159 protein-coding genes and 1 pseudogene are annotated in these 196,213 nt (G+C 69.0%); 88 read left to right on the top strand and 72 right to left on the bottom strand.

Annotated features, from left to right (window positions below):
• Window positions 1-1,055 (bottom strand): IS3 family transposase gene (locus E3D03_RS03055; protein ID WP_411969783.1). Its coding sequence is split into 2 segments (ribosomal slippage), with 1,056 coding nucleotides annotated over them: window positions 1-791 and window positions 791-1,055; the frame shifts between segments, so codons are not numbered across the junction. This gene is flagged as partial in the annotation.
• Window positions 1,056-1,339: 284 nt separating this feature from the next.
• Here E3D03_RS03055 and E3D03_RS03050 point away from each other — a divergent pair.
• Complete coding sequence (locus tag E3D03_RS03050) at window positions 1,340-1,783, top strand: SRPBCC family protein (RefSeq protein ID WP_263565755.1); 444 nt, start codon at window positions 1,340-1,342, stop codon at window positions 1,781-1,783.
• A 16-nt stretch (window positions 1,784-1,799) separates the two neighbouring features.
• Complete coding sequence (locus E3D03_RS03045) at window positions 1,800-2,447, top strand: glutathione S-transferase family protein (RefSeq protein WP_263565754.1); 648 nt, start codon at window positions 1,800-1,802, stop codon at window positions 2,445-2,447.
• A 460-nt stretch (window positions 2,448-2,907) separates the two neighbouring features.
• On the opposite strand, the gene E3D03_RS03040 is transcribed toward E3D03_RS03045, so the two are convergent.
• From E3D03_RS03040 to E3D03_RS02995, 10 genes are all read right to left on the bottom strand, one after another.
• On the bottom strand, window positions 2,908-4,284 hold the full coding sequence (locus E3D03_RS03040; protein WP_263565753.1) for an efflux transporter outer membrane subunit: 1,377 nt from the start codon (window positions 4,282-4,284) through the stop codon (window positions 2,908-2,910).
• Window positions 4,281-7,385 carry an efflux RND transporter permease subunit gene (locus E3D03_RS03035; RefSeq protein WP_263565752.1) on the bottom strand — a complete coding sequence of 1,035 codons (3,105 nt, stop codon included), beginning with the start codon at window positions 7,383-7,385 and terminating at the stop codon, window positions 4,281-4,283. Before E3D03_RS03035 ends, E3D03_RS03040 begins: the two co-directional genes overlap by 4 nt.
• 6 nt (window positions 7,386-7,391) lie before the next feature.
• The gene (locus E3D03_RS03030) at window positions 7,392-8,561 is read right to left on the bottom strand and encodes an efflux RND transporter periplasmic adaptor subunit (protein ID WP_263565751.1); all 1,170 of its coding nucleotides are present in this window, start codon (window positions 8,559-8,561) and stop codon (window positions 7,392-7,394) included.
• Between the two features lie 240 nt (window positions 8,562-8,801).
• Window positions 8,802-9,089: a hypothetical protein gene (locus E3D03_RS03025; RefSeq protein ID WP_263565750.1), complete on the bottom strand. Its 288-nt coding sequence runs from the start codon at window positions 9,087-9,089 to the stop codon at window positions 8,802-8,804.
• A 342-nt stretch (window positions 9,090-9,431) separates the two neighbouring features.
• Complete coding sequence (locus E3D03_RS03020) at window positions 9,432-10,382, bottom strand: ABC transporter ATP-binding protein (RefSeq protein ID WP_263565749.1); 951 nt, start codon at window positions 10,380-10,382, stop codon at window positions 9,432-9,434.
• Window positions 10,379-11,368, bottom strand: a complete 990-nt coding sequence (locus E3D03_RS03015) for an ABC transporter ATP-binding protein (RefSeq protein ID WP_263565748.1) — start codon at window positions 11,366-11,368, stop codon at window positions 10,379-10,381. The genes E3D03_RS03020 and E3D03_RS03015 overlap by 4 nt, the downstream gene beginning before the upstream one ends.
• 3 nt (window positions 11,369-11,371) lie before the next feature.
• A complete protein-coding gene (locus tag E3D03_RS03010) occupies window positions 11,372-12,205 on the bottom strand; it encodes an ABC transporter permease (RefSeq protein ID WP_263565763.1) in 834 nt (277 codons plus the stop codon).
• 49 nt (window positions 12,206-12,254) lie between these two features.
• Complete coding sequence (locus E3D03_RS03005) at window positions 12,255-13,226, bottom strand: ABC transporter permease (protein ID WP_263565747.1); 972 nt, start codon at window positions 13,224-13,226, stop codon at window positions 12,255-12,257.
• An 18-nt stretch (window positions 13,227-13,244) separates the two neighbouring features.
• Entirely contained in the window at window positions 13,245-14,837 is a 1,593-nt protein-coding gene (locus E3D03_RS03000) for an ABC transporter substrate-binding protein (RefSeq protein WP_263565746.1), read from the bottom strand.
• A gap of 107 nt (window positions 14,838-14,944) precedes the next feature.
• The gene (locus E3D03_RS02995; protein ID WP_062562522.1) at window positions 14,945-15,889 is read right to left on the bottom strand and encodes a LysR family transcriptional regulator; all 945 of its coding nucleotides are present in this window, start codon (window positions 15,887-15,889) and stop codon (window positions 14,945-14,947) included.
• A 105-nt stretch (window positions 15,890-15,994) separates the two neighbouring features.
• Here E3D03_RS02995 and E3D03_RS02990 point away from each other — a divergent pair, with 105 nt between their 5' ends.
• Together E3D03_RS02990 and E3D03_RS02985 are read left to right on the top strand one after the other, a co-directional pair.
• On the top strand, window positions 15,995-17,629 hold the full coding sequence (locus E3D03_RS02990; protein ID WP_263565745.1) for an amidohydrolase: 1,635 nt from the start codon (window positions 15,995-15,997) through the stop codon (window positions 17,627-17,629).
• Window positions 17,630-17,631: 2 nt separating this feature from the next.
• Window positions 17,632-18,561: a CobW family GTP-binding protein gene (locus E3D03_RS02985; protein WP_263565744.1), complete on the top strand. Its 930-nt coding sequence runs from the start codon at window positions 17,632-17,634 to the stop codon at window positions 18,559-18,561.
• A 22-nt stretch (window positions 18,562-18,583) separates the two neighbouring features.
• On the opposite strand, the gene E3D03_RS02980 is transcribed toward E3D03_RS02985, so the two are convergent.
• Window positions 18,584-20,350 carry an adenylate/guanylate cyclase domain-containing protein gene (locus E3D03_RS02980; RefSeq protein ID WP_263565743.1) on the bottom strand — a complete coding sequence of 589 codons (1,767 nt, stop codon included), beginning with the start codon at window positions 20,348-20,350 and terminating at the stop codon, window positions 18,584-18,586.
• Window positions 20,351-20,479: 129 nt separating this feature from the next.
• On the opposite strand from E3D03_RS02980, the gene E3D03_RS02975 reads away from it, so the two are divergent.
• From E3D03_RS02975 to E3D03_RS02960, 4 genes are all read left to right on the top strand, one after another.
• Window positions 20,480-20,956 carry a GNAT family N-acetyltransferase gene (locus E3D03_RS02975; RefSeq protein WP_263565742.1) on the top strand — a complete coding sequence of 159 codons (477 nt, stop codon included), beginning with the start codon at window positions 20,480-20,482 and terminating at the stop codon, window positions 20,954-20,956.
• Window positions 20,929-22,170: a YcaO-like family protein gene (locus E3D03_RS02970; RefSeq protein ID WP_318013688.1), complete on the top strand. Its 1,242-nt coding sequence runs from the start codon at window positions 20,929-20,931 to the stop codon at window positions 22,168-22,170. Before E3D03_RS02975 ends, E3D03_RS02970 begins: the two co-directional genes overlap by 28 nt.
• A complete protein-coding gene (locus E3D03_RS02965) occupies window positions 22,167-23,522 on the top strand; it encodes a TfuA-like protein (protein WP_263565741.1) in 1,356 nt (451 codons plus the stop codon). The genes E3D03_RS02970 and E3D03_RS02965 overlap by 4 nt, the downstream gene beginning before the upstream one ends.
• A 65-nt stretch (window positions 23,523-23,587) precedes the next feature.
• The gene (locus E3D03_RS02960) at window positions 23,588-24,130 is read left to right on the top strand and encodes a hypothetical protein (RefSeq protein ID WP_263565740.1); all 543 of its coding nucleotides are present in this window, start codon (window positions 23,588-23,590) and stop codon (window positions 24,128-24,130) included.
• 148 nt (window positions 24,131-24,278) lie between these two features.
• Here E3D03_RS02960 and E3D03_RS02955 read toward each other — a convergent pair whose 3' ends face one another.
• Window positions 24,279-25,313, bottom strand: a complete 1,035-nt coding sequence (locus E3D03_RS02955; RefSeq protein WP_263565739.1) for a hypothetical protein — start codon at window positions 25,311-25,313, stop codon at window positions 24,279-24,281.
• A 164-nt stretch (window positions 25,314-25,477) separates the two neighbouring features.
• On the opposite strand from E3D03_RS02955, the gene E3D03_RS02950 reads away from it, so the two are divergent.
• The 11 genes from E3D03_RS02950 to E3D03_RS21305 all read left to right on the top strand — a co-directional run bounded on the left by E3D03_RS02950 (window position 25,478) and on the right by E3D03_RS21305 (window position 41,122).
• The gene (locus E3D03_RS02950) at window positions 25,478-26,167 is read left to right on the top strand and encodes a Crp/Fnr family transcriptional regulator (RefSeq protein WP_062562514.1); all 690 of its coding nucleotides are present in this window, start codon (window positions 25,478-25,480) and stop codon (window positions 26,165-26,167) included.
• Between the two features lie 155 nt (window positions 26,168-26,322).
• Window positions 26,323-26,499, top strand: a complete 177-nt coding sequence (locus E3D03_RS02945; protein WP_263565738.1) for a hypothetical protein — start codon at window positions 26,323-26,325, stop codon at window positions 26,497-26,499.
• A 222-nt stretch (window positions 26,500-26,721) separates the two neighbouring features.
• Complete coding sequence (locus E3D03_RS02940; RefSeq protein ID WP_263565737.1) at window positions 26,722-27,348, top strand: hypothetical protein; 627 nt, start codon at window positions 26,722-26,724, stop codon at window positions 27,346-27,348.
• Window positions 27,345-29,678, top strand: coding sequence for a UDP-forming cellulose synthase catalytic subunit (gene bcsA, locus E3D03_RS02935; protein WP_263565736.1), 2,334 nt, complete (start codon window positions 27,345-27,347; stop codon window positions 29,676-29,678). The genes E3D03_RS02940 and bcsA overlap by 4 nt, the downstream gene beginning before the upstream one ends.
• A 2-nt stretch (window positions 29,679-29,680) precedes the next feature.
• Window positions 29,681-31,900 (top strand): cellulose biosynthesis cyclic di-GMP-binding regulatory protein BcsB, encoded by a 2,220-nt coding sequence (locus tag E3D03_RS02930; RefSeq protein WP_263565735.1) that lies wholly within the window; start codon window positions 29,681-29,683, stop codon window positions 31,898-31,900.
• The gene (locus tag E3D03_RS02925; RefSeq protein WP_263565734.1) at window positions 31,900-32,979 is read left to right on the top strand and encodes a glycosyl hydrolase family 8; all 1,080 of its coding nucleotides are present in this window, start codon (window positions 31,900-31,902) and stop codon (window positions 32,977-32,979) included. The genes E3D03_RS02930 and E3D03_RS02925 overlap by 1 nt, the downstream gene beginning before the upstream one ends.
• A complete protein-coding gene (locus E3D03_RS02920) occupies window positions 32,976-34,337 on the top strand; it encodes a hypothetical protein (RefSeq protein WP_263565733.1) in 1,362 nt (453 codons plus the stop codon). The genes E3D03_RS02925 and E3D03_RS02920 overlap by 4 nt, the downstream gene beginning before the upstream one ends.
• Before the next feature lie 108 nt (window positions 34,338-34,445).
• The gene (locus E3D03_RS02915) at window positions 34,446-37,517 is read left to right on the top strand and encodes a response regulator (RefSeq protein WP_263565732.1); all 3,072 of its coding nucleotides are present in this window, start codon (window positions 34,446-34,448) and stop codon (window positions 37,515-37,517) included.
• A complete protein-coding gene (locus tag E3D03_RS02910; RefSeq protein WP_263565761.1) occupies window positions 37,507-38,361 on the top strand; it encodes a CheR family methyltransferase in 855 nt (284 codons plus the stop codon). The genes E3D03_RS02915 and E3D03_RS02910 overlap by 11 nt, the downstream gene beginning before the upstream one ends.
• Complete coding sequence (locus tag E3D03_RS02905) at window positions 38,358-39,695, top strand: diguanylate cyclase domain-containing protein (RefSeq protein WP_263565731.1); 1,338 nt, start codon at window positions 38,358-38,360, stop codon at window positions 39,693-39,695. Before E3D03_RS02910 ends, E3D03_RS02905 begins: the two co-directional genes overlap by 4 nt.
• A gap of 74 nt (window positions 39,696-39,769) precedes the next feature.
• The gene (locus E3D03_RS21305; protein WP_318013686.1) at window positions 39,770-41,122 is read left to right on the top strand and encodes a calcium-binding protein; all 1,353 of its coding nucleotides are present in this window, start codon (window positions 39,770-39,772) and stop codon (window positions 41,120-41,122) included.
• 99 nt (window positions 41,123-41,221) lie between these two features.
• On the opposite strand, the gene E3D03_RS02890 is transcribed toward E3D03_RS21305, so the two are convergent.
• The 9 genes from E3D03_RS02890 to E3D03_RS02850 form a co-directional block, all read right to left on the bottom strand.
• On the bottom strand, window positions 41,222-41,875 hold the full coding sequence (locus E3D03_RS02890; RefSeq protein ID WP_263565730.1) for a sulfotransferase family protein: 654 nt from the start codon (window positions 41,873-41,875) through the stop codon (window positions 41,222-41,224).
• Between the two features lie 103 nt (window positions 41,876-41,978).
• Window positions 41,979-42,785 carry a sulfotransferase gene (locus tag E3D03_RS02885; RefSeq protein ID WP_263565729.1) on the bottom strand — a complete coding sequence of 269 codons (807 nt, stop codon included), beginning with the start codon at window positions 42,783-42,785 and terminating at the stop codon, window positions 41,979-41,981.
• A complete protein-coding gene (locus E3D03_RS02880) occupies window positions 42,785-43,627 on the bottom strand; it encodes a glycosyltransferase family 2 protein (protein ID WP_263565728.1) in 843 nt (280 codons plus the stop codon). Before E3D03_RS02880 ends, E3D03_RS02885 begins: the two co-directional genes overlap by 1 nt.
• Before the next feature lie 43 nt (window positions 43,628-43,670).
• A complete protein-coding gene (locus tag E3D03_RS02875) occupies window positions 43,671-44,930 on the bottom strand; it encodes a glycosyltransferase (protein ID WP_263565727.1) in 1,260 nt (419 codons plus the stop codon).
• Window positions 44,927-46,501: a hypothetical protein gene (locus E3D03_RS02870; RefSeq protein ID WP_263565726.1), complete on the bottom strand. Its 1,575-nt coding sequence runs from the start codon at window positions 46,499-46,501 to the stop codon at window positions 44,927-44,929. The genes E3D03_RS02875 and E3D03_RS02870 overlap by 4 nt, the downstream gene beginning before the upstream one ends.
• Window positions 46,502-46,559: 58 nt before the next feature.
• A complete protein-coding gene (locus E3D03_RS02865) occupies window positions 46,560-47,120 on the bottom strand; it encodes a hypothetical protein (RefSeq protein ID WP_062562507.1) in 561 nt (186 codons plus the stop codon).
• Window positions 47,117-49,732 carry a glycosyltransferase gene (locus E3D03_RS02860; RefSeq protein WP_263565725.1) on the bottom strand — a complete coding sequence of 872 codons (2,616 nt, stop codon included), beginning with the start codon at window positions 49,730-49,732 and terminating at the stop codon, window positions 47,117-47,119. Before E3D03_RS02860 ends, E3D03_RS02865 begins: the two co-directional genes overlap by 4 nt.
• A complete protein-coding gene (locus tag E3D03_RS02855; protein WP_263565724.1) occupies window positions 49,729-51,027 on the bottom strand; it encodes a DUF6212 domain-containing protein in 1,299 nt (432 codons plus the stop codon). The genes E3D03_RS02860 and E3D03_RS02855 overlap by 4 nt, the downstream gene beginning before the upstream one ends.
• 540 nt (window positions 51,028-51,567) lie before the next feature.
• Window positions 51,568-52,512 (bottom strand): LacI family DNA-binding transcriptional regulator, encoded by a 945-nt coding sequence (locus E3D03_RS02850; protein ID WP_263565759.1) that lies wholly within the window; start codon window positions 52,510-52,512, stop codon window positions 51,568-51,570.
• On the opposite strand from E3D03_RS02850, the gene E3D03_RS02845 reads away from it, so the two are divergent.
• The 6 genes from E3D03_RS02845 to E3D03_RS02820 all read left to right on the top strand — a co-directional run bounded on the left by E3D03_RS02845 (window position 52,426) and on the right by E3D03_RS02820 (window position 58,338).
• Window positions 52,426-52,689: a hypothetical protein gene (locus E3D03_RS02845; protein WP_263565764.1), complete on the top strand. Its 264-nt coding sequence runs from the start codon at window positions 52,426-52,428 to the stop codon at window positions 52,687-52,689. The two genes, E3D03_RS02850 and E3D03_RS02845, sit on opposite strands and share 87 nt — an antisense overlap.
• A gap of 34 nt (window positions 52,690-52,723) precedes the next feature.
• Entirely contained in the window at window positions 52,724-54,067 is a 1,344-nt protein-coding gene (locus E3D03_RS02840) for a uracil-xanthine permease family protein (protein WP_263565723.1), read from the top strand.
• Window positions 54,064-55,461: an amidohydrolase family protein gene (locus E3D03_RS02835; RefSeq protein ID WP_263565722.1), complete on the top strand. Its 1,398-nt coding sequence runs from the start codon at window positions 54,064-54,066 to the stop codon at window positions 55,459-55,461. Before E3D03_RS02840 ends, E3D03_RS02835 begins: the two co-directional genes overlap by 4 nt.
• The gene (locus E3D03_RS02830; protein WP_263565721.1) at window positions 55,458-56,168 is read left to right on the top strand and encodes a sulfite exporter TauE/SafE family protein; all 711 of its coding nucleotides are present in this window, start codon (window positions 55,458-55,460) and stop codon (window positions 56,166-56,168) included. Before E3D03_RS02835 ends, E3D03_RS02830 begins: the two co-directional genes overlap by 4 nt.
• A 297-nt stretch (window positions 56,169-56,465) precedes the next feature.
• The gene (locus tag E3D03_RS02825) at window positions 56,466-57,707 is read left to right on the top strand and encodes a hypothetical protein (RefSeq protein WP_263565720.1); all 1,242 of its coding nucleotides are present in this window, start codon (window positions 56,466-56,468) and stop codon (window positions 57,705-57,707) included.
• A gap of 181 nt (window positions 57,708-57,888) precedes the next feature.
• Window positions 57,889-58,338, top strand: coding sequence for a hypothetical protein (locus E3D03_RS02820; RefSeq protein ID WP_263565719.1), 450 nt, complete (start codon window positions 57,889-57,891; stop codon window positions 58,336-58,338).
• A gap of 196 nt (window positions 58,339-58,534) precedes the next feature.
• On the opposite strand, the gene E3D03_RS02815 is transcribed toward E3D03_RS02820, so the two are convergent.
• Complete coding sequence (locus E3D03_RS02815; protein WP_263565718.1) at window positions 58,535-59,479, bottom strand: NAD(P)/FAD-dependent oxidoreductase; 945 nt, start codon at window positions 59,477-59,479, stop codon at window positions 58,535-58,537.
• A 185-nt stretch (window positions 59,480-59,664) separates the two neighbouring features.
• On the opposite strand from E3D03_RS02815, the gene E3D03_RS02810 reads away from it, so the two are divergent.
• The 7 genes from E3D03_RS02810 (at window position 59,665) to E3D03_RS02780 (ending at window position 66,646) form a co-directional block, all read left to right on the top strand.
• Window positions 59,665-60,543 carry an MBL fold metallo-hydrolase gene (locus E3D03_RS02810; protein WP_263565717.1) on the top strand — a complete coding sequence of 293 codons (879 nt, stop codon included), beginning with the start codon at window positions 59,665-59,667 and terminating at the stop codon, window positions 60,541-60,543.
• A gap of 92 nt (window positions 60,544-60,635) precedes the next feature.
• Entirely contained in the window at window positions 60,636-61,913 is a 1,278-nt protein-coding gene (locus E3D03_RS02805) for an SDR family oxidoreductase (protein WP_263565716.1), read from the top strand.
• Window positions 61,913-62,386 carry a DUF2269 family protein gene (locus E3D03_RS02800; protein WP_263565715.1) on the top strand — a complete coding sequence of 158 codons (474 nt, stop codon included), beginning with the start codon at window positions 61,913-61,915 and terminating at the stop codon, window positions 62,384-62,386. Before E3D03_RS02805 ends, E3D03_RS02800 begins: the two co-directional genes overlap by 1 nt.
• 103 nt (window positions 62,387-62,489) lie before the next feature.
• Complete coding sequence (locus E3D03_RS02795) at window positions 62,490-63,884, top strand: cytochrome B6 (RefSeq protein ID WP_263565714.1); 1,395 nt, start codon at window positions 62,490-62,492, stop codon at window positions 63,882-63,884.
• A gap of 11 nt (window positions 63,885-63,895) precedes the next feature.
• Complete coding sequence (locus E3D03_RS02790) at window positions 63,896-64,483, top strand: DUF4142 domain-containing protein (RefSeq protein ID WP_263565713.1); 588 nt, start codon at window positions 63,896-63,898, stop codon at window positions 64,481-64,483.
• 43 nt (window positions 64,484-64,526) lie between these two features.
• Entirely contained in the window at window positions 64,527-65,318 is a 792-nt protein-coding gene (locus tag E3D03_RS02785; RefSeq protein WP_263565712.1) for an SDR family NAD(P)-dependent oxidoreductase, read from the top strand.
• Between the two features lie 329 nt (window positions 65,319-65,647).
• Window positions 65,648-66,646, top strand: a complete 999-nt coding sequence (locus tag E3D03_RS02780) for a GlxA family transcriptional regulator (RefSeq protein WP_263565711.1) — start codon at window positions 65,648-65,650, stop codon at window positions 66,644-66,646.
• Between the two features lie 19 nt (window positions 66,647-66,665).
• Here E3D03_RS02780 and E3D03_RS02775 read toward each other — a convergent pair whose 3' ends face one another.
• Both E3D03_RS02775 and E3D03_RS02770 read right to left on the bottom strand, forming a co-directional pair.
• Window positions 66,666-67,358 (bottom strand): hypothetical protein, encoded by a 693-nt coding sequence (locus E3D03_RS02775; protein ID WP_263565710.1) that lies wholly within the window; start codon window positions 67,356-67,358, stop codon window positions 66,666-66,668.
• A 79-nt stretch (window positions 67,359-67,437) separates the two neighbouring features.
• Complete coding sequence (locus E3D03_RS02770) at window positions 67,438-69,006, bottom strand: trimethylamine methyltransferase family protein (protein WP_263565709.1); 1,569 nt, start codon at window positions 69,004-69,006, stop codon at window positions 67,438-67,440.
• 211 nt (window positions 69,007-69,217) lie between these two features.
• Here E3D03_RS02770 and E3D03_RS02765 point away from each other — a divergent pair, with 211 nt between their 5' ends.
• The 8 genes from E3D03_RS02765 to E3D03_RS02730 all read left to right on the top strand — a co-directional run bounded on the left by E3D03_RS02765 (window position 69,218) and on the right by E3D03_RS02730 (window position 87,485).
• Window positions 69,218-69,913, top strand: a complete 696-nt coding sequence (locus E3D03_RS02765) for a corrinoid protein (protein WP_263565708.1) — start codon at window positions 69,218-69,220, stop codon at window positions 69,911-69,913.
• Window positions 69,914-69,940: 27 nt separating this feature from the next.
• The gene (locus tag E3D03_RS02760) at window positions 69,941-70,645 is read left to right on the top strand and encodes a DUF1638 domain-containing protein (RefSeq protein WP_263565707.1); all 705 of its coding nucleotides are present in this window, start codon (window positions 69,941-69,943) and stop codon (window positions 70,643-70,645) included.
• A 185-nt stretch (window positions 70,646-70,830) separates the two neighbouring features.
• A complete protein-coding gene (locus E3D03_RS02755) occupies window positions 70,831-71,409 on the top strand; it encodes a methylenetetrahydrofolate reductase C-terminal domain-containing protein (RefSeq protein WP_263565706.1) in 579 nt (192 codons plus the stop codon).
• Entirely contained in the window at window positions 71,406-72,518 is a 1,113-nt protein-coding gene (locus tag E3D03_RS02750; protein WP_263565705.1) for a methylenetetrahydrofolate reductase, read from the top strand. The genes E3D03_RS02755 and E3D03_RS02750 overlap by 4 nt, the downstream gene beginning before the upstream one ends.
• A gap of 31 nt (window positions 72,519-72,549) precedes the next feature.
• Window positions 72,550-73,500, top strand: coding sequence for a methyltetrahydrofolate cobalamin methyltransferase (locus E3D03_RS02745; protein WP_263565704.1), 951 nt, complete (start codon window positions 72,550-72,552; stop codon window positions 73,498-73,500).
• A 4-nt stretch (window positions 73,501-73,504) separates the two neighbouring features.
• Entirely contained in the window at window positions 73,505-75,562 is a 2,058-nt protein-coding gene (locus E3D03_RS02740) for an ASKHA domain-containing protein (RefSeq protein WP_263565703.1), read from the top strand.
• Between the two features lie 341 nt (window positions 75,563-75,903).
• Complete coding sequence (locus E3D03_RS02735) at window positions 75,904-83,901, top strand: SdrD B-like domain-containing protein (protein ID WP_263565702.1); 7,998 nt, start codon at window positions 75,904-75,906, stop codon at window positions 83,899-83,901.
• Between the two features lie 23 nt (window positions 83,902-83,924).
• Window positions 83,925-87,485 carry a hypothetical protein gene (locus E3D03_RS02730; protein WP_263565701.1) on the top strand — a complete coding sequence of 1,187 codons (3,561 nt, stop codon included), beginning with the start codon at window positions 83,925-83,927 and terminating at the stop codon, window positions 87,483-87,485.
• 533 nt (window positions 87,486-88,018) lie between these two features.
• Here the strand turns inward: E3D03_RS02730 and E3D03_RS02725 are convergent.
• From E3D03_RS02725 to E3D03_RS02620, 22 genes are all read right to left on the bottom strand, one after another.
• Complete coding sequence (locus E3D03_RS02725; protein WP_263565700.1) at window positions 88,019-88,558, bottom strand: LuxR C-terminal-related transcriptional regulator; 540 nt, start codon at window positions 88,556-88,558, stop codon at window positions 88,019-88,021.
• A gap of 180 nt (window positions 88,559-88,738) precedes the next feature.
• Window positions 88,739-90,115 (bottom strand): formylglycine-generating enzyme family protein, encoded by a 1,377-nt coding sequence (locus tag E3D03_RS02720; protein ID WP_263565699.1) that lies wholly within the window; start codon window positions 90,113-90,115, stop codon window positions 88,739-88,741.
• A gap of 6 nt (window positions 90,116-90,121) precedes the next feature.
• Window positions 90,122-97,558 (bottom strand): annexin, encoded by a 7,437-nt coding sequence (locus tag E3D03_RS02715; protein ID WP_263565698.1) that lies wholly within the window; start codon window positions 97,556-97,558, stop codon window positions 90,122-90,124.
• A complete protein-coding gene (locus E3D03_RS02710) occupies window positions 97,555-99,147 on the bottom strand; it encodes a hypothetical protein (protein ID WP_263565697.1) in 1,593 nt (530 codons plus the stop codon). The genes E3D03_RS02715 and E3D03_RS02710 overlap by 4 nt, the downstream gene beginning before the upstream one ends.
• Before the next feature lie 3 nt (window positions 99,148-99,150).
• On the bottom strand, window positions 99,151-101,418 hold the full coding sequence (locus E3D03_RS02705) for a hypothetical protein (RefSeq protein WP_263565696.1): 2,268 nt from the start codon (window positions 101,416-101,418) through the stop codon (window positions 99,151-99,153).
• Window positions 101,419-101,422: 4 nt separating this feature from the next.
• Window positions 101,423-102,598 carry a hypothetical protein gene (locus E3D03_RS02700; RefSeq protein WP_263565695.1) on the bottom strand — a complete coding sequence of 392 codons (1,176 nt, stop codon included), beginning with the start codon at window positions 102,596-102,598 and terminating at the stop codon, window positions 101,423-101,425.
• Between the two features lie 4 nt (window positions 102,599-102,602).
• Window positions 102,603-103,916 carry a hypothetical protein gene (locus tag E3D03_RS02695; protein WP_263565694.1) on the bottom strand — a complete coding sequence of 438 codons (1,314 nt, stop codon included), beginning with the start codon at window positions 103,914-103,916 and terminating at the stop codon, window positions 102,603-102,605.
• Entirely contained in the window at window positions 103,900-106,620 is a 2,721-nt protein-coding gene (locus tag E3D03_RS02690; RefSeq protein WP_263565693.1) for a phage tail protein, read from the bottom strand. Before E3D03_RS02690 ends, E3D03_RS02695 begins: the two co-directional genes overlap by 17 nt.
• On the bottom strand, window positions 106,617-108,893 hold the full coding sequence (locus tag E3D03_RS02685; RefSeq protein WP_263565692.1) for a putative baseplate assembly protein: 2,277 nt from the start codon (window positions 108,891-108,893) through the stop codon (window positions 106,617-106,619). Before E3D03_RS02685 ends, E3D03_RS02690 begins: the two co-directional genes overlap by 4 nt.
• Window positions 108,894-108,896: 3 nt before the next feature.
• The gene (locus tag E3D03_RS02680) at window positions 108,897-109,316 is read right to left on the bottom strand and encodes a GPW/gp25 family protein (protein ID WP_263565691.1); all 420 of its coding nucleotides are present in this window, start codon (window positions 109,314-109,316) and stop codon (window positions 108,897-108,899) included.
• Between the two features lie 2 nt (window positions 109,317-109,318).
• Entirely contained in the window at window positions 109,319-109,708 is a 390-nt protein-coding gene (locus E3D03_RS02675; RefSeq protein ID WP_018000948.1) for a DUF4150 domain-containing protein, read from the bottom strand.
• 1 nt (window position 109,709) lies between these two features.
• Window positions 109,710-110,606 carry a DUF2169 domain-containing protein gene (locus E3D03_RS02670; RefSeq protein ID WP_263565690.1) on the bottom strand — a complete coding sequence of 299 codons (897 nt, stop codon included), beginning with the start codon at window positions 110,604-110,606 and terminating at the stop codon, window positions 109,710-109,712.
• Window positions 110,607-110,618: 12 nt separating this feature from the next.
• Window positions 110,619-111,173, bottom strand: coding sequence for a phage baseplate assembly protein V (locus tag E3D03_RS02665; protein ID WP_263565689.1), 555 nt, complete (start codon window positions 111,171-111,173; stop codon window positions 110,619-110,621).
• The gene (locus tag E3D03_RS02660; RefSeq protein ID WP_263565688.1) at window positions 111,170-112,441 is read right to left on the bottom strand and encodes a hypothetical protein; all 1,272 of its coding nucleotides are present in this window, start codon (window positions 112,439-112,441) and stop codon (window positions 111,170-111,172) included. The genes E3D03_RS02665 and E3D03_RS02660 overlap by 4 nt, the downstream gene beginning before the upstream one ends.
• Window positions 112,442-112,444: 3 nt before the next feature.
• Window positions 112,445-112,633: a hypothetical protein gene (locus tag E3D03_RS02655; protein WP_018000952.1), complete on the bottom strand. Its 189-nt coding sequence runs from the start codon at window positions 112,631-112,633 to the stop codon at window positions 112,445-112,447.
• Between the two features lie 10 nt (window positions 112,634-112,643).
• Entirely contained in the window at window positions 112,644-113,270 is a 627-nt protein-coding gene (locus tag E3D03_RS02650) for a hypothetical protein (protein WP_263565687.1), read from the bottom strand.
• A 9-nt stretch (window positions 113,271-113,279) separates the two neighbouring features.
• On the bottom strand, window positions 113,280-113,975 hold the full coding sequence (locus E3D03_RS02645; protein ID WP_263565686.1) for a phage tail protein: 696 nt from the start codon (window positions 113,973-113,975) through the stop codon (window positions 113,280-113,282).
• Entirely contained in the window at window positions 113,975-115,336 is a 1,362-nt protein-coding gene (locus E3D03_RS02640; protein WP_263565685.1) for a phage tail sheath subtilisin-like domain-containing protein, read from the bottom strand. The genes E3D03_RS02645 and E3D03_RS02640 overlap by 1 nt, the downstream gene beginning before the upstream one ends.
• A gap of 11 nt (window positions 115,337-115,347) precedes the next feature.
• The gene (locus E3D03_RS02635) at window positions 115,348-115,800 is read right to left on the bottom strand and encodes a phage tail protein (protein WP_018000956.1); all 453 of its coding nucleotides are present in this window, start codon (window positions 115,798-115,800) and stop codon (window positions 115,348-115,350) included.
• Window positions 115,801-115,823: 23 nt separating this feature from the next.
• Entirely contained in the window at window positions 115,824-118,634 is a 2,811-nt protein-coding gene (locus E3D03_RS02630; protein WP_263565684.1) for a phage tail sheath subtilisin-like domain-containing protein, read from the bottom strand.
• 27 nt (window positions 118,635-118,661) lie between these two features.
• Entirely contained in the window at window positions 118,662-119,321 is a 660-nt protein-coding gene (locus E3D03_RS02625; protein WP_263565683.1) for a hypothetical protein, read from the bottom strand.
• Window positions 119,318-119,932 carry a DUF4255 domain-containing protein gene (locus E3D03_RS02620; RefSeq protein WP_263565682.1) on the bottom strand — a complete coding sequence of 205 codons (615 nt, stop codon included), beginning with the start codon at window positions 119,930-119,932 and terminating at the stop codon, window positions 119,318-119,320. The genes E3D03_RS02625 and E3D03_RS02620 overlap by 4 nt, the downstream gene beginning before the upstream one ends.
• 492 nt (window positions 119,933-120,424) lie before the next feature.
• Between E3D03_RS02620 and E3D03_RS02615 the strand changes: the two genes are divergently transcribed.
• The 15 genes and pseudogenes from E3D03_RS02615 (at window position 120,425) to E3D03_RS02545 (ending at window position 135,095) form a co-directional block, all read left to right on the top strand.
• The gene (locus tag E3D03_RS02615; RefSeq protein WP_062562849.1) at window positions 120,425-120,727 is read left to right on the top strand and encodes a hypothetical protein; all 303 of its coding nucleotides are present in this window, start codon (window positions 120,425-120,427) and stop codon (window positions 120,725-120,727) included.
• Between the two features lies 1 nt (window position 120,728).
• Window positions 120,729-122,765, top strand: coding sequence for an ATP-binding protein (locus tag E3D03_RS02610; RefSeq protein ID WP_263565681.1), 2,037 nt, complete (start codon window positions 120,729-120,731; stop codon window positions 122,763-122,765).
• Window positions 122,766-123,087: 322 nt separating this feature from the next.
• A pseudogene (locus E3D03_RS02605) lies at window positions 123,088-124,044 on the top strand (ABC transporter ATP-binding protein).
• A gap of 162 nt (window positions 124,045-124,206) precedes the next feature.
• Window positions 124,207-124,545 (top strand): hypothetical protein, encoded by a 339-nt coding sequence (locus E3D03_RS02600; protein WP_263565680.1) that lies wholly within the window; start codon window positions 124,207-124,209, stop codon window positions 124,543-124,545.
• A 224-nt stretch (window positions 124,546-124,769) separates the two neighbouring features.
• Complete coding sequence (gene glf, locus E3D03_RS02595; protein WP_263565679.1) at window positions 124,770-125,915, top strand: UDP-galactopyranose mutase; 1,146 nt, start codon at window positions 124,770-124,772, stop codon at window positions 125,913-125,915.
• A gap of 98 nt (window positions 125,916-126,013) precedes the next feature.
• Window positions 126,014-126,403 carry a hypothetical protein gene (locus E3D03_RS02590; RefSeq protein ID WP_263565678.1) on the top strand — a complete coding sequence of 130 codons (390 nt, stop codon included), beginning with the start codon at window positions 126,014-126,016 and terminating at the stop codon, window positions 126,401-126,403.
• A 257-nt stretch (window positions 126,404-126,660) separates the two neighbouring features.
• Window positions 126,661-127,179, top strand: a complete 519-nt coding sequence (locus E3D03_RS02585; protein WP_263565677.1) for a glycosyltransferase family 2 protein — start codon at window positions 126,661-126,663, stop codon at window positions 127,177-127,179.
• Window positions 127,143-127,661, top strand: coding sequence for a hypothetical protein (locus tag E3D03_RS02580; RefSeq protein WP_263565676.1), 519 nt, complete (start codon window positions 127,143-127,145; stop codon window positions 127,659-127,661). Before E3D03_RS02585 ends, E3D03_RS02580 begins: the two co-directional genes overlap by 37 nt.
• A gap of 10 nt (window positions 127,662-127,671) precedes the next feature.
• Window positions 127,672-128,946 carry a glycosyltransferase family 2 protein gene (locus tag E3D03_RS02575; protein ID WP_062562856.1) on the top strand — a complete coding sequence of 425 codons (1,275 nt, stop codon included), beginning with the start codon at window positions 127,672-127,674 and terminating at the stop codon, window positions 128,944-128,946.
• A gap of 473 nt (window positions 128,947-129,419) precedes the next feature.
• Entirely contained in the window at window positions 129,420-130,052 is a 633-nt protein-coding gene (locus tag E3D03_RS02570) for a GntR family transcriptional regulator (RefSeq protein ID WP_062562857.1), read from the top strand.
• Window positions 130,053-130,171: 119 nt separating this feature from the next.
• A complete protein-coding gene (gene bioB, locus E3D03_RS02565) occupies window positions 130,172-131,149 on the top strand; it encodes a biotin synthase BioB (RefSeq protein WP_263565758.1) in 978 nt (325 codons plus the stop codon).
• Window positions 131,146-132,270 carry an 8-amino-7-oxononanoate synthase gene (locus tag E3D03_RS02560; RefSeq protein ID WP_263565675.1) on the top strand — a complete coding sequence of 375 codons (1,125 nt, stop codon included), beginning with the start codon at window positions 131,146-131,148 and terminating at the stop codon, window positions 132,268-132,270. Before bioB ends, E3D03_RS02560 begins: the two co-directional genes overlap by 4 nt.
• Window positions 132,267-132,878, top strand: coding sequence for a dethiobiotin synthase (bioD, locus tag E3D03_RS02555; protein WP_263565674.1), 612 nt, complete (start codon window positions 132,267-132,269; stop codon window positions 132,876-132,878). The genes E3D03_RS02560 and bioD overlap by 4 nt, the downstream gene beginning before the upstream one ends.
• A complete protein-coding gene (locus E3D03_RS02550; RefSeq protein WP_263565673.1) occupies window positions 132,875-134,122 on the top strand; it encodes an adenosylmethionine--8-amino-7-oxononanoate transaminase in 1,248 nt (415 codons plus the stop codon). Before bioD ends, E3D03_RS02550 begins: the two co-directional genes overlap by 4 nt.
• Window positions 134,109-135,095 carry a beta-ketoacyl-ACP synthase 3 gene (locus tag E3D03_RS02545; protein WP_263565672.1) on the top strand — a complete coding sequence of 329 codons (987 nt, stop codon included), beginning with the start codon at window positions 134,109-134,111 and terminating at the stop codon, window positions 135,093-135,095. Before E3D03_RS02550 ends, E3D03_RS02545 begins: the two co-directional genes overlap by 14 nt.
• A gap of 51 nt (window positions 135,096-135,146) precedes the next feature.
• Here E3D03_RS02545 and torT read toward each other — a convergent pair whose 3' ends face one another.
• Window positions 135,147-136,229 (bottom strand): TMAO reductase system periplasmic protein TorT, encoded by a 1,083-nt coding sequence (torT, locus tag E3D03_RS02540; RefSeq protein WP_263565671.1) that lies wholly within the window; start codon window positions 136,227-136,229, stop codon window positions 135,147-135,149.
• A gap of 76 nt (window positions 136,230-136,305) precedes the next feature.
• Here torT and E3D03_RS02535 point away from each other — a divergent pair, with 76 nt between their 5' ends.
• Window positions 136,306-139,128: an ATP-binding protein gene (locus E3D03_RS02535; RefSeq protein WP_263565670.1), complete on the top strand. Its 2,823-nt coding sequence runs from the start codon at window positions 136,306-136,308 to the stop codon at window positions 139,126-139,128.
• Here the strand turns inward: E3D03_RS02535 and E3D03_RS02530 are convergent.
• On the bottom strand, window positions 139,125-139,829 hold the full coding sequence (locus E3D03_RS02530; RefSeq protein ID WP_263565669.1) for a response regulator: 705 nt from the start codon (window positions 139,827-139,829) through the stop codon (window positions 139,125-139,127). The two genes, E3D03_RS02535 and E3D03_RS02530, sit on opposite strands and share 4 nt — an antisense overlap.
• 176 nt (window positions 139,830-140,005) lie before the next feature.
• Between E3D03_RS02530 and E3D03_RS02525 the strand changes: the two genes are divergently transcribed.
• The 8 genes from E3D03_RS02525 to E3D03_RS02490 all read left to right on the top strand — a co-directional run bounded on the left by E3D03_RS02525 (window position 140,006) and on the right by E3D03_RS02490 (window position 149,097).
• Window positions 140,006-140,950, top strand: coding sequence for an ABC transporter substrate-binding protein (locus tag E3D03_RS02525; RefSeq protein WP_263565668.1), 945 nt, complete (start codon window positions 140,006-140,008; stop codon window positions 140,948-140,950).
• Between the two features lie 116 nt (window positions 140,951-141,066).
• Window positions 141,067-142,095, top strand: a complete 1,029-nt coding sequence (locus E3D03_RS02520) for a glycine betaine/L-proline ABC transporter ATP-binding protein (RefSeq protein WP_263565757.1) — start codon at window positions 141,067-141,069, stop codon at window positions 142,093-142,095.
• A complete protein-coding gene (locus E3D03_RS02515; RefSeq protein ID WP_263565667.1) occupies window positions 142,092-144,029 on the top strand; it encodes an ABC transporter permease in 1,938 nt (645 codons plus the stop codon). Before E3D03_RS02520 ends, E3D03_RS02515 begins: the two co-directional genes overlap by 4 nt.
• A 126-nt stretch (window positions 144,030-144,155) precedes the next feature.
• Window positions 144,156-145,289 carry a carboxylate-amine ligase gene (locus E3D03_RS02510; protein WP_263565666.1) on the top strand — a complete coding sequence of 378 codons (1,134 nt, stop codon included), beginning with the start codon at window positions 144,156-144,158 and terminating at the stop codon, window positions 145,287-145,289.
• 154 nt (window positions 145,290-145,443) lie between these two features.
• A complete protein-coding gene (locus E3D03_RS02505; protein ID WP_263565665.1) occupies window positions 145,444-146,088 on the top strand; it encodes a CerR family C-terminal domain-containing protein in 645 nt (214 codons plus the stop codon).
• Window positions 146,085-147,041: an HlyD family secretion protein gene (locus E3D03_RS02500; protein ID WP_263565664.1), complete on the top strand. Its 957-nt coding sequence runs from the start codon at window positions 146,085-146,087 to the stop codon at window positions 147,039-147,041. The genes E3D03_RS02505 and E3D03_RS02500 overlap by 4 nt, the downstream gene beginning before the upstream one ends.
• Window positions 147,038-147,964, top strand: coding sequence for an ABC transporter ATP-binding protein (locus E3D03_RS02495; RefSeq protein ID WP_263565663.1), 927 nt, complete (start codon window positions 147,038-147,040; stop codon window positions 147,962-147,964). The genes E3D03_RS02500 and E3D03_RS02495 overlap by 4 nt, the downstream gene beginning before the upstream one ends.
• The gene (locus tag E3D03_RS02490; protein ID WP_263565662.1) at window positions 147,961-149,097 is read left to right on the top strand and encodes an ABC transporter permease; all 1,137 of its coding nucleotides are present in this window, start codon (window positions 147,961-147,963) and stop codon (window positions 149,095-149,097) included. The genes E3D03_RS02495 and E3D03_RS02490 overlap by 4 nt, the downstream gene beginning before the upstream one ends.
• A 55-nt stretch (window positions 149,098-149,152) precedes the next feature.
• On the opposite strand, the gene E3D03_RS02485 is transcribed toward E3D03_RS02490, so the two are convergent.
• Together E3D03_RS02485 and E3D03_RS02480 are read right to left on the bottom strand one after the other, a co-directional pair.
• Complete coding sequence (locus E3D03_RS02485) at window positions 149,153-150,820, bottom strand: amidohydrolase (protein ID WP_263565661.1); 1,668 nt, start codon at window positions 150,818-150,820, stop codon at window positions 149,153-149,155.
• 38 nt (window positions 150,821-150,858) lie between these two features.
• Window positions 150,859-151,212 (bottom strand): cupin domain-containing protein, encoded by a 354-nt coding sequence (locus E3D03_RS02480; RefSeq protein ID WP_062562872.1) that lies wholly within the window; start codon window positions 151,210-151,212, stop codon window positions 150,859-150,861.
• 165 nt (window positions 151,213-151,377) lie between these two features.
• On the opposite strand from E3D03_RS02480, the gene E3D03_RS02475 reads away from it, so the two are divergent.
• Window positions 151,378-151,956 (top strand): GNAT family N-acetyltransferase, encoded by a 579-nt coding sequence (locus E3D03_RS02475; RefSeq protein ID WP_263565660.1) that lies wholly within the window; start codon window positions 151,378-151,380, stop codon window positions 151,954-151,956.
• Window positions 151,957-152,330: 374 nt separating this feature from the next.
• Here E3D03_RS02475 and E3D03_RS02470 read toward each other — a convergent pair whose 3' ends face one another.
• On the bottom strand, window positions 152,331-153,059 hold the full coding sequence (locus E3D03_RS02470) for a response regulator (RefSeq protein ID WP_263565659.1): 729 nt from the start codon (window positions 153,057-153,059) through the stop codon (window positions 152,331-152,333).
• Between the two features lie 136 nt (window positions 153,060-153,195).
• Between E3D03_RS02470 and mce the strand changes: the two genes are divergently transcribed.
• Both mce and E3D03_RS02460 read left to right on the top strand, forming a co-directional pair.
• Window positions 153,196-153,600, top strand: a complete 405-nt coding sequence (gene mce / locus E3D03_RS02465; protein WP_263565658.1) for a methylmalonyl-CoA epimerase — start codon at window positions 153,196-153,198, stop codon at window positions 153,598-153,600.
• Window positions 153,600-153,860 (top strand): DUF1467 family protein, encoded by a 261-nt coding sequence (locus E3D03_RS02460; protein WP_263565657.1) that lies wholly within the window; start codon window positions 153,600-153,602, stop codon window positions 153,858-153,860. The genes mce and E3D03_RS02460 overlap by 1 nt, the downstream gene beginning before the upstream one ends.
• Here the strand turns inward: E3D03_RS02460 and E3D03_RS02455 are convergent.
• Window positions 153,826-154,527, bottom strand: a complete 702-nt coding sequence (locus E3D03_RS02455; RefSeq protein WP_062562876.1) for an EI24 domain-containing protein — start codon at window positions 154,525-154,527, stop codon at window positions 153,826-153,828. The two genes, E3D03_RS02460 and E3D03_RS02455, sit on opposite strands and share 35 nt — an antisense overlap.
• A complete protein-coding gene (locus E3D03_RS02450; RefSeq protein WP_263565656.1) occupies window positions 154,527-155,093 on the bottom strand; it encodes a nitroreductase family protein in 567 nt (188 codons plus the stop codon). Before E3D03_RS02450 ends, E3D03_RS02455 begins: the two co-directional genes overlap by 1 nt.
• Window positions 155,094-155,194: 101 nt before the next feature.
• Here E3D03_RS02450 and E3D03_RS02445 point away from each other — a divergent pair, with 101 nt between their 5' ends.
• Entirely contained in the window at window positions 155,195-155,443 is a 249-nt protein-coding gene (locus E3D03_RS02445; protein WP_263565655.1) for a DUF167 domain-containing protein, read from the top strand.
• On the opposite strand, the gene E3D03_RS02440 is transcribed toward E3D03_RS02445, so the two are convergent.
• Complete coding sequence (locus E3D03_RS02440) at window positions 155,440-155,691, bottom strand: hypothetical protein (RefSeq protein WP_062562879.1); 252 nt, start codon at window positions 155,689-155,691, stop codon at window positions 155,440-155,442. The genes E3D03_RS02445 and E3D03_RS02440 overlap by 4 nt on opposite strands.
• A gap of 130 nt (window positions 155,692-155,821) precedes the next feature.
• Here E3D03_RS02440 and E3D03_RS02435 point away from each other — a divergent pair, with 130 nt between their 5' ends.
• Entirely contained in the window at window positions 155,822-156,574 is a 753-nt protein-coding gene (locus tag E3D03_RS02435) for a M48 family metalloprotease (protein WP_018001008.1), read from the top strand.
• Window positions 156,575-156,815: 241 nt separating this feature from the next.
• Complete coding sequence (locus E3D03_RS02430; RefSeq protein ID WP_263565654.1) at window positions 156,816-157,157, top strand: hypothetical protein; 342 nt, start codon at window positions 156,816-156,818, stop codon at window positions 157,155-157,157.
• A gap of 6 nt (window positions 157,158-157,163) precedes the next feature.
• Here E3D03_RS02430 and ilvN read toward each other — a convergent pair whose 3' ends face one another.
• The 3 genes from ilvN to E3D03_RS02415 all read right to left on the bottom strand — a co-directional run bounded on the left by ilvN (window position 157,164) and on the right by E3D03_RS02415 (window position 160,508).
• The gene (gene ilvN, locus E3D03_RS02425) at window positions 157,164-157,724 is read right to left on the bottom strand and encodes an acetolactate synthase small subunit (RefSeq protein ID WP_062562881.1); all 561 of its coding nucleotides are present in this window, start codon (window positions 157,722-157,724) and stop codon (window positions 157,164-157,166) included.
• Window positions 157,725-157,746: 22 nt separating this feature from the next.
• Complete coding sequence (locus E3D03_RS02420) at window positions 157,747-159,501, bottom strand: acetolactate synthase 3 large subunit (RefSeq protein ID WP_062563341.1); 1,755 nt, start codon at window positions 159,499-159,501, stop codon at window positions 157,747-157,749.
• Window positions 159,502-159,668: 167 nt separating this feature from the next.
• On the bottom strand, window positions 159,669-160,508 hold the full coding sequence (locus E3D03_RS02415; protein ID WP_062562882.1) for an arginyltransferase: 840 nt from the start codon (window positions 160,506-160,508) through the stop codon (window positions 159,669-159,671).
• A gap of 217 nt (window positions 160,509-160,725) precedes the next feature.
• On the opposite strand from E3D03_RS02415, the gene E3D03_RS02410 reads away from it, so the two are divergent.
• On the top strand, window positions 160,726-163,527 hold the full coding sequence (locus E3D03_RS02410) for a glutamine-synthetase adenylyltransferase (RefSeq protein ID WP_263565653.1): 2,802 nt from the start codon (window positions 160,726-160,728) through the stop codon (window positions 163,525-163,527).
• A gap of 256 nt (window positions 163,528-163,783) precedes the next feature.
• On the opposite strand, the gene E3D03_RS02405 is transcribed toward E3D03_RS02410, so the two are convergent.
• On the bottom strand, window positions 163,784-165,823 hold the full coding sequence (locus tag E3D03_RS02405) for a glycosyltransferase family 2 protein (protein ID WP_411969782.1): 2,040 nt from the start codon (window positions 165,821-165,823) through the stop codon (window positions 163,784-163,786).
• Window positions 165,824-165,984: 161 nt separating this feature from the next.
• Entirely contained in the window at window positions 165,985-167,133 is a 1,149-nt protein-coding gene (gene carA, locus E3D03_RS02400) for a glutamine-hydrolyzing carbamoyl-phosphate synthase small subunit (RefSeq protein ID WP_263565651.1), read from the bottom strand.
• Window positions 167,134-167,301: 168 nt separating this feature from the next.
• Here carA and E3D03_RS02395 point away from each other — a divergent pair, with 168 nt between their 5' ends.
• From E3D03_RS02395 to E3D03_RS02350, 10 genes are all read left to right on the top strand, one after another.
• Window positions 167,302-167,766: a GatB/YqeY domain-containing protein gene (locus E3D03_RS02395; RefSeq protein ID WP_062563342.1), complete on the top strand. Its 465-nt coding sequence runs from the start codon at window positions 167,302-167,304 to the stop codon at window positions 167,764-167,766.
• A 209-nt stretch (window positions 167,767-167,975) separates the two neighbouring features.
• Window positions 167,976-169,013 (top strand): NAD(P)-dependent alcohol dehydrogenase, encoded by a 1,038-nt coding sequence (locus E3D03_RS02390; protein ID WP_263565650.1) that lies wholly within the window; start codon window positions 167,976-167,978, stop codon window positions 169,011-169,013.
• Window positions 169,014-169,018: 5 nt separating this feature from the next.
• Entirely contained in the window at window positions 169,019-170,476 is a 1,458-nt protein-coding gene (gene xylB, locus E3D03_RS02385; protein ID WP_263565649.1) for a xylulokinase, read from the top strand.
• Window positions 170,477-170,741: 265 nt separating this feature from the next.
• Window positions 170,742-171,626: an AraC family transcriptional regulator gene (locus E3D03_RS02380; RefSeq protein ID WP_263565648.1), complete on the top strand. Its 885-nt coding sequence runs from the start codon at window positions 170,742-170,744 to the stop codon at window positions 171,624-171,626.
• Window positions 171,627-171,724: 98 nt separating this feature from the next.
• On the top strand, window positions 171,725-172,630 hold the full coding sequence (locus tag E3D03_RS02375; RefSeq protein WP_062562889.1) for an ABC transporter substrate-binding protein: 906 nt from the start codon (window positions 171,725-171,727) through the stop codon (window positions 172,628-172,630).
• Window positions 172,631-172,699: 69 nt separating this feature from the next.
• A complete protein-coding gene (locus E3D03_RS02370; RefSeq protein WP_263565647.1) occupies window positions 172,700-174,199 on the top strand; it encodes a sugar ABC transporter ATP-binding protein in 1,500 nt (499 codons plus the stop codon).
• Window positions 174,189-175,166 carry an ABC transporter permease gene (locus tag E3D03_RS02365; protein WP_263565646.1) on the top strand — a complete coding sequence of 326 codons (978 nt, stop codon included), beginning with the start codon at window positions 174,189-174,191 and terminating at the stop codon, window positions 175,164-175,166. Before E3D03_RS02370 ends, E3D03_RS02365 begins: the two co-directional genes overlap by 11 nt.
• A 36-nt stretch (window positions 175,167-175,202) precedes the next feature.
• Entirely contained in the window at window positions 175,203-175,934 is a 732-nt protein-coding gene (locus E3D03_RS02360) for an SDR family oxidoreductase (protein ID WP_263565645.1), read from the top strand.
• A 25-nt stretch (window positions 175,935-175,959) separates the two neighbouring features.
• Window positions 175,960-177,582 (top strand): FGGY-family carbohydrate kinase, encoded by a 1,623-nt coding sequence (locus tag E3D03_RS02355; RefSeq protein ID WP_263565644.1) that lies wholly within the window; start codon window positions 175,960-175,962, stop codon window positions 177,580-177,582.
• Window positions 177,583-177,613: 31 nt separating this feature from the next.
• On the top strand, window positions 177,614-178,339 hold the full coding sequence (locus E3D03_RS02350; RefSeq protein ID WP_263565643.1) for an SDR family oxidoreductase: 726 nt from the start codon (window positions 177,614-177,616) through the stop codon (window positions 178,337-178,339).
• A 305-nt stretch (window positions 178,340-178,644) separates the two neighbouring features.
• Here E3D03_RS02350 and E3D03_RS02345 read toward each other — a convergent pair whose 3' ends face one another.
• Complete coding sequence (locus E3D03_RS02345) at window positions 178,645-178,893, bottom strand: hypothetical protein (protein WP_263565642.1); 249 nt, start codon at window positions 178,891-178,893, stop codon at window positions 178,645-178,647.
• A gap of 496 nt (window positions 178,894-179,389) precedes the next feature.
• The gene (locus E3D03_RS02340) at window positions 179,390-179,635 is read right to left on the bottom strand and encodes a hypothetical protein (protein ID WP_263565641.1); all 246 of its coding nucleotides are present in this window, start codon (window positions 179,633-179,635) and stop codon (window positions 179,390-179,392) included.
• 198 nt (window positions 179,636-179,833) lie between these two features.
• Between E3D03_RS02340 and E3D03_RS02335 the strand changes: the two genes are divergently transcribed.
• Complete coding sequence (locus E3D03_RS02335) at window positions 179,834-181,207, top strand: PLP-dependent aminotransferase family protein (protein WP_263565640.1); 1,374 nt, start codon at window positions 179,834-179,836, stop codon at window positions 181,205-181,207.
• Here the strand turns inward: E3D03_RS02335 and E3D03_RS02330 are convergent.
• The 3 genes from E3D03_RS02330 to hmgA all read right to left on the bottom strand — a co-directional run bounded on the left by E3D03_RS02330 (window position 181,204) and on the right by hmgA (window position 184,507).
• Complete coding sequence (locus E3D03_RS02330) at window positions 181,204-181,620, bottom strand: DUF983 domain-containing protein (protein ID WP_263565639.1); 417 nt, start codon at window positions 181,618-181,620, stop codon at window positions 181,204-181,206. The two genes, E3D03_RS02335 and E3D03_RS02330, sit on opposite strands and share 4 nt — an antisense overlap.
• Window positions 181,621-181,831: 211 nt before the next feature.
• On the bottom strand, window positions 181,832-183,037 hold the full coding sequence (fahA, locus tag E3D03_RS02325) for a fumarylacetoacetase (protein WP_263565638.1): 1,206 nt from the start codon (window positions 183,035-183,037) through the stop codon (window positions 181,832-181,834).
• A 108-nt stretch (window positions 183,038-183,145) separates the two neighbouring features.
• Entirely contained in the window at window positions 183,146-184,507 is a 1,362-nt protein-coding gene (gene hmgA / locus E3D03_RS02320; protein WP_263565637.1) for a homogentisate 1,2-dioxygenase, read from the bottom strand.
• A 122-nt stretch (window positions 184,508-184,629) separates the two neighbouring features.
• Here hmgA and E3D03_RS02315 point away from each other — a divergent pair, with 122 nt between their 5' ends.
• The gene (locus tag E3D03_RS02315) at window positions 184,630-185,046 is read left to right on the top strand and encodes a MarR family winged helix-turn-helix transcriptional regulator (RefSeq protein WP_263565636.1); all 417 of its coding nucleotides are present in this window, start codon (window positions 184,630-184,632) and stop codon (window positions 185,044-185,046) included.
• A gap of 574 nt (window positions 185,047-185,620) precedes the next feature.
• On the opposite strand, the gene E3D03_RS02310 is transcribed toward E3D03_RS02315, so the two are convergent.
• Window positions 185,621-186,274: a GntR family transcriptional regulator gene (locus E3D03_RS02310; RefSeq protein WP_263565635.1), complete on the bottom strand. Its 654-nt coding sequence runs from the start codon at window positions 186,272-186,274 to the stop codon at window positions 185,621-185,623.
• A 160-nt stretch (window positions 186,275-186,434) separates the two neighbouring features.
• On the opposite strand from E3D03_RS02310, the gene E3D03_RS02305 reads away from it, so the two are divergent.
• From E3D03_RS02305 to E3D03_RS02295, 3 genes are read left to right on the top strand one after another with little or no spacing between them, the layout of a single operon-like run.
• Window positions 186,435-187,814, top strand: coding sequence for an SLC13 family permease (locus E3D03_RS02305; RefSeq protein WP_263565634.1), 1,380 nt, complete (start codon window positions 186,435-186,437; stop codon window positions 187,812-187,814).
• Window positions 187,815-187,847: 33 nt separating this feature from the next.
• Complete coding sequence (locus tag E3D03_RS02300; protein ID WP_263565633.1) at window positions 187,848-189,206, top strand: malonyl-CoA decarboxylase; 1,359 nt, start codon at window positions 187,848-187,850, stop codon at window positions 189,204-189,206.
• Between the two features lie 12 nt (window positions 189,207-189,218).
• On the top strand, window positions 189,219-190,724 hold the full coding sequence (locus tag E3D03_RS02295; RefSeq protein WP_263565632.1) for a malonate--CoA ligase: 1,506 nt from the start codon (window positions 189,219-189,221) through the stop codon (window positions 190,722-190,724).
• Between the two features lie 191 nt (window positions 190,725-190,915).
• Here E3D03_RS02295 and E3D03_RS02290 read toward each other — a convergent pair whose 3' ends face one another.
• From E3D03_RS02290 to E3D03_RS02265, 6 genes are all read right to left on the bottom strand, one after another.
• A complete protein-coding gene (locus E3D03_RS02290; protein WP_263565631.1) occupies window positions 190,916-191,695 on the bottom strand; it encodes a DUF1217 domain-containing protein in 780 nt (259 codons plus the stop codon).
• Window positions 191,692-192,096 (bottom strand): flagellar biosynthesis repressor FlbT, encoded by a 405-nt coding sequence (gene flbT / locus E3D03_RS02285; RefSeq protein WP_263565630.1) that lies wholly within the window; start codon window positions 192,094-192,096, stop codon window positions 191,692-191,694. Before flbT ends, E3D03_RS02290 begins: the two co-directional genes overlap by 4 nt.
• Entirely contained in the window at window positions 192,093-192,461 is a 369-nt protein-coding gene (flaF, locus tag E3D03_RS02280; RefSeq protein ID WP_263565629.1) for a flagellar biosynthesis regulator FlaF, read from the bottom strand. Before flaF ends, flbT begins: the two co-directional genes overlap by 4 nt.
• A gap of 66 nt (window positions 192,462-192,527) precedes the next feature.
• Window positions 192,528-193,370, bottom strand: a complete 843-nt coding sequence (locus E3D03_RS02275) for a flagellin (RefSeq protein WP_263565628.1) — start codon at window positions 193,368-193,370, stop codon at window positions 192,528-192,530.
• 166 nt (window positions 193,371-193,536) lie between these two features.
• The gene (locus tag E3D03_RS02270; protein ID WP_263565627.1) at window positions 193,537-193,851 is read right to left on the bottom strand and encodes a hypothetical protein; all 315 of its coding nucleotides are present in this window, start codon (window positions 193,849-193,851) and stop codon (window positions 193,537-193,539) included.
• A complete protein-coding gene (locus E3D03_RS02265; protein ID WP_263565626.1) occupies window positions 193,848-194,096 on the bottom strand; it encodes a hypothetical protein in 249 nt (82 codons plus the stop codon). Before E3D03_RS02265 ends, E3D03_RS02270 begins: the two co-directional genes overlap by 4 nt.
• A gap of 123 nt (window positions 194,097-194,219) precedes the next feature.
• On the opposite strand from E3D03_RS02265, the gene E3D03_RS02260 reads away from it, so the two are divergent.
• Both E3D03_RS02260 and E3D03_RS02255 read left to right on the top strand, forming a co-directional pair.
• Window positions 194,220-195,353 (top strand): flagellar hook-length control protein FliK, encoded by a 1,134-nt coding sequence (locus tag E3D03_RS02260; RefSeq protein WP_263565625.1) that lies wholly within the window; start codon window positions 194,220-194,222, stop codon window positions 195,351-195,353.
• A gap of 9 nt (window positions 195,354-195,362) precedes the next feature.
• Window positions 195,363-196,028, top strand: a complete 666-nt coding sequence (locus E3D03_RS02255; protein WP_263565624.1) for a flagellar hook capping FlgD N-terminal domain-containing protein — start codon at window positions 195,363-195,365, stop codon at window positions 196,026-196,028.
• Window positions 196,029-196,213 lie beyond the last annotated feature (185 nt).

Below are 196,213 nucleotides of genomic sequence, written 5' to 3'. Positions count from 1 at the left end.
GACGTTGTATCCGATGGCGCTGTGGGGTCGATCATCGTTGTAGTGTCTGCGCCAATCCTCCAGCTTTTCGGCCGCGTCCGCAAGGCTCATGAACCAGTGCGCGTTCAGGCATTCGGACCTGAGCTTACTATTGAAAGCCTCGATGAAGCCGTTGTCTGTCGGCTTGCCGGGGCGTGAAAAGTCGAGCGTCACGCCCTTGGCGTAGGCCCAGAGATCCAGGTCGCGCGAGATGAATTCGCTGCCGTTGTCGACCCGGATTGTCTTCGGGTAGCCGACTTTTGTGCAGATCCGTTCCAGCGTCGTGACCACGTCCTCGCCGCGATATTGGAACCGCACGTCCGTGGCGGGGCAATAGCGGGAATGGGTGTCGACAATGGTTAGGATCCGCAGCTTTTTACCCAAGGCCAGTTGGTCATGGACAAAATCCCTGGCCCATACATCATTCGGCCCGACGGCTTCCGCACGGTCGTCACGCAACTTGGCCTTCACCCGCCGTTTTGGGGTCTTGTTCCGCAGCTGCAGTCCCAAGGCTTTGTAAACGTTATAGACCATCTTAATGCTGACCTCCCAGCCCTCCCGGTCTAGGACAACGTAAACGCGGCGATAGCCATAGCGCACACGCGTCTCACAGATCTCCCGGATCCGCCGTTTCAGCTCTGCCGGATCGGTGCGGCGGGATTTGTAGTGGTAGCTCGAGCAGTCAAATCGCAAGGCCCCACATGCCCTACGGATCGAAACCGCCCAGTCTGCACACATCCCGCGAACCAGTTCACGCGACCGCGCCGGCTTCCGAGCTTTCGCCGCACAACATCCTGCAACATCTGCCGGTCGAGCGTCAGGTCCGCCACGATCCGCTTTAGCCGCGCGTTCTCGTCCTCAAGCTGCTTCAACCGCCGCATCTCGTCGGGCAGCAGCCCGCCATACTTCTTCTTCCAGGCAAAATAGGTCGACTGGCCGATCCCAGCCTTCCGACAGATCTCGGCAACCGACGTGCCTTCCTCGCCTTGCTTCAGAATGAACGCCTTCTGCGCTTCCGTGAACTTCGATGCCTTCATCGTTTTCAGCTCCTGTCCCAGCCGGGGAAGGTTAGCCGAAAACTCCAGCTCTAAACGATCCAGTTTCGAGGGGGCAGAGCACATTCACGCCGGTCGGCGTGGGTTGGGCAATCGCCCGGGGCCTCGGCGATGCGCGGCTGCGTGGCCATGCGGTGCTGGAACTCTCCGGCCTGCCGTTCGGGCTGAGCCCGTCGAGGCTCTGGTCCGGACCTTTGCCGACCGCCGCGCGTTACGGTGCAAGCACCACCGATGTGGGGGCCATCAAACCAGACACGGAGGACACCATGCCACAGACGATCCGACTGCATCGCGTCATCGCCGCGAAATCCGAAAAGCTCTATCGTGCCTTCATCGAGCCCGACGCGGTGGCAAGCTGGCTACCGCCTTGGGGCTTTCTCTGCACCGTCCACGAGCTGGAGGCGAAGGTCGGCGGCCAGCACCGGATGTCGTTTCGCAACTTCGCCACCGGCGACAGCCATGCCTTCGGCGGCAGCTACCTGGAATTGATCCCGGGCCAGCGCCTCGTCTATACCGACCGGTTCGACGACCCCAACCTGCCGGGCGAGATGACGGTCACGGTGGACCTGAAACCGGTGTCGGTGGGCACCGAGATCAGCATCGAGCAGCGGGGCGTGCCGGATATGATCCCGGCCGAGGCCTGCTATCTCGGCTGGCAGGATTCGCTGCACAAGCTGGCGAAACTGGTCGAGCCCGAGATCAACCAATAGGCGCAGGAGCCTTCCGATGACCCCCACCATCACCGCCTTCGCGCGGTCCCCCGACCGCGGCCGGGGCCTGGCGCGCGACATGCGCGTCCGTTGGGCACTGGAAGAGGTCGGCCAGGCCTATGACACGCGCCTGCTCTCCTTCGACGAGATGAAGCAGCCCGCGCATCTGGCGCTGCACCCCTTCGGGCAGATCCCGACCTATCAGGAAGGCGATCTTGCGATCTTCGAGTCGGGCGCCATCGTGCTGCATGTCGCGCAGACCCATGCGGGCCTGCTGCCCGAGGACGCGAAGGCGCGGGCGCGCGCGGCGATGTGGATCTTCGCCGCGCTCAACACGGTCGAGCCGCCGATCATCGAACGCGAGCAGGCCCGCTATCATGAGCGCGACGAGCCTTGGCATGAAGCCCGCCTCCCCATCCTCGAGAAACGCATCCGTGGCCGACTGGAACAATTGTCCGGCCGGCTCAGCAATGCCGACTGGCTCGACGGCACCTTCAGCGCCGGCGACCTGCTGATGGTGACGGTGCTGCGCAGGCTGGACGGAAGCGGTATATTGGAGACGTTTCCGAACCTCTGCGCCTATGTCGCCCGTGGCAAGGCGCGTCCCGCCTATCAGCGCGCCTTCGAGGCGCAACGGGCGGTGTTCACGGCATCGCAAGGCTGAACGGGACGCCGCATTTGCCCACGGCAGCGCGCCGTGCCAAGCCCGGGATGGACCTGCTCTCCAAGCCCGCGCATCCGCGAGGCCGGAAAACGGCCGCGACAGGCACGGGCCAATTCGTCCGGCCCGGCCGAGACCGCTGCCGCAACGGCCAGCGGAATCGACAACACCAGCCCCTCGCAGCCTCGACGGAGCTTAGCCAGGCAGGAATCGTGCTGGAACGAACAGGAACTGCCCGTCCTCCAGCCGGTCGCCGCGTCCGTCCAGGCCGGACCTGCGCATCAGCACGACCTGCACCATCAGGCGGTCCCCGCGCGGGCGATGGCCCGGCCATGCAGCCGCGCCCGGCCCCAGATCCGCGCGCAAGAAGCATCCGGCTGGGACCGGAACCGCACCATCCGCACGGTGCTGGCCATCGTGAAACAAGCCGGGCCCCGCCTGCAAGCGTCCCCTGGCGCCGGCGCTAGCGGCTGACCAGCACCACCTCGCCGGCGCCGGCGCCCGTGGCGATCTGCAGCGCCGCCCATTCCTTGGCCGCCTGGTTGCGGGCCGAGGCGGCCGAGAGCCGGGCGCTGGCCGTCGAGCGGTCGGAATCGAGCAGGTCCAGAAGCGCCAGCCCGCCCTCGGCAAAGCTGGTCCGGGCCAGCCGATAGGCCCGGTCATAGGCCGCTGCCGCGCCTTCCAGCGCCGCGGCCTGCTGGCGATAGCGGCGCAGGTTCGATTGCGCGACCTGCACGTCCTCGACCGCCTGCGACACACCGGCGCGCCAGGCGATCTCGGCCTCGCGCGCCTCGGCGATGCGGCGCGCGCGGGTGGCCTGCAGCGCGCCCTGGTTCAGCACCGGGAACGAGATCGCCGGGCCGAAGCCCCAGGACTTCGCCCCGCCGCTTTCGCTGACCGAGCCCGTCAGCGTCAGCGAGGGCAGCAGGTCGGCCGTCGCCACCCCCACCGCCGCCAGCGCCGCGGCCAGGTCGTATTCGGCCGAGCGCACATCGGGCCGGTTGCGCAGCAGATCCGCCGGCACACCGGCGCGGGCGCTGCCGGGAATGCGGGGCTGGCCCGCGCCGCGGCGCATCTGCGCCTGCACCGAGCTGGCGGGTTCATTGAGCAGCGTCGCGATGCTGAAAACCTGCGCGTCGAACTGTGCCTGATAGCCCGGGATCTCGGCCCGGGCGGCCGCCAGCAGCGCCTCGGCCTGGGCCATGTCGAATTCGCTGACCACGCCGAATTCGCGCTGCTCGCGGGTGATGCGGACGGTCTCCTCGCGGCTCGAGACGGTCTGCCGGGTCAATGCCAGCGCCTGCTGGTAATAGCGCGCGTCGCTATAGGCGTCGATCAGCTCGGCGAGCCAGGCCAGCCGCGCCGTGCCCAGATCCGCCTTGGCGGCCTCGAGGCTGGCCGCCGCGCCCTGCCTTTCGCGCCGGGCGCCGCCGAACAGGTCGAAGACGAAATTCGCGCCAAGGCTGGAGGTGCCGACGTTCTGCACCGCCGCGCCCGCGGTCGAGCCGCGTTCGCGCGCCGCCTCGGCCGAACCGGAGGTCTGGGCCGCAAGCACCCCGGTGCCGCGCAGGTCGGCGGCGGCGGCGCGGATGCGCTCGCGCGCGGCGGCCTCGTCCAGGTTCTGCTTCAGGCCGCGCGCGATCATCTCGTTCAGCACCGGGTCGCGATATTCGGCCCAGAAGGCGCGGTTGGCGACCTTGCCGGCCGGGGTCGTCCCGCCCGCGGCAAAGGTGGCGGGCAGGGGGATCGCGGGGCGGTCGTCGGGATCGGGTCCGACGGCCGCGCAGCCCGCCGCCAGAAGCAGCAGCGCCGGGCCGAGGAAACGGCAGGGAGAAATCACGTCTTGGTTCTCTTTCTGGTGAAATGCTGCACGGTCCTCAGGACCGCGACGTAGAAGACGGCGACCAGGAAGATGCCGACCACAGCCGAGGCCGCGATGCCGCCCAGCACGCCGATGCCGATCGACTGCTGCGCCGCCGCGCCCGCGCCGCTGGCCAGTGCCAGGGGCATGACGCCCAGCATGAAGGCCAGCGTCGTCATCAGGATCGGCCGCAGCCGCATGCGCGAGGCCTCGACCGCCGCCTCGAGCAGCGGCTTGCCCTGCTTGTGCAGCATCTCGGCGAATTCCACGATCAGGATGGCGTTGCGCGCGGCAAGCCCGATGGTGGTCAGCAGGCCGACCTTGAAATAGACGTCGTTCGACTGGCCGAAGACCAGCGCCGCCGCCATGGCGCCGACGATGCCGATGGGCACGGTCATCATCACCGAAAGCGGCACCGACCAGCTTTCGTAAAGCGCCGCCAGCGCCAGGAACACCACCAGGGCCGACAGCGCGAACAGCATCGGCGCCTGGTTGCCCGACAGCCGCTCCTGATAGGACAGCCCCGTCCAGGCGGTGCCATAGCCGCCATCCATGCCGGCGACCAGTTCCTCCATCACCTCCATCGCCGTGCCCGAGGATATGCCCTGCGCCGCCGCGCCCGAGATCTCCATCGAGCGCGTGCCGCCATAGCGCGACAGGCTCTGCGCCTGCTCGGCCCATTCCTGGCTGGTGAAGGCGGCGAAGGACACCATGTCGCCGTCGCTGTTCTTGACATACCATTTCTCGATGTCGTCGGACTGCATCCGCGCCTCGGCCGCGCCTTGGACGATCACCGGGCGCAGCTCGGTCCCCAGCGAGAAGTCGTTCACGTTCGCGCTGGCGAAGATGATGGACAGCGTGGTGTTCAGGTCCGAGATCGACAGGCCATAGGCCGCCGCCTTCTGCTGGTCGATGTCGATGCGGCGCGAGGTCTCGAAGGGCGCGTCATTGCCCTGCAGGCTGGTGACGCGGCCATCCGCCGTGGCCTTCCGGACCAGTTCGTCGGCGGCATTCGCCAAGGCCGCCTGGCCGCCTCCGGCCTGGTCGATCAGCTGCATGGTGAAGCCGGCGGTATTGCCCATGCCCTGGATCGCCGGCGGCTGCATGAAGAACACCTGCCCGTTGCGGTTCGACATGAAGCGCATGTTGCCGCGCGTCGCCATCGAGGCGGCGTCGAAACCCTCGCGCTGCTCGAAATCCTTCAGCTTGATGAAGATCATCGCATTGCGCTGTCCGGTGCCGCCGAAGCCGAAGCCAAGCGCGGCAAAGACGCTTTCGGCGGTGTCGGTTTCCTCGGCCAGGACGAATTGCTCGACCTCTTCGACCAGGGCCTGGGTGCGCGCGGCGGTCGAGCCTTCGGGCGTTTCCACCATGACCATCAGAACGCCCTGGTCCTCGGACGGCAGGAACGAGCCGGGCAGCTTCTGGTAAAGCATGTAGGCCCCGGCGCCGAAGGCCAGCAGCACGACCAGGAAGCGGAAGGGCCGGCGCACGAAGGCACCGACCGCCCCGGCATAGCCGTTGGTGGCGCGGTCCAGGTTGCGGTTGAACCAGCGCGCGGGCGCGATGCCGTCGCCATGGCCGCGCGGCTTCAGCAAGGTGGCGCACATGGCCGGGGTCAGGATCAGCGCCACCGCCAGCGACAGCACCATGGCCGAGATGATGGTGACCGAGAACTGGCGATAGATCACCCCGGTCGAGCCGGACATGAAGGCCATGGGCAGGAACACCGCCGACAGCACCAGCACGATGCCGACCAGCGCCGAGGAAATCTCGTCCATGCTCTTCTCGGTCGCCTCGACCGGGCCGATGCCTTCCTCCTCCATCACCCGCTCGACGTTCTCGACCACGACGATGGCGTCATCGACCAGCAGGCCGATGGCCAGCACCATGGCGAACATGGTCAGCGTGTTGATCGACATGCCGAAAAAGGACAGCACGCCGAAGGTGCCCAGCAGCACCACCGGGATCGCCAGCGTCGGGATCAGCGTCGCGCGCCAGCTTTGCAGGAAGACCAGGATCACCAGGAAGACCAGCACCACCGCCTCGATCAGCGTGTGATAGACTTGGTTGATGGATTCCTCGACAAAGGGCGAGGTGTCGTAGGGATAGACGATCTTGACGCCCGCCGGCAGCGAGGATTGCAGCCCGTCCAGCACGTTGCGCACCGCCTCGGCCGTATCGACCGCATTCGCGCCCGTGGCCAGGTTCACGCCGAAGCCCGCCGCCGGCTGGCCGTTGTAGCGCGAGGCGCTGCCGTAATCCTCTTGCCCGATCTCGATATCGGCCACGTCGCCCAGGAAGACCGTGGCGCCGTCGCTGTCGGTGCGCAGCAGGATACGCTCGAACTCGCGCACCGAGGTCAGCTGCGACTGCGCCGAAAGCCCCACGTTCAGCTGCTGGCCCTTGACCGTGGGCTGGCTGCCGAGGCTGCCCACGGTGACATTGGTGTTCTGTTCGCTGACCGCCGAGACCACGTCCGAGGGCGTGACCTGGTATTGCAGCATCCGGTCCGGGTCCAGCCAGATGCGCATCGCATAGCCCGAGCCGAAACTTTGCACCGATCCGACCCCGACGGTGCGCTTGACCGGATCCTCGATCACCTGCGCCACCAGATCGCCCAGTTCCAGCGAGCTGTAGCTGCCATCGGTCGAGGTCAGCGCCCCCACCAGCAGGATCGACGAGGTCGAGCGCGTGACCGAGACGCCCTGGCTTTGCACCGCGTCGGGCAATTGCGAGGTCACCAGCTGCAGCTTGTTCTGCACCTGCACCTGGGCGATATCGGGGTCCACGCTGTCGTCGAAGGTCAGCTGGATCGAGCTCGACCCCTGCGACGAGGTCGAGGTCATGTAGGTCAGCCCGTCAAGGCCGGTCATGCCATCCTCGATGATCGAGGTCACCGAGTTCTCCACGATGTCGGGCGAGGCGCCGGTATAGGTGGCGCCGATGCGCACGGTGGTCGGCGCGATGTCGGGATATTGCGCGATGGGCAGGCTGCCAAGGCCATAGACCCCGGCCAGCATGGTGATGATGGCCAGCACCCAGGCAAAGACCGGCCGGTGAATGAAGAAGCGTGCCATGCCGGGTCACTCCGCCTGCGTCGCCGGCAGGTCGCGGACCACGCCGTTCTCGTCGATCTCGACCGTGACCGGCGCGACCTCGGCGCCCTCAGCGAGGCCGGTCGCGCCGTTCACGATCAGCGCGTCGCCGTCCTTCAGCCCCGCGGTGACGATCCAGCTGTTCTGATGCACGCCCTCCTCGGTCAGCACCCGCTTCGCGGCCTTGCCGTCCGCGGCCACCCAGGCCGAAAGCGTGCCGTCGCGGCTGCGCGTCGTGGCCATCTGCGGCACCAGGAATGCCTGGATCCGGCCGATCTCGATGGTGCCGCGCACGAACATGCCGGGCAGGATGCGGCGCTCGGGGTTGTCGAAGCGGAAGCGGAAGTCGATGGCCCCGGTCGAGGTCGAGACGGTATAGCCGGGCGCCACCATCTCGCCGGTGGCGGCATAGGTCACGCCGTTCTCCAGCGTCAGCTGCGCCTTCAGCGCCTGGCTCATCTCGATCTGGCCCGACTCGATGCGGTCGCGGATGCGCTGCAGCCGGGCCGAGGGCTCGTACATGTCCACGTCGATCGGGTCGAGCTGCGTCACCGTCGCCAGCGCGTCGCTTTGCCCCGAGGTCACCAGGTCGCCCGGCGATACCGCGGCGACCGAGGGCAGCCCGTCCAGCGGGCTGGCGATCGTGGTCCAGGAAAGCTGCGTCTCGGCCAGCTTCAGCGCTGCCTCGGCGGCGGTGACGGCGGCGCGCGCCTGCTCCATCGTGGCCTGGGCCTGCTCCAGCGCCGCCTGGGTCGAGCCCGATCCCTGCAGCTTGCGCGAGCGTTCATAGGCCGCTTCGGCCTGCGGCACGGCGGCATTGGCCGAGGCGAGATTGGCGCGCGCCTCTTCGACCGCGGCCTCATAGGTGGTCGGGTCGATCTGGAACATCGGCGCGCCCGCCTTGATCGGCTGGCCGGGCTTGTAGAGCACCTCGCTCACGAAACCGTCCACGCGCGGGCGGATATCCACCGCGTCCCGCGCCACGGCCCGGCCGGGCAGGGTGCTGACCAGCGGCACGGATTCGGCCTTGACCGCGACGACCCCGACCTGCTTCGGCCCGGTCGCCGGAGGCTGCTGCGCGACGGCCGGTCCCGCAACGGACAGGACAGCCAAGGCGATGCCCAGCCGGGCAAACCGAAGAAACGATGGATAGGTCATGGGATAATCCTTGGTCGAAAACGGACGGCGCGGTTCAGTCTGCCACAGGTTGCTGCTTGACGAGAGGCTTTATCCTGCGCCGCCCCCGAATGTCCGAAGCCGGACCGGCCCGTTCAGCAGCGCGCCGATCCCGGCAGCGCGTTCGGCACGGCCGGAAGCCCGGCCGATCAATGCGCAGGCTTTGCACCAGATCAGCGCGCCGAGCCGCCGTGCCAGCCGGTCGTGGTCGTGCTCCCGGGATCACCCGATCTGTCCCTCGCCGGGTGCTGCCGCCGGACCCGGCGGTCTGGCAAGGATTTCGACCAGGGCGATGCTGTCGCGCAGGGCGCCGGCGACGACCGGGTTCAGCACCAGGTCGAGCAGGCCGCCCCGTGCATCGACCAGCCGAAAGACCAGCCCTTCGCCACCGAACTCGACCAGGCTGAACGACACCGGCTCCATCCGTCGCGCGCCGGCGCCGGCCACGTCGCCGCGCGGCACGCAAAGCGCCATGCGCCGGCGGGCTTCGGCAAGGGTGAGGCTGGTCATGATCGCGCGCGTCCTGTCTGTCCCGGGGGGGCGGTTCTGCCGCCGCCCGCGATCATGATGCCCGACAATCGCCCCGGCGCACGCGGTGATTTGTAAGGAATTGTTTCCAGGCGGAGAGGGGAAACGTTTCGTTACAAATTCGGCCTCGGCGGAAACTTCTCGACACGGACAAGACCAAGGATGGAAACGGCCGGTCGCTGTTTTCAGGCGCAGGCGGGCGGGTGGCGCCGCTGTGGTGCCGGATGGATTCGCGGAGAGCAGGGAGCCTTGGCGGATGCTGCAGGCCGCGGCCATCGCGAAAGAGGCCCGACCGGCAGTCGGGCCGCTTTCACTGATCGGTCGTCAGGCCAGATGGCAGGCGACCGCCTGTCCGGGGGCAAGCTGGCGCAGGGCCGGCATCCGCTGTCGGCAATCCTCGACCGCGATCGGGCAGCGCGAGGCGAAGCGGCAGCCCTTGGGCAGGTTCACCGGGCTGGGCGGGTCGCCCTGCAACCGCGCGCCGCCGCCCCGCCGCCGATGCTCGGGCGCAAGCGAAGGTGCCGCGGCGATCAGCGCCTGGGTATAGGGATGGCGCGGCGCGGCGAAGATCTGCGCCGCCGGCGCCTTTTCCACGATCTGGCCCAGATACATCACCGCGATCTCGTCGCAGATGTGGCGCACGACGCCCAGGTCGTGGCTGATGAACAGATAGGTCAGCCCGGTCTCGCGCTGCAGGCGGCGGATCAGGTTCAGCACCTGCGCCTGCACCGCCACGTCCAGCGCCGAGACCGGCTCGTCGAAGACGATCAGGTCGGGCTTGGTCGCCAAGGCTCGCGCCAGCCCGATGCGCTGCCGCTGCCCGCCCGAAAACTGATGCGGGTAGAGCGATTTCAGCTCGGGGCGCAAGCCCACCTGGGTCAGCAGCTCCTCGACCCGCGCGTCGCGGCCGGAGGGTTCGCCCAAGCCCAGCAGGTCCATGGGCTGGCGGATGATCCGCCCGACCCGGTCGCGCGGGTTCAGCGACGAGAACGGGTCCTGGAACACCATCTGGAAGCGCGGCCGGGCGCGGCGCAGCTCCTCGCCCTCGATGCGGCTGATGGGCGTGCCGTCCAGGTCGATCTCGCCGCCGGTGATCGGGGCAAGGCGCATCACCGCCAGCGCCGTGGTGGTCTTGCCCGAGCCGGATTCGCCGACGATGCCCAGCGTCTGGCCGCGTTGGATGTCGAAATTGACCCCATCGACCGCATGGACGGTGCCGCCGTTCGCGGTGGGGAAATGCACCTTGAGGTCGCGGACGGAAAGAAGCTGGGTCATGCGGGGACCTCGCGGGGTTCAAGCTGGATGCAGGCGGCCGAATGGTCGCCGGTCATGGCGATATGGCGGGGCTGGGCGGCGCGGCAGGCCTCGACGGCCAGCGGGCAGCGCGGCGCGAAGGCGCAGCCGCGCCCCAGGTCGGTCAGCGCCGGCACGATGCCGGGGATCTCGGGCAGGTCTGCATCCGGATCGGCATCGACGCGCGGGATGCTGGCCAGAAGGCCGCGCGTATAGGGATGGCCGGGATCGTCCAGCACGGCGTCGGCCGGGCCGCGCTCGATGACGCGGCCGGCATACATGACCGCGACCTTGTCGGCCATTTCCGCCACCGCGCCCATGTCATGGGTGATCAGGACGATGGCGGTGCCGGTCTTTTGCCGCAGCTCGTCCAGCAGGCCGAAGATCTGCGCCTGCACGGTCACGTCCAGCGCCGTGGTCGGCTCGTCCGCGATCAAGAGCTTCGGCTCGCAGGACAGCGCCATGGCGATCATCACCCGCTGGCGCATGCCGCCGGAAAGCTGGTGCGGATAGGCGCGGGCGCGCAGCTCCGGCTCGGGGATGCCGACGGCGCGCAGCATGTCCACGGCGCGGGCGAAGGCGGCCCGGGGGCTGACCTTCTGGTGCAGCCGCACCGCCTCGGCGATCTGCTCGCCGCAGGTGAAGACCGGATTCAGCGAGGTCATCGGCTCCTGGAAGATCATGGCGATGTCGCCGCCGCGGATTTTGCGCATCTCGGACTGGCGCAGCTTGGTCAGGTCGCGGCCCTGGAACAGGATGCTGCCGCCGACCACCTTGCCGGGGGGCGAGGGGATCAGGCCCAGCACCGACAGCGCGGTCATGCTCTTGCCGCAGCCGGATTCGCCGACGATGGCCAAGAGCTCGCCCGGGGCGACGCTGAAGGACACGTCGTCCAGCACATGGGCCACGCCGCGGCGGGTGGCGAAATCGACCTTGAGGTTGCGGATGTCCAGAACGGGTTCGGTCATGGCTCAGCGCTCCCTCATCCGGGGGTTGAAGGCATCGTTCAGCCCGTCGCCGACCAGGCTGACGCCCAGCACGGTCAGGAAGATCATCGCCCCGGGCAGCGTCACCACCCACCAGGCGTCCAGCAGGTATTCCCGGCCCGAGCCGATCATCAGCCCCCAGGACATGACGTTCGGGTCCGACAGGCCGAGGAAGCTGAGCCCGGCCTCGAACAGGATCGCCATGCCGATGGTCAGCGTGGCCGAGACGATCAGCGGCGGCAGGGCGTTGGGCAGGATCACGCGCCAGATGATGTTGCCGTCGCCGGCGCCGATGGCGCGCATGGCGCTGACATATTCCAGCGTGCGGATGCGGCGGAACTCGGACCGGGTCAGGCGCGCGGTCTGCGGCCAGCTGACGATGCCGATGGCCAGCGCCACGTTGATGAGCGTCGGCTGGAACAGCGTCACCACGACCATGGCGAACAGCAAGGGCGGCAGCACCTGGAAGAACTCGGTCACGCGCATCAGCATGTCGTCCACCCAGCCGCCGTAGAAGCCGGCATAGGCGCCGATCAGCACCCCGATCAGCATGGTGATCGCTGCGGCGGCAAAGCCCACGGCCAGCGTGGCGCGGCCGCCCGCGATCAGCCCGGCCAGGATGTCGCGGCCCAGGTTGTCGGTGCCCAGCGGAATGGTCGCCTCTTCGCCGGGCGGCGTCAGCGGCGCCCAGACGATCTCGAACGGATCGACCTGGTAGAGATGGGGTCCGGCGAAGGTCATTGCCATGACCAGGATCAGCAGCGCCAGGCCCAGCATGGCCGAGGGGCTGCGGCGAAAGATGTCCCAGGCTTCGGCCATGGGACCGCGGGCGGCTGGAACCGTGGTTCTGGCGGGCGCGGTCATGTCTCTAGCGTCCTTTGGCAAGGCGCGGGTCCAGCAGGCGCGACACGAAGTCGGTCAGCAGGTTCGCGATGATGACGATCAGGGTAGAGAAGAACAGGATGCCCAGCACGGTCGGATAGTCGCGCGCCAGGATCGACTGGAAGGCCAGCGTACCAAGGCCGGGCCAGCTGAACACCGTCTCGACCAGCACCGCGCCCGAGATGATGGCGCCGAACTGCATCCCGGCGACGGTCACGACCGGCAGCAGGGCGTTGCGGAAGGCGTGGCGGCCGAAGACCTGCCGCTCGCTGACGCCCTTGGCGCGGGCGGTGCGGATATAGTCGGCACCCAGCACCTCCAGCATCGAGGCGCGGGTCAGCCGGCTGTATTGCGCCAGATAGACCAGCCCCAGCGTCAGCGCCGGCAGCACCAGATGGTGGGCAATGTCCAGGATCCGGCTCAGCAACCCGCCCTGTTTCACCACGTCGATCATGCCGGCGATGGGGAACAGCGGGATGGTGGCGCCGAACAGGATCACCAGCATCAGCCCGGTCCAGAACACCGGCGCCGAATAGCCCACCAGCGACAGCACCGTGACCAGCGCCGAGGCGATGCCGCGCGGATTGCGCGAGGCGAGCATCCCCAGCCGCGTGCCGACTACCAGCGCGAAACCCAGCGCGGTCGCCACCAAGAGCATGGTCGGCCCCAGCCGCGACAGGATCAGGTCGACCACCGGGCGGTTGTAGAAATAGGACATGCCCAGGTCGCCCTGCAGTGCGCGGCCCAGGTAAAGCCCCAGCTGGGTCAGCAGCGGCTTGTCCAGCCCGTATTGCTGGCGGATCGCGGCCATGACCTCGGCGCTGGCGCCACCCATCTCGCCGGCGATGACCTCGGCCGGATCGCCGGGGGCGAGCTGGATCAGCAGGAAGTTCAGGACAAGGACAGCAAGGATCAGGGCGGCCGCATAAAGCAGCTGCCGCAGGATAGGTCGAAACATCGGGATTGCCTCCGCCGGTTACTGCTTCAGCCAGACCTCATCCATCGGCCCCATGGTGCCCCAGATCGAGACGGGCGGGTTCTGCACGGCCTGCGCATAGACCGTGTGATAGGGCACTTCGTTGATGAAATGGATCGGGATGTCGGTGGTGATCTGCTTGAAGGCCTGGGCGTAAAGCTGCTGGCGCTTGGCCAGGTCCGGCTCGACCCCGGCGGCGTTCATCAGCTTGTCCACCTCTTCGTTGCAATATTGCTGGGTGTTGGACCAGATGATCCCCTGACGGATATTCGAGCAGAGATAGGTCCGGTTCACCCCGATCACCGGGTCGCCCCAGTTGAAGACCTGGTCCATGGTCATGTCGAAGTCATAGGACGACACGCGCTGCGACCAGGTCGGAAAGTCGGGCGAGGAGCGCACGGTGACCGCGATCCCGACCTTGGCCAGCGCCGCCTTGACATATTCGGCGACGGCGCGCTGCTGTTCCTCGACATCGGGCATGTAGTCGATGCGCAGTTCCAGCGGCTTGCCGCCCTCGCCATAGCCCGCCTCGGCCAGAAGCGCCTTGGACGTGTCCAGGTCGAAGTCGTAGCGCGCGACATCCTCGGTATGGAAGGGGCTGCCCTGCGCGACCGGCTCGATCGAGGGCTTGGACAGGCCCGAATGCAGCGCCTTGGTGACGAAGTTGCGGTCGATGGCATGGGCGATGGCCCGGCGCACCCGCAGGTCCGACAGCGCCGGATGCCTGGTGTTGAAGGCCAGCCAGTTCAGCGGGCCGATGCCGGCATAGCCCTTGTCGGTCACGGTCAGGTTGCCGGATTTCTCCAGCCGCCGGATCAGGCGGGTGCCGTCGAGCAGCGGGAACATCTGCGCCTCGCCCGATTCCAGCGCCAGCACGCCCGAGTTGGCATCCTGGTATTGCCGGATCACGATGCGGTCCAGATAGGGCTTTCCTTCCAGGAAGAAGCCGTCATAGCGCTCCAGGATGATGTGCTGGCCCGGCTCGAACGCGACCACCTTGAAGGGTCCCGAGCCGACCGGCAGGTTGTTCTTGGGGTTCGACTTGATGTCCTGGCCGTCGTCGAAGACGTGCTTGGGCAGGATCGGCGTCAGCGAGGCCGACAGCACCAGCAGGATCGCCGGATGCGGCTGCTTCATGCGGATGACCACGGTCTGCGGATCGGGCGCCTCGAAGGCCTCGACCGGTTCGAGCATGCTTGAGAACGGGTGGTTCTCCTTGACCACGCCCAAGGACCAGATCACGTCCTCGGCGGTGATGGGCGAGCCGTCGTGGAAGGTCGCGCCCTGGCGCAGCTTCAGCGTCAGCACCTTGCTGTCCTCGCTGAATTCCCAGCTTTCGGCCAGATAGGGCTGCGGGGTGAAATCCTCGCCATAGCGCAGCAGCGTGGCAAAGATCTGCGCCGCCGGCACGGCGGTCGCGACGCCCGACTGCACGGCCGAGTTCAGGTGGCGCGGCTTGTGCACCGAGGCCAGCACCAGCGTCCCGCCCTTTTGCGCCTCCTGGGCGGAAAGCGCGGGGGCGGTGGCAAGCGCGGCCAGCGCCACGGCACCGGCCAGCAGGAAACGACGCGAGAAGGCGGGGGGAAGGGTCATCTGGTTCTCCGTGTTGGGCGCGCGCCGAATTCTGTGTTGACGCTGCGTCCTTTATGGATCGGTCATCGGCAGGCTTTGCGGCAAATGCATTTTTGCGCCCGAATTCCTCAGAAATCCTGTGGAAGGTAGGGCCGCACGAAGGCGCGGTCGAATTCGCCGCGCATCGCCTGCATCTCGCAAGTGGCGATGATCGCTTCGCAAACCGGGGTCAGCTGCACGTCGCGCCGGGTCAGTACCCCGGCGCGCGGCGCGTCGTGTTCGCCGGCCAGCGGCAGGCGCACCAGGTCGCCGCGGGCATAGGTCTGCTTGCTCATCGGGCGGATGTTGAAGATGCCGTAGCACATGCCGGCCGCGATCAGCGCCCGCATCATGTCGGTCGAGCGCGCCGAATAGGCCACGTTCGGCTTGAGGCCGCGCGTCGCGAACAGGTCCATCAGGTAGCGCCGCGACAGGTCCAGGTCCAGCACCACCAGCGGCTCGGGCGCCAGTTGCTCCAGCGTGACGAAGCGGCCGCTGGCCAGCGGATGCGTCGCCGGCAACGCGGCATGGGGATGGCCGACGAAAAGCGGCAGGAAGCGATAGGCCAGCTCGTTGATCAGCCCGTAGCAGAAGGCGAAATCGGCGTCGCCGGTATCGACGGCGCGCACCACCTCCTCCCAGTTGCCCTCGACCACCTCGATCATCAGGTTGGGATAACGCTCGCGCACCTCGCACAGGATCGTCGGCAGCAGGATCGGCGCCAGTGGCGTGAAGCAGGCGATGCGGGCGGTGCCGTCGATGCGCTGCTCCAAGTCGGCGATCTTGCCGTCGAAGCGCGCCTGCGCCACCAGCAGCAGCCGGATCTCGTCGATGATCTTGCGTCCGAAGCTGGTCGCCCCGATCCCGCGCGAGGGCACGCGGGCAAAGACCGGCTGGCCCAGCTGCGCCTCGATATGGTCGATGGCGGCGGCGATGGACGAGGGCGAGACCGCCAGCGCCTCGGCCGCGGCGGTGATCGACTGGTGCCGTTCGGCCGCCTCGATATAGCGCAGGTGCTTCAGGGTGTAATGCATCCGACCCTCAGGAAAATAGCGGAAATCCCGCGCAATTATGCATTTCACGCAGGATGTTTGTCACGGCTAATCTGCCCGCAACGCCGGATCCGACGGAGAAATTGCATGATCCCGACCGTTTTTTCAGCACGCCGCATCATCACCATGGACCCGTCGCGGCCCGAGGCGACGCATGTGATGGTGTCCCATGACGGGCGCATCCTTGCCGTCGGCGGCCCCGAGGACATGCAGGACCGGGGCGAGCTGCACCACGACGACCGATTCGCGGACAAGGTGCTGATGCCCGGTTTCGTCGAGGGTCATGCCCACATGATGGAGGGCTCGGTCTGGCGCTTCACCTATCTGGGCCATTACGACCGCGTGGCCCCGGACGGCCGGCGGTGGCAGGGCATCACCAGCACCAACGCGCTGGTCCAGCGCCTGCGCGACCGCGCCGCGGAATTGGCCGACGGCCCCGTCGTCGGCTGGGGCTTCGATCCGCTTTTCGTGCCGGGCGACCGGCTGTCGCGGCTGGACCTCGACCGGGTCTCGACCACGCGGCCGGTGGTGGTGCTGCATTCCAACATGCACCTGCTGACCGCCAACAGCGTGGCGCTGGACCTGGCCGGCTATGACGAGAACACCGACGTGCCCGGCGTCATCCACACCGAGGACGGCGAATTGCACGGCGAGCTGCACGAGATGGGCGCCATGTTCCCGGTCATGCGCCGGGTCGGCGCCAGCTTCCGCGCCATGGGCGGCGACCCCGAGGCGATCTGGAACTTCGCGCGCTCGGCCTGCCGGGCGGGGGTCACCACCTCGACCGACCTGCTGAACGAACTGGGCGACGAGGTGCTGGCCGACCTGTTCGCCACCACGGCCGACGCCGGCTATCCCTTGCGGCTGGTGCCGATGCTGTCGGCGCTGGCGCTGCCGCCCGAGGCGGTGGCGGCGCGGGCGAAGGCGCTGCGGGCGCAATCGACCGACCGGGTGCGGCTGGGCGGGGTCAAGATCGTCACCGACGGCTCGATCCAGGGCTTTACCGCGCAGCTGCTGGCGCCGGGCTATCACCGCGGCACCGACAACGGCATCTGGAACATCGCCCCCGAGGCGCTGAACGTCCTGGTGGACGACCTGAACCGCCAGGGCATCCAGATGCATATCCATGTCAACGGCGACGGCGCCAGCCTGGCCGCCATCGAGGCGCTGGAGGCGGCGCTGGCCGGGCATTTCCGCCCCGACCACCGCCATGTGCTGCAGCATTGCCAGATGGCCGACCGCGCCCAGCTGCGCCGCATCGCCGCGCTGCAATGCTGCGTGAACCTGTTCGCCAACCACCTGTATTATTTCGGCGACAAGCATTACGAGATCACCATCGGCCCCGAGCGCGCCTGCCGCATGAACCCCTGCGCCAGCGCGCTGGAGATGGGCATCCCGCTGGCCATCCATTCCGACGCGCCGATCACGCCGCTGGCGCCCCTGGTCACCGCCTGGTGCGCGGTCAATCGCCGGACCGACAGCGGCCGGCAGCTGGGCACCTCGGAACGCATCCCGCTGGACGCGGCGCTTTACGCCATCACCCTGGGCGCCGCCCATACGCTGAAGCTGGACGCCGAACTCGGCTCGGTCGAGGTCGGCAAGCGCGCCGATTTCGCCGTGCTCGAGGACGATCCGCACGCCCTCGGCCCCGAGCACCTGCGCGAGGTCCGGGTCTGGGGCACCGTCTTCGGCGGCACCCCGGTCGCGGCCGGGTCGTTCTGACCATGGCCGCGCCGCTGCCCGTCAACCTGCTCTGCGGCTATCTGGGCGCGGGCAAGACCACGCTGCTGAACCGGCTGCTGGACCGGCAGGGCGAGCGCATCCTGGTCATGGTCAACGATTTCGGCGACATCGCGGTCGATGCGGCGCTGATCGCCGGCCGCTCGGCCGACACGATCCAACTCAGCAACGGCTGCATCTGCTGCTCGATGGGCGGCGGGCTGTTCGACGCCTTCGAGCGGGCGCTGAGCCTGCGCGACCGGGTGGACCGGCTGGTCATCGAGGCCAGCGGCGTGGCCGAGCCCCGGCGGTTGGCCGCCTTTGCCCTGGCCGAGCCCGAGCTGGACTGTCGGGCGGTGGTGGCGGTGATCGATCCGCAAAGCCTGGCCGAGCGGCTGGCCGACCCTCGGATCGGCAAGGTGGCGGAAAGCCAGATCCGCGGCGCCGATGCCGTCTTCCTGTCGCGCGCCGACATCGCCGGCCGCGCGGCGTTGCGCCGTGCGGCGCGGCTGGTCGCCCGGCTCAACCCGCTGGCCAGCCAGCATCTGGCGCCGGACAGCGGCTTCTCGCAGGCATTGGCGGCGCCCCATGACGGCCGCAGCCTTGCGGCCCTGGCCCCGGACCCGGACCATGGCCGGCTGTTCGCCAGCCGCACGATCAGCCTTGTCCCGGCCCCGGATCGCCAGCAACTCGTCGCGATCATCGACCGGCATCGGCGGGCGGTCCACCGGCTCAAGGGCTATGTCCTGCTGCCCGGCTCGGACGGTCCGCAGCTGCTGCAGCTGGCCGGGGGCGTGCTGTCGCTGGACCCGGCCGCGCCGCCCGAGGGCATGGTCACGAACCGGCTGGTCGCCATCTCGCCGGATGCGGGGGCGCTGGCGCAACTGGCCGCCGATCTCGCGCCGGTGCCGTCCTGCGCGGCCCGGCGCGGCTGATTGCAGGCCAGAGGCCGTGCAGTCAGGTCAGGCCCGCCTTGCGCAGCCCCTCGACATAAAGCTCCAGGTCATCGGCATGTTTCAGCGGCGGCACCTTGCGCCAATGCGCAATGGTGAAGTTCGGATGCACCTGCATCACCGCGCGGGCATGGCGGCGCGCCTCGTCCATCTGGCCCAGCAGCGCGTGGCTGGCGGCCAGCAGCCGGTGCGCCTCGGACTGGTCGCGCATCTTGTAGAGCGTCTCGATGGTCCTGGCATAGTCGCCATGGTGGAAATAGGCATCGCCCAGGAACCACAGATAGGCGTCCGGGTAATAGGGGTTCAGCCGCATCGCCCGTTCCAGCAGTTTCACCGCGCGGTCGCCCTGCCGGACATAGGCCAGGCAGTCGCCGGTATAGGCCAGCAGGTCGGCGTCGTTGGGGTTCAGGTCCAGCGCATGTTCATAGGCGGCCAGCGCCTCGTCGTGCTGCTTCTTGTAGAGATGCGCCAGGCCCATCTCGGAAAAGCCGCGCGAATCGAGGCTGTCGCATTGCACCGCCCGCTTGGCCAGGACCAGCGCCTGGTTCAGCGCCGCATCCGGGTCGCTGGTCCAGTTGTAGCGCCATTCGACGTTGAAGGTGCGCGACATCGCCGCATAGCTGCGGCCATAGCTGGGGTCGAGATCGCGCGCCTCTTCGAACAGCCGCCGCGCATGCAGGTTGGCATCGGGCAGGAAGCGCAGGCCCATGTCCTGTCCGCGCAGCACCAGCCCATAGGCGTAAAGCGGCGGATGTGCCTGTTCGGCCAGCCGGCGCCGCTCGGCGGTGTCGAGCTGGATCGCCACCCGCGCCGCGGTCATCGCGGTCACGTCGTCCTGGAAGTCGAAGATGTCCTGCATGACGCCGTCATAGCGTTCGGACCAGATGACGTTCTCGGATTCCGCCTCGGCCAGATCGACGGTGATGCGCAGCCGGTTGCCGGCTCGGCGGAACCCGCCGGTCAGCAGATAGCGGACGCCCAGCCGGCGGCCGATCTCGCGCAGCGAGGTGGTCTGCGCCGCGGCCAGGACCGAGGAATGCCGCGCGATCACCATCAGCTGCCGGAACCGGCTGAGATTGGTGATCAGGTCGGCGACGATGCCCTGGCACAGATGCCGGTCGCGGGGATCGGCCGAGAGATTCTCCATCGGCAGGATCGCCAGCGAGGCGTCGGGCTGGCTGGGATCGGTGCGCAGCAGCAGGTCGCGGGGCAGGGGGGTCGCGGGTGCGGCGGCGGGGGCCGGGGGCAGCACGGCATAGACCTCGACCGGGGCCGAGATGTTCTTCAGCCGCCGCCGCCCCAGCGAGCGCAGCGCCAGTTCGGCATTGTCGCGCACCATGCGGTACACCGTCTCGGTGACGCAGATGCCGCCGGGGTCGGCGAAGCTCTGGATCCGCGCCGCCAGGTTGACGCTGTGGCCATAGACCCCGTCGCGGCCCTCGAATGTCTCGCCCAGCGAGATGCCGACGCGCCAGGCGATCGGCTCGCGCGCCTCGGCCCAGGCGGATTCGCAGGACAGTTCGCGCTGCATCTCGATGGCGAAATGCAGCGCCTGGTGGACGTCCTCGAACACGGCGACCAGCCCGTCCCCGGCGGTATTGACCACGGTGCCGCCGTAATCGCCGACCAGATTGCGGATCAGCGCCAGCGAACGGGTCAGCCGCAGGATGGTTCCCGCCTCGTCCTGCTCGATCAGGCGGGTATAGCCGTGGATATCGGCATAAAGCACCGCCTGAAGCCGGGGGCCGGTCAAACCGGGCTGTTCGGTCATGGCTAGTCCAAGGCTCCTTTCGATGGCACCGAGAAAGGCGCAGGCGCCCGGCCTGTCAAGCCCGGATCGCGCCGCCGCGTCAAGTCACGCGGCCCGTGACAGCCGCCGGCACGGGTCTATAATGCCGCCATGACCTATGACCGGCACCCTATTCCGCAATTCGGCCTGCGTCCGGCGCATCCCGAGGAATTTCCCTTTGCCGAGGCGATCCATATCGACGCGATGCGGCCCCTGATGCAGCAGCTGGACGCCTGGGACGAGCCGATGCGCCGGGCGGCGATCCGGCGCTCGTTCAAGGCGGCGGATTCCCGCATCATCACCCTCGAGGGCAGGGACATCGGCTGGATGCAGGTCACCGAGCGCGATGCCGACTACAACCTGGCGCAGCTGCAGCTGCTGCCGGAATACTGCGGCCGGGGCATCGGCTCGCGCATCCTGCGCGACCTGCTGCACCGGGCGGCGGCCGAGGGCAGGACCGTTTCGCTGTCGGTGGTGCGGACCAACCGCGCCATCGGGCTTTACCTGCGGCTGGGCTTTCGCATGATCGACCCCGACGCGACGCCGATCCTGGACATGGTCTGGACGCCCGAAGGATTGCGGCGCTGACGCCCGAGGCCGCGACCAAGGGCTATCGCCGCGGCTGCCACCGCGGCGTCGCCCCTGCGCAGACCGTGGCGCGGGTCCGGCCGCTGATGGCGCGGATGGGCATCACCCGCATCGCCGACGTGACCGGGCTGGACCGGATCGGCGTGCCGGTGGTGATGGTCTGCCGGCCGAACGCCCGCTCGCTGGCGGTGTCGCAGGGCAAGGGGCTGGACCTGGATGCCGCCATCGCCTCGGGCCTGATGGAGGCGGCCGAGCTTTACCACGCCGAGCATGTCGAGGCGCCGCTGAAGCTGGGCAGCCTGAACGAGCTCGCGCATTCTCATGCCATGATCGACGTGGACCGGCTGGCCCGGACCTCGGACCGCTTCCACCGCGACCTGCCGATGCTGTGGATCGAGGGGCGGGACCTGCTGTCGGGGCGGCCGCGCTGGCTGCCCTTCGAATGCGTGCGGGCGAACTTCACCCTGCCGCCGCCGCCCGGCAGCGGCTGCTTTCCCTGCGGCAGCAACGGCCTTGCCTCGGGCAATACCATGGCCGAGGCAACCTGCCACGCCCTCTGCGAACTGGTCGAGCGCGATGCCACCACGCTGTGGCATCTGCTGCCGCCCGAGCGCCGGGCCGCGACCGGGCTGGACCTCGCCAGCGTCGACGACCCCGCCTGCCGCGCCGTGCTGGACCGGATGCGAGGGGCGGGCTTCGACGTGCATGTCTGGCATCTGGCCAGCGATCTGGCGGTGCCGGCCTTCTACTGCCTGCTCTCGGATCGGCGCGAGCCCGGATCGCATCACGGCATCGGCGCCGGGGCGCATCCCGCGCGCGCCATCGCGCTGCTGCGCGCCCTGACCGAAGCGGCGCAGGTGCGCTGCACCTATATCTCGGGGGCGCGGGACGATCTGCGCCCGGAGGACTTCAGCCCGCATGAACTGTCCCGCAAGGCGCGCCGGGCCGCCGAGATGCGCGCCAACCACCGGCCGGCGACGGATTTCGCGGCGGTGGAGGAGTTCCTCTCGCTGGATTTCGCCGAGGACCTGGACTGGCTGCTGTCGCGCCTGCGCGCGGTCGGCATCGACGAGGCGGTGGCCGTGGACCTGCGCAAGCCGGGGCTGGACCTGCCGGTCGTCCGCCTGGTGGTGCCGGGGCTGGAGGCGCCCCACGACCATCCCGGCTGGCGGCCCGGCCCCCGGGCACGCGCCGCCGAGGCGGCCGCGCCATGAGCGTGATCGTCTTTTCCGGCCCCTCGCTGCACGCGCGCGACCGCGATGCCTTTCCGCAGATCCGCTTCCTGCCGCCCGCGCAGCAGGGCGACCTTTACCGCGCCGCGCGGGGGCGGCCGGTGGCGATCGGCCTGATCGACGGCCGTTTCGACGGCGTGCCGGCGGTCTGGCACAAGGAGGTGCTCTGGGCGATCTCGCAGCGCATCGCCGTCTTCGGCGCCGCCAGCATGGGCGCGCTGCGCGCCGCCGAGCTTGCCCCCTTCGGCATGCGCGGCGTCGGGCGCATCTTCCGGGATTTCCGCGACGGCCTGCTGACGGATGACGACGAGGTGGCGCTGCTGCACGGACCGGCCGAGACCGGCCATGCCGCGCTGAGCGAGCCGATGGTCAATATCCGCGCCACCGTCGCCGCGGCGCTGGCGGCCGGCATCGTCGACGATGCGGGTGCCGCGCATCTGCTGGCCACCGCCAAGGCGCAGTTCTATCAGCAGCGCGACTGGCCCGGCGTCCTGGCGGCCGCGGCCCGGCTGTCCCCCGCCATGCGCGACCGCCTTGCGTCCTGGCTGCCGGGCGGCCGCATCGACCAGAAACGCGCCGACGCGCTGGAGTTGCTGCACGAGATCCAGGCGCATGCCGCGCGCGGCGAGCCGGCCCCGGCGCCGGATTTCGCCTTTGAATGGACCGAGGCCTGGGCCAATGCGCCCTGGCTCGCGGCGCATGAGCAGGGCGCCGAGGCGACGGATGCGCGGCTGCTCGATGCGCTGCGCCTGCAGGGCGAGCCCTATCAGGAGTTGCGCCGCGCCGCCCTGCTGCAGCACCTCGCCGCCGAGACTGCCGCGCGCGCGCAGCGCGGGCCGGATCCGGCGCGCATCGCCCAGGCCGCGCTGGAGTTTCGCCTGCCGCGCGGCTTGCTGCGCGGCCAGGACATCGAGCGCTGGGCGGCCGAAAACGGTCTGGACCGCGCGGGGTTCGACCGGCTGATGGCCCGGCTGGCGACGGTCGAGGCGATGGCGCAGGACCGCGACGCGGCGCTGGGGCCGGCGATCCTGGACCAGCTTCGGCTGGACGGCGGCTATGCCGCCCTGCGCGAGCGCATCGCCGGCTGCGCGGATGCCGAGCCACCGCCGCTGCCCGTGCTGCTGGCCTGGTATTTCCGCACCCGCCTTGGCCGCGACCTGCCCGAGGACCTGGAGGACCATGCTCGCAGCCTCGGTTTCCGCGATCTCGGGCATTTCCATGCCGCGCTGGCGCGGGACCATGCGCTGTGGCTGCAAGACGGGCAGCCGCCGGCTGACGATGCGGGTGCTGGGCGACAAACCCATCGACAGCGGCCGTCCGGCACCGTAACCTGAAGCTCCGGGCCCGCAGGCCTTGCCCTGCGCGGCGGCGGAAAAATCCCTTCCTGGCGGAGGTTCCGATGCCCGAGACCTTGCTGAGCCCCTCGAACCTGCTGCTCTTCGGTCGCGTGGTCGAGGATTTGCAGATCCGCCCGCCCTCGGCGCAGGGCAAGCACGACGATCCCCGGCACGGGCCGTTCCCCCAGCCCCGCGGCGGCACGCCCGGCCAGCTGGAACGGCAATTGCAGGCCGAGGACGCGAATTTCGCCCGCATTTACGGCTTTGCCTACGAGGGGCTGTATCACGTCCTGCCGCGCCCGGCGCTGTTTCTGGTGCACGGGCCGGGGCTGGATGCCGGCGAGGTGATGTCGCAGCTGCGCCTGCCGCAGGCCGCCCCGACCGACAAGACCGAGCGCACCGGCGGCGGGCGCGGGCTTCCCCAGCCCGACGACCTGATGGTCTGGTCCTATGACAAGGCCGATTACACCATCCGCCTGGACGTGCATTCGGGCATGTTCGAGCAATTGCTGCTGGACCCGCGCGGCGGACCGGATCGCGGCATGAGCGTCCACGGGATGAGCGTGCAGGGCATGAGCGCCCGCAGCGACGGCAAGGATGACTAGTCACGCCCACGGCCGCCGCCCTTTTCCGCGGCGGCTGGACAATCCGGGGGAATGCGGGTCAGGATCGGCATGATCCTGACCCTTCTTTCAGAGATTACGTTAAAACAGGGAAATGGTTAAATACTCTGAAATTTCTGCAAAGGGCGCATCAGGCCCGGACCATTGCCCCGACTTCCCCGCCGGTGCGGCCCCCGATCCGGGCGGCGGGATGGGCTGCCGGGCTGTCCGGAACCAGGGCCGGCGGATCGGCCAGCACCCTTGCCGCCGCCTGCCACAGCGGCGCTTCGGCGGCGATCAGCTGCCGCGCGGCAGCCTTGCCTTGCGGGCGCTGCGCGGATCGGGCCAGGACCCGGTAATCGGCGACAAGCCCGCCCAGCAGCCGCTCCAGATCCTGCATGGCCTGTTCCAGCCGCTGGGTCACCCGGGACTGGCTCGCGGTCTGGGTCGCAACGGACAGGGCCATGGCGATCTGCGGCGCGGCTTCGCGCAGCGGCCGGTATTCCTCGGACAGCCCGGCAAGCAGCCCGGCCAGGTGCTGCAGGCGGCCGGCCGTCGGGCCAAGCTGGCGGGCGATCTCGTCACGCGACAACAGGGTCGCGGCCGCCTGGCTTTCCAGCCGGACCAGGACCTGTGCCAAGTCGTGGCGCTCTGCCACCGCCATGCCGTCGCCGCGCTCGAGGAACGCCTCGATCGCCGCGGCAAGCGCGAAGGCGGCGGGTTCGATCCGGGCGCAGGCGCGGATCATCGGGCCGTCGGCGCCTTCCAGCCGCTGCAGCTCGACCGCCAGCGCCCCCCAGAGCCGCTGCTCGCTCAGCCGGATCACCCCCGCCCTGTTGTGCGGCGACCGGCTGCGGCCGCGCAGTGACCCGCGCGCGTGATCCAGATTGGCGGCGATCCCGTTCAAAAGCGGCGCGGGATCGGCCCGCGGCGCCTCGGCCAGCGTGGCGGCCAGCTCGGCCGCGTCCTCGACATGGGTCATCACCGACTGGACGCGCGGCAGCAATTGCTCGAGGCAATAATGCGACATCGCGCGCAGGCTGGCCTGACCATCGACAGCCGCGTGGGCCATGACCCCGGCCCCGCCGGCGAGGATCTGCGGCAGATCGCCTTGAAAACGGGCGCGCACCTGCACATGCAGGGCAGCCATGGTCAATTGACGCAGCAGGCCGGCGATCGCAGCCAACGGGTCCTTGGCAAAAGATGGTGCGGAATGTCCGGTCGACATGAAACACGCCCTCTGGTTGCTGGATTTGGCCCCGATCCTGGCACAACCGCCGCCGCGGTTCTGTGCGCGGGCGCACAAAGCCTGGCCTTCTTGGTCAAGATATTGAAGAGTAAGGGGAAAGCATGAAGCGGATTCTGGATTTGGCCGAGCTGCCGTGGTTCGTCGGGCTGCCGGGCGAGGTTCTGGCCGGAATCGAGGCCGGTTCGCGCCGCCGCCATGTCGCCCGTGGCCAGCTGATCCTCGAACGGGGCGATCCCGGAAATTCCGTGCTTTTCGTCCTGTCGGGGCGCGTGCTGGCCGTGCAATGGACGCCGAGCGGGCGCGAGATCGTCTATAGCGAGATCGCTGCGGGCAGCGCCTTCGGCGAGCTCTCGGTGCTGTCCGGGACGCCGCGCTCGCTGTCGCTCTACGCGCGCACGGCCTGCGTGCTGCTGGAGATGCCGGGTCCGCTGCTGACCGGGCTGATGGAGACGCAGCCGCTGGTCCGGCAGGCGGTGATCCAGGGGCTGGTCCGGCGGATACACGACCTGACCGAACGGGTGCACGAGCTGACCTCGCTGGATGTCGAGGAGCGGCTGCGCGCCTATCTGCTGCGCGTCTCGCTGGAGGACGGCGGGCTCGAGCCGGGGCACAGGATGCCCGATCCGCCGACCCATGCGGAAATGGCCAATATGATCGGCGCCAATCGCGAGGCGGTCAGCCGCGTGCTGGCCAAGCTCAGCCGCGCGGGCATCATCGAATCCGGGCGGAAATACCTGCGTATCCTGCAGCCCGACGCCCTGATCCTGGACGAGATGGGCAAGGACGGTTGACCCGCGGCAGCACCGCGGACCGGAACCCGCTCCTTTCGAGGTGACCACCGCGTTGGCGCAGATGGCTGCCCCGTCGACCACACTGGCGGCAACGAGATCTCGGGCGCCTGCTGTCCGGGCGTGCGGGTCATGCCCGCTTCGCCGGATATCGACGTATGCCGTTGATCGGCAAGGTGATGATCCGCGTCCCCTTCATCGGCATGACCCGTGGAATGCGCCTGATTGTCATCACGCGGCAGTTCGCCATCGACCGAGCGTTCTCCCGCCTTTGCCGCCTGCCGCTTCGGCGGCAAGCCCCGGCTCGCTGCGCCAAATCAGCAACTATCGGCTGACAAGCGGCAGCCAATGCGCGGACCGGGTTGCCTCGCCGATGATTAACGCACAATCTCAGCGCGAAATCGTTTCTGGTTAACAATTCCTACATCGTGCTCGAAGTGAATGGCAGGCCCCCGCGCGGGCCATGCCAAGGAATGTTAATGAAAGCTGTCCCGATCCTGACCAGAATGTTGCGTTGTGCGCGCAGGCCCATGGGCTTGGGCGCGCTGCTTGTTGCCATGGCCGGCTGCGTATCGGACATGCGCGAGCTGTCGCTGACGCCCAAGCAGATTCGCGAGCGCACGCCCTTTGCCAGCCTTTCGCCCGCGCAGGCCTGGATCAACGCACCTGACATGCGCAGCGTCCTGCAGCGCGACCTGGGCAACGGGCTTGAACAGCGCATCGGCCTGGCGAATGCGTCCGCGGTTCCGGGGGATAACCTGGTCATGCTGCGCAGCCGCAATGTCGTTTCGGGCTTTGGACGGCTGCGGTTCGAAAGCCTGGTGGACAGCTTCGGCGGCTTGCCGCAGCCGTTCGCGGACCTCTCCTCGGGGGACCTGCTGCAGGGCGACGACGGCGTCGGCGCCTATTTCTGGGCGACGCGCATGGTCGGCGATGCCACCTGCGTGCTGGGGATGCGGCGGCTGAACGCCGGCATGCGGCAGTTGCCCGGCGATGCGGGGGTGATGGACATCATGCTGCGCAATTGCGTGCCCGGCGACCAGCAGCAGGCGCTGGCGCCGCTTCTGGCCGACAGCATCGGCGTCGCGCCCATCGCGCGCGATCCGCAGGGCAGCAGCCGGCTGCTGTCGCCCCTGGCCGCGCCCTCGGCCAGCGTGGTGGCGGTGCCCGGGGGCCGGCCATGACGCGCCGCAAGCTGCCTGCGACGCTGCTGCTGGGCCTGTGGCTGCTGCTGCTGATTCCGGTCTTCGTGCTGAGCGCGATCCCGGTCTCGGACGCGGCGCAGGCGATGCTGGGCCTGTTTGCCGTGGCGCTGGTCGTGCTGCTGAAGCCCTTTGCGCGCAGCATCGTGCCGCGCATGGCGCTGGTCGGCGTCGCCAGCATCGTGGTGCTGCGCTACTGGTTCTGGCGCGTCACCGCGACGCTGCCCGACCCGGGGCTGAACACCTCGTTCCTCTGCGCCGTCCTGCTGCTGGCGGTCGAGACCTATTCGATCCTGGTCTTCTTCCTGGGCGGCTTCATCACGGCCGATCCCCTGGACCGCGGCCTGCCGCCCAAGGTCGATCTCGAGCATCTGCCGACCGTCGACATCCTGGTGCCGTCCTATAACGAGCCGGTCGAGATGCTCAGCATCACGCTTTCGGCCGCCAAGAACATGATCTACCCGGCCTCGAAACGCCGCGTCGTGCTTTGCGACGATGGCGGCACCGACCAGCGTTGCAACGCACCCGATCCCGAACTGGCGGCCAGGGCGCGGGCGCGGCGGGCGGAATTGCAGGCGCTCTGCGCCGATCTGGGGGTGATCTATTCGACCCGCGCCCGGAACGAGCACGCCAAGGCCGGCAACATGAGCGCGGCCCTGGCGCGGCTGGACGGCGAGCTGGTCGTGGTGTTCGACGCCGACCACGTGCCCTCGCGCGATTTCCTGGCCCGCACCGTCGGCTATTTCACCCAGGATCCCAAGCTGTTCCTGGTGCAGACCCCGCATCACTTCATCAACCCCGACCCGATCCAGCGCAACCTGGGCCTGAAATCCCCGCCCGAGAACGAGATGTTCTACGGCATGATCCATCGCGGCCTCGACCGCTGGGGCGGGGCCTTCTTCTGCGGCTCGGCCGCGGTGATCCGCAGGAAGGCGCTGGACAGCGTCGGCGGCTTTGCCGGCGAGACCATCACCGAGGATGCCGAGACCGCGCTGGAGATCCATTCGCAGGGCTGGCGCAGCCTTTACCTCGACCGCGCCATGATCGCCGGGCTGCAACCCGAGACATTCGTGTCCTTCATCCAGCAGCGCGGCCGCTGGGCCTCGGGCATGGTGCAGATGCTGGTGCTGAAGAACCCGCTGTTCCGGCGCGGGCTGCGGCCCTTGCAGCGGCTGTGCTACATCAACTCGATGTCCTTCTGGTTCTTTCCGCTGATCCGGCTGGTCTATATCCTGGCGCCGCTGACCTATCTTTTCTTCGGGGTCGAGATCGTCGTCACCACCTTCCAGGAGGCGATGGCCTATGTGCTCAGCTACATGGCCGTGGTCCTGCTGGTGCAGAACGCCATCTTCTCGCGCTATCGCTGGCCGCTGATCTCCGAGGTCTACGAGATCGCCCAGGCGCCCTATCTCGCCACCTCGATCTTCCGCACCCTGCTGAAGCCGCGCGGCGCCAAGTTCAACGTCACCGCCAAGGACGAGACGCTGGCCGAGGATTACATCTCGCCGATCTACAAGCCCTTGCTGGGGCTGTTCCTGCTGACCCTGGCCGGGGTGGCGGCGCTGCTGATCCGCTGGATCGCCTTTCCCGGCGATCGCAGCGTCTTGTCGGTGGTCGGGGTCTGGGCGGTCATCAACCTGCTGATGGTGTCGCTGTCGCTGCGCGCCGTTTCGGAAAAGCAGCAGCGCCGCGCGGCGCCGCGCGTGTTCCTCAGCCTGCCGGCGACGGCCAGCTGGGCCGGCTCGGGCGCGACGCCGGTCAAGGCGACGGTGCAGGACGTCTCGACCAGCGGCGCCAGCCTGCGGCTGGATCACGCCCCGCGTGGCGTGGGCGCGGTCATGGTGCGGCAGGGCGACGAGATCGCCTTTCGCCCGGTCTTCGCCAATGCCCCCCATCTGGAGCAAGAGGTGCGGGCGGTGGTGCTGGCGCTGTCCAGCAGCGCGGGCGAGGGCACGGTCCTGGGCTTGCGCCTGGTCGGCGACCAGCCCGTCGCCGTGCAGGAGGCGGTGGCGCAGATGATCTTCGGCGACAGCGAGGTCTGGCGCGCGCAGCGCGAGGAAACCCGGCGCGGCAAGGGGCTGATCGCCGGGCTGGGCTATATCCTGGGGCTGATGCTGACCTCGATCCCGCGCACCCTGGGGGATTTCCTGCGCGAGCCGGCCCGCCGCCGCCGCATCGCGCAAAGCGCGCATCGCACGGCCCGGCCGGCGCATCTGATGGCCTTTGGCGCCGATTTCGACACGGTCGAGCATCGCAGCCAGTCCATGCCCGCCCCGATCGAGGACTTCATCGAGATCGAGGCCCGGCGATGAGCATGGCGCGCCTTACCGCGCTGCTTTCGGTGCTGGTGCTCTCGGGTCCGGTCCAGGCGCAGGACATCGTCTTGCCCGAGCCCACATCCGGAGCCGCTCCCGAAGCCGCCGCGGGCAGCAGCCCGCCGGAAGCGGCCGCCATCGAGGTCGCGCCGGCGATCCGCGACGGTGCGGTCCAGAAGGCCGAGCAATCCGCAGCCACGCCGGCGCCCGCGCATGTCTCGGGCCTGGCGCCGGTTTCCGCCTTGCCCGACCAGATCCGCATGGGGGCCAGCCTGCCGCAGCCCGGCATCCTGCGCCTGACCGGAGAGGTGGCTGCGATCACCCTGGCGCTGGAGCTGCCTGCGGATGCGGCGCCCGCGCAAGGGCTGCGGCTGGACTTGCGCTCGGCCATCAACATCCTGCCCGATACGGCCGCGATGCAGGTCACGGTGAACGATGCCGCGCCGGTGGACCTGCCGCTGCGGAACTTCGGCGATTTCCGGGCCGTGGACCTGCCCGCCGCAGCGCTGAAGCCGGGGGTCAACCGCATCGGCATCACGCTGCGCCAGCCGCATCGCGTCTTTTGCGGCCCTGACGCCAGTTTCGCCGTCTGGACCGAGCTGAACCTGGCGCGCAGCGGCGCGGTGCTGACCGGCAGGGCGGCGGCCTCGGCGCAGGATTTCGCGCGGGCGCTGCAGCAGCAGGTCCGCGCCGGCCTGCCGCTGACCGTGCTGGCGCCGGAAGGCACCGATCCGGGCGTGCTGCGCCAGCTGACCGATGCCCTGGGCAGCGCGATGCAGGGCCGGGCTTTCATCCAGATCCGCACCCCCTATGACATGGCGCCGCGCCCCGGCGCCTCGGTCCTGCTGGTGCCGGCCGAGGCGCCGCAACTGGACTATCGCCTGGACGGCAGCGGCGCGCCGGTGATGGCCGTCGCCTATCGCGACGCCACCCTGCCGGACATGGCCGAGGTCTTGCAGGCCCTGGCATCCACGACGCCGCAGGCGGATGCAGAGTTGCTGGCCCCCGGCCAGCCGGCGACGCTGGCCCAGCTGGGGCAGGGCGACATCGTCGGCAATACCCGCTATTTCCGGCAGGACATCCCGTTCCGCCTGCCCGACGACTGGCTGCTTCTGGCCAATCAGAAAGCGCGGCTGGACCTGCATTACGGCCATGCCGCCAACCTGCCGCAGGGCTCGATCCTGCTGGTCAAGGTGAACGACGAGACCGTGCGCCTGCTGCCGCTGGACCGCGATGGCGGCAAGCTGCTGGCGCCCCTGCCGGTGGGCTTTGCCGCCCGGCTGCTGCATGCCGGGGTGAACCGGCTCAGCTTCGAGATGATGGTGCCTGGCAACCCGCCCGATATCGCCTGCCCGCCGCGCCAGACCGACATGCTGGTGATCGCCCGGGACAGCAGCCTGACGGTGCCGCGCTCGCCCGCAATGCGTCTGCCGGGGCTGGCGGCGACGCTGACGGGCCTGTCCGCGCCAAGCGTCAGGGCCGATCCGCAGGCCGCCGATCCCGCGCGGATGCAGCTTGCGGCTGCCCAGCTGGCCGCCAGCCTGCGCCCGGCGGCGCAACCCGATCCCGCCGCCTCGCTGGTGGTGATGGATTTCAGCACCCTGCCGAATGCGCTGGCCGACGTGTCGCTGCGCGCCCTGCAAGAGGCGCTGTTTCCCGCGCCGCCCCCCGCCGCCACCCCGGCCCAGCCCGTCCCCACCTTCCGACTGAGCGCGGCCGAGCCTGCCGCGCCCGAGCCCCCCGCCCAGCCGGCACGATCCTGGTCGCCATTGGCTTGGCTGACACGGCTGGGCGACCGGATCGGGAAATCGGCCTTTCTGGCCTCGGGCGAAAACCTGTCGGACTGGCTGGCCGGCCGGCGCGGCGATGCGCTGCTGATCGTGCTGGACCCAGACCAGCCGCAGGCGCTGGGGCTGATCCTGGGCCCGGATGCGCAGATCCGCGGCATCGGCCGGGCGCTCGACGCGCTGCGCAGCAGCGGGCAGGGCCATGGCGGCGCGGCGCTGCTGTCAAACGACGGCAGCAGCCAGCTCTGGTCCCCGGTGGCACTGCCGCGCCTGCAAGAGCCGGTGACGGCGGCGAACCTGTTTCCGATCCTGGGCAATTACGCCTCGTGGTCGCCGTTCCTGTTCGCCTGCGCGCTCCTGGGGCTGGGTCTGCTTTCGGTCCTGCCGGCGCTCGCCATCGTGATCGTTTACCGCAAGCGGAGGTTGCGCTGATGAACCGACGGACGCTTCTGCTGAGCCTTGGCGCCGCCGCATTGGCCGGCGCGCCCCCGACGCAGGGCGCGGCCCAGCCCGCGCATCCGCTGGACGCCTCGTGGCAGGCCTGGAAATCGCTTTGCCTGTCGCAGGACGGGCGGGTGGTGGACGGATTCCAGAACGCCGCCAGCCATTCCGAGGGACAGGGCTATGGCTTGGCCATGGCCGCGATGCTGGACGACCGGCCGGCCTTCGACGCGATCCTGGACTGGACCCAGCGCAACCTTGCCATCCGCGACGACGCGCTGATGGCCTGGCGCTGGCAGCCCGATGCAACGCCGCAGGTGCAGGACCGCAACAATGCCTCGGACGGCGACCTGTTCCTGGCCTGGGGGCTGGTGATCGCCGCCACGCGCCAGCAGCGCCCCGAACTGACCGAGCGGGCCGGCGCGATCGCGCGCGACCTGCTGCGGCTTTGCACCGCGCCGCATCCGGGCGACAATGGCCGGCTGCTGTTCCTGCCCGCCGCCGCCGGCTTTCGCAGCGACGCGCGGGTGGTGGTCAACCCGTCCTATTACATGCCGCGGGCGATGCGCGAGCTGGCGCAGGCGACCGGCACGCCGCAGCTCGCCCAGCTTGCCGATGACGGCGTGCGGCTGATCGACGGGCTGGCGGGCGCCGGGCTGGTGCCGGATTGGGTGGCCTTCGGCCCGGCCGGGCAGGTGCCGCCGCCCTCGGGCTTTTCGCAGAACGCGGGCTACGAATCGATCCGCGTGCCGCTGTTCGCGCTGTGGTCGGGCAAGGCCGCGTCGCCGGCCGTGCGCGGCTTTGCGCAGGCGGCGGGCAAGACGCCGCCGGGCGGCCCCTATCCGGTCGTCCTCGTGCCCGACAGCGGCGCCGTGATCGAGAGCAGCACCCATGCCGGCTATGGCGCCGTGGCGGCGCTGGCGGCCTGCGCCGCGGCCGGTTCCGGCCCGGGCGGGGTCGGCTCGGCCATGCGGCCCTTTGCCAAGGACCAGCCCTATTATCCGGCGACGCTGCACATGATGGCGCTGCTGGCCCAGGTTTCCCACTATCCGACATGCGTGCCGCTATGATCCGATCCGCCCTTTTCGTCACCCTGCTGATCGCCGCCCCGGCGGGCGCGGCCCTGGCGCAATCCGCGCCGCCGCCCGAAGAGCTGCTGGCGCTGAACATCTATGTCCAGCAGGGCGACGATGCCGCGGCCCAGGCCGAGCTGCGCCGGCTGCGGCTGAAATATCCGCAATGGGTGCCCCCGGCCGAGCCCGGCAAGGTGGTGGCCGAGCCGGTGCCGCAGGCCGAGATCGACCAGTTCTATCGCCAGATCGCGGCGGGTCAGGCCGACGAGGCGCGCGAGACCCTGGCCCGCGCCCGGCGCGACAATCCGGGCTGGACCCCGCCGCCCGACATGGCCGCGCAGCTGGAGACGGCCGAGGGGCAGCGCGCGCTGGACAGCGCCCTGACCGGCGGCGATGTCGCGGCGGCGCGCAGCGTGGCGGCGCGGACGCCGGGGCTCTTGCGCTGCGACCGCGTCAACAACGCCTGGCGCATCGCCGAGGGCCAGGCGGCGGCGGGGGCCAAGGCCGATGCGCTGGCGACCTATCGCGCCGTGCTGGGCGCCTGCACCGCGCCGGGCGATCTGGTCTCGACCCTGGAAAAGGCCGATGCGGTGGCCAGCGAGGCCGAGCTGCGCAGCATGGCCGCCCAGGTCTCGAGCCGCTTCCCGGCCGAGGCGGGGCGCTTCGATGCCGTGCTGCAACGGCTGCTGGCCGGGCGCGGCGGGGCGCCCGCGCCCTCGGCCGCCCAGGCCAAGGCCGCGGCCGCGGCGGAGAAGCCCGCCAGCAAGCCCGCGTCCCAGCCCGCCGCCCGCCGCAGTCCGCGGGCCGAGACCGATGCCGTCCCGCGCGCGCGGCGCGGCGAAAGCCCGGCGCAATGCGCGGCACGCACCGCCGGGGCGCGGGCCGCCGGCACGGTGCTGGAGCGGGCCTGGTGCGTCTACAACCTGGACCGGACCATGGACGCCATGGCCGACTTCAAGGCGGCGCTGACGGGGCGGCTGAACGCCCAGCAGCGCCGCGATGCGCAATATGGCCTGGCGCTGTCCTATCTGAAGCTGGGGATGAGCGAGCCGGCCTCGCAGATCGCCGCCACTGCCGATTTCGACCACCGCCAGCGCGTCGACGTCGAGCGCCAGATCCTGGACCAGCGCGGCGTCGCCGCCTACAAGGCCCGCCGCTTTCGCGATGCCATCCGCTATTTCGATGCGATCGAGCAGGTCACCGGCTCGCTGCGCCGCGATCTCGGCGTCCTGCGCGCCTATGCCTATCTGAACGCCGGCAACCAGCCCCGCGCCTTGGCCGAGTTCCGCCGCCTGAACAGCGCGCTTTCCACCGCCGAGACCCGGCGCGGCCTGCGGGCGGCGGCGGGGAACTGACCCCGCGCGCCGCCGGCGGCCTGTTGTTTTCCTCGTATCCCGGTTTCGCATGCATTTCCCGGCCCGGGCCCGTCCCGGCCTGCCGGGTCCACGGACGGAGAAGACATCGTGAACCGGCGGCGCCCAAGCCTGTCCCTCAGCCTGCAATTCGCCCTGGTGATGCTGTGCTTCGTGCTGATCGTGGGCACGATCAGCGCCTTCGGCTATGCCGCCGTCCGCACCCTGACCTCGGCCCAGGACCGGGTGCGCGACGTGACCATCGGCCTGACCGCCATCGAGACGACCGAGCGCGCCATGCTGGCGCGCGAGATCGCGCTGGTCCAGGCCCTGATCGTCCGCACGCCGGAGGGGCGCGCCAGCTTCGACAGGGCCAACCGCGATGCGGACCGCGCGCTGCAGACGCTGCTGTCGCTGCCGGCGCCCAATGCCCAGGCGCTGACCGACGTCATCGCCGTGCAGACCGCCAGCACGCAATGGCTGAACCGGCAGGCGCTGCCGCTGCTGGCGCGCGCCGCGGAAAAGGGGGTCAGGCCGGGGACGCTGCTGGCCGGCTATCTGGCGCAGTCGCCGCTGGGCGGCAGCACGCAGATCGCCTCCGAGTCGATTTCGCGGCTCAAGAGCCTGGTCGAGGACATGCTCCGGCAGGCCCGGCTGGACCGCGACCAGGCGTTGCGGCGGATGCACAACATGGGCGCCGTCGCTGCGCTGGTCGTGGTGGTGGCGGCGCTGGCGGCCTTCGTGATCCTGCACCGGCGCATCAGCCATCCCTTGCGCCAGCTGGCCATGGCGATGGGGCGGCTGGCGCAGGACGGCCGCGATGTGCCGATCCCCTTCCAGGACCGCCAGGACGAGATCGGCGCCATGGGCCGCTCGCTGCTGATCTTTCGCAACCTCGCCGCGGCGCGCGCCGAGGATCTGGAGGTCCGGGGCGCGCTGACCCGGCTCTCGGCCGCCGTGCAGGCCCAGGATGATCTGCGCGGCTTTGCCCAGGCGGCGCTCAGCGCGCTGGCGCGCGAGCTTGGCGCCGAGGTGGCGGTGTTCTTTTCCTATGACGCGGCGCGCGACAAGCTGTGGCGCTTTGCCACCTATGGCTATCGCGCCGAGGCGGGCACGCCCAATGCCTATGCCATGGGCGAGGGGCTGATCGGCCAGGTCGCGCGCGACCGCCGGGTGCGCATCCTCTCGGGCCTGCCGGACGATTACGTCAAGGTGCATTCCGGCACCGGCGAGGGCCGCCCGCAGCTGGTGCTGCTGACCCCGGTGCTGCTGCGCGACCGGCTGATCGGCGTGATGGAATTCGCTGCCTTGCAGCCCTTTGCCAGCATCTATGGCCGCATCCTGCAAGAGGCCATCGAGATCGTGGCGCGGCCGCTGGAAAACCTGGAGCGCGCGCTCGAGACCAGGGAGCTGCTGACCCAGAGCCTGCGCCAGACCGAGGAGCTGCAAGCCGCCGAGGAGGAGCTTCTGGCGCAGCAGGAGGAATTGCAGGCCACCAATGCCGAGCTGGCCTGCCGCACCAACCAGCTGGAAGAGACCCAGAAGGAGGCGCTGGCCCGGGCCGAGGAACTGGAGCGCACCAGCCAGTTCAAGTCGCGCTTCCTGGCCAATATGTCCCATGAGCTGCGCACGCCGCTGAACAGCATGCTGATCCTGGCCCAGGACCTGGCCGCGAATGCCGGGAAAAACCTGCAAGCCGACCAGATCGAGGCGGCCGAGGTCATCCATGCCAGCGGCATCAGCCTGCTGCGGCTGATCAACGAGATCCTGGACCTGTCCAAGATCGAGGCCGGCAAGATCGAGGTCCATCGCGAGCCCATGGCCTCGCGCCAGCTGGTCCAGACGCTGGAGCACGGCTTCCGCCCGCTGGCCGCGCAGAAGGGCGTGGATTTTACCATCACCTGCGCCGAAGGCCTGCCCGAGATCCTGCACACCGATGCCGGCCGGCTGGAGCAGATCGCCAACAACCTGATCGGCAATGCGCTGAAATTCACCCGCGCCGGCCAGGTCCGGGTGCGGCTGGCGCCCGAGGACGGCGGCCGCAGCCTGTCGATGGTCGTCTCGGACACCGGCATCGGCATTCCGGCCGAGAAGCTCGAGGCGATCTTCCAGCCCTTCGAGCAGGTCGATGGCAGCACGCATCGCCAGTTCGGCGGCACCGGGCTGGGGCTTGCGATCTCGCGCCAGCTGGCGATGCTTCTGGGCGGCGATCTGGCGGTGGAAAGCACGCTGGGCCAGGGCTCGGTCTTCCGGCTGAAGATCCCGGTCGCGGCCGAGGCCGGCACGCCCGCCGAAGCCCTGCGGCCGCTGCCGCCGGCTCCGGCTCCGGCTCCGGTGCCGCGGCAAGGGCGCGGCCGGCGGGTGCTGGTGGTCGAGGATGACGAGGGCACGCAAAAGGCGCTGCTGCAGCTGATGGCGCGGGCGGCGATCGAGGCGCGCTCGGCCCTGACCGCCGAAGAGGCGCTGGAGCTGTGCCGGAGCCGGGATTTCGACTGCGTGATCCTGGACATCGGCCTGCCGGGCCTTTCCGGTTTCGACCTGCTCGAGCGGTTGGCGCAGACCGGCCGTGCCGCGCCGGTCGTGATCTATTCCGCCCGCGACATCCAGCCCGACGAGATCCTGCGCCTGCGGGCCCATACCGACAGCATCGTGCTGAAGGGCGAGCATTCCGAGAAACGGCTGCTGGACGAGGTCGAGGCCTTCCTGGCCCCGCCTCCGGCGCAGGCGGCCGCGGCCGCAGCCGAGAGCGCCCCGGAACCCGCGCCGGCGACCGCTCCTGCCACGGCTGACGACGGCGCGCCGCTGGGTTGCAAGCTGCTGCTGGCCGACGACGACATGCGCAATATCTATGCCCTGGCCAAGGTGCTGCGGGCGCGCGGCTGCGAGGTGGTGCTGGCCCAGGACGGGCAAAAGGCCCTGGCCGAGCTGAAGGCCCATCCCGACATCCAGGTCGTGCTGATGGACATGATGATGCCGAACATGGACGGATACGAGGCGACGCAGGCCATCCGCGCCGCCGGCGGCGCCTGGGAGAGGCTGCCGATCATCGCGCTGACCGCCCGGGCGATGAAGGACGACCGCGACCGCTGCCTTGCGGCCGGCGCCTCGGACTACATGACCAAGCCGGTGGACATGCCGCAGCTCATCGCCAAGATCCGGGCCCAGCTTGACCATGCCGCATGACGCCGCCGATTTCGCCGCCTGGGTCTATCGCGACTTCGGCCATGATTTCCGCCAGTATCGGCTGGGAACCTTGGGCCGGCGGCTGCGCCATCTCTGCGCCGGGCTGCATCTGGACGGCCTGGCCGCGCTGCGCGACTGGCTGGCCAGCGACCCGCGGCGCATCGATTATGTCGTCGATCAGCTCTGCGTCCCGGTCAGCCAGCTGTTCCGCGAGCCCGGCACGCTGGGCGAGCTGCGCCGGCTGGTCTTTCCCGCGCTGAGCAGCTTTCCGGCCATCACCGTCTGGCATGCCGGCTGCGCGGCCGGGCAAGAGGCCTATTCCATGGCGATCCTGCTGGACGAGGCCGGGCTTCTGCCGCGCAGCCGCATTTTCGCCAGCGACATTTCGGCCGGGGCCCTGGCGCAGGCGGCCCGCGGGTTGGTGCCGGCCGCCCAGCTCGGCGAGGCCGCGCCGCGCCATCGGGCCAGCGGCGGCACTGGCGATCTCGCCCGGCATTTCACAGCCCAGGGCGACCAGATGCGGCTCTCGCGCCGCCTGATGTCGCATATCAGCTTCGTGCGCCACAATCTCGCGACCGACGCCGTCTTCTGCGAGGCGAACCTGATCCTGTGCTGCAACGTGCTGATCTATTTCGAACGTCCGCTGCAATGCCGTGCGCTGGAGCTGTTCTCGGATTCGCTGGTCCGCGGCGGGCATCTTTGCCTAGGCCAGCGCGAAACGCCCATCGGCGCGGGCGGGCGCTTCGCGCCGATGCCCGGCAGCCGGTGGATCTATCGCCCGACGGCGCAGCCGCGGCCGCCGCTTGTCCTTCCCTTCCCGCCACCAGACGAAAGGATCCCATGACCCAGCCCATCCCGCCCGATCCGGACGCCGGGGCCGAGCGACCCCGCATCCTGATCGTCGATGACATCGCCGCCAACCTGACCGCGATGCGCGTCCTGCTGCGCCATATGGATGCCGAGATCATGACCGCCCAATCGGGCAACGAGGCCCTGTCGCTGGCGCTGGACCACCGTTTCGCGCTGGTGCTGCTGGACGTGCAGATGCCCGGCATGGACGGGTTCGAGGTCGCCACGCTGCTGCGCGACGGCCCGTTCTCGGCCGAGACGCCGATCATCTTCATGACCGCCTCGAACGCGGATGAATTCAGCCAGCTGCGGGGCTACGATTCCGGGGCCATCGACTATATCGGCAAGCCGATCAACGAACGCATCCTACTGTCCAAGGTCGGCCTGTTCCTGGAGCTTTACCGCAGCCGGCAGCAGCTGATGCAGGCCCTGGCGCAGGTGCATCGCCAGGGCGAGATCCTGCGCGCCACCTTCGACGCGGTCGGCGACGGCATCATCGCCACCGACAACCAGGACCATGTCTCGTGGATGAACCCGGCGGCCGAGCGCATGACCGGCTGGACCGCGCTGGGCAACCGCCCGCTGTCCCAGGTCATGCCGCTGGAAACGGCCGAGGGCGAGCGCCTGACCGTCACGCCGTTGGCTTGGCCCGGCCGGGCTGCGGCCGCGCATGTGCTGCTGCGCTCGCGCGAGGGCAAGGCCATCCCGATCAGCAGCTCGGCCTCGGTCGTGCGCGACCCCGACGGGCAGCCGATCGGCGGCGTCGTGGTGTTCCAGGACGCCACCCAGGCCTATGCCCGCCACCTGGCCCTGCAGGGCGCGGCCGAGACCGACCCGCTGACCGGGCTTCTGAACCGCGCCGGCTTCAACAAGCGGCTGCTGGCCATGCTGGCGGCGCGGGACGGCACGCGCCGCGACCTGGCGCTGCTGTTCGGCGATCTCGACAAGTTCAAGCCCGTCAACGACAATTTCGGCCATGCCGCCGGCGATGTCGTGCTGAAGGAGATCGCCGCCCGGCTGAATCGCTGCGTGCGCGATGCCGATGTCGCCGCCCGCTGGGCCGGGGACGAATTCGCCGTGCTCATGCCCTGCGACGAGATGCGCGAGGCCGAGCAGATGGCCGAGCGCCTGTCCGAGGCGGTGCGCCAGCCCATCGACATCGGCAAGGGCGGCATTGCCGTCTCGGTCGGGATCAGCATCGGCATCTCGATGGCCAGCGCCGCGCATTGGGACCACGGCGAGCTTCTGGAGCAGGCCGACCGGCTGCTCTATCGCAAGAAGGCGCAGCGGACCGTTGCAGCGGCGCCGCTGGCGCAGGCCACGCGATGATCGGACGCAACGCAGGGATTGCAATCCGGGCAAGCGAGACGCATCTTTGCCCCTCAACCTGAAAGTGTGACCGCATGGCAATCATCACCCTTCGCCAGGGCCAGGGCGCGATCCGGGACATGACGCTGATCGACTGGTCGCAGGTCCTGGGCTTTGCCCGGGCCAGCCGCTCGGCCATGCAGCTGCGCCTGTTCAGCGATGCCTCGAACCAGGCGGTGCTGACGGGCAGCGGGCTGGCCTATGGCGGCGGCGGGCCCGGCGGCCTGCGGGCCGGCACCGTGCAGGAGCTGCGCATCACCCGTGCCGGCCAGACCGTCTTCGAGGCGACGGGTCTGGTGCTGTCGGTGGCGGCCCTGGCCGATGCCTATGCGCGTTCGGACGACGGGGCGGTGACGCGGCTGCTCATGGCGGGCGCCGATGTGCTGCGCGCCACCGACCTGGCCGAGACGCTGGCCGGCTATGCCGGCGCCGACACGATCCTGGGCATGGGCGGCAGCGACAAGATCTTCGGCGGCGCGGGCGGCGACCGGCTGTTCGGCGGTGCGGGCGCCGATACGCTGCTGGGCGAGGCGGGCGACGACCTGCTGTCCGGCGGCATCGGCAATGACACGCTTTACGGCGATGCCGGCAAGGACACCCTGTCGGGCGATGCCGGCAACGACGCGCTTTATGGTGGCGACGGCAATGACCGGCTGTTGGGCGGTGCGGGTGCCGACAGCCTTTATGCCGGCAATGGCGCCGATCTGGCCTACGGCGGCGACGGCGCCGACAGGCTCTATGGCGAGGCTGGCAACGACAGCCTGTTCGGCGGCCAAGGCAATGACACGCTGTATGGCGGCATCGGCAACGACGCGCTGGATGGCGGCGTTGGCAATGACACGCTTTATGGCGAGATGGGCGACGACCTGCTGGGCGGCGGCCTGGGCGATGACTGGCTGGGCGGCGGTGCCGGTGCCGATACGCTGCTGGGCGGCCCCGGCAATGACCGGCTGTTCGGAGAGGCGGGGTCGGACCTGCTGAACGGCGGGCTGGGCAATGACCAGCTGTTCGGCGGCGCGGGCAACGACCGGCTGGTGGGCCTGGCCGGCGCGGACAGCCTTTATGGTGGCGCTGGCGCCGATCTTTTCGTCTTTATCGGCCTTTCGGATACGACGCCGCGCGCGCGGGATCATATCGACGATTTCACGCATGCCGAGGGTGACCGGATCGACCTGGCGGCGATCGACGCCAACAGCCTGGCGAATGGCAACCAGGCGTTCACCTATATCGGCGAGCAGAGTTTCAGCGGCACGGCTGGAGAGCTGCGCTGGCTGCGCACGGCCGACGCGACCTATGTCCAGGCCGATGTGGACGGGGATCGCGTGGCCGATCTGGCAATCGTCATCGGCAAGTCCATCGATCTGACGGGTTCCGATTTTCTGCTGTAGATTTCCCCAGTTGGTGGAACCGGCTGTTCGAGTCGTCGCTGGTCGAAAGGCTTCGTCCTTCGCACGTCCATGACCGGCCTTTCGAGGGCAGGTCCGGCGCTATTGGCTCAACCCGGCCTTTTCGGCCCAGCGAAAATCCGCCCGGTAAAGCTGGAGCAGGCTCTCGCGCGCATTCGCGCCGAGATCGCCGGGCGCCAGCTTGGGACCGCCGCGCTGTTCATGGGGCAGGTGCAGGGTGCGGCCGGTCCGCGTCTCCATGTCGCGCACAAGCTGCGGCAATTCGGACATGAGATAGATGCGCTGGAAATAGCCGGGCTCGCGCCCCAGGAAACTGACCTGCGGCGCGACATGATGCCGGATCGAGGGCGAGAATTCGCGATAGAGCTCGATCCGTTCGACGAAAGTATCCAGATCCGGATCGGGCAGGGCCCCGGCCGCCTGCGCCTGCTGCGAAAGCATTCCCGACGACAGTTCCCTGAAATGCAACACGCGGTTCGAATAGCAGGACAGGAAGCGGGCGATCGGGTCGCGATAGACCGCGAACCGCCAGAAATCCTGCAATTGCCCGGTGTTCTGGCGGTTGAAGGGCTGGGTGCCATAGAAGTTGTGGATATGGAACATCTGCCCATGCCGCTGCATCGGCTTGAAGGGCACGCCGTTCTCGATCTCGAAGAACATCGTCTTGATCGAGGTGCAGGCGGCTTTCGGCACCGGGAAATAGGCGATGCGTTGCTTGGGCAGGATCAGGGCCATGAAATCCGTTCCGAACCAATCACCTCGCCGGCAGGCGCTTCAAGGGAAGTTTGATCGCCCCGGAAACGGGCTCCGACAAAACGCGCCGCCAGATCACCCACGCCTAGCTCGCGGTTTCCAAGCCTGCGTCGATCTTTCGACGGACCGAATAACCGCACCGTTCCATGAGGTTCTTGTCGAGCTTGCTGTCGATGAAATCCAGATCCTCGTCCGATATGCTGTCGACATAATTCTCGGACAGATATTTCTTCCGATAGAAATCGAAGTTTTCTCCGGCGGACTTGGTGGAGTCCAGGATATTCTTGAACGCACTCTCGCCAAAGCCGAGAATGTTCGAGCAGGCGCGCGCCACCGTCTGTTCGGTGTCCTCCAGAAGATCCTCGTATCGCACGAAGACAGAGTTATCCGGATACTTTCGGAGCATCTCCATGTATGAGCGAACCTTCTTGTTGAACAACTCGATGGGCGTGGCGACCGTGGTGCCGTCGATGTTGTCACGCCGAGACAGCGGCCAGGGCGATCTGATAAAATCCGAAAAGCTCGCGGCACGGGAAAGCCGAGGGTTGTATGGCCTGTTGAACATGGATTGCAGCCAGAAGCACGGATGCTTGGTAGTATAGATGAATTTCGTGAGGCGATTGTATGCAGAGAATTCGATCACGTCGATCGGCGGCCTGGCATGTTTCCATCCGAAATCGGAATGGAGCATGCGGAAATGGTCCATGTCCTGCACATAGTCGTTGTCATGTGTGTATGCCTCGGGGAAAAGGTGGTTTTCAGCCTTGAGCAGGCCCGCCTTTCCCCTGGTATCACCTTCCATCATGATGGCGTTGGTGTTTTCACGCACGAGCGCCGTCAGATAGATAGTGCCGCTATTACGTTCTCCGAACACTTTGACGTAAATGAACATCAGAAAACTCCCTTGAACTGATCCGGTATGCGGCGAAGATGAGGTGGATATTTCGAGGGGAAATCGACCTCGAAGGCGAACTTGCCGGCGTGGTTTTCCTTAATCAGTCCAAGAAGCTCTTGCACGTGCGTCGAGAAGTCGAAGTCTTCCACGCGGTCGCGACCGTTGATCTGGCGGAATATGTTCTTCATCTTTTCGTCCTCGATCATCTGGTGAATGCCGAAGTTGCCGTCTCTCGGGATGCTCCTGAGAAAGCGGAGCCGATCCAAGGCGATCGACCTGTCCATCTGCTTCAGATGGAAGTTGTAGATCCCACCGAATTGCTGATGCTTGTCGCAGGTATGAAATCCGCCGCCCCAAGACAGTGGAACGCTCGTCACCTGTGTCTTGCACATCGCGCCAAGGAAATAACCGTAGCCTCTTTGAGCAAGGATTGGTCTGCCTAGGTTCAGCTCGCCTTCGTCGTCATAGCTGTGAAAGATGTTCACGCCGATGCTGGTTTCGTAATCTGGCCTTTTCGTTTCGATATACTGCCTGAGATCGCCATGGTCGTCCGGATCGACGCAGATGAACTCATCCGTGTCAGTATAGATGAAATAGTCGAAGAAATTGAGAAAGTTCTTGCAGGTGTCCGAAATAAGGTGCGACCGCTTGATGTCCGAGAATGGTGTGCGCGGCAAGCGGATTATATTGACTCCCTCGAGTCCCAGCGTGGAGCCGTCGTTGGAGCCATGGTCGAAGATGTAAAGGCTCTCCCTGCCGAAGATGCGGCCGTAGTAATTCACCCAGAGGGGAAGCATCAACCCTTCGTTGTATGCCATTGTCGTTACGGCGAACTTCAATACTGTGATCCTTTCTGTGTTCTAGCAACGTCTGGATGCCGTATCAGGCTACCTGCACGCCTAGCTCATTCTGCGGTCTCGTTTGATGACAAATCCGCAGCCACTCCTGATGGAACCCGGCCAGGTCCAGCGGCGGGGTGATCCGGGCCTTGTGCTCTGCCAGCGCCTGCGCGTCGCCGTGCACCGATAGGATCGCCGCGGCCAGCGCGGTGGCATCGGCGGTGCGGAACGGGATGCCCCAGCCGGCGGTCTTTTCCGCCATGCCGCCGATGTCCGAGGCGATCATCGGCGTGCCGGCCGCGCGCGCCTCCTGGATCACCACCGGCGAATTTTCCCACCAGACCGAGGGGATGATGATCCAGCCATAGCCGCGCATGATCTGGACGCCGTCCTGCGGGCGATAGCGGCCGCAGAAGCGCACGCATTCCGGCACCTTCAGCTCCGGCCACATGCGGCGGAAACTGGCCTCGTCGAGGCCGTGGATCTCGATCGCCAGCGGCTGGTCGCTGTCATGGCCCTGCGCCTCGATCAGCGCGGCGGCGCGGATCAGCACGTCCAGCCCCTTGGTCGGCGTCGCCTGGCCGAAGAAGGCGAAGCGGCCGCTCTTGCGCAGCAGCTCGGCCTCGGTCTCGGGCAGCGGGTCCGCGGCATGGTCGAGGCCGTTCTCGATCACCGCGATGCGGCCGGGGGCGATGCCCCAGTCCTCGAACCGGTCGCGCAGGAATTCGCTGGGCGACAGCAACTGGTCGAAGACCCCCAGCATCTCCGACATGCGCGCCCGGCGCAGCACGAAATCGGCGGGCGGGCGTTGCAGGCAGGCGGCGCAGGCGACCTCGCTTGCGGCATGGCAGAGCTCGCCCGAGCGTTTCACCATCTGGCCGTGGTTGGCGCAGATCGCGGTCATTTCGTGCAGGGTGCAGAGGAAGCGCGCCTCGGGCAGCGCCGCCCGCAGCCGCCGGATCGTGCCGGCGCCGATGTTCCAGAAATGGTGGAAGTGATAGATGTCGGCGCCGAAGGACAGCAGGAACTCGACCAGCCAGTCCTCGTCCGCGATGCGGGCGTGCTCCATCTGGAAGCCGTCCATGCCGCGGCCCTGCAGGCAATAGTCGCGCGGGCTGAAGGCGATGACCTGCTGGCTGCGGCCGAAGAACTTGTCGCTGTCCTCGGGGCCGATGGTCGAGCCGACGAAATGCGCGTCCTCGCCCAGCGAGAGCAGGTGCTGGAACTGGCGATAGGCCGCGACCTCGCCGCCGCCGTAGCGCAGGTTCGGATGGGAATGCGAGACGATGACGATGCGGCTCATGCGGCGGCCTCCATCAGCTTGCGGCTTTCGGCATCGTAGAGATGCAGGTCCAGACCGCCGGGCAGGGTGCGGGCAGAGGGCCCGGCGCGGCCGGCGAAATACGGCGTGCCGCCCAGGATCTCGGCGCCGGCGAGATCGGCGCGCAGCAGGCGCTCGGCGGTGTGGCGCAGCCGGGCTTCCTGGGTCAGGAAGGCCTGGGGCGCGCGGGCCAGCATGGGTTTCAGGCCGGCGGTCGGGCCGCTCAGGGCAAAGGGCAGCAGGTCGCGCTGAAAGCGCGCGGCCGGATCGCCGGCAGCCGCGCCGCCGTCGCGGCCGATGGCGCCGATCGGGTCGAGCAGCGTCAGGTGAAAGGGCATCTGCGCGGTGCCGCGGGCAAAGACGCCGGCGCCGGCATCGATCTGGAACAGGGTCGAGCTGCGACCGAAGAGCAGCGTCTCGGGCAGGGTGGCCTGCAGGTCCAGCGCCATGCCCGAGCCGGCAAGCCGCAACCCCTGCGGCAGTTCGCGGGCGGCGCCCTCGATGGCCTCGACCAGGATACTGCCGAGCCGGTCGCGCAGCAGGAACAGCTCGACCGGGCGCCCCAGTCTGTGGCCGGTGCGGCGCAGCACGTCGCGCAGGTCGATGTCGGGCAGGTCATGGTCCAGAAGCAGCAGCACCGGCCCGCTGCGCGGCCAGGGCGCGGCGGCAACAGGCGGCTGCCAGGCCGGCATCGGCGGCAGCATGGCGGCGCGCAGCCCGGTCTTTTGCGCCGGATCGGGCAGGTCGAGCTGGACCTGGCACAGCTCGGCCGCGAAATCGGTCGGCGGCCGCGGCCCGGCCGGAGCCAGCACTCCGGCGGCGTTTTCCTGGCCGGGAATCACGAACAGCACCTGCACCTGGCCGCGCACCGGCTGCGGCATGAGGAAGGCGCCGGCATAGCCGTCGCTGCCGGTAAACAGGTAGCGGCCGCCATAGGGTTCCAGGTCCGTGCGCGGCAGGGCGCCGGCGAAAAGCGCGACTCGGCACAGCTGCTGGTCGTCCAGCGCCAGCGCCGTCAGCGGCTGGACCTGTCCCATGGCCGGCAGGAACCAGCCCGAGACCAAGCCCTGTCCGGCCGGATCGGTCAGGCAGCGGTCGACGCCCAGGCCGAATTCGTCGCCTTCGCGCGGCAGCAGCGGCGCGAAACGCAGGCGCGTCACCGCGGCCTGCGCCACCTCGCCGGTCGGCATGGTCAGCTCGCCCGCCGCCAGCAGGCGCAGCCAGGCGAAGAACAGCTCGTCCACGCCGATCTCGACCAGGCGCTGCTGGTCGGTGACCAGGCGTTCGGGCTGGATCTCGGTGAATTCCTGGCCGGATTTCACATGCACCGTGGCATTGCCGGCCATGTCGATGCCGGCAAGATCAAAGACCGCCAGCACGCCGAACCGCTCGGCGGTGCGCAGGTCGCGCCGCGCATGCCGGGTCACCAGACGGGGGGCAAGCCGCGTCTCGTCGATGTAGAGTTCCAGATCGAGCCAGTGATCGCTGCTCCAGCCGGCGACAACCAGCATCGCTTCGCCATCGCCAAAGCAGAAATCCATGTTCAGGGCCAAGACCGTTTCCTTTGTCGGCAGGGGGGTCGTGCCGCGCCGGCACGACCGCGGGGATTGCTCAGACCAGCGTGGCCGCCAGGCCGCCCAGGATCAGGCGCGAGGCCGGCTGTCGCAGGTGGATGATGATCCGCCGCGCCGTATTGCCGTCCGAGACCTGGGGCAGCGGCAGGCTGCACAGCGACAGGGAATCGCGCATGATGCGCCATTCGACATGGCCGCTGTCCTCGGTCGAACCGTCCTCGTCGAAGCTGCGCAGGAACACGTCGGCGACCAGCGGCGTCTCGGCGGCGAGGTTGCATTCGATGAAGCATTTCGAGGCCAGCTTCGAGGAATCCGGCAGCGGCGTCTCCAGCGTCATCCACTGCTGGCCGGCGCCGCGCAGCTCGACCGCGCGCAGATCATCCGGCGTGGCCATGACGTCACAGCGCGTCCCGTTCGGCAGGCAGATGCCCAGGGCCGGCGTCACGGTGTTGTAGCCGCCGGTCAGCGCCAGCTTGGGCCGGCCGACCAGGGCCGAGCGCGCCTCGGCCAAAAGGTCGATGCGGCTGGACTGCAGGGCCGTCAGAACCGAGGCGGCCGCTTCGTAATTGCGTAGGGCAGCAGCATAGATGGTCGTCAATTACTCGTCCTTTCCTGAGCATGCATCTGCTTTTCACCGCAGATCGGCTCCTCCCATTTCGTTGCGAGCCAGGCGAGCAGCGGGGCCGCCGCCATCGCCCAGTCGCGCGCGCCGTCCGAGGCGGCGCGGGAAATCCGCCGCAGCTGGTCGCGGTCGCCGTCAAGCGCCAGGATGCGGTGTACGAATCCCGCCTCGCAATTCTCCTCGGGGATCACGAAGCCGGTCACGCCGTCCTCGATGGCCTCGTGCATGGCGCCGACTTCGGTCGCGAGCACCGTCACCCCCAGGCGCTGCGCCTCGAGCACCGACAGCGGCAGCCCCTCGTAATGCGAGGGCAGGACCATGACGTCGGTCGCGGCCAGCAGTTCGGTCAGCGCCTCGGGGCCGCGCATGGCGCCCAGCATCCGCGTCTGCCGGGGAAAGCTGAGCTCGCCTGCGGCATCGACCACAGACTGCCCGGCGATCGACAGCTGGACGCCGGGCAGGTGCCGCGCCAGGGCCGCATAGATCGTCGCAAGCCGGCCGACGCCCTTTTGCGGATCGAGCCGCCCCATGAACAGCACCCGCAGCGGGGCCGTGTCGCGGGCCAAGGCCTCGCGCCGTTCGAGCAGCGCCGCGACGCGGGCCGGGGCCAGCGGATAGCCCGGCGCATTGACCACCGGCATCAGCTTGCTGCGCGGAATCCCCTGGGCGTTCAGCCAGCGCGACAGCGTCTGCGAGCAGCTGAGGAACAGGTCATAGGCATGTTCATAGGCCAGCGCCAGCTTCGGCGGGCCGTAGTTGCGGCCATAGACGCTGCGCTCGACCAGGTGCTCGTGGTCGATCATCAGGACACCCTGCCGCTTCAGCCGGTCGGCGACCTTGTGCAGCGCGGCGGAATGGGCGTTGATGACCGCATCCATCGAGCAGAGCAGCCCGACCAGGTCGGCGCGCTCCATGCCCTCGCCCCAGCGCGGCTCGGCGGTGCCCATGTATTCGGGGCCGGACCAGTCCAGCGTCGACGCATCGGGCAGCCAGTTCACCGTCGAGAAGGCCTCCAGCGCCCAGCCGTCGCCATAGAGCGGCCGGTCGCTGGCGATGAACAGGTGCAGCCGGTGCCCGGCGGCGGCCAGCTCGCGCGCCAGGCTGGCCGCGACCTTTTCCACGCCGCCGAAATCGAAGATCGGCAGCACCAGGCCGATGTCCTTGCGCCCGGGCTGTTTCAGCAGCGGGAAGATCACCCCGCCCGAGGCGGCGCCGCGCGGGATCTCGACCGCCATGGCGCGGCTGGCGGCGCCGCCCGGCGCGCGCCATTGCCAGCTTTGCGCCAGCGCCGGCCGGAAGCGGCTGCGATGCAGCTGCATCAGGAAGCCGCGCAGCAATTCGGTCGCGGCCTCGGCCTGCGGGCGCAGGGGCGACATGCCGTCGATCTCCATGCCCCAGCCGGTGACGGCATGCGGGCTCGGCGCGCGCTCGACCTCGCGGATCCAGCCGGCGTCGTCGCGCATCACGATCTCGCGCAGCCGCTCCAGGCCGACGGCGACCCCGTCGGGCATGGTCGCCGGATTGCCCAGGTCGGTATGCACCTGGTGGCCGGATTCCGAGGCCTCGACGAAGAACAGGTCCAGATCCGCCGCGCCCCCCTGCCGTGCCTGCCGCCTTTCGCAGAGCCACAGGAAGTTGCGCATCAGTCGGGCCTGCTTCAGCCGCGCGCTGACGCCCTCGCGCAGCACGATCAGCAGCGCCGGCGCATGATGGGCATAGGGATCGGCGAAATGCGCGAAGAAGCGCCGCTCGAGCTCGGCCAGCGTCACCGTCTCGCTGTGGTCGGGATCGGTGCACAGCATCGCGCTGTCGCCTTCGATGATGGCATAGCGCGGGAAACGCTGCGCCTCGAGCGCCAGCAGCGCCGGGGCCGAGAACAGCCAGCGGTGCTTGTTTTCCAGGAATCGCCGCAACTCGCCGTCGAGGTCGTGCGAATGCGACAGCATGCTGGCCGGGCGCTTGCGATACAGCAGCACCGGCGCGGCCAGCGGCCGGCCCCGGAACCCGGCCCGCGCCGCCGAAAGCCAGAAATCCCAGTCCTCGTAGCCCTTTTTCATCGTCTCGTCGAAACGGATGCCGGCATCGAAGACCCGGCGCCGGATCAGGCTGCCGGCCTCGCACAGGTTGATATGGGCATGGAACAGCAGGCTGGGGTCGTGGTCGGCGATGTAATGCGCCCTTTGCCCGAAGAAGTCGAACTCGGGATAGAACCAGTCCTGGTCGGGATGCTGCGCCAGGGCGCGCTGGCAGGCGGCGGCTGCGCCCTCGACCAGCGTGTTGTCGGCGTCCAGCAGGAACAGCGCCTCGATGTCCGGGTCCGCCGCCAGCGCCGCCCTGATGCCCCGGTTGCGCGCCGCGCTGAGGCCGGCGTTCGGGAAATGCAGCGCCAGCATGGAATCGCCCATGATCGCCTGCCAGCTGGCGAGGCTGGCGCGGGTCTCGGCATGCTCGCAGCCGTCGTCGATCACCACCAGCCGGCGGATCGCGCCCGTGGCCATCTCGCGATGCACGGCGGCGATGGCATCGTCCAGCAGGACCGGGTGGCCCTTGGTCGGGATGATGATCGAGATCTGCCCCGTTGTGGTCATTGCAGCGCCTGCGGCACGTTGTTGCGACGGGCGATGCGGAAGCCGCGGAACAGCCCCCAGCTCAGATCGTTCGGCTGGTCCGTGGCCAGCGAGACGGCCAGCAGGATATCGGCGCGCCCGACGATGGGCTCGACCGGGATGCAATGCGCCTGCGACCAGCCATGCGGCGGCAGGCCATGCACCCAGGGGCCCATGCGGCGCTGCCAATAGCCGTCCTCGTCCACCTGGCCATGCGGCGCCACGCCGACGCTGAAATTCAGGCTGGGCGCGCGGGGATGGCCCACGTTCACCAGCGCCGAGATATGCGACAGTGCCGGCAGTTCGACGTCGCGGATCACCGCGCAGACCGGCCCGTGGCGCGAGGGATGCACCAGGATGGCATCCTCGTTCTCCCAGAAGGCGGCCGAGATGTGGTCTCTGGCCAGCGGCGGCGTCGAGAACAGTTCGGGACGCGGCAGTTCCGAGGGCGTGATGAAATTCGCGTCCTCGGCGCCAAGGCTGTCCTTGCCCGATCCGACCGCGGCAACCTCGGGCAGATGGACGCCGGGCAGCGATTTCCAGACCCGCAGCGCCAGGACATGGTCCTGCGCGGCCTCTCCCTCGGCCCGGCCGGCGAAGGCGGGATCGGGCACCGCATGGCCCAGCCCCAGCACGCAGGGGCTTTCGCCCCGCCAGGACAATTGCAGGGCGCAATCCTGTTCGGGTCCGCGAAGCGGCGTCGACAGCGCAAAGCGCAGCCAGCCCGCCTCGACCCCGGCCAGGGCCGGCGCGGGCGCCAGGGCGATGCTGTTGCCCGAGGCGCAGAGGATGCGGCATTCGAGCCGCGCGATATCCTCCTGCAGTGCCGCCGGCACCCAGAGGTCGACCGCGGCGATCGAAGCGGCACCCGTCGGCAGGCGCTGCGTCAGCGCCGCGCCCGGGTTAAGGCTGACCATCACGCCAACGGGATCCCAGGACAGGGCGCGCATGAATCGCGGATTGCCCAGCGTATAAAGGAAATCCTCGACGGACTTCAGGTTCTGCTCAAGGGCTTGATTTTCCGCGCGTAATATCGCGGCGGAAAGCCGTGCGCATCCGGCGTCTTCCTCGCTGGCATTGAGCTGGGTCAGAAGCAGCTCGATAATATCGAGAAAAAGCTTCTCCTTGTTCCCGGGATCGAACAGGAATCGGGGCACGTCATTCAGGAACTCCGGCAGCTTGACGGTTTTCCGGGCCGCCGCGTTTTTCAGGACGATGGCCAGGGGCCGCTGCCCCGGCGGTAGAAACTCATTTGCACTTCGGCTGCCGATTTCCATGCAGGATATTGAACAGGAACGAATTACTTCCTCAACAAGGCTCTTGAGCCCGTTTTGGACCAGCACGACCGCGCGCATTATAGTACGACCTCCGAACAGAGACAGATGGCGTCTCGAAGAGATTATATGAATACCAAGAAATTACGGATGCACCTTACCCATACAAATTGTGCATCCTTGCGGGCAGGAGTCGTGCCGAACCGCCCCGGTGCGATCGAGCCGTGAAACGGTCACTCAACGCCAGGCTGCAAATAGGCCGGAACCGCAAAGCCGTCAATTGGTTAATGCGTGAACAAATTGAATTTTAGATGACAGTTTGCGCGGGACGAGGCTTTTATTGGTTCAATTTGACTGCAATATGCGGCGCATTGGCTTCGATATACTTTCGAAAACCGCGTTATGCTTGTATGGAGCGCAAGAATCCGCCTAGTCCTGATGGTGACCGGCTGTTGCGCCTTCGCCGCAGGACGCGGCAAACTGACCAAAAATCGCGCATTTCGTGAAGGAAGGAAATGGCCGCGAAGCGGAAGGCGTTCGGCCTCAGCTTCGCCTCTGCGATGAACGCCTGACGATCAGCTCGGGAAGGTCGGCCTCGATCATGCGGCTGGAGCCCTCGATCTGGTCCAGCAGCAGATGGACGGCTTTTTCTGCGATTGCCGGCAGGTGCAGATCGACCGCCGTCAGGGGAGGCTGGGACAGCTTGGCCCTGACCCCGTCATAGCGGGTGACCAGGCGCAGGCGATCCGGCACCGTCCATCCGAGTTCCTGCGCCGCGCGCATGGCGCCGCTGGCGAAGGCGTCGATGGCCGCGAAGATGCCGTCGATCGACGGGTTCGCGCGCAGCAGCTGCAACGTCTCCTGATACGCGGTGTCCTCGGCTTCTTCCTCGCCCATGCGGACGAGCTGGGACGGCCCGCCAAACCGCGTGACAAAAGCCTCATAAGCTGCGGCGCTTTCGATCTGACTGGTCCGGGGGGCCGAGCCGATCAGCGCAGCAACCCGATGGCATCCCTGCTGTGCCAGATGATCCAGCAGCAGAGCGGCGGTTTCGCGCGAACGAATGTTCACCGCCGGGATGTCGGGACGATCGGGCACCGTCCCGATGGAGACGATCGGCGTCTTGCGCTGCTCGAAATAGGCGACCAGCGGATCGTCGCGCATCGGCTCGACCAGGATCACGCCGTCGAAACTGACCGACCCCTTGCCCTGCGCCGCGGGATGCGGCGGGATCAGGCACAGGGCAAGGTCGCGCGTCAGGGCCGACATCGCGGCGGAAGCCGCAATCTCCATCAGGAAGCCGAGCCGCGACGGCCCGGCCGCGACCGCAAAGGGCATCGACGAGGCAAGCGCGATCACGCCTGTCCGCCCGCTGCGCAGCGCCCGTGCCATCGAGCTTGGATGATAGCCCATCTGGTCCGCAAGCGCCTGAATCCGCTTGGCGGTTTCGGGATCCACATGGCGGCGGCCGCTGAAGGCATGGGACACGGTCGTAACCGATACCCCCGCGGCCTTCGCCAGATCCGAGATGGTGGGTTTGTTCACTCTTTGCTCATTCATCTGATCCCCGCCGCTACATTACCAGCATCGGCCGCCATCGCAACAAAACGATTTGCACGAATCGGTTTCCGTGCTATCCGCACATTAGCAAAACGATTTGCATAAGCAGACGAACGCATCTCAACAGGGGAAATCCAACATGCCGACTGCGATAGATTCCGTTCCGCCAACCGATCCCGTGGACGAAAGGCTGCCGCTCAAGGATCTGATCCTTTACGGGTTCCAGCATGTGCTGGTGATGGCCGCCTCGCCGATCACGGCGGTGTTTCTGGTCGCGCAGACGCTGGGCTTCGATGCGGGCCTGACCGTCTCGATCATCAGCGCCACCTTCCTGGTCTGCGGCCTCGGCTCGATCCTGCAAAGTTTCGGGCCTGCCGGTTTCGGCGCAAGGCTGCCCTTCATCATGGTCCCGGGTGGCGCGCCGATTGCGATCTTTCTCGCCATCGCCACGCAGACCGACGTGCAGACCGCCGTCGGTGCGGTGCTGATGACCGGCGTCTTCTATTTCCTGGCCCTGCCGGTCTTTCGGCGCCTGCTGCGGTTCTTTCCGCCGATCGTGGTCGGCACCATGCTGCTGCTGGTCGCGGTGAACCTGGTCAAGATCTATGGCGGCACCATCACCGGGCGCTCGGGCGAGGCGCATTTCGCCGATCCGGTCAATGTCGGACTGGCGCTGGCGACCATCGCGCTGACCGTGATCTTCTCGCGCGTGTTCACCGGCACGTTGCAGCGCATCTCGGTCATGCTGGGGCTGATTGCGGGCACGCTGCTGGCGGCCGCCCTGGGCAGGCTGGATGTGTCGGGCGTGATGCAGGGTCCGCTGATCGCGGTGCCGCAGTTGTTCCCCTTCGGGATGCCCAAGTTCGACATCGTTGCGGCGCTGCCGCTGATCATCTTCTCGATCATCTCGATGGCCGAGGCGACCGGCCAGACCATCGCCACGGCCGAGATCGTGGACCGCAAGGGCGACGCCCATGCCATCGTGCCGCGCACCATCCGCGGCGATGCGGTGGCCTCGATCGTGGGCAGCATGTTCGGAACCTCGCTGATCATCACCTCGGGCGAGAACGTGGGCATCGTGCGCGCCACGGCCGTCCGCTCACGCTATGTCACGGCGATGGCGGGGGTGATCCTGGTCGTGATCGCGCTGATCGCGCCGGTCTCGCGGCTGGCGAGCGTCCTGCCCGGTCCGGTCGTGGGCGGCACGGCGATCATCGTGTTTTCCATCATCGGCGTGATCGGCATCCATGTCCTGTCCCGCGTGGACCTGCGCGAACACGGCGCGATGTTCACGCTGGCCTCGGGCCTGGCCATGGGGCTGATGCCGATCCTGGTGCCCGGGGTCTATAGCCAGTTCCCGCAATGGTCGCAGATGATCCTGGGCAATGGCCTGGCGATGGGCACGATCACGGCGGCGCTCGTCAATGCCTTCTTCCAGTTCAACGCCCCAAAACCCCTTGAAAACACGGAGCATGCCCAATGATCGACCTGCGCCCGACCTTTGCCAGGACCGACAACCTGATCGTCGCGCCCGGCCGGCTGCTGGCGGATGACGGGCCCCAGCCGGGCATGGCCGTGCTGCTGCAGGGCGGGCGCTTTGCCGATATCGGCACGGCCGCCGCGCTGCGCGCCCGCCATCCCGATGCAAGGGTCGCCGAGCTGCCCGATCACCTGATGATGCCGGGCTTCATCGACACCCATACCCATCTGACGCAGTCGCTGGGCAAGTCGCTGGTCTTTGGCGAACCCTCCGAGATCTTTCGCCGGATCTGGGTGCCGCTGGAGGGCAGCCTGGACGAGCACATGGTCTATCTGTCCTCGAAACTGGCGGCCCTGGAATGTCTGCGCGGCGGCTTCACCACGGCCGTCGATGCCGGCACCCGGTCCGCCGGGCATATCGGCAAGCTGGTCGAGGCCGCGCGCGAGACGGGGTTGCGGCTGGTCGTGGCCCAGATCTGCAACGATCTGGGCGGCGCGGCGGTGGTTCCCGACCGCGCCGCGATCCTGCGCCTGGCCGAAGCGCACCTGACTGCCTATCAGGGCGATCCGCTGATCCATCCGTCGCTGGCGATCTCGATCCCCGAAGTGGCCAGCGACGCCATGCTGCGCGACATCGCGGCGATGGCGGCGGCGGCGGGCGCGACGTTCCAGACGCATGTGAACGAGCATCTGGTGGCGGTCGAGCGCTCGCTGGTCGCCCATGGCCGCCGCCCGCTGGAGCATTTGGCCCATGTCGGCGCGCTTGGCCCGCAGGTGCTGATCGCGCATTCGACGCTGATCACGCCTTCCGAGATGAACCTGCTGCGCGATACCGGCGCGGCCGTCGCTTATAACCCCGTGGCCTCGGTCTGGAAGGGCAATGCGGTGGCGCCCGCCTTGCAGATGCAGGCGCTTGGCATCCGCTTCGGCCTGGGCACCGATGGCACCCGCGCCGACGGCTTCCGGCTGATGGATGCGGCGGAAGCCATGCAGCGCACCGCCTATGGCCTGGCCTCGGGCGACAGTTCCTGCGGCGGCGGCTGGCTGTGGCTGGATGCCGCCACGCGGATGGCGGCCGAGGCCAGCGGTCTGGCGGCCGTCACGGGCCGCATCGCGCCGGGCCTGGCGGCGGATTTCCTGCTGGTCGATCTGGACCGGCCCGAGTTCACCCCGTCCCACGACCTGACCTGGGAACTGGTGCGCTATGGCAACCGCGACCAGATCGACGCGGTGTTCACGAATGGCCGGTTACGCATGGTGCAGGGCTGGCCGGTCGATTGGGACGCCCGCGCCCTGCTGGCCGAGATCCGCGGCCTTGCCGCGCCGGCCATTGCCAAGGCCCCGATCCAGCGGATTCATGCAACGGCAGACAGCCTGTTCGCCGGGGGGTTGGCGTGACCTTGACGATCTTCCTGACCCTCTCGCTTCTGGTTGCTGCCTCTGCCTTCGTGCAGGGCGCGGTCGGCATCGGCTTTGCCCTGATCATGGCGCCGGTCTTCGGCTTCATCGACGCGAGCTATCTTCCGGTGACGCTGCTGGTCCTGATGCTGCCGCTGAATTTCCTCGTCGCCTGGCGCGAGCGGCACATGATCGACCGGCGTGGCGCAAGCTGGATCACGGTCGGGCGGTTCTTCGGCACCTTCCTGGGCATGGCGGTGCTGATCGCGCTGTCCGTCCGCCAGCTGGAGATCGCGGTCGGCCTTCTGACCGTGCTGGCCGCCGTCGTGGCGCTGCTGTCGCCGCCCTTCGCCCCCCGCCCGCAGGCATCCCTGGGCGTCGGCCTGTTCACGGGGGTCACGGAAACCGCGACGGGGATCGGCGGCCCGCCGCTTGCGCTTCTCTACCAGCATGCGCCGGGCCCGATCCTGCGGTCGACCGTCGCCACCTGCTTTCTGGTGGGCGAGGCGATCTCGCTGGTGATCCTGCTGATCGCCGGGCGCATCGGGCAGGACCAGATGCTGGCGGCGCTTTCCCTGATCCCGGCGGTGCTGATCGGCAGCGCGCTGTCCCGCAGCGTCCATTCCCGCATCAACGGCCCCGCCTTGCGCTTGGCGGTGCTGATCTTTTCGATCGTCAGCGGCGCGGCCCTGATGCTGAAGGGATAACGACTCTGCCGGCTGCCGTTCGCAAAGACCGGGCGGCGGTTGGTTTCGCTGCCATTCATCCTGTCGCGTCGGCTTGGCATGGCCAGCGGGGGGCACGCTCGGACATCTTTTGCCTTCCTGCCTGCGCGGTTGTCCACTCTCGGTAATCTCCGCCGGTTCTTAACCTATTTTATCTTCTGGCTGAGCGAGCGGCGCGGTGCGCCAGGTGAATTTCACCGCAGCTCCAGACGCTAATGCCCTGGATTGGCGAAAAAATCCGACCTGCTATGACCAGTTCTCGCTCTGGTTGCTCAGGCCATGCGGCAACCAATCGCCCTGGTGACACGTTTAACGCGATGGGAACCACATAGCTGGAGGGGCGAAGCACATGCATTCGATAATTTACCTGGTCGGCCTGGTCGTCGTTGTCCTCTTTATCTTGTCTTTGCTGGGGTTACGCTGATGGCCGAGATCGACATTCCGCAAAAATCCGCTGGCAGCTACGTCGATTGGGCAGCTGTCTTTGCCGGGGCAGTGGTGGCGGCGGGTCTTGCCGTCGTCTTCACCACATTCGCTGCAGCTTTGGGACTGGGCTCGGTCTCGGTCGGGGAAGATGGCGGCATAAGCATGGGCTGGCTCATCGTTACCGCGCTGTTCGCCGTGATCTCGCTGGTCGCGGCGAACTGGCTTGGGGGCTATATCGCGGGTCGGATGCGGCGGCCCGTCGGCGCTGCCACGGGCGATGAGGTGAGCGTGCGCGACGGCATCAACGGCTTGGCTGTCTGGGGCATCGGCATCATCGTCAGCGCCGTTCTGGCGACATCCGCCGTGACGGGCGGCCTGCGTGCGGCCGGAAGCGCCGTCGAAACCGCCGCGCAAGCGACCGGATCGGCCGTAGGCGGGATCGCCCAGGGCGCCGGCCAGCTGGCCGGAGGCGTGGTCTCGGGTGCGGGTCAGGCGATCGGCGGCATGGCGCAGGGCGTCGGCCAGGCCGCTGCCCCAGCACTGGAGGATGCCATGCCCGCAGGGATGCAGGCCAATCCGCTGGACTATATCACCGACACCCTGCTGCGACCGGATGGCCAGAGCCCGGCGACCACGCTGCAACAGGACGCGGCGGCCGATGCGACCGAGACCCAGCGCCAGATGGTGGGCATCTTCGCGAACTTGGTCCGCACCGGCGAAATCTCGGATGCTGATCGCGATTACCTCCGCCAGCAGGTCGCCGCCCGCACCGGGTTGAGCGAGCAGGAGGTCAATGCCCGCGTGGACGAGGCGGTGAACCGGGCGCAGGCGATCCGGCAGGAAGCCGAGAAGAAGATCGAGGAGGCCAAGGCTCAGGCCGAACAGCTGAAGGCCGAAGCCGAACAGCGCCTTGAGGAAGCGAAGCAGCAGGCGGCCGATGCGGCCGAGAAGGCGCGCATCACGAGCATCCTGACCGCCTTCCTGCTTGCGGCGTCCGCCCTTGTCGCCGCCGCCGCGGCCTATATCGGCGCCGTCCATGGCGGCCGGGACCGCGACGACGGCCGCGTGTGGGGCGGGCTGTCCTATCGCCGTTAAGCGCAAAAACCTCCGCCCCGGGCCCCCCCGGGGCGGCATCAGCGGCCCGGGGGCCAAGCTGCGTTTTTCCTGTTCGCGCGGGGCACGACCCGAAGCTGCAAGCGCGAAACGCCTTTCTGGCGGGAACATTCCGGCGCTTGCCCGTCAGCCGCGCCGCCATGGCGCAGGGGAGGAATCGAATATGAAGGTATCGCTGAAAGTTCTCATAGCCGGATTGTCCTTGGCCGCTGTCAGCAGCGCCTATGCCGATTGCGCAGCCGATCTGGCGCAGATGGAAAGCGGCATGCCACAGCAAGCCGCCGAGGGGATAGCGAGGGACGGCTCGACGGCGCCGATGCAAAAGCCCGATCAGGCCCAGGCTGGCGACAGCAACGGGCAGGACGGCAACCAGATCGCCAAGGATGGCTCTACCGCTCCGCTTCAAGATGCCGGCAGCAATGTCGCTGATCGAGCGATGTCGGGCGAGGATGCGCAAGCCCAGCAAGAGGGCGACACCACGGCTGCGGAACAGGCACAGGCCGAGACCGGCTCGGACGCCCATGCTGCGGCGTTGAAAGAGGCTCGCGCGGCGCTGGAAAAGGGTGACGAGGCTGCCTGCCAGGCCGCGCTGGAGAAGGCGAAAGCGTCCTGATCCGTTAGGCGCCACGCAGCCATGCTTCAAAGGGAAAATCCGCCCCCGGCGTGAGCCGAGGGCGGAAAAGATCATTGTGCTTACCGATACGGCTGCGACCGCGACCTACTCGCCGCGAGATGCACATAATCCGGCCTCGGCGCAAAGCCGATGCACCACCGGCACCAGGCGCCCGTGGCGGCCGCGGCCCGAGGGCTCAGCCGCCGATGATGCCCTCGTCGCCGGATTTGCCAGCCTGCGGCGTTGCGCGCAGGTCGTTGTGGATGGCGGTCGCCGCGGTGACGGCCTGCCCCAAGGCCACGGCGATCTGGTTCAGGGAATGCACGACGTCGCCGGCGGCATAGATTCCCGGGACGCTGGTCTGCTGATGGGCGTCCACCCGGACATGCCCGAGATCGTCGCGGCGCATGTCGATGTCGCCGCCGCCCAGGTCGCCTCGCACCACATAGCCGAGCGCCGGATAGATCACGTCGAAAGCCGCCCGGCTGCCGTCGCGAAGCAGGGCGACATAGCCCTCGTCATCGGAGAGGATGCGGACGATGTCCTCGCAAAGCGTGATACCGGCCTTGGCCGCATCCGCCCGCAGCTTTGCCGTGTCTGTTCCGGGTGGCCATGGAAGCAGCGAAACCCGCTGCGAATAGGTCCGCAGGAAGATCGCCTCGCGCAGCGCGTGGTCGTCCCGGCCCATGACGCCGATACGCTTGTCCGTCGCCTCGTAGCCGTCGCAAACCGGGCAGACGCAGAGCGTGCGGCGGGCGATGTTCTCGTCGATCTCGGGCAGGTCGGGCAGGGTGTCCCGGACGCCGGTGGCGAGCAGCAGGCGCCGCGCCCGCAGCCGGACCGTGCCGCAGGTCGCGGCAAAGCCGCTGCCGTCGCGCATGATGGCGCTGACGCGGCCGTCGATGAAGTCCGCGCCATAGCGGACCGCCTGCCGGCGCAACCTGTCCACCAATGCGCGGCCGCTGATGCCCTCGGGGAAGCCGGGGCAGTTGTTGAGGCAGGGAATCCGCAGCGCCCGGCCATCGCCCGCATCGGCGACCAGAACCCGTCTGCGGAACCGGCCGAGATAGACCGCGGCCAGCAGCCCCGCCGGTCCGCCGCCGACCACCAGGCAATCGACATCTTCGGGCGCCGTGCTCATGTCGCCCACGCTCCTTTTCCTGTCCTGCAAGGCGATGCAACCCGAGACGGCGGCGAATGTTCCCGCGCGCGCTTCTGCTCGATGGTCCGGCCGCTGCCGAATCCGGGGGTGCCGGGAACAATCGCGCGCGCAAAGGGTTCAGTCGGCCTCGCCAAGCCCTCGTCCATGATCCTGAGGAGAAAAGCATGAGCAGCCAGATCCCGCTTGACGCCGCCTGCCTTGCCCCGGTCAGCGACCTGGGCGATGGGCTGAACAGCCTGACGGATGACCTGGCCTGCCTGCGCCTGTCGATCGTCAATTGCGTCTTTCACGGTCGGCCCGGCGGCGAGGACTGGGTGCTGGTCGATACCGGCCTGTCCACGACCAGCACGATACGCGACCGGGCAGAACGGCGCTTCGGGTCGGGCCGGCGGCCGGCGGCCATCATCCTGACCCATGGCCATTTCGATCATGTCGGCTCGGCCGCCACCCTGGCCGAGGAATGGGACGTGCCCGTCCATGCCCATCCGCTGGAATTCCCCTATCTGAACGGGTCCGCCTCCTATCCGCCGGCGGATCCCTGGGTCGGAGGCGGGCTGATGGCGCTGCTATCGCCGCTCTATCCCCGAGATCCCGTCGATCTGGGTGCGCGCCTGCAGGCGCTTCCCCCGGACGGGACGGTGCCCGGAATGCCCGGATGGCGCTGGCTTCACACGCCCGGCCATGCGCCGGGGCATGTTTCGCTGTGGCGCGAGGCGGACCGCAGCCTGATCGCGGGCGATGCGGTGATCGCCACCGGCCAGGAATCCGCTTACGAGGTCATGGTCCAGCAGCCCGAGATGCACGGGCCGCCGCGCTATTTCACCCCCGACTGGGATGCGGCGCGGGGCTCGGCGCAGCAATTGGCCGCGCTGGAGCCGCAGCTTCTGGTGACGGGTCATGGGCCGGCGCTGGCAGGTGCGGGAATGCGGCAGGCCCTGCATCGGCTGGCGCGGGATTTCGACCGCATCGCCATACCCGCAGGCGGCCGCTATGCCCGCAACCCGGCCACGGTTGAAAACGGCGATATCTATCGCGATCCTTGACGGGAGACAGAAATGATCCTCGACAACGCCCCAGGACAAGGCAAGTCCGTTCCTCCGCTGCATCCATGCGCCGGTGCGCCATGAAGGTGCTGGTGACAGGTGCGACCGGGCTGATCGGGCAAAGCGTCTGCGCCCGGCTTGCGGCGGATGGCCATGTCGTGGTGGGCGCAAGCCGCGGCCGGCACCCGTCCAGCTTTGGCGCCGTGTCGCAATGGGTGCGGGTGGATTTCGGGCAGGCCGACGCCCCCGAGGCCTGGCTGCCGCATCTGCATGGCGTCGACGCGGTGGTGAACTGCGTCGGCGTGCTTCAGGACAACGCGCGCGAGGATACCGGCGCCGCCCATGCCAGCGGGGCGGCGGCGCTGTTTCGCGCCTGCGCGGCAGCCGGCGTGCGGCGGGTGGTGCATTTCTCGGCCATCGGCGTGGATCGGCACCAGGCCTCGGCCTTTTCGGCCAGCAAGCTCGAGGGCGACAGGGCGCTGATGGCGCTGGATCTCGATTGGGTCATCCTGCGGCCCTCGGTCGTGCTGGGCGGCCCGGTCTTCGGTGCCAGCGCCCTGATCCGCGGCCTGGCGGCGCTTCCGGTCCTGCCGGTGATGCCCGATACCGGCCCCTTGCAGGTGGTGGCGCTGGAGGATGTCGCCGAGACCGTGGCGCTTCTCGTCCGGCCCGACAGCCCGGCGCGGGTGGCGCTGGAACTGGCCGGGCCCGAGCGGCTGTCCTTTGCCGAAGTGGTCGCGCTGCATCGCGCCTGGCTGGGCTGGCGCCCGGCCAGGCCCCTGGCGCTGCCGGGCTGGGCGGCGGGACTGCTCTATCGGCTGGGCGATCTGGCCGGCCTGCTGGGCTGGCGCCCGCCGCTGCGCAGCACCGCCCGCCGCGAGATCCGGCATGGCGCCGTGGGCGACCCGGAGCCCTGGACGCGGATCACCGGCATCCGGCCGCGCAGCCTGGCCGAGTCCCTGCGCCTGCGCCCGGCGACGGTCCAGGACCGCTGGTTCGCCGGGCTCTATTGCATCAAGCCGGTGCTGTTCGTGGTGCTGGTGCTGTTCTGGACGCTGACGGCGGTGATCTCGCTAACCACCGGTTTCGGCAACGGGCTGGAGCTGATGCATCGCGCCCAGACCGGAGCCCTGGCCGGGCCGGGCGTGGTGGCGGGGGCGCTGGCCGACGGCGCCATCGGGCTGGCGATCGCCTGGCGGCCCACGGCGCGGCGCGGGCTCTGGGCGGCGATCGCGCTGTCCTGCTTCTATATCGTCACCGGAAGCCTGCTGCTGCCCGAATTGTGGAATGAGCCCTTGGGCCCCTTGCTGAAGATCTGGCCGATCCTGGTCGCGCATTTCGTCGCGCTGGCGATCCTGGACGAACGCTGATGCTGTATTTCATCCTGAAATACCTGCATATCGTCGGCGCCTCGGTTCTGCTGGGAACCGGGGCGGGCATCGCCTTCTTCATGCTGCTGGCGCATCTTTCCGGCGACCGGGCGCTGATCGCGGGGGTGGCGCGCATCGTCGTCATCGCGGATTTCCTGTTCACCGCCACCGCCGTCGTGGCGCAGCCCGTGACGGGCTTCGCGCTGGTCTGGTACGTGGGTTATGGGCTGGGCGAGCACTGGATCGTGCTGTCGCTCATTCTCTATCTCGTGACCGGGGCCTTCTGGCTGCCGGTGGTCTGGATCCAGATGCAGATGCGCGACCTCGCGGTGGCCGCCCTGCAAGAGGGGGGCGCACTGCCGCCGCGCTATTTCCGGCTGTTCCGCACCTGGTTCGTCTTCGGCTTTCCGGCCTTCGCCGCCGTCCTGGGCATCCTGTGGCTGATGATCGCGCGGCCGCAGCAGATCTGGTAGGCGGGCCGGCGCGGCGGGATCCCGAGGCGTGCGATGGCCGGGAACAATTCGGCCGGGTCGTGGTTAGGGCGCCCATCTGACTGCACACCGGGGAGGGGAAGTCATGTCGGCCCGTCACGCATTCGTCCTGCTTTGCGCCGCCAGCCTGGCCGGCATCTGTTCGGCCAAGGCCGATCCGCTGCCGCCCGATACCACCTACCGGCCCCTGCCCACGATGCCGCTGTCCAGGGCCAAGGCCTTGGACGAGGCGCAGAAGCCCCAGGTGATGGAACGCCAGCGCGCTCTGCTGGAGCGGCGCTACGACCTCTCGGATCAGCCCCGACAGGGCATGATGATGTCGGCCGGCACCAAGCCGGTCCAGGACGGCGTGCGGGTGAAGCTTCCCGAGGGCAGCAGCTGGGACGCGCTGGCCGGCATGGCGCCCGCCGAGATCCGCGAACAGGGATTGCTGCCGCAGGGCTTCCTGCCGCTTCCGCATGTCAAGCAGGCGACCGGCGGCCAGGTCTTTCCCGAGTTGCAGATCGACGCGATCGCGCAACAGGAGCAGCGCGATCTGCGCCGTTTCGACGTCGAAGCCGACCTGCCCGTCCACCTGACGCCGGAATTCCCGCCGCCGATCTTCCTGACCACGCAGCCGCAGCTGGGCGATGTCTCGCGCGGCGAGTTGCTGACCATCCGCAATTATTACGAGATCATGAACGGCCTGATCACTCCGGTGCAGATGGAGGGGTTGCGGCTGCTGCTGACGCCTTTCCCGCAGGAGGAATTCAACCAGACCGAGGATCGCAAGGTCGCCCAGCCCAGTCTGGGCGTGGCCTGCCTGGACTGCCATTCGAATTTCCACAGCAATGCGGCGTTTCACCTGACGCCGGACGTGCGCCCGCAGGCCAACCGCTTCCGCCTGGACACCACCAGCCTGCGGGGCATGTTCAACCAGCAGATCCACGGCTCGAAACGCTCGCTGCGCTCGATCGAGGATTTCACCGAATTCGAGCAGCGCACCGCCTATTTCAACGGCGACCATGTCAGCGCCACCCGCAAGGGCGTGAACCTGCCCGACCGGCCGAACCAGGTGGCGATGATGGCGCAGATGCAGAATATCATCGACTTTCCGCCGGCGCCGAAGCTCGACCCGTTCGGCCGGCTCGACCCGGCGCTGGCCAGCGAAAGCGAGCTGGCGGGCGAACAGGTCTTCCTGGGCAAGGGCCGCTGCGCTGAATGCCATCGCCCCGAGACCGCCTTCATGGACAACCAGATGCACGACCTGAAGCTGGAGCGCTTCTACAAGCCGGGCCAGGTCGCCAACGACATGGTGACGCTGCCGGACGGGCCGATCAAGACCTTCACCCTGCGCGGCATCAAGGATTCGCCGCCCTATCTGCATGACGGCCGGCTGCTGACCCTGGCCGACACGGTCGAGTATTTCAACCTCGTCCTCGGCACCCGGCTGACCCAAGACGAAAAGGACGACCTGCTTGCCTATCTGCTGACCCTGTAACGGAGGACACCATGACACGCATTGCCGCTTTTCTGCTGGGCGCTGCACTGACCGCCGCTCCGGCGCTGGCCCAGATCGGCAATCCCGCCGGCATGGCCCCCGACACGCGGCTGGACGAGCCGGGCAAGCCAGCGCCGCACCAGACGAATACCCAGGACCGGCTGTTCGCGCAGCTTGCCGCCGCGGGCGGCCTGGCCGAGGTGCAGCTGGGCGAGATGGCGCGCGACAAGGCCGAGGCCGAGGGCGTGCGGGATTTCGCCGCGATGATGGTCGAGGATCACGGTGCGGCGAATGCCCGGCTGGCCGAACTGGCCGAGACCGTGCGCATTCCCCTGCCGCAGGAGCTCGCCCCCGATCAGCAGGCGCTGCGCGAACGGCTGGAGGCGGCGGAGGGGACGGCCTTCGACCTGGCCTATGTCCGCGCGCAGGTCGTCGAGCATCAGAAGACGGCGCAGCTTCTGGCCTGGGAGGTCGGGCAGGGCCAGGACGGCGAGATCCAGCGCTTCGCGGCCGAGCAGCTGCCGGTGGTGCTGGGTCATCTGGAACAGGCGCAGCGCCTGAACGCGGAACTGAGCGGGGCCGGCGGCCCGGCACGCTGAGCAGGCCGGGCGCGACCCGCGCAGCACGAAGGAGGACGGTTTCATGACACAACTTGCCTTGGTGACCGGCGCATCCAGCGGGATCGGCCTGGAGCTGGCGCGCTGCTGCGCCCGCCACGGGCTGGACCTGATCCTGGCTGCCGACGAGCCCGAGATCGAGGATGCCGCCGCGGAAATCCGCGCCGTGGGGCGCGAGGCGAAGGCGCTGCAGGGCGATCTTTCGGACCCGGCGGCGGTCGATCGGCTGGTCGGGCTGGCGGGCACGCGGCCCGTCGATGTCCTGCTAGCCAATGCCGGCCGCGGGCTGGGCCATGCCTTCGTCGACCAGGACTGGCAGCAGGCGCGCCATGTGATCGACACCAATATCGTTGGCACGCTTTACCTGGTGCAGCGCATCGCGCGCGACATGATCCGGCGCGGCAGCGGCCGCATCCTGCTGACCGGCTCGATCGCCGGTTTCATGCCGGGCACCTTCCAGGCGGTCTACAATGCCAGCAAGGCGTTCATCGATTCCTTCGCCATCGCGCTTCGCCACGAATTGCAGGACAGCGGCGTCAGCGTGACGCTGCTGATGCCCGGCGCGACCGAGACGCGCTTCTTCCAGCGTGCCGGGCTGCTCGATACCCGGATCGGCCAGGCCCGCAAAGCCGATGCCGCGGAGCTGGCCGAGGCCGGCTTCAAGGCGATGATGGCCGGCGAGGAACAGATCGTCACCGGCTGGAAGAACAGGATGCAGGTCGCGGCGGCGCATGTGACGCCCGCCGGCATGCTTGCCGAGCAGCATCGCCGCATGGCCGAGCCGAACTCGGGGCAGGAGAGCGAGGAGGAGGGCTGAGCGCCCAGCTCCCGCAAGACGGGTTCCGGATTCTTGAGGCTTGCGACCGGGCAGCCCGCCTTCATCCGCACCAGCACGCCCATCGCTTCCATCGGTTTCAGGCTTGCTGGGGGGAACTAGCGGCAATCGCGCCCTCTGCGAAGATGTCCGCGAATTTGGGGTGGAACGAAGGGCTGTGCGGCCGCCATCGGCGTCCGGGCCGACGCCCCCCGGCGGCATCATGCCGCAGCGGTGCGGCCCGGCACGCTATTGACCGGACCGGCCTTTCCGCCAAGCTGGAGAGGCCGCGGCATCCGATGCAGGCGGTCTGTTCGGGGGGAACACCACAGTTGTCACAAGTCGGCGCTGTCAAGCGTTCGATCGTTTTCTTCATGGTGCCGGAATTCACCATGATGGCCTTTGCCAGCGCGCTTGAACCGTTGCGTGCAGCCAACCGCATGCTGGGCCATGACGCCTATCGCTGGCGGCTGGCCAGCTTGGACGGTCGGCCGGTGCAAGCCTCGAACGGGGTCGAATGCCATGTGGATACCTCGATCGAGGATGAACGGCGCAAACTCGCCGGGCCGGACCGCCCGTCCATGGTGATCGTCTGTTCCGGCCTGGGGATCGAGACCTATCAGCCGAAGCCGGTCCTGACCCTGCTGCGCGAGGTGAACAGCCGCAAGATCGCCATCGGCGGGCTATGCACCGGGGCCTATGTCCTGGCCCGCGCCGGGCTGCTCGCCGGCCGCCGCTGCGCGCTGCACTGGGAAAACCTCGCAGGCTTTTCCGAGACCTTCCCCTCGGCCGATGCCTATGCCGACCTGTTCGAGGTGGACGGCACCATCTACACCTGCGCCGGCGGCACGGCGGCGCTCGACATGATGCTGCACCTGATCGGCGAGGATTTCGACGACGCGCTGCTGGGCCGGGTCTGCGAGCAGCTGCTGACCGACCGCATTCGCAGCCCGGGCGACCGCCAGCGCCTGCCGCTGCGAGCGCGGCTGGGCGTGCAGAACCCCAAGGTGCTGAGCGTCATCGAGCTGATGGAGGCGAACCTGGCCGAGCCGCTGTCGCTGGCCGGGCTGGCCGCCCATGTCGGCCTGTCGCGCCGCCAGATCGAGCGGCTGTTCGACCGCGAGATGGGCCGCTCTCCGGCGCGCTATTACCTCGAGATCCGGCTGGACCGCGCCCGGCACCTGCTGATGCAATCCTCGCTGCCGGTGATCGAGGTGGCGGTGGCCTGCGGCTTCGTCTCGGCCTCGCATTTCGCGAAATGCTACCGCGAACTCTATGCGCTTTCCCCGCATGAGGAGCGGGGCGAGCGCAAGGTGCTGGTCCTGCCCTGACCCGGCCCGGGCAGGGCCGTCATGCGCCGGTGAAGGCGCGCTGGTGAAAGGCCAGGACCTCGGCCGGATAGCGCCATGCGCGGCCGTGCGGGCAGGCATCGCGCGCGAGGCATTGCCGGGCGCAGGCGCCGCCGCGCGGGCCGCGGGCATGGGCGATGCAGGCCGCGGCGGCAAAGTCCGCGGCGGTATGGGCTGCAACCGGGCAGGCGTGCAGGCAGGGCTTTGCGGCGCAGGAATCGCAGGGATGGCCGCCGGGCCCGTCCGGTCCGGGCCGCACCGTGCCGGGCAGCGGGGCGTCGAACAGCAGCGCGCCGCGATAGGCGTGCCACAGCCCGTAGCGCGGATGCATCAGCAGTCCCAGCGGCGAGGGTTTCAGCCGGCCGGCCCGCATCGCCCATTGCTGGAACGGGGCAAAGGGCCGGTCGCTGGGCATCGCCACCCGCGCGCCGACCTGCGCCGCCGCCCGCGCGATCACCGCGCGCGACCATTGGTCGAGCGGATCGGCCGGCGGGGTCGCCTGCCGGTCCAGCCATCGCGTGAACACCGGCCAGTAGCCCGCACCGACATTCCCGACCAGCAGCACCGCCGCTGCCGGGGCGCCGCCGGGGCCGGGGGGCCGCGGCTCCCCCGGTTCGAAATTCAGCCCGCCGCGCAGCACCAGGCCGCTGCGGGCCAGCGCGGCGGCCGCGCGCTCGGGCAGGTCAGCCGCCATCGCGCGGGCGGACCTGGTTGCGCCAGACCTCATCATGGATCAGCTCCGCCACCTTTGCCCGTGCCGAGACCGGCGGCTTTCATGTGAAGGCATCCGGCATCGAGGCTTTCTTGCGCGCCACGAAATCGTCCAGGCTGTCGCGGATGCCGGGGTCCAGCGGCGGGGCCTCATAGCTGTCCAGCCAGCGCCGCGCGATCTCGCCCGCGCGCTGCGGGGCGGTCTTCTCGCCCTCGGCCTGCCATTGCTCGAACGAGTTGTTATCGGCCACGATCGAGCGATAGAAGGCGGTCTGGAAATTCGCCTGGGTATGGGCGCAGCCCAGATAGTGGCTGCCGGGGCCGACCTCGCGGATCGCATCCAGCGCCTGGCCATTTTCCGACAGGTCGACGCCCTGGGCCAGCTTCTGCGCCACGCCCAGCTGGTCCGCGTCCATGATGAACTTCTCGTAGCAGGCGGACAGCCCGCCCTCGAGCCAGCCGGCCGCATGCAGCACGAAATTCGCGCCGCAGAGCAGCGTCGAGTTCAGCGTATTGGCGCTTTCATAGGCGGCCTGCGCATCCGGGATCTTCGCCGCGCAGAGCGAGCCGCCGGTGCGGAACGGCAGCCCCAGCCGCCGCGCCAGCTGCGCCGCGCCATAGGACACCAGCGAGGGTTCCGGCGTGCCGAAGGTCGGCGCCCCCGATTGCATCGAGATCGACGAGGCGAAGGTGCCGAACAGCACCGGCGCGCCGGGCCGCACCAGCTGGGTGAAGGCGGCGCCGGCCAGCACCTCGGCCAGCACCTGCGTCAGCGTGCCCGCCACCGTCACCGGGCTCATCGCGCCGGCCAGGATGAAGGGGGTGACGATGCAGGCCTGGTTGGCGCGGGCATAGACCTTGGCCGCGCCCAGCATGGTGTCGTCGAAGACCATGGGCGAGTTGGCGTTGATCAGGCTGATGGTCACGGTGTTTTCGTCCACGAACGCATCGCCGAACAGCAGCTTCGCCATGGCGACGGTGTCCTCGGCCCGCTCGGGCGCGGTGACCGAGCCCATGAAGGGCTTGTCCGACAGCGTCATATGCGCCAGCAGCATGTCCAGGTGGCGCTTGTTCACCGGCACGTCCACCGGCTCGCAGACCGTGCCGCCGGAATGGTGGATCGAGGGCGCCAGATAGGCCAGCTTCACGAAATTCCGGAAATCCTCCAGCGTGGCATAGCGGCGCTTGCCGTCCAGGTCGCGCACGAAGGGCGGGCCGTAAACCGGGGCGAAGACCGTGGCGCCGCCGCCGATCTGCACCGAGCGCGCGGGGTTCCTCGCATGCTGGGTAAAGACCGAAGGCGCGGTCTTCAGCAGCGCCCGCGGCAGGCCCTTGGGGAAATGGACGCGCTGGCCGCGCACGTCGGCGCCCGCCTCCCTCCACATCGCCAGCGCCTCGGCGTCGTCGCGGAACTCGATGCCGACCTCCTCCAGCACCGTGTCGGCATTGGCCTCGATCAGGGCCAGGCCCTCTTCGCTCAGCACCTCGTAATAGGGCACCTGGCGCCTGATATAGGTCAGTTGCGCGCCCGGCCCGCCCCCGGCCCGTGCCGCGCGCCGGGCCGATGCCCCGCGCTCGCCCCGGCCGCGCCTGCTGCCGGTGTCCTCTGCCGTCGTCACGCTATCCGTCATGCGGTGATTCCCGTCTCCCTCACGGCCACAGCGCCGTGCTGGCTGTGGATTGTAGTCAAGCGCGGCGCGCGGACCGGCTTGGCTGCGGCAGCGGCTGTCGCAATCCGGACAGTGGGGCGGCGGGGCGCTGCGCTATACAGGGCGCATCACCAGTCGGCGCGCTGGCCGGATGCGGAAACAGGCGCCCCTTGCAACCTTCCGGAGTCCAGCCATGTCCGACGACGACATCAGCCTTGCCGACCTGCCCGACGACGACCTGGTGCAGCAGATGCACGACGACCTCTATGACGGCCTGAAGGAAGAGATCGAGGAAAGCACCACCATCCTGCTGGAGCGCGGCTGGACGCCCTATGACGTGCTGACCAAGGCCTTGGTCGAGGGCATGCGCATCGTCGGCGAGGACTTCCGCGACGGCATCCTGTTCGTGCCCGAGGTGCTCTTGTCGGCCAATGCCATGAAGGCGGGCATGACCATCCTGCGCCCGCTCTTGGCCGCGACCGACGCCCCCAAGCAGGGCAAGCTGCTGATCGGCACCGTCAAGGGCGACATCCACGACATCGGCAAGAACCTGGTCGGCATGATGATGGAGGGCGCCGGTTTCGACGTCGTGGACATCGGCATCAACAACCCGGTGGAAAGCTATCTGGCCGCCATCGAGGAGCACCAGCCCGACATCCTGGGCCTGTCGGCGCTGCTGACCACGACCATGCCCTACATGAAGGTGGTCATCGACGCCCTGGAGGAAAAGGGCATCCGCGACCGGCTGACCGTGCTGGTCGGCGGCGCGCCGCTGAACGAGGATTTCGGCAAGGCCGTGGGCGCGGACGCCTATTGCCGCGACGCCGCGGTCACCGTCGAGATGGCCAAGGACTTCATGACGCGCAAGCACAACAGCCGCGCGGCCTGAAGGCGGGACGCAGTGGCAGGGCGGGGCATGGAAAAGGCAGGACGGCGCCGCGCGGCAAGGCTGAAGGCCCGTCGGGCCGCGACGGCGCCCCTGCCGGCCCCGGCCCGGGCGGAGGGACCGCCACCCGCGCCGGACAAGGTGCTGGTCATCGCCTGCGGCATGCTGGCGCGCGAGATCCTGGTGATCCGGCAGCAGCGGGGCCTGGCGCATCTGGTGCTGAAATGCCTGCCGGCCGAGCTGCATTTCCAGCCCCAGCGCATCGCCGCCGCCGTGGATGCGGCGATCGACGCCGCGCGGGCCGAGGGCTATCGCGACATCTTCGTCGGCTATGCCGACTGCGGCAGCGGCGGCATGCTCGACAAGGTGCTGGCGCGGCAGGGCGTCGAGCGGCTGGAAGGGCCGCATTGCTTTGCCGTCTATCAGGGCGCCGCGGCCTTCGCCGCGGTGGCGGATGCCGATGTGACCGCCTTCTACATGACGGATTTCCTGTGCCGCCAGTTCGACGCCTTCTTCGTGCGGCCGCTGGGGCTGGACCGCCACCCCGAGCTGGCGCGGGACTTCTTCGGCAATTACCGCAAGGTGGTCTACCTGGCGCAGACCGAGGATCCGGCGCTGGAGCGGGTGGCGCGCGATGCCGCCGCCATGCTGGGCCTGGCCTATGAAAGACGGCTGACGCGCTATGGCGACCTGGCCCCGGCGCTGCAAGCTGCGGCATTGCGCCGCGGGGGGTAGGGCGTCGCTTTTGAAGCAGCCGCCGTCGCGGGCCGGACAGGGGGCAGCTGCCGGTTCGGCGATGCTCGCCCCAAGGAGGGGGAGATCCTTTCCAGATGACGCCAAGGCCGCCCGGCAAGGCGGCCGCGGCGCCCAGGCTTTCGCGCGGAACCCGCAGGTGTTCCTTGACCCAGGCAGGAAAAAGCATGTCTGACCAGACCCATCGTGCAATGATCCCGGCGGCAGGCCAGGGCCGCGTGGCGAAGGCGCCGAGGCCCGGGGGCCCGGCGCAGGTCGCGCGGCCCGGGCGCGGCTATGCGGTCAGGCTGTGGTCGGTGCGCCATGCCCGCGCGCTGGAGTGGTTCTATCGCCGGTTCGCCCGAACCGTCCTGCTGCTGCATCCGCTGTGGCAGGCGCTGGGCTACGGCCGGGTCGAAAAGCCGATGCGCTTCGTCGAGCGGCAGGTCAAGGGCCTGATGTTCGACTGCCGGATGTGCGGGCAATGCGTGCTGTCCTCGACCGGCATGTCCTGCCCGATGAACTGCCCCAAGCAGCTGCGCAACGGCCCCTGCGGCGGCGTGCGCGCCAACGGGCATTGCGAGGTCAGGCCAGACATGCCCTGCGTCTGGGTCAAGGCTTGGGAGGGTTCGCGCCGCATGGTGCAGGGCGACGCCATCCTGACGGTGCAGAAGCCGGTGGACCGGACGCTGGCCGGAACCTCGTCCTGGCTGCGCGTGACCGCCCAGGCCGCCGCCGAACGCGACCAACGGGAGGATGCCGCATGAGCCCGCACCATGACGAAAACCCCGCCGGCGCGCATCTGCCGCTGGCGCCGCTGCCCGGCCATGCCTCGCGCGGGCGGCTGGAGCGGGTGCTGCGCCGCGGCGAATTCGCCGTCACCGCCGAGCTGAACCCGCCCGACAGCGCCGATCCCGAGGATGTCTATGAACGCGCCGCCGTCTTCGACGGCTGGGTGGACGGGATCAATGCCGTCGATGCCTCGGGGGCGAATTGCCATATGTCCTCGGTCGGGATCTGCGCGCTGCTGACCCGGATGGGCTATGCGCCGATCTATCAGATTTCCTGCCGCGACCGGAACCGCATCGCCATCCAGGGCGACGTGCTGGGCGCCGCGGCCATGGGGGTGCAGAACGTGCTGTGCCTGACCGGCGACGGCGTGCAGGCCGGCGACCAGCCGGGCGCGAAGCCGGTCTTCGACCTCGACTGCATGTCGCTGATGGAGACGATCCGCACCATGCGCGACGAGGGCCGGTTCCTGTCGGGCCGCAAGCTGACGACGCCGCCCGCGATGTTCCTGGGCGCGGCGATCAACCCCTTCGCGCCGCCCTATGACTTCCGGCCGCTGCGGCTGGCCAAGAAGATCGCCGCCGGCGCGCAATTCGTGCAAAGCCAGTATTGTTTCGACGTGCCGATGTTTCGCGACTACATGGCCCGGGTCCGCGACCTGGGCCTGCACGAACAATGCTTCATCCTGTGCGGCATCGGGCCGCTGACCTCGGCCCGGACCGCGCGCTGGATGCGGGCCAATGTGCCGGGGGTGCATATTCCCGACGCGGTGATCGCCCGGCTGGAAGGCGCCGCCGACCAGAAGCGCGAGGGCAAGCGGCTCTGCATCGACATCATCGACGAGGTGAAGGAGATAGCGGGCGTCGCCGGCATCCATGTCATGGCCTATCGGCAAGAGGAATACGTCGCCGAGATCGTCCACGATTCCGGCGTGCTGAGGGGCCGGCGCCCGTGGCGCCCCGAGCCCAGGGCCGACGATGCGCTGGTCGCCGGCCGACTGGACCACATCCTGCACGACGACCGCGCCGAAACGCCGCAGCAGATCCTGACGGACGCGCAGGCGGCGCCGCACCCCGCCACACCCTGAAACAACCATCCATTCCGAAAAGGAAACATCCATGACCCGCACCATCGTCGCCTCGGCGACCCGGGAAATCGCCATCGGCTTCGACCAGCCCTTCTGCGTCATCGGCGAGCGTATCAACCCCACCGGCCGCAAGAAGCTGGCGGCCGAGATGGTCGAGGGCAATTTCGACACCGTGCGCAAGGACGCGCTGGAGCAGGTGGCCGCGGGCGCGACCATGCTGGACATCAACGCGGGCGTCACCGCCGTCGATCCCAACGCCACCGAGCCGGGGCTGATGGTGCAGACGCTGCAGATCGTGCAGGACCTGGTGGATGTCCCGCTGGCCATCGATTCCTCGGTCACCGCCGCGATCGAGGCCGGGCTGAAGGTCGCGCGCGGCCGCCCGCTCATCAACTCGGTCACCGGCGAGGAGGACAAGCTGGAGGCGATCTTGCCGCTGGCGCGGAAATACGACGTGCCGGTGGTCGCGATCTCGAACGACGAGACCGGGATCTCCATGGACCCCGACGTGCGCTTCGAGGTCGCGAGGAAGATCGTCCAGCGCGCCATGGACCACGGCATCCGTCCCGAGGACGTGGTGGTCGATCCGCTGGTGATGCCGATCGGCGCCCTGGGGGACGCCGGGCTGCAGGTCTTCGCCCTGCTGCGCCGGCTGCGCGAGGAGCTGAAGGTGAACACGACCTGCGGCCTCTCGAACATCTCCTTCGGCCTGCCGCACCGGCACGGCATCAATGCGGGCTTCATCCCGATGGTGATCGGCGCCGGCATGACCAGCGCCATCATGAACCCCTGCCGCCCGCAGGAGATGGAGGCCGTGCGCGCCGCCAATGTGCTGGCCGGCGTGGACAAGGACTGCGGCACCTGGATCCGCACCTACAAGGACTTCCGGTCCGGCGAACATGCCGCGCCCGCCGCGGTTCCGGTGGAGGGCGGGGCGCGGCGGCGCGGCGGGCGGGCGGCGCGGCTCGGCGCGCCCGCCTGACGCCATGGCCTCGGACCCGAAAGACCCGCTGGTCCTGTTCATGCCCTCGGGCAAGCGCGGGCGCTTTCCGGTCGGGACCAGCCTGCTCGACGCCGCGCGCCAGCTTGGCGTGCATGTCGAAAGCGTCTGCGGCGGCCGCGCCACCTGCGGCCGCTGCCAGGTCGCGGTGCAGGAGGGCAGCTTCGCCAAGTTCGGCGTCACCTCGTCCAGCGACCACGTCTCGGCCCGGGGCGGCAAGGAGGACCGCTATGACCGCCTGCGCGGCCTGCCCGCGGGCCGGCGCCTGGCCTGTTCCGCCGCCATTCTCGGCGACCTGGTGGTGGACGTGCCGCAAGACACGACCGTCAATGCCCAGGTGGTCCGCAAAGCCGCCAGCGACCGCGTCATCGCGCGCGACCCGGCGGTGCGGCTGTGCTATGTCGAGGTGGACCCGCCCGACATGCACCAGCCCCTGGGCGACCTCGACCGGCTGAAGGCGGTGCTGGCGCGCGACTGGGGTATCCACGACCCGGCCGTGCCGCTGCGGCTGCTGCCGCAGGTGCAGACGATCCTGCGCCGGGAAAACTGGGGAGTCACCGTCGCCGTCCATCGCGACGCGGACGGCACGCGCCCCGACATCCTCGCGCTCTGGCCCGGCCTGCACAACCAGGCCTATGGTATCGCCTGCGACATCGGCTCGACCACCATCGCGCTGCATCTGGTGTCGCTCTTGTCGGGCCGGGTGCTGGCCTCGGCCGGTGCCCCGAACCCGCAGATCCGCTTTGGCGAGGACCTGATGAGCCGGGTGTCCTATGTGATGATGAATCCCGACGGGCGCGAGGCGATGACCCGTGCCGTGCGCGAGGCGGTGAACGGGCTGATCGCGAAGGTCTGCGCCGAGGGCGGCGTGGCGGCCGACGACATCCTGGATGCGGTCTTCGTCGCCAATCCGATCATGCATCATCTGTTTCTGGGCATCGACCCGACCGAGCTGGGCCAGGCGCCCTTCGCCCTGGCCGTGTCGGGCGCGGTCCAGACCACCCTGGCCGAGCTGGGGCTTTCCGGCAATGCCGGCGCGCGCGCCTATCTGCTGCCCTGCATCGCGGGCCATGTCGGCGCCGATGCCGCCGGGGCCACGCTGGCCGAAGGCCCGCACCGCCAGGACCGCATGATGCTGCTGGTCGATATCGGCACCAATGCCGAGATCGTGCTGGGCAATGCCGCCCGCACCGTCGCGGCTTCCTCGCCCACCGGCCCGGCCTTCGAGGGCGCCGAGATCTCTTGCGGCCAGCGTGCCGCCCCGGGCGCCATCGAGCGGGTGCGCATCGACCGCGACACGCTGGAGCCGCGCTTTCGCATCATCGGCTCGGATCTGTGGTCGGACGCGCCGGGCTTTGCCGCGGAGGCCGCCCGGCTGGGCGTCACCGGCCTCTGCGGCTCGGCCATCATCGAGGTCGTGGCCGAGATGTATCTGTCGGGCATCGTGACCGGGGACGGCGTCATCAGCGGCGCGCAGGCGGCGCGCAGCGCTCGAATCATCCCGAACGGGCGCACGTTTTCCTATCTGCTGCACGATGGCCAGCCGCGCATCGCCGTGACGCAGAACGATGTGCGCGCGGTCCAACTGGCCAAGGCCGCGCTTTACGCCGGCATCCGGCTGCTGATGGAAAAGCAGGGCGTGGCGGCGGTGGACACGATCCGGCTGGCCGGCGCCTTCGGCTCGTTCATCGACCCGAAATATGCCATGGTGCTGGGCCTGATCCCCGATTGCGACCTGGCCGAGGTCCGGGCGGTCGGCAATGCCGCCGGAACCGGCGCGATGATGGCGCTGCTGAACCGCGGCCACCGGCGCGAGATCGAGCAAGTGGTGCAGCGCATCGAGAAGATCGAGACCGCGCTCGAGCCGCATTTCCAGCAGCTTTTCGTCGCTGCCATGGGCCTGCCCCACAAGGTTGACGCCTTTCCGCACCTGTCGCGCGAGGTAGCCCTGCCACCGCGCGGCGATTCCGGCGGCGGCGCGCCCGGGGACAGTCCGCGCCGGCGGCGCGAGAACCGCGTGACCCGCCGCCGCGATCAAGCCTGAGGCGTGGCCTGTTTCTTGGGCTGGCCTCTTGCGCGGGTCCACGGGCTTCTTCCGGTGCCGAAACCGGGCGGCACGTTGAGCTGGCAGGTCGACTGCGGCAGGTCCGGTGGAATTCCCCCCGATGCTGGCGCCGCTGGTGCTGGGCGGCTTCGACGTCGGTTCAGCTTCCGGGGGACGGAAGCCGCGGTGGCGCTGCACGCGCTGGGCGCCGCAATAATCGGAGTTAGAACCCCGGGGCGCTCCGAAAAAAATCATCAGCATTAGGGATTTATTCATCGGTCCTCTGCCAAAACGACCCTGCTGCCGAGGCTTGGGGCGGGCGACGATCGGGTCCGATTCATATGTTCAGAATCTTCACGCATCACGGGTTCCCCTTTCATCGGGCGCTTTTCCGCCATCTGGCTTCGATCCTGCTGGGCTGCTGGCTGCTGGCATTCCAATCCCAGGCCGCGGTCGCGCAGTCCGTGGACTGGGTCGTCAATATCGACGATTCGGGATCTGATCCTTCGCCGGCCGGCGGGCTTGTCGACTACACGATCCGCATCGCGAATGATGGCCTGAGCCCGGCCCCGGCGACCACGCTTGGCCTTGATGTTCCAAGCGGCGCGGTGCTGGAGGCGACGACCGGCGCGATCGCTGGCTGCGCGCCACTGCCGGCCACGGGCCCGCAGAGGGTTTCCTGCCTGGTGCCGGCGCTGGCCGCGGATGCCCATGCGAGCCTTACCGCGCAGCTGCGGACCTCGACGCAGGGGATGATCGGCTTCACCGCCTCGGTTCCGACCGGTATGGCCGGGGCTATCGACGGCCAGCCCGGCAACAACGCGGTTACCGAGAATACCAGCCTGACCGCCGGCGCCGATGTGGCGCTGACGCTGAGCGGACCCGACAATGCCCCGTCGGGCGCGGTCGTGACCTACAGTTTCGTCGCCAGGAACAATGGCCCCGATCCGGTCGGCAACCTGACGCTCGGCTTTGCCGTTCCTGCCGGGCTGGCGAATATCGTGCCGCCGCCCTCGGCGGGCTGCATGCTGGCGGCGGGCACCTATAGCTGCCCCATTGCCGGGCCGGTCGCGGCCGGCATGACGGTGACGCGCAGCTTCCAGGCGCAGGTCGTGCGGGCCTCCGGCCTGACCGTCACGCCGGCGGCCAGCATCGGCGGCGGCTCGGTCCCCGATCCCGTCCCGGCCAACAACAGCACCCAGAAGACCACCGGAATCGCGCCGGGCAGCGATCTGTCCATCAGCAAGTCGCGCGCGCCGGGCGGCGTCATTCTGATGGGCCAGCAGGTCACCTTTACACTGACGCCGCGCTATTCCGGCGACAGCCCGCAAGGCATCACCGTGACCGACACGCTGCCTGCACACTACAGCCTGGTATCCTACAACGCGCCGGGCTGGAACGTGACCACCTCGGGCCAGACGGTGACGGCAACGCGGGCCGCCGGCAGCGGGACGGGGGCGAACCTGGCCCTTGGCCCGATCACCATCGTGGCGCGGGCGGATGCGGCGGGCAATGTCAGCAACACGGCGCAGATCGTCTCGGCCACGCCGGAGGATCCCAACCCGGCCAACAACGGCGCCAGCGACGGCGGCGTGACCATCCAGGCGCCGCAGGTCGATCTGCGCGCGAACAAGAGCGGCCCTTCGCCGGCGCTCTATGTCGTGGGCCAAAGCTATAACTTCACCATCAGCACCAGCAATATCGGCAACGCGGCCTTCGTGGGCAGGCTGCGCATGACCGACCAGCTTCCCGCCGGGCTGCGGGTGACGCATGCGGCGCCGAACGGCTGGAGCTGCACCGCCCTGCCGGTGACGGGGCCGGCGCCTCTGAGCTGCCAGCGGGACTATTCCTCTGCCGCGCCGCTGGGCGTGAACGGGACCACGCCGGCCGTCACGCTGACGGCAGAGGCGACGCAGGCCGGGGCGCAGCCGAACGGCCTGACGGTCGGTTCCCCCGATCTGCCGGATGAGCCGAACACCGGCAACAACAGCACCACCTATGCCGGCAGCGCCGTGCTTGCGGCCAACAGCGCCGACCTGCGGGTGATCAAGACGGCGAACCTGGCCGCGGTTGCTTCGGGCGATCCGATCCTGTTCACCGTCGAGATCGTCAATGACGGTCCCGCCACCGCCACCGGGGTCACGGTCACGGATGCGCTGACCGGGCTTCTCAACAGCAACGTGGGGCCGAACCACGGCTTTGCCGGCCATACGGCGCTGCCGGGCAGCGCATCGGCCCCGTCCTGCTCGACCGGCTCCAACGGATCGGGCCGCACCGCCAGCTGCACCATCGCGACCCTGCCGGTCTGCACGGCGGGCAGCGATTGCCCGCGCATCGTCTTCGCTGTCAGGCCCGGAGGCAATGCGGGGCCGCGCACGAACACGGCCAGCGCCCTCTCGGCCGACACGCCCGATCCGGTGCCCGGCAACAATTCCGGCAGCACCGGCTATGCCGTCACCGCGCGGGCGGATGTGTCCGTCAGCAAGACCGCGACCCCGGCGACGCCCGCGGTGGGCCAGCCCTTCGACTATGAGATTACCGCGCGCAACCTGAACAGCGGGCTCTCGCAGGCCGAGAACGTGACCATCACCGATACGCTGCCCGCCGGGCTGACCTTCATCTCGGCCACGCCGGACAGCGGAAGCTGCGCGGTGAAGCCGGCGGCGAACACGGCCATCGGGCCTGGCAACGATACGGTCAGCTGCAACCTGGGCACGATCCCGGTCAATGCGCAGCGCACCGTCACCATCCGCATGCGGCCGGACCTGGGCGCGCAGGGCGGATCGGTGACCAATACCGTCAGCGTCGCGACCAGCAGCCCGGAAACCGGGACCGGCAACAACAGCTTCTCGCTGAACACGACCATCGCCGATCCGCAGATCAACCTGCTGGTCAACATGACCGACAGCGTCGATCCGCTGCCGGTGGGCACCGACGCGGTCTATCGCATCACGGTGACCAATTCCGGGCCCCTGGCCGCGACCGGCGTCGCGGTGACGAACGACCTGCCGGGCGCGCTTGCCTATGCCGGCCATGACCTGCCCGGTGACGGCACGTGCGGCACGGTCCCCGCGGCGGGCGTGCCGGGCGGGCAGCTGGCCTGCAGCTTTCCGCTGCTGGCGGCGGGCGACAGCCGGGTGCTCGAGGTGACGGCGCGCGGCCTGGCGAAGGGCGTGGCGCTGAACCGGGTCGAGGTGGCATCGGCCGAAACCCGGGCCGGATTCGAGGCGAACCTTCTGGACAATGTCGCGACCCAGCCGACCACGCTGCGCACCCGTGCGGATGTCGAGATGGTGTCGAACACCTCGGATCCCGCCACGGTCAATCTGCGCGATCCGTTCGATTTCCGGATCGAGCTGCGCAATATCGCCGGTGCCGGCCTGGCCGAAGCCGATGACGTGGTCGTCACCGGCAACCTGCCCGCCGGGGTCGAACTGACCGGAACCCCGACGGTCGCCATCGTCAGCGGCGCGGCAAGCCTGTCGTCCTGCACCGGCGTGGCCGGCGCGACCATCTTCACCTGCAATCTCGGGACGCTGAGCGCCGGCGCCGACCTCCGCATCACCGCCCCCTCGCGGGTGATTTCCGTCGCGGCCACCGGGCAGGTCTTTACCAATACCGCCGGCATCGCGACCTCGTCCTTCGAGGCGAATACCGCCAACAATGCCCGATCCGGCACCGTCACGGTCAATGCCAGCTCGCTCACGGGCCGCGTGTTCCGCGATTTCGATAATGATGCCGCGGCGCATGGCGGCGATGCCGGGATCGGCGGCCTTGCCGTCACGCTGAGCGGCACCGCCTTCGACATGACGCCTGTCCACCGGACGGCGACGACCGCGCCGGATGGGAGCTATGTCTTCGCAGGGCTTCCCGCAGGGCATTACAGCGTCAGCCATGCCGCCATCGGCGAGGCGGACCTGCAGGACGGCACGACGACCGCAGGCAGTGCTGGCGGCACGGCGACCGCGAGCACGATCAGCGGCATCGCGCTGCCCGCCGCGACGCCCGCGACCGGCTACCTGTTTCCGAAGGTGCCGCGGGCGCGCATCGGAATCGCGAAATCCCTCGCCGGCGGGCTGACGATCCATGCCGATGGCAGCTTCACGGCGGGCTTCGGCCTGATCGTCCAGAACCCCTCGCTGGAGGCGCTGGAGCAGATCGAGGTCACCGACCCGCTGGCCGGCGCCGCGCCGGCCTTCGGCAGTTTCGCGGCGCTTGCCAGCCCGGCGACCGATCCGCTGGCGCCGGGCAGTTACACCATCGTCGCGGCCCCCTCGGGCAGTTGCGGCGGTGCGAATGGCGGCTTCGACGGCGCGTCGAACGACGTCGTGGCCAGCGGCTTCAGCCTTGCCGCCGGGGCGCAGTGCAGCCTGGGCTTCCGGATCCGCGTGCGTCCGCTGGGGCCGCTTCCCCCGGTTCAGGCATCGGGCGGCCATTACGAGAACAGGGCGCAGGCCGAGGGCACCGGCGCGCTGTCGGGCCAGACCAGGGCAAGCAACCCCGCGCTGGCCGACGGTTCCAACAATGGCACGACGGTTCAGCCGGGGGTCGTCTCGCCAACGCCGCTGACCCCGGTCTTCGCTCCATCCATCGCGCTGGTGCAGACCGCCGATGCCTCGGCCCTGAACACGCCGCCGGCAAAGGGCGACAGGCTCACCTACAGCCTGACGGTGACGAATACCGGCGACGTGACGCTGAAGAATGTCGCCGTGGCGGCTCCCGGACTGGGTGCGGTTGCGGGCAGTCCGATTGCCGCGCTCGCGCCGGGTGCGTCGCAGGCGCTGACGGCGGTCCATGAGTTGACGCAAGCGGACCTGGATTCCGGCGAGGTCGTCAACACCGCGACCGCCGAGGGCGAAGCCCCGGATGGCAGCACGGTGGCCGACGTCTCGGGGACGGGTCCAAGCAATGACGATCCGACCGTGGTGCCGCTGACCGCCGCACCCTCGCTTGCGCTGGTGAAAAGCGCCGATGTCTCGGCCCTGTCCTTGCCGGCGATGCGGGGAGACCGGATCAGCTATGACCTGACGGTGACGAACACCGGCAATGTGACGCTGACGGATGTCACCGTGACCGACCCGATGCTGGGCGCGATCCCGGGAAGCCCCCTGGCCGTGCTGGCGCCGGGCGCGTCGCGGACCCTGAATGCGGATCACGAACTGACCCAGGCCGATCTGGACCGGGGCAGGATCGAAAACACCGCGTTCGCCGCAGCCAAGGCGCCCGACGGCAGCACGGTGGACGATGTTTCGGGAACGGATGCGACGAATGACGATCCGACGCGGACGAACCTGGCTGCCCGGCCGGCGATCGCGCTGGTCAAGACGGCGGATGCCTCTGCGCTCTCTTCACCGGCGGCGGTCGGCGAGCAGATCGCCTACAGCCTGACGGTGACCAATACCGGCAATGTGACGCTGACGAATGTCACCGTGGCCGACCCGATGCTGGGTGCGATCGCGGGCAGTCCTGTGGCCGTGCTGGCGCCGGGCGCGTCGCGGGTGCTGAGGGCGGATTACGAACTGACCCAGGCGGACCTGGATGCGGCCGAGGTCGTCAATACCGCGACCGCCGAGGGCGAGGCTCCGGGCGGCGGCCGGGTGACGGACGTCTCGGGCACGGACGCCACGAACGACGATCCGACCGTGGTGGCGCTGAGGGGCCGGCCCGCCATCGCCCTGATCAAGCTGGCCGATGCCAGCAGCATCTCGACACCGGCCGCCATCGGCGACCCGATCACCTACAGCTTCACGGTGGCCAATACCGGCAGCGTGGTGCTGAATGACATTGCGCTGACCGATACGATGCCGGGGGTCGAGCTGACCGGTGGGCCGATCGCCGCGCTGGCGCCGGGGGCGGTCGATTCGACCAGCTTCACCGCGACCTATCGCCTGACCCAGGCCGATATCGACGCGGGCGAGGTTCGCAACAGCGCGACGGTGACGGGCTCCGCCGACAGCGGCGAACTTGCAAGCGACATTTCCGGCACCACGGCCGGGGATGACGACCCCACCGTCGTTCCCATCGCGCCCGCCGCCGGAGTGCGGCTGGTCAAGTCGCTGGCCGGAATCGAGGATACCAATGGCAACGGCATCCAGGATGTCGGGGATGTGGTCCGCTTTGGCTTCAGGATCGGCAATACCGGCAATGTCGCGCTGCAGGTCGAGAGCATCGAGGATGCGACCGCAATCGTCTCGGGCGGGTCGATCACCATCGCTGCCGGCATGAGCGACGGCGGCAGCTTTACCGCCAGCCATGTGCTGACCCAGGCCGATCTGGATCGCGGCCATGTGCAGAATACGGCGGTGGTGGCCGGCACGGCGGTGCGCGGCGACGGCAGCCCCATTCCCGGCCCCGGCGGCGCGCCGCTGCGGATCAGCGCCAGCTCGGATGCCGGGACCGATCCCGAGGGGCGCGCAGTCCCCGATCCCGAAGCCACGGAGACGCGGGATGGCGCCGGTCAGACCGACGGCGATCCGGGCAACGACCCGACCGTAGTGCGGCTGGCCCGGACGGCGGCGGTCGCCTTGATCAAGCGCTATGCCGGCTTTGCCGACGCCAATGGAAACGGCGTCGAGGACGCGGGCGATACGCTGAACTTCGCCTTTGCCGTCGCCAACACCGGCAATGTCGCGCTGCGGATCGCCACCATCGACGACCCGGCGGCCACGGTCTCGGGCGGGCCGGTGATCCTCGCCCCGGGAGAAACCGACAGCACGACCTTTGCCGCGGCCTGGTTGCTGAGCGATCAGGACATGCGGCGCGGCCATGTCCAGAACGCGGCCCGGGTCACCGGCCATGCGGTGACGACGCAGGGTGTGCCGATCCGCGACGGCAGAGGGCTGCTCAGCGTCACAGACGTCTCGGACAGCGGCACCGATCCCGAGGGCGCGGCGCTGGACGATCCGCAGGCGGTGGAAACCCCGGACGGCGAGGGCGGCACCGACAGCGACCCGGCCAACGACCCCACCGTGGTCAAGCTGGGCCGGCCCGAGGTCCTGCTGAAGATCAGCGTCGTCGAGACGCCGGACCGCAACGGCAACGGCATTTTCGATGCGGGCGACCAGATCGTCTATGCCTTCGCCGTGACCAATACCGGCAATGTCCCGCTGGAGGACGTCACCATCGATCCGGGCAGCCTTAGCCTGGACATGCCCGGCTTCTCCTGCCGGCCGGTCCGGTTATCGGTGGCCGGGACGGCGGTGCTGACCTGCGCCGGCAATCGCTACACGGTCACGGCCGAGGATGCCCGCCAGGGCCAGATCAACCTGGCCGCGACCGCGACGGGCCGTTCGGTCGCGGGCGTGCGGGCGGTGTCCGAGGACGCCGTGGTTTCGCCGACGATGCGGGCCGGTGGGCTGACGCTGACCAATTCGGCGGATCGCGGCACGGCCGTCGTCGGCGATCTGGTCGGCTATGTGCTGGAGCTTGCCAATGACGCCGCCGGGATCACCACGACCACCGACCTGGTCGATACCCTGCCCGCCGGCTTCAGCTATCGTTCCGGCAGCGCGACGGTCGGCCGCGCCAGGGTCGAGCCTGAGATCCGGGGCAACCGCCTGCTCTGGCACGGGTTGACCCTTGCTGCGGGGGAAACCCTGCGGGTGCGAATCGAGGCTCTGGTCGGCGGCGGCGTCCGGCCGGGCTCTCATGCGAGCCGGGCGCAGGCGTTCAGCCCCGCGACCGGCCGGCCGGTCACGCCCGAGGCGACGGCCACGATCCGGGTCGAGGTCGATGCGGTTCTTGCCTGTGCCACCGTGATTGGCCGGGTTTTCGACGACCTGGACCATGACGGTTACCGGAACGCGCGACCCGGCGAAGAGGGGGCCGAACAGGGCCTGCCGGGCGTGCGGCTGGTGGCGCCGAACGGGCTGGCGGTGACGACGGACCGGCACGGCCGCTTCAGCCTGCCCTGCGCGGCGCTGCCGCGCGACATCGGCGCCAATTTCATGCTGAAGCTGGATGAGCGCACGCTGCCGCTGGGTTATCGGCCGACCTCCGAAAATCCGCGCGTGGTGCGGCTGACGCCGGGGATGCTGACGAAGATGAATTTCGGAGCCAGCCTGTCCCGAGTCGCGCGCGTGGATCTGTCGGCCCGCGCCTTCAGCGGCGATGATCCGCGCCCCGAGTTGCAGGATGGCCTGCGCCGGCTCGTCGCCGAAATCGCGGCCCGGCCCTCGGTCTTGCGGCTGAGCTATCGGCTGGGCCCGGGCGAGCGGCGCGGCGACGCCAGGGTTCGGCTGCGCCGGGTCGAGGCCGCGCTGCGCCGGCTGTGGCCCACGAACGGACGATTTGCCCCGCATATCGAGACGGTGGTGGAAACGCGGCCGGTGGGGCGCTGATGATCAGCGCGGATTTTTCCAGCATGAATCCGATCAGCAAGCACAGGCTGGTGGCCTGCACCGCGCTTGTCCTGATCCTTTCGTTGCAACCGGGACTGGCCCAGCGGGACGACAGGGGCTGCGCGCCGGTTCCGGGCGAACGGCCCGGCGCTTGCGCATATGGCAATACCGGATCGGTGGCTTCACCCGCATTGCCGCCCGACGCGCAGCGCGATCCGGCCCGAGATCTGGGCGATCTGGGTTTTTCGATCTCGGTCGATGCAGCCCCTGCGGCGCCCCCCCGGACCATTGCCGGCCCGCCGCCGGCGCCGGACTGGCCGCAGGCGGTGGTGGATCACGATCTGGACCGGCTGGACCTGCAGGTCAGCGTCGACGGCCTGGGCGCGCGGCCGGTCCTGAACGTCTCGACCGCCGACATGCGCAGCCGCTATCGGGCGGGGCAGGCGATAGGCTTCCGCACCGCATCGAACTATCCCGGCTGGATCGCGCGGGCCGAGGTCATCGTGACCGATCCCGACCGCCCCGGCCATCCGATCGCCGTGCTGCCCGCGCGCCCGAACGGGCTGACCGAATGGGTGATGCCTGCGGATGGGCCGCAGGAACTGCTCTATGTCCTGCGGGTGCATGACCGCAGCGGGCGTTACGACGAGACCGCGCCGCTGCCGCTGACCCGCGCCTCGGCGCCGTTGGAGGGGCCGGAACTGACCGGCCCGATCACCGCGGCGGGCGAGGGCGAGGATCGCACGGCGCGCCGCACCATCCCGGTGCGCGGCGCGGTGGTCACGGTCTCGGGCCAGGATCTGCCGGCCGGTGCCCGGCTGACCGTGCTGGGCGAGGCGGTGACGCCGGACGCCGACCGGCGTTTCGTGCTGCAACGCATCCTGCCGCCGGGCGAGCATGACCTGGACATCGCCATGGGCAGCCAGTCTCAGATCCACCGCGTCACCGTGCCGCAGCGCGAGCTGTTCGCGACCGGCATCGCCGAGATCACCCTTGGCCGTGACAGCGCGACCGATGGCAACTGGCGCCACGGCCGGGTCGCGGGTTTCGTCCAAGGGGTGCTGGCCGATGGAACGAAGCTGACCGGTTCGGTCGATACGCGCGACACGGAACTGCGCGACATGTTCCGCCATGGCACCCGGCGCTTCCCCGACCAGGTGCTGCGCCAGATCGAGGATCGCGACGTCTGGGTGGCGACCGGCGACGACAGCACGGTGGAGGATCTGGCGCCAACCTCGGGGCGGCTGTTCCTGCGGCTGGAAAACGACCAGGGCCATGCGCTGTGGGGCGATTTCCGCCCCGAGGGCGACCTGGAGCGCATGGTGCGCAGCGACCGCACGCTTTACGGCGCCTCGGCCGGCTGGCAATCGCCCGAGACCGCCGCCGATGGCAGCCCGCGCGGCAGGATCAGCGCCTATGCGGCCTCGACCGACCGGCTGAGCCAGCGCGACGTGTTCCGCGGCACCGGCGGCAGCACCTATTTCCTGTCGCACCGCGACATCGAATCGGGCACCGAGACGCTGCTGGTCGAGCTGCGCGACCGGGTCTCGAACACCATCGTCTCGTCCCGGCGCCTGGCCGAGGGGCGGGACTACCGCATCGACTATGTGCAGGGCGTGGTGATCCTGAACGCGCCGCTGTCGCCCTCGGCCAGCGGGCCGGGGCTGGTCGGCGACGGCACGCTTGGCGACCGGATCGTCAATCTGGTGGCGCAATACGACTATGTTCCCGCCAATGGCGCCGGCGCCGGTGACAGCCATGGCGCGCGGGCCGAAACCTGGGTCACGCCACATCTGCGTTTCGGCGCCACGCTGGCGCAGGAAGCGGCCGGCGGGGCCGATAACCGGCTGGGCGGTGCGGACCTGTTGTGGAAGCGCAACGAGGACAGCTGGCTTTCGGCCGAGATCGCCGAAAGCGAGGGGCCGGGCTTCGGCCAGACCCTGTCGCTGACCGGCGGCCTGGATCTGGACCCGGCGAGCCCGACTGCCGGGGCCAAGGGGCTGCGGGCGCGCGGGACGCATGTCGAGGGCCGGCTGGATCTGGCCGAGATCGGCGGCGCGGGCCATGTCTCTGCCTTCTGGGACCGGCGGGACCAGGGCTTCACCGCGCCCGACTGGAACGTGACGGTGGGCCAGCGCAGCGCCGGCCTTGACGGGCAGGTCGGGATCGGCCCGGCGACCGCCCTGACCTTTGGCGCGACGCGGTTCCGCGACGATGCCGGAAAGCGCGACGACCGCGCGCGCATCGGCATCGACCACAGGCTGAGCCGCCATTGGCAGATCGAGGCTGAACTCGCGCATCGCGACCGCGCCAATCCCGGATCGCTGGTCCTGGGCGAAAACGGCCGCGGCACCGATGCCGCCGCCCGCCTGACCTGGCACCGCGACGACGACCTTTCGGCGTGGATCTTAGGCCAGGCCAGCCTGTCGCGCTTGGGCGATATGCGCAGGGACGACCGGGTCGGCGTCGGGGCCGAGGCGGCGGTCTCCGACCGCCTGCGCGCCCTGGCCGAGGTTTCGCAGGGCACCCAGGGCGCCGCCGGGCAGGCGCAGCTGACCTGGGCCGCAAGCGCGGCCGGCAGCTATACGCTGGGCTGGCGCGAGGATCCGACGCAGGTCGACAACCTCGCCAGCGGCGAACGGCGCGGCCTGACCTTCGGCGCGCAGCGGCAGATCAACCGCGCCTGGACCTATACGACCGAGACGGTCCGCAGCGGCATCGCCAGCCGCCGGTCGCTGGCCTCGACCCATGGCGTCAGCTACACGCCGGACGAACGGTGGCGCCATGATGCCGGGCTGATCACCGGGCGGGTGCTGGAACCGGACGGCACCATGATGCGGCGCAGCGGGCTGTCGCTGGGCACGCAATTCTCGAACGGAGAGGATCAGGCCGCGAAACTGCGCGGCGAATGGCGGCGCGAGCGCTCGGACGATCCGCTGCGGCTGGCCGCGCGCCGGAGCTGGATGGTCACGGGCGAGTTCACCTGGCGCACCGGTGACGACTGGCGCCTGGTGGGCGCGCTGGATGCGGTGATCTCGCGGGGCGAGGACGAGTTGCGCGACGGCCGCTATGTCGAGGCGATGCTGGGCTATGCCTATCGCCCCATCGACAGCGACCGGCTGAACGCGCTGCTGAGCTATACCTACCTCGAGGACCTGCCGGGCGCGGATCAGGTCAATATCGACGGTAAGACCGACGGGCCGCGCCAGCGCAGCCATATCCTGAACGCCGCCTTCAGCTATGATCTCGACCAGCGCTGGACGCTGGGCGGCAAATACGGCTTCCGCATGCGCCGCCAGGCGGACCGCGACCGTTCGGATCAGGTGACATCGACCGCGCATCTGGCGGTGCTGCGGGCGGATTATCGCATCGTGCATCTGTGGGACGCGATGGCCGAGCTTCGCGTGCTTCACGCGCCGCGCGCCTCGATGACGGAATACGGCGCGCTGCTGGCCGTCTACCGCGAGATCGGCCCGAACGCGCGGATCGGCCTCGGCTACGCCTGGGGCGGGGTGTCGGATGATCTGCGCGGGGTGGAGCCTGCCAAGCGCGGGGTGTTCGTGAACCTGATCGGCAAGTTCTGAGGCGCGGAGCGCAGGTTTCCCCAGAAGGCCGTGACCTAGCCTCGGGGGCGATGAGTGTTTTCCGGCGAGCCTCCGGTTCGCTGGCAGCACTGCCCCGATTTATCGATACCGGGCTGCGCGGCGCTGACGGTATAGCCGACCGACCGGAACAGGATCGCATCTTGCTAGGGGCCGCATGTGCATCGCGCCATTGCCGCAAGGCAATTCAAAGCCACCGCAACGTCTGGCCAGCGGCAGGTTCCAAGCCGACTTCCTGCGTTTCTGGCCTGCACGATCCGGCGCGATCTGGCCGGGATCGAATCACCAGGAACGCCGATGGTGGTGCCCCAGGCCGCGGCCGGGACGTGGATTCGCCTGATGGACCTGAGCCGGCGGCGGCCATCGAACTCGAAACATGCGCCACGGCCCGCGGTAGGGGCCATCGGGCAAAGCCTGGTCATCGGCCAAGCCAGCGCATCGCGCAAGACGCCGACCTGTGCCGAACTGCCCATGCGCCACGCCGCGCCTCGGGCCGGTCCATGCCTGATCCGGCGCTATTTCGCCGCCATCGCCTCGCCGGCGCCGCGCAGCATCGCCGCCGCTTCGACCCGGTTCTGCACGTTCAGCTTCACGATGATATTGTGGACATGGTTCTTGATGGTCGGCACCTCAAGGCCGAGTTGGCGCGCGATCAGCTTGTTCGACAGGCTGTCGGTCAGAAGCGACAGGATCTGGTATTCGCGGCTTGAAAGCTTGGTCAGCCGCTGCACCTCGCGTTCGCGCAGCGAGATCTGCAGAAGGTGTTCCTGCAGCAACCGGCTGATCCGGGGCGGGCAGACCAGATCGCCGCGCAGCGTGGCCTGGATGATGGTCACCAGGTCGTCGATCGATTGGTCCACGGTGACGCAGGCCGCCGCTCCGGCCTCGACCGAGGCCAGCAGCGCACATTCGTCCCGGTCCAGCCCCAGCGCCACGACCGGCTTGCCCCGGGCGGCGGCGAAGGCCGCCCGGACGCCTGCCGCCGGGTCGCCGGACTGGCTGGCACGCACATCGACAAGCACGGTATCGACCCGTTCCAGCGCGCCGCCATCCATGCAGCCCGGACCGTCGCATGCCAGGATGGCGTGGATTTCCGAACGGTCGGAGAGCGCTTTCTGAAGCCCCTCCCGGTAAATGCGATGTTCAATGCAAAGCAGTAACGAGAACCGATCCATACCAAGTAATCTCCTGTTCAGGAGGACGCCATGGGCAGTGCAATCAATCACAGGGAAATATCATAACACGAAGATCAACCGGTGGCTTCGAGATTCTGACGCCGGGGAAGGCAACCGGTTGGCCGGCACCGGCGATGCCGCGCCGCCGGCGATCAGGGGCGGCTTGCCGGGGCCGGGGTCCAGCCATTCGCCGGGGCCGTGGATCAGGCCGGACAGACCCAGGGGCGAAAGGTCGGTGGGCTTTGCGGCATTCATGCCCCAGGGATATCGCCGGCCGTCGGCGCCGCGCGCGGCCATTTCCCATTGGTCGGGCGTCGGCAGGCGTCCACCCAGCCGCCGCGCCTCGGCCTGTGCGGCGGCCAGGGGAACGGCCGGGCGCGGCAGGCTGTCGATATAGAAGCCGCGCTCAAGCGTGACCCGATGCGGCGGGTTCGGCACGGTGCCGCGCGGCGCCAGCGCCGTGCCCAGCCGGTAGGTGCCGGGCGGCACCCAGGTCAGCAGGGCGCCATCGGCAAGGGCCGGCCCGGCGGGACCGAGGATTACGCCGGGCGCCGGTGGCGGCGGGGTGCCGACCGGCAGCGGCTGGCTCAGCGCCGCGGCCGTGTCGCGCAGGCCCGGCGGCAGGTGGTCGGGATCGCCGTCCAGAACCGCCTCGACGCCGGGCGGAAGCGCCTTGCCCGGCGGCCCGCCAAGGCGCACCAGCACGGCGTCGCGCAGCGCGAGGATCATCCGGGCCTCGTCATGGGTCACGCCCTCGGATTTCGTCTCGGGCAGGCGGATGCGGGCAACGGCGCCGGCAAGAGGGGCCAAGCGCAAGCTGCCGGCGGCCAGCATCGCGGTGACGGCGATCTCCCAATCGGGGTCGGTCAGCGCGCGGGCCAGCGCGCCTTCGACTCGGGCCGGGCCGGCCGGGCGGTCGCGCATCCACCAGCGCATGATCTGGAGCTTTTCCCGGCGCCAGCCGGGAAGCGCGAACAGCGCGGCAGCCGAATGCGTGGGCAACGAACCCGCGCCAAGCCGGTCGAGCAAGGCCAGGGCCTGCTCGGCGATCGCCGGCTCCGGATCCGCGACCAGCGCCAGGGCGCAGACCGCGGCGATATGCGCATCGGCGCCTTCGGCCGCTTGCAGGGCCGCCAGCCGGTCCAGGGCATCCGCCGAGCGGGCAAGGCCGATGATCTCGTCGGGCGGCATGAGGGCGAGGCCGTCCGGCACGAAGCCGCCCTGGCTGCGGCGCAGGACCAGGTTGCGGGTCGCAAGGTCGCGCAGCAGCCACAGCGTCGCGCCGCCACTGCGCCACGCGACCGGGCCCGGATCGACCGGCGGGTCCAGCGGCGACCAGCCCGCGGCCCGCAGGCGCCGTGCGACCGCGTTCCAATCCAGGGCGCGCGTCAGCACCTGCGGGGTCGTCGGGTCCGGGGCGGGGGGCGGGCTGGGCATCGGTCTTTACCATTCAAGCTTGAAATGGCCTTGCAGCAAGGCCGCGACGATGGCGCGCTGCGAGGTGAGCGTTTCCTGCGTCACCGGGTCCACCGTCCCCAGTGGCAGGACAAGAGACCGGCCGGTCTTGATGTCGACGATGACAATGGGGTCGGAGCTGGTGCCCGGTTCCATCACCATCTTCATGTCGTCGCCCGCGGCCAAGCGCACCGGAATGATGCGCTCGGTGACGTTGACCCCTTCCTGAAGGAACTTGGCTTCGAATGGCCCCAGCGCCTCGAGGCCGTCGCCCAGCAGATACGCCCGCTGTCTGGAATCGGCGCGGAAGATGTCGCGCAGGACCGCCAGTGCCTCGGGGTCGGTCAGCCTCTGCCAGTTGGCCAGCCACGACCGGATTTCATTGATCGGAGTCTGGCTGCCCGTCAGATCGTCGGGCAGCGTGTTCAGCGCAAAGTCCATGACCGCATCGCGAAAGACTTCGGGCGACTGATGCGCAGCATCGCGCAGCCTGGCCATGATCGGGCCCGGATCGTCCGCAACATTCAGGAACCCCAGAAGATTGCTCACCTCGGGCGCAAGATCGCTGCGTTCGAAGCCGTGCTGCTCGCGCAGCCAGATGCTTTCGAACCTGACCTTTGACCGGACATGCTCGGGCAGGCGCCGCATCACCTCGTCGAAGACGTTGCGTCTGATGTCGGCGATGCCGCCGCCGCCCATGATGACGTCGACGACGACGAAGCGATAGGAGTCCTGCGACCCGTCGCCGATGGCGTCCATGATGGCCTTGACCAGATGGGGGCCGCGCTGGCCTTGGACGCCCTCGAACCCTTCCGGTTTGGGCTGTTCGAATTCGCTCAGGGGCTTCTTGCGTCCCTTCAGGTCCGGAGCCTTGGGAACCGTCCTGGTCGGGAAGCCGGGTCCGAGCGATTCGATCAGGAACGCGCCGCCACGCTCGACCCCCAGAACCAGGTCGGGTTTGAACGCGCTGATGAACTGGCGCACTTGTTCCATCGCCTCGATGTTTTGCTGAAGGATGCTGCGCTCGAACATGCCTTCCAGCCTGTCGGAGGTTCCGGGGGCTTCGATCTCGCCCCGGGCGATCCATTTCGTCTCGCGCGATGCGGGCCGCCGGCCATGCAATCCCTCGCTGAAGGGCAGGTGCTGGAGCAGGGTCCGGGCCTTCTCGGAGCCTTGCCCATCCAGCCCTGCAAGCGCGTCGCGCAGGCGTGGCACCTCGCCGGCTTTCACCTGGTCCAGCGACAGTCTTCCGGCCCGGACATCGGCCATGGCCTCGTCCAGGGCCGCGTTGAATTCCTGGATTTTTGCCAGCCTGGCCTGAAGCGCGTCGTAGCGGTCAAATTCGGGAATGCCCGCCCGAGAGGCATCCGCATGCGCGAACCTCAGCGCCAGATCCGTGTCGGCCATGATCTTGCCGAGCAGTTCGGTCATCTCGTGCATGGCGTCGATTTCCGCCTTGCGCCACTCGAACAGCGCGAGGCTTCGGCCTGCATCGTCGCCGGCAGCGGGTCTTGGTGGGCTGGTTATCCACTCGAGCGTCTCGTCGAACATGCGCATGGTCTGCTCCGGGCCCGTGTCCGCGACCTTCGCCATGGTCTCGATGAAACGTCTGACGCGCTCGGGCAGCTGTTCGGCCCGCAGGCGGTCCAGCTGGTCCTGCCGGCTTTTGACGCGCGCGTCGAGGTCAGCCGCCCTGGCCTGCAACAATTCGGCGAATGTCGTGCCTCGCACCTGATCGACCGCGCTGGCCGCGCGCAGCGCGAATTCCGCGTTGCGTTGCCGCAGGCTGGCCAGAAAATTGACCACCGCCTCCTGGTCGGCGTGTCGGGCAATGGCAAAAAGCGTGTCCACCGCCCTGGGATTCACTCTTTCCGGCAGATCGCCTTTCAGCAATTTCTTGGCTGCTTCCTCTGCTTCGGCATCGCCCGCATCTTCGGCCGCGACGAAACCCCGCCCCTGCTGCGCCGCCAAGCGGGGGTCCGCAAGGATCAGCCGGTGGCGCAGAAGCTGGGCGTCCAGCCAGCGCACCTCGGCCTGCGCCCGCAGGGCCGCATCCGCAGACGAGCCGGCCCTGGCCAGCGCGTCCATGCGTTCGTGGATGATCGCCGGCAGCTTGGCCAGCTCAAGCTGCGCCTCCCACCCGCGCGAGCCGACGGTCAGGCCGGTGGCATTGGCGCCGTGGATCAGGTCGTGCAGGACGCGGCGGACATTGCCCAGCACCCCCATGTATTTCTGCATCGCATGGATCGTCCCGGCATGCAGCGCCACGTCCAGCGCCGTCGCGCCCGGCCCGACCCGGACATCGACGCCGACGATGCGGTTGCCGATGCGCAGGGGCTCGACATGGACGGAGCGGCCCGGCAGGTCGGGGTCGGGGGTGACGAAGGTGCCCTGGCGGATCAGCTCGGGCAGCACCGCCCGCATCGCCTCGACGCGCGGCGCGTCCGGGTCCGGGCGGGCTTCCGCCTCCGGGCTGCCTGCGGGCCGCGCCATCTCCGGCCCGTCGCCGGCGGGCCGGCGCGCGGCTGCCTCGGCCGCCTCGACCGAGGCGCGGATTTCCTGCATCAGGCCGCTCTGCTCGATCTCGGCCCGGGTCTTGCGGCCCTGCGGCGAGGCCAGGAAATCGGCCATCGAGGCGTCCGGGTTCTCGTGCCGGAACGCCTCGAAATGGTCGCCGATGATCCGGTTCAACTCGCGCACGCGCCCGATATTGCCCGGCTCGAACAGCGCGGAATGGCCCATGCGGAACAGCCCGCCACCCGCCGTCATGGAAAGATCCAGCGTGCGGCTCATCGCCACCGATTGCAAAAGCCCCATGCCGGTGCCGGTCAGGAAATTCGCCAGCGGATCGCCCTTCCACATATTGTCGTCGGCCATGGTCTGGATCACCGTCGAGGGCAACGAGGAGGCCGCATCCTCGATCCCCTCGGCGGCGAAGCGGGCGACCGCGCGCTCGACCCCCTCGCGGGTGGGCGCGATGGCGCGACCGGCGCGGGCGACCAGGCCGCTGCCTTCCAGACCGGCCAGCCGCTGCGCCAGGCCCGTCCTGCCGATCCGGCCGGCAAGCGCGGGCAGCCTGGTGCCGCGCACCAGGCTCTTGATCGGTCCCAGGATCTTGGTGCCCATGCCGGCGGTCGCGGCCGACATCGCCGCATCGACCACGCCGACCGCCGCGTCGATGGCGAAGTCCTGCGTGCCATAGGCGCCGCCCTTGATCAGCAGCTTCGTCGCCATCGTCGCGACGGTGGCATAGAGCGAGGCGAGCACCGCCACCATGATCGGCCCCGCGGTGCCGGCCGTGGCCACGGTAATCAGCGCCGCCACCACCAGCCCGACGACGATCCCGACGATCTGGGAGGCCATGTCGGTGACGCTGTCGATGCGGCGGCGGTGATCCTCGACCGCCGCCTGCACCCGCTCGACGCGGAAGTCGAGCTCCTCGCCCAGCTGCGCGCGCTCCTCGCGGGCCTCGTCGGTGTCGGGCCAGTTGGTTCGCAGCAGGCCCGCCTTCAACTCTTGCAGGCGGCCCAGCTCGGACTGCATCCACGCCGCCTCGTGCCCCGCCGCGGCGCCGCCCAGGACGCCGGTCAGCTGGTTCGCCTCGCGGTCGACCCGGCGTTCTTCCTGGGCGATCGCCTCCAGCGCGCTGGTCGGCTTGCCATGGTCGTACATGTCGAGCACGTCCGACAGGTCGCGGCCGTCCAGCTCGTCGACCAGCATGTCGCGGAACTTCTTGCCGGGGTGGCGCTTTTCCCATTGCGCGGCCAGCACGTCCAGCTCGGCCTTGGTCATGCTGCCGACCACGCGGCGCACCACCTCCTCGTCGGTGCCGGCGGTGCGGGTGGCGTATTCGATCTCTTGCAGGGGGTCCAGGCGGCCGCCCTGTTCCAGCATGTTGCGGGCCTTGTTGCGGTCCTCGCCCGACATGTTGACTTCGACGACATATTCCAGCGGCCAGAAATACTTGTCCTGATAGACCTGCTTCAGGCTGTCCATCGACAGGCGGCTGTCCTGCTGGGCGCCGTCCTGGATCTCTTTCTCCATCTGGCGTTCCAGCGCCATGCGCTGGCGCGAGATCTCTTCCTCGCTGACGCCGGGCTTGTGGCGCAGCTCGTCCACCAGCCGCCGGACCCGCATGTTGCGCGCCGGCCCCTCGTCCAGCCGCCGCGCTTCCAGCGCGCGTTCGTATTGCGAGCGCAGCACCGCGTTGATGCGGTCGTCCGAGGCATAGAAGCCGGTGCGCTCGATCTCGATCCGGGCGGCGTCGGCCCTGATCAGGTCGTTGTCCTGCAGCGCATTGGCAAGGTCCAGCTCGGCCCCGCTCAGCTCGGACCTGAAGGCGCGGCGCAGCACGGTCGTGCCTTCCAGGCCGGGGGCATTGTATTGCTCGACATCGGCGTAGCGCTCGCCGAATTTCTTCTCGATCAGCGCCAGGCGGCGGCGGACCTCGGCCTCCATCTCCTGCGAGGTCCAGTTCTGGCCCTTCGCCATGGCCAGAACCTCGGTCCGCACCCGGTTCTGCACCTCTTCGATGCGCTTCTCGTCGGTGCCGGTGCTGATGATGCCGCCGCGCATCGCCTCGTCGAACTCGATGGCATCGGCCAGTTCGTTGTCGCCCGCCAGCAGCGCGTTCGCCTGGGCGATCTCGTTGCCGTCCGACAGGTCGCCCTTCAGGTCCGCGTCCAGCGAGACGCCGTACATGCGCAGGTATTCCGCGCGGATCGCCTCGCGCTCGGCCTCGGACTTGTTGCGCAGCGTGCGCATGATCGTGGCCTCATCGGTGCCAAGACCCGCCATGGCGTCGTGCAGCGCGATGGCATCGGCCTTGGCCTGCTTGCCTTCCAGCTCGGCCATGGCCTGGTCCAGTTCCTCGCCGCCCATCTCGCTTTCCAGGTCGCTGTCGAGATCGCTGTCGAAGATGGCCCGGTACATCTTGCGCACCACCGCGCCCTGCAGCGCGGTCATCGAGCGCAGGCTGTCATAGATGCGCTGCTCGTCCGTGCCCCATTGGTCCATCGCCGCATGGACGTTCTGCGCGATCCGCGCCGCGTCGAATCCCGCGCCCTGCGTGCGCGCGACTTCGTTCAGCTTGTTGGCCGTGGCATGGTCCCCGCCCGAGACCGGCATCGCGATCAGCGCGGCCTCGAACTTCTCGTTTGCCCCGACCTGGTGGTCGCGGGTCAGGTTGTCGCTCAGCCGGTCGGCGGCGAAGTCCAGCGGATGCTTGCCCTTGGCCTTGTTGTAGAAGGTCCCGAAGGCGGCCTTCTGGGCGTCGGTCATCTGGTTGATCTGCTGCGCGGTGTTCTGGTCGACCTCCTTGGCCAGCGCCTTGGCGGCCAGTTCGGCGCCCAGAAGGTCGTCGGCAATGGCCTTGGCGTTCTCGCGGCCGCGCCGCACGCGCCATTGCTCGTTGACGTCCTTGGCCTGGCTCAGCCAGCGCCTGATACGGGCGACGAAACGCTCCCACCAGCTCTTGCCGGCCAGGATCTTCTCCTCGGCCCAGTGCCGCGCGGCCTCGATCCCGGCCGAGCCCGCGCCCTCGATCGCCTTGCGATTGCTGTCCGTGGTGGCGGCGGCCAAGGCCAGCGCCTTGCGGAAATGCTCGGTCGCCGCCTTGATCTGCTGGTCCGACCACAGCCGGATCTGCACCGACATGTCGGCCAGGGCCTGTTCGCGCGGCTTGTCGGCCTGGTTGCGCTCGGCGCGCGGCGGTGCCGGCGTCATCACCTGGTAGATTTCGCGTTGCGCCAGCGTGCGATAGGCATCCTGCTGCTCACCCCGCGCCGTGGTCAGCTCGGCCTGCCGCTTGTCGCCGGCGCGCTGGTAATGGGTAATCTGCGTGGTCACATGCTCGCGGAACCAGGCGACGATCCGGTCGCGGCGGGCATGGACGACGCCGGGGTCGTTCTCGCCCGCGACGGCCGTCTGGCGGCGCAGCGTCTCCTCCTCGGCCGCCTCGGCCGCGCCGGCGATGGCGTCCGAGGTCTTCTGCCCCTCCTCGGCGACGGTCTTCCTGGTCTCGTCGGCCTGCTTGCCGACGGTGGCGGGGGCCTTGGTCTTGGCCTCGTCCAGTTCCTTGCGGCGCTTGGCGACCATCTCGTCAAGCTCGGCGCCGCTGATCCCGGCGGCATCGGCGATATCCCTCAGATCGCCGGTCAGGGCGGTCTCGAGCCCGTCCAGCATCTCGGCGCCGATATCGGGAAAGTTCTTGAACAGCGCCTCGCGCGCAAAGGCGTTCTTGCGCAGGCGGACCAGGATGTCGGTGGCGCTGGCACGGGTGTTGGCCATCAGCCGGGCGACCAGTTCGCCGATCCTGGCGCGGTTCTCGGGCGTGGTGCCCTCGGCCTTGAACGGGCCGATATCGGGGGCGATGACCGCCGGGCCGCGCCCCTTGCGGTCGGGCGCGTCGCCGGTCCGGGTCAGCGTTTCCAGCGCCATCCGCACGCGCCGCTGTTCCGGGGTCTCCTTCTGGTTCTTGACGTCCTCGGCCGAGGCGCCGGGCGGAAGCTGGGCCAGCGTCTTGGCCGCGGGGGTGATGAGAACCTGGAACAGGTCGGGATCGACCGGGCGGACGCCCAGCGGCGGCATGGTGCCGCCGATCTTCTGTCCCTCGATCTCGCGCTCGGGCGAGGCGTTCAGCGCAATCGTCTGCTGGTCCGGCAGATGCTTGCCCGAGGCGGCGAGCACCTTCTGCGTGTGCTCGGGAACCGGGTTCGGCGGCGGCGGGGCGGGCGGGGTGGTGTCGATCTCGGGCGGCTTCGGCACGGTCTCGACGGCGTCCCTGGTCATCCCGTCGCGCGCCGCCGCATTGCGCTTTTGCGCCCCGGCCCCGAGTTTTGCCAGCCGGGCCGCGCCCTCCTGCGGCACCTTGACGTCGGGGGGCGGGATCGCGGCGCCAGTGGCGCGGACCTGCCCCTGCCAGCGCCGGACGATGGCGCCGGGCGACGGCCCCTCGGTTTCGCCCGATGCGGGGGCGGGCGGCGCGCCTGCGGCCTTCGGTGCGGCCTCGGGCGGGGCGGTCGGCGGCGCGGCCTCGGGCAGGGGCGTTCCGCCCTGGGGGAATGCGGGCATCGGCACCGGCCCGGTCGCGCGCGGCTTGTCCTCGCCCTTCAGCAGCGCCGCGTCCGAGCCGCCGGGCAGGGCGGCGGGCGGGCGGGGCGTGCCCAGCGGATCGGTGGCTGTGTCGGCAGCGTCGCCGGTCGGCGGCGGCACCTCCGGCGGCGGCTTTGCGGGCGGGTCGCGCTGGCCCGCGGCCGACCCGCGGCTGGTGGCTTCGAGCATGTCCAGCAGGATGATCGACAGTTCGGTCCAACGGTCCTCGTCCGGCACGAGGCTGGACGCGCCGCGGCGCGCAGGCGTCTGGCGGCGCGGCGCCGGGGTGGGCGGCGCGGTTTTTGCGGTGGGCGGGGCGAAGCTGCGGGTCATCCTGCCCAGTCCTCCTCGGCCGAGCCGAATGCGACGACCAGCCGCTTGTCGAGCCAGGGCAGAAGGCCGGGGTCGGCGTCCAGCCCGGCGCGGCGGATGTCGAAATCGACCGCCTCGGGCGGCAGGCGGACCCGGATCAGGCGGGGTCCGACCTCGACCTCGCCCGTGATGCCCAAAAGCGCCGTCAATGCCGGCGTATCGAGCGGCCGGCCGATCAGGCTCTCCAGCGTGGCGATCAGCACCGCCGCGGCCCATTCGGGCAGGTGCCAGGCGCCGTCCTCGGCCAGGGCGGCGCGGCAGGTCTCGATCCGGGGGGGCACATCGGCTCCGGCCAATGCGCGGGCGGCGGCGGTGACGGTCGCGCAGAATTCGTGCCGCGCCCAGTCCGGGACCGGGCCAAGCGGCGCGGGGCGGCGCGGAAACTCGGGCGCCAGCGCAGCCGAGGTGGGATCGTCCGGCGCCCCGCTGATGGTGGCGAGCATGGCCGACAGCGCCGCGCCCTCGGCCACGCCGATGCGCCACAGCGCCTCGGGCATGCCCAGGCGCATCGCCAAGGTCACGAGATAGGCGAGGCCGCCCCAGCAGGTCGGCAGGGCGGCAGAGGGCGCTTCCGCTTCGGTGTGGGTCCGCTCGGGCAGCGGCGTGGTGTCTCGGTCCGGGATGGTCCGGCGGGTCGGGACCGATTCCTCGGAGTGCGGGGCGGGAGGGTCTGCGGGCCGGTGCGGGACAGGAATCTCTGCGGCCCGCGCGGCTGAGGGATTGGTCGCCATGGATGGCCCGGGGCTCGCGTCGGGATGCGGTGCGCTGCCGGGCGGGCGCGCAAGGATCGGCGCATGATCTTCGGAGTGCTGCTGCGGCGGCATTCCGTCGCGCAAAGGCCGCGTGGGCTCAGCATGTTCGGTCGGCTGCTGATACGCGGGCGGATCCTGCGCGGGGTCGGCGTCGGCTTGATGTCCCGGATGCGGCGTGCCTGTCCGTTCCACGACAGCCAGGATCTTGGCGCGGATGGCTGCCGGCAAAGCCGCCGCGCAGCGGGCGGCGAGCCTATGCAGCACGGGCGGCGGCAGGCCCGAAATCACCGCGTCCAGGACGCCCGCCTCGGCACAGTGGACCAGTGTTTCGGCCGCCACCTCGGCCGGCTCGTCCAGCAGTTTCCCGGCCAGGGCGGGCAGGGTGTCGATGCGGCCCTCGGGGCCCGGCGCGTGCCGCAGCGCGGCGATCAGCGCGGCACCGTGCCAGGCGCCCGGCGTCGGCCAGATCCGCACCTCGGCCTCGGCGGGCAGCGGGTCCGCGCGCGGCTGCGCGACGACGGCGATGTCGCGGATATGGGCGGCGAGATCCTGGCCGATCTGCCGCGCGAGTCCCGCGGCGTCGCGGATCTCGGGGCCGATGCGCAGGCGCAGCCTCAGGTTGCGGATGCGGATGACGGCCGCCGCGCCATAGGCGGCGTCGAGCTCGCCCGCCAGCGCATCCAGCACGGCGGGCAGGAACTGCCGCTCGACGACCTTCCGGACCGCGCCGGCGCGGGGCTGCGCGCCGTCGGGAAGGTGCAACGAAAGCGCAAGCGAGCCGACGGTCAGCGCGCCCATGGCCTAGCGCCGGTCGGCGACCCTGCCGGCGATCTCCCTGATCGCCGCGGTGCTGACGCCGCGCCCGCGCAGGTGTTCGTTCAACGCCCTGCGGACGGCCGAGGTGGTCGCGGCTTCGCGCAGGTCGGCGCGGGTGAAGGGTTCGTCGTCGGCACGCTCGCCCGCAACGGCCGTCACGGCATCGCCCACCGCCTCGAGCGTGCGCAGCGCGACCGTATAGACCAGGCCCACGGCCTTGTCGGCGGCGGCCGCGTCCTCGGGGCTTTCGTCCTCGATGAATTCGGCCCGGACCCGCTCGGCCAGCGCCTCGGGATCGCGGCCGAGAAGGTCGTCCACCGTGGCGACCTGGGCCCGGCCAAGCGCGGCGAGCGTGGCGTCGAACAGCGCGGCATCGCCCAGCGGCTTCAGCTCGGCCAGCGGCAACCTGGTCCGGATCTCGCGCATCATGTCGATGGCCGGCGCCCGGGCCATGATCCGCGTCGCATCCAGCCGCGCCTCGAGATGGCGGGTGATCTGCGCCGAGAAGGCTGGCGCGGGCGCGGGGGGCGCCGGGGCGGCGTCCGGGGGCTGGAACCTGTCCATGACGCCGCCGGGCGCCAGCAGGGATTTCAGGGAAAGCACCTCTCCACCGCCGATGCGCAGTTCGTTGCCGGTCCAGAGCGCCGCCTGGATCGCCTTCATCTGGACCGGATCAAGCGGGCTGTCCGGGGTCCGCGCCACGCAGCAGATCCAGCCGGCCAGCCGCGTCGCCATGACGTCCAGCGGCGCGATGCCGAAAAGCCCGGTCCAATGCGTCAGCAGCGGCCCGGTCAGGACATGGCGGCGGCAGCTCCATTCGTCGAAGCACAGGATGCGGCCCTTGCGCGAAAGGGTGACGCGGCCAAGATGGATGCCGTGGTGATCGTCGCAGCAGCGCGGGCCGCGATAGCTGAACGCGCGGCACCATTCCTCGAAGAGCTGGCGCAGACAGCGTTCGGCCTGCGCGGCCTTGGGATCGGTAACGTCGATCCGCCACAGGATGCGCCAGGCAAGCCAGGACACCAGCGCGGGGATGGCGGCGCGGGTGCGGTCCGGCTCGTCGGGCGGGTCGTTGCAGGGCGCGGTCCCGGTCAACCCGCGGAACCAGCCCCAGACCGCGGCCAGAAGCAGCGTGCGCGTCGCGCAAGCCGGATCAAGCCCGAAGGCCCAGTCCCGCATCAGCGTGCCGCAATCGGCGACCCGCACCGGCCCGCGGACGGCCTCGACCCGCGCCGAGACGGCGATCGCGGTCCCGCCGGTCGCCGCGATATGGTAGTCGAGCGTGTAGGATGCACCCCCGGCGAGCGGCGCCAGATCGACGGTCAGGCGGCGGTCCATGCGGCCGTTCTGCGCCAGGTCGCTTTCGGAGAGCGTCAGCTCCATCAGCGTCTCGATCCGCGTTTCCACGCCGGCCTCGTCGCGGACCTTGAAGAAACCATAGCCCAGGGGCGGGGTCAGCGTGATGTCGATGCTGCGCGCGGCGGCGTTCTGGAAGGTGATGTCGGTCGAGCGTTCGGCGATGCTCGCGACCCTTTCGCGCCGGTTTTCCAGCGCATTGCCGCCGGCGTCGCGCAACCGGACCTCCATCATCACCGAGGGCGGTCCCCAGCCCGCGAATTCCGCTTCCGCGGGCGCCGCCTGTCCGGCGGCGGCGAGCATCTGGCGCAGCTTGCCGATCCGGGCGCAGAAGCGCTCGATGGCGCCGGGCTCGGACGGGCAGGGCGGCGGTACCAGGCGCAGCCGCACCGTCTCGCGCATGGCGCCATGGCGGCAGCCGCCGGGCAGCGTCGCGCAGGGGTCCTCGAACACCCGGCGGGAATCCTCGGGGCATTCGACATATTCCAGCATCAGGCAGGCCTCGATCGGCCCGTCGGGGCGCTCGCAAGGGTCCTCGCAGGGGCCGGTGCCGGCCTTGAGGATCGCGCGGAACTCCTCGCTGCAAATATCGACAAGCTCGCGCTCGCTGACGGTTGCCGGGCATTCGACGACCAGATCGTCGCCGCAGCAGCTGAGCCCGTAGCCCGGGCAGAGGGTGAAGGCCCGGGCATTGGCGTCCCAATGCACCGACAGGCCCCAGACCACGCCGCTGCCCAGGGCGCGGTTGGTCAGCCGGCGCTTCATCTGCCAGTATGACTGCTCGCGCTTCATGTCGCGTTCGGACAGCACCATGCCGTCATAGAATTCGGTCCGCCTCAGCCCGCCCGGAAGCGCACCGGGAACGCAGGGGGTGAAGATATGCTTGGTTCCGGTCATGATCTCATTCCCCTACGGCAAAGTTGCAGTGGCAGGACTCGACGGGCCGGGGCGGGCAGCAGGGCTCGCAGGGCTCGGGCGGCGGGCAGATCGCGTCCGGCAGGCAGGCGAGGAACGAACAGAGGAAATCCTCGAGGCATTCGCGCAGGTCGATGTCCTGGCCTTCCTCGCGGTTGCAAAGCTCGTCGCCGACGCAGCGCAGGAAGTCGCAGAACGAGCCCTTGAGGCAATCGCGGATGCGCCAGCGCGTCTCGCATGAGATGGTCAGGATGCCGACGCAGCGCCCGTCGTCGTCATAGCGCGCGGGCGGGAAGGCGCGGGCGCCATGGCCGCCGCAGCCGCAGGGCGATGGGCCGCCGCAGCCGCAACCGCAGCCCTGGTGCCGTGACGCGGGCGCGGCGCGGGACTGCGGGGCGGCGCTGGTCTTGGACAAGGTCCGGTTTGCCGACAGCGGGCTGGACGCCGAAAGCATGCGCGTTTCGGCCGGCACGATCGAGCCCGGATCGCGCGACGAGGCCAGCATCGCCAGTTGGGGCGGATTGAGACTGCGCTGACGCATGGCGTATCTCCTGATGTCCGAGGCGGTCTGCGGGGCCGCGATATATTCGTATTCGCCGGGGGCCTTGGCGACGAAGGCGACCGTCTGGCTGGCGGGGATCGTGACAACGGGAACAGGCTCGGGCGCCGGCGGCTCCTGCGAGGCCTCCCACCGCCGCCAGACCGCCGCGGCCGCCGCGGCCAGCGCCAGGAAATGCACCATATGCGGCGGCTGCATGACGCCGTCGGCGTTATAGGCGCGATAGACCGGCGCGCCGTCATAGACCGGATGGGTGATCGAACTGATCTCGAGCGATTCAAGAACGCCCTTGGTGAAGGCCTGACGCAGGACGCCGGCCTCGCCGCGGGAAAACCCCAGCTTCTCGAGCCCCTGGCCGTCGCTGTCGCGGTCCTGTTCCGCCTTGCGCGTGGTGCCGGAATAAAGCTCCAGCAGCGGGATGCTGCCGCGCAACCCGACCAGCGCGGCCCTGCCGCCCAGCGATGCGCCCGCCAGCGCCACCCTGCCCAGGGTCTTCAGCATGTCCAGGCCGGCATCCATCCGGGCCTCGGCCTTCTGCCGCTCGGCTGCGGCGGCGGGATCGGGTGCGCCGCCCTGGTTGCGGATATGTCCTGTCTCGGCCATGGCGTCACCCTCCCAACGGATGCATGGTCAGCGCGTCGCCTGGGTTTTCCTGCCGAAGGCAGAAGCGCCAGGACAGGTGGCGCGGGCGCAGCCGCCGCAACAGCGCATCGGCCACCGGATCGGCGTCTTCGCGGGCAAAGAGCTGGTAGCGGCCGCCCGCGGCCAGGAAGCCGCTGGCAACGGCGATGTAGATCGCCGGACCGTCGAGATGCGCCTCGCCCAGGATCTTCTCGGAATAGCTCGCCTTGACCGCCTCGCCCGCCGGATGCAGCCAGCCGTCCCCGGTCAGCTGGCGCAGGCCGAAGCTGGCCTCGTCGTCTAGGGTCTTGGCGTCGATCCGGCCGCTGAGATGCAGGGCGAATTGATGGCGCTGCGCGTCGAGCTTGCGAAAACTGATCGCGGTGATCTCGGGCCCGCCCATGTCGGGATCGACCTCGGCGATGAGGCCGGCCAGAAGATACTGGATCACCTCGGTCGACAGCAGCACCTGCGAGGCGCAGCCATAGTCGATATCGTCGATGGCGACGACCTCCTCGGGCTGGTCCGCCTTGACGGTGACGTGGAAGCAGCCGAGGTTCAGCCATTCCGCGTCGCCGCCGGGACAGCGCTCGCGGATCGGCGGGGCCAGCGCGGCCAGCAGGCCGGTCGCGCCGCCGGTCGTGCCGACGGCCGCGTCGATCACCTCGGCGGCGGGGAAAAGCCGGTGCCGGGCCAGCGTCTTCGCCTCGTCGGCGAAGATCAGGCGCAGCTCGAATTCCTCCGTCATGCGGCCGAATTCGGCTTGCTGCCCGCAGGGATCGGCGCTGCCGCAAGACCCCGAGCCGCCGCAGCCGCAGCCGCAATCGTCATGGCCGCCGCAGGGATCGGGCGGCACCGGTTCCGGGGCGCCGCCGCATTCGGCATGGCGCATGACGACGCACAGCCCGACCCGGTTCGTCTCGTCCGGCTTGCAGGGATTGCCGTCCTGGTCGCGGAACGTATAGGCCTGCTGCCGGAACCAGGCCGCGACATCGACGCATTGGTCGAAGCCGACCAGGATCTCGCGCCCGCAGGCGTCGATGGCCGCGCCCCGGCCGATGCGCAGGATCGTGCCTTCGGGCGCCAGCACCGACAGCCGCAGCCCGCAGAGGATGCCGGCCCCGTGCAGCCTGGCGTTGTGAAAGCGCATCTTGCCGGCGTGGTATCGCTGCTCGTCGACATAATCGGCAAGCCGCATCTCCTTGCCGTGGAAATAGTTCACCCGGAAGAAGCCGGCGGGAAGGTCGCAATGCCCCTCGCCGCAGTCCTGCGTCCGGTTCAGGTCACGCCACTTGGACATCTGCGCCTCCTTGCGGTCGGTATTCGGTCACGCGCCCGCCGCCCAGCCTGCCGCTCAGCCGGAAGCCGCCGCCGGCAAGTTTGCCGGGCTGCGGACGGTCGCCGGGCGGCGCGTCGGGGTCGCAGGTGCAGGGTCTGGTCCGGCCGGGGCCGGGAATGACGATGGCGCCGACGGTCGCGCCCATGCCGATGCACGCGGCGCGGTCGCCGCCGGTCTTCAGGGTGTATTCGGTATGCGCGGGCTTCATCTCGTCGATGATCTTGCGCACCGCCGACAGCTCGGTCCGGCGGTCCGCGCGTCCGGGCAGCGTGACGCTGACCGAAAAGCGATGCGCCAGCGGCGCGGCTGCGACCACGCCCAGGGGCGCCACCCCCAGCGCGCCGCGTGCGCCCAGCTGGATCGGCTCGGGCGGGCGGTTGCGGAACGCCTCGACGATGCCGACGGCGTTGCCGGTATAGATCTCGAGATAGCGGCGCAGCGCGGCCGGCGTGCCGCGTCCAGCCTGAAGGCTCGCGCCCTCGATGACCAGCCGGCGGCGGCGTTCGATGGGCCAGGAGGGGTCGAAGGCCAGGTCGAGCCAGCCCGCGACAAAGGCCAGCCAGTCGGCATCGGCGGCGCGCGGGTTCAGCAGGCGCGAGAGGCTTTCGAAACCGGCCTCGGCCTCGGTGAACTGGTCCTCGAAGAGCGACAGGAACCGCTCCAGGAAATTGCCGCCGGGCGGTTCGGCCTGCGCGTCGCGTTGGGCGAAAAGTGGCGGCAGCCAGGCCAGCAGGCTGTAGCGCGGCGCGCTGATGCGCAGCGCGCGGATCACCGGCGTGGCGGTCGCCACGGTCGGCGGACCGACGCGGCCCGGTGGCGGCAATCCGCGGCCGGTCATCCGCAGGCGCAGCCACAGGTAGCGGCCGCGGTCCGTCGCCGCCGGTTCGGGGAAAAGCGCGTTGGTCCAGTTCGCCGCGGTCACGTTGCCCTCCAGCGGCCCGGACAGGAACAGCGTGCCGGTCGCGGCATCGGCCCAGGCGGCGGCCACGGTCGTCGCGCCCTCGTCCGAGATGACCGAGACCGTCGCGCCCGGCGGCACCGGCCCGTCGAGGGGCAGGGCTTCGCGCAGGATCAGCCGGCCAGGCGTGGCTGCGAGGCTAACGGTCGCCGTCGAAAAATCGCCGGCAACGGGTGCGGTCAGGGTGACCTGCACAGCCTCGTCCAGCGGTTCGACCAGTTCGATCCGGGCCCGGGCCTTGCCGTCCCGTGCCTCGATGACATCGCCGGCGCCGAGGATGGCGGCCAGTTCGGGCGGCAGCGCCAGCGTGCCGGGCTTGCCGTCGGTGCGCGACGGCAGCAGGGCGGGCGCTGCGCCGAGGAAGGACAGGTCGAGCGGGCCGTAGGGCAGGGCAAGGCCGTCCTGCTCGATCAGCGCCAGCGACGGCGGCGCGGCGAGCAGGGCGGCGTCGCCCCACGCGGCCGCCGTCCAGGTGGCGGCGGCGACGGCGGCGATCTCGGCCGTGGCCTCGCCGCCGGCCGGGGTCGTCAGGCGCAGCCTGTCGCCGGCGCGCAGCCGGGCCGCCGCGGCGCGCGGCAGGGTCAGCGTGGCGGCATTCACCGGCCCGCTGCCCGCAAGGCTGGCGATCACCGGCAGGTCGCGGACCATGCGCCCCAGCCGCCAGAGCGACCACAGCGCCCGGTCCGAGAGCACCAGCCGGTCCAGCGCCTTGCCGCGCGCATCGGCCAGCGCGCGCGGCATCGGGATCGGCCGTTCGGGCGCCCAGGCGCGCAGGGGCGCCTCGGGTTCGTTCGCGGCGAAGGTCTGGACCTCGATCGTCGTGCCGGGGGGCGTGTCGGCGTCGATCTCGATCCGGTGCCAGGCAAGGTCGTAGATGCCGCCGTCGATCGGCCCCAGGATCAGCTCCGCCTCGGCCATGTTCCGGCGCGGCGTGGGGGACCAGCCGGCGGGCAAGGCAGCCTCGTCGAACCAGCCGAGCGCCTGCAGCGGCGCGCCGTCGCGGCGCATGTGCCAGAGCATCGGGCGCAGCGGATCGAAGACGGCCAGCGTGCCGTCGGCCAGCACCGTGACCGCCAGCGGCCGCGGCGGCGGCTCGGCCGGCCAGGGCGTGTTCGTGGTCGGGCCCAGCGTCGCGAGCGCCAGCGCTCCGCAGGGCTGGAAGCGCCGGGAAAACACGTGGATCATCCTTGTGCCGGCGTCCGAGACATAAATGCTGCCGTCCGCTGCGATGGCGGCAAGGGTCGGCAGCCGCAGCCCCGCGTCGAGGATCGCGATGACCGCGCCCGATGCCGGGTCGATGACCTGCACCCGCGCATTGCCGGGGTCGGCGACATAGAGCCGCCCGCGCGCGTCGAAGGCAAGGCCGGCCGGGGTGCGGAAACGGCCGGATGCGGTGCCCTCGCCGCCAAACCCGGGGGGCAGGCTGAAGTCATCGTCGCAGGGTCCCTTGCGCAGAACCCGCCCGCTCGCCGGGTCCGAGCGGTAGAGGAACCCGTCCGGTCCCGCGACCGGCGCAAGCGGCAACCAGTCGGCGGCGAGTTCCGGCCGCGCCAGCGGCGCCAGTGCCAGACCGCCGCGGGCAGGATCCCAGGCCGCGCCCTGGCCCGCGGCCGCGGCCCAGTCCTGCGGATAGCGCAGCATGGCCCAGAAGCTGCCGTTCGGGTCAAGGCCGGGGCGCAGCCGGCGGGCAAGGGGGGATCCGGTCATGGCGCCCCCACCACGGTGACAAGCAGCCCGTCGGGATCGACGAAGACGCATTCGTCGGGCATCAGCATGATGCGGTCGGTGTCGGTCTCGACCTCGGGGCGCGGGCAATTGGTGATCCGCACCTTCTGGCGCCGCTCGGCCCGCCAGGACAGGGCCCGCGCCGCGCCCGTGGGCGTGTTGCCGTCGGCATAGCCGTCCAGCCCCTCGACCCGGGCGATGCCCGGCACCGCCATCACCTCGGCCACCAGGTCGGCGTGATGCAGCCGCGCCCCGAAGGGAAAGCCGCTGCCGTCCGGCCCGCCGGTCAGGACGTGAAAACGCCTGCGCAGCCGGTCCATCACGGCTTCGCGCAGCACCGTTTCGGAATAGCCCGGCAGGGCCAGCACGGTGATCGCCATGTCGAAAAGCCGGACATATTGCGGCCCGCTCACATGCAGCTCGGTGGTGATCAGGCGCAGCCCGTCGAGATGGGCGGCGATGGCGGCAAGCTCGCCCTCGGTCGGCATCGGATAGGGGCCGGGCCGGTCGGGGACGGCGATCACGGTCAGGGCGCCGGGCGTCTCGGTCTCGAAGTCGATGCCCGAGGCGGCCAGCCCGTCGATCAGATGGCCAAGCGGATAGGGCAGGTGGCGCGCGACGACCTCGGCCCGGGCGACATCGACGCCGGGCGATTCCAGCGCCGCCTCGCGGAAGTCGGCGGCGGTGACGGCGCGGCCGCGGCGGCGGAAGGCGGCGGGGGCGCGGCGCTTGGCCTCCTCGACGGTCTCGGCGGCATGGCCGCCGCGCGCGGGCGTGACGTTGAAGGCGCCGTCAAGCGCGGGTGGCAGGGCGTCGGGACGCGCCACCGCGCCGGTGTCGACATTGCCCTCCGGCCCGCCGCCGTAGCGATAGCGCTCCGCCGCCATCACCTCGGTCGCGAAGGGCGGCCGCCCGGCCTGGCCGTCGCCGTAAAGCACCAGCCCGGCCTCGGCATCCAGCACATAGACCGGGTCGTTCGGCCCGGCCGCGTCGAAATCGGACACCCGCCGCCAGGGCAGGTATTCCGGCGAGCGGTTCGGGTCGCGGCTGACCAGCCGCAGGCTGTCCGCGTCGAGGTTCTGGTTCGCCAGCGTCATCACCTGCGCCGAAAGCCCGGTGCCGCGGCCCAGCCGCTCGCCGATGACGGTCTGCAGGTTCGTCGCCGTCATGGTGTTGAAGCCCAGCGCGCGGATGCGGACCTTGGGCGGCAGCGCGAAGGTGACGCGGATCCAGCCGCTGACCGGCACCTCGGCCGGCGTGCCGGCGACCGGGGTCTTGATCTGGTCGACCAGCGGGTGCGGCATGTCGGCTTCGACATCGGCCCAGGCATCGGCCGGGACCGGGCCGATCCGTTCCGGCACGTCGAAGCGGATCGTGCCCGAGCGGGTCCAGCCGTCGGTGTCGTCCGAGAGGATGGTCAGCGGCTGCCAGCTTCCCGCCGTCTCGCCGATCGCCGGCGGGCGGTAATAGTCATAGCGCGCCAGCGGCGGCCCAGCGGAAAATGCATTGGCGATGGTCAGGGGGGTGCCGCCCGCCTTGACCTGCGAATCCGGGTCGGGCTCTTCATCGCCGTCCAGTTGCAGATGCAGGCTGGCCCGCGCGCCCAGGAAACCGGCCGAGCGGATCTGGTTGAAGGCGAGGCCCAGGCAAAGCGCGCGATGCGTCTCTTCCTCGGGCCTGAGGAACAGGCCCACCGGTTGCAGCGGCATGTCCTTCGGCTTGGGCTTCTTGCCGTCCCAGGCCAGCGAGAAACGCTCGTCGACATAGGCCACCGGGTCGGCGTTCTGGGCGCTGGGGCCGTCCTCGCCGGGGCCGTTGATGTCCAGAAGCTCGTCGCGCACCGTCACCAGCGCGGCCAGCTGCGCCGGCAGCACGTCGAGGTCACGGTCGGTCTCGAACACCGGGGCCGCGCCGCCCGGGCCCTTGCCGTTGATCCGGCTGCCGGCCGGAACCAGCACGCCCTGCGCCTCGCCGGGCTTGGCGAGCGTGAAGGCGATGCGGGTCCGGGCGGCCCGCGCCGGGGCCAGGGTCACGCCGACCAGCTTCAGGAACTCGACATAGGTCTTTTCCGGCACCCGGTTCAGGCGATAGCCCAGCTGTTCGGCGAGATGCGCGAACAGCTGGATCATGGCGATGCCGGGGTCCGAGGCGTTGTGGTCGGTCCATTCCGGCGCGACGATGGGGATGCGCTCGCGCAGCATCGGCTCGACACTGGCGAAGGTCAGGTCCGCGACGATGGGAGGGGTCAGCGGCATGGCTCAATCCGCCTCGGTCAGGTAGAAGGGATAGACGAGGTTGAAGAAGGCGTTCGAGCGCCGCACGACATAGTCGATCTCGATCCGCATCAGGTTCGGCTCGTCCTCGGCGGCGAGCGCCGTCACGCGCTCGACGGTGATGCGCGGCTCCTGGTCGATCAGCGCGCTGCGCACCGCCTCTTCGACCCGGCCGTGGGTGACGGCGCTGTTCGGGGCGAACAGGAACCGACGCAACCCGGCGCCGAAGCCGGGCAGCATGACCCGCTCGCCCGGATTGGTGCGCAGGATGATCTCGATGGCCTGTTCGACGTCCTCCTCGTAGCGGGCATAGCCAAGGCGGCCACCCTCCGGGCGGACGGGGAAGGCCCAGCCTACGCCCAGATGCGGGCGGGGTCCGATCAGCCGGGGGTCAGCCAGTGCCATGCTCAGCCCCCCACCAGGACCGTGGGCAGGCCGCCGAGCACGACCCCCACGGCATTGCCGTCGTTCTGCCTGGTCTGGTCGAACATGCGCACGACCTCGGACCCCTCGGCCTTCACCGTGGCCGAATAGGAGACGAACTCGACCTTTTTCCCGACCGTCCCGGAGGTGACCCCGGCCTGGCCGGCGGCATCGCCGGTGGTCGAGGCGATCGTGTCGGCCTTGCGCACCACATTGCTGCCGCCCGCCTTGACCTTTGCGGTCCCGCCGGCATCGCTGAGCTGGCCGATGGAGGGATAGGGGATCGGCACCGTCGCCGGGCCGACCTGCGTCTGGCAGACATTCGGAAAGGCGAAGCAGATGCCGCCCTTGGTGGTGGTGATCGGCCGGCCCATGTCAGCTTACCTCCAGCGTCGCGGTCTCGTAGCGCGCGTCCCAGGGGAAGGTCGCGCGCCAGAGGATCAGGAATTCCTGCGCGCCGCGGTCCATGACGACGGTATCGGCACGCGGCGACAGCAGCAGCGGCGGGTCAAGGGCCGCGCCATCCTGCGTGACCGCCAGCACCGGCGCGGCGGGGATCGTGACGACGGTCACGACGTCGGGTCCGGCCGGGGTGGTGTCGGTGAAGCGCAGCCGGTCGCCGGGCGCAAAACCCTGCTGGCCGGTCAGCGGGCGGCCGTTCAGGAAGGCATTGTCATAGCCGGCGGGCAACTTGAACTGGTCCGCCTTGAATTTGTTCAACTGCCAGGGGTCGTTCGTGGCCGCATCGCCCGCCAGCGCCAGGCGCGGCGGCGTGCCGCGCGACAGCCAGCCGAAGTTCAGCGCCGCGGCCGGGCCGAACCCGGCGCCGCGGTCGATCTCGACCGTGCCGAAGGGGGCGGCGACCAGCACGGCGTCGATCTCGGCCGCCAGCGCGTCGCTCCAGGGCGGCGGCGGCAGGGGCGCGAGGCCGGGGTCGTTCACCACCGCGGCAATCGCGGTGATCGCATCGACCACCACCACGTCGGGGTCGGGCTTCCAGACCGGAATGTCGGCCTCATAGCGGAACGGCCCGGCGGCCGGTGCGCCGTCATAGGGCTGGTCCTCGGTCGCCACCTCGCCCGGGTCCAGCGCGGCGCCGGCGAAGGACAGCCTTGCGCGCGCGACGAAGGCGCCGACCTCCTGAAAGGTGGTCGCATCATCCGTCGGATCGGCCGGATCGCCCGGGACATGCGCGACCTTCTGTCCGACCGGCGCGCGGAAGCCGCGCAGGAACAGATGCGGAAGCGCAGAGTCGGCGGCCTCAATGATCATGCGTCGCGTCCTTCAGTTGAGGTTGATGACCGCGCCCTTCACGGTCACGCCCGAGGTGTCGATGACGATGCTGTTGGCGTCGTCCAGCTTGATGGTCAGGCTTTTCGCGGCGTCATCCAGCAGGATCTGGATGCCGCCCTTGGTCTTCAGCAGCACCTTGCCCGCGTTCTCGGTGTCGTCGAAGGTCAGCTCGTGCCCGCCGCGCGAGACGATGGTGCGGGTGTTGTTCGACGATGCGGTGTCGGCCTCCGGCGGCGGCGGATCCTGCGAGGACCAGAGCGCGCCAAGGATGACCGGATAGTCCTCGTCATTGTCGACAAAGCCGACGACGACCTCGTCGCCCTTCTCGAAGGGGAAATAGGCGCCGCGCTCTTTCCCGGCCATGAAGCTGGCGGCGCGGGCCGGCGCGCTTTTCGAGCGGACGTTGCCGCTGAGCCATTTCAGGATATAGCCCTTGTCGGTGATGTCCTCGACCTCGGCCAGGCGGATGCCGCGGATCTGGCCGGTCCGCATCGCGGCGTGGTCGTGCACCGCCGAAAAGATGCTGTGTCGTCCGCCGATGGTCATTGCGAACCTCCCTGATAGCCGGCCGGATCCAGCATCCCGGGCCGGCGCAGCGATGTCTTGGTGATGTAGCCGGCGGCATTCAGCGTGTGGACGGTCTGGGTGACATACCAGATGCCGTCGAATGGCGCGTAAAGCCCTTTCAGATCGACGTGGATGCCGGGCCGGATCGTGGTCAGGCCCAGGGTCGAAAGCTCGGCCGTGAGGAAGCCGCGGATGCCCTTGCGCATGGCCGCCGCCGCCGCCAGCCGCGCGCGCTCGCTGTCGAGGTTCTCGACCTTGATGCTGATCGGATTGACCGCGGGCCGGGCGTTGAAGAAATCGTTGCGCGCCTTGACCGCGTCCATGGGCGCGCCGCCATCGGGCGAGCTATGCAGGTCGTTCACGGCCAGCGCGCGGTCGGCGTCATAGGACACCGTTTCGTCGATGGCGCCGCGGTCGCGCGGCACATTGCCCGAGGCCGTCGCCTGCGTCGGGATGTCCCAGACGCTGAAGGCGGGCTTGAAGTCGATCAGGTCGCGGCCCCAGAGCAGCGTCACCACGGTGCCGAGCGTGGCCGAGCGGGCGGGCGCGAAATGGAATGCGACCGGGCGCTCGACCGCGCCGGTCTGCCTGATCGGCGTGTCGTCGTTGAAGGTGACGAAGGCTTCGAAATCCATCCGCTCGGCCAGTTCCGCGATGAACTGCAGCCGGGTCTTGTCGGTCGGCCGGGTCAGCGAGATGGTTTCCGAAAAGGGCGACTCCGGCAGGGGCGCCATCTTCAGGTCGGGGGCGCCGTCGCCGACCTCGCTCTGGACGATGAAGGTCTCGTGATCCTCCATGTAGATCATCGGTTCCTGCGGCTTGACCTTCAGGAGACTCGAGAAATCCTCGCCCTTCAGCGTGACCTGGGCGCCGGCGGCCGAGGGGAAGTTGAAGTCCACGCCGGTGATGCGCGCCAGGATCATCGGCGTCCATGGTTCCTGCCCATAGCGGTAGTCGACCCGAAAGACCTTGCCGAACGAGACCTCCTTCAGCGCGTTATAGCGCCAGGACGGGGCGGCCGGGCGGTTCGGGTTGGCCTTGTCGTTGCGCTGGTTGTTCAGCACGATATCGGCGACCGCCGTGCCCGATGCGGGCAGCGTCACCACCGAACTGACGATGTCGGGCGAGATCGGGTTGCCGTCCACGGTCAAGGGCTCGCCCTTGTCGGTGACGATGCGGACCTGCGGCGCGTGCAGCGCGGTTCCGGGCAGCTTGCCGTCCAGGGCGCGGGGGAAATCGCCGTCCATGCCTCAGCCCCCCATGATCCGGCGCAGGGTGTCGTATTCCTCGACCAGCAGATCGGTGATGAGCGGCCGCAGGATCTCGCGCAGCCGGGCGATGTCGTCGGCGCCGCCATGCTGGCCGGGCGGCGTCGCGGTGATCACCATCGGCTCGAAGGTGATCTCGGTCACCATGTTCTCGACGGTCGTCTGGGCCATCGCATCCTCCCTAAAGCGCCGGAATCGCCAGCGTGGTGCCGGGGGCCAAGAGCCGCGGCCGGTCGTCGCCGTTGGCGCTGGCGATCAGCTGCCACAGCGAGGCGTCGCCATATTCCTCGGCCGCGATCAGGTCGTAGCGGTCGCCCTGCCGCGTGACCCGGGTCTTGCTGCGGTCCGGCGACTGCTTGTTGATCCGCTTGTATTGCGCGTTCGCATCCTCATAGGCCTTGAGCTTGATCGTCACGCGGGCGCGCAGGATCTGGCCCTCGCTGTCGAAGATGCTGAATTTTTCCTTGAACTCGACCATCACCCCGGTGAACGCGGTCTCCTTGCCCCAGGCGAAGGTGCAGACCGGCGGCGCATGCAGGTCGCTGTCGATGGCGACGTATTTGCGCAGCTTGTCGAGATCGTCCTTCAGCGACTCGCCCGAGTTGGTGCGGTCGAGGAACAGCTCGGTTTCCAGCGTCTTCGACTCGCCGCGCACGAATTGCAGCAGCGGGATCTGCAGGCCGGGGACCGAGATCTCGGGATAGAGGATGTTCGTCGTGACGGTCAGCTCGCTGGGGTTGAACAGGACGGGCACGCCCTTGTCCCCGGCGATCGAGGCGTTGACGATGGTTGCCATGACCAGTCCCATCGCCGCCCCCTACAAGCCGCCCACGGCGGCCGCGGCACCCGCCGCCCCGCCCGCCAGCACCGCGCCGCCGGCGAGGCCGACCAGCCCGGACAGCACCGAATTCAGGTCGGCGACGCCGGGGATCAGCGACAGCGACAGCCGCTCGATCTTTTCGGCATGCAGTTCGGCCGTCTCGATGGCGACGGCGCCCGGTCCGCGCCCGTCCGTCGCGTCCAGCGCCGGGCCGCTGAGCTTGGCCGGCAGCGCGTTGTGGAAGGTCCAGCCCGCGACCGGGAAGAACATGCCGGGCACGCTGCCGCCGACGCCCGGAATCTCGAACAGCTTGCGGGTGTCCATCAGAATGATGGTGCCGCTCTTGCGGGTCTTGCGCTTGCCGGTGATGACCTGGTGGTGCCAGTCCCACAGATCGGTGTTGAAGGTCACGCCGCGCTTCATCACGATCCTGGAATAGGTCGCGCGGTCGAAGAAGCGCAGCTCGGTGTCGTTCTGGCCGCCCTGGTTATAGGAGGCGACCGTGTTGACGGCCTCCAGCCCCTCGATCGACTTGAAGCCGCCGGCCACGAATTGCGTCGCCGCCGACAGTACCGCGGAACCCACGCTGCTGAGCACGCCGCCGACCCCGCCGCCATTGGAATCCGGCGTGTCCCACATGGTCACCATGAAGTTGATCTTCAGGACCGGCTGGAAAAGCGGGAAATCGACCATCAGGCGGCCTCCGCGCGTTCGATGACGCCGCCGTCGCGGCCGATGCGGAATTCGATGAACTCGGCCGGCTGGGCCAGGGCGACGCCGATGGTGCATTCGACATGGCCCTCGGGGCTTTCCTCGACCGAGTTGACCTGGACGAAGAAGCCTTCCTCGGGCAGGGCGCCCTTCAGCGCGCCCGAGGCGAAGACGCGCAGCAGGTAATCGACCATCAGCTGGTGCATGCGGATCCGCAAGAGCGGGGTGTTCGGCTCGAACACCATGGGCTGGCCGATGACCTCGCAGCTGCGCGCGATGGCCGACAGGCAACGGCGGGCATTGACGAAGGACAGCGGATCGGCGGCATCCTGCGGCCCCTGCCACAGCAGCGTCCGCGCGCCCCAGACCAGCGTGCCCTGTCCCGCGAAGCCGCGCAGCAGGTTGATGCCCGCATCATAGGCGCGCGCGTTCTCGCGGTCGCCGATGCGGGTTTCCAGCCCGACGACGCCGGTCAGCACCCGGTTCGCCGGCGCGACATGCGCGCCCTCGGCCACGTCGGTCGCGGCAAAGACCCCGGCGACGGCGCCGACGGGAGAGCGCAACTCCTCGGGCGCGCCCGGGCTGTCCTGCACCCGCAGCCACGGCCAGTAAAGCGCGCCCAGGTCCGAGCCGCCGCCGGCGCGGGTCAGACTTTCGCGCCAGTCGACGGCGCGGGCGAGCGTCAGGCCGGCGGGCGGTGCGAAAAGGGCGAACCAGCGCCAGCGCTCGCGTTCCAGCCGCGCCAGGACATATTGCTGCGCCCAGAGCATGTCTTCCTCGGGGATGGCGCGGCCATAGCCGGTGGCGGTGACGGCGCGATGCGCCGCGGGCACACCCGATGGCGCGCGGCAGTCGCAGCGGCGAAAACAGGGATCGCCCTGGCTGCCTGGCGGCTCATAGCGGTCGTCCTCGACCAGGATCTCGGCATCGAGGTCGGGCAGCGCCACCAGCGCGACCTCGGGCTGGCGCAGCAGAAGCTCCAGCCCGTGCCAGGTCGCAAGGTTGTCGATCCCCAGCATCCGGTTCAGAAGCTGCTGCGGCGCCAGCGCATCGACCGCGGGCGCGACGTTCACGATCCACAGCCGCCGGCCGCCATTGGCGAAGTAGTCGCGCACCGCCTTGTCCAGCGTCGCGCCGGCCGGGGGCGGGACGGCCTCGCCGCGTTCGTCGGTGCGGAACTGCGCGACATAGCCCTGCCAGTCGTCCACGGCCACCGCCTCGCCGACATGGCGCGGCCCGGCGATGCCGACGAAGCCGGCGATGTCGGTGCGCACCCGCGGGAACCCTTCGGCCCGCGCGCGGGGGCGGCTGTAGACACCGGGGATCTGGTAGGACTGCGCCATCGCCCATGCCCTCACGAGATGTCCAGGCGGTCGTGCACGATGTCGATCTGCTCGACGGCGAATTCGTTGCCCTTGGCGCTGAGCGTCGGGCCGGTGATCTTGGTCGGCCAGGCATTGGTCAGGGTCCAGGTCATCGCCGGCGCGTTCCGGTCGTGCTTTTCGTTCAAGAGCTTCACCACGACCGTCTTGGTCGGCGGGAAGGTGGTGCCGCCGTCGCGGGCCTCCTTGCGCCAGTTCCACAGATAGAGGCTGCCGGTGATGCCGCGCTTGAAGATCACCGGCGAATATTTCTCGGTGCCCGCCAGCTGGCGCATCGCCGAAGTCGGGTCCGAGCCCTCGCGGTATTCGATCGGCACCGTCTCGCTGTCGAGGCCGCTGATTTCCGAGAAGCCGACGACTTCCTCGTTGTCGATCTCGACGATGAAGTTGAAGTTCGAATAGGGATTCGGCCTGGGCGTTGCCATGGTTCAATCTCCGGTTGCTGGGCCTAGCTGGTCGATGCGGTGAACTGGCCGATCTTGAAGATGACGAACTCGGCCGGGGCGACGGGGGCGAGGCCGATCTCGCAGACCAGCCGGCCGTTATCGATGTCGTCCTGCGACATGGTCGAGCGGTCGCAGGTCACGAAGAACCCTTCCTCGGGCGTCGTTCCCATCAGCGCGCCGGATTTCCAGACGCCGATCAGGAACGAGGTGATGGATTGCGTCACCCGTTCCCACAGCGCCTCGGAATTCGGCTCGAACACCACCCATTGCGTGCCGAGGTCGATGGAATGCTCGACATAGATGAACAGCCTGCGGATGTTCAGGTATTTCCATTCCTGGTCCGAGCTGATGGTGCGCGCGCCCCACATGCGGATCCCGCGCGGCGTCAGGTCGCGCACCAGATTGACGCCGACCGGGTTCAGCACCTCCTGCTCGGCCGCGGTCAGCGGCAGCGCGACATCGACGATGTTGCGCACCACCTCGTTCGCGGGGGCCTTGTGCACGCCGACCGCGTTGTCGGTGCGGGCATAGATGCCCATCGCATAGCCCGAGGGCGGAAAGCTCTCGATCCGGCCGTTCGCGGTGTTCAGCGCGCGCAGCCAAGGCGCGTAATAAGCCGCATATTTGCTGTCGTAATTGTTGCGATGCGCCTGGATCGAGACCACGTCCGCCGCGTCGACCGGCGCGTCCAGCACCGCGACTCGGTATTTCAGCCGCTCGCAATGGCTGATCAGCGCGGCCTGCACGGTCTCGACCGTGACGCCGGGGACGGCGACCATCGAGATGTCGTCGCGTTCCGCCAGCGCCTCGATGCCGGTGCGGCGGGCGGGACCCAGATCCTCGCCGATCAGCGACAGGTCGGTGATCGCGGCGCCATTGTCGCCGTTTTGCAGCGGCTTCGGGAAGCCGTCGGCGGTGGCGGGCGCGTCCGCGAAATCGGTGCCGGCGCCGGCGACCGGGGTTGCGACCTCGATCAGCTTCGAGCCCACCTCGGGGTCGTTCAGCCGGTCGGCGAAATACTTCAGCCCGGCATCGGTCGCGGTGTCGTTGTTCCAGGTCAGCCCCTCGAAGGTCTCGGCCAGCACCGGCGTGCCGGATTCGGCATCGGCCTGCCAGACGATGACGTCGATCTCGTGCACGCGCAGGAACAGGTTGCGCTGCGCCGGGTCGGGGTTCAGGTCCAGGGGCGCGGGCAGGTTCAGCGGTGCCGCCAGCGTGACGGTGCGCGCGCCGCTGTCGATCGCCGCGACCGTCGCCTCGATCTTGGCCGTGCCGGTGTCCAGTTCGACCTTGGCGCCGGTATAGAAGCTGGCGGTCGAGGCGACGGACAGCGTATCAGCGCCGTTCGCGGCGGCCTGCAGCGCCTCGAACGTCGCCCAGTTCGTCGCATCGACGCCGCCCGCCGGGAAATTCCCCGCCGCTTCGCTGAGCCAGAGCGCGCTATGCGTGGGATCGACCAGCACGACCTCGGCATTGGCGAAGCCGCCGGCATTCTGCACGGCGATGGTCTCGAAGCCGCCGGCGCGGTTCGGCGCGGCCAGGCCCGAGACGTCGTTGACATAGATGCGGCTGAACAGGCCCGCGCCCGGCGCAGTGGCGACCAGGCGCGTCGGCGTGGCGGCCGGGGCCGCGGCGGCCAGCGCGGTGCCCACGGTGACATGGGCGCCCGGCGCGATGTCCTGCGCGGTCCTGACCTGCGCCAGCGTCACGTCGGTCGCATTGCCGCCCGAGGTGACGCGGATCTCATCCCCGGCCTGCAGCATCATGGCCAGGTCGTGCGGGATCGCCGTCGGGCCATAGGGGCCGGCGCCGCCCGTCATGTCGATGGCGAAGGCCGCGGGGGCCGCGCCCAGGGGCAGCGCCGTCCCGAGCGCGTTGCCGCCGCGCGCGATCAGCTCGACCGTGGCGCCGCCGGCGGAATGATCCAGCCCGGCCGCGCCGCCGCTGGTCGCGAATGCGACATCGCCGTCGGCGATGGCCGTCACCGTCAGCGCCTCGGCCCCGACGGTGATCTGGTCGCCGGTCCGCAGGTTCTGCATCGCGGCCGGGGTGAAGCTCAGCGTGGTGTCACCGGCATTGGCATCGGCGGCCAGCGGGATCGCCGCGTCGACGCGGCGCCCGCCCGAGGCGGTCAGCGCCACCGGCGCCTTGTCGCGGGGCCGGAACTCGACCGACAGCCGGTTGCCGTCATTGCCGCGATGGCGGGCGCGGATCACCGGGCCGGCATCCGCGACCGGTGCGGCGCCCAGGATCTCGATCCGGGTGTTCTCGGGCTCGAAGACGATGCCGGCGGCGACGGGATTGGCCAGCACCACCGAATTGTCGAGCGGGCTGATCGAGACGACGGGCGAGGCCAGCCGCTCGGTAAAGGCGCCGGTCGCGTTGGGCCGGGTAAAGACCCGCAGCACGCTGCCCGGTGCGACCTGGCGCAGCGTGTTCAGGCGCAGCGTGTCGGTCGGGCCGCGGACGGTGACGCCGTGCGCCAGCCGAAGGACCGTGCCCTGATCCATGGTCCGCTCGGCCGCTGCGGCGCCGGGGCCGAGGGCGCGGACGACATAGCAGCGGCTGCCGCCGTTCTCGAAGAAGGCCTTCACCGCATGGCCGAGATAGTCGCCCAGCCCGGCGGGCGCGGTGATCGGGTCGCCGAACAGCCGGCGGAACTGGCCATAGCTGCCGACGAAGGTCGGCTTGCCTTCCGGGCCGCTGCGGGTGGCGCCGACGAATCCGGCGGTCGAGGTGCTGACCCCCTGGATCGGCTTGCCGCGGAACGAGGTCTCCTGGATGAAGACGCCGGGGCGGAGATATTCGGGCATCGTCTCGTCTCCTTGGCTATGGCTTTGCTAGGCCAGCGCGAAAATCACCCGCGCCACCGTCTGCGGGAGGATGGTGAAGTTCGGTCCGGCGAAATCCGCGCCCGCGGTGGCGGGCAGGAAGCTGCCCGACAGGATCGGGCGGATGGCGCCGCCGGGGATGCGCGCCTCGATGGTCAGGGGCACCCGGCCGGATGCGTCCAGCGGCAGCGCGCCGGGCGGCAGGAACAGGAATTCCCCGGCCGCGTCGCTGCGGGTCATGCGGTCGAAGGGCCGGCCCTGGCGCGCGATGCGAATCTCCAGGCCGGCGGCGTCCGCGCCGCGCAGCTGGCCGCGCACCCCGGTCGTGCCGGGCGCCACCTCGGCGCCGGCGGTCGGCCAGAGTTCGTGCTCGATCATCTGCGCCGGGGTAGCCAGCGGCAGCGTCACCTCGGGGTCGGCGGCCTCCCAGCGGATCCAGCCGGACTGGCTGCGCTGGAAGGGGTCGCGCCACAGGATCCGCCTTGTGCCCGGCTCTGCGCCCAGGAAGCGATAGCTGCCGTCGGCCTGGCGGGCGCCAAGGCCGTCGGGGCGCCGCACCGGGCGGGCATGGTTTCCCGACAGCCGCACCGGCAGTTCCTGCGGCACCGGCCGGCCGCTGAAATGGTCAAGGAAGCGCACGGCGAGCGAGAGAACATGCGTCACGGTCATGGCACCGTCTCCAGCATCGCTTCCCTGGTGGGCGGGGCCTGCGGGACGTCGGTCGGCTCCAGCGCGGCGACGCGGACGCGATAGACCAGCGACAACCGATAGCCGAGCTTGGTCGCGTCCCAGATGCGGTAATGCCCGTCGACGGGCAGCGTCTCCATGACGATCTGCAACCCGTCCTCGGGCGACCAGACCGGCAGGCCGGGAACCTCGAACAGGCTGCTGCGGTCCAGCTCGGCATTGTCGTAGAAGGCTTGCAGCACCGCGCCCAGAAGCCGCGCCTCGTCCTGCGTGGCAGGCAGGTCGCCGATGACGTCGTCGGTGGCGCGCACGCCCCAGGCGGTGACCAGATAGCACAGCTCCAGCGGCAGCGGCTGGCGGCCCAGCGTGCCGTTCGCCAAGACCCGGCGCGGATTGCCGCGCATCTCGGCATTGCCGGCGATCTGATAGAGAAACAGCGAGACGAAAGGGTCGGTCGTATCCGCCAGCGAGGGAAAGGCCATCGGCGTGACGACGCCCACGCCGACATTCGGAATGCCCAGCTGGGCGACATGGCGCTCGACCAGCCCGACCAGCGTCTGCCCGGTATTCTCGATGACCCGCCAGTCAGCCATGCTGGATGTCCCGGTCTGTCAACACGACGATTCCTCCGAGCCCGAATGATGCCGGCTCAGGATCATGCTGCCCGAGGCGCCGGGGTCGGGGCAAAGCCGGCGACGGTTCAAAAACGGTCCAAGCCGGCCCGGGCCTTGCCCGCCGGGGCCGGCTGCGGTCGGCGGATGAAAGGACGGACCCGCCGGTCCGGATCCCGGGACGGGATGCGATCCAGACCGGCGGGGGAATGAAATCCGGACCTCCGCCCCGGATCGGCGCCGTCGGGCCCGTGCGGCGGCCGGGGAAACCGGGGCTTCGGCGGGATCTGCATCCTCCGCCCGGCTTGCGGCATCGGAAGGATGCGGCCGGTCGCGGCCCCGGACGGCGCGCGGCGGGGGCGATCCGGGCATTCTTTCCCGCCGGATGAACCTTCGCGGACATTCCCTGTCGCGACCCCAGCGCCCAGGATCGGCCCCGTAGGCTTGCGGAAAGGGCTGCCAGTGCGACTCGGGATGGATCTCGCCGCCGCGCCGACCATGCTCCGGTCGATCATCGAAAGCGCCGTCGCCGAGATGTCCGACGCCGAGGTGGTGCGCCTGCCCTCTGACGGGCCGTTCGACGCGGTTCTGGTCTGCATGGAGACCCCCGACCCGCAGGCCCTGCCGGCCGTGCAGGCGGACCGGTTCGTGGTCGTCCCGCGCCGGGGCGACAGGCTGTGGATCTTGACCACCGGAAAGGTGCAAAGGACGATGGAGGACGTATCAACCGCGACGATCCGGGCCTGCTTGCGCCAGGGTCCGTCCGAGGTGTCCTGAGATGCTTCGCGCGCGGCGCGTGTTCGGCGCAGGCCGTCCGGTCCCGCCTTCCAGTTCGGGCGCGGCGGCGCCGGCGGCATTGTCCGAGCTTGACGCCTGGCTTGCCGCACGGGTCTTGGCGTCGGGCCAGGCCTTGCCGCCCGAGCGCGCCGCCGCGCTGCAGCGTGCCGCCGGCGCGGCCCGGCTTCGCGCCACGGGCAGGCCGCATCTGCCGGGTCTCGACCGGATCGCCGCCGCCTTCGGCCTGGACGATCCCGAATGCGACATGCTGTTGGCCGCCGCCCTGGTCGAGGCGAGCGCCGGGGCGGCCCGGCTGATCGCCCTGATCGAGCCGGGCGGCGCGCGGCGGCTGGTGCTGGGCCAGCTGGCCGCGCTGGGGCTTGAGCCTGCGGATTTCATCGCCCGGCTGCGGCCGGATGCGCCGATCGTGGATTTCGGGCTGGTGGCGCTAAGGGGCGAAGGCCCGCTGGTCACGCGCGAACTGGCCATGCCGCCGGACGTGACGGCGGCCATTCTGGGCCTGCGCGGTGCCTGCGCGCTGCCCCTGCGCCCGCTGGGCGACGAGGACCGCAACCGCCCGCTGCCGCCGGGCGTCGCGGATCGCACCGCCGCGCTGATCCGCATGCTGGCGCGGCGCGAGATCCCGGGCGCGCCGCTGATCGTCGTGACCGGGACCGAGGACAGCGGGCGCCGCGACATCGCCCGCGCCGTGGCCGCGGCGCTGCGGCCTTCCGCCGTCGAGGCGGTGCTGTCCGATCTGGCCGAGCCGGACCGCCAGGTCGCCCTGCGCCGGACGGCGCGGATGCACGATGCCGTCGCCATCCTTGGCGATCCCCAGCCGGCGATGCTGGGTCCGACCTTGCGCGGCCTCGACGGCCCGGTGATCGTCATCGCCCCGCCCGGCGCCTTCGCGGCCGTCGCCGCCTGCTCCGACCGGCCGGTCCTCTCGCTCGACGTGCCGCGCAGCAGCGTGGCCGAGCGCGCCGAGCTGTGGCGGCAGGCGATCCCCTCGGTCGTGCCCGAGGACCACACCCGCATCGCCGAGCGTTTCGCCTTCGGCCGCGCCGGGATCGGCCGGGCGCTGCGGCTGGCGCTGACCTCGGCGCGGATCGAGGGCCGCAAGGTCCCGAACGCCTGCGACCTGCTCGCGGCCTGCGACCAGCTCAGGACCGCCGAGTTCGACGGCTCGGCGCAGCGGTTGGGCTGCCCTTTCTGCCGCGACGATATCGTGCTGCGCCGCGAGACCGAGGCCGAGCTGGACCTGGCCATCGCCTGGGCGCGGCACGGAAGCCGGCTCTTCGCGCCGGACGGGCCGGGGGCGGGGCTGAAGGCCGGGCAGGGGCTGGCCTGCCTGTTCAGCGGCCCGCCCGGCACCGGCAAGACCATGGCGGCGCAGATCGTCGCGCGCGAGGTCGATTTCGCGCTTTACCGCATCGACCTCAGCCGGGTGATCGACAAGTTCATCGGCGAAAGCGAGAAGCGCCTGGCCGCGCTGTTCGACGAGGCCGAGCGGTCGCGCGTGGCGCTGTTCTTCGACGAGGCCGACGCCTGTTTTGGCAAGCGCACCGAGCTGCGCGACAGCCACGACCGCTATGCCAATATCACCATCGACTTCCTGCTGCAGCGGCTCGAAAGCTTCGAGGGGCTGGCGATCTTGGCGACCAACCTGGTCGGCAACATGGACGACGCCTTTCTGCGGCGCATCCGGGTTCGGGCCGAGTTCGGCCCGCCCGGCCCCGCCGAGCGCCTGCGGATCTGGCAGCGGCTGCTGCCCGCGCCCGGGATGCGGTCGGAGGACATCGACCTTGCCATCCTGTCGGACGGTTTCGAACTGGTCGGCGGCGAGATCCGCAACGCGCTCTACACCGCGCATCTGCTGGCCGCCGGCGAAGGCGGGATCCTGGCCATGCGGCATTGCGTGAAGGGCCTGTGGCGCGAGCTTGCCAAGATCGGCCGCCTGCCGGACCGGACCCGGCTCGGCCCCTGGCAGCATCTGGTGGCGGAGGAGGCCGGCCGGACGCGCTTCGCGGGACGCTAGGCCGCAGTCGCGACTGCGACCGGCGGTGGAGTGTTCGGCACGAGCCGGACGAAACCCGGTTGATCGGACAGACCAAGGCGCCGCAACAATGGCCTGCCGGCAGTGAAATAATCGCACACAACCATTCAAATAATTAGAACAAAACATATGAATTTATATAATTGTAAGCACCGGTCTGGCCTCGATATTGTAACAGGAACCGCATGAGGAGGTCTGCGGCAGGCCAATATTTCAGTCAGCGCTCGACACACAGTCGGGGCATGTCGGATCGATCCGGCATCCCGCCGACCGATCATGAGAGCATTGGCGGTCGGAAGGGTGAATGCAGCACGCGGTGCGTCTGGAGAATGTCGATATCAGTTTCGGCGGGATGGGAAGAACCGTGTTCCGCGCGGTTGCCGGCGCCAATCCGGGCGTTGCAAAGGGCGAATTCGTCGCCATCGTCGGGCCGACCGGCTCGGGCAAGTCGACGCTGCTGAACGCCGCCGCCGGCCTGCTGAAGCCCTAGGCCGGGACCGTCGAGATCCAGCGCCAGCCGCTCGAGGGCCTCATCAGGCGCGCGGGCTACCTCTTCCAGGCCGATGCGCTGATGCCGTGGAAGACCGCGCGCGACAATGTGGCCATTGCGCTGGAAATCTCGGGCACAGCGCGGCGCGAGGCCCTGGAGCGGGCCGAGGACTGGCTGGAAAAGGTCGGGCTGAAGGGTTTTGGGCACCGCTATCCGCACATGCTTTCCGGCGGCCAGCGCAAGCGCGTCGCCATGGCGCAGGTGCTGATCCGCGACCCGGAAATCCTGCTGATGGACGAGCCCTTCGGCCCGCTGGACGCGCAGACGCGGCTGATCATGGGCGACCTGCTGCTGGACCTGTGGCAGCAGGACCGCAAGGCGGTGATGTTCGTCACCCACGACCTCGAGGAGGCCATCGCGCTGGCGGATCGGGTGGTCATCATGTCGACGGGGCCGGACGCCAAGCTGATCAGGGATTTCACCATTTCGTTGGCGCGGCCGCGGGACGTGTCCGAGATCAAGCTCTCGCCCGAGTTCCAGGAGCTGCACCAGCCTTCTCGCCGTCGGCATCCGCTCGGCCGAGCTGACCGCCTTCGTCTCGCCGCGCGCCGTGCCGCAGATGCGCGACGCGGCCGAGCTGGTGCGGCATTTCCGCGGCCGGTCCGGCCTGCGCTTCAGCGCGCTGGCGCCGAACCTGCGCGGCGCCGAGGCCGCCATCGAGGCGGGGATCGACGCCGTGGTGCTGTTCGCCTCGGCCTCGGAAAGCCATAACCGGAAGAACGTGAACCGCTCGCGCGCCGACTCGATGGCCGGGTTTCAGCAGATCGCGCGCATCGCCGAAGGGTCCGGGGTCGCGCTGCATGGCGCCATCGCCACGGTCTTCGGCTGTCCCTTCGAAGGTGACGTGCCCATAGGCAACTGGTCGAGCAGGCCATGCGGTATCGCGACATCGGTATCGCGCGGATCACCCTGGGCGACACCACCGGCATGGCGACGCCGGGCAACGTGCTGCCGGCGCTCGACGCCTTGCGCAAGGCGGTCCCCGAGGTCGCAATCGCCTTGCATTTCCACAACACGCGCGGCGTCGGCCTGGCCTGCGCCTATGCCGGCCTGCTGCACGGAATCCGCGATTTCGAGGCGAGCGTGGGCGGAATCGGCGGCTGCCAGGGCAAAATGGCACTGACGCGCGCTCATGATCCCCGCGACCGGTCTATTTCCAAGGCCCCGAGGCCGGAAGCACCGGCCCCCGGGGCGCGGATAAAGAGTGCATGATCCGGCCTCGGGACCAGAGCTGCAGGGCGATGCAGGGCGCCGCGGAAAGCAGCGCTCTGGTGGCATGTCCGGATCCGCCGCCGGAAGTATACACGATTGCAATGGTAGATAATCAGGCTAGTTTACGCCCGGCGGTGTCGCGCCGCCCGGGCCGCGATCGGCAGGCTATCTGCCGTGCCGGCCGTGTCATGACCAGGCGCGGGACGGCGGCGAAAGGAGCAGGGATGAAGATACTTCTGGTCGGGGCAGGGCTCTCTGGCGCGGTCATCGGGCGGGAACTGGCGCTGGCGGGCCACCAGTGCCATATCGTCGACAGCCGCGCCCATATCGGCGGCAATTGCTACACGGAACGCGATGCCGACAGCGGCGTGATGATCCATGTCTATGGCCCGCACATCTTCCATACCGACGATCAGCAGGTCTGGGACTATGTGACCGGCTTCACCGAATTCGTGCCCTTCCAGAACCGGGTCAAGACCACGTCGCAGGGGGCGGTCCATTCCCTGCCGATCAACCTGCTGACCATCAACCAGTTCTTCGGCAAGACCTTCCGCCCGGACGAAGCGCGAGAGTTCCTGCTGGAAAAGGCCGATACCGCCATCGAGACCCCCCGCAACTTCGAGGAACAGGCGCTGCGCTTCGTCGGGCGCGAACTCTACGAGGCGTTCCTCAAGGGCTATACCGAAAAGCAATGGGGCTGTTCGCCCCGGGACCTGCCGGCCAGCATCCTCAAGCGGCTGCCGGTGCGCTTCAACTATGACGACAACTATTTCTTCCATCGCTTCCAGGGCATGCCGCGCCACGGCTATACCGCGCTGGTCGAGGCGATCCTGGACCGGCCCGGCGTCTCGGTCTCGCTGCGCACCCCCTATCGGCCGGAGATGGCCGCCGATTACGACCATGTCTTCTGGTCCGGCCCGCTGGACGGGTTCTTCGGCTACAGCCTCGGGCGGCTCGGCTATCGCACGCTGGATTTCCAGCGTTTCGAGCATGACGGCGATTACCAGGGCTGCGCCGTGATGAACTATGGCGACCGCGAGGTGCCCTATACCCGCATCACCGAGCACAAGCATTTCGCCCCTTGGGAAGAGCACCGCAAAAGCGTCTGCTATCGCGAGTTCAGCCGCGCGGCCGGCCCGGACGACATTCCCTATTACCCGATCCGGCTGGTGGACGAGATGACGCTGCTGGAGCACTATGTCCGGCTGGCCGAGGCAACGCCGGGCGTGACCTTCGTCGGCCGGCTGGGCACCTATCGCTACCTCGACATGGACATCACCATCCGCGAGGCGCTGGACACGGCCGCCGATTTCCTGAGGCGCCTTGCCGCTGGCCGGGAACCGGCCCGCTTTTCCCGTCCGCCGATCTGACCCCGGCGCCGCACAGGACCCCTCGCGATGAACTGGACTATGCCGGCGCGCTGGCCGAAGAGGGCCAGCATGCGGAAGCGGCCGAGCTGATCCGCGCAGTGGTCGCCCGGAACCCCGGCGCGACCATCAGCGTGCCGGTGATCCGGGCGCTGGCGCACTATGCCGAAACCGGCGGCAGCCCCGACTCGGTGGCCGACCTGATCGCGCCCTATGCAACGGCCGCGCCGCGTCCGCGCGAGGCGCAGCTGCTCTATGCCCGCTTCCTGCGCCACAGCCGGCGCTTTGACGAGGCGTTCCGCGCGCATGACGCCTTCATGCAGGGCGGGCCCTTCTCGGCCCAGGGCTTTTTCGAACGCGGGCTGATCTTCGAGGCGCTGGACCTGCCCTATATGGCCGAGTCGAGCTATCGCCGCGCCCTGGCTGAAGACAAGGGCTTCCACAGGGCGGCGCAGCGGTTGCACCTGATCGAGGCCCGCGGCAAGGGTTGAGCCCGCCCTCCGGTCGCGTCGCAATCGGAAGCGTCCCTCGGCATCTTGGCGCGGCCGGCTCCGTCGCAACCGTTTTCTTCTCTCGCGACCCGGAAATGCAGCATGCATTTCCACGAAACGGTCCGGCTTTGGAATGGAGGCAGGGCGGATGCGGGGTTACATCTGGTGCAATCGTTAACGCCGGATCGCGCAATGTTCTGCCGGGCCCCAGGTCTCGCCGGAAAGACGCGCGCAGATGGGCCGACAAGGAGGCTGTCATGTCATTTGCCGTTCCGCTTGCATCTTCCCGGCCCATCGACCTGTCGATCATCGTTCCGGTCTACAACGCCCGGCACCATCTTCGGCCGCTGGTCGAGACCTTCCTTGGCCTCGACAGGCTTCATTGCGAGATCCTGCTGGCCGATGACGGCTCGTCGGACGGCAGCGCCGAGGAGATCGAGCGGCTTGCCGCCGCCATTCCGCAGGTGACGGCCCTGCACAATCCCGCCAACCTGGGCGCGGGTCATGCGCGCAACCTGGCCTGGCCGCATGCGCGCGGCCGCTACACGCTGTTCTTCGACGCCGACGACCGGCTGCATGGCGAGGCGATCGCGCCGACGCTGGCGCGGATGGACGCCGAGCCCGACATCGACACCGCCATGCTGGCCTATCGCTATCAGCGCGATGCGATCGGCGGCTTTACCGAGATGCTCTATGCCGACCAAAAGATCGCCGAAAGCTATCTCAGGGCGCGCCCCAGGTGGTGGCCCCGCTGGACGAGATGGCGGCGCTGCTGAAATTCACCAACTATCCCTGGAACAAGATCCTGCGCACCGCGCATTTCCGCGAGACGGGACTGCGCTTCGGCGCGACCAAGGTGAACAACGACATCCTCGGGCACTGGTATTCGCTGCTCTTCGCGCGCCGGGTGCTGCTGGGCAGCCAGGTGATCTGCACGCATATCGTCTATCGGGGCGGCCAGAACCTGACCAACCGCTTCAGCGCCGACCGGCTGCAGATGTTCGACGCGCTGGATGAGACCTATGATCTGCTGCTGGCGCACCCGGCGCTGCGCCGCCGCTTCGTCCACCATTTCTGGGGGCTCTGCGCCACGCTGGCACAATGGGGCCGCCGCCGCGTCGATGCCGGGCATCGGCTGGAATTCGAAAGCCGCTATCGCGATCTGATCAGCCGCATGGAGATCGAGGATTTCGCGCGCATGCGCCTGGTCCAGGCGCCGCAGATCGCGGATCGCTTCGTCAAGGAACTCGTCGGATAAGGGAACGGACGTGCCCAAGGTTTCCATCATCGTCACGGCCTATGACATCGAGCGCTACATCGCCGAATGTCTGGGCTGCATCACCCGCCAGACGCTCGAGGATATCGAGATCATCGTCGTCGACGACGGATCCGGCGACTCGACCCCGCAGATCATCCGCGACTTTGCCGCCCGCGATGCCCGCATCCGCCCGATCCTGCTGCCGACCAACAGCATCGGCGGCGTCGCCACGGCGGCCAATGCCGGCATGGAGGTGGCGACCGGCGACTTCATCGGCTTTGCCGATGGCGACGACCGCTATGCCCCGGAGATGTTCGAGACGCTGTGGCGCGCCGCGACCGAGGCCGATGCCGATCTGGCGATGAGCCGCTACATGCTGCTCGACGAGGCCGACGGCAGCCTGAAGGAGCCGGCCGAAACCGAGCGCTGGTCGCCTTATCCCCGGGCCACCACACTCGACCTGACCCCGGCCACCCGGCGCGAGATCCTGCGTTTCATCTCGGTGCCCTGGCGCAAGCTTTACCGCCGCGACCTGGTCGAACGCGCCGGGCTTCGCTTCCCTGTCGGGGATTTCTTCTTCGAGGACAACCCGTTCCACTGGATGGCGGTGATCGAAGCCGAGAGGATCGCGCTCGTGCCCGAGCGGTTGTGCGAGCACCGCGTCGCCCGCGCCGGCCAGACCATGGCCACCGTGGACGAACGGCTGCTGCGCATCTTCCGGCACCATGACATCATCCGCGACTGGCTCGACGGTGCCGGTTACCTGGACGAATACCGTGCCGACCTGCTGCAATGGGTGGCGGGTCAGCTGTCCTGGGTCAGCATGCGCGCCCAGGGCGGGATCCGCCGGGCGCTGTTCGACGTCCTGGTGCCGGTCATCGCGCAATATGGCGACGAACACCTGGCCGATTTCGCCGCCGTCAACGGGCAGGGGCGCAGCACGCAAATGCTGCGCGCGCTGAAGGCCCGGGATTTCGCCGGGTTCGGGAAGGCCGCCGGCTGGGATGCGAAAGCGCCCGGGCGACGTCCCTCGCTGCTGCGCCATGGGCTTTATCACCTGCGCCACAGCGGCCTGCGCCAGACCGCCGCGATGACGAAAAGGGTGATCGTGAACCGGCTGGGACTGCGTCGACAGGCAGCCCTGCGAACCGACCTGTCCAACGAGGATCTGATGCTGGCGATGGTGCTGCTGCAGCGCGAGCTTCATGAGATCCGTGCCGAACTGGCCGCGCTGCGCCGCGAGGTCCCGGTCAGCTATCCAGCCATGCGCAGAATGAAGATTTGAGCCCCTCACCGGGGTCAGTTCGTCCGCTGCGTGGCGTCGCCCGCGGGGATGCGGCACGCTGGCGGCGCCTTCCTGCGACAGGGACGCCCTCGGCCTGGGCCTCGGCGATCAGCGTCTTGGCTGCTCGGGATCAGGATCCGGCCCGGACGGTTGCATGATGCGCAAGGGCGCGCCCTGCGCCATGACCGACATGGCGAAAAGGCTGCGGCTATGGCGATGGCGCCCATGGCCGCCGCCCGGAGGGAGAGGCATGTCCGCGATCCTTGACAAGGCCCGGGACCGCCCGCCGTGCCGCGTGCTGCAATGCCTTGGGCGACAGCCCGTTCGCACCGGTCAGGATCGTCCGTCCGGGTCATCCGGCTGCGCTGCGGGCACGACTGTCCCATCGGCTTCGGGCAAGCCCGCGCGCCGGGCTTGAGCGGCCTTGCGTCTCAAGCTAGGTCTGACCGGATTGCCCTCATGCGCAGGACCGGATGACCCGCTCGCCCGACCCCACCCTTGCCGACCGCGTCTTTGCCGCCCTGTCCCGCCAGATCGAGGCGGGCGAACTCGCCCCCGGCCAACGGCTGCGCCAGGACGAGATTGCCGCCGCATTCGGCGCCAGCCACGTTCCCGTGCGCGAGGCGTTCCGGCGGCTCGAAGCCGAGGGGCTGGTGGAATCGCTGCCGCGCCGGGGCGTGCGGGTGGCCATGGCCGACCGTGCCGCCCTGGCCGAAGCCATCGAGATGCGCGCGGCGCTGGAGGCGCTGGCGCTACGCCACGCCGCCGAGGCCTATCCGCCCGGCCACCTGGCGGCGCTGGCCGCGGCCGATCACGCCTGCGCGCGGGCTGTCACCGCGGCCGAATGGGAGGCGGCGAACCAGAGCTTTCACAGCCTCCTGCTGCAGGGCTGCCCGATGCCGCGACTGATGCAGACCATCGAGCGGCTGCAGCTTTCCGCCAGCCGCATGGCCCGCCAGCTGGGCGCCGCGCATCCTCTGGGCCTGCCGCGCGAGAACCGCGACCACCGCGCCATGCTCTCGGCCCTGCAAGGGCGCGACATCGACTTGGCCGCGCAGATCCTGTCCCGCCACATCCGGCGCGGGTTGCGGCTAAATTATAGATAATTTATCCGATCTGCACGCAGGAATGGACACGCGGTAGATTTCTCGGCACAAATTGGCGCGGGAATCAGAATTTTTATAGATAATCTCCCGCATCGAGAGGGAGAGCCATGCCGAAAGACCTGCCGCGCACCGCCCTGCGGACCGACTGGACCCGCGCCGAGGCCGAGGCGATCTATCACCAGCCCTTCATGGACCTGCTGTTTCAGGCGCAGAGCGTGCATCGCGCCCATTTCGATCCCAACCGGGTGCAGATGAGCCGCCTTCTGTCGGTCAAGACCGGCGGCTGTGCCGAGGATTGCAGCTATTGCAGCCAGTCGGCGCGCAATGGCTCGACCCTGCCGGCCTCGAAGCTGATGCCGGTCGAGCGGGTGCTGTCCGAGGCACGCAAGGCCAAGGCGGCGGGCGCCACGCGCTATTGCATGGGCGCCGCCTGGCGCGAGCCGAAGGACCGCGACATGGCGGCGATCGAGGCCATGGTGCGCGGGGTGCGCGCGCTGGGAATGGAAACCTGCATGACGCTGGGCATGCTGTCCGACGCCCAGGTCTTGCGGCTGAAGGAGGCGGGCCTGGATTACTACAACCACAATATCGACACTTCCGAGGCGTTCTATCCCCAGGTCATCACCACCCGCAGCTTTGCCGACCGGCTCGACACGCTGGCGCGCGTGCGCGAGGCCGGGATCAAGGTCTGCTCCGGTGGCATCCTCGGCCTGGGGGAAACCGCGGGCGACCGCATCGACATGCTGCTGGCGCTGGCCACGCTGCCCGAACACCCGCAAAGCGTGCCGATCAACATGCTGATCCCGATGGCCGATACGCCGCTGGCCAAGGCGGATCCCGTCGATCCCTTCGACTTCGTGCGCGTGGTGGCCCTGGGCCGCATCCTGATGCCGGCCAGCCACATGCGCCTGTCGGCCGGCCGCACCGGCATGAGCGACGAGATGCAGGCGCTGTGCTTCCTGGCCGGCGCGAATTCGCTGTTCATGGGCGATACGCTGCTGACCGCCGCCAACCCCGCCGAGGACCGCGACCGCCGGCTGTTCGACAGGCTGGGCCTGCGCCCCGAGGCGCCGGCCGGCGACAGCACCGAAGCATGAGCCCGCTCGACGGCCAGCGCGGGCTGCTGGAGGCCTTGGCGCAGCGCCGGCGGGCGCGGGCGTTGCAGCCGGTTTCGGGCGCGGATTTCGCCTCGAACGACTATCTGGGGCTGGCGGGGTCCGATCTGCTGCGCGAGCTGGCGCGCGATGCGCTGGACCGCGGCCATGCCCCCGGCGCCGGCGCGGCGCGACTGCTGCGCGGCAACCATGCGGCATTCACGGCGCTGGAAGCGGCGGCGGCGCAGCATTTCGGCAGCGGCGGCGCGCTCTATTTCGGGTCCGGCTACGGCGCCAATCTGGCGATCTTTTCCGCCCTGCCCGCCGCGCGCGATCTGGTGCTGCACGATGCGCTGATCCATGCCAGTGCGCTGGACGGGATGCGGCTGGGCCCGGCCGAAACCCGCAGCTTTCCGCATAACGACCTGGATGCGGCGCGGGACGCCCTGCGGCGCTGGCAGGCCGAAGGCCGGCGCGGGCAAGCCTGGCTGGCGGTCGAAAGCCTTTACTCGATGGACGGCGATTTTGCCCCGGTTCAGGCGCTGGCCGATCTGGCCACCGAAGAGGGTGCCTTCCTGATCGTGGACGAGGCCCATGCGACCGGGATCTGGGGCCTGGGCGGCCGGGGCCTCGCCGCGCCCTGGGCGGCGCGGGAAAACGTGATCACGCTGCACACCTGCGGCAAGGCTCTGGGCGTGCAGGGCGCGCTGGTCTGCGCCGATCCGGTGCTGATCGCCACGCTGGTCAACCGCGCCCGCAGCTTCATCTATTCGACCGCGCCCGCGCCGCTGCTGGCCGAGGTCCTGCGCGGCGTCATTGCCCAACTGGCCGCCGATTCCACCCGCCGCGATGCCCTGCTGGCGCGGGTGGCACGGGCGGGCGATCTGGCGCGCGGCATCGGCCTCGCGCCCTCGGGCAGCCAGATCCAGCCGGTCGTCCTGCCCGGCGATGCCCGCTGTCTTGCCGCAGCCGCGCGGTTGCAGGCGCTGGGTTTCGACATCCGCGCCATCCGCGCGCCCACCGTCCCCAAGGGGGCCGAGCGGCTGCGCCTGTCGCTGACCCTGAACCCGGACGAGCCGGCGCTGGCCGCCGTCTTTGCCGCGCTGCACGAGGTGATCCGATGACTGCTTTCGTCGTGACCGGGACCGATACCGGCATCGGCAAGACGGTGTTTGCCGCCGCCCTGGCCGCCCGTCTGCAGGCCAGCTACTGGAAGCCGGTGCAGTCCGGGCTGGAGGACGAGACCGACAGCGAAACCGTCGCCCGCCTGTCCGGCCGCCCGGTCCTGCCCGAGGCCTGGCGGCTGGCGCTGCCCGCCTCTCCGCATCTCGCCGCCGCGGCCGAGGGTGTCGCCATCGACGCGGCCGCCCTGACCCCGCCGCCCGTTCGGCCGCTGGTGATCGAGGGCGCGGGCGGGCTGATGGTACCGCTGAACGACCGCGCCAGCTTCCTTGACGTCTTTGCCCGCTGGCAGCTGCCGGTGATCCTCTGCGCCCGCACCGCGCTGGGAACGATCAACCACAGCCTGCTGTCCATCGCCGCGCTGCGCGCCGCCGGGGTGCCGCTGCATGGCCTGGCCTTCATCGGCCCCGCGGCGCCCGAGGTGGAAACGACCATCTGCCGCATGGGCGAGGCCCGCCGCCTCGGCCGGCTGCCCCTGCTGCAAGACCTGAACCCCGGCAGCCTGCGCGCGACCTTTGACGCCTGCTTCCCCGTGGACTGCTTCGCATGAGCCCGATCTGGCACCCTTTCACCCAGCACGCGCTGTTTCCGGCCATGCGCCCGATCGCCAGCGCGCAAGGCGCCTGGCTGACCGACGCCCAAGGCCAGCGCGTGTTCGACGCCATCTCGTCGTGGTGGGTGGTGACGCATGGCCATTGCCATCCGCATATCGTGCAGGCGATCCGCGACCAGGCCGGGCGGCTGGACCAGGTGATCTTTGCCGGCCACACCCACGCCCCGGCCGAGCGCTTTGCCGAAAAGCTGCTGGCGCGCCTGCCCGACGCCCTGACGCGGCTGTTCTTTTCCGACAGCGGCTCGACGGCGGTCGAGGTGGCGATCAAGATGGCGCTCGGCCATTTCCGGCACCGGGGCGAAGGGCGCCACCGCATCGTCGTGCTGGCAAACGGCTATCACGGCGATACCGTCGGCACCATGTCGGCGGGCGAGCGCGGGGTCTTCACCCAGCCCTATGACCGGCTCCTCTATGCCGTGGACCGCATTCCCTTTCCCGCGCCGGGGCAGGAACAGGCGACCCTCGACGCGCTGGAGCGCTTTGCCCGCAACCCCGAGACCGCCGCCCTGCTGCTGGAGCCGCTGGTGCTTGGCGCGGGCGGGATGCTGTTCTATTCCCCTGGCGTCCTGGCGCAGATGGCGGCGCTCTGCGCCCGCCACGGCGTGCTGCTGATCGCCGACGAGGTGATGACCGGCTGGGGCCGCACCGGGCGCTTTCTCGCCTGCGACCATGCCGGCGTGGTTCCCGACATCCTGTGCCTGTCCAAGGGCATCACCGGCGGCCACCTGCCGCTGGCCGCCACGCTGTGCCGCGAAGAGATCTACCAGTCGCATTTCTCGACCGACCGGCGGCGCACCTTCTTCCATTCCTCGAGCTATACCGCCAATCCCATCGCCTGCGCCGCCGCGCTCGCCAATCTGGAATTGTGGGAAACCGAGCCGGTCCAGGACCGGATCGACGCCATCGCCGCCGCACAGGCCGAGGGGCTGGCAAGGCTGGCGGCGCATCCCAAGCTCTCGGGCGCGCGGCAATCGGGCACGATCCTTGCGGCGGAGATCGGCGGCCCCGGCCATTACATGACTGAGTCCGGCCCGGCGCTGCTGCGCTTCTTTGCCGAGCGCAACCTGCTGATCCGCCCCCTGGGCAACACGGTCTATCTGCTGCCGCCCTATTGCAGCACCCGGGCCGAGCTCAGCGCCTGTCATGACGCCATGCTGGAGGCCGCCGATGTCCTTGGGTGATGCAGCGCGCGGCGTGGTCATGGCGGGCTTTGGCCACTACCTGCCCGAGCGGCGGGTCGATAATGCCGAGATCGAGGCCGATCTGAACCTGCCGCCCGGCTGGATCGCCGCGCGCACCGGCATCCACAGCCGGCACTATGCCGCGCCCGAACAGGCGGTCAGCGATCTTGCCGTGCCGGCCGGGCGGATGGCGCTGGAGCAGGCAGGGGTGGCGGCGGGCAGCATCGGCCTGCTGCTGCTGGCGACCTCGACCCCCGACCACCTGCTGCCGCCGACCGCGCCGCTGGTGGCGCATCGCCTGGGCCTTGGCGCGGGGGCGATGGACCTGGCCGGGGCCTGCGCCGGCTTCCTGCAGGCGCTGGTGCTGGGGGCGGGCCATGTCCGGGCGACCGGGCAGGCGGTGCTGGTCATCGCCGCCAATATCCTGTCGCGCCGCATCGCGCCGGACGACATCGCGACCCGCGCCCTGTTTGCCGATGCCGCGGGCGCCGTCGTGCTGGCCGCCTCGCCCGATCCGGCCAAGGGGCTGCGGGCCTCGGTCCTGCGCTCGGACGGGGCGGGCTACGATCTGATCCGCATCGCCAAAGGCGGCTCTCGCCAGCCGTTCCGCCCGGGCGACGCGGGGCTGGCGATGGACATGGCCGATGGCCGCGCCGTCTTTACCCGCGCGGTCGAAGGGATGACGACGTCAAGCCAGGCGGCGCTGCGCGAGGCCGGCCTGACCGCTGCCGGGATCAGCACCTGGCTGGCGCACCAGGCCAATGGCCGCATCCTGGCGCAGGTCGGCGCCCGGCTGGGACTGGACCGGGCCGAATGCCTGGGCACGCTGGCCCGCCATGGCAATTCCTCGGCCGCCACCATGCCCCTGGCCCTGTCGTGTCGCGCCGCCGAGGGGCCGCTGCCGACCGGCCCGATGCTGATGACCGCCTTCGGTGCGGGCCTCTTGTGGGGATCGGTCGTCTGGCAACCTTGAGGCCGCTCCGGCAAGCGGCGCGCCGATGCACGCTTCCGGCGCATGGCCGATCTAATCCTCGCCGTGATAGGAAAACCGCGCCGAGAAACTGGCCGGGGCCAGGCTGGCGTCATGGTCGAAATCCGCTGTCGTGCCGGGCGTCACGGTGACGATGGCGGGGCCGGCATGGCGGAAGGTCAGGCTGTGCTCCAGCGCGCGCACCGCCATCTCGATGCCCAGCCGGCCCTGCATCACCGGGAAATCCGTCGGCGCCGCCAGGATGCGGCCGCGCCTGATGCCGCGGAACACGCCGGGGCTGATATAGGTCGAGATGATGCCGACCCGGCCCAGCTCGCCCCGCGCCCGCAGGATCGAGATCGCCACCTCGGCCATCGGGCCGCTGCCGACCAGGTAGTCGGGCGCCGGGCCCTCGGCCAGCAGCTGCTCGACCAGCTGGGCCTGGGCCTCGCGGCCGGTGTCGCCGTAAAGCACGCTGGTCACGCGGGCGGAACTGTCGGCGATGGCGGCGCGGAACCCGTCCTCGACGAAGCCCACCCAGCCCGCGCCCCGGGGGCCGGGGAACCAGGCCACGCTGACCGGCGGGCTGCCCCTGGGGTGGCGGCGGGCCAGTTCCAGCCCGGCGGCGCGGCCCATCTCGCGCCAGGGCACGCTGGCCTTGGCGGTGATCGGCCCCGGCTCGATGTCGTTCACCACGGCGATGATCGGCTTCTGCCGCGCCAGCTCGCTCAGCACCGGAGTCAGCCCGTCATAGGAGACCGTGCCCACCACCACCGCGTCATAGCGCGGATCGGCGCAGGCGCGCAGCTGCGCGATCTGCCGCGCCGGGTTCGGATAGCCGCCGGCCTCGAACAGGTCGAAGCCGACGCCCAGCCGGCGCGATTCCTCGACCATGCCGTAATTGACGCCCAGCCAATAGGCATCCTTCAGATGCGGATAGAGCACGCAGAGGTTCCAGGGCCGCGCGGCGTGTTCCAAGGGCGCATAGTCCAGCCGGGCCGCGGGGCTGTCGTCGTGGAAGGGGCGCGAAAACACCTGCAGGGGCCAGGTCTCGGCCCGGGCCGGGCCAGCGAGCAGCAGGGCGGCGACGGCTGCAAGGGCGCGCAGGCATCGGGCTGGCAAGATGGCGGTCGACATGGCGGTGACTTCGGCCCCGGTTCCGATTAGCCTTGGCCGGCCCGCTGCGGGCATCCGGCAGGGCGGAGGGTAGTGCTTGGGGCTGTTCACGCGCAAGTCGCGATTGGGTTGGCAGCTTTTGCTGGCCTTTGTGGTCATCGCCGGCGCGCCGGGCCTGATGGGCGTGCTGGGCTGGCTGGAGCTGCGCGACCTGGCGGACCGGCAAAGCCGGCTGATCGCCCAGACCATCCCCGCCATCGCCGAGGTGCGCGGCTTTGCCGAGGAAAGCAGCCGCGTCGTCGCCATCGCCCCGGACCTGGCGGCGGTGACCGACGACCATGTCCGGCGCGAGCGCGCGGCCTTTCTGTTCGACCAGGTCGATGCGCTGCGCGACCGCATCCGGCGCTATGAAGGCACCGGCCAGCCGATCCCGGTGCCGCTGTCGCGTTCGGAATCCGAGGTGCGGCAGGGCATCGCCCGGCTGGACCAGCTGGTGCAGCGCCGGCTGGCCGCCGAGGCCGACCAGCGCCGCCGGCTGGACGAGGGGCTGACGGCCACCACCGAGCTTCTGGAGATCACCGACACGCTGGCCGCCAATGTCGAGGTGGCGGTCTCGGCCGGGGTGGCCAGCCTCTATGACCTGTGGAACCGCCGCGAGGCGCTGGCCGGGATGCTGGACAGGCTGATCGAGGTCGACCTGTTCCAGCTGGGCCAGATGTTCGAACTGCGCGGCCATGTCGCGGAAATCGCCCTGCTGCTGAACCGCATCGGCGAGACCCGCAACCAGCACGATCTGGAACAGCTGCGCGCGCAGCTGGCGGGACGGCTGGGCGTGGTGACGCGCCGGCTGGAGACGGTGCCCGACCGCAGCCGGGCCGAGCGGGCGCTGGCGCTGTTGCGCGGGATCACCCCGGCCGCGGTCTCGCCGCCCGGGACCGAGGATTTTCCCGGCCTGACCGCGCGGCTGATCGCGCTGGACGGGCAGACCGCGGCGGCGCAGGCCGAGCTGCGCGACGCGGCGCTGCGGCTCGACACGCAGGCGGCGGCGCTGGCCGACAGCATCGTCGGCCGGGCCACGCGCGCCGGCGAGGCGGCGCAGGCCGCCATCCGCCGCACGCTGATCGTCTCGGCCATCGGCTCGTTCCTGGCGCTGATGGTCTCGGCCGGGGTGGTCTGGTTCTATGTCCGCGGCAAGATCACCCGGCGGCTGGACGCGCTGGCCGCGCGCATGGGCGGGCTGCGGGCGGGCGACCTGCACGAGGAGGTGGTGCCGCGTGGCGAGGACGAGATCGCGCGCATGGAGCAGGCGGTCGAGGTCTTTCGCCTGCAGGCGCTCGAGAACCGCGCCCTGGCGGCCGAACGCGACCGCAACCTCGAGGAGCTGCGCCGGCACCGCGAGGAGCTGCGCCAGCTGGTCGATGAGCAGACCGAGCGGCTGCGCGGCGAGGTTGCCGCCCATGCCGAGGCCCGCGCCCATGCCGAGGCCGCCGACCGCGCCAAGTCGCAGTTCCTGGCCATGATGAGCCACGAGATCCGCACGCCGATGAACGGCGTTCTGGGCCTGCTGCACGGGCTGATGCAGGACGATCTGGCCGGGCGCACCCGCGACCGGGTGGTGGCGGCGCTGGCCTCGGGCGAGGGGCTGATGTCTTTGCTGAACACGCTTCTGGATGACGCCAAGTCGCTGGACGGCGACATCGCGCTGCGGCCGGCGCCCTTCGACCCGGCGGCGCTGGTGCGGGAAACGGCGATGCTGATGGCGGCCTCGGCGCAGGACAAGGGGCTGTGGCTGCGCGTCGACGCGCCGGAGTGCGGCTGGCTGCTGGGGGACGCGGCGCGGCTGCGGCAGGTGCTGTTCAACCTGCTTGCCAACGCGATCCGCTTCACCGCCGCGGGCGGCGTCGATCTGCGGCTGCGGACGGAACCGGGACCGGCCGGGGTCGCGCTGGTGCTGGAGGTCGCCGATACCGGCAAGGGCATCGCGCCCGAAGCGCAGAAGCGGATCTTCGGCCTGTTCGAGCAGGAGGATCCCGAGACCGCCCGGCGCTATGGCGGCACCGGCCTAGGGCTGGCGATCAGCCGCCGGCTGGCCGAGGCGATGGGCGGCACGCTGTCGGTGGAAAGCGCGCCGGGGCAGGGCGCGCTGTTCCGCTTCCGCGCCGGCTTCCCGCCGGCCGAGGCCCCGGCCGCTTCCGCGCCGGCCGCCCCCGCCCGCCCGCTGCGCCTGCTGGTGGTCGAGGATCACCCGGTCAATCGCATGGTGCTGGGCGGCTATCTGTCTCGGCTCGGCCACGCTTTCGCGATGGCGGATTGCGCCGAGGAGGCGCTGGCCCGGCTGGACCAGGACCGTTTCGACGCGGTGTTGATGGATGTGAACCTGCCCGGCATGTCGGGGATCGAGGCGGCGCGGGCGATCCACCGCCGCATTGAGGGCCTGCCGGTGATCGGCATCTCGGCCCATGTCCAGCCCGAGGAAATCGCCGCCTGCCATGCCGCCGGCATGGTCGAGGTGCTGTCGAAACCGCTGGCCCCGGCCGATCTGCAGCGCGCGCTGGCGACGGTCCGGCCCGGGGCCGGGCCGGTGCCGGCGGCCGTCCTGGCCCCGGCGCTGGCCGATCTGCCGCCGGCGCAGGTGGCCGTGCTGGCGCGGCTCTATCTGGACGGGATGGCCGGCGACATGGCCGCGATCCAGGCGGCGCTGGCGCAGGGCGATGCCACGGCGGCAGCGCGGGCGGCGCATCGCTGGCGCGGGGCCAGCGGCAATTTCGGCCTTTCGGACCTGGCGGCGGCGCTGGAGCGCTTTGAATGCGCCCTGGCCGATGGCACCGGCGCGGCAGGGGCGCTGTGGAACGATCTGGCGGTCCTGGCCCGGGCGGGCGCCGAAGCGATGCGGCGCGAGCTTGCCCTGCTGCCGGCCTAGCTCAGCGCGGCGGTAAAGACATAGCCCTCGCCATGCGCGGTGCCCAGGATGCGCGGCGCCTTGGGGTCGTCGCGAAGCTTGCGCCGCAACCGGCGGATCAGCACGTCCACCGTGCGCTGGCTGCTGTCGTCGACGCGGTGGGTGATATTGGCCAGCAGCCGGTCGCGGTCCATCACCACGCCGGGATTGCCGACGAAGGCGCGCAGCAGCTCGAATTCGGCGCGGGTCAGCGGCACCAGCGCGCCGGAGGTGTCGTAAAGCTGGCGCCCGGCGATGTCGAAGCGGAAGCCGGCGAATTCCACGGTGCGCCGCGCCATCTGCCGCATGGCCGCCGTGCGCCGCAAGAGGTTCTTGACCCGCGCCGCCAGCTCGCGCCGGTTGAAGGGCTTGCAGACGTAATCGTCGGCGCCCAGTTCCAGCCCGACGATGCGGTCGACCTCGTCGGTGCGGCCCGACAGCAGGATGATGCCGATTTCCGACCGCGCGCGCTGCTCGCGGGTGATCTCCAGCCCGTCCTTGCCGGTCAGGTTGATGTCCACGATCAGCAGGTCGGCCGGATCGCTGCCCAGCACGCGGTCCGCCGCCTCGGCGCTGGCGCATTCCGTGATTCGGTGGCCGAAGGATTGCAGATAGGCGGTCAGCGCCCCGCGGGTGACGGGCTCGTCCTCGATGATCACGATATGGCTGGCTCGGCCGGTCATCGGCGGTTTCCCTGGCTGCTCCCTGCATTCTGTTAACATTTTCTCACATCATTCCATAGCCTGTTCATCACATGGGCCTGACATGTTCACATCGGGATCCTAGCGTCGAAGGACGAAGGGCGGCCATGCAACCGCCCGCCTGCCCGCGAAACAGGGCGCTTCAACAGGGAAAGACCATGAAACACACAGCTCTGCTGCTTGCTTCGGCAGCGGCCCTTTCCGTCACGGCCTCGCTGGCGCAGGCCGCCGATTCCCCGGATCCGATCGTGATCCCGACGCATAACTGGTCCAGCCAGATCGTGATGAGCCATATCGTCGGGCGCATGTTCGAGGAACTGGGCGATTCGGTCGAATATGTCTCGTCCGACAGCCAGACGGTCTATGAATCCATCCGGCTGGGCGACGTGGCGCTGGAGGTCGAGGTCTGGGAGGGCGCGTTCGGCGCCGCCTTCAACGCCGCGCTGGCCAAGGGCGGGCTGCACGACGCCGCCACGCACGAGGCGGTGACGCGCGAGGACTGGTGGTATCCGCTGTGGACCAAGGAGGCCTGTCCGGGCCTGCCCGACTGGACGGCCCTGAACGATTGCGCGGCGACATTCGCCACCGCCGAGACCGGCGACAAGGGCCGCTTCCTGGGCGGGCCGGTCGACTGGCTGAAACACGACGCGGAAAAGGTCGACGCGCTCGGCATGAACTTCACCGTGGTCAATGCCGGTTCGGCCGCCGCGCTCTGGGCCGAGCTGGCCGCGGCCGAGAAAAGCAAGACCCCCATCGTGCTGTTCAACTGGACGCCGAATTTCGCCGAGGCGGTCTGGCCCGGCGAATTCGTCGAATTCCCGAAATGGGAAGAGGGCTGCGACAAGGACCCTGCCGTCGGCCCGATCCCGGACAAGGTCTATGACTGCGGCAACCCGGCCAACGGCTATCTCAAGATCGCCGCCTGGGACGGGATGAAGGAGAAATGGCCCGCCGCCTATGCCGCGCTGGCCAAGGTCACCTTCACCAACGCCCAGATCGCCGAGATGGCCAAGCTGGTCGATGTCGACGGCATGGAGCCCGAGGACGCCGCCGAGGCCTGGATGGAAAGCAACGAGACGGTCTGGAAGCCGTGGCTGCAATGAACCAGCTGCTTTCGCCCGACCGGCTGGCCCGCAAGGGCCCGGCCTTCGCCCCGCCGTCACCCCGGCCCGGCCAGCACGGCACGGCCCCGGATGGAACCGTCACCGCCGGAGGCCCCATGACCCAGCGCGATGCCGTGATCGACTGCCGAAACGTCTGGAAGGTGTTCGGCCCGCGCCCCGACCAGATGCAGGCGCTGCTGGCGCGCAATCCCTCGGCCGAGGAGTTGCGCGCGGCGGGCTGCGTCGCCGCGGTGCGCGACGTCAGCCTGACCATTCCCCGCGGCGAGATGCTGGTGGTGATGGGCCTGTCCGGCTCGGGCAAGTCCACGCTGGTGCGCTGCATGTCGCGGCTGCTGGACATCTCGGCCGGGCAGGTGGCGGTCGAGGGGCAGGACATCGGCACGCTGACCGAGACCCAGCTGATCGAGCTGCGCCGCCGCCGCATGGGCATGGTGTTCCAGAGCTTCGGCCTGCTGCCGCATCGCAACGTGCTGGAGAACGTGGCCTTTCCGCTGGAGATGCGCGGCCAGCCCCGCGCCGCCCGCATCGCCCGCGCCCGCGAGATGCTGGAGCTGGTCGGCCTGACCGGCCGCGAGGCGCATTTCCCGCGCGAGCTGTCGGGCGGCCAGCAGCAGCGCGTCGGCATCGCCCGCAGCCTGGCGATCGAGCCGGCGATCTGGTTCCTGGACGAGCCCTTCTCGGCGCTGGACCCGCTGATCCGGCGCGAGATGCAGGACGAATTCCTGCGGCTGAAGGGCACGCTGGACAAGACCATCGTCTTCATCACCCATGACTTCGACGAGGCGCTGCGGCTGGCCGACCGCATCGCTATCATGAAGGACGGCGCCGTCGAGCAATGCGACACGCCGGATCGCATCGTCATGGCGCCGGCGACGCCCTATGTCGCCAAGTTCACCGCCCAGATCGACCGCGCCCGCGTGGTGCGGCTGGCGGCGCTGGTGGTCCCGGCGGCGGGCGGCGCTCACGGCGCGGCGCTGCCGGGGGAGGCGGTGCTGCATGACATGGCCCGCGCCATCCTGGCCGACCCGCGGCCGCAGATCCCGGTTGCGGCGGCGGACGGCAGCCTGCTCGGGCTGCTCGACCGGCAGGCGGCGACCGACCTGATCCTGGGGGACCGGCCATGACCGGGTCAGGGGCGGCGCGCCCGGCGCATGCGGCCTGGATCCTGGCCGGCCTGGCGCTGGTCCTGGTGCTGGCCAAGCCGCTGCTGCCGGCCGGGCTGGTCCGGCCGCCGGACTGGCTGGTCCTGCCCTTTGCCGGCTGGATCAATGCGGTCTTCGATTTCCTGCGCGACGACCTGGGGCTGATCCACGTCACCCGCGCCTTCGCCGGCGCGGTCGAGGCGGCGCTGGATACCACGGCGAACCTGCTTTACGGCCGCTCGCGCTGGCCGCATCTGGGTCCGATCCCCTGGGTCGTCGTCGCCGGCACCATGGCCATGGCGGGCTATGCCCTGCGCGGCTGGCGGCTGGCGGCCCTGACCGGCGGCACCTTCGTCTGGATCGCCGTCATGGGCCAGTGGAAATGGGCGATGGAGACGCTGTCGGTGATCGCCGTCGCCACCCCGGTCGCGGTGGCGCTGGGGCTGGCCCTTGGCATCATGGGCTGGCGCTGGCCCCGGTTCGAGCGGCTGCTGAACCCGGTGCTGAACCTGGCGCAGTCGCTGCCGCATTTCGCCTATATGATCCCGGTCGTGGTCTTTGTCGGCGTCGGGCCGAAGTCGGGCGCCATCGTCACCATCATCTTCTCGGTGCCGCCGATGATCCGCATGACCATGCTGGGCCTGCGCCGCGTCGCGCCCGAGATCATCGAGGCCGGGCAGATGGCCGGCGCCAACCGCTGGCAGGTGATGACGCGGGTGCGTCTGCCCGCCGCGCGGACCGAGATCCTGATTGGCGTCAACCAGGTCATCATGCAGTCGCTGGCCATGGTCGTGCTGGCCTCGTTCATCGGCATGCCGGGGCTGGGGCAGAAGCTGCTGCAACTGCTGCAGGCGCTGAAGATCGGCCTGTCCTTCGAGATCGGCATCACCATCGTGCTGCTGGCGGTGGCGCTGGACCGGCTGTCCAAGGCCTGGGCGCTGCACCAGCCCGCCCATGCCGAGGCCGGCGCCGGCCGGATCGCGCGGCACCGGCTGCTGCTGGTCTGGCTTGGCCTGGTGCTGGCGGGGTTCCTGCTGGCGCGCGCCGTGCCCTATTTCCATGTCGTCGAGCGGAGCCAGGCGCTCAGCATCGCCGGCCCCATCGACGCGGTGATGGACATGCTGCTGGGCGTGGTGCGGCCGCTGACCGACGGGCTGCGGTGGTTCCTGATCACCTGGGTGCTGATCCCCCTGCGCGACGCGATCCTGTGGCTGCCCTTCGTCGGCGTGCTGCTGGCACTGGCGGCCCTGGGCTGGCGCATCGGCGGCGCCCGCTCGGCGCTGGTCTGCCTGGGCTTCATCCTGCCCATCGCGCTGTCGGGCTGGTGGGACCGGGCGATGATCACCGTCTATACCGTCGGCACGGCGGTGGCGCTGGCGCTGCTGATCGGCCTGCCGCTGGGCATCTGGGCCGCCGGGCGCGAGACCCGGGCCAAGGCGGTGCTGCTGGCCTGCGACACGTTCCAGACCTTTCCCAGCTTCATCTACCTGATCCCGGTGGTGATGCTGTTCGGCGTCAACGACGTGGCGGTGGTCGCGGCGGTGGTGGTCTTTGCCGCCGTGCCGCTGGTGCGCTATACCGTCGAGGGCCTGCGCAACGTCCCGCCCGAGACCGTCGAGGCCGCCGAGATGAGCGGCGCCACCCGGCGCCAGCTGCTCTGGTCGGTGCGCCTGCCCCTGGCCCTGCCGACGCTGATGGTCGGGCTGAACCAGTCGGTGATGTTTGCGCTGTTCATGGTCATCATCGCCGCCTTCATCGGCACGCAGGACCTGGGCCAGGAGATGCAGCGGGCGCTCTCGGCCACCGATGTCGGCAAGGGGCTGGTGCTGGGGCTGGCCGTCGCCTTCATGGGGCTGATGGTCGATCACCTGCTGATGCGCTGGTCGGCGGCGCGTCGCGCGGTCCTGCAGGGCTGATCGCCCGCCGCTGCGGTGACGGGCCGGTCGCAAGGCTCGACGCCGGTCGGACGGTCGTTCCGTGGAACATCGCCCGGCCGGCAGCGTTGATCCGGCGAACTGCAATCGACCCGCCGGGAGGGCCGCATGGGCTGCGACATGGACTTCACTCTCGGCATCGAGGAGGAATATCTGCTGGTCGATGCCGAGACCGGCGCTCTGGCCGAGGCGCCCGATGCCCTGATGCAGGCCTGCCGGCGCGAACTTGGCGACCATGTCAGCCCGGAATTCCTGCGCTGCCAGATCGAGGTCGCGACGCCGGTCGCCACGGATATCGCGGATGCGCGGCGGCAGCTGACGCGGCTGCGCCGGACCGTGGCGGATCAGGCGTCCGGGTTCGGGCTGGCGCCGATCTCGGTCGCCTGCCATCCCTTCGCCGACTGGCGCGACCAGGATCACACAGACAAGAGCCGCTACAACGAGCTGTCGCAAGAGATGGGCGGCGTGGCGCGGCGCATGCTGATCGGCGGCATGCATGTGCATGTCGGAATCCCGCAGGACAGCATGCGCATCGACCTGATGAACCAGTTTTCGTATTTCCTGCCCCAGCTTCTGGCGCTGTCCGCCTCCAGCCCGTTCTGGCAGGGCGAGGATACGCGGCTTGCTTCCTATCGCACGACCGTGTTCGGCGGCTATCCCCGCACCGGGCTGCCGCCGCGGCTGGCGAGCTGGGGGGAATACGAGCGCTCGGTCGAGGCGCTGACCTCGCTGGGCCTGATCGAGGACAGCAGCAAGATCTGGTGGGATCTGCGGCCCTCGTCGCGCTTCCCGACGCTGGAAACCCGGGTCTGCGATGCCTGCCCGCGCCTTGACGACACGCTGACGCTGACCGCGCTGATCCAGGCGACCCTGCGCATGCTGTGGCGGCTGTCGCGGCGGAACATGCGCTGGCGGCAATACGACAATTTCCTTTTGGCCGAGAACCGCTGGCGGGCCGCCCGCTATGGGCTGACCGAAGGGCTGATCGATTTTGGCGAGAACCGCCTGAAGCCCGCCGCCGAGATGGCCGAGGATTGGCTCGAACTGATCGGCGAGGATGCGGATGCGCTCGACAGCCAGCCCGCCGCGGCGCGGCTGCGCGCCTTGGTGGCAGAGGGCAATTCCGCGGAACGCCAACGCGCGGTGCATGCCGCGGCCATGAACGCCGGCGCGACGCGAGAGGAAGCCCTTGTCACGGTGGTGAAGGCGCTGATCGCGGAGTTCCGCGAGGGGCTGGACTGAGGGCGGCATCGGCCCGGCAGCACATCGCTGATGGGCCGATGCTGGTGATCCAGCGCCCAGGGTTGGAACGGCGCAGAACTGCGCCCGGCATGAGCGTCGCGCATCCGGCAGCCGACTCGATTGAATTTAATCAAACGATTGATTATAATTACCCATGATCGAGATTCCGGACAAGCCGCCCGAAGGGGCGCAGAAGGCGCTGATCGAGGCGGGCTTGCTGCTGTTCGGCCAGAAGGGATTCGATGCGACCTCCACGCGCGAGCTGGCCGCGAAGGCTGGGGTGAACCTGGCGCTGATCGCCTATCATTTCGGCGGCAAGGACGGCCTGCGCCGCGCCGTCGTGGGCGAAGTGGCGCGGCGGTTGATGGCGGTCGCGGGGGCGCCGCGATCCTCGGCGGGGCTGACCCCGGCAGCGGCGCTCCGGCGCCTGCAGACCATCCTGCGCGGCGTTGTGGCCTTCATCGGCAGCGCCCCCGAGGCCGGGCCGATGGTGAATTTCGCGCTGACGGAACTCAGCCGCGGCGGGGCCGCCACCGAGCTGATCCATGACTGCTTCATCGGCCCGAAACATGCAGAGCTTTCCGAGCTCTGGGCGATCGCCAGCGGCGCGGACCCCGACAGCGAGGCGGTGAAGCTCTCGGTCTTCGCCATGATCGGCCAGGTGCTGTATTTCCGGCTCGGCCGCGAGATCGTCATGCGCAGGATGGGCTGGCCGAGCATCGGCCCAGCCGAGGCAGGCCGGATCGGCGATGTGATTGCCGAAAACCTGCGGCTTCTGACACAGGGGGAACCGCGATGAGCCTGACGGTCTGCTCGGTCCCGCTGTTGTCGGTGCTGTTTGCCACCTGTGCGCCGCCGCTGCCCTTTGCCACCGGCTATGTCGAGGGGGAATACGTCCTGGTCGCCCCGGTCGAGACGGTCGAGATCGCCACGCTGCTCGTCGCCCGGGGGGACCATCTCGAGGCGGGCGCCCCGCTGGTGGAACTGGACCGGGCGGCCGCGAAGATCGCCCTTGCCGAGGCCGAGGCGAACCTGGCCCGCGCCGAGGCGGAGCTTGCCGATCTGCGCCTTGGCAAGCGCCCCGAGGAGATCGCGGTGATCGAAGCCGCTCTGGTCTCGGCGCGCGCGCAAGCCGCGGAAGCCAGGCGGACGGCCATCCGGCTTTCCAGCCTGGCGGACAAGGGCAGCGCGACCCAGACGCAGCGCGAGGATGCCGCGACCGCCGCCGAGATCGCCGCGGCGCGGGTGGCCGAGATCGAGGCGGATCTGGCGGTGGCAAGGCTGCCGGCCCGCCCGCATGCCATAGCCGCCGCCGAAGCGCGCCGTGCCGCCGCAAGGGCGGAGCGCGACCGGGCCGTCTGGGCGCTGTCGAAGCGCAGCCTGGCGGCCCCCGCCACCGGGACCGTCTACGACATCATCCGCACGGCGGGCGAGATCGCGGGACCGGCGCAGCCGGTGCTGTCCTTCCTGCCGGATGGTGCGGTGAAGCTGCGGCTCTACATGCCCGCCCGGAATGCGGCGGCGATCGCGGTCGGCTCGGCCCTTGCCGTCCGCTGCGACGGCTGCCCGGACGGGCTGGCGGCGACGGTCACCTATGTCGCCGATGCCCCGGAATTCACGCCGCCGGTGATCTATTCGCTCGAGAACCGGCAAAAGCTCGTCTACCTGGTCGAGGCCCGCCCGACGGGCGCGAGCCCCAGCCTCAAGCCGGGGCAGATCGTCGATGTCCTGCTGCCCGGGGCGGCGGAATGACCGAAGAGCCCGCCATCGCCGTCACCGGCCTGGTGAAGATCTTTGGCAACCGCCGCGTCGTCGACGGCGTATCGCTGCGGGTCGAGCGCGGCGAGATCGCGGGCTTCCTGGGGCCGAACGGCTCGGGCAAGACGACGACCATCCGCATGATGTGCGGCCTTCTGACCCCGGACGCGGGCGAGGGTCGCGTGCTGGGCTTCGACATCCGGCGCCAGGGACGGCGGATCAAGCGCAAGGTCGGCTACATGACGCAGCGCTTTTCCTTCTACGAGGATCTGACCATCGAGGAGAACCTGTCCTTCGTCGCCGGTCTTTACGGCCTGACCCCGGCGCGGCGGATCGTGCGCGACACGCTCGAGGATCTGGGGCTGGCCGGCCGCCGCCACCAGCTGGCCGGATCGCTTTCGGGCGGCTGGAAGCAGCGGCTGGCGCTGGCGGCCTGCATCATGCACCGGCCGCGGCTTCTGATGCTGGACGAGCCCACCGCCGGCGTCGATCCCCTGGCCCGGCGGATGTTCTGGGACGAAATCCACGCCCGCTCGGCCGAGGGGCTGACGGTGCTGGTCTCGACCCATTACATGGACGAGGCCGAGCGCTGCCACCGCATCAACTATATCGCCAATGGCCGGCTGATCGCGGCGGGCAGGGTGGCCGATGTCGTGGCGGGGGCGGGCCTGACCACCGTGGTCCTGGAAGGTCCGAACACCGCCGAGGCCGCGCGCCGCCTGAAGGGCAGGCCGGGGGTCGAGCAGGTCGCCTCCTTCGGCACCACGCTGCATGTCGTCGGCCGGGACGCGGCCGCGCTGCGGCAATCGGCCGAGGCGGTGGCGCGCGAGACCGGCACCACGATGCACCCCGCCGAAACCATGCTGGAGGACGTGTTCATCCAGCTCATGGCGGCTTCCGAGGACAGCCTGCGATGAGCCGCTTGTTTTCGCTGACGCGGCTTTTCGCGCTGCTGAGGAAGGAGGTGATCCAGCTGCGGCGCGACCGGATCACCTTCGCGATGATGCTGGGCGTGCCGCTGATGCAGCTTCTGCTTTTCGGCTTTGCGATCAATTCGGACCCGAAGCAGCTTCCCGCGGCGCTGGTCGCGCCGGTGCAGGACCGCTTCAGCCGCGCCATCGTCACCGCGCTGGAACTGACCGACTATTACCGCTTCACCTCGCCCGGCGTCTCGGCGGCCGAGGCCGAGCGGCTGCTGGCCCGGGGCGCGGTGTCCTTCGTCGTGACCCTGCCGTCGGATTTCGGGCGGCGCGTGCTGCGCGGCGACCATCCCGTCATGTTGATCGAAGCCGATGCGACGGACCCCGCCGTCGCCTCGGGCGCCGTCTCGACGCTTGGCACCGTCGCGGCCGAGGCCCTGCAACGCGAGCTTGGCACCGAGGCGCAGGCGGGCGCTGCCCGCGACACGCAGCTGCAGGTCCTGGTGCATCGGCGCTACAACCCCGAAGGCATCACCGCCTATAACATCGTGCCGGGCCTGCTGGGCGTTATCCTGCAACTGACCATGGTGATGATGACGGCCATGGCCCTGACCCGCGAGATCGAGCGCGGCACGATGGAGAACCTGCTGTCGATGCCGGCGACGCCGCTCGAGATCATGCTGGGCAAGATGCTGCCCTATCTCGGCGTCAGCGCGGTGCAGGTGCTGGTGGTCCTGGTCGCGGCGCGGGCGCTGTTCCATGTGCCTTTCGTCGGCTCGCTGGCCTTGCTTCTGGGCGGCATCCTGATCTTCGTGATGGCACTTCTGGTCCTGGGCTATCTCATCTCGACCGTGGCGCGCACGCAGATGCAGGCGATGCAGCTGACCTTCTTCTTTTTCCTGCCCTCGATCATGCTGTCGGGCTTCATGTTCCCCTTTCGCGGCATGCCCGGCTGGGCGCGGGCCTTGGGCGAGATCTTTCCGCTCACGCATTTCCTGCGCTTCATCCGGGCGGTCATGCTGAAGGGCGCGGGCTACGAGGCCGTGGCGCAGCCCCTCGCCGCGCTTGCTCTCTTCGCGATCACGCTGATGCTCGTCGCGCTGCTGAGGTTCCGGCAGACGCTGGACTGAGCGAGGGGCGATGCATCGCCTCGGTCGGCAACCGCGCCGGAGTCTCTGCGTGCCTTCAGCCCGCCATGCCGGCATCGTGGATGATGCGGCCGCCGCAGATCGTCAGGGCGACGCCCAGATCGGGGATGGCGGCCGGGGCCGTGGCCTCGATATCGCCGCCCAGCATCACCAGGTCGGCGGCCAGCCCGGGGCGCAGCGTTCCCGTAACGTGGTCGCGGTGCGCGGCCCAGGCGCCGCCCGCCGTATAGGCGTGCAGCACCTGCATCAGGGACAGCCGCTCGTCGCGGGCGCCGTCATAGGGCCTGCGCGTCAGGGCCGCGGCGATGCCGCGCAGCACCGAGACGTCGGCCACCGGCCAGTCGCTGGAAAAGGCGATGGCGGCACCCGCCTCGGCCAGGCTGCGGCACAGATAGGCATCCGCCCAACGCGCAGCGCCGATCCGCGACAGCGTCGGCTCTTGCGGGAAATCCATCGCGCCGGGCGCATGCGGCGGCTGCAGGCTGGCGGTGATGCCAAGGGCCCCCAGCCGCGGGACGTCCGCCGGGTCGATCAGCTCGATATGCTCGATGCGGTGGCGGCTGTCGCGCGGGCCGTTGGCGGCGCGGGCCGCTTGATAGCCGTCGATCACCACCCGCACCGCGCCGTCGCCGATGGCATGAACGGCGATCTGCAAGCCGCGCCGGTCGATCTCGGTCGCGATCCGGTCGAAACGCTCGGGCGAGAACAGCGGCGCGGAGCGGTGGCCGGGCTGGTCGGGGTAGTCCTGCAGCAGATAGGCGGTGCGGCTGTCCATCACCCCGTCCATGAACATCTTGACGAAGCCCGAGCTGATCCAGTCACCGTCGAATTCCGCCGCCATGCGCGATGCGCGGTCCAGCGCATCCGGCCCCATATGCGGCTTGAAATGGAACGGCACCTTCACCCGCAGGGGCAGGCGGCCCTCGGCCCGCATCTCGGCCAGCAGCTCCAGCGTGTAGCGGTTGCCGTCCATGTTCACCAGGCTGGTCACGCCATGCGCGGCGCAATGCTGCATTCCCTTGAGCAGCAGCGCCTTGTCGGCGGCGCGCTCGGCCGCCGTGGGCGCGGGGTCGGGTTCCTCGCCCGTGGCGATGCCCAGGTTGATGCGCCCCTCGCCGGCATGGGCGATCAGCGGGCCGAAGGCCTCGAACTCGCGCAGCTCGCCGGTGGCAAGCCCGTCCTCGCCCAGGACGACCTCATGGCCATGCGGCATCCGGGCGCCATGCAGCAGCCCGGCGGCCTTCAGCGCGGCGGTGTTGGCCCAGACCGTGTGCAGGTCGGGCGACATCATCGCGATGGGCCGGTCGGCGATCATCGCGTCGAGATCGTGGCGCGTGGCGGGCTGGCCCAGGATGCCGTAATGCGCCTCTTGCGCCATCAGCAGGGCCGCGTCGGGATTCGCGGCGGCGAAGTCGCGGAAGGCGGCGCCGACCGCCTCGGCCCCGTGCAGATGGCCGATGTGCAGATGCGTCAGGTCGGCACCGCCAAGCCCGACATGCACATGCCCCTCGAAGAAACCGGGCAGCAGCGTCCGCCCGCCAGCGTCGATGATCCGCGTCCCCGGCCCGGCCAGGGCCGCGATCTCGGCCGCGCTGCCCACCGCGAGGATGCGCCCGCCGGCCAGGGTCACGGCCTCGGCGCGGGGGCGGTCCGGGTCCATGGTCAGGACGCGGGCTTGGGTCAGGATCAGGTCGGGGGTGATCATCTGGGGCTATCCCGAAAGGCCCGTCGCGGCGGCGCAGCCTATTTCAGCTTGATCGCGAAATGCTTGCGCACCGGCTCCTCGACGACCCAGGTGCCCTTGAAGGTCGGCTCGACCACGAAGGCGTCGCCGGGCGTCAGCGTGACGGGCTCGCCGCCTTCGGGGGTGATGGTGATGCGGCCCTCGATCAGGTGGACGAATTCGTAGGACTGGTAGCTCGCGTGCCAGGTGCCGGTCGTCGATTCCCAGGTGCCCGAGATCACGCTGCCATCGGCCGCCGTGTGCTGCACCCAATAGCGCATGCTCGGGTTGCCTTCGACCTTGGTCCAGCCCTCCAGGTCGGTGGTGATGGGCTCGGGGCCGGGTTCGGGGAAGCGGAAAACCGTGTCGCTCATGTCTCTCCTCCTGAGGCGCGCCTTGGGTCAAAGCCTTTGGTAGGCGGCCCCCGCGCGGCGCGCAAGCGGGACGATCGGATGGGGCCGAAGGGGCTTGGCGAACGGCCGCCGAACCGGCAAAGAAGGGCGGGCGCCCAGGGCGCGGGCAAGGGACAGGACAGGGGCATGGAGATCCGCAAGGCAAGGGCATCGGATGCCGCCGATCTGGTGCGCTTCATCAACATGGCGGCGGACGACCTGCCGCTGCATTTCTGGCGCAAGACGGTCGGCCCCGAGGGCGACCCCTGGGCGCTGGGGCGAGAGCGCGCGGCGCGCGAGACGGGGAACTTTTCCTATCGCAACGCCTGGCTGGCCGAGATCGACGGCGCCGTCGCCGCCTGCCTGCTGGGCTATGCCGCCGAGGCGGAGCCCGGGCCGATCGACCCGGACACGCCGCCGCTCTTCGTGCCGCTGCTGGAGCTCGAGGCCTTGGCGCCGGGGTCGTGGTATCTGAACGTCCTGGCCACCTACGAGGGTTTTCGCGGCAGGGGATTGGGCAGCGCCTTGCTGGCGCATGCCGAAGCCGTCGCCGCCGCGGCCGGTCACGCCAGCATCAGCCTGATCGCCGAGGACACACACCGGGATGCGCTGCGTCTCTATACGGCGAAGGGCTACCGCGAGATCGCCCGCCGTCCGGTCGTCAAGGACGACTGGGAGGTGGATGCAAGCGAATGGATCCTGTTCACGAAGCCCGTCGGCGGCTGATCCGGCAGCGGAGCCGCATCGCTGCGCCAGGTGCGGGTTTCGCGCGCAGGCGCGGGCGGGGCGATGGCGGACCTGACGACCGCGGGCGTCGCTACCATGTCCCCTTCGGCGGCACCAAGGGCAGTTCCTGCCGACCGCGCGGACGGGGCCGCCATGCGGTCAAGACCTGCTGCTGACGGGATGCGCCCGGTTCAGGGCGCAAGAGCTATGGCGATGCCGCGATGGGCATCCAGCTGGCGCCAATCCGTCAGCAGCCGACTGCGACATATCCATGCGCCCGGTTGGGGTCTCGCTCCTTCCGATCCGCGCCTTGGCCGACAGCCGCCGGCCTTGGCAGGCGAAGGCCGCGTCGGGACGACGGGCCGCCCGGCCCTTCAGATGCGGACCGCCGCCAGCCGGTCCTGCACCAGCCCGCTGATCCGCGCCAGGTCCATCGCCAGCGCCCGGCCCTCGGCATGGTCGCGCGCCAGCGCCGTTGCCGCGTCCTCGAGCATGCGGTCATGGGCCGAGCGCGCCACGCCGGCCAGGAAGCGGGCGATATACTCGATCGCCTCGGTATCGTCGGCCTGCGACAGGGCGTCCGCGGCATGACTGAGATCGGCGCGCAACGCCACCGGATCGGCGGCGATCACATCGTCGGGCAAAAGCCGCAGCCCCTGCGGCCGCGCCTCGAGCGGCAGGGCCGACAGGATCGCCTGCTGGAACACCGCCAGGCTTTCGATCGGCTTGACCAGGAAGCCGTCGGCCCCGGCCTGCATCGCGGCCTCGCGATTGTCGGGATCGCCCGAGATGCCCAGGATCACCGGGACGCGCGGCAGCGCACCGGCGATGGCGCGGATCATGTCGGCGCCGTTGCCGTCGGGCAGGCCCATGTCGACGATGACCGCGCCGGGCCGGTAGGTCTGGAGATGCCGCAGGGCCGCGCGGATGCTGTCGGCCCGACGGATGCGTGCGCCGGAGCGCAGGCACAGCAGGCGCACCGCCTCGGAGGCGATACGCGAATCCTCGACCACCAGCACCGTCAGGCCGGTCAGCGGGCGGTTGGGCAGGGTGACCCGCCAGGTGGGGAATTCTTCCTCACCGATTCTGTCCTGTTCCGTCATCGCTAAAATCCTTACCGAGAATCATCTTCCAGCTTCAGGATTGCGCGATTCTCCTAAGAAGGCGTTAACGCCCGCGTGTTTTCCTTTCCCCTGTCGCCGGTCCGGCCTAGAAGGGCGGGAAACGACGGAGGACCAGATGATCGGACGCCTGAACCATGTCGCCATTGCCGTGCCGGACCTTGCCGCCGCGGCCGCGCAATACGAAAACAGCCTGGGCGCCAGGGTCGGCGCGCCGCAGGACGAGCCCGACCATGGCGTGACCGTGGTCTTCATCGAACTGCCGAACACCAAGATCGAGCTGCTCTATCCCTTGGGTCAAGACAGCCCGATCAAGGGCTTCCTGGACAAGAACCCCTCGGGCGGCATCCATCACATGTGCTTCGAGGTCGAGGACATCCTGGCCGCGCGCGACAAGCTGAAAGCCGAAGGCGCCCGCGTGCTGGGCAATGGCGAACCCAAGATCGGCGCCCATGGCAAGCCGGTGCTGTTCCTGCATCCCAAGGATTTCAACGGCTGCCTGATCGAACTGGAGCAGATCTGATGAGCCTGACCGGCGGCATCGTCCTTTATTCGGTGCTGTGGTTCCTGGTGCTGTTCGTGCTGCTGCCGATCGGCCAGAAAAGCCAGGCCGACGTGGGGCAGGTGACGCCCGGCACGCCGGCCGGCGCGCCGCATGAGCCCAGGCTGAAGAAAAAGCTGATCTGGGCCACGCTGATCGCGGCGCTGATCTGGGGCGTGATCGCCTATGTCATCATCGGCGGCATCATCACCCGCGCCGATCTCGAGGCCTGGACGCGCTGATGTGGTAAAGGTGGGTGAAGCCCGCCGCCGCCAGCACCGGCACCACCACGTTCAGCACCGGCACGGTCAGCAGAAGCGCGATCAGCACCCCCAGCGCCGTGGCCTGCACCGACAGGCTGCGGCGCAGCTCTGTTGCTTGCGGCTCGTGCAGGTGGCGCCGGGCGGCCATCTGGAAGAACTCGCGCCCCAGAAGCCAGCCGTTGCCGCCATAGAACAGCAGCGAGGCGAGCGGCCCCAGGAAGGGCGTCAGCAGCAGCGTGACCAGCGTGACCAGGATCACCGCCCCCATTACCGCCAGCGATTCCCAGAGCCCGTCCCAGAAGTCCACCGGCAGGCCCTTGCTGGCGGGATAATGGATCTCTTCGACCGCCTCCGAGACCCGCTCGGCGAAAAGCCCCGAGAAGCCGGCCGCGACCGGCGCCATCAGGAAGATGCTCAGCAGCGGGAACAGCAGCAGCGAGCTCCAGGACAGCGCGGGCGCCAGCGGCACGGCGCCGATCCAGGGCAGGGTCAGGCTTTCGGGCGCGAAATGGCCGGCGGCCCAGAAGATCAGCGCCTGCAGCGCCACGAACAAGAGCAGCGTCAGCCCGACGCCAAGCGCCACCACGCCGAAAATGCGCGGGCGCGCGAGATCGCCCCAGGCCAGGAACAGCGCCTTGAGCACCATCACAGGAACGTCGTCTTGGCCGCCACGTCGGGGCGCGGCCGGTCGGGGGGCGTGGCGCCGCGCTGGCCGATGTGGATCAGGCCGACGATGCGCTCATGTGCGCCCAGCCCCAGATGCGCGCGGGCAAAGTCGGGCTCGGCCGCCGGGCCGGTCAGCCAGGCCGCGCCATAGCCCGCGGCCAGCGCCGCGTTCAGCAGCTCCAGGGAGACCGCCCCGGCCGAAAGGAACTGCTCCCACTCCGGCACCTTGGGGCTGTCGACCGGCGCCGAGACCACCGCGACGATCACCGGCGACGCAAAGGCCGAGCGCGCCTTTTCCGCCGCCGCCGCGTCACCCCCCTGGGCCGTGACCTGCTGGGCCAGCAGCGGCGCCAGCCGGTCCAGCGTGGCGCGTTCCAGCACTACGAAGCGCCAGGGCTCCAGCTTGCCGTGGTCGGGGACGCGCGCGGCAAGCTCCAGCAGGGTCATCAGCTCCTGCCGCTCGGGCGCGGGGCCGGTCAGCAGCTTCGGCGGGTGCGAGCGGCGCTGGCGCAGAAAGGCCAGGGTGGCGGGGTCGGTGTGCTGCATGGCGGGTCTCCGGTGCGCGCTTTTGCCCTTCAGATAGCCACGCAGGCCGACCGGCGCCAGTCGGGATTGCCTTTTTCGCCGCGCGGCGCTTGATAAGGCGCATGACCGATCTTCGCCATCTCGCCCGGCCCGGGACCGAAATCGCCGTGCGGGTCACGCCGCGCGCCTCGCGCAATGCGGTGCTGCTGGACGGCGAGACGATCCGCGTCCTGGTGACCGTCGTGCCCGAGGACGGCAAGGCCAATGCCGCCGTGGTCAAGCTGCTGGCCAAGGCACTGGGCGTCGCCAAGACGCGGCTGGCGCTGCTGCGCGGCGCCACCTCGCGCGACAAGCTCTTCCGGCTGGATTAGCGCCGTTCCAGCCGATAGTTGCCCTCGGGCAGGTTCAGCGCGGCGCGCAATTCCTCGAGCTGCTCGATGGTCAGCAGGATCTGCGAAAGCTCGCCGGTGTCGGGGTCGTATTGCTCGATCACCACGCGGTCGTCGAAGCTCTGGATCACCACATCCTCGTTCAGCGGCCGCGCGCCGGCCTCGCCCTCGGGCAATTCGTCGATCAGGGTAATGACGGTGGCGTCGAAATCGTGCTCGATGGTGAACATGCGGGCCTTTCCGGTTCAGCTTTCCTCAACAATTGCGTGATAACGCTGCGGGGGCAAGAGCGGGGCTTGGCGCGGTCGCGGGCGCGCGGCTAGAGTGGCGAAAAAGGACAAGCACGGCATGAGGCGGCAGATGGGCAGAACCTGGCAAGCGGCGGCGGCGATTCTGCTGGCCCTGGCGGGCTGCGTCGCGGCGCCCGTGCCGCAGCCGGGGGCGGGCGCGACACGGCCGCTGCCCGAACTGGCCGCGCCGGCGCCGGACACGCCGGCCGGGGCCCGCGCCTCGGCCCGGGCCTTCATCGCGGTCATCAACCGGATGGAGCCGGCGGTGGAACGCGAATGCGTGGCGCGCCGCAAGCAGCCGATCAGCTGTGATTTCCAATTCGTCGTCGACGACCGCCCGGGGCTGGAGCCGAACGCATTCCAGACCGTGGACGCGACCGGACGCCCGGTGATCGGCTTTACCCTGGCCCTGATCGGCGAGGCGCGCAATGCCGACGAACTGGCCTTCGTCGTCGGGCATGAGGCCAGCCACCACATCCTGGGCCACATCAACCGCAAGAGCAGCGCCGCCACCATGGGCGCGGTGATCCTGGGCGGGCTGGCCAGCGCCTATGGCGGCAATGCCGATGCGGTGAAGTCGGCGCAGGATTTCGGCGCCCAGTTCGGCGCCCGCTACTATTCCAAGGACTGGGAGCTCGAGGCCGACTACCTGGGCGCCATCATCACGCTGAATGCCGGCTTCGATCCGCAGCACGGGGCGCAGTTCTTCGCCCGCATTCCCGACCCGGGCGACAAGATCATGGGCACGCATCCCTCGAACGTCTCGCGCATGGCGCAGGTTGCGCGGGCGGTGGGCGACTATCGCGCTGGGCGGGTGCGATAATTCCGCCGCTTGTGACATTCCCGCATCACCGGACCGTGATTGCCGAAAACGACAGGTTAACGAAACCTGTAACATTCTTGCGGTTGTGCCGCTGCTCTCGGAGCCTGATCGGTAATTTTGCCTAGGGAACGTCGCGTTCCGAGCAAAAATTCGCTTTCATAGGCGAGAAACTGCCGATAGTTTCCGTTCTGGGTTGTGCGCCGTTCATGGTCACGAGCGGTTCGGGTTTTTAGGAGCTTTTATGATCGGGGTTATTCTGTGGAGCAGTCCCGCCAAGGAAAAAGCGGTGATCTGGTGCGAGGATCATGGCGCCTTGGCTTATCTTCAGGGACAAGAAAGCCTGGTTTTTCCAGGCGATTGGCCCGAAGCGGGCGATCTGGTCGAACTTGAGATCGAAACGATCAAGGATCTGCGTCACGCGCGCAGCGTGAGCCTCGTCTCGGGCAACAAGCGTTCGGAATTGCCAAGCCTGCTGCGGGGCATCGGCGAAAAGCCCGAAATGCCGCGCCCGGTGCTGCGGGTGATCTCGAACCCCGATTCGGGATTGCACGAGCGGCCGCTGAAAGTCGCGGCCGCCCGCTAAGGGGAATCAGGCGCCGCGCGCCAGCGCGGCGACCCCGGTGCGGGCCTGGTCGGACAGGCCCAGCGGCCGCATCAGCTCGGCGAAGGCGTCCAGTTTCTCGGACGTGCCGGTGATCTCGAAGACAAAGCTTTCCAGTGTCGAATCGACCACGCTGGCGCGAAAGATTTCGGCGATCCGCAGCGCCTCGACGCGCTTCTCGCCCTTGCCCGCCACCTTGAACAGACCCAGTTCCCGCTCGACGCTGCGGCCCTCGACGGTCAGGTCGTGCACGTCATGCACCGGCACGATGCGGCCAAGCTGCGCCTTGATCTGCTCGATCACCGCCGGCGTGCCGCGCGTCACGATGGTGATGCGCGAGCGGTGGCCCAGGTGATCGACCTCGGCCACGGTCAGGCTGTCGATGTTGTAGCCCCGGCCCGAGAACAGGCCGATGACCCGCGCCAGCACGCCCGGCTCGTTTTCCACCAGAACCGCCAGCGTGTGCGATTCGATGATCTCGGCATTCGGGTCGCGCAGGTCATAGGCCGAATGGCTGGATGCGCCCTTCTGGATATTCAGTGCCGCCATGTTCTTCTCGCTTTCCTAAAACTCAGACCAGCGCCGCGCCGGCGCCGGTGATGGCGCCCTCGGTCGCGGCCTCGCCCAGGAGCATCTCGTTATGCGGCTTGCCCGAGGGGATCATCGGGAAGCAGTTCTCGTGCTTCTCGACCAGCACGTCCAGGATGAAGGGCCCGTCATAGTCGATCATCTCCTGGATGGCGGCGTCCAGATCGGCCGGATCCGAGACGGTGCGACCCTTGCAGCCGAAGGCCTCGGCCAGCTTCACGAAATCGGGCAGGCTTTCCGACCAGCTCTGGCTATAGCGCTCGCCATGCAACAGCTGCTGCCACTGCCGGACCATGCCAAGCCGTTCATTGTTCAGGATGAATTGCTTGACCGGGGCGCGGAACTGCACCGCCGTGCCCATTTCCTGCATGTTCATCAGCCAGGACGCCTCGCCGGCGACGTTGATCACCAGCGCCTCGGGATGTGCGACCTGCGCCCCGATCGAGGCCGGCAGGCCATAGCCCATCGTCCCCAAGCCCCCGGAGGTCATCCAGTGGTTCGGGTCGTCGAAATGCAGGAACTGCGCCGCCCACATCTGATGCTGGCCGACCTCGGTGGTGATATAGGGCTTCCTGGCCGCGGTCAGCGCCTGCAGCCGCTGCAGGGCGTATTGCGGCTTGATCACCTTGTCCGAGCCGCGATAGCCAAGGCAGTTCTTCGCCTTCCACTGCTCGATCTGCACCCACCATTTCCGCACGCCCTCGGCATTGGTCTTGCGGCCGCGCGCCTTCCAGATCTTCAGCATGTCCTCGAGCACATGGCCGACGTCGCCGACGATGGGCAGGTCGACCCGGATCACCTTGTTGATCGAGCTCGGGTCGATGTCGATCTGCGCCTTGACCGAGCCGGGGCTGAAATCCGCCACCCGGCCGGTGATGCGGTCGTCGAAGCGGGCGCCGACCGCGATCATCAGATCGCAGTCGTGCATGGCCATGTTGGCCTCGTAAAGCCCGTGCATGCCCAGCATGCCGATCCATTTCCCGCCCGAGGCCGGATAGGCGCCAAGCCCCATCAGCGTCGAGGTCACCGGGAAGCCGGTCGCCTCGGCCAGTTCGCGCAAGAGCTGGCTGGCGCCGGTGCCCGAGTTGATGACGCCGCCGCCGGTGTAAAGGATCGGCCGCTCGGCCGTCTCCATCAGCTCGACCAGCCGGGTGATGGTGGCCAGGTCGCCCTTCTTCGCCGGCTGGTAGCTGGGCGTCTCGATCTGTTTCGGGCCGACATAGTCGCCGGTGGCGAATTGCACGTCCTTCGGGATGTCGATCAGCACCGGCCCCGGCCGGCCCGAGGTGGCGATGTGGAACGCCTTGTGGATGGTCGCCGCCAGCTGATCCGTCTCTTTCACCAGCCAGTTGTGCTTGGTGCAGGGGCGGGTGATGCCGATGGTATCGGCCTCCTGGAAACCGTCGGTGCCGATCAGGAAGGTCGGGACCTGGCCGGTCAGCACGACCAGCGGGATCGAATCCATCAGCGCATCGGTCAGTCCGGTGACGGCATTGGTCGCGCCCGGCCCCGAGGTGACCAGAACCACCCCCGGCTTGCCGGTGGAACGCGCATAGCCCTCGGCCATGTGGACGGCGCCCTGTTCGTGGCGGACCAGGATGTGCTTGATGTCGTTTTGCTGGAAGATCTCGTCATAGATGGGTAGTACCGCCCCGCCCGGATAGCCGAATACGGTGTCGACGCCCTGATCGCGCAGAGCCTCGATAACCATCCTTGCACCGGTCATTTGTCGGGACATGCCCATTCTCCATCTGTAAGACACGGCGCGGCCGGCCCGAAGGGGTCTTGCCGCGTCGCGGAAAACTATGGGGGCCGCGCGGCAGGGTCAATGCCGATTGTCCAAGAAAATGACCCCAGCCCGCAGAATATTGAAATATAATTACCGAAACTGCCGCTTCCGGGTAATCATCCGCCGGTCTGGGGCAGGGTGATGCGCGCCACCTGCTCGACGATGGGGTCGATCGACAGCGGGTGGATGTCCGAACTGTGCTGTGCCGGGTCGCCGATCGGCTGCCAGACGCCGCCCTTGTAGATCTCCAGCGCCGAAAACCGGGCCTTGTAGTCCATCTTGCGGCTGCCCGGCACCCAATAGCCCAGATAGACGAAGGGCAGCCCGGCGCTGCGCGCCAGCTCGATATGGTCCAGGATGATGTGGGTGCCCAGGCTCTGCTCCTCCAAAGCCGGGTCGTAGAAGCTGTAGACCAGGCTCAGCCCGTCATCCAGCACATCGGTCAGGCAGACCGCGACCAGCCGGTCCGACCCCGGCGCCGGCGGCATCTGCCCGCCTTCATGCGCGCGATATTCGATGACGCGGGTGCGGACCGGGGTTTCCTCGATCATCGCGGCGAATTCGAAAATGTCCATGTCGGCCATGCCGCCGTCGGCGTGGCGCTGGTCCAGATAGGCGCGGAACAGCTCGTATTGCTCTTCGGTCGCCCAGGCGCTGGTGGCCAGCCGGCGCAGATGCGCGTTGCGGCGCGCCACCCGGCGCTGCGTGCGCGAGGGCTGGAACTCGGACACCCGGATGCGGGCCGACATGCAGGCGACGCAGCTTTCGCAGCTGGGCCGGTAGAGCACGTTCTGCGAGCGGCGAAAGCCCTGGCGCGACAGCGCATTGTTCAGCTCATTGGCCGAATCGCCCGCCAGCGCGGTGAACAGCTTGCGCTCGGCCCGGCCATGCAGATAGGGGCAGGGCTGCGGTGCCGTCACGTAGAACTGCGGCGCATGGGGCAGGCTGTGCCGCATCAGCCCCGTCCCCGGCGGTCGGGGCGGCCGGAATCCCGCTTTCGGTTCGCTGTGGTTTCGGCGCGCATGGGCGGCGGATCGTCTATCGATGGTTGCACTGAGCCCAGAGCCTAGCAACAGATCCCCCGCGCGCCAAGCGTGGAAAACCATAAGATTTGTCGCGCCGCTTGCGGTTTTCCCGCATTGACCCGGCGGGGCCTGCGGCTAGGCTGCGGCCATGGATTTCGCCGCCCGCATCACCCGCCTGCCGCTTCCCGTCGATCCCGCCCGCGGCCAGTCCGCCTGGCAGGCGACGGGCATCCTTGATCCGCGCCTGGGCGCGTTGATCCGCGGCGCCGCCGGCTCCAGCCCCTATCTCGCCGGGCTGATCGGCCGCGAGGCCGACTGGCTGGCCGAGGCGCTGGCGCATGAGGATGTCGTCGCGCGCGAAACGGCGGGGTTCGAGAGCCTGCCGGCCGACGCGCTCGGCGCGGCGCTGCGCCGCGCCAAGCGCCGGGTCGCGCTGTGGACGGCGCTGGCCGACCTGGGCGGGGTCTGGCGGCTGGAACAGGTCACCGGCGCTCTGACCGAACTGGCCGATCGGGCCGCGGACCTGGCCTTGCGCGTGCATGTCGCGGCCGAACGCGCCCGCGGCAAGCTGCCCCCGACCCAGGCCGATGCCGGCGGCATCGTCGCGCTCGCCATGGGCAAGATGGGCGCGGGAGAGCTGAACTATTCCTCGGACATCGACCTGATCGTGCTTTACGACGACAGCGCCTATGCCCGCGACGACCAGCACGAGGCCCGCGCGGCGCTGATCCGTGCCACCCGCAAGGCGGCGGCGACGATTTCGGACAATACCGACCAGGGCTATGTCTTCCGCACCGACCTGCGGCTGCGGCCCGATGCCTCGGTGACGCCGGTCTGCATCTCGATCTCGGCGGCGCTGGCCTATTACGAGGCCGAGGGCCGCACCTGGGAACGCAGCGCCTATATCAAGGCGCGGCCCTGCGCGGGCGATCTGGCCGCCGGCACCCGCTTCCTGCGCGAGCTCGACCCCTTCGTCTGGCGCCGACATCTGGATTTCGCCACCATCCAGGACGCGCATGACATGCGGCTGCGCATCCGCGAGCACAAGGGCCTGTCCGGCCGCATCGAGGCCGCCGGCCACAACATGAAGCTGGGCCAGGGCGGCATCCGCGAGATCGAGTTCTTTACCCAGACCCGGCAGCTGATCGCCGGCGGCCGCGACCCCGCGCTGCGCGTGCGCGGCACGGTCGAGGGGCTGGCGCGGCTTGCGGACAAGGGCTGGGTTCCCGCCGATGTCGCCGCCGAGCTGACCGAGCACTACCGCGAGCATCGCGAGATCGAGCACCGCATCCAGATGGTCAACGACGCCCAGACCCATTCGCTGCCGAATTCGGCCGAGGGGCTCGACACCATCGCCCGCATGATGGGCGAGGCCGATACCGCCGCCTGGGCCCGGCACCTGGTCGGCCGGCTGCAGCGCGTCGAGGCGTTGACCGGCGAATTCTTCGCCCCCGGGGAAAGCCGCGCGCGTCCCGACCTTTCCCCCGAGGCCGAAGCCATGGTCGGGCGCTGGCGCAGCTACCCGGCCCTGCGTTCGGCGCGCGGCCGCGAGGTCTTTGCCCGCATCGAGCCCGAGCTGCTGAACCGGCTGGTCGCCGCCACCCATTCGGACGAGGCCCTGGCGCGCTTCGACGCCTTCCTGGCCGGGCTGCCCGCCGGCGTGCAGCTGTTTTCGCTGTTCGAGGCCAATCCGCAGCTGATCGACCTGATCGTCGACATCTGCGGCACCGCGCCGGCGCTGGCCGCCTATCTGGCGCGCCACCCCGAGGTACTGGACGCGGTGCTGGGCGGCAGTTTCTTCTCGGAATGGCCGGGAGCGGTCGAGCTGCGCCGCCAGCTCGACGCGATGCTGCTGGGCGTGCTTGCGGCGCCGGACGGCGGCTATGAGCGGGCGCTGGATGCGGCTCGGCGTTGGGCGCATGAATGGCAGTTCCGCACCGGCGTGCATCACCTGCGCGCACTGATCGGCGCCGAGGAGGCCGGCGGCCAATATGCCGATATCGCCGATGCCGCGGTCGCGGCGCTGTTCCCGGTGGTTGCCGCCGAATTCGCCCGCCGGCACGGCCCGCCGCCGGGGCGCGGCGCGGTGGTGCTGGGCATGGGCTCGCTGGGCGCGCGGCAGCTGAACGCCAGTTCGGACCTGGACCTGATCGTGATCTACGACGCGGTCGGGCAGGACAGTTCCGACGGGCCGAAGCCCCTGGCGACGCGGGCCTATTACGCGCGGCTGACCCAGGCGATGATCACCGCGATCTCGGCGCCGACCTCGTCCGGCCGGCTCTACGAGGTGGACATGCGCCTGCGCCCTTCGGGCCGGCAGGGTCCGGTCGCGACCTCGGTGCAGAGCTTTCGCGATTACCAGATGACCGAGGCCTGGACCTGGGAGCACCTGGCGCTTACCCGGGCCCGGGTGATCGGCACCTGCGGCGCCGACGCCGAGGCGCTGGGTGCCGAGGTCGAGGCGCTGCGGGTCGAGGTTCTGGCGGCGCGCGGCACCGACGCCCGCGTCCTGCCGGACCTGGCCGAGATGCGGGCGCGGATCTTTGCCGCCAAGGCCCCCGACGGTGCCTGGGAGGCCAAGATCGGCCGCGGCGGGCTTCAGGACATCGAATTGCTGGCGCAGAGCTTTGCCCTGCGCGCCGCCGCGCCGGCCCGCGCGGCGCTGGCGCAGTTGCGGGCCGGTCCACGCGCCGGTCTGATCGCGGCCGATCTGGCCGGACAGCTGAGCGCGGCCCGGCGTTTCCTGTGGAATCTGCAATGCGCCGGCCGGCTGCTGACCGAGAAGGCCCTGGACATGGAGAGCATCGGCAAGGGCGGGCAGGCCTTCCTGCTGCGGGAAACCGGCTGCGAGTCGCTGGAGCAACTGGCCGCCCGGCTGACCGAAACCGTCGAGACCGCCGGCAGCATCATCGACAAGGCGCTGAACCAGGACGCGACTGCCGCTGTTTGATGCCTGTCCGCGCTGGGTGCTGGCAGCAGAAGCGTCCGCAGGCGGAGCGTGGCGCAAGAAGCCGGAACCAGCGGGCGGGAAAACCGGAGGCTGCCTTCCCCGAGACTGGTTTTCCGGGGTTGAAGCCGGGATGGGGACAGGCCGAGCTTGCGGCCGACGCCGAATCACCCGCACTGGATCATGCCTGATCGCGATCCTGGCGGAACCTGGGTCATCTAATTGGTGCTGCCGCTTCTGCGACCGCCAAGAGACCCTTTCAGGATCTTCCGATCTCACCCAGCACGGAAAGGCCGGTGAATTCTTGCGCGGGCGCGGCATGGGCCGTCGCGGGCCGGGGCGATTGCGTCCCGGACAGGGCGACCGGGCGCAGCGGCACCGTGCCCAGCGTGGCGGCTGGCTTGGCAGCAGGGCTGTCCTCGGGGCCGGCCTCGAAGATGCCGTGCTGGGTCTTGTCCCAGTAGAACGGCTTCGCCACCACTTCATAGATCGCCTTCCAGGCGGCCAGGCAGCCCAGCGGGAAATACAGATGCAGCGTCGGCACCCAGGGCATCAGGTGACGGTGCTGGCGGCCGCGCACCGCCCAGAGCCCGATGGCGATGTTCAGCAGTTCGGAGCAGACGAAGAGCGTGAACAGGATGGCGATGGCATTGCCGCCCAGCATACCGGACAGCACGCCGCGCATCGGATGCGGCAGGCCGAGGCTGAGCAGCCAGAAGCTCCACAGCACCGGCGCCAGCAGATATTGCGACAGCGAGGCGAAGAGCTGCACCTGCAGCCCCAGGAAGCGCCGCGTGCCGAGGTCGCGCCACAGCCCCAGCGGATCGCGCATATGCACGCCCCAGGTCATGGCGAAGCCCTTGAGCCAGCGCGAGCGCTGCTTGACCCAAGGCAGCAGGCGGCAGTTCGCCTCTTCATGCGTGACGGTGTCCAGCATCTCGGTGCGATAGCCGCGCCGGGTCAGGCGCACGCCCAGGTCGGCGTCCTCGGTCACGTTCCAGGCGTCCCAGGCGCCGACCTCTTCCAGCTTGTCGCGGCGGAAGAACAGCGTCGTGCCGCCCAAGGGCACCACCAGATCCAGTGCCGCCGCGCCCGCCAAGGTGCCGCGGAACCACGAGGCGTATTCGATGGTGAAGGCGCGCGCGAGCCAGTTGGTGCGCGGGTTGTAATAATCCAGCACGCCTTGCAGGCAGACCACCTCGGGGGCGGCGAAATGGAAGCCGCGCGCGACCTTGTGCAACTGGTCGGGCTCGGGGCGATCCTCGGCGTCCCAGACCCCGATGATCGAGCCGCGGCAGAAGTTCAGCGCATAGTTCAGCGCCCGGGGCTTGGTGCGGATCGGCCCGTCCGGCACCTTGACCACGCGCAGCCAGCGCGGGAGCCGCGCGGTCGCCAGCGCCTCGCAGGTCACGCGGTCGGTTTCCTCGACCACCAGCAGGATGTCCATCAGCTCGCGTGGGTAGTCCAGACGCGAGAGCCGACCGATCAGCTTGTCGGCGATATTCGCCTCGGCAAACAGCGGCACCATGACCGAGATCACCGGCAGCGGGCCGGTCATCTGTGGCCGCGCCACCAGGCCCGCGGCCATGGCGCGCGCCGCGACTTTTTCCTTGTGGGTGCGGCGCAGGATCGCCTGAAAGGACAAGAGCTTCAGCCCCATCGAGGCGACCAGCGTCAGCACCGCCCAGGCCATCAGCACCGAGAAGACCGCGATCGGCGTCAGCAGCAACCCCAGCAGCACCAGCATCACCGCCGCTACCGCCAGCCGGGCGAAGCGACGCTCATTGCGGGTGCGGCAGCTTTCGGCGGCGGGCACCTGGGTCTCGGCCTGGCGAATCAGCGCCGTGCGGCGCAGGCCCAGGATGGCCTCGCGCGCGGCGGTTTCGGAGCAGAGCAGCATGCGCACGGTGCCGAAGGCCGCCGGCATGCGCTCGCGCAGGGCGTCGAATGCCTCGGGGCGGGCGGTGGCGACGAAGGTGACGCCGCCGACCCGGCGCCAGGGCACCAGCCCCTGCGCCAGGCAGAATTGCGCACCCATCGCGTCGATCAGCCGCGGATCGGGCGGCAGCACCGCCAGGTCCAGCACGCTGCTGCGCCATTGCCGCGACAGCGCCCGGGTCAGCGCCTCTTCCTGGACCCAGCCGTTCGCCAGCAGGATCTCGCCCAGCCGGGCCTGCTGGCGCCGGCGCATGACCACCGCTTTCAGCAGGTTGCGCGGGTCGACGGCGCCATCCTCGATCAGGATCTGGCCCAGCGGGCGCAGGTCGCGCGGCGCGACGACCGTTTCCGGTGCCGCCACCGGGACGGACGGCTCCGGCCGCGGCACGGGGCGAAGGGGGCGGAGAAGGGCGATGCCGGCCATGCGCGATTCCAGGGTCTGGACGTTTCCTGACCCTCTGTTGCATGCCGAGGGTTAAGAAGCGGTTAATCGCGCAGCCGGATCAGGCCGCAATCCGCAGTTCAGGCGCGGCGCGCGCGCATGGCCTCGGCGAAGCGGTCGAAGAGATAGGCGCTGTCCTGCGGGCCGGGGCTGGCCTCGGGGTGGTACTGCACGGAAAATACCGGCTTTTCCGCCATGCGCAGCCCGCAGTTCGAGCCGTCGAACAGGCTGACATGCGTTTCGATCACGCCCTCGGGCAGGGTCTGGGCATCAACGGCGAAGCCGTGGTTCATCGAGGTGATCTCGACCTTGCCGGTCTCCATGTCCTTGACGGGATGGTTGGCGCCGTGGTGGCCGTGGTTCATCTTGATGGTCTTGGCGCCCAGTGCCAGCGCCAGCATCTGATGGCCCAGGCAGATGCCGAAGATCGGCAGGTCGCGGTCCAGCAGGTCGCGGATCATCGGCACGGCATAGGCGCCGGTCGCGGCCGGATCGCCCGGGCCGTTTGACAGGAAAACGCCCTCGGGGTCATGCGCCAGCACCTCCTCGGCGGTGGCGGTGGCGGGCAGGACCGTCACCTCGGCGCCGCTTTGCGCCAGCGAGCGCAGGATGTTGCGCTTGGCGCCATAGTCCAGCGCCACCACACGGAACGGCTTCTGTTCGGGGATCGTGCCGAACTGGCCCGGCCATTCCCACAGCCCCTCGTCCCAGCGATAGCTCTGCCGGGTGGTGACCTCTTTCGCCAGGTCGAGCCCGACCAGCCCCTGCCAGCCGCGGGCGCGCGCCACCATGGCGGCGATGTCGAAATTCCCTTGCGGATCATGCGCCAGCACGACATGGGGCGAGCCCTGCTGCCGGATGGCGCGGGTCAGGCGGCGGGTGTCGATGCCGCCGATGCCGATGCGGCCGCGCCTTTCCATCCATGCGACCAGGTCGGCCGTGGCGCGCCAGTTCGAGGGCTCGGTCGGGTCCCATTTCACCACGATGCCCGAGGCGACGGGGTCGGCCGCCTCGTCATCCTGTGCCGTGACGCCGGTATTGCCGATATGGGGGAAGGTGAAGGTGACGATCTGGCTCGCGTAGGAGGGATCGGTCATGATCTCCTGATAGCCAGTCATGGCGGTGTTGAACACCAGCTCGGCCACCACTTCCCCGGTGGCGCCGAAGCCCTGGCCGTAGAAAACGGTGCCGTCGGCAAGCGCAAGACATGCGGTCGGTTTCTGGGGCATCGTCGACTCTCCGGCTAAATCGCCGGGAACCTAGGGAAAGGGGCTGCGGGCGTCAAGGCGGAACCGCGGCCAGGAGGGGCTTGCGGAACCGGGGCTGCGGGCCCAGGGTTGACGCCGGTGACCAAGCCGGGCATCCGCCCCGCGCAACCGAAAGCCAGCGAGGACATGATGGGACTGCGCGAACGCATTCTGGCCGATACCAAGGACGCGATGAAAGCCCGCGAGACGGCGCGGCTGTCGACGCTGCGGCTGATCGCGGCCGCGATCAAGGATCGCGAGATCGCCGCCCGCACCGAAGGCGGCGACGAAAGCGGGCTCAGCGAGGCCGACCTGACGGCGATCCTGTCGAAGATGGTCAAGCAGCGCCAGGAATCCGCCCGGGCCTATGAAGAAGGCGGCCGGCTGGAGCTGGCCGAGGCCGAGCAGGCCGAGATCCGCATCATCCAGTCCTATCTGCCGCGGCAGCTGGACGAGGCCGAGACCCGCGCCGCCATCGACAAGGCGATCGCCGAGCTGGGCGCCGAGTCGATCCGCGACATGGGCCGGGTGATGGCCGAACTGCGCGCCCGCCACGCCGGGCAGATGGATTTCGGCGCCGTGGGGCCGATGGTCAAGGAACGGCTGATGAAGTGAGCCCGCGAATCGGGCTGCGCTCATCACCCCTGCCAGACGCGCGCCGGACACCGGACCGGCGCTTTCCGCGCGATGCGTGATACAATTATTCTTTGATTGGGCAAAAGCTCGCCAAAACGGCGGGTTTCTGTTTACATCGCCGTCAGGGCGGCCTCAAACACCGCCGGGACGGCGCCGGTTGGGGCGCGGCATGGCATGCGAGGGAAAGGATGAAGGCGCTGGTTCTGGAGGAGAAGGGCAAGCTCACGCTGCGGGAATTCGAGATTCCCGGCACGCTGGGCCCCCGCGACGTCCGCATCAAGATCGACACGGTCGGCATCTGCGGCTCGGACGTGCATTACTATACCCATGGCAAGATCGGCCATTTCGTGGTCCGCGAGCCGATGGTGCTGGGCCACGAAGCCGCCGGCACGGTGATCGAGGCCGGGGCCGAGGTCACGCATCTGCACCCCGGCGACCGGGTCTGCATGGAGCCGGGCATCCCCGATCCGACCTCGCGCGCGGCAAAGCTCGGCATCTACAACGTCGATCCGGCCGTCACCTTCTGGGCGACGCCGCCGGTGCACGGCTGCCTGACGCCCGAGGTGATCCACCCGGCCGCCTTCACCTACAAGCTGCCCGACAACGTCAGCTTCGCCGAGGGCGCCATGGTCGAGCCCTTTGCCATCGGCATGCAGGCGGCCTTGCGGGCGCGCATCCAGCCCGGCGACATCGCGGTCGTGACCGGCGCCGGCCCCATCGGCATGATGGTGGCGCTGGCGGCGCTGGCCGGCGGCTGCGCTCGCGTCATCGTGGCCGACCTCGCCCAGCCCAAGCTCGACATCATCGGCGCCTATGACGGCATCGAGACCGTCAATATCCGCAACCGCCCGCTGGCCGAGGCGGTGGCTCAGGCGACCGACGGCTGGGGCGCCGACGTTGTCTTCGAATGCTCGGGCGCCGCGCCGGCGATCCTGTCCATGCACCAGCTTGCCCGGCCCGGCGGCGCCATCGTGCTGGTCGGCATGCCGGTCGATCCGGTGCCGGTCGACATCGTCGGGCTGCAAGCCAAGGAGCTGCGGGTCGAGACCGTGTTCCGCTATGCCAATGTCTACGACCGCGCCATCGCGCTGATCGCCTCGGGCAAGGTGGACCTGAAGCCGCTGATCTCGGCCTCGATCCCCTTCGAAGACAGCATCGCCGGCTTCGACCGCGCCGCCCTCGCGCGCGAGACCGACGTGAAGCTGCAAATCGTCCTGCCGGAGTAAGCGCCATGTATCTGGGGATCGACCTTGGCACCTCGGGCATCAAGGCCATGCTGGTGGACGAGGATTTCGCCACCATCGGCGTCGCCCATGCGGCCCTGACCGTCAGCCGCCCGCATCCCGGCTGGTCCGAGCAGGCCCCCGCCGACTGGATCGCCGGCTGCGAAGCCGCCATCGGCCAGCTCGCGCGCGAACATCCGGCCGCCATGGCGCGGCTGCAGGCCATCGGCCTGTCGGGGCACATGCACGGCGCGACGCTGCTCGACGCTTCGGACCAGGTGCTGCGGCCCTGCATCCTGTGGAACGACGGCCGCTCGGGCCCGCAATGCGCCGAGCTGACAGGCCGCGCCGATTTCCACGGCATCGCCGGCAACCTGGTCATGGCTGGCTTCACCGCGCCGAAACTGCTGTGGGTGGCGCAGAACGAGCCTGCGATCTTCGAGCGTGTCGCCAAGGTGCTGCTGCCCAAGGATTACCTGCGGCTGTGGCTGACCGGCGAGCATGTGGCCGAGATGTCGGACGCGGCCGGCACCCTGTGGCTGGACGTCGGCAAGCGCGACTGGTCGGACGCGCTTCTGGCCGCGACCGGGCTCAGCCGCGCCCAGATGCCGCGGCTGGTCGAGGGCAGCGACGTCTCCGGCCATCTGCGCGCCGATCTGGCCGCGCGCTGGGGCATTCCGCGCGTGCCGGTGGCGGGCGGCGGCGGCGACAATGCCGCGACCGCCTGCGGCATGGGGGTGATGACGCCGGGCACCGGCTTCCTGTCGCTGGGCACCTCGGGCGTGCTCTTCGCCGCGACCGAATCCTACGCGCCGAACACCGGCGATGCGGTGCATACCTTCTGCCATGCCGTGCCGGACACCTGGCACCAGATGGGCGTGATCCTGTCGGCGACCGACAGCATGACCTGGCTCTCCGAAATCACCGGCCGGCCGGTGCCGGAGCTTGCCGCGCTGGTGGGTCGGGTCGCCGCGCCCTCGCCGGCGCTGTTCCTGCCCTATCTGTCGGGCGAGCGCACGCCGCTCAATGACCCCGGCGCCACCGGCGCGCTGATCGGGCTCAGCCGCGCCAGCGGGCTGCCGGACCTGGCGCAGGCGGTGATGGAGGGCGTCGCCATGGCCTTCGCCGACTGCGTCCATGCGCTGCGCAAGGCCGGCACGCCGATCGAGGCCGCCTGGGCGGTCGGCGGCGGCGCCCGCTCGCAGGCCTGGCTGCGCATCATCGCCTCGGCCACCGGGCTGACGCTGCTGGAGCCCGAGGACGGCGATTTCGGCGCCGCCTTCGGTGCGGCGAAGCTTGCCGCGGCCTGCGCCACCGGCGATCTGTCCGAGCGCGTCTTCTCGCGCCCGGCGCTTCGCGCGGAAGTTGTGCCCGATGCAAATCTGGCCGAGGCCTATGCGAAAAAGTATGAGGCCCATCACGCGGCTTATCGTCCCCTGCGCGACCTGCCCGACTGTTCGGCCTGACCGCGGATTTCACGGCATTTCCCGGGTTTTCGCAGCATCTTCCCGCCTGTGTCGCTGCATCGCGGCATGGGCGTTTCGCCTTTGCGGCGCCGGCTTGCCGCCCGCGCAGGAAGAACGGTTCAATTCCGGCGCATTCCCTGTCAAAAAAGTATCGGCAATTTTTGCGCCATGATGTGGAGCTTTGCCCGGGCAAAGGCCTAAGCTCTGTGCAGGCTGGGAACGCGCCGGGGCAAGGAGGCGCGCCACCCGTGGGGAGAGGAAACCGATGCAACCCGATCTGGAACTGGTCCACATCCGCAAGGGCGAATCCTTCGCCGCGTGGATGCATGGCTATCCGTTCCGCACGGTGCGCTGGCACTACCACCCCGAATATGAAATCCACCTGGTCAACGCCACCTCGGGCACCTTCTACATCGGCGATCATGTCGGCGCCTTCGCGCCCGGCCAGCTGATCATGACCGGCCCGAACCTGCCGCAGAACTGGATCAGCGACATCCAGCCGGGCGAGATCGTGCCCTTGCGCTCGCTGGTGATCCAGTTCCCCGAGGCCTTCATCGAGGACGCCTGCGCCGCCATGCCCGAGATGGAGGCGCTGCGCCCGCTGCTGGATCGCTCGCGCCGCGGCATCCTGTTCGACGACGCCACCAGCGCCCGCATCCGCCCGCTGGTCGAGCGGCTGATCGAGGCGCAGGGCATCCGCCGGCTGGCGCTGTTCTGGGAAATCCTCGACATCCTGGCCGAGGCCCGCGACTACGAGGTGCTGGCCAGCCTCAGCTTCGAGCTCGACCTCAGCAAGATCAACGACAGCGGCATCAACCGCGCCCTGACCTATCTGCGCGAGCACCTGACCGAGCAGATCGAGGAGGCCGAGCTTGCCGCCATGGTCGGGCAAAGCCAGAGCGCGTTTTCCCGCGCCTTCAAACGCCATACCGGGACGACCCTGGTGCGCTATCGCAACCAGCTGCGCGTCGACCTGGCCTGCCAGATGCTGCTGGCCGAACCCGACAGCAAGGTCGCCGAGATCTGCTATGAGGTCGGCTTTTCCAACCTGTCGAACTTCAACCGGCATTTCCTGAAACTGAAAGGGATCTCTCCTTCGCAGTTCCGGGCCACCTTCGCGGCCCAGAAAGCGGCGGTCATCGCCGACTGACGAAACGACCACGACCGAAATCCACCAATTCGGACGGCGCATCGCCGGCCGGAGACGCGCGGGCCTTGCCTGCATCAACCCTATTTGGGAGGAACCTGATGACATCGAAACTTCTCACCGCCTCGGCCGCGCTTGCGCTGCTGGCCGCCCCGGCGCTCGCGCAGGACAAGCTCAAGATCGGCATGACCTTCCAGGAGCTGAACAACCCCTATTTCGTGTCCATGCAGGAAGCGCTGAACGAGGCCGCCGCCAGTCTGGGCGCCGAAGTCGTCGTCACCGACGCCGGCCATGACGTGGCCAAGCAGATCTCGGACGTCGAGGACATGCTGCAGCAGAACATCGATATCCTGCTGCTCAATCCGACCGACAGCGCCGGGATCGAGGCCGCCGTGCACGCCGCCAAGGCCGCCGGCGTCACCGTGGTTGCGGTCGATGCGAACGCGAACGGCCCCGTGGACACCTTCGTCGGCTCGAAGAACCGCGATGCCGGCTACATGTCCTGCAAATACCTGGGCGAGGCCATCGGCGGCAAGGGCGAGGTCGCGATCCTCGACGGCATCCCGGTCGTGCCGATCCTGCAGCGCGTCGAAGGCTGCAAGGCCGCGCTGGAAGAATTCCCCGAGATCCAGCTGGTCGACACCCAGAACGGCCGCCAGGACCGTTCCGTCGCCCTGGGCGTGGTCGAGAACATGATCCAGTCCAAGCCGAACCTCGCCGGCATCTTCTCGGTCAACGACGGCGGCGCCATGGGCGCGCTGGCGGCGATCCAGGGCTCGGGCAAGGACATCAAGCTGACCTCGGTCGACGGCGCGCCGGAAGCGGTCAAGGCCATCACCGAGGGCGGCCCTTTCATCGAGACCACCGCGCAATTCCCGCGTGACCAGGTCCGCGTCGGCCTGGCCATGGCGCTGGCGCAGAAATGGGGCGCCCGCGTGGTGCCGAAGGAAGTCCCGATCGACGTCATGGTCGTGGACAAGGAAAACGCGGCTGACTTCAGCTGGTAACGCTTCCTCCCCGCTCCCGCTCCGGCCTTGCGCCGGGGCGGGAAGGGCGAGAGGCACGAGGAGGGGACGATGCTGGAACTGAACGCAATCCGAAAGAGCTTCGGCAAGATCGAGGTGCTGCACGGCGTCGACCTCAACGTCCGCGCCGGCGAGGTGCACGCGCTCTTGGGCGAGAACGGCGCCGGGAAATCGACGCTGATGAAGATCCTCTGCGGCATCATCCCGCCCAGCGAGGGCACGATCCGCATCGAGGGCCGCGAACAGCGTTTCGCCAATTACGACGAGGCCATCGCCGCCGGCATCGGCATCGTCTTCCAGGAATTCAGCCTGATCCCGCATCTGGATGCGGTCGAGAACATGTTCCTGGCGCGCGAGATCCGCGGCCGGCTGGGCCTGCTGGACCGCAAGGCCATGCGCGCCCGCGCCACCGAGATCATGCGCCAGCTGGGCGTCGAGGTGGCGCTGGACGTGCCGATCAGCCGCCTGTCGGTGGCCGAGCAGCAATTCGTCGAGATCGCCAAGGCTCTGTCGCTGGACGCGCGCATCCTTGTCCTTGACGAACCCACCGCCACGCTGACCCCCTCCGAGGTCGAGCACCTGTTCAAGGTCATGCGCGAGCTGCGTCGGCAGGGCGTGGCGATCATCTTCATCTCGCATCACCTCGAGGAAATCTTCGAGATCTGCGACCGCATCACCGTGCTGCGCGACGGCGAATTCGTCGGCTCCTGCGCGGTTGCCGATGTCGACAACGACCGGCTGGTCGAGATGATGGTCGGCCGCCGCATCGAGCAGAGCTTCCCGCCGAAACCCGAACCCTCGACCGCGCCCCCGGTGATCGAGGCCGAGGAGGTGCAGCTGCGCAAATCCGGTCCGGTGTCGCGCTTTGCCCTGCGCAAGGGCGAGATCCTGGGCTTTGCCGGGCTGGTCGGCTCGGGCCGCACCGAAACCGTGCTGGCCATGCTGGGCGCCGGCCCGGCCACGCGCTGCAAGGTCAGGATCGACGGCATCGAAAAGCGCCTGTCCGGCCCGGACGAGGGCTTGGCCCATGGCATCGGTCTTCTGCCGGAAAGCCGCAAGGAACAGGGGCTTATCACCAGTTTCTCGATTCTGCAGAACATCTCGCTGAACAATTACGGCAAGTATCGCAAGGGCCCAGGCTTCATCGACCTGAAGAAGGAGCTGGCCTGTTCGGAAACCGCCATGGCGCAGGTCCGCGTCAAGGCGCAGGGGCCCTTGGCGCGCGTCGATACGCTGTCGGGCGGCAACCAGCAAAAGGTCGTCATCGCCCGCTGGCTGAACCACGACATGCAGGTGCTGATCTTCGACGAGCCGACGCGCGGCATCGACGTCGGCGCCAAGGCGGAAATCTATGCGCTCATGCGCGCATTCACCGCGCGCGGCGGGGCGATCGTCATGATCTCCTCGGAACTGCCCGAGGTGATCGGCATGTCCGACCGGGTCTGCGTGTTCCGCTCGGGCGGGATCGTCGCCACGCTCTCGGGCGAGGACATCAATTCGGAAACCATCATGACCCATGCCACGACCGGGAGGATCGACAATGTCGCATGACACCAATACCGGCGCGGCCGGGAAAACCGCGGGCTTCTCGCCGGCCCGGCTGCTGCATTCGCCGCTGGCGCTGCCGCTGATCGGGCTCATCGCCGTCTCGGTGCTGATGGGGCTGGCGAGCGACAATTTCTTCAGCCTCAGCAACATCATGAACGTGCTGCGCCAGGTCTCGGTCGTCGGCATCCTGGCCGTGGGCATGACCTTCGTCATCCTGACCGGCGGCATCGACCTGTCGGTTGGCGCGGTCATGGCGCTGGTCGGCACGCTCAGCGCCGGGCTGATGGTCAACACCGGCCTGCCGGCGGTGCCGGCGCTGCTGGCCGGGCTGCTGATCGGCCTGGGCATCGGGCTGGCCAACGGTTTCCTCGTCGCCTGGGGCAAGATGCCGGCGATCATCGTGACGCTGGCCACCATGGGCATGGCGCGCGGCCTGGGCCTGATCTATTCCGGCGGCTACCCGATCAGCGGCATTCCCAGCTGGATTTCCTGGTTCGGCGTCGGCCGCATCGGCTTCGTGCCGGTGCCGGTGATCGTCATGGTGGTGATCTATGCCTTCGCCTGGGTGCTCTTGCAGCGCACCGCCTTCGGCCGCCACGTCTATGCCATCGGCGGCAACGAACTCGCGGCGCGGCTGTCCGGCGTCAAGACCCAGCGGGTGAAGCTGGCGGTCTATGCCATCTCGGGCCTGACCTCGGCCCTGGCGGCGGTGATCCTGACCGGCCGGCTGATGAGCGGCCAGCCGAACGCCGGCGTGGGCTTCGAACTGGACGCCATCGCCGCCGTGGTCCTGGGCGGCACCGCCATCGCCGGCGGGCGCGGGCTGATCCTCGGCACGCTGATCGGCGCGGTGCTGCTGGGCATCCTGAACAACGGCCTGAATCTGATGGGCATCAACCCCTATCTGCAGGACGTCATCAAGGGCGGCATCATCCTGCTGGCCATCTACATCGGGCGCGAGTGGCGCTGAGCCCCGCCCAACCCCTTCCGAACACAGGAGAATAACATGTCTGAATCGCTGCAAGGCAAGGTCGCGGTCATCACCGGCGCGGCCTCGGGGATCGGGCTTGCCACGACCGAGGCGCTGCTGGCGCAAGGCGCGACCGTGGTCATGGTGGACCGCAATGCCGAGGCGCTGGCCGAGCTGACCGCGAAGCTGGGCGACAAGGCCGTCGCCCAGGTGACCGACCTGCTGGACGGGGACAGCTGCAATGCCATGGTCCCCGAGATCCTGGAAAAGGTCGACCACATCGACATCCTCTATTGCAATGCCGGCATCTATATCGGCGGCGACCTGACCGAGACGACGCCCGATGCCATCGACCGCATGCTGAACCTGAACGTCAACGCGGTGATGAAGAACGTCTGGGCCGTGGTGCCGCATATGTCGGCGCGGGGGACCGGCGACATCGTCGTCACCTGTTCCATCGCCGGCCATTTCCCGACCTATTGGGAGCCGGTCTATTCCGGCTCGAAATGGGCGATCACCAGCTTCGTGCAGGGCATGCGCCGGCAGATGATCCCGCATGGCGTGCGGGTGATGCAGGTCTCGCCCGGGCCGGTGGTCTCGGCGCTGCTGGCCGACTGGCCCGAGGAGAACCTGCGCAAGGCCAAGGAATCGGGCAGCCTGATCGACGCCTCGGAAGTCTCGGACGCGGTGGTTTACATGCTGACGCGCAAGCGCACCGTGACCATCCGCGACATGCTGGTCCTGCCGACCAATTTCGACCGCGTCTAAGCGGTCCGCCAAGCGCGAGGGTGCCATGGAGCAATATCTGATCGGCGTCGATGTGGGCACGGGCTCGGCCCGGGCCGGGGTGTTCGACCGGGCGGGCAACCTGCTCGCCTCGGCCAAGCGCGGCATCGACATGCACCGCGAGGGCGGCACCATCGCCGAGCAATCCAGCACCCAGGTCTGGGCCGCGGTCTGCGCCTCGGTGCGGGAATGCGTGACGCAGGCCGGGATCGACCCGGCCGGCGTCACGGGCATCGGCTTCGATGCCACCTGCTCGCTGGTCGTGCGGGGGGCGGGCGAGGCGACGCTGCCGGTCGGCGACCCGGCGCATCCGGACCGCGACATCATCGTCTGGATGGACCACCGCGCGCTGGAACAAGCCGAGCGCATCAATGCACAAGGCCACCTTGTCCTGCGCTATGTCGGCGGTCGCATCTCGCCCGAGATGGAGACGCCGAAGCTGCTATGGCTGGCCGAGAACCGGCCCGAGATCTATGCCCAGGCGGCGCATTTCTTCGACCTGACCGACTTCCTGACCTGGAAGGCGACCGGCGCGCTGGAGCGTTCGGCCTGCACGGTGACCTGCAAATGGACTTATCTCGCGCATGAGCGGCGCTGGGACGAAAGCTATTTCCGCCAGATCGGCCTCGCCGACCTGGCCGACCAGGGCTTCGCCCGCATCGGTGCGCGCGTCGTCGATCCCGGCACCGCGCTGGGGCAGGGGCTGACGGCTGGTGCGGCCTCGGCCATGGGGCTGCGCCCCGGCATCGCGGTCGCGGCGGGGCTGATCGACGCCCATGCCGGTGGCATCGGCACGGTCGCGGCCGGCGGCGATGCCACGGCCTGCCTGGGCTATGTCTTCGGCACCTCCTCCTGCACCATGACCACCACGCGCGAGCCGGCCTTCGTGCCGGGCGTCTGGGGGCCCTATTTCTCGGCCATGGTGCCGGGGCATTGGCTGAACGAGGGCGGCCAGTCCGCCGCCGGCGCGGCCATCGACCAATTGATCCGCCTGCATCCGGCGACGGCCGAGGCCGCGGCGCGGGCCAAGGCGGCGCAGAAGCCGCTGCCGCAATGGCTGGCCGACCGCGCGCTGGAGCTGGCGGGCCAGCCCAGCCGCGCCGTGCGCCTGGCCGACGAGCTGCATGTGGTGCCCGAGTTCCTGGGCAACCGCGCGCCCTTTGCCGACCCCCATGCCCGGGCCATCGTCATGGGGCAGGGGATGGAGAGCGACGTGGACAGCCTCGTCGCGCTTTACGTCGCCGGGATCTGCGGCCTCGGCTACGGGCTGCGCCAGATCATCGAGACGCAAGCATCGCATGGCGCGCCGGTCCGCAGCATCAGCACCAGCGGCGGTGCGGGCGCGCATCCGCTGAACCACCAGCTGCTGGCCGACGCCACCGGCATGGCGGTCGAGGTGACCGCCTGCCCCGAGCCGGTGCTGCTGGGCTCGGCCATGCTGGGGGCGGTGGCGGGCGGGGTCTATCCCGACCTCGCGACGGCCATGCCGGCCATGTCGCGCGTCGCCCGCAGCTGCGCCCCCGATCCGGCGCTGCGTCCCTTGCAGGACGCGCGCTATGCCGCCTTCCGCAGCCTGCAGGACGCGGGCCGCCAGATCCGACACCAGATCGCGGACGCGCTGTCCGCCTGAATCCCCCATCTGAAACCCCATGCGAGGCATCATGAAATTCTCGGGCAAGACCGTCATCATCACCGGCGCCGGCAAGGGCATCGGCCGCGCCTGCGCCCGGCTGATGGCCGAACGCGGCGCGCAGGTCGTGGCGCTGTCGCGCACGCAATCCGACCTCGACAGCCTCGCGGCCGAGACCGGCGCGCGCGGCATCCGGGTCGACCTCGCCGATGCCGCCGCCACCCGCGCCGCCATGGCGCAGGCGGGGACGGCCGATTACCTGATCAACAGCGCCGGCATCAACGTGCTGGAAAGCGTGCTCGACATGACCGAGGCCGGCTATAAGGCGGTTCTGGGCATCAACCTGCGCGCCGCGCTGATCTGTTGCCAGGAATTCGCCCGCGCCCGCGTCGCGGCGGGCGGCGGCGGCGCCATCGTCAACATCACCTCGATCGCCGGCCATCGCGGCTTTCAGGACCACCTGTGCTATGCTGCCTCGAAAGCCGGGCTCGAGGGCGCGACCCGGGTGCTGGCCAAAGAACTGGGCCCGCACGGCATTCGCGTCAACGCCGTGGCCCCGACCATCACCCTGACCGAGCTGGCCGCCGAGGCCTGGTCGGACCCGCAGAAAAGCCAGCCGATGATGGTGCGCCACCCGCTGAACCGCTTTGCCGAGGCGGTCGATGTCGCGCAAAGCATCGCGCTGCTCTTGTCGGACGATAGCCGGATGATCTCGGGCGCGGTGTTGCCGGTGGATGGTGGGTTTCTGGCGGTCTAAGGCAGGGTCGAAACTGGTGGAGGTTCTGAATATAGCGGTGTGATATAATTAGTAGATTAATTCAGGATATCGCATCCGGCTGGGAAAAGGGGTCGCAGGGCGGGTTCGGTTACAGCCCAACGGGGTGATACCTCATAAGGCTGGCGGGCGATGACCGGCAGATCCGCGGCCGCACCGCGCCGCGTCCGGACGGGGCCGCCGGACGATCCCGGCGGCGCTGTTTACCAGCGGCGCATCACCCTCGATGCCAGGCGGCGCGGCTCGCCCCGGAAGGGGCAGGAGGCATTTCTCGTCAGCAAGGATGTTCAGAATACCGCCCGCAATGGTGGCGAAGCCGGTGAACCTGCGATCTCCGGCTTTACCCTCGCCGGCAGGTCTTCTCGACTGCCGGTGCCGCCCGATCCGCAGGGCCTTCGGGCAAGGCGGCCGCCGCCTAGATGCACCCGGTCCATCCCGACCGAGGAGGGCAGATAGTCGTCCCATCGGGGCGACAGAAGCTCCGACAGCACCAGCCCGCGCATCAGCGCCAGAAAGCCCAGCCGGAAGCCGATCACGAACGCCTGGACCGACTACCAGGCCGCGATGGCCCCCGCCAGCACTCAGGCATCAGCCCGGCCGGGTTGACGCCGCGGCCATAGCGATACTGCCCGTCAGGGTCGTACCCATGAATGGGAGGATTACTGCTGGCGCCTGGCCAACCTGTTCAGTGCCGTAGGCATATCGCTGAACATCGCCATCGAGGCCTCGAACACCCTGGCCCTGTTCGGCCTGGTCGCGGCCGGGCTGGGCGTGACCGTCTAACCGAAAGTCTGATCGAATTCCTGGGCCGCAGCGTCGAAGTGCGCCCGATCATCCACCCGCAGTTCCGCATCAGCACTGTGCTGGCCTGGAAGCGGTCGAACCGGTCGCGCCAGGTCCGCGAATTCGTGGAGGTCGCCAAGCTGGCCGGGATGCTGTTCCGGCCCTGGGTCCGCAGGAATTTCAGGAAGGTTTCCAGCACCGGGAACCGGTTCGTGCGGTCCCAGACCGCGGTGACCGGCAGCTTGTTGGTCACGTCTCGCAGCGGGCGGCGACGCCCAGGCGCGGCAGGTTGCCGACGCAACTGGAATGGATCGCGACGCCCACCTCCGCGACCACCAGCCCGAAGATGCCTTCGCTTGTTGGACGCCTTCGGCACGAAGTTCTGGAAAGAACCCCCGGCTGCGGCACTCCGGAAGCAGAATATGTCTCCTTGCCGCTGCTGTTGCCGATGTTCAACAGCGACGCCAGCCGGGGATTGCGCAGCTTTTCCAGCATCGCCGGCGCTCAGGCCCAGCCAACCGCTTCCATGCATACAAAGAAGCGGAAATTCCGTTGCTTGTATGGACGCGAGAGATGCCGCGATCCGTCCCGCGCGCCAGACCGGATGCGTTGCCGAACCCCGCCGGCCGGGCCGGCCTTGCCTGCGCCGCTTTGCCTGCATACAATCCGCAACAATTTCCCGATTGGACCGCCATGACCTCCTGGATTCCCGTGCTGGCTGCGGATGGCAAGCCGCGCTACCTGCAGATCGCCGATGCCATCGAGGCCGATGTCCGCAGCGGCGGGTTGCGGCCCGGCGACCGGCTGCCGCCGCAACGTCGGCTGGCCGAGCTGCTGGGCATCGACTTCACCACCGTCAGCCGCGCCTATGCCGAGGCGCAGACCCGCCAGCTGGTGCAAAGCCATGTCGGGCGCGGCACCTTCATCCGCGGCACGCCGGTGCCCGCCGCCCCGATCCCCGACCCCCGGCGGCAGGGTGGCGAGGATCTGTCGATGAACCGTCCGCCCGAGGTCACCGACCCGGCGCTGATCGCCCGCATGGCCGAGGGCGTGGCTGAAATCTCGGCGAACCTGCTGCCGCTTCTGCGCTATCAGCCCACCACCGGCGGCGAGCCCGACAAGCTGGCGGCGGCGACCTGGCTGGCGCGGCGCGGCATCGCCCCCGCGCCCGAGCGCATCGCCATCGCTCCGGGCGCCCATGCCGCCATGGCCGCGATCCTATCGACGCTGGCGCAGGCCGGCGACACGGTGCTGTGCGAGCGCATCACCTATCCCGGCCTGCGCGCCCTGGCCGCCCGGCTGGGATTGCGGCTGGTCGGGATCGGGCTCGACGATGCCGGGATGATCCCGGAACTGCTCGAGGTGGCGATCCGCGACCACGCGCCCAAGGCGCTGTACCTGAACCCGGTGCTGCACAATCCGACCACGCTGACCATGCCGGAATGGCGCCGCCGCGAGCTGGCGCGCATCATCGCCCGCCACGCCCTGCCGCTGATCGAGGACGACGCCTATGGTTTCGTGCCGCAGGCGCCGCCGCCGCCCTTCGCCGTGCTGGCGCCGGCGCAGACCTGGCATGTCGGCGGGCTGTCGAAATGCATCGGTGCCGGGCTGCGGCTGGCCTATGTGGTGGCGCCGGACGGCCGCGCGGCCTTCGCGCTGGCCCAGGCGCTGCGCGCCTTCTCCGGCATGGCCTCGCCCCTGGGCATGGCGCTGGCGACGCGCTGGATCGAGGACGGCACCGCCGACCGCATCCGCGATTTCGTCAACGCGGAAAGCGCGGCGCGCCAGCGCATCGCCGCAGCAGTGCTGTCGGGCTTCCAGTTCCGTGCCGACCCGCATGCCTTCAACATCTGGCTGAAGCTGCCCGAAGGCGCCGGCCGCGCCGAGCTGATGGGCCGAATGGCCGGCCGCCATATCGGGCTGATGCCGGCCGATGCCTTTACCGTGGGCGCCGCGCCCGACGAGCATCTGCGCATCTGCCTGGGCGGCTCGGTCAGCCGCGACGAATTGCAGAGCGGGCTGCTGTTCCTGGCCGACAGCCTGTCCGGCGGCGGCTGGATGGGCTAGGCGGCGCGGACCGGGACGGCGGCGCGCGCCGGCTCGAACCCGTGCATGCCCTTGACCCATTGCAGGGCGACGAACATGCCCTTGACCGGCGGCAGCAGCGCCAGCGACAGCGCGACCGCCGCAAGGCCCAGCAGCAGCGCGATCCGCGCCGGATGATCGCCCAGCAGGCTGAACATCGGCACCAGCGCGAAGCCGATCAGATGCGCGACCAGCAGGATGACGACATAGGCCGGCCCGTCGTCGGCGCGCTGCGGCGTCAGGTCCAGCCCGCAGGCGTCGCATTGCGCGGCCACTTTCAGATAGCCGCGAAACAGGTTGCCCTCGCCGCAGCGCGGGCATTTCAGGCAGGCACCCCGCCGCAGCGCCGGCTTGAGATTGCCGGGATCCTGGGCGAGCAGGGTCGATGAGGTCATGCGCGTTTCCCTTGCAACAATCGCGGGCGCGTTCGCCGCGCCCAGGCCATTACATAGGCAATTGATCGGCAAATTTAAAGATGATTGATTGCATGCAATAATGCAATCAATCAAGGCGCTTGGACCCGCTCCCAGGCGATGCCCTTCGGCCCCGGCGCCATCCGCAGCCGGCAGGACACGGACGCGCGGCAAGATCCATGCAGCACCACGCTCACGGCCGTGCCGGCAGCACCCGGCCCAGGCAGGGGCCGAAGCCGATGCGATAGCCGTCGCCCTGCGCCTCGGCGAAAAGCCCGATCTCGTCGCCGTCCTCGATGAAAAGGCGCGGCTCGCCCCTGACCATGACCGGCAGCTTGCCGCCCTCGGTCATCTCCAGCAGCGCCCCGGCCTGGTCGGGCGAGGGTCCCGAGATGGTGCCCGAGCCCAGGAGGTCGCCGACCCGCATCGGGCAGCCGGAGCTGGTGTGATGCGCCAGTTGCTGGGCGCTGGAGTAATACATGACATTGTAATTGGTGCGCGCCATGACCTGCCCGTTCATGGTCCAGCCGACCGCCAGGTCGTAGAGCCCGGGCCGTTCCTCGGCCAGATAGGGCAGCAGCGGATTCAGCCGCGCGGCGCCGGGCGAACGGAAGGGCTCCAGCGCGGCCTGGGTCACCACCCAGGCACCGATGGTGGTTCCCAGCGCCTTGGACTGGAACGGACCCAGCGGCTGGTATTCCCAGGCCTGCACGTCGCGCGCCGACCAGTCGTTCAGCAGCACATAGCCGAAGATCATCGACTCGGCCTGCTCCACCCCGACCCGCTCGCCCATCCGGCTGTCGGCACCGACCACGGCGCCCAGCTCCAGTTCCAGGTCCAGCCGGCGGCAGGGCACCCATTCCGGGCCGGCCTCGCCCTTCACCTGGCCCATGGGCCGGCGGATCGGCGTGCCCGAGACCACGACCGACGAGGCCCGGCCGTTATAGCCGATGGGCATATGCGTCCATTGCGGCGGCAGCGCATGCGCGGGGCCGCGAAACAGCATGCCGAGGTTGAAGGCATGGTGCCGCGAGGCATAGAAATCGGTGTATTCCGTGACCCGGATCGGCAGGTGCAGCGTCGCATCCGCCATGGCGACCAGCGGCAGATCGCCCGCGGCGCCCTCGGCCAGCAATTCGGTCAGCCGCGCCCGCACCGCGCCCCAGCGCGCGCGTCCCAGGGCCATGAAGCCGTTCAATTGCGGCTGCGCGAACGTGCCGCCGGCATCGATCAGACCCTGCGCCTCGCAAGCCGCCAGATCCAGGATCAGGTCGCCGATGGCCACCCCGCAGCGCGGCGCCTCGCCCGGGCGCGAGAACACGCCATAGGGCAGGTTGTTCAGGGGGAAGCTGCAATCCGGCTGGTTGGCGCTTTCGACTCTCGACCGCAGCAGGGCCATGCGCAGCCTCCTTCTTTCTTGGGAAAATATCCTCGGGGGGAGCGCCTGCCTGCCCCCATCGAGGGGGCGGGCAGGCGCCGGGGGGCAGACAGCCCCCCGCCTTGGGCCTCACTTCACGCCCGGCGTGCCGTCGAACTTCTTCTCGAGCCGGCCCCAGACCTCGATATATTCCTGCTGCATCGGCGCCTCGCGGGCGGCGAATTCGGTCAGGTGCTGGGGAAAGCGGGTCTCGAACATGAAGGACATGGTGTTGTCCAGCTTTTCGGGCTTCAATGCGCTGGCCGAGGCATGCTCGAAGGCGTCGCGGTCCGGGCCATGCGGCAGCATGCAGTTGTGCAGGCTGATGCCGCCCGGCGCGAAGCCCTGCGGCTTGGCGTCGTAGACGCCGTAGATATTGCCCATCAGCTCGGACATGATGTTCTTGTGATACCAAGGCGGGCGGAAGCTGTGCTCGGCCACCAGCCAGCGTTCGCGGAACAGCACGAAGTCGATATTCGCCGTGCCCTCCTGCCCCGAGGGCGCGGTCAGCACGGTAAAGATCGACGGGTCGGGGTGGTCGAACAGGATCGCGCCGACCGGGGAATAGGTCCGCAGGTCGTATTTATAGGCGCAGTAATTGCCGTGCCAGGCCACCACGTCCAGCGGCGAGTGCTCGATCCAGGTCTCGTGGAACTGGCCGCACCACTTGATGACCACGCGCGAGCGGGTCTCGCGATCCTCGAAGGCCGCGACCGGGCATTTGAAGTCGCGCGGATTGGCCAGGCAATTGGCGCCGATCGGGCCGCGGCCGGGCAGGTCGAATTTCTGGCCGTAATTCTCGCAGACGAAGCCGCGGCAGGGGCCGTCCAGCACCTCGACGCGGTAGACGAGGCCGCGGGGCAGGATGGCGATTTCCCGCGGCTCGAGGTCGATCACGCCGAGTTCGGTGCAGAAGCGCAGCCGGCCTTCCTGCGGCACCACCAAGAGCTCGCTGTCGGCCGAGAAGAAATATTCGTCCTGCATGGATTGCGTGACCAGGTAGACATGGCTGGCCATGCCGACCTGGATGTTCACGTCGCCGGCGGTGGTCATGGTGCGCATCCCGGTGATCCAGGTCAGCGCCTGCTTGGGCAGCGGGATCGGATCCCAGCGATATTGCCCCAGGCTGACGATGTCGTCGCGGACGTTCGGCGCGGTCTTCCAATAGGGCAGGGCGATCGGCGCGAAGCGGCCGGTGTGATGCACCGAGGGCCGGATGCGATAGCACCAGGTGCGCTCGTTCTGGCCGCGCGGCGCGGTGAAGGCGGTGCCGGACAGCTGCTCGGCATAAAGCCCGTAGTTGCATTTCTGCGGGCTGTTCTGGCCTTGCGGCAGGGCGCCGGGCAGGGCCTCGGTCTCGAAATCATTGCCGAAGCCGGGCATGTAGCCCGCGACTGTGCCGGTGGTGGCGGCGGCGCGGATCATGCCGGCGGGCAGGGCGTGCTGGGACATGCGGCCTCCTCCCCGGGATTCATTGCCGATGCAACGAAAATACCGTTGCACTGGCAACGATGTCAACGGGCTTGTTGCGGCAGCAACGGTTTTCTGCTGATCTGCCGCCGACAGGAGGAATGATGAGCTTTGATCTGGATGGATTCCTGCCCTATCGGCTGGCGGTCGCGGCGGCGCAGGTCAGCCGCCGCTTTGCCGCGCTGTACGAGGCCGAGGCCGGGCTGAGCATCCCGGAATGGCGGGTGCTGGCGCATCTGGGCAAGTCCGGCCCGGTCAGCGTGCGCGATATCACGCAGCGGGTGAACCTTGACAAGTCGGTGGTCAGCCGGGCGGCGACGCGGCTGGAACAGGCGGGCCATCTGCGCAAATCCGGCCATGACAGCGACCAGCGGCTGGTGGTGCTGGAGCTGACCGAGGACGGCCGGGCGCTGATGGCGCGGCTGGGCCGCATCGCCGATGCGTTCCAGGCCGAGCTGCTGTCCGAGTTGGGCGAGGATGCGGCGCCGCTGCTGCGGGCGCTGGATCGGCTGGACCGCTAGCTTGCGGATTCCTGGCCCGATGCCGCGGCCGCTTTCCAGCGCGGCGCAATCGTAGGCGTTGAGGACCGGGCCGGTGCGGGCGAAACAGCATCCAGGCTTCGGGGGTGATGCCATGGTCGCAACCGCAGGCAGGAGCGCGTGATCAGCCCCTTGGCTTCCAGCCGCTCGGGTCGATGCGGCGGAATCCCGTGCCGACTCCGGCGTAGAAACCGGGATCGCCCAGCAATTCGGGCCGGTCTTGAGAAGGCGGTGTCGCCAGCCGGGCGCGGACAACAACCTGCGCAGTGGGCGGTTCGATTACCGACCTCCGCAAGCCTGCAGGGCGGCGACGCGGCGGCCGTCGATCCGCTTTTGCGGCGTGGATCAGGTGATGACGGCGGCGGACGACAACCCGGCCGGGCTGGGCGGGACAGTCGATCTGGCGGCGGTGGGCGGATGGCTGCAACCCGGTCAGGGCTGAATCGGCAGGCACAGTGCGGGCCAGCCGAACGCGCCCGTCTGCGGGAAGCAGTCCGGGCTTGGCCTGTTCGTCTGAAAGACTGCTCCACCGTCGGAGGGCAGGCTGCCGCGACCCCTAACCCTTGCGCGTCGCGGCGATCAGGTCGTGGAAGCGGTCGCCCTGGACGATGACATGGTCGCGCAGGGCGGTGGCGGCGGCCTCGGCATCGCCGCCGCGGATATGCGCGACCACCGCGTCATGCTCGGCGAACGAACGCGCCATGCGGTTCCGGACCTTCAGCTGCATGCGCCGATAGGGTTGCAGCATGGCATGCAGCCGCGACGCCTCGCGCTCGAGGAAGGCGTTGTGGGTCGCGCGATAGATGCAATGGTGGAAATCCGAGTTGCGGGCGTAATAGGCCTCGACCTCGCCGGCCTCGGCATGGCGGCGGCAATCCTGGTGGACCTGTTCCAGCGCGGCCAGCTCGGCCTCGGTGATGCGGCGGGCGGCCAGGCGGCCGCAGGTCGCCTCGACCTCGGCCATGACCTCGAAGCGCTCGGCCAGCTCGCTCGGCGTCCATTCGGTGACGAAGGTGCCGCGCTTGGGCACCACGCGCACCAGGCCCGAGGCCTCGAGCTGGTGCAGCGCCTCGCGGATCGGGGTGCGCGAGACGTCGAATTCGCGCTCCAGCGCCTCGGGGTCGAGCCGTGCGCCGGGCAGGTAGACGCCTTCGACGATGGCATTCTCCAGCGCGTTGCGGATGCGGAGCGTGTTCGGAATCGCGGCCATGGTCCCCCCTTGCCCCAAGAATAGGCATCCGGCAAAGATTTATCCATGGCCAAGTCTGTTATATACAACAACCCAAGGCCGGATGTATAACACCGGGAAGGGATTCGCGGGCTTGGGAGGGCTCGCGCACCCCGGAGGGTGCAAGGAGGAGGAGCCGCGCATGACCCCCTATCTGATTTCGATCTATGCCCTGGTCGCCATGTTCGTCGTCGCGACGATCTGGCCGATCAATATGGGCGTGCTGGCCTTTGTCGGCGCCTTCCTGGTCGGCACGCTGATGGCCGGCCAGACCACCAAGGACATCATCGCGGGCTTTCCGGGCGGGTTGTTCCTGACGCTGGTGGGCATCACCTGGCTGTTCGCGCTGGCGCAGAACAACGGCACCATCGACTGGCTGGTGCGCATGGCGGTGCGCGCGGTCAAAGGGCGCATCGCGGCGATTCCGTGGATCATGTTCGGCATTTCGGCCGTGCTGACGGCGGTGGGGGCGGTCAGCCCCGGCGCCGTCGCCATTGTCGCGCCCATCGCGCTGGGTTTCGCCTTTCGCTATCAGATCTCGCCGCTGCTGATGGGCCTGATGGTGGTGCATGGCGCCCAGGCCGGGGGCTTTTCGCCGATCAGCATCTATGGCGGCATCACCAATGGCGTGGTGCAGAAGGCCGGCCTGCCGCTGTCCGAAATGACCACCTTTGCCGCCAGCTTCCTGGTCAATGCGGCGGTGGCGCTGATCCTTTTCGCGGTCCTGGGCGGGCGCAAGCTGATGGCGGCGCGCGATAGCGTCGAGCCGGTCACCGTGCCGCATGTCGAGATCGCCCGCCCCGCCACCGGTCCGCAGATCTTTGGCGACAGCGAGGCCGAGGCGCTGAGCCGGCGCATCGGCGCGGAAGGCGGCGGCACGTCGAACCGGCTGGTCGCCGAAGCCGAGGAAGGCAACCAGCCCGACGGCACCCCCTATCAGATCGCCACGCTGGCCGGGCTGGTGGCGTTGGCGGTGCTGGTCCTGGCCTTCAACCTCGACATCGGCTTCGTCGCGCTGACCATCGGCCTTGCGCTGGCGCTTTGGGCGCCGACGATGCAGAAACGCGCCATGGCCCAGGTCGCCTGGCCGGAAATCATGCTGATCACCGGGGTTTCGACCTATGTCGCGGTGCTGGAACACATGGGCACCATCGACTATGTCGGCGAAAGCGTGGCGGGCATGGCCTCGCCCATGCTGGCGGCCCTGATGCTGTTCTTCATCGGCGCGGTGGTCTCGGCCTTTGCCTCGTCCACGGCGGTGCTCGGCTCGCTGATCCCGCTGGCCGTGCCGTTCCTGCAGGCGGGCACCGGCGTCGGCGCCATCGGCTTCATCGCCGGCATGGCGGTCGCCTCGACCATCGTCGACGTCAGCCCGTTCTCGACCAATGGCGCGCTGGTGCTGGCCAATGCGCGCGGCGTCGACCGGCAGGCGTTCTTCCGCCAGCTGCTGGGCTATGGCGCCCTTGTCACCGTGCTTGCGCCGGTGGTGCTTTGGATGATCTTTGTCCTGCTGCCGGGCTGATCCCGGCGGCCCTGTCGAACGGAGGCCCGTGACATGACACCCTCGACCCGCCGCGCCCCGCCGCGTCCCGCCTTTCTTTCCGAGCTGTTCGAGTCGCTGACCGACCGCACCCGGCGGCTGCTGGGCCGGCGCGACGGCGGGGCGGTGCCGGAAGCGCCCGAGCTTTCCGAACTGGCCGAGGCGCTGTTGTCGCGGCGCGGCGAGGCTTCGGGCGTGGCGCTGGCGCAGGGGCTGCTCGACGCCTTCCAGCGCGCCGATCCGGCCGAGCGGCTGGCCTTCCTGGTCACCCTGGCCGAGCGCTTCGGCCCCGATGCCGAGGCCGTGGCCCGGGCGCTCGACACCCTGCAACGCGATCCCGCGGCCGTCGAGGCGCTGCATATCGCCAGCGAGCCCCGGCGGCAGGAGCTGCTGCGGCGGCTGAACCTCGCCCCCGGCGGCACGGCGGCACTGGTGCGGATGCGCGAGGAATTGCTGCGCCATCTCAAGGATACGCCCGCCCTGCGCCGGGTTGATGCGGATTTCGCGCATCTCTTCGCCAGTTGGTTCAACCGCGGCTTCCTGGGCCTGCGCCACATCGACTGGGACACGCCGGCGAGCATCCTGGAAAAGATCATCCGCTACGAGGCGGTGCATGCGATCCGGAACTGGGACGACCTGAGGAACCGCCTGCAGCCGACCGACCGGCGCTGCTACGGCTTCTTTCACCCGCAACTGGTCGACGAGCCGCTGATCTTCGTCGAGGTGGCGCTGACGCGCGAGATCCCCGGCCATGTCGCGGGGCTGCTGGACCTGGACCGCAAGCCCATCGCCGCAGAGCGCGCGGATACGGCGGTGTTCTATTCCATCTCGAACACCCAGCGCGGGCTCGCGGGGGTCAGCTTCGGCAATTTCCTGATCAAGCAGGTGGTCGAGGAGTTGAAGGCCGAGCTGCCCGGCATCCGGACCTTCGTCACCCTGTCGCCGGTGCCGGGCTTTGCCGGCTGGCTGGCGGAACAGCGCGCCGACCCGAATTCCGAACTGATCGACGCCGACCAGCGGCTGGCCTTCGCGGTGCTGGACCGGCCCGACTGGCACCTGGACCCGGCGGTGGCCGAGGCGCTGCGCGCGCCGCTGCTGGCCGCCGCCGCCAGCTATTTCCTGGCCGCCCGCGATGGTCGCGGCCGGGTGATCGACCCGGTCGCCCGCTTCCATCTCGGCAATGGCGCCCGGCTGGAGCGGCTGAACCATCTGGGCGACGTCTCGCAGAACGGGCTGCGGCAATCGCACGGGCTGATGGTGAACTATCTCTATGACCTCGAGCGCATCGAGGCCAATCACGAGGGCTATGCCGAGCGCGGCGACGTCGCCGCCTCGGCCGCGGTCGGCCGCGCCCTTGTCCAACCGAACGCCTGAAAGGACCGGCGCATGAGCGAGAACCTTTTCGACATCCTGGAGCGCGGCATCGCCGACCCCGAGGCCACCGCGATCGAAACCCCGGCGGGCGAGCGCCTCCGCTACGCCGACCTGGTCGCCCGCACCGGGCGGATGGCCAATGCGCTGGTGTCGCTGGGTGTGGCGCCCGGCGACCGCGTCGCCGCGCAGGTGGAGAAATCGGTCGAGGCGATCGTGCTCTACCTCGCCACCGTACGCGCGGGCGGCGTGTTCCTGCCGCTGAACACCGGCTACACCCCGGCCGAGATCGACTATTTCGTCGGCGATGCGCGCCCGCGCGTCTTCGCCTGCGATCCGGCGCGCGCCGATGCGCTGGCCTCCATCGCCGAAGCGGCGGGCGCCCGGCTGATGACGCTGGACGGCGACGGGCGCGGCGCGCTCGCCGATGCGGCGGATGCCGCCGCGCCGGCATTCGCCACCGTGCCGCGCCAGGCGGACGACCTTGCGGCGCTGCTCTATACCTCGGGGACGACGGGGCGGTCGAAGGGGGCGATGCTGACGCATGACAACCTGGTCTCGAATACTCTGGCGCTGCGCATGGCCTGGCACTATTCGGCCGAGGATGTGCTGATCCACGCGCTGCCGATCTTTCACACGCATGGACTGTTCGTCGCGACCAATGTGACGTTGTTCTCGGGAGCCTCGATGATCTTCCTGCCCCGCTTCGACGTGGACCGCATCTTCCAGGCGATGACCCGCGCCACCGTGCTGATGGGCGTGCCGACCTTTTACGTGCGGCTGCTGCAGGACGACAGGCTGACGGCCGAGAATACCAAGGGGATGCGGTTGTTCATCTCGGGCTCGGCGCCGCTTCTGGCCGAGACGCATCGCGAATGGCAGGCCCGGACCGGCCACGCGATCCTGGAACGCTATGGCATGACGGAAACCAACATGAATGCCTCGAATCCCTATGACGGCGAGCGCATCGCCGGCACCGTCGGATTGCCGCTTCCGGGGGTCGAGATCATCGTCACCGATCCCGAGACCGGCACCGAGCTACCGCGGGACGAGATCGGCATGATCGAAGTGCGCGGCCCGAACGTGTTTTCGGGCTACTGGCAGATGCCGGAAAAGACCGCGGCGGAACTGCGCGCAAACGGCTTCTTCATCACCGGCGACCTGGGCAAGATCGACCAGCGCGGCTATATCCACATCGTCGGGCGCGGCAAGGATCTGATCATCACCGGCGGCTACAACGTCTATCCAAAGGAGATCGAGGCCGAGCTCGACGCCCTGCCAGGGGTGACCGAAAGCGCGGTGATCGGCCTGCCGCACCGCGATTTCGGCGAAGGCGTCACCGCAGTTCTGGTCGGCCCCGCGCCACCCGCGGAGCCCGAGGTATTGGCGGCGCTGGAAGGCCGGCTCGCGCGATTCAAGCTGCCCAAGCGCGTTGTCGTCGTCGATGAACTGCCGCGCAACACCATGGGCAAGGTCCAGAAGAACCTGCTGCGCGAGAGGTTCAAGGATCTTTACGAATAAGGGGCGATTCCGCCGAGGCGACGACAGGCTTTGACGCTGCTTTCGGGCGGCGTCACTCCTGTCCTATCTCCGGCGCCCCTCTGCCGCCCCCTTCTGCCTTTCTGTCCCTGCAATCCCCGATTGCCTTGCAGCTTCGAAGTAATCGATCTGCTGCAGATCCCGAGTATCCCTTGGGCTCCAGATGCCTTGGATCATCCCCTCAGCAATGTAAGGGCATTTGCATGGCTCGATGCGGTGGAGGACGCCTGGATCTGGTTGCGCAAAAGATACCTTCGAACAAGCGAATCCACAGAGGTGGACGACTCGAACTGAGCTGCTGAGTCGGATCCTGTGAACTGCTCCGTCTTCGACTTGATCTCGGAAAGCTGTCGGTCGATGGGAAGCGCGGAGAAACTGCTGCCAAGACCATAGGCGACTTGAAATATCTGGCGCAAAGACTTGGAGCCGAGAATCTGGTACCATTTCGCATTATCGCTGGTTTCCGAGGATGCAAGGCTCGGCAGTTCTCGCTGGGCGTTCAACGCCAGTTCGATTTCCGGATAGCGCTCGCCAATGTTTTTCTCGAAAGAGCGCTCGTCATACTTTGTGATGATCGCGGCGGCGTCGACTGTTCCGGACGAAGCGGAACCGCTCAACTTCATTTCTTGATTCATCTTTAGGTAGCGTTTGTCAGCCAGCCTGTTGACCAAGCTCGTTTCGTCATTCGGATCTGCTTCAAGAACCTTCTTGATGAAAAAGCGGTTATTTATGTCAGCATCCAGGCCGAATGCACGCAGCGTCACGGTAAGAAGCTTGTAGTTTCCGACAAGCTCATCCGCACTGCTGATGCCAGAGATGTTTTTCGTGAAATATTCCTTGACCGATTTCTCGGAGACAGTTTGCGAGAAAACCTCTTTCTGACGCGCCATGCTGCGCTCGAGTATCTTCCAGCCGACGTAGCCGCCAGACCCGACCTGGACATTGTATGTCATGACTTATACACCGCCAAGAGACGCTTCTCGCGCGAGAGTAGTGCCCGTATGTGCTTGAGCGTGCGATAGTAATCCTGCTCCGCCGTAGCCTCGGTCGCCATGGCGAGGACAGATCTGCTGTCCGAATCGGTAAAGACATGCGAGAGCTGCTCAATGCCCAGCAGCAGTTGTCGATGGCCTTCGTCCCGATCGGCATCACCGCTGAGGATGAGCTGACAGATGTAGCACAGGCGTGAGACGGGCGAGTTCACCTGGTCCGGGTGGATTGCATCCTTGAGGCGCAGGACATTCGCATTGGGAGTGCGAATGGAGATCTTTGCCCGCTTTTCGCCGTTCTCGATAACGGCGCCATTGATCAAGACGCGCTCGTTCGGCGCGAGTTTCAGGATGAGCCCGGTCACGGCTGAACCTCGCCGCGCAGGCCTTTCATGATCTTCAGATTGATTTCGATCAGCGGCTCAGCCGACGCATTTTCCGAGAGCACTTTCTGACCACGTTTGATGCAAAATATTGCCAGAGAGAGCAGCCCTGCCTTGACCTGCTCCGGCAGGGCATTGGCGGGCTGAGCCAGATCGGCGGCCAAGACGGTCCAGAGCTGATTGTTCGCATATGCTGCCTGGATCATCGCGCGACGCTCACCGGTGTCGATTGCCTGTTGCAACTGTCGGGTGATACGCGAAAATGCCAGGTATTCCTGGTCGCGCTCCGTGCGGATGTGCTGCGATCCGAATTTTGCAGATTGATTCTTCAGCGAGGCGAAAGTCACGTCGGAAACCCCATTCTAGGCTTTTGGCAGGTCAAGGGGCGCCCGGAAGGGCGCCCCTTTTCAAGTTCAGCGGAACAGCGACAGGATGGTCTGCGGCGCCTGGTTGGCGATCGACAGGGCCTGCACACCCAGCTGCTGCTGGGTCTGAAGCGCCTGCAGACGCGCCGAGGCTTCTTCCATGTCGGCGTCGACCAGAGCGCCCGAACCAGCCGCCAAGTTATCGGCCAGCTTCGAGACGAAGCTCGACTGATCGTTGATCCGCTTGGCGGCGGTACCCAGAGCCGTCGCACCCGTGTTTGCGATATCGAGCAAAGCCTCGATCTCGCCCAACGCGGTAGCCGCGGTGGCGCTGTCGGTGATCGTCGTGATGGTCGCACCGACAATGTCGGCTTCGAAGTCGACGGAGGCCACGGTGATCGAGACGGCGGTCGTCGCAACGGTACCCGAGGTCCGGTCCACCGAGGCGAGAACCGAGAAATCAGTCTCACCCGGCAGCGGGTTGGTCTTCAGCAGGTTCACACCGTTGAGCTGGCTGGCGTTCACGATGGCAGTGATCTGGTCCTTCTTCGCTACGATCTGGCTGTTCATCGTCGCGAATTTGCTCGCGTCGCTGCCAGCGCCAGAGGCGAGAGCCCGCATTTCATTCAGAAGCTCCTCGACCTGTTCCGCACCGTCGCGACCAGTCGTGACGACGGCTTCGGCCAGGTTCAGGTTGCTCTGAATGGTTTTGAAGACGCTCTGGTCGCTTTCCATCACTTTCGAGATCGACCAGACGGCAGCGTTGTCTTGCGCATTGGCAACCGTCTTGCCGGTCGAGATCTCATTCTGGGTCTTGGCCAGATTCGAGTTGATGCTCTTCAGGGTCTGAAGGGCCACCATCGCGCTGTTGTTGGTCAGAATGCTGGACATTTTTATCTCCGTTCATTGGGCTGTTTCACCCATGTTTACAAGGTTCGGCCTTCTGACCTGCGGGACGGGCCCGGTGATCTGCATCACGCTGTCCGGTGTATCCGTCGAGAATGAATAAATCCTGAATTCCGCCATCGTTTCAATTCGAATGTCGGAAAAAGTTTATTCAAAACCTTTTCTCGCGGGGCGGCGCAACCTCGCTGCCAATTCGCCGGCCTTCGCGATCATAGGTATCCAGCTTGCGCGACAGGGCCGAGATCTCGGCGAACTGACGTTGGGCGGCCGCAACCCCCTCGCGTGCCGCCTCGGCCAATGTCCGAACGGCAAGCAGAACCTGCGAACAGGCATTCACGCTGTCCTTGCGGACCTGTCCGGCCAACAGAGATTTTTCGAATTCCATCATCTTTTCAAGGGCTATGCCCGGTTCCGACGCGATCAGATGCCGCTTTGCCTGTTCAAGAAAGGTCAGTGCCTCGGTCATTTCCCGCCTCCATTACCGGGGATGAGCTTCAGGTCGATCCTTTCGCTGATCGCCTGCGCATAAGCGTCATTCAGCATGCTCGCGAATTGCGATTCGCCTATGCCGCCGCCGAACTCGCCGCTGGCTTCGCGTGGGCCGGCGTATTTCAACATTTCCGAGAGGAACGCTTGCTCCAGGCCATCCGCCATGCCGCGCGCGTTTTTCAGCGGTGGCTGGCTGATCCTGGCTATAGGGCTGACATCCAAGAAAGCCTCCTGATGAATAAAAGTTTCGACAGCTGAGACTTTACGAGTGATCGGTAAATATTTGGTAATCACCCTGTGCCAATGTCGTGCAAGTCGGTTCGGCTGCGAAAGGGTTGTCTGCGGATGGAAATCATGAGCTTGCAAGGCGGCGCGCCGGCTCCGGGGCAGGCGCCGGTCGTGACCGAGCGCAGCAAAGGTTCGGGCGCTTCCGCGTTTGCGGCGCTTTTCGAGGCATCGGCTGTCACGGCCGAGGAAGATGTCGCGCCTGAGGAGAACGGCGAAGATATTGATGAAGCGCAAGATCCGGAAGGCCAGGTGGAACGCGACGCGATCCCCGAAGCACCGCTCCTTGTCTCACCTTCGCTCGATGCGGCGCTTCTTCCCACGGAAGAAGAGACACAGGGCATCACGTTTACGGTTGAACGCGAAGCCCCTCCTGTCGTTACCGGCGGCGGGACGGATGTCGTGCTGCCAAACACGCCTTTGGGCGCGGCTGGTCAGGAAGGGTCGGCGCCCGGTTCACTGGCCACGACCGCCGTTGCCCAGAGCAGCCCAGGCGAATCGGCTGACGCCGAAGACCCGTCGCCCGCACCGACAGCGACAGTCCGTGAGAGCACGCCGAATCAGTCCGTGTCGGTATCATATGCTGACTCGGCGCCACCGCGTGGCGTGAGCCCAGCCGTGGATGCCAGGGCGCCGCAGCCGGAAAAGCCGGCAGCGAATCAAGCTGACGATAAGCCTGACAAGACGGCGTCATTCGACTTGCCGGACCAGACCGCCGTGGCGATTTCCGTGCATGAGGGCAAGGCCGCAACCGCACCGCCGGAAGCCCACGGGAGCATGCGCGCGCAGACTCTCACCGAGCCGCGGCATGTATTGCGGCAACTGGGCGAAAAACTTTCCGAAGGCGCGGAGGGCGTGGTCGAGATCGCGCTTTCTCCCGAGGAGCTGGGCAAGGTTCGGCTGGTGATCGCACCCGGCGAAAAGCCCGCCGTGACCGTCTTTGCCGATCGACCCGAGACCTTTGATCTCTTGCGCCGCAACGCCGAGACGCTGGACAGGGAACTGCGCAATGCCGGCATTTTCGGAGCGGACATCTCGTTCTCGGGCGGGAACGAAGGGCGTGATCGCAGCAATAATTCCGTGCGCGAACTGCGCGGCTCCGGTCAGCGCGACCTAAACAACAGTCTCGCCGAGCACGTTGTGCCGGCAAGACCTCGGCCGACCGTGGATCGGCGAATCGACATCAGAATCTAGGATCAGCAGATGGCAAGCATATCGGCGGCAACAGGCGTGGGTTACTCCAGCAGCCAGAACAGCACGGGCACCGCGTCCGAAAGCAGCGGGACGAACAGCGAGTTCGAAACCTTCCTCAAGATGCTGACGACCCAGATCAAGAACCAGGATCCGCTCAACCCGATGGAGGGAACGGAATTCGCGGTGCAACTGGCAACCTTCTCGGGGGTCGAGCAACAGGTTCAGACCAATCAGTTGCTCAGTCAGCTGCTCGAGGGGAGTAGCGGCGGCGCCCTGGGCCAGTTGTCCGGCTGGATCGGACGCGAGGTCCGCACCAGCGCGCCGGTCTGGTTCGACCAATCTCCGATGACGTTGCAAATCGAGAGCGTGGCGGATGCGGACAAGATTGAGCTTGTCACCGTGGATGCGCAGGGGAATGAAGTTCTGCGTGAAAGCATCGGCACCGGCTCGGGCGAGGTCGATTGGCAAGGCAAGCGCACCAATGGCGATCTTTTGCCCGAAGGATTGTACAGCTTCCGCATCGAAGGCTCGAAAGATGGCACGATCCTCGAAACCAAAGAAGTCGAGGCCTACACCCGCGTGACAGGCGCCGAGATGACGACGGACGGAGCAAGGCTGGTGCTTGCGGGCGGCGGCTCGGCCATGCTCGACGAAGTAACGGCATTGCGAGAATGAGAAGCGGGCCGGGAGCCGCGCCATGAGGCAGAAAAGGTCAGCATTTCACCGCCCTCGTCTCCGCGATTGTCTGTTCGAGGGGGTTCAGACAAGGTGGAACAATGAGGCCTTGACGTTCCCCCAAGCTGGGTTGACAATGGATAGTGACCTGCCCCCCCCCCGAATTTCCCTCGCCGTGATGTAGA

Source organism: Paracoccus sp. DMF (genome assembly GCF_004407025.1).
Classification (GTDB): domain Bacteria; phylum Pseudomonadota; class Alphaproteobacteria; order Rhodobacterales; family Rhodobacteraceae; genus Paracoccus; species Paracoccus aminovorans_B.
This window is presented reverse-complemented; position numbering and strand designations above follow the sequence as displayed.

Coding starts and splice junctions, on each gene's coding strand:
- E3D03_RS03050 (WP_263565755.1), top strand. CDS start 1,340: ATGCCACAGACGATCCGACTGCATCGCGTCATCGCCGCGAAATCCGAA.
- E3D03_RS03045 (WP_263565754.1), top strand. CDS start 1,800: ATGACCCCCACCATCACCGCCTTCGCGCGGTCCCCCGACCGCGGCCGG.
- E3D03_RS03035 (WP_263565752.1), bottom strand. CDS start 7,385: ATGGCACGCTTCTTCATTCACCGGCCGGTCTTTGCCTGGGTGCTGGCC.
- E3D03_RS03030 (WP_263565751.1), bottom strand. CDS start 8,561: ATGACCTATCCATCGTTTCTTCGGTTTGCCCGGCTGGGCATCGCCTTG.
- E3D03_RS03025 (WP_263565750.1), bottom strand. CDS start 9,089: ATGACCAGCCTCACCCTTGCCGAAGCCCGCCGGCGCATGGCGCTTTGC.
- E3D03_RS03020 (WP_263565749.1), bottom strand. CDS start 10,382: ATGACCCAGCTTCTTTCCGTCCGCGACCTCAAGGTGCATTTCCCCACC.
- E3D03_RS03015 (WP_263565748.1), bottom strand. CDS start 11,368: ATGACCGAACCCGTTCTGGACATCCGCAACCTCAAGGTCGATTTCGCC.
- E3D03_RS03010 (WP_263565763.1), bottom strand. CDS start 12,205: ATGGCCGAAGCCTGGGACATCTTTCGCCGCAGCCCCTCGGCCATGCTG.
- E3D03_RS03005 (WP_263565747.1), bottom strand. CDS start 13,226: ATGTTTCGACCTATCCTGCGGCAGCTGCTTTATGCGGCCGCCCTGATC.
- E3D03_RS03000 (WP_263565746.1), bottom strand. CDS start 14,837: ATGACCCTTCCCCCCGCCTTCTCGCGTCGTTTCCTGCTGGCCGGTGCC.
- E3D03_RS02995 (WP_062562522.1), bottom strand. CDS start 15,889: ATGCATTACACCCTGAAGCACCTGCGCTATATCGAGGCGGCCGAACGG.
- E3D03_RS02990 (WP_263565745.1), top strand. CDS start 15,995: ATGATCCCGACCGTTTTTTCAGCACGCCGCATCATCACCATGGACCCG.
- E3D03_RS02985 (WP_263565744.1), top strand. CDS start 17,632: ATGGCCGCGCCGCTGCCCGTCAACCTGCTCTGCGGCTATCTGGGCGCG.
- E3D03_RS02980 (WP_263565743.1), bottom strand. CDS start 20,350: ATGACCGAACAGCCCGGTTTGACCGGCCCCCGGCTTCAGGCGGTGCTT.
- E3D03_RS02975 (WP_263565742.1), top strand. CDS start 20,480: ATGACCTATGACCGGCACCCTATTCCGCAATTCGGCCTGCGTCCGGCG.
- E3D03_RS02965 (WP_263565741.1), top strand. CDS start 22,167: ATGAGCGTGATCGTCTTTTCCGGCCCCTCGCTGCACGCGCGCGACCGC.
- E3D03_RS02960 (WP_263565740.1), top strand. CDS start 23,588: ATGCCCGAGACCTTGCTGAGCCCCTCGAACCTGCTGCTCTTCGGTCGC.
- E3D03_RS02950 (WP_062562514.1), top strand. CDS start 25,478: ATGAAGCGGATTCTGGATTTGGCCGAGCTGCCGTGGTTCGTCGGGCTG.
- E3D03_RS02945 (WP_263565738.1), top strand. CDS start 26,323: ATGCCGTTGATCGGCAAGGTGATGATCCGCGTCCCCTTCATCGGCATG.
- E3D03_RS02940 (WP_263565737.1), top strand. CDS start 26,722: ATGGCCGGCTGCGTATCGGACATGCGCGAGCTGTCGCTGACGCCCAAG.
- bcsA (WP_263565736.1), top strand. CDS start 27,345: ATGACGCGCCGCAAGCTGCCTGCGACGCTGCTGCTGGGCCTGTGGCTG.
- E3D03_RS02930 (WP_263565735.1), top strand. CDS start 29,681: ATGGCGCGCCTTACCGCGCTGCTTTCGGTGCTGGTGCTCTCGGGTCCG.
- E3D03_RS02925 (WP_263565734.1), top strand. CDS start 31,900: ATGAACCGACGGACGCTTCTGCTGAGCCTTGGCGCCGCCGCATTGGCC.
- E3D03_RS02920 (WP_263565733.1), top strand. CDS start 32,976: ATGATCCGATCCGCCCTTTTCGTCACCCTGCTGATCGCCGCCCCGGCG.
- E3D03_RS02910 (WP_263565761.1), top strand. CDS start 37,507: ATGCCGCATGACGCCGCCGATTTCGCCGCCTGGGTCTATCGCGACTTC.
- E3D03_RS02905 (WP_263565731.1), top strand. CDS start 38,358: ATGACCCAGCCCATCCCGCCCGATCCGGACGCCGGGGCCGAGCGACCC.
- E3D03_RS21305 (WP_318013686.1), top strand. CDS start 39,770: ATGGCAATCATCACCCTTCGCCAGGGCCAGGGCGCGATCCGGGACATG.
- E3D03_RS02890 (WP_263565730.1), bottom strand. CDS start 41,875: ATGGCCCTGATCCTGCCCAAGCAACGCATCGCCTATTTCCCGGTGCCG.
- E3D03_RS02885 (WP_263565729.1), bottom strand. CDS start 42,785: ATGTTCATTTACGTCAAAGTGTTCGGAGAACGTAATAGCGGCACTATC.
- E3D03_RS02875 (WP_263565727.1), bottom strand. CDS start 44,930: ATGAGCCGCATCGTCATCGTCTCGCATTCCCATCCGAACCTGCGCTAC.
- E3D03_RS02860 (WP_263565725.1), bottom strand. CDS start 49,732: ATGACCACAACGGGGCAGATCTCGATCATCATCCCGACCAAGGGCCAC.
- E3D03_RS02855 (WP_263565724.1), bottom strand. CDS start 51,027: ATGGAAATCGGCAGCCGAAGTGCAAATGAGTTTCTACCGCCGGGGCAG.
- E3D03_RS02845 (WP_263565764.1), top strand. CDS start 52,426: ATGATAGCCCATCTGGTCCGCAAGCGCCTGAATCCGCTTGGCGGTTTC.
- E3D03_RS02840 (WP_263565723.1), top strand. CDS start 52,724: ATGCCGACTGCGATAGATTCCGTTCCGCCAACCGATCCCGTGGACGAA.
- E3D03_RS02835 (WP_263565722.1), top strand. CDS start 54,064: ATGATCGACCTGCGCCCGACCTTTGCCAGGACCGACAACCTGATCGTC.
- E3D03_RS02825 (WP_263565720.1), top strand. CDS start 56,466: ATGCGGCAACCAATCGCCCTGGTGACACGTTTAACGCGATGGGAACCA.
- E3D03_RS02820 (WP_263565719.1), top strand. CDS start 57,889: ATGAAGGTATCGCTGAAAGTTCTCATAGCCGGATTGTCCTTGGCCGCT.
- E3D03_RS02815 (WP_263565718.1), bottom strand. CDS start 59,479: ATGAGCACGGCGCCCGAAGATGTCGATTGCCTGGTGGTCGGCGGCGGA.
- E3D03_RS02810 (WP_263565717.1), top strand. CDS start 59,665: ATGAGCAGCCAGATCCCGCTTGACGCCGCCTGCCTTGCCCCGGTCAGC.
- E3D03_RS02800 (WP_263565715.1), top strand. CDS start 61,913: ATGCTGTATTTCATCCTGAAATACCTGCATATCGTCGGCGCCTCGGTT.
- E3D03_RS02795 (WP_263565714.1), top strand. CDS start 62,490: ATGTCGGCCCGTCACGCATTCGTCCTGCTTTGCGCCGCCAGCCTGGCC.
- E3D03_RS02790 (WP_263565713.1), top strand. CDS start 63,896: ATGACACGCATTGCCGCTTTTCTGCTGGGCGCTGCACTGACCGCCGCT.
- E3D03_RS02785 (WP_263565712.1), top strand. CDS start 64,527: ATGACACAACTTGCCTTGGTGACCGGCGCATCCAGCGGGATCGGCCTG.
- E3D03_RS02775 (WP_263565710.1), bottom strand. CDS start 67,358: ATGGCGGCTGACCTGCCCGAGCGCGCGGCCGCCGCGCTGGCCCGCAGC.
- E3D03_RS02770 (WP_263565709.1), bottom strand. CDS start 69,006: ATGACGGATAGCGTGACGACGGCAGAGGACACCGGCAGCAGGCGCGGC.
- E3D03_RS02765 (WP_263565708.1), top strand. CDS start 69,218: ATGTCCGACGACGACATCAGCCTTGCCGACCTGCCCGACGACGACCTG.
- E3D03_RS02760 (WP_263565707.1), top strand. CDS start 69,941: ATGGAAAAGGCAGGACGGCGCCGCGCGGCAAGGCTGAAGGCCCGTCGG.
- E3D03_RS02755 (WP_263565706.1), top strand. CDS start 70,831: ATGTCTGACCAGACCCATCGTGCAATGATCCCGGCGGCAGGCCAGGGC.
- E3D03_RS02750 (WP_263565705.1), top strand. CDS start 71,406: ATGAGCCCGCACCATGACGAAAACCCCGCCGGCGCGCATCTGCCGCTG.
- E3D03_RS02745 (WP_263565704.1), top strand. CDS start 72,550: ATGACCCGCACCATCGTCGCCTCGGCGACCCGGGAAATCGCCATCGGC.
- E3D03_RS02740 (WP_263565703.1), top strand. CDS start 73,505: ATGGCCTCGGACCCGAAAGACCCGCTGGTCCTGTTCATGCCCTCGGGC.
- E3D03_RS02735 (WP_263565702.1), top strand. CDS start 75,904: ATGTTCAGAATCTTCACGCATCACGGGTTCCCCTTTCATCGGGCGCTT.
- E3D03_RS02730 (WP_263565701.1), top strand. CDS start 83,925: ATGAATCCGATCAGCAAGCACAGGCTGGTGGCCTGCACCGCGCTTGTC.
- E3D03_RS02725 (WP_263565700.1), bottom strand. CDS start 88,558: ATGGATGGCGGCGCGCTGGAACGGGTCGATACCGTGCTTGTCGATGTG.
- E3D03_RS02720 (WP_263565699.1), bottom strand. CDS start 90,115: ATGCCCAGCCCGCCCCCCGCCCCGGACCCGACGACCCCGCAGGTGCTG.
- E3D03_RS02715 (WP_263565698.1), bottom strand. CDS start 97,558: ATGACCCGCAGCTTCGCCCCGCCCACCGCAAAAACCGCGCCGCCCACC.
- E3D03_RS02710 (WP_263565697.1), bottom strand. CDS start 99,147: ATGGGCGCGCTGACCGTCGGCTCGCTTGCGCTTTCGTTGCACCTTCCC.
- E3D03_RS02705 (WP_263565696.1), bottom strand. CDS start 101,418: ATGACCGGAACCAAGCATATCTTCACCCCCTGCGTTCCCGGTGCGCTT.
- E3D03_RS02700 (WP_263565695.1), bottom strand. CDS start 102,598: ATGGCCGAGACAGGACATATCCGCAACCAGGGCGGCGCACCCGATCCC.
- E3D03_RS02695 (WP_263565694.1), bottom strand. CDS start 103,916: ATGTCCAAGTGGCGTGACCTGAACCGGACGCAGGACTGCGGCGAGGGG.
- E3D03_RS02690 (WP_263565693.1), bottom strand. CDS start 106,620: ATGACCGGATCCCCCCTTGCCCGCCGGCTGCGCCCCGGCCTTGACCCG.
- E3D03_RS02685 (WP_263565692.1), bottom strand. CDS start 108,893: ATGCCGCTGACCCCTCCCATCGTCGCGGACCTGACCTTCGCCAGTGTC.
- E3D03_RS02680 (WP_263565691.1), bottom strand. CDS start 109,316: ATGGCACTGGCTGACCCCCGGCTGATCGGACCCCGCCCGCATCTGGGC.
- E3D03_RS02675 (WP_018000948.1), bottom strand. CDS start 109,708: ATGGGCCGGCCGATCACCACCACCAAGGGCGGCATCTGCTTCGCCTTT.
- E3D03_RS02670 (WP_263565690.1), bottom strand. CDS start 110,606: ATGATCATTGAGGCCGCCGACTCTGCGCTTCCGCATCTGTTCCTGCGC.
- E3D03_RS02665 (WP_263565689.1), bottom strand. CDS start 111,173: ATGACCATCGGCGGACGACACAGCATCTTTTCGGCGGTGCACGACCAC.
- E3D03_RS02660 (WP_263565688.1), bottom strand. CDS start 112,441: ATGGACGGCGATTTCCCCCGCGCCCTGGACGGCAAGCTGCCCGGAACC.
- E3D03_RS02655 (WP_018000952.1), bottom strand. CDS start 112,633: ATGGCCCAGACGACCGTCGAGAACATGGTGACCGAGATCACCTTCGAG.
- E3D03_RS02650 (WP_263565687.1), bottom strand. CDS start 113,270: ATGGGACTGGTCATGGCAACCATCGTCAACGCCTCGATCGCCGGGGAC.
- E3D03_RS02645 (WP_263565686.1), bottom strand. CDS start 113,975: ATGGTCGATTTCCCGCTTTTCCAGCCGGTCCTGAAGATCAACTTCATG.
- E3D03_RS02640 (WP_263565685.1), bottom strand. CDS start 115,336: ATGGCGCAGTCCTACCAGATCCCCGGTGTCTACAGCCGCCCCCGCGCG.
- E3D03_RS02635 (WP_018000956.1), bottom strand. CDS start 115,800: ATGGCAACGCCCAGGCCGAATCCCTATTCGAACTTCAACTTCATCGTC.
- E3D03_RS02630 (WP_263565684.1), bottom strand. CDS start 118,634: ATGCCCGAATATCTCCGCCCCGGCGTCTTCATCCAGGAGACCTCGTTC.
- E3D03_RS02625 (WP_263565683.1), bottom strand. CDS start 119,321: ATGACCGTGACGCATGTTCTCTCGCTCGCCGTGCGCTTCCTTGACCAT.
- E3D03_RS02620 (WP_263565682.1), bottom strand. CDS start 119,932: ATGGCTGACTGGCGGGTCATCGAGAATACCGGGCAGACGCTGGTCGGG.
- E3D03_RS02615 (WP_062562849.1), top strand. CDS start 120,425: ATGGATCTCGCCGCCGCGCCGACCATGCTCCGGTCGATCATCGAAAGC.
- E3D03_RS02610 (WP_263565681.1), top strand. CDS start 120,729: ATGCTTCGCGCGCGGCGCGTGTTCGGCGCAGGCCGTCCGGTCCCGCCT.
- E3D03_RS02600 (WP_263565680.1), top strand. CDS start 124,207: ATGCGGTATCGCGACATCGGTATCGCGCGGATCACCCTGGGCGACACC.
- glf (WP_263565679.1), top strand. CDS start 124,770: ATGAAGATACTTCTGGTCGGGGCAGGGCTCTCTGGCGCGGTCATCGGG.
- E3D03_RS02585 (WP_263565677.1), top strand. CDS start 126,661: ATGTCATTTGCCGTTCCGCTTGCATCTTCCCGGCCCATCGACCTGTCG.
- E3D03_RS02570 (WP_062562857.1), top strand. CDS start 129,420: ATGACCCGCTCGCCCGACCCCACCCTTGCCGACCGCGTCTTTGCCGCC.
- E3D03_RS02560 (WP_263565675.1), top strand. CDS start 131,146: ATGAGCCCGCTCGACGGCCAGCGCGGGCTGCTGGAGGCCTTGGCGCAG.
- bioD (WP_263565674.1), top strand. CDS start 132,267: ATGACTGCTTTCGTCGTGACCGGGACCGATACCGGCATCGGCAAGACG.
- E3D03_RS02550 (WP_263565673.1), top strand. CDS start 132,875: ATGAGCCCGATCTGGCACCCTTTCACCCAGCACGCGCTGTTTCCGGCC.
- E3D03_RS02545 (WP_263565672.1), top strand. CDS start 134,109: ATGTCCTTGGGTGATGCAGCGCGCGGCGTGGTCATGGCGGGCTTTGGC.
- torT (WP_263565671.1), bottom strand. CDS start 136,229: ATGTCGACCGCCATCTTGCCAGCCCGATGCCTGCGCGCCCTTGCAGCC.
- E3D03_RS02530 (WP_263565669.1), bottom strand. CDS start 139,829: ATGACCGGCCGAGCCAGCCATATCGTGATCATCGAGGACGAGCCCGTC.
- E3D03_RS02525 (WP_263565668.1), top strand. CDS start 140,006: ATGAAACACACAGCTCTGCTGCTTGCTTCGGCAGCGGCCCTTTCCGTC.
- E3D03_RS02520 (WP_263565757.1), top strand. CDS start 141,067: ATGACCCAGCGCGATGCCGTGATCGACTGCCGAAACGTCTGGAAGGTG.
- E3D03_RS02515 (WP_263565667.1), top strand. CDS start 142,092: ATGACCGGGTCAGGGGCGGCGCGCCCGGCGCATGCGGCCTGGATCCTG.
- E3D03_RS02510 (WP_263565666.1), top strand. CDS start 144,156: ATGGGCTGCGACATGGACTTCACTCTCGGCATCGAGGAGGAATATCTG.
- E3D03_RS02505 (WP_263565665.1), top strand. CDS start 145,444: ATGATCGAGATTCCGGACAAGCCGCCCGAAGGGGCGCAGAAGGCGCTG.
- E3D03_RS02500 (WP_263565664.1), top strand. CDS start 146,085: ATGAGCCTGACGGTCTGCTCGGTCCCGCTGTTGTCGGTGCTGTTTGCC.
- E3D03_RS02495 (WP_263565663.1), top strand. CDS start 147,038: ATGACCGAAGAGCCCGCCATCGCCGTCACCGGCCTGGTGAAGATCTTT.
- E3D03_RS02490 (WP_263565662.1), top strand. CDS start 147,961: ATGAGCCGCTTGTTTTCGCTGACGCGGCTTTTCGCGCTGCTGAGGAAG.
- E3D03_RS02485 (WP_263565661.1), bottom strand. CDS start 150,820: ATGATCACCCCCGACCTGATCCTGACCCAAGCCCGCGTCCTGACCATG.
- E3D03_RS02480 (WP_062562872.1), bottom strand. CDS start 151,212: ATGAGCGACACGGTTTTCCGCTTCCCCGAACCCGGCCCCGAGCCCATC.
- E3D03_RS02475 (WP_263565660.1), top strand. CDS start 151,378: ATGGAGATCCGCAAGGCAAGGGCATCGGATGCCGCCGATCTGGTGCGC.
- E3D03_RS02470 (WP_263565659.1), bottom strand. CDS start 153,059: ATGACGGAACAGGACAGAATCGGTGAGGAAGAATTCCCCACCTGGCGG.
- mce (WP_263565658.1), top strand. CDS start 153,196: ATGATCGGACGCCTGAACCATGTCGCCATTGCCGTGCCGGACCTTGCC.
- E3D03_RS02460 (WP_263565657.1), top strand. CDS start 153,600: ATGAGCCTGACCGGCGGCATCGTCCTTTATTCGGTGCTGTGGTTCCTG.
- E3D03_RS02455 (WP_062562876.1), bottom strand. CDS start 154,527: ATGGTGCTCAAGGCGCTGTTCCTGGCCTGGGGCGATCTCGCGCGCCCG.
- E3D03_RS02450 (WP_263565656.1), bottom strand. CDS start 155,093: ATGCAGCACACCGACCCCGCCACCCTGGCCTTTCTGCGCCAGCGCCGC.
- E3D03_RS02445 (WP_263565655.1), top strand. CDS start 155,195: ATGACCGATCTTCGCCATCTCGCCCGGCCCGGGACCGAAATCGCCGTG.
- E3D03_RS02440 (WP_062562879.1), bottom strand. CDS start 155,691: ATGTTCACCATCGAGCACGATTTCGACGCCACCGTCATTACCCTGATC.
- E3D03_RS02435 (WP_018001008.1), top strand. CDS start 155,822: ATGGGCAGAACCTGGCAAGCGGCGGCGGCGATTCTGCTGGCCCTGGCG.
- E3D03_RS02430 (WP_263565654.1), top strand. CDS start 156,816: ATGATCGGGGTTATTCTGTGGAGCAGTCCCGCCAAGGAAAAAGCGGTG.
- ilvN (WP_062562881.1), bottom strand. CDS start 157,724: ATGGCGGCACTGAATATCCAGAAGGGCGCATCCAGCCATTCGGCCTAT.
- E3D03_RS02420 (WP_062563341.1), bottom strand. CDS start 159,501: ATGTCCCGACAAATGACCGGTGCAAGGATGGTTATCGAGGCTCTGCGC.
- E3D03_RS02415 (WP_062562882.1), bottom strand. CDS start 160,508: ATGCGGCACAGCCTGCCCCATGCGCCGCAGTTCTACGTGACGGCACCG.
- E3D03_RS02410 (WP_263565653.1), top strand. CDS start 160,726: ATGGATTTCGCCGCCCGCATCACCCGCCTGCCGCTTCCCGTCGATCCC.
- carA (WP_263565651.1), bottom strand. CDS start 167,133: ATGCCCCAGAAACCGACCGCATGTCTTGCGCTTGCCGACGGCACCGTT.
- E3D03_RS02395 (WP_062563342.1), top strand. CDS start 167,302: ATGGGACTGCGCGAACGCATTCTGGCCGATACCAAGGACGCGATGAAA.
- E3D03_RS02390 (WP_263565650.1), top strand. CDS start 167,976: ATGAAGGCGCTGGTTCTGGAGGAGAAGGGCAAGCTCACGCTGCGGGAA.
- xylB (WP_263565649.1), top strand. CDS start 169,019: ATGTATCTGGGGATCGACCTTGGCACCTCGGGCATCAAGGCCATGCTG.
- E3D03_RS02380 (WP_263565648.1), top strand. CDS start 170,742: ATGCAACCCGATCTGGAACTGGTCCACATCCGCAAGGGCGAATCCTTC.
- E3D03_RS02375 (WP_062562889.1), top strand. CDS start 171,725: ATGACATCGAAACTTCTCACCGCCTCGGCCGCGCTTGCGCTGCTGGCC.
- E3D03_RS02370 (WP_263565647.1), top strand. CDS start 172,700: ATGCTGGAACTGAACGCAATCCGAAAGAGCTTCGGCAAGATCGAGGTG.
- E3D03_RS02365 (WP_263565646.1), top strand. CDS start 174,189: ATGTCGCATGACACCAATACCGGCGCGGCCGGGAAAACCGCGGGCTTC.
- E3D03_RS02360 (WP_263565645.1), top strand. CDS start 175,203: ATGTCTGAATCGCTGCAAGGCAAGGTCGCGGTCATCACCGGCGCGGCC.
- E3D03_RS02355 (WP_263565644.1), top strand. CDS start 175,960: ATGGAGCAATATCTGATCGGCGTCGATGTGGGCACGGGCTCGGCCCGG.
- E3D03_RS02350 (WP_263565643.1), top strand. CDS start 177,614: ATGAAATTCTCGGGCAAGACCGTCATCATCACCGGCGCCGGCAAGGGC.
- E3D03_RS02340 (WP_263565641.1), bottom strand. CDS start 179,635: ATGCTGGAAAAGCTGCGCAATCCCCGGCTGGCGTCGCTGTTGAACATC.
- E3D03_RS02335 (WP_263565640.1), top strand. CDS start 179,834: ATGACCTCCTGGATTCCCGTGCTGGCTGCGGATGGCAAGCCGCGCTAC.
- E3D03_RS02330 (WP_263565639.1), bottom strand. CDS start 181,620: ATGACCTCATCGACCCTGCTCGCCCAGGATCCCGGCAATCTCAAGCCG.
- fahA (WP_263565638.1), bottom strand. CDS start 183,037: ATGGCCCTGCTGCGGTCGAGAGTCGAAAGCGCCAACCAGCCGGATTGC.
- hmgA (WP_263565637.1), bottom strand. CDS start 184,507: ATGTCCCAGCACGCCCTGCCCGCCGGCATGATCCGCGCCGCCGCCACC.
- E3D03_RS02315 (WP_263565636.1), top strand. CDS start 184,630: ATGAGCTTTGATCTGGATGGATTCCTGCCCTATCGGCTGGCGGTCGCG.
- E3D03_RS02310 (WP_263565635.1), bottom strand. CDS start 186,274: ATGGCCGCGATTCCGAACACGCTCCGCATCCGCAACGCGCTGGAGAAT.
- E3D03_RS02305 (WP_263565634.1), top strand. CDS start 186,435: ATGACCCCCTATCTGATTTCGATCTATGCCCTGGTCGCCATGTTCGTC.
- E3D03_RS02300 (WP_263565633.1), top strand. CDS start 187,848: ATGACACCCTCGACCCGCCGCGCCCCGCCGCGTCCCGCCTTTCTTTCC.
- E3D03_RS02295 (WP_263565632.1), top strand. CDS start 189,219: ATGAGCGAGAACCTTTTCGACATCCTGGAGCGCGGCATCGCCGACCCC.
- E3D03_RS02290 (WP_263565631.1), bottom strand. CDS start 191,695: ATGACATACAATGTCCAGGTCGGGTCTGGCGGCTACGTCGGCTGGAAG.
- E3D03_RS02275 (WP_263565628.1), bottom strand. CDS start 193,370: ATGTCCAGCATTCTGACCAACAACAGCGCGATGGTGGCCCTTCAGACC.
- E3D03_RS02270 (WP_263565627.1), bottom strand. CDS start 193,851: ATGACCGAGGCACTGACCTTTCTTGAACAGGCAAAGCGGCATCTGATC.
- E3D03_RS02260 (WP_263565625.1), top strand. CDS start 194,220: ATGGAAATCATGAGCTTGCAAGGCGGCGCGCCGGCTCCGGGGCAGGCG.
- E3D03_RS02255 (WP_263565624.1), top strand. CDS start 195,363: ATGGCAAGCATATCGGCGGCAACAGGCGTGGGTTACTCCAGCAGCCAG.